At 64.6% G+C, this 226,494-nt stretch carries 196 protein-coding genes, 1 other RNA gene and 1 pseudogene (1 of these 198 only partly in view); 103 read left to right on the top strand and 95 right to left on the bottom strand.

Annotation, left to right across the window (positions count from 1 at the left end; all coding sequences use genetic code 11):
- Positions 1-818 precede the first annotated feature (818 nt).
- The 11 genes from FDY95_RS10060 to FDY95_RS10110 form a co-directional block, all read right to left on the bottom strand.
- A complete protein-coding gene (locus FDY95_RS10060) occupies positions 819-1,580 on the bottom strand; it encodes an IS5 family transposase (RefSeq protein ID WP_138077372.1) in 762 nt (253 codons plus the stop codon).
- Positions 1,581-1,730: 150 nt separating this feature from the next.
- Positions 1,731-2,243 (bottom strand): NADH-quinone oxidoreductase subunit J family protein, encoded by a 513-nt coding sequence (locus FDY95_RS10065; RefSeq protein ID WP_138077374.1) that lies wholly within the window; start codon positions 2,241-2,243, stop codon positions 1,731-1,733.
- A 181-nt stretch (positions 2,244-2,424) separates the two neighbouring features.
- The gene (locus FDY95_RS10070; protein WP_138077376.1) at positions 2,425-3,000 is read right to left on the bottom strand and encodes a NuoI/complex I 23 kDa subunit family protein; all 576 of its coding nucleotides are present in this window, start codon (positions 2,998-3,000) and stop codon (positions 2,425-2,427) included.
- A gap of 13 nt (positions 3,001-3,013) precedes the next feature.
- A complete protein-coding gene (gene nuoH / locus FDY95_RS10075) occupies positions 3,014-4,156 on the bottom strand; it encodes an NADH-quinone oxidoreductase subunit NuoH (protein WP_138077378.1) in 1,143 nt (380 codons plus the stop codon).
- Positions 4,157-4,286: 130 nt separating this feature from the next.
- A complete protein-coding gene (locus FDY95_RS10080; protein WP_138077380.1) occupies positions 4,287-5,294 on the bottom strand; it encodes a 2Fe-2S iron-sulfur cluster-binding protein in 1,008 nt (335 codons plus the stop codon).
- A gap of 207 nt (positions 5,295-5,501) precedes the next feature.
- Positions 5,502-6,842, bottom strand: a complete 1,341-nt coding sequence (gene nuoF / locus FDY95_RS10085) for an NADH-quinone oxidoreductase subunit NuoF (protein ID WP_138077382.1) — start codon at positions 6,840-6,842, stop codon at positions 5,502-5,504.
- 18 nt (positions 6,843-6,860) lie between these two features.
- The gene (locus tag FDY95_RS10090) at positions 6,861-7,427 is read right to left on the bottom strand and encodes an NADH-quinone oxidoreductase subunit NuoE family protein (protein WP_138077384.1); all 567 of its coding nucleotides are present in this window, start codon (positions 7,425-7,427) and stop codon (positions 6,861-6,863) included.
- Positions 7,428-7,437: 10 nt separating this feature from the next.
- Positions 7,438-8,628 (bottom strand): NADH dehydrogenase (quinone) subunit D, encoded by a 1,191-nt coding sequence (gene nuoD, locus FDY95_RS10095; RefSeq protein WP_138078036.1) that lies wholly within the window; start codon positions 8,626-8,628, stop codon positions 7,438-7,440.
- A gap of 173 nt (positions 8,629-8,801) precedes the next feature.
- The gene (locus tag FDY95_RS10100) at positions 8,802-9,371 is read right to left on the bottom strand and encodes an NADH-quinone oxidoreductase subunit C (protein ID WP_138077386.1); all 570 of its coding nucleotides are present in this window, start codon (positions 9,369-9,371) and stop codon (positions 8,802-8,804) included.
- A gap of 79 nt (positions 9,372-9,450) precedes the next feature.
- Positions 9,451-10,008, bottom strand: a complete 558-nt coding sequence (locus FDY95_RS10105; protein WP_138077388.1) for an NADH-quinone oxidoreductase subunit B — start codon at positions 10,006-10,008, stop codon at positions 9,451-9,453.
- 89 nt (positions 10,009-10,097) lie between these two features.
- Positions 10,098-10,484: an NADH-quinone oxidoreductase subunit A gene (locus FDY95_RS10110; RefSeq protein WP_138077390.1), complete on the bottom strand. Its 387-nt coding sequence runs from the start codon at positions 10,482-10,484 to the stop codon at positions 10,098-10,100.
- Between the two features lie 198 nt (positions 10,485-10,682).
- On the opposite strand from FDY95_RS10110, the gene FDY95_RS10115 reads away from it, so the two are divergent.
- Positions 10,683-11,282, top strand: a complete 600-nt coding sequence (locus FDY95_RS10115) for a Uma2 family endonuclease (protein ID WP_171025626.1) — start codon at positions 10,683-10,685, stop codon at positions 11,280-11,282.
- Positions 11,283-11,330: 48 nt separating this feature from the next.
- On the opposite strand, the gene FDY95_RS10120 is transcribed toward FDY95_RS10115, so the two are convergent.
- Both FDY95_RS10120 and pruA read right to left on the bottom strand, forming a co-directional pair.
- Positions 11,331-11,900 carry a hypothetical protein gene (locus FDY95_RS10120; RefSeq protein ID WP_138077394.1) on the bottom strand — a complete coding sequence of 190 codons (570 nt, stop codon included), beginning with the start codon at positions 11,898-11,900 and terminating at the stop codon, positions 11,331-11,333.
- Between the two features lie 106 nt (positions 11,901-12,006).
- Positions 12,007-13,671, bottom strand: a complete 1,665-nt coding sequence (gene pruA, locus FDY95_RS10125; protein ID WP_138077396.1) for an L-glutamate gamma-semialdehyde dehydrogenase — start codon at positions 13,669-13,671, stop codon at positions 12,007-12,009.
- A 165-nt stretch (positions 13,672-13,836) separates the two neighbouring features.
- On the opposite strand from pruA, the gene FDY95_RS10130 reads away from it, so the two are divergent.
- Positions 13,837-14,556: an SIMPL domain-containing protein gene (locus FDY95_RS10130; protein ID WP_138077398.1), complete on the top strand. Its 720-nt coding sequence runs from the start codon at positions 13,837-13,839 to the stop codon at positions 14,554-14,556.
- 9 nt (positions 14,557-14,565) lie between these two features.
- On the opposite strand, the gene FDY95_RS10135 is transcribed toward FDY95_RS10130, so the two are convergent.
- Genes FDY95_RS10135 through FDY95_RS10150 form a run of 4 tightly spaced genes read right to left on the bottom strand, consistent with a single transcriptional unit; the run spans position 14,566 to position 16,815 of the window.
- Complete coding sequence (locus FDY95_RS10135; RefSeq protein WP_138077400.1) at positions 14,566-15,258, bottom strand: YjjG family noncanonical pyrimidine nucleotidase; 693 nt, start codon at positions 15,256-15,258, stop codon at positions 14,566-14,568.
- 20 nt (positions 15,259-15,278) lie between these two features.
- The gene (locus FDY95_RS10140; protein ID WP_138077402.1) at positions 15,279-15,962 is read right to left on the bottom strand and encodes a hypothetical protein; all 684 of its coding nucleotides are present in this window, start codon (positions 15,960-15,962) and stop codon (positions 15,279-15,281) included.
- A gap of 1 nt (position 15,963) precedes the next feature.
- Positions 15,964-16,284 (bottom strand): (2Fe-2S) ferredoxin domain-containing protein, encoded by a 321-nt coding sequence (locus FDY95_RS10145; protein ID WP_138077404.1) that lies wholly within the window; start codon positions 16,282-16,284, stop codon positions 15,964-15,966.
- 18 nt (positions 16,285-16,302) lie between these two features.
- Positions 16,303-16,815, bottom strand: a complete 513-nt coding sequence (locus FDY95_RS10150) for an ArsR/SmtB family transcription factor (protein ID WP_317129485.1) — start codon at positions 16,813-16,815, stop codon at positions 16,303-16,305.
- Between FDY95_RS10150 and FDY95_RS10155 the strand changes: the two genes are divergently transcribed.
- Both FDY95_RS10155 and FDY95_RS10160 read left to right on the top strand, forming a co-directional pair.
- Entirely contained in the window at positions 16,814-17,491 is a 678-nt protein-coding gene (locus tag FDY95_RS10155; protein ID WP_138077408.1) for a carboxypeptidase-like regulatory domain-containing protein, read from the top strand. The two genes, FDY95_RS10150 and FDY95_RS10155, sit on opposite strands and share 2 nt — an antisense overlap.
- 325 nt (positions 17,492-17,816) lie before the next feature.
- Complete coding sequence (locus FDY95_RS10160; RefSeq protein ID WP_138077410.1) at positions 17,817-19,193, top strand: NAD(P)/FAD-dependent oxidoreductase; 1,377 nt, start codon at positions 17,817-17,819, stop codon at positions 19,191-19,193.
- Positions 19,194-19,329: 136 nt separating this feature from the next.
- Here the strand turns inward: FDY95_RS10160 and FDY95_RS10165 are convergent, their stop codons facing one another.
- Together FDY95_RS10165 and FDY95_RS10170 are read right to left on the bottom strand one after the other, a co-directional pair.
- Entirely contained in the window at positions 19,330-19,761 is a 432-nt protein-coding gene (locus FDY95_RS10165) for a hypothetical protein (RefSeq protein WP_138077412.1), read from the bottom strand.
- Between the two features lie 101 nt (positions 19,762-19,862).
- The gene (locus tag FDY95_RS10170) at positions 19,863-20,237 is read right to left on the bottom strand and encodes a PH domain-containing protein (protein ID WP_138077414.1); all 375 of its coding nucleotides are present in this window, start codon (positions 20,235-20,237) and stop codon (positions 19,863-19,865) included.
- A gap of 313 nt (positions 20,238-20,550) precedes the next feature.
- On the opposite strand from FDY95_RS10170, the gene FDY95_RS10175 reads away from it, so the two are divergent.
- The gene (locus FDY95_RS10175; protein WP_138077416.1) at positions 20,551-21,576 is read left to right on the top strand and encodes an NHL domain-containing protein; all 1,026 of its coding nucleotides are present in this window, start codon (positions 20,551-20,553) and stop codon (positions 21,574-21,576) included.
- A gap of 55 nt (positions 21,577-21,631) precedes the next feature.
- Here the strand turns inward: FDY95_RS10175 and FDY95_RS10180 are convergent, their stop codons facing one another.
- The 5 genes from FDY95_RS10180 to FDY95_RS10200 form a co-directional block, all read right to left on the bottom strand.
- Entirely contained in the window at positions 21,632-22,015 is a 384-nt protein-coding gene (locus FDY95_RS10180) for a VOC family protein (protein WP_138077418.1), read from the bottom strand.
- An 80-nt stretch (positions 22,016-22,095) separates the two neighbouring features.
- A complete protein-coding gene (locus tag FDY95_RS10185) occupies positions 22,096-22,473 on the bottom strand; it encodes a helix-turn-helix domain-containing protein (RefSeq protein ID WP_138077420.1) in 378 nt (125 codons plus the stop codon).
- Positions 22,473-22,988 (bottom strand): HEAT repeat domain-containing protein, encoded by a 516-nt coding sequence (locus tag FDY95_RS10190; protein ID WP_138077422.1) that lies wholly within the window; start codon positions 22,986-22,988, stop codon positions 22,473-22,475. The genes FDY95_RS10185 and FDY95_RS10190 overlap by 1 nt, the downstream gene beginning before the upstream one ends.
- Positions 22,989-23,085: 97 nt before the next feature.
- The gene (locus tag FDY95_RS10195) at positions 23,086-25,455 is read right to left on the bottom strand and encodes a M1 family metallopeptidase (protein WP_138077424.1); all 2,370 of its coding nucleotides are present in this window, start codon (positions 25,453-25,455) and stop codon (positions 23,086-23,088) included.
- 189 nt (positions 25,456-25,644) lie between these two features.
- Positions 25,645-26,259 carry a HupE/UreJ family protein gene (locus FDY95_RS10200; RefSeq protein ID WP_138077426.1) on the bottom strand — a complete coding sequence of 205 codons (615 nt, stop codon included), beginning with the start codon at positions 26,257-26,259 and terminating at the stop codon, positions 25,645-25,647.
- A gap of 105 nt (positions 26,260-26,364) precedes the next feature.
- Here FDY95_RS10200 and FDY95_RS10205 point away from each other — a divergent pair, with 105 nt between their 5' ends.
- A complete protein-coding gene (locus FDY95_RS10205) occupies positions 26,365-26,787 on the top strand; it encodes a hypothetical protein (protein ID WP_138077428.1) in 423 nt (140 codons plus the stop codon).
- Positions 26,788-26,858: 71 nt separating this feature from the next.
- Here FDY95_RS10205 and FDY95_RS10210 read toward each other — a convergent pair whose 3' ends face one another.
- On the bottom strand, positions 26,859-30,953 hold the full coding sequence (locus FDY95_RS10210; RefSeq protein ID WP_138077430.1) for a pectinesterase family protein: 4,095 nt from the start codon (positions 30,951-30,953) through the stop codon (positions 26,859-26,861).
- A 355-nt stretch (positions 30,954-31,308) separates the two neighbouring features.
- On the opposite strand from FDY95_RS10210, the gene FDY95_RS10215 reads away from it, so the two are divergent.
- Positions 31,309-31,776 carry a hypothetical protein gene (locus FDY95_RS10215; RefSeq protein ID WP_171025627.1) on the top strand — a complete coding sequence of 156 codons (468 nt, stop codon included), beginning with the start codon at positions 31,309-31,311 and terminating at the stop codon, positions 31,774-31,776.
- 170 nt (positions 31,777-31,946) lie between these two features.
- Here FDY95_RS10215 and FDY95_RS10220 read toward each other — a convergent pair whose 3' ends face one another.
- The 3 genes from FDY95_RS10220 to clpB all read right to left on the bottom strand — a co-directional run bounded on the left by FDY95_RS10220 (position 31,947) and on the right by clpB (position 37,035).
- Positions 31,947-32,939: an SMP-30/gluconolactonase/LRE family protein gene (locus FDY95_RS10220; RefSeq protein ID WP_138077434.1), complete on the bottom strand. Its 993-nt coding sequence runs from the start codon at positions 32,937-32,939 to the stop codon at positions 31,947-31,949.
- A gap of 152 nt (positions 32,940-33,091) precedes the next feature.
- Positions 33,092-34,300: a hypothetical protein gene (locus FDY95_RS10225; RefSeq protein ID WP_138077436.1), complete on the bottom strand. Its 1,209-nt coding sequence runs from the start codon at positions 34,298-34,300 to the stop codon at positions 33,092-33,094.
- Between the two features lie 122 nt (positions 34,301-34,422).
- Complete coding sequence (clpB, locus tag FDY95_RS10230) at positions 34,423-37,035, bottom strand: ATP-dependent chaperone ClpB (protein ID WP_138077438.1); 2,613 nt, start codon at positions 37,033-37,035, stop codon at positions 34,423-34,425.
- Between the two features lie 235 nt (positions 37,036-37,270).
- On the opposite strand from clpB, the gene FDY95_RS10235 reads away from it, so the two are divergent.
- Together FDY95_RS10235 and FDY95_RS10240 are read left to right on the top strand one after the other, a co-directional pair.
- The gene (locus FDY95_RS10235) at positions 37,271-37,717 is read left to right on the top strand and encodes a DUF6188 family protein (protein ID WP_138077440.1); all 447 of its coding nucleotides are present in this window, start codon (positions 37,271-37,273) and stop codon (positions 37,715-37,717) included.
- Between the two features lie 96 nt (positions 37,718-37,813).
- Complete coding sequence (locus tag FDY95_RS10240; RefSeq protein ID WP_171025628.1) at positions 37,814-38,392, top strand: Fic/DOC family protein; 579 nt, start codon at positions 37,814-37,816, stop codon at positions 38,390-38,392.
- On the opposite strand, the gene FDY95_RS10245 is transcribed toward FDY95_RS10240, so the two are convergent.
- The 3 genes from FDY95_RS10245 to FDY95_RS26290 all read right to left on the bottom strand — a co-directional run bounded on the left by FDY95_RS10245 (position 38,364) and on the right by FDY95_RS26290 (position 39,817).
- The gene (locus FDY95_RS10245; protein WP_138077444.1) at positions 38,364-38,549 is read right to left on the bottom strand and encodes a hypothetical protein; all 186 of its coding nucleotides are present in this window, start codon (positions 38,547-38,549) and stop codon (positions 38,364-38,366) included. The two genes, FDY95_RS10240 and FDY95_RS10245, sit on opposite strands and share 29 nt — an antisense overlap.
- A 202-nt stretch (positions 38,550-38,751) precedes the next feature.
- A complete protein-coding gene (locus tag FDY95_RS10250) occupies positions 38,752-39,000 on the bottom strand; it encodes a hypothetical protein (protein ID WP_138077446.1) in 249 nt (82 codons plus the stop codon).
- A gap of 121 nt (positions 39,001-39,121) precedes the next feature.
- On the bottom strand, positions 39,122-39,817 hold the full coding sequence (locus FDY95_RS26290) for a hypothetical protein (protein ID WP_171025629.1): 696 nt from the start codon (positions 39,815-39,817) through the stop codon (positions 39,122-39,124).
- A 479-nt stretch (positions 39,818-40,296) separates the two neighbouring features.
- Between FDY95_RS26290 and FDY95_RS10260 the strand changes: the two genes are divergently transcribed.
- The 4 genes from FDY95_RS10260 to FDY95_RS26295 all read left to right on the top strand — a co-directional run bounded on the left by FDY95_RS10260 (position 40,297) and on the right by FDY95_RS26295 (position 42,984).
- Complete coding sequence (locus tag FDY95_RS10260; RefSeq protein ID WP_138077448.1) at positions 40,297-41,013, top strand: hypothetical protein; 717 nt, start codon at positions 40,297-40,299, stop codon at positions 41,011-41,013.
- A 107-nt stretch (positions 41,014-41,120) separates the two neighbouring features.
- Positions 41,121-41,765, top strand: a complete 645-nt coding sequence (locus FDY95_RS10265) for a T9SS type A sorting domain-containing protein (protein WP_138077450.1) — start codon at positions 41,121-41,123, stop codon at positions 41,763-41,765.
- Positions 41,766-42,077: 312 nt separating this feature from the next.
- Entirely contained in the window at positions 42,078-42,677 is a 600-nt protein-coding gene (locus FDY95_RS10270; protein ID WP_138077452.1) for an HPP family protein, read from the top strand.
- A gap of 166 nt (positions 42,678-42,843) precedes the next feature.
- Positions 42,844-42,984 (top strand): hypothetical protein, encoded by a 141-nt coding sequence (locus FDY95_RS26295; protein WP_171025630.1) that lies wholly within the window; start codon positions 42,844-42,846, stop codon positions 42,982-42,984.
- Positions 42,985-43,233: 249 nt separating this feature from the next.
- Here the strand turns inward: FDY95_RS26295 and FDY95_RS10275 are convergent, their stop codons facing one another.
- Positions 43,234-44,187 carry a 1-phosphofructokinase family hexose kinase gene (locus FDY95_RS10275; protein ID WP_138077454.1) on the bottom strand — a complete coding sequence of 318 codons (954 nt, stop codon included), beginning with the start codon at positions 44,185-44,187 and terminating at the stop codon, positions 43,234-43,236.
- 391 nt (positions 44,188-44,578) lie between these two features.
- Between FDY95_RS10275 and FDY95_RS10280 the strand changes: the two genes are divergently transcribed.
- From FDY95_RS10280 to FDY95_RS10295, 4 genes are all read left to right on the top strand, one after another.
- A complete protein-coding gene (locus tag FDY95_RS10280; RefSeq protein ID WP_138077456.1) occupies positions 44,579-45,937 on the top strand; it encodes a TolC family protein in 1,359 nt (452 codons plus the stop codon).
- Between the two features lie 177 nt (positions 45,938-46,114).
- Positions 46,115-47,263: an efflux RND transporter periplasmic adaptor subunit gene (locus tag FDY95_RS10285; RefSeq protein ID WP_138077458.1), complete on the top strand. Its 1,149-nt coding sequence runs from the start codon at positions 46,115-46,117 to the stop codon at positions 47,261-47,263.
- A gap of 197 nt (positions 47,264-47,460) precedes the next feature.
- Positions 47,461-50,688, top strand: a complete 3,228-nt coding sequence (locus FDY95_RS10290) for an efflux RND transporter permease subunit (RefSeq protein WP_138077459.1) — start codon at positions 47,461-47,463, stop codon at positions 50,686-50,688.
- A 306-nt stretch (positions 50,689-50,994) separates the two neighbouring features.
- Positions 50,995-51,474 carry a hypothetical protein gene (locus FDY95_RS10295; RefSeq protein ID WP_138077461.1) on the top strand — a complete coding sequence of 160 codons (480 nt, stop codon included), beginning with the start codon at positions 50,995-50,997 and terminating at the stop codon, positions 51,472-51,474.
- Between the two features lie 366 nt (positions 51,475-51,840).
- Here the strand turns inward: FDY95_RS10295 and FDY95_RS10300 are convergent, their stop codons facing one another.
- Entirely contained in the window at positions 51,841-53,160 is a 1,320-nt protein-coding gene (locus FDY95_RS10300) for a hypothetical protein (RefSeq protein WP_138077463.1), read from the bottom strand.
- A gap of 340 nt (positions 53,161-53,500) precedes the next feature.
- Here FDY95_RS10300 and FDY95_RS10305 point away from each other — a divergent pair, with 340 nt between their 5' ends.
- Positions 53,501-55,525, top strand: a complete 2,025-nt coding sequence (locus FDY95_RS10305; RefSeq protein WP_138077465.1) for a cation:proton antiporter domain-containing protein — start codon at positions 53,501-53,503, stop codon at positions 55,523-55,525.
- A 47-nt stretch (positions 55,526-55,572) separates the two neighbouring features.
- Positions 55,573-56,169 (top strand): nitroreductase family protein, encoded by a 597-nt coding sequence (locus tag FDY95_RS10310; protein ID WP_138077467.1) that lies wholly within the window; start codon positions 55,573-55,575, stop codon positions 56,167-56,169.
- 353 nt (positions 56,170-56,522) lie between these two features.
- Here the strand turns inward: FDY95_RS10310 and FDY95_RS10315 are convergent, their stop codons facing one another.
- From FDY95_RS10315 to FDY95_RS10330, 4 genes are all read right to left on the bottom strand, one after another.
- Positions 56,523-58,109: an OmpA family protein gene (locus tag FDY95_RS10315; protein ID WP_138077469.1), complete on the bottom strand. Its 1,587-nt coding sequence runs from the start codon at positions 58,107-58,109 to the stop codon at positions 56,523-56,525.
- Between the two features lie 170 nt (positions 58,110-58,279).
- The gene (locus FDY95_RS10320) at positions 58,280-60,037 is read right to left on the bottom strand and encodes an OmpA family protein (RefSeq protein ID WP_138077471.1); all 1,758 of its coding nucleotides are present in this window, start codon (positions 60,035-60,037) and stop codon (positions 58,280-58,282) included.
- A 278-nt stretch (positions 60,038-60,315) separates the two neighbouring features.
- A complete protein-coding gene (locus FDY95_RS10325) occupies positions 60,316-60,714 on the bottom strand; it encodes an OsmC family protein (RefSeq protein WP_138077473.1) in 399 nt (132 codons plus the stop codon).
- Positions 60,715-60,768: 54 nt separating this feature from the next.
- Positions 60,769-61,485, bottom strand: coding sequence for a pirin family protein (locus FDY95_RS10330; RefSeq protein ID WP_138077475.1), 717 nt, complete (start codon positions 61,483-61,485; stop codon positions 60,769-60,771).
- Between the two features lie 170 nt (positions 61,486-61,655).
- Here FDY95_RS10330 and FDY95_RS10335 point away from each other — a divergent pair, with 170 nt between their 5' ends.
- The gene (locus FDY95_RS10335; protein ID WP_138077477.1) at positions 61,656-62,033 is read left to right on the top strand and encodes a winged helix-turn-helix transcriptional regulator; all 378 of its coding nucleotides are present in this window, start codon (positions 61,656-61,658) and stop codon (positions 62,031-62,033) included.
- A gap of 138 nt (positions 62,034-62,171) precedes the next feature.
- Here the strand turns inward: FDY95_RS10335 and FDY95_RS10340 are convergent, their stop codons facing one another.
- The 5 genes from FDY95_RS10340 to FDY95_RS10360 form a co-directional block, all read right to left on the bottom strand.
- Positions 62,172-64,604 (bottom strand): S9 family peptidase, encoded by a 2,433-nt coding sequence (locus FDY95_RS10340; protein ID WP_138077479.1) that lies wholly within the window; start codon positions 64,602-64,604, stop codon positions 62,172-62,174.
- 228 nt (positions 64,605-64,832) lie between these two features.
- The gene (locus FDY95_RS10345) at positions 64,833-65,519 is read right to left on the bottom strand and encodes a hypothetical protein (protein ID WP_138077481.1); all 687 of its coding nucleotides are present in this window, start codon (positions 65,517-65,519) and stop codon (positions 64,833-64,835) included.
- The gene (locus tag FDY95_RS10350) at positions 65,519-66,286 is read right to left on the bottom strand and encodes an LVIVD repeat-containing protein (RefSeq protein WP_138077483.1); all 768 of its coding nucleotides are present in this window, start codon (positions 66,284-66,286) and stop codon (positions 65,519-65,521) included. The genes FDY95_RS10345 and FDY95_RS10350 overlap by 1 nt, the downstream gene beginning before the upstream one ends.
- A 7-nt stretch (positions 66,287-66,293) precedes the next feature.
- Complete coding sequence (locus FDY95_RS10355) at positions 66,294-66,812, bottom strand: LVIVD repeat-containing protein (RefSeq protein WP_138077485.1); 519 nt, start codon at positions 66,810-66,812, stop codon at positions 66,294-66,296.
- Positions 66,813-67,206: 394 nt separating this feature from the next.
- Positions 67,207-68,529, bottom strand: a complete 1,323-nt coding sequence (locus FDY95_RS10360; protein ID WP_138077487.1) for a serine hydrolase — start codon at positions 68,527-68,529, stop codon at positions 67,207-67,209.
- Positions 68,530-68,715: 186 nt separating this feature from the next.
- Between FDY95_RS10360 and FDY95_RS10365 the strand changes: the two genes are divergently transcribed.
- The 4 genes from FDY95_RS10365 (at position 68,716) to FDY95_RS10380 (ending at position 74,770) form a co-directional block, all read left to right on the top strand.
- On the top strand, positions 68,716-69,165 hold the full coding sequence (locus FDY95_RS10365; protein WP_138077489.1) for a MarR family winged helix-turn-helix transcriptional regulator: 450 nt from the start codon (positions 68,716-68,718) through the stop codon (positions 69,163-69,165).
- Positions 69,166-69,192: 27 nt separating this feature from the next.
- Entirely contained in the window at positions 69,193-69,624 is a 432-nt protein-coding gene (locus FDY95_RS10370) for an organic hydroperoxide resistance protein (RefSeq protein WP_138077491.1), read from the top strand.
- Positions 69,625-69,715: 91 nt separating this feature from the next.
- Positions 69,716-70,126: a hypothetical protein gene (locus tag FDY95_RS10375; RefSeq protein WP_138077493.1), complete on the top strand. Its 411-nt coding sequence runs from the start codon at positions 69,716-69,718 to the stop codon at positions 70,124-70,126.
- Between the two features lie 132 nt (positions 70,127-70,258).
- On the top strand, positions 70,259-74,770 hold the full coding sequence (locus tag FDY95_RS10380; RefSeq protein ID WP_138077495.1) for a CusA/CzcA family heavy metal efflux RND transporter: 4,512 nt from the start codon (positions 70,259-70,261) through the stop codon (positions 74,768-74,770).
- Here FDY95_RS10380 and FDY95_RS10385 read toward each other — a convergent pair.
- On the bottom strand, positions 74,750-75,019 hold the full coding sequence (locus tag FDY95_RS10385) for a hypothetical protein (protein ID WP_138077497.1): 270 nt from the start codon (positions 75,017-75,019) through the stop codon (positions 74,750-74,752). The two genes, FDY95_RS10380 and FDY95_RS10385, sit on opposite strands and share 21 nt — an antisense overlap.
- A gap of 175 nt (positions 75,020-75,194) precedes the next feature.
- Between FDY95_RS10385 and FDY95_RS10390 the strand changes: the two genes are divergently transcribed.
- Positions 75,195-76,361 (top strand): efflux RND transporter periplasmic adaptor subunit, encoded by a 1,167-nt coding sequence (locus FDY95_RS10390; protein ID WP_171025631.1) that lies wholly within the window; start codon positions 75,195-75,197, stop codon positions 76,359-76,361.
- A gap of 267 nt (positions 76,362-76,628) precedes the next feature.
- A complete protein-coding gene (locus FDY95_RS10395; protein WP_138077501.1) occupies positions 76,629-77,576 on the top strand; it encodes a glutamate--tRNA ligase family protein in 948 nt (315 codons plus the stop codon).
- Positions 77,577-77,715: 139 nt separating this feature from the next.
- Here the strand turns inward: FDY95_RS10395 and FDY95_RS10400 are convergent, their stop codons facing one another.
- The 4 genes from FDY95_RS10400 to FDY95_RS10415 all read right to left on the bottom strand — a co-directional run bounded on the left by FDY95_RS10400 (position 77,716) and on the right by FDY95_RS10415 (position 81,200).
- Positions 77,716-78,354 (bottom strand): hypothetical protein, encoded by a 639-nt coding sequence (locus FDY95_RS10400; protein ID WP_171025632.1) that lies wholly within the window; start codon positions 78,352-78,354, stop codon positions 77,716-77,718.
- Between the two features lie 23 nt (positions 78,355-78,377).
- Positions 78,378-79,067, bottom strand: a complete 690-nt coding sequence (gene nfi, locus FDY95_RS10405; protein WP_138077505.1) for a deoxyribonuclease V — start codon at positions 79,065-79,067, stop codon at positions 78,378-78,380.
- Positions 79,068-79,155: 88 nt separating this feature from the next.
- The gene (locus tag FDY95_RS10410; protein ID WP_138077507.1) at positions 79,156-79,527 is read right to left on the bottom strand and encodes a hypothetical protein; all 372 of its coding nucleotides are present in this window, start codon (positions 79,525-79,527) and stop codon (positions 79,156-79,158) included.
- A 101-nt stretch (positions 79,528-79,628) separates the two neighbouring features.
- Complete coding sequence (locus tag FDY95_RS10415) at positions 79,629-81,200, bottom strand: serine hydrolase (RefSeq protein ID WP_246073987.1); 1,572 nt, start codon at positions 81,198-81,200, stop codon at positions 79,629-79,631.
- A gap of 193 nt (positions 81,201-81,393) precedes the next feature.
- On the opposite strand from FDY95_RS10415, the gene FDY95_RS10420 reads away from it, so the two are divergent.
- From FDY95_RS10420 to FDY95_RS10430, 3 genes are all read left to right on the top strand, one after another.
- Positions 81,394-82,038, top strand: a complete 645-nt coding sequence (locus FDY95_RS10420) for a dienelactone hydrolase family protein (protein ID WP_138077509.1) — start codon at positions 81,394-81,396, stop codon at positions 82,036-82,038.
- A gap of 124 nt (positions 82,039-82,162) precedes the next feature.
- Complete coding sequence (locus FDY95_RS10425) at positions 82,163-82,738, top strand: DUF1990 family protein (RefSeq protein ID WP_138077511.1); 576 nt, start codon at positions 82,163-82,165, stop codon at positions 82,736-82,738.
- Complete coding sequence (locus tag FDY95_RS10430) at positions 82,725-83,399, top strand: DUF1990 domain-containing protein (protein ID WP_138077513.1); 675 nt, start codon at positions 82,725-82,727, stop codon at positions 83,397-83,399. Before FDY95_RS10425 ends, FDY95_RS10430 begins: the two co-directional genes overlap by 14 nt.
- Before the next feature lie 75 nt (positions 83,400-83,474).
- Here the strand turns inward: FDY95_RS10430 and FDY95_RS10435 are convergent, their stop codons facing one another.
- Complete coding sequence (locus FDY95_RS10435; RefSeq protein ID WP_138077515.1) at positions 83,475-83,774, bottom strand: DUF3817 domain-containing protein; 300 nt, start codon at positions 83,772-83,774, stop codon at positions 83,475-83,477.
- 101 nt (positions 83,775-83,875) lie between these two features.
- Between FDY95_RS10435 and FDY95_RS10440 the strand changes: the two genes are divergently transcribed.
- The gene (locus FDY95_RS10440; protein ID WP_138077517.1) at positions 83,876-84,919 is read left to right on the top strand and encodes an NAD(P)-dependent alcohol dehydrogenase; all 1,044 of its coding nucleotides are present in this window, start codon (positions 83,876-83,878) and stop codon (positions 84,917-84,919) included.
- 264 nt (positions 84,920-85,183) lie between these two features.
- Here FDY95_RS10440 and FDY95_RS10445 read toward each other — a convergent pair whose 3' ends face one another.
- The 5 genes from FDY95_RS10445 to FDY95_RS10465 form a co-directional block, all read right to left on the bottom strand.
- Complete coding sequence (locus tag FDY95_RS10445) at positions 85,184-85,696, bottom strand: hypothetical protein (protein WP_138077519.1); 513 nt, start codon at positions 85,694-85,696, stop codon at positions 85,184-85,186.
- Between the two features lie 164 nt (positions 85,697-85,860).
- Positions 85,861-86,538, bottom strand: coding sequence for a cytochrome b/b6 domain-containing protein (locus tag FDY95_RS10450; RefSeq protein ID WP_138077521.1), 678 nt, complete (start codon positions 86,536-86,538; stop codon positions 85,861-85,863).
- A 233-nt stretch (positions 86,539-86,771) separates the two neighbouring features.
- The gene (locus FDY95_RS10455) at positions 86,772-88,007 is read right to left on the bottom strand and encodes a pyridoxal phosphate-dependent aminotransferase (RefSeq protein ID WP_138077524.1); all 1,236 of its coding nucleotides are present in this window, start codon (positions 88,005-88,007) and stop codon (positions 86,772-86,774) included.
- A gap of 46 nt (positions 88,008-88,053) precedes the next feature.
- Complete coding sequence (locus tag FDY95_RS10460; protein ID WP_138077526.1) at positions 88,054-88,647, bottom strand: tetratricopeptide repeat protein; 594 nt, start codon at positions 88,645-88,647, stop codon at positions 88,054-88,056.
- Between the two features lie 70 nt (positions 88,648-88,717).
- A complete protein-coding gene (locus tag FDY95_RS10465; RefSeq protein WP_138077528.1) occupies positions 88,718-90,262 on the bottom strand; it encodes an aldehyde dehydrogenase family protein in 1,545 nt (514 codons plus the stop codon).
- A 523-nt stretch (positions 90,263-90,785) separates the two neighbouring features.
- On the opposite strand from FDY95_RS10465, the gene FDY95_RS10470 reads away from it, so the two are divergent.
- From FDY95_RS10470 to FDY95_RS10490, 5 genes are all read left to right on the top strand, one after another.
- Complete coding sequence (locus FDY95_RS10470; protein ID WP_138077530.1) at positions 90,786-93,833, top strand: SusC/RagA family TonB-linked outer membrane protein; 3,048 nt, start codon at positions 90,786-90,788, stop codon at positions 93,831-93,833.
- A 23-nt stretch (positions 93,834-93,856) separates the two neighbouring features.
- On the top strand, positions 93,857-95,518 hold the full coding sequence (locus FDY95_RS10475) for a RagB/SusD family nutrient uptake outer membrane protein (RefSeq protein ID WP_138077532.1): 1,662 nt from the start codon (positions 93,857-93,859) through the stop codon (positions 95,516-95,518).
- Between the two features lie 61 nt (positions 95,519-95,579).
- Complete coding sequence (locus FDY95_RS10480; protein ID WP_138077534.1) at positions 95,580-97,244, top strand: glycoside hydrolase family 28 protein; 1,665 nt, start codon at positions 95,580-95,582, stop codon at positions 97,242-97,244.
- Between the two features lie 229 nt (positions 97,245-97,473).
- On the top strand, positions 97,474-99,417 hold the full coding sequence (locus tag FDY95_RS10485; RefSeq protein ID WP_171025633.1) for a glycoside hydrolase family 88 protein: 1,944 nt from the start codon (positions 97,474-97,476) through the stop codon (positions 99,415-99,417).
- Between the two features lie 249 nt (positions 99,418-99,666).
- Positions 99,667-100,722, top strand: coding sequence for a T9SS type A sorting domain-containing protein (locus tag FDY95_RS10490; protein ID WP_138077536.1), 1,056 nt, complete (start codon positions 99,667-99,669; stop codon positions 100,720-100,722).
- 73 nt (positions 100,723-100,795) lie between these two features.
- On the opposite strand, the gene FDY95_RS10495 is transcribed toward FDY95_RS10490, so the two are convergent.
- Positions 100,796-101,818 carry a LacI family DNA-binding transcriptional regulator gene (locus tag FDY95_RS10495; RefSeq protein ID WP_138077538.1) on the bottom strand — a complete coding sequence of 341 codons (1,023 nt, stop codon included), beginning with the start codon at positions 101,816-101,818 and terminating at the stop codon, positions 100,796-100,798.
- A 274-nt stretch (positions 101,819-102,092) separates the two neighbouring features.
- On the opposite strand from FDY95_RS10495, the gene FDY95_RS10500 reads away from it, so the two are divergent.
- From FDY95_RS10500 to FDY95_RS10570, 15 genes are all read left to right on the top strand, one after another.
- Positions 102,093-102,866 (top strand): SDR family oxidoreductase, encoded by a 774-nt coding sequence (locus FDY95_RS10500; protein WP_138077540.1) that lies wholly within the window; start codon positions 102,093-102,095, stop codon positions 102,864-102,866.
- 70 nt (positions 102,867-102,936) lie between these two features.
- Entirely contained in the window at positions 102,937-103,755 is an 819-nt protein-coding gene (kduI, locus tag FDY95_RS10505) for a 5-dehydro-4-deoxy-D-glucuronate isomerase (RefSeq protein ID WP_138077541.1), read from the top strand.
- A gap of 38 nt (positions 103,756-103,793) precedes the next feature.
- Positions 103,794-107,033 carry a SusC/RagA family TonB-linked outer membrane protein gene (locus FDY95_RS10510; RefSeq protein WP_138077543.1) on the top strand — a complete coding sequence of 1,080 codons (3,240 nt, stop codon included), beginning with the start codon at positions 103,794-103,796 and terminating at the stop codon, positions 107,031-107,033.
- Positions 107,034-107,055: 22 nt separating this feature from the next.
- Positions 107,056-108,846, top strand: a complete 1,791-nt coding sequence (locus FDY95_RS10515) for a RagB/SusD family nutrient uptake outer membrane protein (protein WP_138077545.1) — start codon at positions 107,056-107,058, stop codon at positions 108,844-108,846.
- Positions 108,846-109,196 carry a cupin domain-containing protein gene (locus tag FDY95_RS10520; RefSeq protein WP_138077547.1) on the top strand — a complete coding sequence of 117 codons (351 nt, stop codon included), beginning with the start codon at positions 108,846-108,848 and terminating at the stop codon, positions 109,194-109,196. Before FDY95_RS10515 ends, FDY95_RS10520 begins: the two co-directional genes overlap by 1 nt.
- A gap of 39 nt (positions 109,197-109,235) precedes the next feature.
- Entirely contained in the window at positions 109,236-111,284 is a 2,049-nt protein-coding gene (pelA, locus tag FDY95_RS10525; protein WP_171025634.1) for a pectate lyase, read from the top strand.
- 13 nt (positions 111,285-111,297) lie between these two features.
- The gene (locus FDY95_RS10530) at positions 111,298-112,821 is read left to right on the top strand and encodes a tagaturonate reductase (protein ID WP_138077551.1); all 1,524 of its coding nucleotides are present in this window, start codon (positions 111,298-111,300) and stop codon (positions 112,819-112,821) included.
- Positions 112,822-113,016: 195 nt separating this feature from the next.
- Complete coding sequence (locus FDY95_RS10535) at positions 113,017-114,669, top strand: UxaA family hydrolase (protein WP_138077553.1); 1,653 nt, start codon at positions 113,017-113,019, stop codon at positions 114,667-114,669.
- A 147-nt stretch (positions 114,670-114,816) separates the two neighbouring features.
- Positions 114,817-116,256, top strand: coding sequence for a glucuronate isomerase (uxaC, locus tag FDY95_RS10540; protein WP_138077555.1), 1,440 nt, complete (start codon positions 114,817-114,819; stop codon positions 116,254-116,256).
- 152 nt (positions 116,257-116,408) lie between these two features.
- Positions 116,409-117,425, top strand: coding sequence for a sugar kinase (locus tag FDY95_RS10545; protein WP_138077557.1), 1,017 nt, complete (start codon positions 116,409-116,411; stop codon positions 117,423-117,425).
- 23 nt (positions 117,426-117,448) lie between these two features.
- The gene (locus FDY95_RS10550; RefSeq protein WP_138077559.1) at positions 117,449-118,126 is read left to right on the top strand and encodes a beta/alpha barrel domain-containing protein; all 678 of its coding nucleotides are present in this window, start codon (positions 117,449-117,451) and stop codon (positions 118,124-118,126) included.
- A 3-nt stretch (positions 118,127-118,129) separates the two neighbouring features.
- Entirely contained in the window at positions 118,130-119,497 is a 1,368-nt protein-coding gene (locus tag FDY95_RS10555) for an MFS transporter (protein ID WP_138077560.1), read from the top strand.
- A 184-nt stretch (positions 119,498-119,681) separates the two neighbouring features.
- Positions 119,682-120,179 carry a nuclear transport factor 2 family protein gene (locus FDY95_RS10560; protein ID WP_246073988.1) on the top strand — a complete coding sequence of 166 codons (498 nt, stop codon included), beginning with the start codon at positions 119,682-119,684 and terminating at the stop codon, positions 120,177-120,179.
- A 260-nt stretch (positions 120,180-120,439) separates the two neighbouring features.
- The gene (gene fbp, locus FDY95_RS10565) at positions 120,440-121,486 is read left to right on the top strand and encodes a class 1 fructose-bisphosphatase (RefSeq protein WP_138077562.1); all 1,047 of its coding nucleotides are present in this window, start codon (positions 120,440-120,442) and stop codon (positions 121,484-121,486) included.
- A gap of 94 nt (positions 121,487-121,580) precedes the next feature.
- A complete protein-coding gene (locus FDY95_RS10570) occupies positions 121,581-122,105 on the top strand; it encodes a DinB family protein (protein WP_138077564.1) in 525 nt (174 codons plus the stop codon).
- A gap of 7 nt (positions 122,106-122,112) precedes the next feature.
- On the opposite strand, the gene FDY95_RS26300 is transcribed toward FDY95_RS10570, so the two are convergent.
- The 3 genes from FDY95_RS26300 to FDY95_RS10580 form a co-directional block, all read right to left on the bottom strand.
- Positions 122,113-122,283, bottom strand: coding sequence for a hypothetical protein (locus FDY95_RS26300; protein WP_171025635.1), 171 nt, complete (start codon positions 122,281-122,283; stop codon positions 122,113-122,115).
- Between the two features lie 70 nt (positions 122,284-122,353).
- Complete coding sequence (locus FDY95_RS10575) at positions 122,354-123,226, bottom strand: pirin family protein (protein ID WP_138077566.1); 873 nt, start codon at positions 123,224-123,226, stop codon at positions 122,354-122,356.
- A gap of 299 nt (positions 123,227-123,525) precedes the next feature.
- A complete protein-coding gene (locus FDY95_RS10580; protein ID WP_138077568.1) occupies positions 123,526-125,661 on the bottom strand; it encodes a T9SS type A sorting domain-containing protein in 2,136 nt (711 codons plus the stop codon).
- 290 nt (positions 125,662-125,951) lie between these two features.
- Between FDY95_RS10580 and FDY95_RS10585 the strand changes: the two genes are divergently transcribed.
- Entirely contained in the window at positions 125,952-127,232 is a 1,281-nt protein-coding gene (locus FDY95_RS10585) for a Kelch repeat-containing protein (protein ID WP_171025636.1), read from the top strand.
- Between the two features lie 37 nt (positions 127,233-127,269).
- On the opposite strand, the gene FDY95_RS10590 is transcribed toward FDY95_RS10585, so the two are convergent.
- Entirely contained in the window at positions 127,270-127,557 is a 288-nt protein-coding gene (locus FDY95_RS10590; RefSeq protein WP_138077572.1) for a hypothetical protein, read from the bottom strand.
- Between the two features lie 104 nt (positions 127,558-127,661).
- On the opposite strand from FDY95_RS10590, the gene FDY95_RS10595 reads away from it, so the two are divergent.
- Positions 127,662-128,354, top strand: a complete 693-nt coding sequence (locus FDY95_RS10595; protein ID WP_138077574.1) for a hypothetical protein — start codon at positions 127,662-127,664, stop codon at positions 128,352-128,354.
- A gap of 311 nt (positions 128,355-128,665) precedes the next feature.
- Complete coding sequence (locus tag FDY95_RS10600) at positions 128,666-129,646, top strand: hypothetical protein (RefSeq protein WP_138077576.1); 981 nt, start codon at positions 128,666-128,668, stop codon at positions 129,644-129,646.
- A 61-nt stretch (positions 129,647-129,707) separates the two neighbouring features.
- Here the strand turns inward: FDY95_RS10600 and icd are convergent, their stop codons facing one another.
- Together icd and FDY95_RS10610 are read right to left on the bottom strand one after the other, a co-directional pair.
- Complete coding sequence (gene icd, locus FDY95_RS10605) at positions 129,708-130,973, bottom strand: NADP-dependent isocitrate dehydrogenase (protein ID WP_138077578.1); 1,266 nt, start codon at positions 130,971-130,973, stop codon at positions 129,708-129,710.
- Positions 130,974-131,356: 383 nt separating this feature from the next.
- On the bottom strand, positions 131,357-134,425 hold the full coding sequence (locus FDY95_RS10610; RefSeq protein WP_246073989.1) for a M16 family metallopeptidase: 3,069 nt from the start codon (positions 134,423-134,425) through the stop codon (positions 131,357-131,359).
- A 349-nt stretch (positions 134,426-134,774) separates the two neighbouring features.
- On the opposite strand from FDY95_RS10610, the gene FDY95_RS10615 reads away from it, so the two are divergent.
- Positions 134,775-135,164: an endonuclease domain-containing protein gene (locus FDY95_RS10615; protein WP_138077580.1), complete on the top strand. Its 390-nt coding sequence runs from the start codon at positions 134,775-134,777 to the stop codon at positions 135,162-135,164.
- A gap of 78 nt (positions 135,165-135,242) precedes the next feature.
- Here FDY95_RS10615 and FDY95_RS10620 read toward each other — a convergent pair whose 3' ends face one another.
- The gene (locus FDY95_RS10620) at positions 135,243-137,339 is read right to left on the bottom strand and encodes a DNA polymerase III subunit gamma/tau (protein WP_138077582.1); all 2,097 of its coding nucleotides are present in this window, start codon (positions 137,337-137,339) and stop codon (positions 135,243-135,245) included.
- A 462-nt stretch (positions 137,340-137,801) separates the two neighbouring features.
- Here FDY95_RS10620 and FDY95_RS10625 point away from each other — a divergent pair, with 462 nt between their 5' ends.
- From FDY95_RS10625 to FDY95_RS10635, 3 genes are all read left to right on the top strand, one after another.
- Positions 137,802-138,320 carry a hypothetical protein gene (locus FDY95_RS10625; protein WP_138077584.1) on the top strand — a complete coding sequence of 173 codons (519 nt, stop codon included), beginning with the start codon at positions 137,802-137,804 and terminating at the stop codon, positions 138,318-138,320.
- 152 nt (positions 138,321-138,472) lie between these two features.
- Positions 138,473-138,843, top strand: a transfer-messenger RNA (tmRNA) gene (gene ssrA, locus FDY95_RS10630).
- Between the two features lie 252 nt (positions 138,844-139,095).
- The gene (locus FDY95_RS10635; protein ID WP_138077586.1) at positions 139,096-140,409 is read left to right on the top strand and encodes a cystathionine gamma-synthase family protein; all 1,314 of its coding nucleotides are present in this window, start codon (positions 139,096-139,098) and stop codon (positions 140,407-140,409) included.
- 278 nt (positions 140,410-140,687) lie between these two features.
- Here the strand turns inward: FDY95_RS10635 and FDY95_RS10640 are convergent, their stop codons facing one another.
- The 5 genes from FDY95_RS10640 to FDY95_RS10660 all read right to left on the bottom strand — a co-directional run bounded on the left by FDY95_RS10640 (position 140,688) and on the right by FDY95_RS10660 (position 144,997).
- Positions 140,688-141,050 carry a hypothetical protein gene (locus tag FDY95_RS10640; RefSeq protein WP_138077588.1) on the bottom strand — a complete coding sequence of 121 codons (363 nt, stop codon included), beginning with the start codon at positions 141,048-141,050 and terminating at the stop codon, positions 140,688-140,690.
- Between the two features lie 16 nt (positions 141,051-141,066).
- On the bottom strand, positions 141,067-141,981 hold the full coding sequence (gene uvsE, locus FDY95_RS10645) for a UV DNA damage repair endonuclease UvsE (RefSeq protein WP_138077590.1): 915 nt from the start codon (positions 141,979-141,981) through the stop codon (positions 141,067-141,069).
- Between the two features lie 70 nt (positions 141,982-142,051).
- Positions 142,052-142,825 carry a carboxypeptidase-like regulatory domain-containing protein gene (locus tag FDY95_RS10650; protein ID WP_171025637.1) on the bottom strand — a complete coding sequence of 258 codons (774 nt, stop codon included), beginning with the start codon at positions 142,823-142,825 and terminating at the stop codon, positions 142,052-142,054.
- A gap of 140 nt (positions 142,826-142,965) precedes the next feature.
- Positions 142,966-143,634, bottom strand: coding sequence for a hypothetical protein (locus FDY95_RS10655; protein ID WP_138077595.1), 669 nt, complete (start codon positions 143,632-143,634; stop codon positions 142,966-142,968).
- A gap of 115 nt (positions 143,635-143,749) precedes the next feature.
- Positions 143,750-144,997 (bottom strand): metallophosphoesterase, encoded by a 1,248-nt coding sequence (locus FDY95_RS10660; RefSeq protein ID WP_138077597.1) that lies wholly within the window; start codon positions 144,995-144,997, stop codon positions 143,750-143,752.
- 114 nt (positions 144,998-145,111) lie between these two features.
- Here FDY95_RS10660 and radC point away from each other — a divergent pair, with 114 nt between their 5' ends.
- From radC to rny, 7 genes are all read left to right on the top strand, one after another.
- On the top strand, positions 145,112-145,855 hold the full coding sequence (gene radC, locus FDY95_RS10665) for a RadC family protein (protein WP_138077599.1): 744 nt from the start codon (positions 145,112-145,114) through the stop codon (positions 145,853-145,855).
- A gap of 154 nt (positions 145,856-146,009) precedes the next feature.
- Positions 146,010-146,291 carry a GIY-YIG nuclease family protein gene (locus tag FDY95_RS10670; protein ID WP_138077601.1) on the top strand — a complete coding sequence of 94 codons (282 nt, stop codon included), beginning with the start codon at positions 146,010-146,012 and terminating at the stop codon, positions 146,289-146,291.
- Between the two features lie 140 nt (positions 146,292-146,431).
- Positions 146,432-147,055, top strand: a complete 624-nt coding sequence (locus FDY95_RS10675; protein WP_138077603.1) for a DUF1684 domain-containing protein — start codon at positions 146,432-146,434, stop codon at positions 147,053-147,055.
- 219 nt (positions 147,056-147,274) lie between these two features.
- Positions 147,275-149,713, top strand: coding sequence for a phenylalanine--tRNA ligase subunit beta (gene pheT / locus FDY95_RS10680; protein ID WP_138077605.1), 2,439 nt, complete (start codon positions 147,275-147,277; stop codon positions 149,711-149,713).
- A 127-nt stretch (positions 149,714-149,840) separates the two neighbouring features.
- Positions 149,841-150,137 carry a hypothetical protein gene (locus FDY95_RS10685; protein WP_138077607.1) on the top strand — a complete coding sequence of 99 codons (297 nt, stop codon included), beginning with the start codon at positions 149,841-149,843 and terminating at the stop codon, positions 150,135-150,137.
- Positions 150,138-150,183: 46 nt separating this feature from the next.
- Positions 150,184-150,474, top strand: a complete 291-nt coding sequence (locus FDY95_RS10690) for a cell division protein ZapA (protein ID WP_111480020.1) — start codon at positions 150,184-150,186, stop codon at positions 150,472-150,474.
- A 219-nt stretch (positions 150,475-150,693) separates the two neighbouring features.
- A complete protein-coding gene (gene rny, locus FDY95_RS10695) occupies positions 150,694-152,358 on the top strand; it encodes a ribonuclease Y (RefSeq protein ID WP_138077609.1) in 1,665 nt (554 codons plus the stop codon).
- 130 nt (positions 152,359-152,488) lie between these two features.
- Here the strand turns inward: rny and FDY95_RS10700 are convergent, their stop codons facing one another.
- Complete coding sequence (locus FDY95_RS10700) at positions 152,489-153,031, bottom strand: hypothetical protein (RefSeq protein ID WP_171025638.1); 543 nt, start codon at positions 153,029-153,031, stop codon at positions 152,489-152,491.
- Positions 153,032-153,131: 100 nt separating this feature from the next.
- The gene (locus FDY95_RS10705; protein WP_138077613.1) at positions 153,132-154,121 is read right to left on the bottom strand and encodes a hypothetical protein; all 990 of its coding nucleotides are present in this window, start codon (positions 154,119-154,121) and stop codon (positions 153,132-153,134) included.
- Positions 154,122-154,919: 798 nt separating this feature from the next.
- Here FDY95_RS10705 and FDY95_RS10710 point away from each other — a divergent pair.
- The gene (locus tag FDY95_RS10710) at positions 154,920-155,705 is read left to right on the top strand and encodes a hypothetical protein (RefSeq protein ID WP_138077615.1); all 786 of its coding nucleotides are present in this window, start codon (positions 154,920-154,922) and stop codon (positions 155,703-155,705) included.
- Between the two features lie 149 nt (positions 155,706-155,854).
- Here FDY95_RS10710 and FDY95_RS10715 read toward each other — a convergent pair whose 3' ends face one another.
- From FDY95_RS10715 to FDY95_RS10725, 3 genes are all read right to left on the bottom strand, one after another.
- Positions 155,855-156,355 carry a hypothetical protein gene (locus FDY95_RS10715; protein WP_138077617.1) on the bottom strand — a complete coding sequence of 167 codons (501 nt, stop codon included), beginning with the start codon at positions 156,353-156,355 and terminating at the stop codon, positions 155,855-155,857.
- A gap of 90 nt (positions 156,356-156,445) precedes the next feature.
- Complete coding sequence (gene glpK, locus FDY95_RS10720) at positions 156,446-157,966, bottom strand: glycerol kinase GlpK (RefSeq protein ID WP_138077619.1); 1,521 nt, start codon at positions 157,964-157,966, stop codon at positions 156,446-156,448.
- 270 nt (positions 157,967-158,236) lie between these two features.
- On the bottom strand, positions 158,237-159,847 hold the full coding sequence (locus FDY95_RS10725) for a glycerol-3-phosphate dehydrogenase/oxidase (protein WP_138077621.1): 1,611 nt from the start codon (positions 159,845-159,847) through the stop codon (positions 158,237-158,239).
- A gap of 232 nt (positions 159,848-160,079) precedes the next feature.
- Between FDY95_RS10725 and FDY95_RS10730 the strand changes: the two genes are divergently transcribed.
- Entirely contained in the window at positions 160,080-160,823 is a 744-nt protein-coding gene (locus FDY95_RS10730) for a hypothetical protein (protein ID WP_138077623.1), read from the top strand.
- A gap of 95 nt (positions 160,824-160,918) precedes the next feature.
- A complete protein-coding gene (locus FDY95_RS10735) occupies positions 160,919-161,713 on the top strand; it encodes a hypothetical protein (RefSeq protein WP_138077626.1) in 795 nt (264 codons plus the stop codon).
- Positions 161,714-161,722: 9 nt separating this feature from the next.
- Here FDY95_RS10735 and FDY95_RS10740 read toward each other — a convergent pair whose 3' ends face one another.
- The 5 genes from FDY95_RS10740 to FDY95_RS10760 all read right to left on the bottom strand — a co-directional run bounded on the left by FDY95_RS10740 (position 161,723) and on the right by FDY95_RS10760 (position 166,619).
- Positions 161,723-162,496 carry a hypothetical protein gene (locus FDY95_RS10740; protein WP_138077628.1) on the bottom strand — a complete coding sequence of 258 codons (774 nt, stop codon included), beginning with the start codon at positions 162,494-162,496 and terminating at the stop codon, positions 161,723-161,725.
- 15 nt (positions 162,497-162,511) lie between these two features.
- The gene (locus FDY95_RS10745) at positions 162,512-163,453 is read right to left on the bottom strand and encodes a hypothetical protein (protein ID WP_138077630.1); all 942 of its coding nucleotides are present in this window, start codon (positions 163,451-163,453) and stop codon (positions 162,512-162,514) included.
- Positions 163,450-164,277: a hypothetical protein gene (locus FDY95_RS10750; RefSeq protein ID WP_138077632.1), complete on the bottom strand. Its 828-nt coding sequence runs from the start codon at positions 164,275-164,277 to the stop codon at positions 163,450-163,452. The genes FDY95_RS10745 and FDY95_RS10750 overlap by 4 nt, the downstream gene beginning before the upstream one ends.
- Positions 164,274-164,822: an RNA polymerase sigma factor gene (locus tag FDY95_RS10755; RefSeq protein WP_246073990.1), complete on the bottom strand. Its 549-nt coding sequence runs from the start codon at positions 164,820-164,822 to the stop codon at positions 164,274-164,276. The genes FDY95_RS10750 and FDY95_RS10755 overlap by 4 nt, the downstream gene beginning before the upstream one ends.
- Positions 164,823-165,212: 390 nt before the next feature.
- Positions 165,213-166,619 carry a mercuric reductase gene (locus tag FDY95_RS10760; protein ID WP_212744887.1) on the bottom strand — a complete coding sequence of 469 codons (1,407 nt, stop codon included), beginning with the start codon at positions 166,617-166,619 and terminating at the stop codon, positions 165,213-165,215.
- A 111-nt stretch (positions 166,620-166,730) separates the two neighbouring features.
- Between FDY95_RS10760 and FDY95_RS10765 the strand changes: the two genes are divergently transcribed.
- A complete protein-coding gene (locus tag FDY95_RS10765) occupies positions 166,731-167,465 on the top strand; it encodes a hypothetical protein (RefSeq protein ID WP_138077636.1) in 735 nt (244 codons plus the stop codon).
- Positions 167,466-167,469: 4 nt separating this feature from the next.
- Here the strand turns inward: FDY95_RS10765 and FDY95_RS10770 are convergent, their stop codons facing one another.
- Entirely contained in the window at positions 167,470-168,555 is a 1,086-nt protein-coding gene (locus FDY95_RS10770) for a carboxypeptidase-like regulatory domain-containing protein (protein ID WP_138077638.1), read from the bottom strand.
- Positions 168,556-168,702: 147 nt separating this feature from the next.
- Entirely contained in the window at positions 168,703-169,596 is an 894-nt protein-coding gene (gene sucD, locus FDY95_RS10775; protein ID WP_138077640.1) for a succinate--CoA ligase subunit alpha, read from the bottom strand.
- A 302-nt stretch (positions 169,597-169,898) separates the two neighbouring features.
- Here sucD and FDY95_RS10780 point away from each other — a divergent pair.
- Positions 169,899-170,876, top strand: a pseudogene (locus FDY95_RS10780) (PLP-dependent cysteine synthase family protein); the annotation flags it as partial.
- A 73-nt stretch (positions 170,877-170,949) separates the two neighbouring features.
- Positions 170,950-171,366: a response regulator gene (locus tag FDY95_RS10785; RefSeq protein WP_138077644.1), complete on the top strand. Its 417-nt coding sequence runs from the start codon at positions 170,950-170,952 to the stop codon at positions 171,364-171,366.
- 215 nt (positions 171,367-171,581) lie between these two features.
- Here the strand turns inward: FDY95_RS10785 and ade are convergent, their stop codons facing one another.
- Positions 171,582-173,246, bottom strand: coding sequence for an adenine deaminase (ade, locus tag FDY95_RS10790; RefSeq protein ID WP_138077646.1), 1,665 nt, complete (start codon positions 173,244-173,246; stop codon positions 171,582-171,584).
- Positions 173,247-173,335: 89 nt separating this feature from the next.
- On the opposite strand from ade, the gene FDY95_RS26305 reads away from it, so the two are divergent.
- From FDY95_RS26305 to FDY95_RS10835, 10 genes are all read left to right on the top strand, one after another.
- A complete protein-coding gene (locus FDY95_RS26305; RefSeq protein ID WP_165822229.1) occupies positions 173,336-173,497 on the top strand; it encodes a hypothetical protein in 162 nt (53 codons plus the stop codon).
- A gap of 195 nt (positions 173,498-173,692) precedes the next feature.
- Complete coding sequence (locus FDY95_RS10795; protein ID WP_138077648.1) at positions 173,693-174,352, top strand: hypothetical protein; 660 nt, start codon at positions 173,693-173,695, stop codon at positions 174,350-174,352.
- Positions 174,353-174,366: 14 nt separating this feature from the next.
- Positions 174,367-174,975: a hypothetical protein gene (locus FDY95_RS10800; RefSeq protein ID WP_138077650.1), complete on the top strand. Its 609-nt coding sequence runs from the start codon at positions 174,367-174,369 to the stop codon at positions 174,973-174,975.
- Between the two features lie 60 nt (positions 174,976-175,035).
- The gene (locus FDY95_RS10805; protein ID WP_138077652.1) at positions 175,036-175,428 is read left to right on the top strand and encodes a hypothetical protein; all 393 of its coding nucleotides are present in this window, start codon (positions 175,036-175,038) and stop codon (positions 175,426-175,428) included.
- A 187-nt stretch (positions 175,429-175,615) separates the two neighbouring features.
- Complete coding sequence (locus FDY95_RS10810) at positions 175,616-176,041, top strand: hypothetical protein (RefSeq protein ID WP_138077654.1); 426 nt, start codon at positions 175,616-175,618, stop codon at positions 176,039-176,041.
- Positions 176,038-176,742 (top strand): (d)CMP kinase, encoded by a 705-nt coding sequence (gene cmk / locus FDY95_RS10815; RefSeq protein WP_138077656.1) that lies wholly within the window; start codon positions 176,038-176,040, stop codon positions 176,740-176,742. The genes FDY95_RS10810 and cmk overlap by 4 nt, the downstream gene beginning before the upstream one ends.
- Before the next feature lie 9 nt (positions 176,743-176,751).
- Entirely contained in the window at positions 176,752-177,522 is a 771-nt protein-coding gene (locus FDY95_RS10820; RefSeq protein ID WP_138077658.1) for a DUF1963 domain-containing protein, read from the top strand.
- 46 nt (positions 177,523-177,568) lie between these two features.
- The gene (locus tag FDY95_RS10825; protein WP_138077660.1) at positions 177,569-178,456 is read left to right on the top strand and encodes a 4-hydroxy-3-methylbut-2-enyl diphosphate reductase; all 888 of its coding nucleotides are present in this window, start codon (positions 177,569-177,571) and stop codon (positions 178,454-178,456) included.
- Positions 178,457-178,519: 63 nt separating this feature from the next.
- Positions 178,520-179,062: a DUF502 domain-containing protein gene (locus tag FDY95_RS10830; RefSeq protein ID WP_246073991.1), complete on the top strand. Its 543-nt coding sequence runs from the start codon at positions 178,520-178,522 to the stop codon at positions 179,060-179,062.
- 236 nt (positions 179,063-179,298) lie between these two features.
- The gene (locus FDY95_RS10835) at positions 179,299-180,114 is read left to right on the top strand and encodes an alpha/beta fold hydrolase (RefSeq protein WP_138077662.1); all 816 of its coding nucleotides are present in this window, start codon (positions 179,299-179,301) and stop codon (positions 180,112-180,114) included.
- Between the two features lie 221 nt (positions 180,115-180,335).
- Here the strand turns inward: FDY95_RS10835 and FDY95_RS10840 are convergent, their stop codons facing one another.
- A complete protein-coding gene (locus tag FDY95_RS10840; RefSeq protein ID WP_138077664.1) occupies positions 180,336-180,896 on the bottom strand; it encodes an O-acetyl-ADP-ribose deacetylase in 561 nt (186 codons plus the stop codon).
- Positions 180,897-181,051: 155 nt separating this feature from the next.
- Here FDY95_RS10840 and FDY95_RS10845 point away from each other — a divergent pair, with 155 nt between their 5' ends.
- From FDY95_RS10845 to FDY95_RS10880, 8 genes are all read left to right on the top strand, one after another.
- Entirely contained in the window at positions 181,052-181,345 is a 294-nt protein-coding gene (locus tag FDY95_RS10845) for a 2TM domain-containing protein (protein ID WP_138077666.1), read from the top strand.
- 77 nt (positions 181,346-181,422) lie between these two features.
- Positions 181,423-181,725 (top strand): 2TM domain-containing protein, encoded by a 303-nt coding sequence (locus FDY95_RS10850; protein ID WP_138077668.1) that lies wholly within the window; start codon positions 181,423-181,425, stop codon positions 181,723-181,725.
- A 286-nt stretch (positions 181,726-182,011) separates the two neighbouring features.
- Entirely contained in the window at positions 182,012-183,115 is a 1,104-nt protein-coding gene (locus FDY95_RS10855) for a PQQ-dependent sugar dehydrogenase (protein WP_317129486.1), read from the top strand.
- A 317-nt stretch (positions 183,116-183,432) separates the two neighbouring features.
- Complete coding sequence (locus FDY95_RS10860) at positions 183,433-183,912, top strand: ATP-dependent zinc protease family protein (protein WP_138077672.1); 480 nt, start codon at positions 183,433-183,435, stop codon at positions 183,910-183,912.
- A gap of 58 nt (positions 183,913-183,970) precedes the next feature.
- Positions 183,971-184,927: a 30S ribosomal protein S6--L-glutamate ligase gene (gene rimK, locus FDY95_RS10865; RefSeq protein WP_138077674.1), complete on the top strand. Its 957-nt coding sequence runs from the start codon at positions 183,971-183,973 to the stop codon at positions 184,925-184,927.
- A gap of 82 nt (positions 184,928-185,009) precedes the next feature.
- On the top strand, positions 185,010-185,870 hold the full coding sequence (locus FDY95_RS10870; RefSeq protein ID WP_138077676.1) for a T9SS type A sorting domain-containing protein: 861 nt from the start codon (positions 185,010-185,012) through the stop codon (positions 185,868-185,870).
- A 103-nt stretch (positions 185,871-185,973) separates the two neighbouring features.
- Positions 185,974-187,008, top strand: coding sequence for a succinylglutamate desuccinylase/aspartoacylase family protein (locus FDY95_RS10875; protein ID WP_246073992.1), 1,035 nt, complete (start codon positions 185,974-185,976; stop codon positions 187,006-187,008).
- 246 nt (positions 187,009-187,254) lie between these two features.
- On the top strand, positions 187,255-188,025 hold the full coding sequence (locus FDY95_RS10880; RefSeq protein ID WP_138077678.1) for a T9SS type A sorting domain-containing protein: 771 nt from the start codon (positions 187,255-187,257) through the stop codon (positions 188,023-188,025).
- Positions 188,026-188,137: 112 nt separating this feature from the next.
- On the opposite strand, the gene FDY95_RS10885 is transcribed toward FDY95_RS10880, so the two are convergent.
- Both FDY95_RS10885 and FDY95_RS10890 read right to left on the bottom strand, forming a co-directional pair.
- Positions 188,138-188,548 (bottom strand): response regulator, encoded by a 411-nt coding sequence (locus tag FDY95_RS10885; RefSeq protein WP_138077679.1) that lies wholly within the window; start codon positions 188,546-188,548, stop codon positions 188,138-188,140.
- Between the two features lie 5 nt (positions 188,549-188,553).
- Positions 188,554-191,985 (bottom strand): PAS domain-containing protein, encoded by a 3,432-nt coding sequence (locus FDY95_RS10890; RefSeq protein WP_138077681.1) that lies wholly within the window; start codon positions 191,983-191,985, stop codon positions 188,554-188,556.
- Positions 191,986-192,396: 411 nt separating this feature from the next.
- Here FDY95_RS10890 and FDY95_RS10895 point away from each other — a divergent pair, with 411 nt between their 5' ends.
- Positions 192,397-193,206 (top strand): DUF5602 domain-containing protein, encoded by an 810-nt coding sequence (locus FDY95_RS10895; RefSeq protein WP_138077683.1) that lies wholly within the window; start codon positions 192,397-192,399, stop codon positions 193,204-193,206.
- An 89-nt stretch (positions 193,207-193,295) separates the two neighbouring features.
- On the opposite strand, the gene FDY95_RS10900 is transcribed toward FDY95_RS10895, so the two are convergent.
- Positions 193,296-195,200 (bottom strand): alpha/beta hydrolase family protein, encoded by a 1,905-nt coding sequence (locus tag FDY95_RS10900; protein WP_138077685.1) that lies wholly within the window; start codon positions 195,198-195,200, stop codon positions 193,296-193,298.
- Positions 195,201-195,464: 264 nt separating this feature from the next.
- Here FDY95_RS10900 and FDY95_RS10905 point away from each other — a divergent pair, with 264 nt between their 5' ends.
- The 4 genes from FDY95_RS10905 (at position 195,465) to FDY95_RS10920 (ending at position 200,140) form a co-directional block, all read left to right on the top strand.
- Positions 195,465-196,163: an OmpH family outer membrane protein gene (locus FDY95_RS10905; protein ID WP_171025640.1), complete on the top strand. Its 699-nt coding sequence runs from the start codon at positions 195,465-195,467 to the stop codon at positions 196,161-196,163.
- A gap of 213 nt (positions 196,164-196,376) precedes the next feature.
- Positions 196,377-198,797 carry a TonB-dependent receptor gene (locus FDY95_RS10910; protein ID WP_138077689.1) on the top strand — a complete coding sequence of 807 codons (2,421 nt, stop codon included), beginning with the start codon at positions 196,377-196,379 and terminating at the stop codon, positions 198,795-198,797.
- Between the two features lie 12 nt (positions 198,798-198,809).
- The gene (locus FDY95_RS10915) at positions 198,810-199,796 is read left to right on the top strand and encodes a DUF4249 domain-containing protein (protein ID WP_138077691.1); all 987 of its coding nucleotides are present in this window, start codon (positions 198,810-198,812) and stop codon (positions 199,794-199,796) included.
- 104 nt (positions 199,797-199,900) lie between these two features.
- Positions 199,901-200,140, top strand: a complete 240-nt coding sequence (locus FDY95_RS10920) for a hypothetical protein (RefSeq protein ID WP_212744888.1) — start codon at positions 199,901-199,903, stop codon at positions 200,138-200,140.
- Between the two features lie 161 nt (positions 200,141-200,301).
- On the opposite strand, the gene FDY95_RS10925 is transcribed toward FDY95_RS10920, so the two are convergent.
- From FDY95_RS10925 to FDY95_RS10940, 4 genes are all read right to left on the bottom strand, one after another.
- Entirely contained in the window at positions 200,302-200,916 is a 615-nt protein-coding gene (locus FDY95_RS10925) for a hypothetical protein (RefSeq protein WP_138077693.1), read from the bottom strand.
- Between the two features lie 76 nt (positions 200,917-200,992).
- The gene (locus tag FDY95_RS10930) at positions 200,993-201,682 is read right to left on the bottom strand and encodes a Rossmann-fold NAD(P)-binding domain-containing protein (protein ID WP_138077695.1); all 690 of its coding nucleotides are present in this window, start codon (positions 201,680-201,682) and stop codon (positions 200,993-200,995) included.
- Between the two features lie 112 nt (positions 201,683-201,794).
- Positions 201,795-202,628, bottom strand: coding sequence for a CvfB family protein (locus tag FDY95_RS10935; RefSeq protein ID WP_138077697.1), 834 nt, complete (start codon positions 202,626-202,628; stop codon positions 201,795-201,797).
- Between the two features lie 382 nt (positions 202,629-203,010).
- Positions 203,011-204,912 carry a BamA/TamA family outer membrane protein gene (locus tag FDY95_RS10940; RefSeq protein ID WP_138077699.1) on the bottom strand — a complete coding sequence of 634 codons (1,902 nt, stop codon included), beginning with the start codon at positions 204,910-204,912 and terminating at the stop codon, positions 203,011-203,013.
- Positions 204,913-205,095: 183 nt separating this feature from the next.
- On the opposite strand from FDY95_RS10940, the gene FDY95_RS10945 reads away from it, so the two are divergent.
- The 4 genes from FDY95_RS10945 to rfbD all read left to right on the top strand — a co-directional run bounded on the left by FDY95_RS10945 (position 205,096) and on the right by rfbD (position 208,750).
- Complete coding sequence (locus tag FDY95_RS10945; RefSeq protein ID WP_138077701.1) at positions 205,096-206,421, top strand: putative DNA modification/repair radical SAM protein; 1,326 nt, start codon at positions 205,096-205,098, stop codon at positions 206,419-206,421.
- Between the two features lie 43 nt (positions 206,422-206,464).
- Complete coding sequence (locus tag FDY95_RS10950; RefSeq protein ID WP_138077703.1) at positions 206,465-206,647, top strand: hypothetical protein; 183 nt, start codon at positions 206,465-206,467, stop codon at positions 206,645-206,647.
- A gap of 178 nt (positions 206,648-206,825) precedes the next feature.
- Positions 206,826-207,764 (top strand): TIGR03915 family putative DNA repair protein, encoded by a 939-nt coding sequence (locus tag FDY95_RS10955; protein ID WP_246073993.1) that lies wholly within the window; start codon positions 206,826-206,828, stop codon positions 207,762-207,764.
- Positions 207,765-207,886: 122 nt separating this feature from the next.
- Positions 207,887-208,750, top strand: a complete 864-nt coding sequence (gene rfbD, locus FDY95_RS10960; RefSeq protein ID WP_138077705.1) for a dTDP-4-dehydrorhamnose reductase — start codon at positions 207,887-207,889, stop codon at positions 208,748-208,750.
- A 193-nt stretch (positions 208,751-208,943) separates the two neighbouring features.
- On the opposite strand, the gene FDY95_RS10965 is transcribed toward rfbD, so the two are convergent.
- Entirely contained in the window at positions 208,944-210,104 is a 1,161-nt protein-coding gene (locus FDY95_RS10965; protein ID WP_246073995.1) for an MFS transporter, read from the bottom strand.
- Between the two features lie 244 nt (positions 210,105-210,348).
- Here FDY95_RS10965 and FDY95_RS10970 point away from each other — a divergent pair, with 244 nt between their 5' ends.
- The 3 genes from FDY95_RS10970 (at position 210,349) to FDY95_RS10980 (ending at position 215,145) form a co-directional block, all read left to right on the top strand.
- Entirely contained in the window at positions 210,349-213,333 is a 2,985-nt protein-coding gene (locus FDY95_RS10970) for a glycosyltransferase family 117 protein (RefSeq protein WP_138077709.1), read from the top strand.
- Between the two features lie 262 nt (positions 213,334-213,595).
- Positions 213,596-214,132, top strand: a complete 537-nt coding sequence (locus tag FDY95_RS10975) for a GreA/GreB family elongation factor (RefSeq protein WP_138077711.1) — start codon at positions 213,596-213,598, stop codon at positions 214,130-214,132.
- Between the two features lie 86 nt (positions 214,133-214,218).
- Positions 214,219-215,145: a bestrophin family protein gene (locus tag FDY95_RS10980; protein WP_138077713.1), complete on the top strand. Its 927-nt coding sequence runs from the start codon at positions 214,219-214,221 to the stop codon at positions 215,143-215,145.
- 243 nt (positions 215,146-215,388) lie between these two features.
- Here the strand turns inward: FDY95_RS10980 and FDY95_RS10985 are convergent, their stop codons facing one another.
- Both FDY95_RS10985 and FDY95_RS10990 read right to left on the bottom strand, forming a co-directional pair.
- Positions 215,389-215,982 carry a DUF416 family protein gene (locus FDY95_RS10985; RefSeq protein ID WP_138077715.1) on the bottom strand — a complete coding sequence of 198 codons (594 nt, stop codon included), beginning with the start codon at positions 215,980-215,982 and terminating at the stop codon, positions 215,389-215,391.
- 20 nt (positions 215,983-216,002) lie between these two features.
- Positions 216,003-216,935 (bottom strand): AraC family transcriptional regulator, encoded by a 933-nt coding sequence (locus FDY95_RS10990; protein WP_138077717.1) that lies wholly within the window; start codon positions 216,933-216,935, stop codon positions 216,003-216,005.
- A gap of 405 nt (positions 216,936-217,340) precedes the next feature.
- Between FDY95_RS10990 and FDY95_RS10995 the strand changes: the two genes are divergently transcribed.
- Positions 217,341-218,867, top strand: coding sequence for an aldehyde dehydrogenase family protein (locus FDY95_RS10995; protein ID WP_138077719.1), 1,527 nt, complete (start codon positions 217,341-217,343; stop codon positions 218,865-218,867).
- Between the two features lie 383 nt (positions 218,868-219,250).
- Positions 219,251-219,655, top strand: a complete 405-nt coding sequence (locus tag FDY95_RS11000; RefSeq protein ID WP_138077721.1) for a DUF779 domain-containing protein — start codon at positions 219,251-219,253, stop codon at positions 219,653-219,655.
- A gap of 210 nt (positions 219,656-219,865) precedes the next feature.
- Here FDY95_RS11000 and FDY95_RS11005 read toward each other — a convergent pair whose 3' ends face one another.
- The 5 genes from FDY95_RS11005 to FDY95_RS11025 form a co-directional block, all read right to left on the bottom strand.
- Positions 219,866-220,324 carry a DUF4440 domain-containing protein gene (locus FDY95_RS11005; RefSeq protein WP_138077723.1) on the bottom strand — a complete coding sequence of 153 codons (459 nt, stop codon included), beginning with the start codon at positions 220,322-220,324 and terminating at the stop codon, positions 219,866-219,868.
- An 86-nt stretch (positions 220,325-220,410) separates the two neighbouring features.
- Complete coding sequence (locus tag FDY95_RS26950) at positions 220,411-220,992, bottom strand: YMGG-like glycine zipper-containing protein (RefSeq protein ID WP_138077725.1); 582 nt, start codon at positions 220,990-220,992, stop codon at positions 220,411-220,413.
- Between the two features lie 213 nt (positions 220,993-221,205).
- Positions 221,206-222,126 carry an alpha/beta hydrolase gene (locus tag FDY95_RS11015; RefSeq protein ID WP_138077727.1) on the bottom strand — a complete coding sequence of 307 codons (921 nt, stop codon included), beginning with the start codon at positions 222,124-222,126 and terminating at the stop codon, positions 221,206-221,208.
- A 316-nt stretch (positions 222,127-222,442) separates the two neighbouring features.
- Positions 222,443-224,950 carry a penicillin-binding protein 1C gene (gene pbpC, locus FDY95_RS11020; RefSeq protein WP_138077729.1) on the bottom strand — a complete coding sequence of 836 codons (2,508 nt, stop codon included), beginning with the start codon at positions 224,948-224,950 and terminating at the stop codon, positions 222,443-222,445.
- A 119-nt stretch (positions 224,951-225,069) separates the two neighbouring features.
- Positions 225,070-225,513: a hypothetical protein gene (locus tag FDY95_RS11025; RefSeq protein ID WP_138077731.1), complete on the bottom strand. Its 444-nt coding sequence runs from the start codon at positions 225,511-225,513 to the stop codon at positions 225,070-225,072.
- A gap of 131 nt (positions 225,514-225,644) precedes the next feature.
- On the opposite strand from FDY95_RS11025, the gene FDY95_RS11030 reads away from it, so the two are divergent.
- Positions 225,645-226,494 carry the beginning of an alpha-2-macroglobulin gene (locus tag FDY95_RS11030; RefSeq protein WP_138077733.1) on the top strand. 4,697 nt of this gene lie beyond the right edge of the window, so only the first 850 of its 5,547 coding nucleotides appear in the window; its start codon is at positions 225,645-225,647; its stop codon lies beyond the right edge, outside the window.

A 226,494-nucleotide genomic window follows, 5' to 3' on the forward strand; every position in this document is an offset into this window, starting at 1 on the left:
TGGCCATGCACCACGTCCGCATTCAACTCGTCATTGACGAGCATAATCGACGATGCACCATGTATTAGACCACCGCTTAATGATGAAGGGGTATTCTTTGACTTTACCAGCGTTGCGCACTTTTTGCACTGGTAATTATTAGTGCCGACTTCCCCTAGGTTATGCCAAGAATGACTGCTCCCGGCAGGACAGTTAAGACTACTTGGTGTATTGTTCCCTTGAATTAGGGTCTTACACTTCTTGCATTGATAATTGTTCATTTTAACTGAATTGAAATGGGCTTACTCTAATCGGTTTTCAGCATTCCCGGTTACCTTACTAATGCCTATTGATAAACATATGGATAGTAAACTAACGCTGCAATGTATACTTATGCATAAGTAGATTGCAAGGGGTTTAGAGCGTGTTGGGATTTCTGAAAAGCCCATTTGCACGTTCTATTTCCACAGGCTCAGCATGACCAAAACCTAAATTTTTAAATACGCTCTTGCGATACGATGATTCTACCCTTGATTGGACTTGCTTTCGGAGTGGTGGTCAGCTCTCTTCTCGGAGCAGCGGTTATTGCCGTGCACCCCAGATGGAAGCTTGCCCCGACTAACATCACCTTGTTTGTCGTCGGCTCTTTTACGGCTGCAATATGCTCGTCTCTCATCTATACCTGGATTGTTGCGGATGAAAACCGGCGCTTGCATTCCTCAACAGCAGTTACTGGTTATCTAGTAACACTTTTGGTAGCCACCCTACTGGGTGGCACGTTGTCAACTTTCATTGGCAGGAAATTATTCAGGCCTTCTGAATAGGGCCTTGCTGTGGAATCAGAGTAGCCGGTTGAGGCAAAGCGTGACATTGGCCCAGAGGATCCACGCCGCATGGCTTTCGGGCGTGTACTCGTAATCCATGGCGAGGCGGCGGAAGAAATTCAGCCAAGCAAACGTGCGCTCTACCACCCAACGGCAGCCCACCGGGACGAAGCCGCGGACAGAAGGCGGTCGGCTGCTCACCTCGTGCCGCAGCCCACGGGCGAGCAGCCCTTCAGCAAAGTGGCCCCGGTACGCCCGGTCCGTCACCACGGTTGTCAGGCGCGGCCCCCATTGCCGCCTTTCCAACAAGAGCGGGGCGGCACCGCGGCTGTCGTGCTGGTTGGCCGCGTGCGTGCGGCAAGCCCAGACGCGGCCCTGCCGGTCCACCAGCACCTGGCGCTTGCGCCCGTTGACGCATTTGCCTCCGTCCGTGCCGCGGTGCTCGGCAATGCGCGGAGCAAGCTTGACACTTTGGCTATCCAGACACAGCACCGCCGGCGAGGCCGCCTGCCCGTGCGCTTGCCGGTCGGCTTCATTGAGCGCCCGGTTCAGGCGCTGTAGCGTGCCGTCCTGCTGCCAGCGGCGGAAATAGTAGTACACGGCCGTCCACTTGGGAAACGCGGCCGGCAAGCTGCGCCACTGGCAACCTGTGCGGCACACGTACAAGACCGCGTCTACCACGCGCCGCAAGCACAAGCGCCGTTTGCGTTGCACGGGCAAAAGCCGCAACATACCTTGCCACTGCGAGTCAGTGAGGGGTTGATAGCCGTCAACCATAATGCGAACGGAAGCCTAGGAACTCCCGCCGCAACTTACTGGCTCGTTTTCTTTTACCGCAACACCAATTCCCCAACAGGCTCTAGAAAAAAACGCCGGCGGCGCCCGATTTCTCAGGCGCCGCCGGCGTTTTCTAGTATGAGAAGAAGCTCAGAAGTGCCGCTCCCCAGTTTCGCGCTTGCCCAGCATCACCGAGCCCACCATGGCCACCAGGAACAGCACCGAGGCCAGCTCAAACGGCAGCAGGTACTGCCGGTAGAGCACCAGGCCCAGGCGGCTCACCATCCCGATCTGCGAATCGAAGCTGGCCGCGTCGGCCCCCACGGGGTTCACGTTGCGCAGGGCGGCAATGAGCACCAGCAGCAACATGCCGCCGGCAATGGCCCCGGCCACCTTCGCCAGGCCCGATTTATTGGGTTCCGTGTCGGCGTTCAGGTTCAGGAACATCACCACGAACAGGAACAGCACCATGATGGCGCCGGCGTACACGATGATGTTCACCGCCGCCAGAAACTGCGCGTTCAGCATTAGGTAGTGCCCCGAAATAGCGAAGAACGTCAGGATCAGGAACAGCACCGAGTGCATCGGGTTTTTGGCAAACACCACGCCCAGGGCGCTCAGCAGCGCCACGAAAGCCAGAAAGTAGAAAAGGGAGTTACCCATAATAGGGGAGGGGAAGTGCGAAACTTCAAAAGAAAATTAGCCCGTCATGTCGAGTTTGTCGAGACATCTCGCGTGCTGATGCTGGGTAGTAAACTCAACGAGAAGATTACTATCCGGCGAGATTGGCTACGCCGACCTTCGGGTCCTCGGCTGCGCTCGGAATGACGGTCTGTTGCGTCAATTAAGCATCCATGCCGGCCATGCGGCGGGCCAGGGCTTCGGCCTGCTCGGCGGTGAGCTGAATGCCGCGCTTGGAGCGGGCGTTCGGGTCGACGGGCTCCACCAGGCGGTCCTTGCCGTAGATGAATTCGTCGCGCTCGAAGCGGGGCGGGGCCATCTTGTCGGCCTGCAGGTAGATGGCTGCTTTAGGGCAGGCTTCCTCGCAGAGGCCGCAGAAGATGCAGCGCAGCATGTTGATTTCGTAGCTGACAGCGTACTTCTCCTCGCGGTACAGGTTCTGCTCGCCCTTTTTCCGCTCGCCGGCCACCATCGTAATGGCTTCGGCCGGGCAGGCCACGGCGCAGAGGCCGCAGGCGGTGCAGCGCTCCTTGCCCTGCTCGTCGCGCTTGAGCACGTGCAGCCCCCGGAACGTGGGCGACATCGGCCGCAGCTCCTCGGGGTAGCGGATGGTGGCTTTCTTGGAGAAGAAGTGCTTGAGCGTGATGCCCATGCCCGTGAGGATGGCCGGCAGGTAAGCCCGCTCGGCCAGCGTCATGGGCTTCTTCGCCATGTGCTTCGATCTATTGGTCAGTTTCATAGGGAAGTCGTTGTTAGCGGCGGGCGACCGTGCGCACCTCCGTGGGCACGGCTTCTTTCGAAATTTCCCGCTTGGGCTCCTTCGAGCCGAAGAACAGGATGAAAGCGCCGGTCAGCAGGATGTTCAGGATGGCAATGGGGAAGAGCATCGTCCAGCCCAGGCGCATCAGCTGGTCGTAGCGGAAGCGCGGCAGCGTCCAGCGCACCCACATGAAGAAGAAGATGAAGAAGAAAATCTTCGCGAACAGCGTCACCGTGCCCAGGATGGTCACCACGTTGTGGGCAAACAGCTCACTCTGCGAGGACGTGAGGTAGTTGTAGAGCAGATGCTCGCCGGGGAAGCTGAAGCCGCCGAAGTACAGCGTGCTCATCACGGCCGAGGCCACGAACACGTTGATGTACTCGGCGAACAGGTACAGGCCCATTTTCATCGACGAGTACTCGGTGTGGTAGCCACCTACCAGCTCGGTTTCGCACTCGGGCAGGTCAAAGGGCGTGCGGTTCGTTTCGGCGAAGGCGCAGACGATGAAGATGATAAAGCCCAGCGGCTGGTACACGATGTTCCAGAGGCCATCGTACTGCTGCAGGGCAATTTCGCGCAGGCTCAGCGTGCCGGTTACCATCAGCAGGGCAATCAGCGCCATACCCATGGCCAGCTCGTAGCTCACGGCCTGGGCGGCCGCGCGGATAGCGCCGAGCAACGAGAACTTGTTGTTGGAGGCCCAGCCGCCAATCATCAGCCCATACACGCCCAAGGACACCACGCCGAACACGTACAGCATCCCGATGTTGACCTCGATGGCCTGCAGGCGAATTACGTCGCCGTTGCCCAGCAGCAGGGTATTGCCGAAGGGAATGACGGCCGAAGCCATCAGCGCCGTGGTCATGGCCAGGCAGGGGCCGAACACGAACAAGGCGCGGTTGGCACCGGCGGGGAAGAATTCCTCCTTGGTGAACAGCTTCACGGCATCGGCCAGGGGCTGCAGCAGGCCGTAGGGGCCGGCGCGGTCGGGGCCGACGCGGTCCTGCAGAAAGGCCGCCACCACGCGCTCGGCGTAGGTGGAGTAGGTGGCAATCAGCAGGGAAATGCCGAATACAGCCAGAATGACGAGGCTCTGCCAGGAAATGACGAAGGACGTCAGGGCGGAAAAATCCATTGCGTGAAGTTAATCTGCCTGTCATCCTGAGCAAAGCGAAGGACCTTATCACGCTTGCGCGTCAGGCGTCAGGTAAATTGCTATCTGACGTGGTAAGGTCCTTCGCTTTGCTCAGGATGACAGATGATTGTTATCTGCCGAGTTTCAGCGGCGGGTTGTTTTCCAGGTCGCGGACCGAGCTTTCGGGCAGGTCGGCAATGACTTGCGGGTTCACCACCGGCAGCTCGTAGTGGTTGGCCGAAATGACGGAGCTGCTGTCGATGTGGGCCGGGCCTTCCAGGGTCCAGTCGGCCGTTTCCTTTTTCTCGAAGCGGCACTCGTTGCAGATCCACTCCTTTACCTCGCCGTACTCGTCCTTGCGGGCCGTTACGCGCAGCACGTCCTTGCCCTTGTACCAGAGCACCACATTGCCCGAGCACTTCGGGTTGCCGCAGTCACGGTGGGCATTGACGGGCTTCGTGAACCACACGCGCGACTTGAAGCGCCAGGTTTTGTCGGTCAGGGCGCCCACCGGGCACACGTCGATGACGTTGCCGGAGAAGTCCTGGTCGATGATGTTGTCGATGTAGGTGCCGATTTCGGCGGCGTCGCCGCGGCCCAGCACGCCGTGCACGCGGCGCTCCGTGAGCTGGTCGGCCGTGTACACGCAGCGGTAGCACAGGATGCAGCGCGTCATGTGCAGCTGGATGTAGGGGCCGATGTCGATTTTCTCGAAAGTGCGGCGCTCCTCTTCGTAGCGGGTGGTGGCCACACCATGCTCGAAGGCGAAGTTCTGCAAATCACACTCGCCGGCCTGGTCGCAGACCGGGCAATCCAGCGGGTGGTTGATGAGCAGCATCTCCACGATGCCCTTGCGCACGTCGAGCACCGACTGGTTGGTGGTATTTTCCACCACCATGCCGTCCTGCACCGTGGTGATGCACGAGGGCACCAGCTTGGGCATGGGGCGCGGATCCTTGGCCGAGCCGGCTGCCACCTTCACCAGGCAGGCGCGGCACTTGCCGCCCGTCCCTTTGATGGGGGTGTAGTAGCACATGGCCGGCGGCACGATGTTTCCCCCGATTTTACGGGCGGCGTTCAGGATAGTGGTACCGTCCGGTACTTCTATCTCGATGCCGTCGAAGGTTATTTTAGCCATTTGGGTCTGAGTCGTATGAGGGGCGTCGGCCGCTTGGGTTTCATCTCACCAGAACGTCATTCCGAGCTTGTCGAGGAATCTCGCGTGCTGATGGAGGATACTAAATTTCTCGTCAGACGAGAAGGTTACTATCCAGCGAGATGTCTCGGCTTCGCTCGACATGACGTTCTTGTTGGTCGAGTAGCGGCAGACGTTCAAAGTTAAGCCTTATACCAAAGCTGCTTTCGCGGAGAAGTACGCGCCGGGGCGGGTGGCTTCCTTGGGGTTGGTCACGTGCCACTCGAACTCGTGGCGGAAGTGGCGCACGGCGGCGGCCACCGGCCAGGCAGCGGCTTCACCGAGCGGGCAGATGGTGTTGCCCTCGATTTGCTTGGCCACGCTTACCAGCAGGTCGATGTCGTGCATGTGGCCGTGGCCGTGCTCGAGGCGGTGCAGCACCTTTTCCAGCCAGCCCGTACCCTCGCGGCAGGGCGAGCATTGCCCGCACGACTCGTGGTGGTAGAAGCGGGAGAAGCTCCAGGTGTTGCGCACGATACAGGTCGTCTCGTCCATGGCAATGAAGCCGCCCGAGCCGAGCATGGTACCCGTCACGAAGCCGCCGTCGGAGAGGGACTCGTAGGTCATCAGGCGGTTTTCACCGGCGGCCGTCTTCAGAATCAGCTCCTTGGGCAGAATCGGCACCGAGGAGCCGCCTGCTACTACCGCTTTCAGGTCGCGGCCTTTCCAGATGCCGCCGCAGTACTCGTCGGAGTAGATGAACTCCTCCACGGGCACGCCCAGCTCGATTTCGTAGATGCCCGGCTTGTTGAGGTGGCCGCAGGCCGAAATCAGCTTGGTGCCGGTGCTCTTGCCGATGCCGATTTTGGCGTATTCGTCGCCACCGTCATTGACGATGGGCACTACCGCGGCAATGGATTCCACGTTGTTGACCACCGTGGGGCGGGCGTAGAGGCCCTGCACGGCCGGGAATGGGGGCTTGTTGCGCGGGTTACCGCGCTTGCCTTCCAAGGACTCCAGCAGGGCGGTTTCCTCACCGCAGATGTAGGCGCCGCCGCCGGGATGCACGTGCAAGTCCAGGTCGTAGCCCGAGCCCAGGATGTTCTTGCCCAGGTAGCCCTTGGCGTAAGCCTCGGCAATGGCGCGTTCCAGGATGCGCAGCACGTAGAGCAGCTCCCCGCGGATGTAGATATACGAGGTGTTGGCGCCCAGCGCGTACGAGCTCGTAATCATGCCCTCGATGAGCAGGTGCGGCAGCTTGGTCATCAGCTCCCGGTCCTTGAAGGTGCCCGGCTCCGACTCATCGGCGTTGCACACCAGATGGCGCGGTACGCCCTCCGGCTTGGCCAGGAAGCTCCACTTCATGCCCGTGGGGAAACCGGCGCCGCCGCGGCCGCGCAGGCCCGACTTTTTCACCTCTTCCACCACCTCGTCGGGGGTCATCGTCTTCAGGGCCTTCTCCACCGAGCGGTAGCCGCCGTGTTTGCGGTATACCTCGAAGGTGTCGATGCCGGGGACGTTAATATGTTCGGTCAGTAGCTTGCGGCCCATGACGGTCAGTGCTTGAGGTTATTGTTGCGAATGCGCCAGGCCGGTCTGCTCCCAGGGCAGCAGCGGGCGGTGCACCAGGTTGCGCAGCTCCGCGAGCATGGCGTCCACCGCTTCCGGCGTGTCCAGCTGCTCGTAGTACTTCTCGCGCACCTGCACGATGGGCGCCGTGCCGCAGGCGGCCAGGCATTCCACTTCTTTCAGAGTAAACAGGCCGTCGGACGAGGTTTCGCCCACTTTCGCGCCGGTCAGGCGCTCCAGCTGGGCGGTCAGCTCGTCGGAGCCGCGCAGCATGCAGGGACCGGTGCGGCAGATTTCCAGCACGTGCTGGCCCACCGGCTTGAGGTTGAACATGGTGTAGAACGAGGACACCTCGTACACCTCGATGGGCAGGATGCCGATGGTTTCAGCCACCAGGTCCTGCACTTCCGGGCTCACCCAGCCGCCAAACTCCGCCTGCGCGATGTGCAGGATGGGCAGCAGGGCCGACTTGCGGCGCTCGGCGGGGTAGTGCTCAAACAGACGGGCAATTTCGGCCTTGGCGGCTTCGGAGAATTGCGGCTTTACGGTCGCGGTTGTCGATTCCATTAGCAGCAGGTTAAGCGTCCAGCTCGCCAGCAATGACGTTCATGGAACTCAGGGTAATGATGGCGTCGGAGAGGGTCGAGCCTACCACCATTTCGGGGTAAGCCTGGTAGTAGATGTAGCAGGGCCGGCGGAAATGCAGGCGGTAGGGCGTGCGCCCGCCGTCCGAAATCAGGTAGAAGCCCAACTCGCCGTTGCCGCCTTCCACGGAGTGGTACACCTCGCCCACCGGGGCGTCGATTTCGCCCATGATGATTTTGAAGTGGTAAATCAGCGCCTCCATGTTGCGGTACACCTCCTGCTTGGGCGGGAGGTAGTAGTGCGGGGCGTCGGCGTGGTAGGGGCCTTCGGGCAGGTTCTCGAGGGCCTGGTTGATGATGCGCAGGCTCTGCCAGATTTCCTCGTTGCGCACCAGGTACCGGTCGTAGGTGTCGCCGTTGGTGCCCACCGGAATTTCGAAGTCGAAGTCCTGGTACGAGGAGTAGGGGTTCATCACCCGCACGTCGTAGTCGACGCCGGCAGCGCGCAGGTTCGGGCCGGTGAAGCCATAGTTCAGGGCGCGCTCGGCCGAAATCGGACCCACGTTGATGGTGCGGTCCATGAAGATGCGGTTGCGGTCGAACAGGTTCTGGAACTCGCGCATCACCGCTGGGAAGCGTTTCAGCCAGGTGCGCAGCTTCTCCAGCGCCACCGGCGACATATCCCGCTCCATGCCGCCCACGCGGCCCATGTTGGTGGTCAGGCGTGAGCCGCACACCTCCTCGTAGATTTCGTAGATGTTTTCGCGCTCCTCAAACAGGTAGAGGAAGCCCGAAAACGCGCCGGTGTCCACGCCCAGGATGCCGTTGCAGACCAGGTGGTCGGCAATGCGGGCCAGCTCCATCATGATGACGCGGATGTACTGGGCGCGCTTGGGCACTTCCACGCCCAGCAGCTTTTCCACCGTCATGTGCCAGCCCATGTTGTTGATGGGGCTGGAGCAGTAGTTCATGCGGTCCGTCAGCGGCGTAATCTGGTAGAACGGGCGCCGCTCGGCAATCTTCTCGAAAGCCCGGTGGATGTAGCCGATGGTGGGCACGCCGGAAATGATTTTCTCGCCATCCATTTGCAGGATGTTCTGGAAAATGCCGTGCGTGGCCGGGTGCGTGGGGCCCAGGTTCAGCGTGGTGAGGTCGGTACCGAAGTCCTCGGTCTTGGTGACCATCACGCCGCGCTGCTGTTGCTGCGCCACCTCGTGGTGAATATGCTCCGTCGCGGTCAGTGCGTCGTTCGTTGCCATATCAGTTAGTACTGAGTAGAGAGTATTGAGTAGTGAGTATCGATGGGCGAGAAAATGAATTCTCAGTACTCAATACTCGGTACTCCATACTAATCAGGTTATCGGCCGAAGAAGAGGTCGGTTTTGTCTTCGCGGGTGCCGTCTTCCAGCGGGTACTCCTTGCGCATGGGGTGGTAGTCCATGTCCTCCACGTTCAGGATGCGGATGAGGTTGGGGTGCCCGGTGAAGATGATGCCGTAGAAGTCGTAGGCTTCGCGCTCCATCCAGTTGGCGGTGGCGTAGATGTCGGTCATCGTGGGCACCACCGGGTCGGCGATGGGGAAGAAGATTTTCAGGCGCAGCCGGATGTTGTGGATCATGCTGTGCAGCTGGTACACCACGCTCAGCTCCTCATCCTTGCGCTCGGGCCAGTGCACGCCGCACATGGTGGTGAGGAAGTTGAGCAGCAGCTCCTTCTCGCCGTGCAGCACGTCCAGGATTTCGTGGATGCGGTGGCGGCTGACGGTGGCGGTGAGCAGGCCGTAGGGCTCCTCCACGTCCGAAAACGTATCGGCGCCGAACAACGCGTGCAGGCGCGCCAGCAACTGCTCGTTGCTGATGGCCGCGTGGGCTTTCACGTAATCCGCCGCCTTGGCCTGGGCCGCCGGCGAAGTGTTGAGGTCGGTCATTGCTTGGTATTAGGTAGTGAGTAGTCGGTAGTCAGACGGCTGCTAAGCTTTTGTCCGACTACCGACTACCTGATACCGACTACTTGATGTTGTAAGACGCCAGCAGGGCCTGGTACTCGGGCGAGTTGCGGCGGCGGATCGACTCGTTTTTGGCCAGCTCCTGCACGCGCATCAGGCCTTCGAGCACCTGCTCGGGGCGGGGCGGGCAGCCGGGCACGTACACGTCGACGGGGATGATGCGGTCGATGCCCTGGAGCACGGAGTAGCTGTCGAAGATGCCGCCCGAGGAGGCGCAGGCGCCCATGGCCAGCACCCAGCGGGGCTCGGCCATCTGCTCGTACACCTGCTTCACGATGGGGGCCATCTTCTTGGCGATGGTGCCCATCACCATCAGCAAATCGGCCTGCCGGGGCGAGAAGGACGGGCGCTCCGAGCCGAAGCGCGAAATGTCGTAGTGGGCGCCCATGGTGGCCATGAACTCGATGCCGCAGCAGGAGGTGGCGAAGGGCAGGGGCCACAGGGAGTTGGCGCGGGCAATGCCCACCACCTTGTCCAGCGAGGTAGCGAAGAAACCGGCGCCCTCAACCCCATCCGGGGCGGCTACGGTTTTGATTTCAGGAACGCGGGTATCACTCATGACGAAATGGTCTCAGTTGGAAGTAAGCGGGGCGGCAACTCCAGTTTTCCGAACACCAGCCCGGAAATAAAGGTTTGACGGTCTTTCGCTTAGTTCTGCCACCGCAGGATGCCTTTCTTGACGATGTAGTAGAAGCCGGCCAGCAGCAGGCCCATGAACATGAGCATTTCCACGAAGCCGAACATGCCCAGCTCGCGGAAATTCACGGCCCAGGGGTACATGAAGATGACCTCCACGTCGAAGAGCACGAAGAGGATGGCCGTCAGGAAGTACTTCACCGAAATCGGGGTGCGGGCGTTGCCCACCGACTCGATGCCGCACTCGAACGAGGCGTCCTTCACCTTGGAGTTGCGCTTCGGGCCCACGAGGTGGGACACCACCATCGAGAAGGCCACGAAGGCCAGGGCGAGGCCAAACTGGATGAGAATCGGCAGGTAATCGGCCGGTTGGTAGGCAACGGGAGTGGCTAACAGCATGGCAGCAGGAACGGTTGTGCTGTTGAAAAAAGGCATTGGCGGCAAAGGTAGGACGAAAACCGGGGGGGTGCAACGAAACCAAGGAGTAGGGCGGCGTATCTTTGGAGAAACTGCGCGGCGGGGCGAATGATGTCGGCACTCATTAACAAACGACGCCAGTTTGCGAACTTCCAGCACAAACTTGCTTGCTCTCTGACTATGGCTCACCTTCAGCTCGATAAGAAGCGTATCTATACAGTAGAAGAGTATCTGGCGCTGGAAGAGGTGTCAGAAGTACGCCATGAATTCTATCAAGGCGAAATCTTCGCCATGACAGGCGCTTCGTTACCGCACAACCGGGTGCTGGGCAACAGCTACATGGCGCTAATGAATCGTTTGAATCTGGATTCCTGCGAAGCTTTTGTCGACGGTGCTCTGGTTGAAATCAGCGCTGACTGCTTCCTGTACCCGGATGTAGTAGTGTCCTGCCACGACGAAGACTTGGCCTCTGACCGCATTCTGCGCTATCCGTCAGTTATCATCGAAGTCCTTTCGCCCAAAACCGCCGACTACGACCGTACCAGCAAGTTGCGGCTGTACCAGCAACTGCCTTCGCTGCAGCATTACGTGCTGATCCGCCAGGATTACTGTTGGGTGGATTGCCTGACGCGAAATGCCGATGAATGGAGCTTGCGCGTGTATGATTCGCTGGCGGATGAGTTGGAGCTGTCGGCGTTGGGTATCCGAATTCCGCTGGCGGAATTATACAAGCGGGTTAAGCTGGGTAACCCACCACAGCTTCGTCCTGATATGCAATAGTGATAGAAGCAAAAGCCTCTTAGTCAAAGGCGGCTTTTCTATTACTAGTCAAAACTTAAAAGAGCTATGGGTATATGCCATCTGTACTACCCAACCATTATTACGCTTTTGACAAAGAACATATTTGCTACTACCTCCGCCTTCATCAGACCAAGTGAGTTGAAAGAATGCTTTGGAAAAATCTTTGTTGAAAACCACTCTAGAAAGCCTGTAAGCAGTGGGTACATCATCTTTAGATGATGCAATTTTTGGCGTAAATGCTGCGTGTGCCGCTATTTGCTGGATAGGTAATGTAATAGTCGAATGACGCGTCTGAGACCAGTTAGTGGTGTCATTCAGTAGGCGTATAAAATCAGGTGACACCTCGTGTTCCTGAGTAAGCTTAGATACTATTTTCTTAGAAGGATGCGGAAAGCTCAACGAGTCATAAATGCCGATTGTGTCTTGCTTGGTAATTGAATTGTGTGAAGTGGGTTTCGTTATTTGGCCAAAAACTGACGCCAGTAAGCTGGCTTCTTGCTGTTTATAATATCTCGAATCAGGAAGGTGATGCGGCAAAGGATGGGAGCAGCCTAAACAGTAAAAGCCCAGCGCTAAGAGTAACGCGAATAATTTCATCAGATGATCAAAGGCTCGTTGCAGAATAGCCCAATCTAACCAGCAAAAACAAAAAAGCCGCCCCGGTCACCCGGGGCGGCTTTCGTTTCTAACCGTCAGCGGCCGATTACAGGCCTTTGTCACGGTTCAGGTCTTCGGCCGGGGCGCTGCCCAGGAAGGGGTAGCGGTAGTCCACGGGCGGCACGAAGGTTTCCTTGATGGTGCGCGGCGACACCCAGCGCAGCAGGTTCAGGATGGAGCCGGCCTTGTCGTTGGTGCCGGAGGCGCGGGCCCCGCCGAAGGGCTGCTGGCCCACCACGGCGCCGGTGGGCTTGTCGTTGATGTAGAAGTTGCCGGCCGCGTGCACCAGCTTCTTGGTGGCCAGGTCCACGGCGTAGCGGTCCTTGGCGAAGATGGCGCCGGTCAGGGCGTAGGGCGAGGTGCCGTCCACCAGCTCCAGGGTCTTCTCAAACTGCTGCGAGTCGTACACGTGCAGGGTCAGCACCGGGCCGAAGAGCTCCTCGCACATGGTCACGTACTGCGGGTCCTTGGCCACCAGCACGGTCGGCTCGATGAAGTAGCCCTTGGACTTGTCGTAGCCGCCGCCGGCCAGGATTTCCACGCCCTCGTCGTTCTTGGCGTTGTCGAGGTACTTGGCCAGCTTGTCGAACGACTTCTCATCGATGACGGCGTTGATGAAGTTCGAGAAGTCCTCCACGTCGCCCATCTTGAACGACTTCAGGTCTTCCACCAGGTAGCGGCGCACGTCGTCCCAGAGGTTCGAGGGAATGTAGGCGCGGGAGGCAGCCGAGCACTTCTGACCCTGGAACTCGAAGGCGCCGCGGCTAATGGCGGTGGCTACCTCCTTGGCGTTGGCCGAGTGGTGGGCCAGGATGAAGTCCTTGCCGCCGGTTTCGCCCACCACGCGGGGGTAGGAGCGGTACTTCGACACGTTCTCGCCGATGGTTTTCCAGATGCCGTTGAACACCCCGGTGGAACCGGTGAAGTGGATGCCGGCAAAGTCGCGGTGCTTGAAGATGACTTCCCCGGCGGTGGGGCCGTCCACGAACACCAGGTTGATGACGCCGTCGGGCGCGCCGGCCTCCTGGAACAGCTCCATCAGCACCTGGGCCGAGTAGATCTGGGTGTTGGCGGGCTTCCAAACCACCACGTTGCCCATCATAGCCGGGGCGGCGGGCAGGTTGGCGGCAATGGAAGTGAAGTTGAACGGCGTCAGCGCGAACAGGAAGCCTTCCAGCGGGCGGTGCTCCAGGCGGTTCCACATGCCGGGCGCCGACTCGGGCTGCTGCTGGTAGATCTGCTGCATGAAGTGCACGTTGAACCGGAAGAAGTCAATCAGCTCGCAGGCCGCGTCGATTTCGGCCTGGAACGCGTTCTTGCTCTGGCCCAGCATGGTGGCCGCGTTCAGCCGGGCGCGGTAGGGGCCGGCCAGCAGGTCGGCGGCTTTCAGGAAGACGGCGGCGCGCTCCTCCCAAGCCAGCTCCGCCCAGCGCGGACGGGCGGCCAGCGCGGCATCAATGGCCTGCTGCACGTGCTCGGCCGCGCCCAGGTGGAACTGCCCGAGGGTGTGGCTGTGGTCGTGGGGCGGGCTGATGCGCTGCACGTTGCCGGTGCGCACCTCCTGGCCGCCGATGTACATCGGAATGTCGCGCTCCTGGCTTTTGAGCGTTTTGAGCATGGCTTGCAGCTCGGCGCGCTCCGGGGAGCCGGGGGCGTAGCCCTTCACGGGCTCGTTCTTGGGGGCGGGGACGTTGAAAAAGCCGTTGGCCATAGCGGGGAATGTCAGGGGCTTGGTGAAGGCAGGGATTGAGCGGGCAAAGATAGACCCGGCAGGGGAACGAAAGGCTGGCAGGTCCTGAGCACGGACCGGTCCACCGCGCCCATCGGCCGCAATATTCGCCGCTGACAATCCGTTCAGCCCGGAAATTGTTTGTGTATGCGCCTTCCTCTCTGCCTCAGCGGCCTGCTGGCCCTGGCCTCCTGTACTCCCCAAACCACCACTACCGCCCCGGTGCGCCAGATAAAGGTGTCCGGCTACGGCACCGTCACGGCCTACCCCGACCTGGCCGAAATTACCGTGGAGGTGTCCTTCACCAAGCCTCGGCTCAAGGACGCCACCGTGGAAACGCAGGCCGTGGTGGAGCAGGTCATGGCCGCCTCGCGCCCCTTCATCAAGACCAAGGAGGATCTGCGCATCAGCCACGTTTCCACCAACAAAGAGTACGACTACGTGCGCGGCAAAGAGGTCTTTCTGGGCTTCGAGGCCACGCAGTCCCTCACCGTGCAGCTGGCCGACCTCAACCGCCTGGAAGAGTACATGGAAGCCCTATTGCAAACCCGCATCAGCCGCATCAAGAGCCTGACCTATGCGCACTCCAAAGCCGACAGCCTGCACCGGGAAGCCCACATGATTGCCCTGCGCAACGCCCTCAAATCGGCCGATAAGCTCTGCGGCGTGCTGGGCACCAAGCGCGGCGCGGTGCTGGAAGTCACCGAAGACGGGTACGGCAGCAGCTCGTCGGACGACGGCTGGGGCCGCCCCCGCCCCGTGGATATGGAGCTGTACGGCAAGGGCATGGGCGGCCGCAGCTTCAAGCTCACGCCGGACCTGATGCACTTCGGCGGGACGGTGCAGGCCGCGGTGGCGCTGGAGTAGCGGCTGCGGCTACAAAAAACCCTTCAATTCGCTCAGACAGCTGATTTCGTACGTCACCTCGGCCGTATGGCGGCGCTTGTCGGGGTTGAAATACACCTGGTCGATGCCCGCGTTGTAGGCGCCCAGCACGTCGCACTCCAGGTTGTCGCCAATCATCAGGCTCTCGGCGGCCGTGGTGCCGGCGCGTTCCAGGGCGTGCTCGAAGATGCGGCGGTCGGGTTTCAGGCAGCCGCTGGACTCGGAGGTTACGACTTCCCGGAAGTAATCCGTCAGCTGAGAGGAAGCCAGCTTGATGTGCTGCACGTCCTGAAAGCCGTTGGTAATCAGGTGCAGCGTGTACTTACCCCGCAGGTAATCAAGCACCTCGTGGGTGTAGGGAAACACCGCCGACTTCAGCGGCAGAATATCGGTGAACTGGGCCGAAATCTGCGCCGGGACTTCATTTTCAGGCACGCCCAGCTTGGCCAGGCTGCGCACGAACCGAATGTCGCGCAGCTCTTGCTGGCTGATCTTATTGGCCTGGTACATGCGCCACAAGGCGTGATTCACTTCGCTGTAGCGGGCAATAAATTCTTCGACCGGGAAGCCGTAGCGGGCGAAATCGTGCAGCGCGTAGAGGTGGCGCAGGGTTTCGTCGGCATTTTTCTCGAAGTCCCAGAGCGTGTGGTCGAGGTCGAAGAAGAGGTGGCGGTAGGTTTTCATGCAACAGATAAACAGTAGAGCTACGCAAATAGCTTCACTCTGAAGGGGAGCCAAACGGCAGGTTCTCCGGCTACTTGGTCGGTGTAAGCGGCTACCCGCTGACAGTCGGCTTGGTTGAGGAAGAGGCCGTATTCGTTCAGGGCAATGCCGAACTGGTCTTGGTATTCTTGCTCCAGGACGTTGTACGAAGAAGGTTCGTAGCCGCCGTGGTCCAGAAGGCCAAGCAGATCATAGCCGATAACGGTTCCGGCATCAGGTTCCGGCAGGCGTCGTTGCAGCAACCGATGCAAGTCGAGCGTCACCGAAGGATACGCTTGTGTTTGCTCTAGGGCAGCAGGGTAAAAGCTCTCGTCAAGAAACAGGCCCAGCAGCTGTATCTGGGGCAACGACGACAGGAAAAGCTTTTTGAATTCCAGGGCCTTGGCCTGGCTCGTAAAGAAGCCCGGGTAGCCGTAGTTTCCCTGCTCGTATTCTTGCTCCGTCCAGGTGTGCAAGGCCTCCAGCGTTGGCTCGTCAGGTCGGAAGTTCTTGATTTTGGCAAACTGCCGCTTGCTGTACCACCAACGCAGGCCCCACTCGGCATCCGGATAAACGTAGCTGATATAGCGGCTAACCGACCACGTGCGGCTGGTATACGTGTGCCCGTTGACGGTGCCGCGTTCGTGCTTGGGAATAATCAGGTAGTAGCCGGCGCAGAAATACATACTACGGCTCAATCTGCAACCGCTTCACCGGCTGGTTGTTGCCCAGGTGCTGGCCCACGAGGTCGGCGGCGTCCTTAGGCTGCACGTCGCCGTACCAGATGTCCTCGGGGTACACCACCAGGGCGGCGCCGTTGCCCTTCTTGCAGTGCTTGCACACGTCGAGGCAGCCGGTGGTCTGCACCCGATTTTTGCGCTTTTTGCCGCCGAGCAGCAGGCTTTTCAGGTCCTGCTTTTTCAGCTCCTTCTTGAGGGCCTTGGCTACGTCCTTGCCGACCTCGCTTTTCTGGTTGGTGCAGACGAACAAATGATGCTGGTATTTCATGGCGTGCTGAGCGCCGCCCTACGGCCGCGGCGTGCCGGTCCAGTGGCGGTTTTGCAGCTTATACGCGGCCAGCTCGCGGTTCGACCAGAGCGTCTGGTAGGTCTTCTGGTCTTTCTGCAGCTGCTGGTCGCGCTCCATGTAGCTGAGGTGCTGCTGCAGCAACTCGGCGTATTCGTCCTTGATGAAGTAGAACATCCAGTTGTCGAGCCGGCGGAAATTCACCAAACCTGCATTCTTCAGGGCCGATAATTGCCGGGAGACTTTCGTCTGGGTGAAATCCAGCACCTGCTCCAGGTCGGAAATGCACATTTCCTGGTTGCGCCAGAGCAAATGCAGGATTCGCACCCGCGACTCATCGCCTAACGCTTTATATAAGCCGAGCCCGAATGCAACGGAAAAGTGTTTGAGACGCATCTTTTGACCAGCCGCCGGGTTATGTAGCCGGCGGCCCCTGGCCACGAAGGTACGCCAGGGCCACCCGAAGCCCCGCGAAAGCGCCCTATCTTTGCTTATCCCGCAACCCGCTGACATGCCCCTGATTGCCCGTTTTCACCTCCTGACGTTGTCGTTGCTGCTCGTGCTGGCCGCCGCGCTGCTGCCCGCCCGCAGTGCCCGGGCGCAGGGCCAGCGGCAGGTCGTCCAGTTTTCCGGCATCATCGCCACCGGCGACTCCTTGCTGGGCGTGCCCGGCGCCGCCGTATTCGTGCCCAAAGCCGGCCGCGGCACCAGCACCAACGCCTACGGCTACTTCTCGCTGCCCGTGCTGGCCGGCGACTCCATCGTCATCCGTAGCCTGGGCTACCGCAACCAGTACGTGGTCATTCCGCCCGACTACCCGCGGCAGAGCTATTCCGTCATCGTGCAGCTTAAGGAAGACGCCACGGTGCTGCCGGAGGTGCGCATCTTCCCCTACGTGACCGAAAAGGACTTCAAGCGCGCCTTCCTGGCCCTGAAGCTGCCGCAGGAGCGGGGCACGGCCACCGCCGAAAACCTCAACGAGCAGATCATGCGGCGCATCTTCCTGAACGCGCCCGTCACCAGCATGGCCAACTACCGCCAGACCATGCAGATGCAGCAGCTCGACCAGCAGCGTAAGTACGGCACCGCCCCCAACCCCTACAGCAATAACCCGCTGCTGAACCCCTTCAGCTGGCTGCAGCTGATCAACCAGATCAAAAACGGCGACTTCAAGAAGAAGGACGAGTAAGCGCAGACGGTTCATTCCGCCGTCATTGCGAGCGAAGCGAAGCAATCTTTCCTCCAGTAGCAGAAACGATACAAGTAGCGCTGCCCGAATCTGTCGTTTACAGGTTCGGGCAGCGCTATTTTCGGTTAGTGCGTACTGTGCCGTTGTGCTACTGGAGGAAAGATTGCTTCGCTCTGCTCGCAATGACCTCCTAAACCCTGCCGCCTGCTGCCTTGTTGTGAGGAGTGGCGCGCAACCAGCGGCGCGGTTTCGCGGTAAAGTCTGACCAGGCCGCAATGTGCCACCGCGGGTTTACCTTGGCCCGCCTCAATATCAGGTTTGCCTTATGGACACGAACCTTCCCAAATCGGCGCATCCGCGCTTGGTTATCATCGGTTGCGGCTTTGCCGGCCTGCGCCTGGCGCAGGCGCTCAAGCACGACCCGGTGCAAATTGTAGTCATCGACCGCCACAACTACCACAACTTTCAGCCCCTGCTCTACCAGGTGGCCACCGGCGCGCTGGAAGCCGACAGCATTGCCTACCCCATCCGCAAAATCTTCGCCGGGCAGAAAAACTTCTTTTTCCGCCTCGCCGACGTGGAGCGGGTGAACACCGAGGCCAAAACGGTGCACACCAACATCGGCGACATCAGCTACGACTACCTCGTCATTGCCACCGGCTCGCTCACCAACTTCTTCGGCATCGAGAGCATCGAGCGGAATGCCATGCAGATCAAGAGCATTCCGAATGCCCTGAACCTGCGCAGCTACATCTTCCAGAACTTCGAGAAGGCCCTGCTCACCTCCGACCCCCAGCAGCGTGAGGCGCTGCTGAACATCGTGGTGGTAGGCGGCGGCCCCACGGGCGTGGAAATCAGCGGCTCGCTGGCCGAAATGCGCCGCACGGTGCTGCCCAAGGACTACCCCGAGCTGGACCTCTCGCAGATGAAAATCATCCTGGTGGAGGCCGGTCCGGCCTTGCTCGGGCCCATGTCGAAACAGTCGCAGGACGACGCGCTGGGCTACCTGCAGAAGCTGGGCGTGGAAGTGCGCCTGAACACCGGCATCAAGCGCTTCGAGGACTGCCGCGCCTACTATTCCGACGCGGAGTTCATTCCGACCGAAAACCTGATCTGGGCCGCGGGCGTGAACGGGGCCGCCCTGGCGGGCCTGCCCGAAGCCACCGTCACGCGCAACAAGCGCGTCAACGTGAACCGCTGGAACGAGGTGGAGGGCCTGCCGGGCGTCTTCGCCATCGGCGACGTGGCCAACATGGTGACCGAAGAAATGCCCAAGGGTCTGCCCATGCTGGCCCCCGTGGCCCAGCAGCAGGCCGACCATCTGGCCCACAACCTGCGCCGCCTCGCCAAGGGCCAAACGCCCGAGCCGTTCAACTACTTCAACAAGGGCGTCATGGCCATCGTGGCCCGCAACAAGGCCGTGGTGGATTTGCCCAAAAACGTGCATTTCCGCGGCTTCTTCGGCTGGCTGACCTGGCTGTTCGTCCACCTGATGACGCTCGTCGGCTTCCGCAACAAGGTGGTGGCCCTCATCGACTGGGCCTTCAGCTACTGGAACTCCGACAAAGCCCTGCGCCTCATCATCCGCCCCTTCAACCGCCGCGACGTGAAAGACGACAAGGGCAAGCGCGCCGCCGAGCACCAGACCGCCACTGCCGAATACAACCCCACGCCGCCCGCCATTCAGTCGCCGGCCGCCTGATGAGCAGTTCGGCGCGTGGGCGAGATGAAGTGAGGCGAGCGGTATAAGCCGGTGTTCTTCGTGCTCTAGCTATACCAACAAAGCATAAAGACCCGCCAACGAACGTTGGCGGGCCTTTGTGCGCAAAAGTCAGGGCTTAATTGGACGAAGCAGGCGCCTTTTCAGCGCAGGTCGTGGCCGAAACGTTGCTCAGGGTGTACTTGGTCATGCCCGAAGGGGCGTCGTTGGCCAGGCACTGCAGCTCGGGGGCGGTGCCGCCGCGCGAAAGGGTAAAGTAGAGCCTGGTCCCCGGCTGGGCGAGGGTGCCCAGCTCGGTGTAAGTGGACACGACGTGCTGGTAGGTCTTGACCCCGTTGCCGTCGAAGTCGAACTGAATGGTTTGGCCCTCCTGCGAGTTGTCGAGCTGCACGAGCGTACCGGCCATGCACGTCTGGCGCAGCACCTTCCCGCTTACGCAGATTGGAGGGCACGTTGGTACTTCCGGCTCTACGCAGGTGGTAATCAGATTGCAGCCGGAGGCAAGCAGGGTGAGGGCGGCCAGCGGGGCCAGGAGTGAAGCTGTTTTCATTGGAATAAGCGGGTTGGTGAGGATGTGTCGCAGGGAGCCGCTTCCAACGGGTTTTCGTTGCACCTATCACATAAAAATGTGAAGGGCGGAAAGCCTGCTTACTACAGCGCGTACTCGGCCAGGGCCCGGCTGATGTCGAGGATGTTCTGGTCGTTGCGGAAGGTTTTGCTGATGGGCTCGGCCTGGCCGCGAATCCAGATTTTCAGCTCCGCGTCGAGGTCGAAGTGGCCGGTGGTTTCGGTGCTGAACCGCTCGATGCTGCGGTAGGGTACGCTCAGGTACTCCTTCTTCTTGCCCGTCACGCCCTGCTTGTCGAGCATGATCAGGCGCTTATTGGTGAAGATAATCTGGTCGCGGATGATGGCGTAGGCTTTTTCCACCCGCTCGTCGGAGGCCAGCAGGCGCTGCAGGTCCTGCTGAATTTCCTGCGCGTCGTGTTCGGAAGCGTTGCCGAGTAGGCCGTCGAATATGCTCATGGGGTTGGGGGTAAAGTGCGCCGGTAAGATACGCGGCCCGGCGTAGTGGCGCCTGATCGAGCGTGCCGAGGCCGAATGCCTTTCGCTGGCGGCTTGCCAGCTGCGCCCGGCCAACGCCGGCCCGGCCACCGCTGGCTAGGGCACCCGTACCCGCCAACTTGGCTGACCTCGCTTATGCAGATTGCCGGGAGTAGCGCAGAAGCGGCGGTAAATGCATATGTTGCTATTAATTGTTGCGGCGCGGCGGGTTCGGAAATCCGAACGTGGGCTTGGTTGTGGATGTGGCAGGCGCCCCAACTAATTCTTTCATCTCATGACTACTCGCTTTCTGACTTTTCTGCCCGGAACCGTTGCCGGACTGCTGCTCGTGGCCTGCCACGGCCCCAAGCCGGATGATGTGCCGGTCCCGGCGCCCGATCCGCCCCAGCTCATGGTCAGCACCCTGGCCGGTGGCACGCAGGCCGGCAACGTAGACGCGACGGGCAGTTCCGCCCGCTTCGGCTACCTGTGGGGCGCTACCCTCGATGCCCAGGGCAACGTGTACGCGGTCGACCACATCAACGGCACCATCCGGCGCATCACCCCCGCCGGGGAGGTCAGTACAGTGGCCGACCTCGGCCGGCCGGCGAATATTGCCTCGGGGCCGGATGGCGTGGCGCTGGGGGCCAACGGTGTGCTGTACGTGAGCATGGAGGGCCAGACGACCCTGAGCCAGGTAAGCCCAGCCGGCGTGGTTAGCAGCCTGCCGGGCGCCGCTGCCACTCACGTGTTCAACTACGCCCGCAGCCTGGCCGCCGACGCGCAGGGCAACATCTACGTGGTGGAGCTGCTGGGCCAGCGGATCGACAAGGTGACGCCCGCTGGCGCCGTCACGGTGCTGGCGGGCACCGGCACGGCCGGCTACACCGATGGCCCCGGCAGCCAGGCGCAGTTCAGCGGGCCGACCGCGCTGGTGGTAGATGCGCAGGGCAACGTGTACGTGAGCGACGCGGGCAACTATCGGATTCGCAAGATTACCCCCGCCGGGCAGGTATCCACCCTGGCCGGCAGCGGTACCACCGGTACGCTCGACGGGCCCGGGACCACGGCGCAGTTCGGCACGGCCATGCACGGCCTCTCTATCGACGCGGCCGGCACGCTGTACTTGGGCGACGGGCCGCGCATCCGCCGCATCACGCCGGCCGGTGAAGTCAGTACCCTGGTCGGGAGCAGCGCTGGCTACGTCGACGGGCCCGTGGCTGAGGCGCGGTTCGTGGGCGTGCTCGGGCTGGTGGGCAACCCCACCACGGGCCTGTACGCCATTGAAGTGCCGCGGATACGCAAGATTATGATTCAATAGCCCCACTAAAGGGGGCGTGTTAAATGTTAAAGCGGAGAGGAACGGCTGCGTCGGGCTACCCCTGCACCAGCTGAATGTTGTTGCCGCAGGTATCGTCGAACACGGCCAGCGTGACGGCGCCCATTTCGGTGGGCTCCATGCTGAACCGCACGCCCAGCGCCCGCAGCCGCTCGTACTCGCGCTGCACGTCCTCGACGTGGAAGGCCGTGAGCGGGATGCCGGCCGCGTACAGGGCCTGCTGGTAGGTGCGGGCCGGCGCGAAGCCCAGCGGCTCCAGCACCAGCTCCACACCGTCGGGCTCGGTGGGGTCCACCACCGTCAGCCAGCGGTGCTCGCCCAGCGGCACGTCGGATTTCTTCACGAAGCCGAGCGTTTCGGTGTAGAACTGCAGGGCGCGGGCCTGGTCGTCGACCAGCAGGCTGAGGAGGCGGATGTGCATGGCGGAAATGGCTTAGCAAATGGTTTGGCAGCCGCAAGAAGCCACCGAAACCGCAAGCCGGCTTCTCCAAAATTGCTTTTCTACCGCCGCCGGGCCGCCAGGGCGCGGGGCGGGCAGCCGTAGGTGCGCCGAAACAGCCCCGTAAACGAGGTGACGCTGTCGAAGCCCACGGCCTGGCAGGCTTCGGCCACCGGGGCCCCGCCGAGCAGCCGCCGCCGGGCCTGCCGCAGCCGCAGCGCCGTCAGGTACTGGTGCGGGGTGCGGCCGTAGTACTGCCGAAACAGACGCAGAAAGTGAAACTTCGAGCAGCAGGCCGCCTCCGCCATTTCCAGTAGTCCGATGGCCTCCGCGTAGTGCTGCTCGATGAACTGCCGGGCCACCAGCACCTGCCGCCGCTGGTGGGCGTGCGGATACAAGGCGGATTGGAGGCGGTGGACTTCCTGCTGGTAGTAGGTCATTAGATTCCTTCGAAAAGCTCATCCAGCACTTCGTCCAGGTAGTCAATGCCCAACGAAACCGCGGCTTCGGAAGGATTGACTTTGACCAACTGCCAGTGACGTTGAATGCTGGTTTTTTGCGCCAGCGTCACGTTGAACACCTGGTCTTGCAAAGCAACATTGGCCGTAAATGATGCCTCGGCGCCATGATAGAAGATAATCAGCATGATTTCCTCCAGCAAGTCGGCGCAGTCGAACTGCACCAGCGCGTACACGATGGAGCCGTTGTTGTCCACGTGTTCTGGTTTGAAGATGGCTTGGAGTAGCGCGGGCACCACCTCTGGGTTACCAATATCGGCTAGGCCATAAGCGGCCTGATTACGCAGCAACGCATTGGGGTGCTCCAAAAGGCTCAGGTAGAAGGCTACTACTTCAGGACTGCCCAGGGCCGTGAGTTGCTGGAAGGCCGAACGGGCAATGGGCCAATCCTCCACAAAAACCAAGGCTTGTAATGGCGCGACAGAGCTAGACGTCATCAGGATAGTATTACTCAATCAGCTTCACGACAAAGAAAACAGCCGAACCCGCTGCGGGCCCGGCTGTTTCAAAACTAACCGAAAAGGCGAAGCCGAACTACCGCCCGCCGCCGGTGCTGCCGCCGCCCTGCTGTGGCTGCTGCGACGAGACGTTGCGCTGCTGCATGGGGTTGGGCGTGGCCTGTTGCTGCTGCTGAAACAGCTCGAAGCGCGAGGGCGCCAGCTTGCGCGGGAAGGCGTTGTTGGAGAGGTCCGTGTCGGCCGTCTGCAGGTAGGGGTCGAGGGTGAACGAAGCCACCGGCTTTTCGGTCACGAACACCTTGGTTACCTCGGCGTTGTTGCGGCGCCAGATTTCGGCCGGAATGTTCACCACCTCCTGCGAGCCGTCGTTGTAGGTCATCTGCACCACCACGGGCATTACCAGGCCGCCCAGGTTTTTCAGGCTCACCTGGTAGAAGTTCAGGCCCTTTTTCAGGGTTTCCTGCTGCTCGGGCGAGAGCGTGGCCACGTACTTCTGGTAACGCGCCTTATCGGTGTCCGACACGGCCAGCTGGTCGTAGCTGTTGTAGAAGTCCTTCAGCTCGGGCCGCTCGTCCACCAGGGTTTTGGGAATGTCCTGCAGGTTGCGCTGCTGCGAGAGGGTCTGCGGGGCGGCGTTCAGCTCCTCGCGGCGGCGGGCGTTTTCCACCTCCGGGTTTTTCGAGTCCACCTTGTACCAGCTCACGCCTTCAATGCTCATATCCGTGTGCTCGGTGCCGTAGAACCAGCCGCGCCAGAACCAGTCGAGGTCGACGCCCGAGGCGTCTTCCATGGTGCGGAAGAAGTCGGCGGGGGTGGGGTGCTTGTAGGCCCAGCGCTGGGCGTAGGTTTTGAACGCGTAGTCAAACAGCTGCCGGCCCATCACCGTCTCGCGCAGGATGTTCAGCGCCGTGGCGGGCTTGGCGTAGGCGTTGTTGCCCAGCTGCAGCACCGACTCCGAATTGGTCATAATCGGGTTCTGCAGCTTGGGGTCCATGCTCATGTAGGGCACAATCTGGCTGGGCTCGCCGCGGCGCGAGGGGTAACCCCGTTCCCATTCCTGCTCGGCCAGGTACTGGCAGAAGGTGTTCAGGCCCTCGTCCATCCACGTCCACTGCCGCTCGTCGGAGTTGACAATCATCGGGAAGAAGTTGTGACCCACTTCGTGAATCACCACCGAAATCAGCCCGTACTTGGTGGCCGCCGAGTAGGTGCCGTCCTTCTCCGGGCGGTAGCCGTTGAAGCACAGCATCGGGTACTCCATGCCGCCGATGGAGCCGTGCACCGAAATGGCCACCGGGTACTGGTAGGGCACCGTGCGCTTGGAGTAGGAGCGGATGGTGTGCGCCACCGACTGCGTGCTGTACTGCCCCCACAGCGGGTTGGCCTCCTTGGGGTAGTACGACATGGCCAGCACCGGCTTGCCCTCCACGCTCAGGCCCATGGCGTCCCAGATAAACTTGCGCGAGGAGCACCAGGCAAAGTCGCGCACGTTCTTGGCCGCGTAGGTCCAGGTTTTGGTGCCTTTGGCGCGGCCCTGCTCGGCCTTGGTCGCCTCGTCCTGCGTCACGATGACGACGGGCTTGGCGGCGTTTTTGGCCTGGGCCAGGCGCTGGCGCTGCGCGGCCGTCAGCACCTGCTCGGCGTTCTGCAAAGTGCCGGTGGCGCCCACCACGTGGTCGGCGGGGGCGGTGATGCTCACGCGGTAGTCGCCGAAGGGCAGGGTAAACTCGCCGGTGCCCAGAAATTGCTTGTGCTGCCAGCCGTTCACGTCGTCGTAGACGGCCATGCGCGGGTAGAACTGGGCAATTTCGTAGAGGTAGTTCTTGTCCTCGGGGAAGAACTCGTAGCCCGAGCGGCCGCCCAGCTTTTTCTGGTCGTTCACCGTGTAGTGCCACTTCACCGTGAAGGTCACGGCCTGCTTGGGGGCCAGCGGCCGGGGCAGGTCCACCCGCATCATGGTGTAGTTGACGGTGTAGGGCAGCTGGCCCGAGGCGCCCTTCAGGCGGATGTCGTCAATCTTGAACGAGCCGTCGAAGCCGGTGCGCTGAATGTACTCCAGGGCCCCGAACGACATCCGGTCGCGCAGCTCGGCGGTCTGCGTCAGCGCGGTCATCGAGTTCGGGGCGTAGATGTTCGCGTCGAGCTGCAGCCAGAGGTAGCTGAGCTTGTCGGGCGAGAGGTTGGTGTAGGTGATGTCCTCCGAGCCGGTGATGCTTTGGTTGTCGTCGTTGAGCGTGACGCGGATGTTGTAGTCGGCGCGCTGCTGCCAGTAGTCCCGGCCCGGGGCCCCGGAGGCGGTGCGGAAGGTGTTGGGCGTGGGCAGCTCCGTGCCGAGCTGGGCAAATTTGTCGGTGCCGGAGTGCATCGGCATCGAGGGCTGCTGCGCCAGCGCCGGCAGGGCTAGCGCGGCGCCCAGGCCGGCGGCGAGAAGGTTGCGAAAACGCATACGGTGGAAAAAGGGCGAAAAGGAATCAGCAAGATAATACCACGCCCGGCAACGTTCGATGAAGAACCAGGCGGCCGGGCGTCTTGGCGGAAGCCAAGGACGTCGGCAAGGTGCCGGGGCTGCGCAATGGAATCAACTAAAGTGATTTAGCCGGGGAAAAGTGTCGGATATTGCTTGTAAATCAACTGCTTAGCCACCCGTGAACTGATTCAGCAGCAGCATGGCCGCAATGCCGCCGGCCGCCCCACTGACCACCAGCAGCCAGTCGCGGCGCGGGGTGCCCAACACGCGCAGCACCAGGAAGCCCACGAGCAGAATCAGCCCCACGATGAGCAGCTGCCCGATTTCGACGCCCACGTTGAAGCTCAGCAGCTCCAGCACCGGGCGGCTTTGCTGGCCCAGCAGCTCGCGCAGGTAGTTGGAGAAGCCCAGGCCGTGAATCAGCCCGAAGCCGGCCGCCAGCGCGTTGGCCGGCACCCACAGCACCGACTCGGGCCGGCGCCGGGACGGGCGGCTGAGGCCCGCGCGGCCGGCCTGGCGCAGGTTGGCCGCGCAGGTCAGCAAAATGGTCACCGGAATCAGCGCCTCGATGACGGCCGGCGCGAAACTGACGACGCCCAGCGTGGCCAGGGCCAGCGTGAGCGAGTGGCCCACCGTGAAGCTGGTGACCAGGGCCACCACGCGGCGCCAGTCGCTGAGCACGTAGGGGGCGCACAGGGCCAGCAGGAACACGAGGTGGTCGTAGGCCCGCAGGTTGAAGATGTGGAAGAAGCCGAGTTGGAGGTAGGTCTGAAACACCGACATGCCGCAAAGCTAGCCCAGCGGCCGGTAAGGTGCCGCGCCGCTTCGGCTCCGCATCGGCAAGTGGGGCCGCCCCGTATCTTGCACCAATAACCCGCCCGCCCACCTATGCGCAAGCAACTCTTCGTGACCGGAGCCCTGCTGCTGGCCGCCCTCGGCGCCCGCGCCCAGGATACGCCCGTGCTGCCCGCCGTGCCCCAGCCCCCGCCCGACCCTACCCTCGTCAAGCCCGCCACCGACTCGGTCCAGGCCGTGCGCAACCTTTTCCGCAAGCGCCGCAACGGCGGCACGGCCTACACCAGCGTGGGCGGACTAGTGCTGGCTACCGGCGTGCTGGCCGGGCCCTTTTCCCTGGGCGCCACCGAATCAGTAGCCATATCGGTGCCGTTTCTGGCGGTGGGCGTAGGCAAGCTGGTGCGCTTCGGCCACAAAAAGGAAGAGGCCATCATCAAGCAGTACCAGGCTGGTAAGCCCCTGCCGGCAGCGGTGCGCAAGCGGCTGCGGCAGGAACACTTCGAGCCGGCGCGCTAGCCCCACCTCCTACATACAAAAAGCCCCGCCGGCAGCGCCAGCGGGGCTTTTCTGATTTAAAGCAGCGGCGCTTACTCGCGCACCACGCGGCGCAGGTCGGAGCCGCCGTCGGTGCTCACGCGCAGCAGGTACACGCCGGCGGGCTGGGCGGTCAGGTCCACCGTGACTTTGCTCTGGCCGGCGGCCACGGCTTGCTCGCGCACCACCTGGCCCAGGGCGTTAACCACCGTCAGGCGGGCCGCTTTGGCGTAGCCCGTCAACTCCAGCGTCAGGCGGCCGTCGTGGGTCGGGTTCGGGTACACGCTCAGCGAGGAGCCGGCCAGCGGCTTGCTGGTGGCCGTGATGGTGAGGGCGGCCGAAGCCAGCGAGGCGCAGCCGCCGGTGCCGGTTACTACCACCGTGTAGGCACCGGGGTTGGCCGTGCCGTTGACGGTGTAGGTCTGGCCGGTAGCGCCCGGAATGGCCGTCGGGCCCAGGTACCACTGGTTGCCGGTCGTGGCCGAGCTGGTCAGAATGGCCGTGCCGGGCGTGGTGTACTGCACCGTCACCGTCGGCTGGGCCGGGCGCGGCGTGATGACCACCGTAGCCGTGCTCGTTACGGCGGTGCAACCCCCGGCCGCGGCTACCGTGTTGGTCACCGTGTAGGTGCCGGCCGTCGAGGTAGCCAGGTTGATAGCACCCGTCGTGGCATTCAGCGTCAGGCCTGTGGTCGAGGTGAACGTACCGGCCGTGGCACCGGCGCCGAGCGTGGCGTTGACGGTGCCCGTGGAGCCGGCGCAGAGGAAGCCGGCCACTACGTAGCCAAACGAGGCGGTAGCGGGGGCGGTAATCGTTACCTGCGTGGTGCTGGTGGCAGCGGCGCAGCCCCCGGCGGCAGCTACCGTGTTGGTTACCGTGTAGGTGCCCGGCGTCGAGGTCGACGGCGTGATGGCGCCCGTCGTGGCGTTAATCGTCAGACCGGTCGTCGAGCTGAACGTGCCAGCCGTGGCGCCAGTAGCCAGCGTCGGCGCGGCCGCGGCCGTAGCCGAGGTGCAGTACGGAGCAGCCGCGTAGCTGAAACCGGCCGTGGCCGGCGCCGTGATGGTTACGGCGAAGGTCGACGTAACGGCGGCGCAGCCCCCGGCGGCAGCCACGGTGTTGGTTACCGTGTACGTGCCCGGGGTCGAGGTCGAGGGCGTAATGGCACCCGTCGTGGCATTCAGCGTCAGGCCCGTGGTCGACGAGAACGTGCCGGCGGTAGCGCCGGTGCTCAGCGTGGGCGTCACCGCCGTCGTGGCGGAGGCGCAGTACGACGAGGCCGCGTAGCTAAAGCCCGCCGTAGCCGGGGCCGTGATGGTGATGCTGGCCGTGCTCGTCACGGCGGCGCAGCCCCCGGCCGCGGCTACCGTGTTGGTTACCGTGTAGGTGCCGGGCGTAGAAGTCGACGGCGTGATGGCGCCGGTCGTCGCGTTAATGCTCAGGCCGGTGGTCGACGTGAACGTACCAGCGGTGGCGCCCGTCGTCAGCGTCGGAGCAGCGGCGGCCGTGGCCGAGGTGCAGTACGACGTAGCTGCGTAGCTGAAGCCGGCCGTGGCCGGGGCCGTTATGGTAACCGAGGTCGTGCTGTTGCAGGTGCCCGAAGCGGCGTAGGTCACCGCGTAGGTGCCGGGCGTCGAGGCGCTCAGGTTGATAAACCCGGTGCTAGCGTTGATGCTCAGGCCGGTGGTCGAGGTGAACGTGCCGCCCGTGGTGCCGGTGACGGTGGGCGCGGGGTTGGTAGCCGATTGGCAGAAGGTGCTGGCCGCGTAGCTAAAGGCCGCGTTGCAGGCCGCCGGGGTGAGGTCCTGGCCGGTCACGTACACGTTCTTGAGCATGGCGTAGCGGCCGGTGCTGGAGCTGCCGCAGCTGAAGTACAGGCGGAAGGTCAGCGTCTGGCCGGCCGTCAGCGTCACGCCGGCGGCACCGGCGAAGGAGAGGCGGTAGGTGTTGCTGGGGCCGGCCGTCTGGTTGGCCAGCAGAATGGGCGTGGCGAAGGCGCCGTTGGCCGTGCTCTGCAGGCCGCCTGCCGGGCCGCGCCCACCGATAACATCGGCCGAGTCGGTGGCAAAGCCGCTGCGCGACCAGACCACCGCCAGCTTGGTGTTGCTGCTGGTGTTGTAGAAAGCCGAAGTGAGAACCAAGGAGTCGAGGCGGATGGTTTTGCCGGCCGCCGCCGTCACCGTGAACTGCTCCGAGAAGCGGCGGTTCAGGTTGCCGCCCGGGCCGCCCACGGCCGTGCCCCACGACCCGTCGCCGTTGGCCGTCGTGCCGAAGGCCTGGCCGAACACGTTGGAATAGGCCCGGATAGCCGGCACGGTCGTGCCGTTCGACACGTACAGGTTGCGCAGCGTGGGAGTGCTGGCCGTCACGCCGGCCACGCGCACGGCGGTGCTGTCCTGGTTGTTCACTTTCATCGGCCACCACTGCAGCGGCGCCGAAACCGGGGCCGTGCCCGTCACCGTGTTGCCCGTCACGGCCACCGTCTGGGCGGTGGCGCCGGTGCTGGTGTGGTTGATGGTGCCGGCGTAGGCACCGGCCGTGGCCGCGTTCAGCCGCACGCTGATGGTGGTGCTGGCCAGGGTGTTGGCCGTGGGCGTCAGCACCAGCGGCGAGGCGGCGGTGTACCAGTTGGTGCCGCCGTTGGCCGATACCTCGTAGCCCGTCGGCGGGGTCACCGTCACGTTGCCGGTCAGGTTCACCCCGCTCAGGGTGTAGCTCTGCACGGCCGAGGGGCCGCCGGCGTACTGCGTAAATGCGCCCAGGGTGCCCGTCACGCTGATGGTCTGCACGCTCGACACCTGAATGGTTTCGGTGGTGTGCGTGGCCGCGCCGGTTTTGGAGGCGCGCAGGTAGTAGTAGTACGCCGTACCGGAGGCCGGCAGCGCGTCGGTGGTCGAGAAGTTGATGGTCGAGTCGTTCTGCGCCGTCACCTCGTAGATTTTGCTGAAGGTGGCGTTGTCCGAGGAGCGGAACAGCTCGTACTTGATCTGGCTCATGGCCCAGCTGATGTTCCAGCTCAGGGTGGCCTGCGAGGCGCCCTTCACGGCGCGGAAGTTCGACACGGCAATGTCCGGTGCCGCGCCGGTGCAGAAGCCGGTGGCTACGGCGCACGGGTCCCAGGTGCCGAACAGGCTGGCGCGGCTGTAGGCGGCCGTATCGGCCGGGGTCAGCTGCTGCGACCAGCTTACGCGCTGCGTCGTGGGCATGAGCGTGCCCGAGTAGTACTTGCTGCGGAACTCGGCGTAGGTAATCAGGCTGGTGTTGGTGCCGGCGTCCCAGGTGCTCCAGCCGGTCGGCTGCAGCTGGTTGGCGCCCACCGTGCTGCTGATGAACACGGTCTTGTTATTCGACAGCGGCGACGAGCCGGTGGAGTTCTGCCAGGGGCGGCCCAGGTAATACAGCGTGCCGCCGGTGTTGGCCGGCAGCTTGGTTTTCTTGAACACGTAGCCGTAGGCCTGGCCCGGGGGCGTGTTGGCGGCGGTGATGTACGAGCTGCTGGTGCTCGGGCGCGCCTTGGCGTACACCACGCAGTTCTCGAACAGCGCCACCGACGAGCCGAAGATGAAGTCCACGTTGCCGTCGATGTAGCAGTCCTTGAAGTAGTGGCGCGGCGTGCCGTTGCCCTTGGTGTAGAGCGTGTCCTGGTTGCCCAGGAAGCGGCAGTTCTTAAACGCGGCGCGGTCGGCATTCACCAGCACGGCCACGGCCTGCGAGCCGTCGCCGAAGGAGTTTTCGAAGGTGATGTTCAGGGCTGAGAAGTCGTCGGCGCCGATGCTGAAGCTGGCCGAGTTCTGGGTGCCCAGCGTGCCGCCGCCGGGTGCGGCCGTGCTGGCCCCGTCGTCGTAGGTCAGGATGGTATTGGCCACGCTCTCGCCCACCAGCTGCAGGAAGGGCTTGGTGCTCGGCACCGCTATTTTCTCCTTGTAGCGGCCGTTTTTGATGAAGATGGTATAGGCCGTGGTGCGGCCCGTCGGCGCGGCGTTGATAGCGGCCTGCACCGTGGTGTAGTTGCCGCTGCCGTCCTTGGCCACCACCACGTCGTAGGCCAGCAGCCGGGAGCTGAGGCCGGAGAGGAGTAGCAGACACAAAGTCAGCCAGGACCAGCGCAGGGCGGTAGTGCGCCTGGGCAGGGTAGAGGTTTGGAGCATGCAGAATGCGGTTAAGGTGAGAATCACCTGAATATTAGCTCCCTGAAACTGGCCTTCCGCACTGCCCGGCGGGCCTTTATTTGTGCAAACGTTGTCGGGAACGTTGCCGGGACGGGCATTCCCGCGTCGGGAATAGGTGAGTGCTTACTATATCCACCCCAAACGTTTTCGGTCAGACGCCAGCGTTGTTCCATTTTCCTTGCCGCCACTGCCTATGCCAGTGCCCTGATGGGGCTGCCGCAATGCTTGCCCATGCCAGATCAGCGCCTTTGTTTAGTGGGCGACGCCAGTAAAATTTTGTCTCGCCTCAACCATCGGAGCTATAAGTGGCTCCTGCGAGTAAATCCGCTTGTCTATGTCCGTTAGCCGTTTCCGCTCATTCGCTTTCCCGGCGTTCCTGCTTGTCCTGTGGCTGGCCAGCCTTGGGCGCCCCACCCCGGCGGCGGCACAGCTGCCCGGTGGGCGTAGCCATACCCTCGAAGACACCGTGTTTGCCGTGCGACGCCTTTTCGCCGCCTACGACGGCAAGGGCACGGCTATGCTGGCCCGTAGCGCCGGCGTGCTGAGCGCCTTCGGCGTGGCCACCTTGCTGCCCGCTCCTTTTGGCGCGCCCGGGCTCAAGCAAACCATAGCCGGCGTCGGCCTGCTGTCCGGCAGCGTTGGGGCCGTGCTTGGGTTGAGCCGCATGGTGCGCTTCAGCGCCCGGCACCGCGACGAGGTATTGGCCGCTTATCAGCAGGGCGAGCCGCTGCCGCGCTACGTGCGCCGCCGCCTGCGCCCCGAGCACTTTCAGCCCGGCGGGCAGCGCGCCTCGGCCCTGTAGCGCCGGCCGCTCCGACGACAATCCGGAACTGGGGCCACAAAATCGTGGCGCTGATCTGCCGTTCAGACGTACGCCCCAACTCCCCGGCGGGCCGGCAGGAGTTGGGGCGTATGCGTTGGGAACCGGTTGTCGGGAGCTGCTGGCGCTATGCCAAGGCCCGCCAACAACGGCTAAAAACGGGTCTTGACGATGGCAAAGCGCGGCGCGGCGGCCTGGAAAGGATATAGCACGTAAGCGTCGTTGCCGCGGCGCGTGATGGTGGTGGGGCTGACCGCGCCCGTAGCAAAGCTGCCCGAAGCGGTGGCCGTGGCCCAAGCGTCGGTGCTGCCCATGCGGTACACGGTGCCCTGGCTGCCGGCCACCACCAGTAGGGTCTGGTTGTCGGTCAGCAGCAGGCCGTCGGCACCCGCCAGGTTTTGGGTGGTGGTGACTTTGGCGAAGCCGGCCGGGTTGCTCAGCGGCACTTTGAAGAGGCTGCCGTCACTGGTTTTGGCCACCAGCAGGTAGCCGTCGGGGTGGTACACGATGCCGTTCAGGCCGAAGGTGGTGCTGCTCAGCTGGGCGTTGTCGAGCAGGACGGTGGCGTTGCCCTGCAAATCCAGCTTGTAGATGACCGGGGCGAAGCTGTCGGTGATGTAGGCGTTGCCCTGCGCGTCCACGGCAATGTCGTTGGCGAAGTGCCGCGGGTAGGCGGCGGCCTTGCTGCCCAGGTCGGTGAAGGAGAGCAGGCTGCCGGTGGTAGCGTTGAAGATGGCCACGGCCGCCAGCTTGCCCTGCGTGGTGGGCGAGGTGCGGGTGGAGTTGAAGTTGTTGTCTGACACGGCCGCCAGCACGCGGTTGCGGCCCCCGTCCAGGTTCAGCCCGATGGTCGAAATTAGGCGCGGGTCGTCGGCCAGTGGGGTGTAGCTGCTGTCGTCCTTCACCGTGCCGATGCGGCCCTGGGCCCGCGAGCTGACGAGGAAACGCTGGTTGGTTTCGTCCCACTGAATGCCCTCGGGGTTCAGCGCCGCCTGGGGCACCGTTATTTTGTCGGGCGCGGCGGGTGTCTGCACCGGGTTATCGTCGTCGTTGGAGCAGCCGGGCAGCAGCGCCAGCAGGGGCAGCAGCAAGACGAGCAGGCGCAGCAAGCGCGGAACAGACGGGGTGAAGTAGAACTGGGGCATGGCGGCGGTAGAATCAACGGGTTGGTTTGCGGTCTATACGCCGTTTGCCGCATCGTGGTCAACCGTGCCAGCCCATTGGCTCACGCCTGAAGCAAAAGCCTGCCGGGTTGGGCAGATGCTCTTACTATCAGCCGAAGCCCGGGCTGAGGCGGCTAAAAATCGAAGTTTTCCGGCTCGCCCAGCAGCCTGCGGCCCTTCAGCAGCCCCGCGCGTAGCGCATTGGCGAGGCCATGGTCGTTGTCGTCCTCAGCCGGATAACTGATGCCCCATTCCTGGCGCTGGCAGTACGCCTGGTAGACAATCGGCAGCATGGTTTGCAGCTTGCGCAGGCGGAAGCTGTAGTACGCTTGCAGGATGGCCCGCCGCCAGTCGGGGTGCGCCTCGATAGGCACCGGCTCGTTCAGGGTATTGAGCGCCTCCAGCACGCGCTCCAACTCTTCGTCCTCGTACTCGGCAATCGGGTTGGCTTCCACGTAGGCATCGCGCTGGCGGCGGAGCTGGATCGGTTCAAACTGGCGCACGAATTCTTTCTCCCAGGCCCGCTCTTCCTCGCCGTACAGGTGGGTGGGGCGTGGGTCGTGCTCAGGCGCCGGCGGGGCGGGGTCCTGGGCGGCTTCGGCGGCTTCGCGGGCGGCTTGTCTATCGGCCCGCCAAGCGGCCAGGTAGCGCTCCTCTTTTTCACCGCGCACGTTCGGCAACCGCAGCAACGCGTCGTGGCCCGTGTGCTGGTTGTGAAAGTGGTACCACTCGGGCACATCCCCATCAAACCAGTCTGGGTCCGCGTCGTCATCGGTGGCGTCCTGCCGGATGAGGTCGTAGTCCTGCCAGGCAAAATGACGGCGGTGCAAATCCGTTTCGTAATCGGCCTGGGCCAGGAAGTTCAGGTACAGCGCCAACTCGTCTTCGCTAATCGGGGAAACCACCGTGCAGTTCTGGATGTCGCGGGCCAGCGCGTTGAAATCCCAGCTGACGACGACTCCCGGCACGGACACCTGCTCGGCCCGCCAGCGGCACTGCAGGTCGAACAGCTTTTTCTGCTGAATGTCCCACAGGCGCTCGGTGGCTTCGGCCTCAAACTCCGTCAGGCGGCCTTCCAGCATCCGTTCGTACATGTCGCCGTAGTCGGTCCACAGCTGGCGGCTCTGGGCATAGCTGCGGGCGAAAGTGACGCGTAGCTTGGGGTGGTGCTGGGCGAAAAAGGCATCGTAGCGCGGATTGGTAAGCAGGTCTTGCTCTACTTCGGCCGTGTTGCGGGCCTTTTGCGCGTTGCTGGTGGCGGTGTCGCGGTAGTAGCGGCCAGCAGCATTGGGGTTGTCTGCGGGTTCTTCAGGGGCGGGCGTGGCAGAATCGTCGGCGCTCATGTGCGTGAAACAGGATGGTAGATAGCTACAGCCAAAAAAGGAAGAAAATGATAGACTAAGAATGCAAAAAGGCCGCGTCAGTCCAATACTGACGCGGCCTTTTATCCGCTGACCGGCGTGGCTTACTCCACGGCCGGCATTTCCACGTTGACGAAGTGGATCTGCCCGTCAATCAGCTCGGCTTCCACCACGGCGTCTTTCGACACCTTGCCGCTCAGAATTTCCTTGGACAGCTCGTTCAGAATCAGCCGTTGCAGCACGCGCTTCAAGGGGCGGGCGCCGAAGGTCGGGTCGAAGCCCTGCTCGCCGAGGAAGTCCAGCACCTCGTCGGTGGCTTCCAGGCGGATGCCGGCTTCTTCCAGGCGGTGCTGAATCTGCTTGAACTGGATGTCGACGATTTTGCGGATTTCCTTGCGCTTGAGCGGCTGGAACATCACGATTTCGTCGATGCGGTTCAGGAACTCGGGGCGCATGTGCTGCTTCAGGCGCTCGATGACTTCCTCGCGGGTGCGGTCCACCACCTCGTCGTGGTTGTACTCGTTCAGCTCCTTGAAGTTCTTCTGAATGATGTCGGCCCCGGTGTTGGAGGTCATGATGATGATGGTATTCTTGAAGTTCGCCACCCGACCCTTGTTGTCGGTGAGGCGGCCATCATCCAGCACTTGCAGCAGGATGTTGAACACGTCCGGGTGGGCCTTCTCGATTTCGTCGAGCAGAATCACCGAGTAGGGCTTGCGGCGCACGGCCTCGGTCAGCTGCCCGCCTTCGTCGTAGCCCACGTAGCCGGGAGGCGCCCCGATCAGGCGCGACACGGCGTGGCGCTCCTGGTACTCCGACATGTCGATGCGCACCATCGCGTTTTCGTCGTTGAATAGGTACTCGGCCAGGGCCTTGGCCAGCTCGGTTTTCCCGACGCCCGTCGTGCCCAGGAAGATAAACGAGCCGATGGGCCGCTTGGGGTCCTGCAAACCGGCCCGGGAGCGGCGCACGGCGTCCGAAATGGCCGCAATGGCCTCCGACTGCCCGGCTACGCGCTTGCCCAGCTCGGCTTCCAGGTTCAGCAGCTTTTCGCGGTCCGACTGCAGCATCTTGCTCACCGGGATGCCGGTCCACTTGGCTACCACCTCGGCAATGTCCTCGTGGGTTACCACTTCCTGCAGCATCGAGCCGCCGTCTTTGTTGGCGTTGGCCTGGTCCTGCAGCTCCTTCAGCTTGGCTTCGGCTTCCTGAATCTTGCCGTAGCGCAGCTCGGCCACGCGGCCGTAGTCGCCCTGACGCTCGGCCTGCTCGGCTTCCATCTTAAACCGCTCGATGGCCTCTTTCTGCTCCTGGATTTCGTTGAGCACGTTTTTCTCCGACTCCCAGCGGGCTTTCAGCGAGTCGCGCTTGTCGCCCAGCTCGGCCAGCTCCTTGTTGAGCACGGCTTCGCGGTCCTTGTTGTCCTCGCGGCGGATGGCCTCGCGCTCAATCTCCAGCTGCATGATGCGGCGCTGCACCTCGTCCAGCTCCACGGGCATGGAGTTCAGCTCGATGCGCAGTTTGGCGGCCGCCTCGTCCATCAGGTCGATGGCTTTGTCGGGCAGGAAACGGTCGGTGATGTAGCGGCTCGACAGCTCCACGGCGGCAATGACGGCGTCGTCGGTAATCCGCACGCCGTGGTGCAGCTCGTACTTCTCCTTGATGCCGCGCATGATACTGATGGCGTCCTCGATGCTCGGCTCGTCCACCATCACGGCCTGGAAGCGGCGCTCCAGGGCCTTGTCCTTCTCGATGTACTTCTGGTACTCCTTGAGGGTGGTGGCGCCGATGGCGTGCAGCTCCCCGCGGGCCAGAGCGGGCTTGAGCAGGTTGGCCGCGTCCATGGCGCCCTCGCCGCCCGCGCCGGCCCCGATCAGGGTGTGCATCTCGTCGATGAACAAAATGATCTGGCCCTCGGCGTCGGTGACTTCCTTGATGACGGACTTGAGGCGCTCCTCGAACTCGCCCTTGTACTTGGCGCCGGCGATGAGCAGGCCCATGTCCAAGGACATGATGGTTTTGTCCTTCAGGTTCTCGGGCACGTCGCCGGCCACGATGCGCTGGGCCAGGCCCTCCACGATGGCGGTTTTGCCCACGCCCGGCTCCCCGAGCAGCACGGGGTTGTTCTTGGTGCGGCGCGAGAGAATCTGGAGCACGCGGCGGATTTCCTCGTCGCGGCCGATAACCGGGTCCATCTTGCCGGTGCGCACTTGCTCGTTGAGGTTGCGGGCGTAGCGGTTCAGGCTCTGGTACTGGTCCTCGGCCGACTGCGAGGTGACCTTGCGTCCCCCGCGCAGCTCCTGGATGGCGGCTTTGAGGTCCTTGAGGTTGAAGCCCGTGTCCTTGAGCAGCGAGGCCACGCTGTCCTTGCCGTCGACCAGGGCCAGCAGCAGGTGCTCCACGGAGATGAATTCGTCGCCGAACTCCTTGAGGAAGCCGTTGGCGCGCTGCACGGCGGCGGCGGCTTCGTTGGCGAGGTAGGGCGAACCGCCGCTCACCTTGGGATACGCCTGCACGATGGCGTCGAGGCGCGGGGTGAGGATGTTCAGGTTGACGCCGAGCTTCTTGGCCAGAAACCCGGTCACGTTTTCGTCCACCTGAAAGATGCCTTTCAGGAGGTGGCCCGTCTCGATTGCCTGCTGCTGGAGGCCGCCGGCAATTTCGGTGGCCTTCTGCACAGCCTCCTGGGCCTTGATGGTGAAGTTGTTGAAGTTCATAGCTACTAGGTCTGGTTCAGGTGCTTTGGTCTAAAGCTGATACGGACTTAGCAAAGGATGGGCTAAAGCAGATATTCGGACTTTTTGACTGAATTCAGGGATTGTGTGGTAATATTTTGAGTCAAAGTGTCTTATTGTTGCTTATTTGCTCTTTGCAATACGGTCAAAAAGCCATGCAGGAGAACTTGATACGCAAGCGAGCAGCTATCTATGCGCTCATTATTAAGCTGGGAAGATGAACACAGATACAGTTGCTGCTAACGCCCTTATTAGGGCTGCTATTGGCAATGCTGCCGTAGAGAGCTACGGTCTCTCGCATCAAATCCTCATTCTGGAGTTCCGGGATGATAAGCCAGCAGACCACCTATTGTCACTTGGTGAAATAAAAGTTAGCTCCAATGTCGTCGTTGACGAAGGTCTAATTCTTAACGAAGAGGAAAGAGTTTTACTGCTCTTTAGCAAGGTGAACTTGCGTTCCGTCACGGAGGTGCACTGTGATGACGAGGCCAATTTGACTATCTCATTTGACAACGGTGTGCAATTGCATTTTAGTGGACGCTCACACGATGGCTATGAACCATGGCAACTGGGTAGGGCACTAGATGAAGGGGGATACCTAGTAATTGCCCAAGATGGAGGCGGCTATGCTATTTGGGACTGCACCCAAGAGGAAACGCATTAGCTTCGTATCATACGGCACTGACGAAGAGTGAGCTTTCTGCTTGTCGGTAGCTGATCCTCCCATTTCTTCCTCCAGATTTCTAACTCATTATGCGTTGTGGGACACTACACCGACGCACCCGAAGACAACCTGCTCGGTATAACCGACAAGCAGCAGCTGAACGAGGAAGAAGCGAGGGGCGTGGTGCGGGCCGAGGCGTTTCTGCTGGACCTGGAGCTGCCGGTGGAGCTAACGACGGGCTTGCCGCTGGAGATTCACCGCGTCACATTCGGGCACTTGTACGACTGGGCGGGGCAGTGGCGGCGCTCCAATCCGAACGTGGGCAGCTTCGTGCCGCCGGTGTTTCAGCAGGTGCCCACTCTGATGTACCAGTTTGTGGAGGAGGTACGCTTTCGGCAGGAGCGGGTGGGCAGTGAGGCTGAGGTGGTGCAGCTGCTGGCGTATGCGCATCACCGGCTGGTAGCCATTCATCCGTTTACCAACGGCAACGGGCGCATGGCGCGCTTGCTGACCAACTTGCTGGCCTTTTTGCACGGCTACCAGGACGTAGCGCTGTATGCGCGGGAGGCTGGGGAGAGCCGAAAAAAATATCTCCAAGCCATGCGGCTCGGAGATACTCACGATTTCAGCGAATTAGAGGCGTTGATCAGGGCGCAGCTGGTGCCGCTGGTTTAGCGGCCTGCTCGCGCTGCACTTCCTCATACAGCTCTTCTACGCGGTGAAGGGGCACGGTTTGCGCTTCGAGCTGCATGGACGCGTGCACGGAGCGCGTGACCATGCGCTTGACGAAAGCGGGGTCCTGGAGCTGCCGGTAACGGTCTTTGAGTTTCATGGCTTATCGAAGTGATGCTTCTGATGTACCTCGAAGGTAGGCAGAAAGTTCAGGGAGCTTGAGGTTAGTATCCGGCGTCAGCACGCGAGATTCCTCGGCTTCGCTCGGAATGACGTTTTGGTGGCACTGTTCAGATACCCGTTACGCCAGCTTCGCCGGCGTTGCCGAGCTGCTTTTCTGCTTGCCGGGGCGATGGAAGAAATCATTGCTGTGGCTTCTTGCGCTGCAAGGCTGCCCTGATCAGCGAATAGGTGCATCCAAGCACGAAAAAGGTCAGTGTGAAGAGCAGCGTCACCCATAAGAAAATGGGAAGATAAGCGGTGTAGGGAGCGTGACCGTGTTGCACGATTTGCAGCAGCATGTATACAGCCACCGTTAAAGCGGAGTAGCCGGCTACCTTGGGTAATGCCTTTACTTCTCGCTTTATAATCCCTTGGTCGAAGAAGGACACGCTGCAGCGCTGGGTTAGACTTTGTGATGCTTCTTGAAGCTACCATACTAAGCTTGCCTAAGCGGTAGAGATGCTTCGACAAGCTCAGCATGACGTGCTTTTAGCCTCTTGCTGGTAGTAGTTACCCCAGCTTCGCCGGAGTCTCTGCGCTGCTTTTCTGCTTGCCCGGCCGGTCGATGATGAGGCGGGCGGCCTGGATGCGCTGGTAGAACTCGGGGTGGGAGCGGGCGTACTTGCGCAGGCTGCGGTCGAGGCGGTCTTCGAGGAGGGCGGCCAGCTGGCTGAACTTGTCTTTGATGGCGAGGCGGGTGGCTTTGCCTTCGCTGATTTGCTGGCGCGGGTCGTTTTTGCTGCCGCCGAAGGCGGTGAGTGCGTCTTGCAACTCCTGGAGGCGCTCCTGGGTCAGGCCGTATTCTTCGAGGGGCCGGGCGTGCTCGGTGGCGAGGTCGAGTAGGTGTTGGGCGGTATCGGTGAGGGCGGTGGCGCGCAACTCGTAGAGGCCGCTGTAATTCTGATTCGCGGCGGCTTGCAGGGCGCGGTCCTGCTGGTCGATGGCGTAGGCGTACAGGTCGCCGGCCACTTCGGCGGCGGCGGTGCACAGCAGGTCGCGGCGGGCAGTCTTGGCGGCGGTGGCGGGTTTGGAGGCTTTGCGCAGGGCTTGTTGGCGCAGCGGGGCCAGGTCGTCGGTGAGCTGCTTCAGGTCGGCGAGGGCGCGTTGCAGCGCTTTGTCGTGCTGGTAGGGGGCGTGGTCGTGCTCGAGGGCAAGCACGACGTTTTGGGCGGCGGTGAGCCGGTTGTCTTGTTTGGCGGTAAGCATTGGGAATGCGACTATTGGGTGAAAGTGGAAATCAGACGACGCCAATAGGTGTGTGTATGCGGTAAGAATAGGAGCGAAGCTCAAGAATAGGAATATTTGGGAAGAATATGGCATAACGCCGGTCGAAAAAGTGTAACCGGAGCCGGAACGCCTGTCACCAAGGCCGGAATACCTGGAACCGAGGCCGGAACATCTGGTACCGGAGCCGGAATGCCTGTTGCCAAGGCCGGAACCCGTGCGGCGGCTCCCGGAACGCTGGTCGCCGGACCCGGGAGCCGCGGGGCGGGGGCGGGACGACGGCGCCTGGGCCCGGAACAACCGTGACCGGGGCCGGAATGACCGGAACCGCCTCCGGAACGGCCGAGACCAGGGCCGGATGCCTGAGGAACGTACCCGGAAGGAGCAGGACGGCCGCCGGAACAGCTGAAGCCACGCGCGGGGCTGCTGGAAAGCCGGGCGGGGCTCTATCTTTCGGGGCTATGCCGATACTTGCTGCGCTGCTGCTCGAAGGGGTTTACCTGGCCAGGGAGCTGGATTTCGTCCTGAAAGCCGGGGCGGTGCTGGGCGTAGGTCTGGCCGCGTGGCTGGCTTACAAGGGCTGGGGGAGGCTGCGGCGGGCGGAGCGCCGGGCCGATGGGACCCTGCACCGGGGGGCGACGCTGGGGCGCTGGGCGGGGGGCGTGGCGCTGGTGCTGCCGGCCGTGCTGCTCGTGATAGTACCGGTCTACGAGTTCTTCAGCGCCCACCGCGGGCAGCAGGCGTACCAGGCTGCGCTATTGAACCGGCACCGCCTGTTCGCGGCCGATTACGAGCTGGACACGCTGGCCAGTCCGCCCGCCATGCGCCGGTATGCCTTCGATTTGTCGCTCCGCCCGGATAGCACGTTTGTGCTGCGTTCCAGCGTGCCCCACGACCCGCCCTACCTGACCGGCCGTTGGCGGGTAGAAAACATGAGTCTCGCCGACGCCGCCTACGACCTGCGGCTGGAGCCTGCGTCGGGAAACGTCATGCGGCTGTACACCCTCGATGTGAACGGGGCCTCCTGGCTGGAGCGCACGGCCTGGCCCATCAGCGAAGCCATTTGTCTGCGGAAGCGGCTGCCCGCTTCCAAAGGGAAACCTGCCCCGCCCGCCTGCGCGAACCCGGCTACCGAGCTAAATAAACGACGCAACACTGGGTGGCGGCAGGAACCGTAACAGGAAGAAATTTTTTGTGGCATTTTTTTGCGAAATAGATAAGACTAATTACCGCTGAGAATTATCTTTGAGTCACATCTCTCACATCATTCCCCCCACTCAATCCTATGCAGAACTTTACGCATAAGGTAACGCTCCTGCTCGGCATGCTGCTGACGGGCACCCTGGGCATGGCCCAAACCACTTACCCGACGGTTGGCATCATCGGCTCGGCCACCGCGTCGGGCTGGGACGCCTCCACGCCCATGAGCCTGGTGTCGGCCACCGACCCGCACAACTGGACCATCACCCTGCAGCTGACGCAAAACGAGGTGAAGTTCCGCGCCAACAACGACTGGGCGGTGAACTGGGGCGCGGCGACGTTCCCGAGCGGCACGGGCGTGGCCAACGGGCCCAACATTCCGATTCAGGCGGCGGGCCGCTACATGGTGCGCTTCAACGACGTGACCGGCGCCTACCAGTTTACCGTGGCCACGGCCGCCAAAACCGCCAGCAACGTGCTGCGGCCGGCCCTGCTGCCGAACCCCGCCAACGGGGCCGTGCGCGTGGCCTACGACCTGCCGACGGCCGGGGCCGTAACGGTATCGGTGCAAAACATGCTGGGCCAAGTGGTGCGGCAGGAAGCGGCAGTGCGCCAGGGCGCGGGTCAGCAGGAGCAAGTGCTGGCGCTGGCCGGACTGGCCCCGGGTCTGTACCTGGTGCAGGTGCAGAGCGGCAGCCGCGTTGAAACCACTCGCCTGCAAGTAAACTAAGCCTGAGCGCCGGCCCGGCAACGGGTGCGGCACCTGGCCCCAAGGACGGCTGAACCAGCCGCCCGCCACTCAGCGCCACTCCGCGGCGCGGTCTTCGGCAGCCAGGCCGGGGCCGCCGCTGCGGGGTGGCGCTGCGTTTGGCGGGGCTGCCGACGACCAGCAGCGGGAGCAGGATGCGGGAACAAGTGCTTCCAGGGCAAGGACGGTGGCCGGTGCCTGGCATGGCACCGCAGCGGCTCGGGTGGCCGCTCGTACCTTTGCCCCACAGAAAGCCGGGCAGTAGTTGCCCGAACTCGGGGAAGAAACAGGCATATGCGGCAACGACTGCGGCGGCAAGCGCGCCGGGTACGGGCAATCGTTTACCAAGAAACGCTGTTCGACTGGCGGGAGCATCTGTGGACGTTCGTGGGCGCCTTTGCGGGCATGGGCCTCATCGGCCTGCTGAACCGCTACCTGCTGGGGCCGGCCGATACCCTGCTGCTGGTCGGCTCGTTCGGGGCCTCGTCGGTGCTGATTTACGGCGTCATCAACAGTCCGCTGGCCCAGCCGCGCAACCTGCTCGGCGGGCACGTGCTCGGAGCCCTCGTGGGCGTGACGATGCAACAATGGTTCGGCACCGAGCAGTGGCTGGCCGCCGCGCTGGCCGTGGCTGCCTCCATTGTGCTGATGCAGATAACCAAAACCCTGCATCCGCCCGGCGGAGCCACCGCGCTGATTGCCGTAGTGGGCTCGGCGCGCATCCTGGGGCTGGGCTACTGGTACGTGCTCATGCCAGTGCTGCTGGGCGCGCTGCTGCTGCTGGCCGTAGCGCTGCTGGTCAACAACCTGCCCGGCACGCGTCGCTACCCGAGCAACCCGCACTGGTACCGGGTGTGGCAGCGCTACCGCCGCCCCAAGCCCCCGACGAGTTAGGGGGCTACGCGGTCAGCATTTGCAACTGGTCGCAGGGAACTAGCAGTGCTTCCGGCTGCGGAGCCAACACGTACCGGCCCCGTGAGAAGAGGTCTGGTTGAATGCTTGGAATATAATAGTATAAATTATATATTTAATAAGGCCATTTCACTGGAAGACAACTGTTATGGAAACGCAACCCAAAAAGTACCGGGGCTTTGGTGTGCTGCGCGGCGGTGTGCCGTGGTGGTTCTACGTGGTATTGCTGGTCGGCTTCTACCTGTTTGGGTGGGTGCTGCGCATACTCGGCGTGATTCCCGCGCACTAGCGCCCGGAACGGGAGCCGCCCCGCGGGTAGCTCGCGCGCAACGCCCCCGGCCCCGGCACGAGCTGCCGGGGCCGGGGGCGTTGCGCGCGAAATGGGCTTATTGCACCAGCAGCGAGCGGGTGACCGAGCCGGTGGCCGTCAGCAGCGTGATGCTCACCGGCTGTGGCTGGTTCAGGGGCAATTCGAAGGTGGTGCGGCCGTGGCAGCGTTGAGGGCGGCCCGTACGCTCTATTCCCGCGGCCTGGCCCGCTACGCCGCCGCGCGGTCCTGGGGCATGGTGTCGAGGAGCCACTGGTAGAGCTTGTCCACGTCGGCTTTGTGGAACAGCTCGGTGCCGGGGTTCATGGTGGCGGCCGTGCCGCAGGCCACGCCCAGTCGGGCCGCTTCGCGCACCGACTGGCCCTGGGCCAGCGCGTGGACCAGGCCCGCCACCATACTGTCGCCGGCGCCCACGGTGCTGCGTTTTTTCACGGCCGGGGCCGGAATGTGGTCCACCAGGTCGCGGGTGATGACGCAGGCGCCCTGCGGCCCCAATGACGCCACCACGATTTCGCAGCGGCCCTCGCCGATGAGGCCCCGGGCGGCTTCGGCCAGGGCCGCGCTGTTCAGTTCCGCCACGCCGGCCAGCTTGCTCAGCTCGCCCAGGTTGGGCTTGATCAGGTACACGCCCGCCTCGATGACGCGCTGCAGGGCCGGGCCCGAAGTATCGGCCACCACCTTGGCGCCGATGGAGTGCGCCCAGCGCACGATTTCGACCAGGAACTCGGGCTCGACGCCGGGCGGCAGGCTGCCGCTCACCACCAGGTAATCGGGCGCGGGCTGGTTTTGCAAAGCGGCCAGCACCTGCCGCTGCTCTTCGGCCGTGAGCGGGGTGCCGGGCATGCCGAAGCGGTACTGCTGCCCGGCCGAGCTGTCGACCACGATGAAGTTTTCGCGCGTCCAGCCGGCGGCGGGCACGGCGTGGGGCTCCAGGCCCTCGGCGCGCAGTAGTTCCTGCAGCCGGTCGCCGGTGGGGCCGCCGGCCGGAAACACCGCCGCGGAGGCCGAGCCCAGCCGCTGCAGCGCCCGCGACACGTTGATGCCCCCGCCGCCGGGCTCGTACTTGGGCGCCGCGCAGTGCAGCTTCTGGTCGGGCACGATCTTGTCGACGGCGGTGCTCTTGTCCACGGTCGGGTTCAGGGTCAGGGTGATGATGCGTTTCATAGGAGGCCGGCGAAAAGGGGCGGTTCGTTGCTTACCCGCGGAAGCGGGAAAGGGTTGTGGAGCGGCTGCGGGTGCCGGGAAAACCGCGGGGCCGATGCAGCCCTGCCGGCCCGGCGCGCGTTGTTGTGCTCCGACCAGCCCGCGCATCCGCCCGCCCCGGCCGGTAGTTGACCTGCCGGACAACCTTTTGCGGCGTTGTTGGTTAACCAGTGCCCGCTCCTCTACCCACCCACCCGCGGCTTCTTGTCTGAGTGCCCGCCTCGTCCGGTTTTCGCCCGGAGGGCCGGGCTTTGCGTTATAAGGCCGACCGGGCCTTATTACTCAGCGGGTTAGCCCGGTTTTGCCGCCCCCAACTCAACTGAATTTCGCGCTTCCGGCGCGACAGAGCTACATGCGCTATTTTTCCCGGGCGGCCCGCGCCGCCGGTATCCTGAGCGGCCTGCTGCTGGCGTTTGGCCCGCCCGCCGCCCGCGCCCAGAACCAGCCCGCCGCCCCCGGCGGCACCCTCACCCTGGAGCAATGCCTGCAGTTTGCCCTGCAGAACCAGCCCGCCGTGCGCCAGGCCCGCCTCGATGAGGAGACCAACGAGGCCAGCATCCGCATCGGGCTGGCCGGCTGGCTGCCGCAGGTGGCGCTGAACGGCAGCGCCCAGCACTACTTCCAGCTGCCTTACTCGGTTATTCCCATCGATGGGGTGAACACGCCGCGGCAGTTTGGCCTGCGCAACCAGTCCACCATCGGGCTGGGCGCCACCCAGACGCTTTACAGCAACGACCTGGGCCTGGCCCGGCGCAGCGCCGGGCCCTCGCGGCAGTTCTACCAGCAGAATTCGGTGGGCGTGCGCATCGACGTGGTGTCGGACGTGAGCAAGGCCTTCTACGACGTGCTGCTCTCCCAGCGTCAGCTCGACGTGCTGAGCGAGGACATCGTGCGGCTGCAGCGCAGCCTGCAGGACGCCAAAGCCCGCTACGACGCCGGCATCGTCGACAAAATCGACTACAAGCAGGCCGAAATTCTGCTCAACAACTCCCGGGTGGCCCGCAAGCAGGCCCAGGAAAGCATCAAGGCCAAGTCGGCCTACCTCAAGGAGCTGATGGGCCTGAGCGCCCCGCAGCCGCTGACGCTGCAGTACGACACGCTGCGGCTGATGCGCGACGCGGCCGTGGACACGACCGTGGCGCTGGAGCCGGGCAACCGCATCGAGTTTCAGCAGCTGCAAACCCAGAAAGCTCTGCAGAGCGCCCAGATCCGCTACTACCAGTACGGCTGGCTGCCTTCGGTGGGGGCGTTTGGCAACTACAACACGGCCTTTCTGAGCAACGAGCTGAGCACCCTCTACAGCCAGCGCCTGCCCAACTCCTACGCCGGCGTGCAGTTCTCGCTGCCCATCTTCACCGGCACGCGCCGCCTGCAGAACCTGCGCCGCGAACGGCTCACCGATCAGCGCATCGACCAGGACATCGTGGCTACCCGCAACCGCATCAACACCGAGTTTGAGCAGGCGTTGGCGGCCTACAAGGGCAACTACGCCGATTACCTGGTGGGCCAGCAGAACCTGGCCCTCTCGAAGGAGGTGTACAACGTGGTGCAGCTGCAGTACCGTGAGGGTATCAAAACCTACCTCGACGTCATCGTGGCCCAAACCACGCTGCGCACGGCCCAGCTGAACTACTACCAGGCGCTGTTTCAGGTGCTGAGCAGCAAGGTGGACCTGCTGCGCGCGCAAGGCACGCTGCCGACTCAGTACTGATAGTAATCCTTCAGACAACCCAAATAAGAACGTCATGTCGAGCGCAGCCGAGACATCTCGCGTGCTGACTCCGGATAGCAACTTCTGTTCAACGAGAGAATCACTATCGAGCGAGATTCCTCGACTTCGCTCGGAATGACGTGCTAGAGGATCGAATCCGACGCTTCTACCCCCAACATGAATAAAACCCTTCTCGCCCTGACCTACGCCGCCGGCCTGCTGGCCTGGACGGGCTGCGGCAACAAAGAGGCCGACAAGCCTGCCGGTCCGCCGCCGGCCACGCCCGTTACGCTGGTAGCCGCCCGCACCACCGACGCCGTGTACTACGACGAGTACCCCGCCCGCGTGGTAGCCCTCAACAACGTGGAGCTGCGCAGCCAGGTGGCGGGCTTCATCACCGGCATCTACTTCAAGGAGGGCGAGGTGGTGCCCAAAGGCAAGACGCTCTACGAAATCGACCGGCGCAAGTACCAGGCGGCCTACCAGCAGGCCCTGGCCGGGCTGCGCAGTACCCAGGCTACCGCCCAAAACGCCAAGGTGAACCTGAACCGCTACGAGCGGCTGGCCCAGCAGGACGCCATTGCCCTGCAGATTGTGGACAACGCCCGCACGGCCTACGCCACCGCCCAGAGCCAAGTGGCCGTAGCCGAAGCCGGCGTGGCCGCCGCCCGCACCGATCTGAGCTACTCGCTTATCACGGCCCCGTTTACCGGCCGCATCGGCATTTCGCAGGTGCGGCTGGGCTCCCAGGTCAGTCCCGGTAGCACCTTGCTGAACACCATCAGCGGCGAGGACCCCATGGGCGTGGACTTCGTGGTGCCCGAGGCCGACCTGAGCCGCTTCGCCGAAATGCAGGGCAAGACGGGCGGCCGCGCCGACTCCACTTTCCGGCTGGAGCTGCCCGACGGCACGCGCTACGCCCAGCCGGGCAAGATCCTGGCCATCGACCGCGGCATCGACCAGCAGACCGGCACCGCCCAGGTGCGCGTGCAGTTCTCGAACCCCGACCGGAAGCTCAAGGACGGCATGAGCTCGGTGCTGCGCGTGCTCAACCGCACCTCCGGCCACCGCGTCGTGATTCCCTTCAAGGCCGTGACCGAGCAGATGGGCGAAAACTTCGTCTTCGTGGCCGGTGACAGCAGCAAGGCCGTGCAGCGCAAGGTGCAGCTCGGGCCCCGCCTGCGCGACCAGATTGTGATTCTCGACGGCATCAAGGAGGGCGACCAGGTCGTCACCGAGGGCCTGAACCGCCTGCGCGACGGCGGCCTGATTCAGGCCGGCGCCGCTCCCGCTGCCGGTGCCCCCACGGCCGCTGCGGGCAAGTAACCTCACCCCCCCAGCCCCCTCTCCTTAGGGAGAGGGGGTGTGTTCTGGAGTGAGCAACATCCGCCAACTGGTGCTTCGCAGTTGGGTTGTCGGTGAAAACCAGAAGCAAGCATTTCGCTGACGCACACATAGCCTCCCCAGCCAATCGTCAGGCTCCCCCTCTCCCTAAGGAGAGGGGGCCGGGGGGTGAGGTCCATATGATTGCAGAAACCTTTATTCGGCGCCCCGTCACGGCCATCGTCATTTCGTTGGTCATCGTGCTGGTGGGGGTGCTGGCCATCCTGAACCTGCCCGTGGGGCAGTACCCGGAAATTACGCCGCCCACGGTGTCGGTATCGGGCAACTACATCGGGGCCGACGCGCAGACGGTGGAGCAGACCGTGGCCACGCCCGTGGAAGTGCAGGTGAACGGCACGCCCGGCATGACCTACCTGCAGAGCAACAGCACCAGCAACGGGCAGATGAGCATGACGGTGAACTTCGAGGTGGGCACCAACATCAACATCGCCGCCCTCGACGTGCAAAACCGCGTGGGCATTGCCCTGCCCACGCTGCCGCAGGAAGTGCAGCGCCTGGGCCTGACGGTGCGCAAGCGTAACCCCAGCATCCTGATGCTGGTGGCCCTGTACGCGCCCAAAGGCTCGCACAACACCACCTTCCTCGACAACTACGCCAACGTCTTCATCAAAGACGCGCTGCTGCGCACCAAGGGCGTGGGCGACATCGTGAGCCGGGCCGACGACTTTTCGATGCGCGTGTGGCTGAACCCCGATAAACTCTCGCAGCTCGGGGTGACGGCCCAGGACGTGACGGCCGCCATTCAGGAGCAGAACGCGCAGATTGCGGCCGGCTCCATCGGCGCGCCGCCGGCCCAGACGGGGCAGACGTTTGAGTACATCGTGTTCGTAAAGGGCCGCCTGACTTCGACCGCCGAATTCGGCGACATCGTGGTGAAAACCCGGCCCGAGGACGGTTCGGTGGTGTATCTGCGCGACGTGGCCCGGCTGGAGCTGGGCAAATTCAACTACGCCTCCAACTCCTTCGTCGACGGCAAGCGGGCCTCCTACCTGCTGGTGTACCAGGCCCCCGGCGCCAACGCGCTGGAAACCTTCGAGAACGTGAACAAGACGATGGAAGACCTCAAGAAGAGCTTCCCCGCCGACCTGGACTACGTGGTGCCCTTCGAGGCCGCTTCGGTGGTGAAGGTGTCCATCAACGAGGTGCTGCACACGCTCATCGAGGCGCTGGTGCTGGTGGTCATCGTGGTGTACCTGTTCCTGCAGAGCTGGCGCAGCACGCTGATTCCGGTGCTGGCCATTCCGGTGTCCATCGTGGGCACCTTCCTGTTCTTCATTCCGCTGGGCTTCACCATCAACACGCTCACCATGTTCGGCTTCGTGTTGGCCATCGGTATCGTGGTCGACGACGCCATCGTGGTGGTGGAGGCCGTGGAGCACAACATGAACGAGCGGGGCCTTTCGCCGCTGGAGGCCACGCTGGCGGCCATGCGCGAAATTTCGGCCCCGGTTATTGCCATTGCCCTGATTCTGGCGGCCGTGTTCGTGCCGGTGGGCTTCATTCCCGGCATCACCGGGCGCCTCTACCAGCAGTTTGCCATTACCATTGCCATTTCGGTGCTGATTTCGGCCTTCGTGGCCCTCTCGCTCACCCCGGCCCTGTGCGTGCTGCTGCTCAAGCCCCACAAGCGCGACGAAAGCTCCAAGGGCCTCGACAAGTTCTTCTTCAAGTTCAACTCGTGGTTTGACCGCGTGACGGGCAAGTACGGCAACGGCGTGCAGCGCGGCATCAAACATTCGCGCCTAGTGGTCATCATCCTGCTGTGCATCGTGGCGGGCACCGGACTGCTGTTCCGCAGCAAGCCCTCGGGCTTTATCCCGACCGAGGACGAAGGCCGCCTGATCGTGACCTTCAACCTGCCCGAAGCGGCTTCGACGGAGCGCACCGTGAGCACGCTGCACGAGATTATGAAGGAGATGAGCCAGATCAAGGGCATCCGGCACTACGCCGGCCTGGGCGGCCTGAACGCGGTGAACTTCTCCTCCAAGTCGAACAGCGGCACGGTGTTCTGCCAGCTGCAGCCCTGGGAGGAGCGCAAGGACAAGGAGCTGCAGCTGCAGGGCCTCATTGCCACCGTGCAGCAGCGCCTGAGCCGCCTCAAGGAAGCCAACATCGTGGTCATCTCGCCCCCGGCCATTCCGGGCCTGGGCAACACCGGCGGCTTCAGCTTCGTGCTGCAGGAGCGCGAGGCCGGCGGCGACATCAAGAACTTCGACGCCACGCTGCAGAAGTTTATGGGCGCGCTGCGCCAGCGCAAGGAGCTGGCCGGGCCGTTCTCGTTCTTCACCGCCAACACCCCCGGCTACCAGCTCACCATCGACCGCGAAAAAGCCAAGAAGCTGGGCGTGTCCATCTCGGATATCGGCACGGCGCTGCGCACCTACCTAGGCTCGGCCTACGTGAACGACTTCACCATGTACGGCCGCAACTTCCGCGTCGTCACCCAGGCCGACTCGGCCTACCGCGGCGACATCTCGAACCTGGGCCAGTACTTCGTGCGCAGCAACCAGGGCGCGATGGTGCCGCTGAGCACGCTCACCAGCTACCGGCGCAGCGAGTCGGCCCCGCTGATTTCGCACTACAACCTGTTCCGCTCGGCCGAAATCAACGGCAACGCCGCCCCGGGCTACTCCTCGGGCGACGCCATCAAGGCCCTGCAGGAAACGGCCGCCGAAAACCTGCCCCAGGGCTACGGCTACGAGTTTTCGGGCCTCTCGCGGGAGGAGCTGCTGGCCGGCGGGCAGACGGTCTACATCTTCGCCCTCTCGCTGATTTTCGTGTTCCTGTTCCTGGCCGCGCTCTACGAAAGCTGGTCGGTGCCCTTCTCGGTGCTGCTGGCCGTGCCGCTGGGCGCCTTCGGGGCCATCCTGGCGCTGTTCTTCCTGCCCAAGCTCACCAACAACGTCTACGCCCAGATCGGTCTGATTACGCTCATCGGTTTGTCGGCCAAAAACGCCATCCTCATCATCGAATTCGCCAAGGAGCGGGTGGATAAGGGCATGCCGCTGGTCGACGCCACGCTGGAAGCCGTGCGCCTGCGCCTGCGCCCCATCGTGATGACCTCGCTGGCGTTTATCCTGGGGGTGCTGCCGCTGGTATTTGCTTCGGGCGCCGGTGCCCAGAGCCGGCAGACCATCGGCTGGACGGTGCTCGGCGGCATGCTTTCGGCCACCCTGCTGGCCATCTTCATCGTGCCGGTGCTCTACGTCATCATCACCCGCCTGGCCTACGGCAAAGCCAAGCTGGCCGAGCTGGAAGCCAACTATAAGCCCGACGAGGAGCACGGCGGCCCCAAAGAGGAAGGCACCGGGGAAGGCGAGGAGCACCCCGCCCCACAGCCGGCATAACCGGTTCATCCCCCGGCCCCCTTGCCTAAGCAGCGAGGGGGCGGACGCTCACCTCGACAGCGGGGCCGCCAACTACCTGGCGGCCCCGCTGTCGTTTTGCCATTGCTGATTTCAGCCTTATTGCCGTGGCTCCTCCTCGCCCGTTGGCGAAGGCGCCGGAGACCTTGCGCCCGTTGCTTTTTTACTGCATATTTCGCCTTTCCACGTTCCCTATCCGCCTGGCCCGGGCCCCGTTACACACCGCGCTTACCCCCGCCCCGGCCGCCTGTCTTTTCTCCCACCATTCTTACCCAGTACCCGCCAACCATGGCCAACCAATTCAACCAGGACGTAGCTGCCGCCAAGCTGCAGAAAGTCCAGGCCGCCCTCGACGTCATCAAGACCGAGCTCGGCCCCTTGCTCATCTCCCTGACCCCGGACGAGCGGAAATCCATGCTGCGCATGGGCGACAAAACCGTGGCCTTCGTGCAGAAGACCACCGACTACGCCACCACCAACCCCGGCTTCGTGCCCGCCTTCGTCAGCCTCGACGAGCTGAAGCAGGACGCCGCCGGCCTGGCCGCGCTGGCCCCCATCCTGCGGCAGCTGGAGCAGCTCAGCCTCGACACCGACTCTACCCTGATGGTAGCCGGCTCGGAGGCCTACACCAACGCCCTGACCATTTACAACTACATCAAGTTTCAGGCGAACAATCACCAGCAGGGCGCCCAGGCGGCTTTCGATGACCTGAAGTCGCGCTTCGCGGCCCAGGGACAGCGCAAAGCCAAGCCCAGCGCGGCGAAGTAGCCGGTTCGGCTACCGCAGTAGCCGCAACCACGACCCGAGTTGCCCGTTCGGCGGCTCGGGTCGTTTTTATGGGTATAGCAGTGGCAAAAGCAGCTACCGGAGTAGCCGCCGCGGGTACCCGCGTGGCCCCGGTGGCTACTCCGGTACCGGACGAAGCCAGTGCGGTAGCCCCGGCGGCTACTCCGGTAGCTGTCGAGGGTACCGGAGTGGGGTCTGACCCCACTCGAGCAACAACCGGGAGTGGCCGGGCAGGCCTGGTGGTAGTGGCCGCTCTACGGGATTAACGCATCAGCCAAGCACTAAAAAGCCCGGCCGCGCCCCCCCGAAGCGGGAGCGGCGGCCGGGCCGGCGCGGACGCCAAGGCGCTTACTCCACCTCCGTCACGGTGTAGGTCACGCGCACCGTGAGCAGGGCCAGCACGCCGCTGCGGTTGGCCTGGTACTCCACGAAGTAGGCGTGGTTGGCGTCGGTGGTCAACAACACCGGGCCGCTGCCGCGCACCACCACGTTGTTGCCGTGGGGCACCGTTACCCAGATCGTGGTAGGCGCGTCGGCGTTGGCCGCGCCCACGTTGCCGGCCAGGCCCACCACCCGGGCCTGGGTGGTGACGGCGGTGCTGCCGTCGCCGTCGAACACGGTTATTTCCAGGTTGGTCACCACGGCGCCCACGGGCAGCTTCAGCGGGGCCAGCAGGGTGCCCTGGCCGCTGCCCGTGAGCGTGGTGCCCACCGGCACGGGGCCGCTGCCATACAGGATGACGGCCTGCGACACGGTGGGGTCGTTGGAGCTAAAGGCACCCACCCCCAGGCTCTGCACGCGCGTCTGGGCGGTGGTGTAGCCGTAGCTGCCGGCCAGCTGCAGGTCGCCGTCCGGGGCCAGGGTCATCAGCGTGTTGGCCACCGCGGAGTTGGTGCCGTAGCGCACCCACTGAAACCGCTTGTTGGCAATATCAGGCACCCCGAAGGTCAGCGCGTTGGGCTCCATAAACACGCCCCAGCGCCCCAGGCCCTGGTAGGTGCCGGAGGTGAAGGCGTCCCAGCCGCGGGTGACGAGGGGCCGGTCGCCGGCGGCCAGCATAATGCCCAGGGGCCCGTCGGCGGCGATGTTGCCGGCCACGTGCAGCTGCTGCTGCGGGTCGGGGCGCCCGATGCCCACGCGGCCGGCATTGTTCCACGTCAGCACCGACTGGCGCGTGCCATTGGTGCTGGTACCCAGCACGCCGCTGCCGTTGCCGTAGAGTACCGGTCCGTCGACGTTCTGGCTCAGCCAGCTCTTGGAGCTGCTGCCGTTGCCGTACCAGCCCAGGCCGTGGTTGGTATCGGTGGCGGCACGCAGGCGCAGGTCGTAGTCGTTAAGGCCCAGGTTCTGGGTGGCGGCGTGGTTGCCCAGGTTGTCGCCCGACTTGGTTTTGTCGGGGATGTAGACCCACTGGCCGCCCACGGCGTACCAGAAGCCCTTGCGCCCGTCGGTCTGGAACACCATCAGCCCGTCGGGCGGGGCGGCAATACCGGCGCGGCTGGCCGAGTCGAGGCGCGGAATGAGCAGGCCTTTGTTGCTGCTGCTGATATCCAGGGCCGCTTTGGGGTCGGGAGTGGTAGTGCCGATGCCCACCCCGGTGCCGGGTGTCTGGGCGTGAGCGGCCAAGCCCAGAAGCAGGGCGGGCAGCGCAAAGTAGAGCTGTTTCATCGCGGAGCAGGGTGTTGGAGCACCAAAGGTAAGGATGACGCAACAGGAGGCCAGGGCCGGCCAATGCCCAGGCGGGGGGGGGCTACCGCGCGGCGCCGCGCTGTGCCCGCCAGAGTTGCACTGAGAATATGACGGATATCAGGTAAAGCACGATAGATATCAATCCGGGCAAGCGTCTTTGGCCTTCGAAAAAACGTATGTAGGGAGGAAACGAGGGAGCGTAGCGCCGAGTGGGCGCTGGGGAGAAAGAGAACCATCAGCTGTTGCCGCGCATTGAAGGCGCCGCTTGGTCTCAAGCGGCTTGGGAAGCAAGCGGCCGGGCATTCCGGCCTTTATCGTTATGTCGTCTTCTTCCGTCCTCTACGACTTGCTGGTCATCCTGCTGCTGTCGGTGGGGGTGACGCTGCTCTTTAACCGCATCAAGCTGCCCTCCATCATCGGTTTCCTGGTGACGGGCATGCTGGCCGGGCCCTACGCGCTGGCGCTGGTGAAGGCCCCGCACAAGGTCGACCACATTGCCGAGCTGGGCGTGATGCTGCTCATGTTCACCATCGGGCTGGAGTTTTCGGTGCGCAGCCTGATGCGCATCAAGCGGGCCGTGTTTCTGGGCGGTGCGCTGCAGGTGGGCCTCACCGTGGGCGTGGTGGCGGTGCTGGCCATGGCGGCAGGCAGTGCCCCGGGCCCGGCCGTGTTCTGGGGCTTTCTGCTGGCCCTCAGCAGCACGGCCATCGTGCTCAAGCTCATGCAGGAGCACATGGAAGTGGAGTCCATGCACGGGCAGATCGTGCTGGCCATCCTCATCTTCCAGGACCTGGTGGTGGTGCCCATGATGCTGCTGGTGCCCCTGCTCAGCGGGCAGGGCGGCGACTCCTCCTGGATGGCCCTGGGCATCATGCTCACCAAGATGCTGGTGGTGCTCACGCTGGTGGTGCTCGGCAGCCGCTACCTCATGCCCCGGCTGCTGCTGCTGGTGGTGCGCACGCGCAGCCGCGAGCTGTTTCTGCTCACCATCATCGGCACCTGCCTGGGCGTGGCCTGGCTCACCGAGCTGGCCGGCCTCTCCATGGCGCTGGGCGCCTTCCTGGCCGGGCTCATCATCTCCGAGTCGGAGTACAGCTACGAGGCGGTGAGCAACGTGCTCCCGTTCCGGGAGATATTCGCCAGCTTCTTCTTCGTGTCCATCGGCATGCTGTTCGACGTGCACGTGCTGCTGGAGCACCCTGTGCAGATTCTGCTCATTACCCTGGGCGTGATGGCGCTGAAAGCGCTGCTGACGCCGGCCGCCACCGCGTTCCTGTACATGCCGGTGCGCGAGGTGCTGCTCTCGGCCCTGGCCCTGTGCCAGGTGGGCGAGTTTTCCTTCGTGCTGTCGCGGGTAGGGGTGCAGGCCGGCCTGATTTCGGCCGATGAGTACCAGATCTTCCTGGCCATTTCGGTGCTCACCATGTGCTTCACCCCGCTGGTGTCGATGGTGGCCGAGCCGGCGGTGGCCTGGTTTATGGGCCGGCCCCTGCTGCAGCGCCTCGAGCAGCGCCTGCACCCCACCAAGGCGCCCGCCCCGCTGCTGCCCCTGGCCACGCCCGAAACCCCGCTTTCCGACCACCTCATCGTGGTGGGCTACGGGCTGAACGGCCGCAACCTGGTGCGGGCGGCGCGCGCCGCCCAGCTACCCTACATCATCCTCGAAGCCGATGCCGACAAGGTGCACCGCGGCCTGAAGCGCGGGGAGCGAATCGTGTACGGCGACGTGACGCACGAGCACGTGCTGGAGCACCTGGGCGTGGCCCGGGCCCGGGTGGTGATGCTGGCCATTTCGGACCCGGCCGCCAGCCTGCGGGCCGTGGTCACCATCCGCCGCCTGAATCCCAGCGTGTGCATCGTGGTGCGCACCCTGTACCTGCACGAGCGGAAGCAGCTCTACCAGGTGGGCGCCACGGAGGTTATTTCGGAAGAGCAGGAAACCTCGATGGAGGTGCTGGCCCACGTGCTGGCCCGCTTCCTGGTGCCGGTGTGCGAAATCGACCGGCTGATCGACGAGCTGCGCCACGGCAGCCACGCCATGCGCCGGCACCGCTCGCTCGACCAGGCGGCGTGGTCGCGGCTGCACCTGCGCTTCGTCGAGTCGGAGCTGGCCACCGTGCCCGTCGATGCCGACCCAGGGGCACACTTCATCGGCAAGAGCTGCCTGCATTCCGACGTGCAGGAGCGGTTCGGGCTGAGTGTGCTGGCCATCCGCCGCGACGGGCACATGTTGGAGCCGCTCAGCCCGGACACCCTTATCTGCCTGCACGACACGCTGTACGTGTTCGGCAAGCCCGAGCAGGTGACGCGCCTGGCCCACGAGGTGCAGCCGGCCGAGGTGTAAAGCTGGACCGCACGTTATCTTGCGGGCTCATTTAGCAGTCCGTTGCCATGTCCACCGATGCTTCCCTGCCCACGCCCGAGCAGTTCGATGCCCTCATCCGCGCCCGGCGCAGCATTCAGCCCATTCAGTTCGAGCCCGGCCGCGTCATTCCCGACGACATCATCGAGCGGATGCTGGAAAATGCCAACTGGGCGCCCACCCACAAGCGCACCGAGCCCTGGCGCTTCGTGGTGTTCACGGGCGCGGGGCGGCAGCGGCTGGCCGAATTTCAGTCGGCGCTGTACCGGCAGCAGGCCGGCGAGTTCGTCGACGAGAAGAAGGCGCACAAGCTGGCGACCAATCCGCTGCTGGCCTCCCACGTCATTGCCATCGGCATGAAGCGCCACCACGTGCTGCCCGAAATCGAGGAAATCGAGGCGGTGGCCTGCGCCGTGCAAAACCTGCACCTAACGGCCGTGGCCAACGGCGTGGGCGGCTACTGGGGCTCGGGCGGCGTGACTTATGTGGAGGAAGCCAAGCCTTTCTTCGGCCTCGGCCCCGAGGACAAGCTACTGGGCTTCTTCTACCTCGGCTACGTGCAGCAGCAGCCCGGCCGCAACCTGCGCAAGCCTATTGAGGAGAAGGTGACCTGGGTGACGGAGTAGAGTTGTCCGTTGCGAGTTGTCGGTTGTCAGGCGCAACCAGGTCAGGCAAAATAGAACGTCATCCTGAGCAGAGCGAACCGAAGGTCGACGTAGTCAAGGACCTTCCTCGCACCTTGCACCAACCAACAAGCGCAGCCACCAACGCCCAATGGTTTGGGCCCGGTGGCTGCGCTTCGATGTTAATACGCTCCTTCGAAAAGCGTCTGCACGTTGGCATCAGCGGCGGTGCAGGGTGCGAGGAAGGTCCTTGACTACGTCGACCTTCGGTTCGCTCTGCTCAGGATGACGTTCTTAAATAGAAAAAAGGCCAGCTGCACCGTGCAGCTGGCCTTTTTTGATAAGCGGGCTAGAACCTAGCGGCGCGGGGTGGCCTTACGGACGGGCGCTTTTTTGGTCGTCGTCGGCTTCTTGGCCGGGGTAGCCTTTTTGGCGGGCGTCGTCGGAATGACGATGTCCGGCATGGTGGGCTCGGGGCCGTACTTCACTTCGGCCGAGTTCGGGTCACCGGTCAGGTACAGGTCGAAGTCCACGCGGCGGTTCAGGGCGCGGCCGGCGTCGGTGGCGTTGTCGGCAATGGGCTTGGTTTCGCCGTAGCCGCGCGACTCAATGCGGGCGTCCGGAATGCCCTTGCTCAGCATGTAGGTGCGGGCCGAAGCGGCGCGGTCGTGCGAAAGGCGCAGGTTGTACGGGTCGGAGCCCTTGCTGTCGGTGTGGCCGGCAATGCTCAGGGTGTAGTCCGGGTACTCGTTCAGGATCTGCACGATGGCGTCGAGGGTCGGGTACGAGGAGGGCAGCAGTACGGCCTTGTTGAACTCGAAGTTGATGTACTTCGTGGCTTCCTGCAGGCGCTTCTTGGCCTCGGCCTTAATCTCGGGGCAGCCGCGGTTCGAGGCCGGACCCGGGCGGTTCGGGCAGCGGTCCTGGTAGTCGGGCACGCCGTCGCCGTCGGTATCCAGCGGGCAGCCGGAGGCGTCTACTTTCACGCCGGCGGGCGTGTTCGGGCACTTGTCGTTCTGGTCGATGACGCCGTCGTTATCGGCATCCGGGCAGCCTTTCAGCTCGGGCTTACCGGGCGTATCGGGGCAGGCGTCGTCCTTGTCGGCCACGCCGTCGTTGTCGCGGTCGGGGCAGCCCTGCAGCTCCGGCTTGCCGGCTTCGGTGGGGCACTGGTCCTGGTAGTCGGCCACGCCGTCCTTATCCGTGTCGATGGGGCAGCCGTTTTCGTCCACTTTCACGCCGGTGGGCGTGCCGGGGCACTTGTCCTTGCGGTCGGGCACGCCGTCCATATCCTCATCCTTGGCCTTGCCCAGGTTGAAGTTCAGGCCCACGGTGTGCTGCAGAAACTTATCGTCCCAGCCGTTGTCGTCGCGGGTCTGGTCGCCGTCGAAGTTGGCGTAGGAAGGCGCGTGCTGCGCCGTCTGCACGAACAGGTTCACCGTTTCGCCGAGGCGGAAGTTGATGCCAGCGCCGGCGGCAATGTCGAAGTAGCTTTTGTCCTGATCGATGCGGCCGCCCCGGTAAAAGCCTTCGCGCGAGGTGTAGGTCCAGCCCGGCATGGCCATCAGGTAGGGCTGAATGAAGGCGTCTTCCTTCAGGGCCCAGCCGTTGTTCAGCTTGAGCTTGATGCCCAGGTTCACGTTCACCAGGTTGGTGGCGAAGTAGGTGCTGGCGCTCTGGCTGCCCTTCAGCTCCCCGTAGAAGCCCTGCAGGCTCAGGTCGAGGCCCTTGGTGATGTACTGGTTGATGGCCAAGCCCGGGGCGTAGCGGTTGCTGCTGAAGTTCCAGTAGTCGGAGCCGTAGTTGCCCTTGTACTGCAGCGCGCTGACGTTGAGCCCGATGCTGGTTTTGCGGTCAGCCGACTGGGCCTGACTCAGAAGCGGTACGACAGCCAGGGCCAGGGGCAGCACCAGCAGTCGAGGATTGGGAATAAGGTGTTTCATGAAGTGGCGGCATTCCGCGGGCAACATTACCCGCGGCGGAATGGCCTCATATACCCCCGCTTTCGACCGAAGGTTATACTGGCCGTACCGACTTCATCCACTCTTCACGCCCAGCAAAACGGCCGACCCTTGCGAGGTCGGCCGTTTTGCTGTCAGGACGAAAACCGTTTTCAGCGCTTGGGCGAAGCCTTTTGCGGCGTTACCGTTGCTTTGGGCTTTGCTACCGGAGCCTTGGCCGTCGAGGCTTTGGCCGGTGCCGGCTTGCGGGCAGCTGGACGCTTGGTGGGTGCTTTGACGGCCGTTTTGCTACGCACGGCGGTCCGGGCCGGGGCCTTGCGGGCGGGCCTGGCCGGCTGGGCTTTGGCCGGGGCGCCGGTGGGCTCCTTGCCGTACTTCACTTCGGCCGCGTTACGGTCGCCGGTGAGGAAGAGGTCAAATTCCACGCGGCGGTTTTTGGCGCGGCCGGCCTCGGTGGTATTCGGTGCGATGGGGCGGGCGGGGCCGTAGCCGCGCAACTGCAGGCGCTCCTCGGCAATGCCCTGGCCCGCGAGGTAGCTGCGGGCAGCGGCGGCCCGCTCGCGCGAGAGACGCTGGTTGAATGCGGCCGGACCTTTGCTGTCGGTGTGACCGGCAATGCTGAGCGAGTAGTCGGGGTAGTCGCGCAGGATCTGGGCAATGCCGTCGAGGGTGGCGTGCGAGCTGGGCAGCAGCGCGGCCCGGTTTGGCTCGAAGCTGATGAAGCGGGTGGCTTCGCGCAGGCTCTTGCGGGTTTCGGGCCGCACGATGGGGCAGCCCTTGTTGCTGGCCGGGCCGGCGCTGGTCGGGCAGCGGTCGACCGCGTCGGGCACGCCGTCGCCGTCGGTATCGGCCGTGGCCGAGGGCTTGGCGGGCGCCGGGGTGGGCTCCGGAGCCGGTTGGGCGGGGGCGGGCTCGGCTACGGGGCAGCCGCTCGGGTCTACCTGGGTGCCGGCGGGCGTGTCGGCGCACTTGTCTTCCTGGTCGGGCACGCCGTCGTTGTCGGCGTCGGGGCAGCCCTGCAGCTCGGGCTTGCCGGCCACGTCGGGGCAGGCGTCGTCGCCATCCGATACGCCGTCGCCGTCCTTGTCGGCGCAGCCCTTCAGTTCGGCGGTGCCGGCCTGGTCGGGGCACTGATCCTGGTAGTCCGGCACGCCGTCCCGGTCGCTGTCGAGCGGGCAGCCGTGGTCATCCACCAAAATACCCGTTGGCGTGCCGGGGCAGCGGTCCTTGCTGTCGGCCACGTCGTCGCCGTCCTCGTCGCGGGCCTGGCCCAGGTTGAAGGTCAGGCCCACGGTGTGCTGCAGAAACCGGTCGTCCCACCGGTCCTTGTCGTTGGGGCGGTTCACCCCGTCGATGTTGGCGTCGAGCGGCAGGTGCTGGCCGGTCTGGACGAAGAGGCCCACGCCCGGCCCCAGCCGGAAATTGATGCCCGCCGCCCCGAACACGTCGAAGTAGCCCTGGTCGCGGTCGGAGCGGATGTTGTCGACCCAGCCGATGCGGCTGGTGTAGGTCCAGCCCCCCGCGGCCAGCAGGTAGGGTTGGATAAAGGCCGTTTCCTTGAGCGCCCAGCCGTTGTTGAGCTTGAATTTCAGCCCGGCGTTGGCGTTGATGAGGGTGGTGTTGAAACGCGTTCTGGCCAGCGCGTTGCTGCCGCTCAGCTCGCCGTAAAACAGCTGGGTGCTCAGATCCAGCCCGCGGCCGAGGTACTGGTTGATGGCAATGCCGCCGGCGTACTTGCTGCGGTCGAATTTCCAGTAGTCGGAGCCGTAGTCGCCCTGGTACTGCAGGGCGCTGAGGTTGATGCCGAAGCTGGTGTGGCGCTCGGGCGTCTGGGCCTGCACCGGGCGCGGCGCGGCCAGCAGGGCCAGCGGCAGCAGCAGCCAACGGTCAGAGAGTAAGGTGTGCTTCATCGGGGGCGCGGATTGAGCGGGCGAATTGACCTTTAGCGGGGAATCCCCAAGTACCCGTCGGCCCGCAAAAAGTTGTCGTCGGGACGGGCGGCCGCCGGCATTGATCAACTAAACATACGCGCAAAAGCCTCGCTTGACCAAGCCCGCCGGCAACTTTGGCCCGCTAGCTGGCGCGGGCTGCCGCCGCCGCGCTGCGGGATTGAAGTGGCAGGATACCAATAAAAAACGCTGCCCCGCCCGGGCATATCCGGGCGGGGCAGCGCAAAAAAACGGCGCAATTATTCGGCCAGGGCCGTTTCGATGGGTACGCCCGCCGTCAGCGCCTTGTGCACCGGGCAGGCGTTGGCCACCTGCAGCAGGCGCTGCCGCTGCTCGGCCGTCAGCTCGCCGTCCAGCCGAATCTGCCGGCTGAGGTGGCGCACCACGTGGTCGGCCGTGCGCTCGAAGCTCACCAGCGTTTCGATGCGCTGCAGCGGCCAGCCCTTGCGGTCGGCGTACATGCGCACGGTGATGCAGGTGCAGGCCGTGAGGGCGGAGGCCAGCAGCTCGCCGGGGCTGGGGCCCATGTTTTCGCCGCCGTTGGCCAGGGGCTCATCGGCCAGCAGGGCGTGGCCGCTGTCGGTGGAAAGGTCCGTTACGTAACGGTCGAGGCCGAGGTGGCCGGTGATGGTGGGCATGGCTGGCGCTGGTAGTAGGGTTCGGGCAGGATAACCGCCGAAGCGGCCCGCGGGTTAGCTCAGCATGGGCACTTCCATCAGCAGCAGCCGGGCGGAGCTGTCGGCTCGGATATCAAGCTGGTCGGTTTCCCAGACGCCGAGTCCGTCGCGGCGGTGCAGGGCCTGCCCGTTGATGGTCACGTCGCCTTCGAGCACGAAGACGTACACGCCGTTGCCGGCTTTCTTCAGGTGGTACGCGGTGCCGAAGCCCGCGTCGAGCTGGCCGAGGTGAAACCAGGCATCCTGGTGCAGCCATACGCCCTCGTCGTCCGCGTTGGGCGACAACACTTGCTGCAGGCGGTTGTGCTGGTCTTCGGCGCGGAAGGTCTGCTGGTCGTAGCGGGGCGCCACGTTGCGCCTATTCGGAATCACCCAGATCTGTAGAAACTTCACTTCCTCGCTCTCGGAGTGGTTTTTCTCGCTGTGGGCCACGCCGGTGCCGGCACTCATCACCTGCACGTCGCCGGGCCGGATGACGGCCTTGTTGCCCATGTTGTCCTGGTGCTCCAGTGCCCCCGACAGGGCAATGGACACGATTTCCATGTTGTCGTGCGGGTGACGGCCGAAGCCCATGCCGCCAGCCACCGAGTCGTCGTTGAGCACGCGCAGGGCCCCGAAGTGCATGCGCTGCGGCTCGTAGTAACCGGCAAAGCTGAAGGTGTGGTAGGAGTTGAGCCAACCGTGGTTGGCGTGGCCGCGGGTATTGGCCGGATGCAAAACAGTCTTTGCCATAATTGAAACCAGAGTAGTGACGATTGGAAATGGGCCAAAAGCCCAGATAATCAGCCGCGTTGGCGCCGATTGACCTTGCAAAGGTGCACTCACGTACTATACTTTTGCAAGTAGTTACATCGATGTATATCACTATACGTTTTGTAACTTTCGCTTGGAATCAGCCCGTTATGAAAGCAGAAAATCCAAAAAAACTTGCCGGCGGCTGCGCCTTCCGCCAAACGCTCGACGTGCTGGAAGGCAAATGGAAGTTTGCCATCATCCACAGCCTGCTACAGCACAGTACCCTGCGCTTCAAAGCCCTGGAGCGCGACGTATCGGGCATCACCCCGCGCATGCTCATCAAGGAGCTGAAGCTGCTCGAAAGCCACGGCATCCTCACGCGGCAGGCCTACGCCACCGTGCCGCCCACCGTCGAGTACACCCTCACCGACTGCGGCCGCTCCCTCGGCCCCATCATCACGGCCATCGAGGACTGGGGGCTGCAGAATCAGGCCGTTATCAGCGGCGGATCGGTGCTGCAGAGTGATAATCTGCCGTCATCCTGAGCGCAGCAAACGAAAGGTCCTTGACTCCGTCGACCTTCGGTTCGCTGCGCTCAGGATGACATCCTTTATTCGGCTTGCCGAAAACAAAAAGCCCCGCATCGACCAGATGCGGGGCTTTTTCTTATTCAGAAGGGCCGTTTAGTTGGCTGCGGCCGTAGCCGGCGACTTCACGTACTTGTCGAGCCAGGCATTCATCTCCCAGAGCATGTGCAGCACGTTCTCGCGGGCCGCGTAGCCGTGCGACTCGTAGGGCAGCACCACGTAGCGGGCGGTGGCGCCGTTGCCCTTCAGCGCGTTGTAGAACCGCTCGCTCTGAATGGGGAAAGTGCCCGAGTTGTTGTCCAGCTCGCCGTGGATGAGCAGAATCGGCGTCTTGATTTTGTCGGCGTAGTTGAAGGGCGACATGGCGTTGTAGACCTCCGGGGCCTGCCAGTAGGTGCGCTCCTCGCCCTGGAAGCCGAAGGGCGTCAGCGAGCGGTTGTAGGCGCCGCTGCGGGCAATGCCGGCCTTGAACAGCGAGGAGTGCGCCAGCAGGTTGGCCGTCATGAAGGCGCCGTAGGAGTGGCCCATCACCGCCACGCGGTTGGCATCCACCACGCCCAGGCGCTTGCCCTCATCGATGGCGGCTTTGGCGCTGCTCACCAGCTGCTCCACGTAGGTGTCGTTGGGCTGCTTGTCGCCCTCGCCCACTATCGGAATGCTGGCTCCCTGCAGCACGGCGTAGCCCTGCGTCACCCAGAAAATGGGCGAGCCGTAGCCCACGCGCGTGAAAGCGTAGGGCGAGCCCGACACCTGCCCGGCGTTTTTCTTGTCCTTGAACTCCACCGGGTAGGCTTCCATCAACGTCGGCAGCGCGCCGTCGGTGGCTTTGTAGTTCGGCGGCAGGTAGAGGTTGGCCGTCAGCTCCACGCCGTCGGCGCGCTTGTAGCGCAGCACCTGCTTCTTGAAGGCACCGCCAAAGGCCGCGTAGGGGTTGGCAAACTTGGTGAGGGGCGTGAGCTTGCCGCTCTTGTCGCGCAGGTAGTAGTTCGGGTTCTGGTCGATGGCCTCGCGGCGCGTCAGCAGGCGGTGCTTATCGGCGTCGAGAATGGCCAGCGGCACTTCGTAGAACGGCGCCTCCGAGCGCCACCAGCGGGTAGCTTTCTTGGTGGCCAGGTCAAACTCGTCGACGAAGGGACGGTCGCCCTCGGGCGAAGCGCCCTGGCCCAGGAAGTAGATGGTTTTGTTGGCTCCATCCGTCAGCAGCACCGATTTGCCCTGGGCGTTGCGGTGGGTGTAGGCTGTGCCCGGGTCGGTGTACTTGTCCTGCGACGAGCGTTCGAAGAGCACCTGCAGCGAGGGCAGCGCGCCCGGCGTCACGCGCCAGATTATCTGCTTGCGGTCGGCCCAGCGCGAACCGTAGATCAGCGCCACCGAGTTGTTGCCCCAGCTCACGCCGTCGTAGCGCAGGGGCAGGGAGGCAAATTCCTCGGGCGTGCCCATGAAGGGGGCCGTGAGGGTAAATACTTTGTCGCGGACGGGGGCTTCGGCCTTCGGGTCGCCGCCGTCCTGGGCCTCGGCCCAGAAGAGGGAGGCGGGCACGTCGGCGCGCCAGCCATGCTCCCGCTGCCCGGTGGGCACCGCGTCGAAGGCCGTGGGCACTTCGTCGGCCAGGGGCAGGTCGGCCAGGGTTTTCACCGGGTCGCCGGTGGCCACGTCGTACACTTCCACTTTCAGCGGAAAGCTGCTCAGGGGCAGAGAGTAGGAGAAGGGCCGGTGGCGGGTTTTCACCAGCAGGTACTTGCCGTTGGGCGAGGGCACCGCCGACTGAATCAGGCCGGGCTGGCTGATGGGCTGCAGCTTGCCGTCGAGCGACACGCGCACCATCTGCGAGGTGGCGTAGAAGTCGAGCAGCCGCTCGTCGGTGGGGTTGCGCAGCAGGTCCTGGTAGGTGCGGGCGCCGGTTTTGCGGCCCACGTTTTCCTGCACGGCCGGGCCGGTAGGCGCCGCCGTGGTGCTGGGCGCCGCGCCGCGGCCCGCCACCAGCGCCCGCACGATGAGCGTCTGGTTGTCGGGCAGCCACTCGAAGGGCGTGCCGAACACCGCGTTCAGCGACACGCCGGCCAGGCGCCGGGCCATGAAGTTGTTCAAATCCACCACCCACAGCTCGGTGCGGCCTTCCGGGCCCGAGCTGTTGGCCAAGCTCAGGGCCAGCTTGCTGTTGTCGGGCGACCAGACGGCGTCGCTGATCAGGGCGGGCTGGGGCAGGTTGAGTACGGCCATGTCCTTGCCGTCTTCCAGGCGGCGCAGCATCAGGCCGGTGGCGTAGCTCAAGCGGCTGGGTGCGTTCAGGCGCGGGTTGATGCGCAGGCCGGCCAGGCGCAGCTCGGGCTGGGCCAGCTCGGCCACCGTGGGCATGGCCTGCACCGCCAGCAGGGCCATCCACTTGCCATCCGACGAGAGGCTGATGCGCGGCGTAAGCGGCGCGTCTACGAGGTCGGTAATGGCTCTGGGGGGCGTGCGGTAGCCCACGTCCTGGGCTTGGGCCAGCGTGGTGAGGCTAAGCAGCCCCGCGAGTAGCAGTTTTTTCATGCACTGGGAGTAGTCGGGAAATGGACAGCGGCACCACAAAGATACTAATCTTGTGTCCAGCAACGTTGGTGCTTTTATTGTGAAATAACGATAATTGTTTGGCTATTTACTGCCTTTAGGGAGTGGGTATTGTGGGTAAATAGCTTGACTTTCAGTGAAAGAAGCGGGGATGTGTATTGTTATTCTGACTGGGTTTGAATAGGATTTAGCAGGCCTGGTAATTCGGCTCTACAAACGGATGCCTAGCTTAAATCCAACCGGAAAGTAGACGCCCTGCGCGCCGTAGTCGAGAATGGAAGTGCGGTAGCGGCTGCCGGGCAAGGCTGAGTGGAAGCGCGACTGGCGCCAGCCAATACCGGCGTAGAAGTCAAGCATCAGCGGACCCAGCTCCAGCGGCCCCTGATAGCCGGCCAGCACGCTGGCCCCGTAGCGGGTAATCGTTTCGACGTAGGGCAGCGGCGAATACACCAGGATGGGCAGCTCGTCGGGGCGGGCCTGCTCCACCCAGCCGTATTCCTGAAAATGCAGCCGGAAGTGCTGCACGTGCGGCCCGGCCGCCAGGTAAAAGCCCGATTGCAGCTGTGCGTCGGGGCCGGGGAAGTACAGGCGGGGCAGCAGCTCGGCTCCGACGCCGCGGACCCGCTCGCCGGGCTGCACCTCGCGCCGGACCGTGAGCCCCGTGACGGCGCCCCGGTACCACTGCGCCGTGAGGCCGAGGCTGGTGCGCGGGTGCGCCCGCCAGAGCTTTTCAGCTTCCAGGTGGTAGCCGCGCGCCAGGGGCTGAAATACGTTGGCTTTCAAAACCCAGCCGGGCATTTTCGGCAGCTGGGGCGTCTGGGCAACGACGGGGCTGCCGAGCAGCAGCGCGGCCCACGCACCCAGCGTGCAGTACCCGGTGGCAGCCGCCGCGCGCATCAGGGACGGGGAACGACGGGAATGACGCTCAACAGGCGCAGGCTGTGGCTGCGGGCCTCGTAGCGGCACTGGTACAGGCCGGTTTTGCCGGTCACCAGCAGGCCGTTCGGGGTGGGCGTCACTTCGCGGGCATCCATGGCAAAGGCATCGAGCGGCGCCAGGGTGGGCGCCGTGCGCAGGTCGAACACCCTCAGGCCCTCGTCGCACACGAACAGGCGGGCCGAATCAACCGTCAGGCCGTAGGGGTGCGTTAGCGGGTAGGTGCGCACCAGCGTCGGGCGCGTGGGGTCGTCCAGGTCGACGACCTGCAGCTGATTGGGGCTGTTGCCGCAGGAGCGGTCCTGGCGCAGCGTCAGATAGGCCCAGCGGCCGTCCACCACCAGCGGGTCGCAGCTGGCGGCCTGGGCGTAGTAGCCGGCAGACCGCGGCTGCAGCGGAAGCGAAACGTCGAAGAGAAACATACCGGCCGGAGTACCTACGAAGAGGTAACTGCCAGCAGGATAAATGGTTTCGATGTTGACGCCCAGGGCCAAAGTCTGCGCCACGGCGGGCGTGCTGGTGCCGGTCGGGCCCAGGTCCAGGATCTGCAGCTGCTGCCCGTCGATGACGTACAGCGCGTTGCCCAGCGCGACAAATCGGGCCCGGGCCCCGGTCAGGCCGATGTCGTTGACGGCGGGGCTGAGGTCGGCGCTGGCGCAGCCGGTGAGGAAGACCAGGGCCAGCAGAGCAGCCCGGCAGGATCGGCCGAAGGCGGATAAGTGCTTCATGGCCAGGTTACTGAACTTTTTGCCAGCCCACCACCACCGCGTCGGGCGGGCGGTTTTCGGCCCGATAGCCCGGCTCGATGCTGGCCGTTTCGGGCAGGGGCAGCTCCGGGAATACGTTGCGCACCCGGCCCAGCACGCGGGCGTTGGCCGGGTCGGTCAGGTCGATGGTGACCAGATCGACGGCGTTGTCGGCGTAGAGTACCGGGCCGCGCATGGCCACGTCGAGGCTACCCGGAATGCGCAGGAAACCCACTTTGCGAGGCCGAGCCGGATCCTGGTTGTCGATGATGTGAATGCCCTCGTACTGCTCGTTCACCAGCAGGTAAGAGCCCCGGCAATAGGTTTTGCCGGGGGCCTGCACGTCGCGGGGCGGCAGCAGGGCCACGGCCTGTTCCAAGTGGGCGCGGGTCATCAGCAGCGGGCGGTACACGGGCAACGACGTCGACTTGGGGTCGTCCTGCTTCACGTAACAACCCGGCAGCAGGAGCAGGGCGCAGAAGGACAGCAAAACGGAAAGCTTAGACATAGGGGGAAGCACGCCCGCGGCCACGTACCATATTTCGACTGCGGGCGAAGGCAGGAGCCACAGCAGCCGGCAAACGTTGCAAGCTGGGGGCAGCCACCGACAAAAATACGCAACGCGGCTGGCCGGGCCGCATGGCCGTTACTGCTGGGGCCCAAAAGTAAAAAGCCCCTCCGTACCGGCGGAGGGGCTTGCTCTTGCAGCTAAATAAGTCACGAATTGACTAGAAGTTCGGGGTGGCTTGCGGCGGCAAGGCCGGCAGCAGGCGGATCAGCGAGTAGCAGCAGAACTGGTAGCGGCTTGATGTTGACAAAGTAACAGCACCCGCGCGTCGTGGTCAATCCGTGGAGGCACGGGTTTTTCACATGGGGCTAGCACGGATAAGTATAGTATTTTGCTAATGAATTACCTTGTTGGTGCCAATGATTCGGCCTTGACTGTCAAGTGCTTGTAGATAATAGGTGCCCGCCGGCAAGCCCCGCAGCGGAATCAATTGGTACGGGGCCTGTCCCGCAGACTGACGTACGCAGCGGCCCAGGGCATCGAACAGACGCAGGTTTACGCGGCCCCAGGCGGCCTCGAGCGGTACGGTCAGCTCGTCGGTGGCGGGCACGGGGTAGGGGGCTAGGGAAAGTCGGCGGGCCGGGGTGGCCGCGGCGGTGGGGCGGCACTGCACGGTGGCCATCAGCCGGCGCCACAGCTCGGTATCGAAGGAAGAGAGGGCCAGCTTGGGCTGCCCGGCCGACTGGCCCAGGCGCACGGCCACCAGACCCAGGCTCGGGACCACGTAGATTTTCTGGTCGTTTTTGCCCAGGGCCATGATCATATCGGCGGGGGCGGTGGGCACCAGCGGGCCGGGCAGCACCAGCTGCGACTGGGGCAGCATGTAGCTCGGCTGCCCGTTGAGCCACCAGAGGTAGCCGTAGCCGCGGTTGAGCGTCTGCGAGGGCGTGGTCATCTGGCGGAAGTAGGCCGTGTCGCGCAGCACGGCGGTGCCGTTCCAGCTGCCGCGGGCCAGGATGAGCAGGCCGAAACGGGCCGCGTCGCGCAGGCGGCTGTAGTACACGTCGTTGACCCAGGCCCCGCTCATGCCGATGATATTGGCCAGCTTCTGGTTGGTGTACTGATTAATAGTCAGGCCACTGGCGCGGGCCAGCAGGGGCTGCAGGTTGCGGTAGGCGCCGGTGTGGTAGGCCCAACGGGTGCCGGCGTCGGCCTGGTAGAGTAGGCAGGCGGCCTGGGTGCTTTCGTTGTCGCAGGGCGCGGGCGGGGTGTCGTCGAGGCCCGAGGTCATGGTGAGCTGGTGGCGCACCGTGATGAGCCGCTCCTTGGCGGCCGGCGCCGACGTCCAGCCCCGGCCGAGGAAGCGCGAGGCCGAATCGGTGAGGCTGAGCAGGCCGTCCTGCCGGGCAATGCCGACCAGCGTGGCCGTGAGCGACTTGCCGGCCGAGGCCCAGTACCAGAGCGAGTCGCGGGTGAAGGTGCCGTAGTACTGCTCCACCACCAGGCGGCCGTCTTTCAGCACGATGAAGCCCTTGGTGTGCTGGCGGCCGAGGTAGTTGAGCAGGGTATCGAGCTGGGGCTGGCACCAGCCCAGGCTTTGGGGAGTGGTGCCGGCCCAGGTGGTGCCGGTGGTGGGCGGGAAGTACAGCGACGTCTGGGCCCGGCCCGGCAAGGCCAGCAGCAGCCCGATAATCCAGCAGAGTAAGCGTTTGTTCATGCGTGGTGTGGTGTGTGCGTTCGGGGATTAGAGGTGGCAAGTAGGGTTGGGTTTAGCCTATATCAGCAAAAATCTATGTGTGGCGGAAAAATCTGGCTTGGTAACCAGAGCAATGAAAGTAGATGCAAATTAAATTGTGAGCAATTAAATTTATTGCAATACATTTGCAGCGTCATTCAGCCCGCCATGAGCCAATCCGCCGCTTCCGCCCCCAATCCGCTGCTGCAGTTGGAAAACCAGCTGTGCTTCCCGCTCTACGCCGTGTCGCGGCTGGTGACCAAGGCCTACCAGCCGCTGCTGGAGGAGCTGGAGCTGACCTACCCGCAGTACCTAGTGCTGCTGCTCCTGTGGGAGCACGGCGAGCTGTCGGTGAAGGGGCTGGGGGAGAAGCTGCTGCTCGACTCGGGCACCCTCACGCCCTTGCTCAAGCGCCTGGAGCAGCGCGGCCTCGTCAGCCGCCGCCGCGACGCGCGCGACGAACGGTCGGTGCTCATCGGCCTGCAGCCGGCGGGCGAGGTGCTGCGCCACAAGGCCACCTGTATTCCGGAGGCCCTGATGGCCAAGTTTCAGCTCAGCCCGGCAGAGTTCGAGGCCTTGCGCGGGCAGCTCAATCATTTGCTAAACCAGCTTTCCTGATTCCGGGAAGGCTTCATTTTTTCTCCCATGAAAATCGAGAAAGTGTACACGGCGCAAGCCCACGTAACCGGCGGCCGCAACGGCCAGGTGACTACCAATGACAAGGCGCTGGAACTAGAGCTGAGCACGCCCAAGGCTATGGGCGGCATGGGCAAGGAAGGCGCCACAAACCCCGAGCAGCTGTTCGCGGCCGGCTACGCCGCCTGCTTCGAGGGCGCGCTGGGCGTGGCCGCCCGCCAGGCCAAGGTGAGCCTGCAGGGCGTGACCATCGAGAGCTTCGTGCACTTCGGCAAGGCCGAGGACGGCGGCTTCGGCATCGCTGCCGACCTGCACGTGAACCTGCCCGGCATCGAGCAGGCCCAGGCCGAAGACCTGGTGGCCGCCGCGCACCAGATCTGCCCTTACTCGCGCGCTACCCGCGGCAACATCGAGGTGAACCTGCACACCACCACCAACTAAGCCCCGGGGCTGCCCGCGCAGCTTCGGCCCGAGGCCCCGGCGCAGCTTTTCGCTGGCCGGGGCTTTTTCGTGCCTTATCTTTGCCGGTAGAATGATGAAGCGAGTGGTCATAGCTGTGCTGAGCCTGCACCTGTTTGTGGCGGGCCTGATGCCCGCCGGCAACGTGCTGGAGCTGGTAAAGCTGCCCGTGCTCATCAGCCACTATCAGGAGCAGCACGCCACCAACTCGGTGTGGCGCTTCCTCTACGACCACTACGCCGGCCGCCACAACCAGGAGCACACGCGCGACCATGCGCAACTGCCCCTGCACTGCTGCCTGCACCAGGCCCCGGCCATGGCCCTGCCGCCCGCCCTGCGCCTGCAGGTGCCGCCGCGGCTGCCCGCGTTTGCCGAAGCCCGGCAGTACCGCGGCGAGTACGTGGCCTCGGCCCCGCGCGGCATTTCGCGCCCCTGTTTTCAGCCCCCGCGCTCCGCGGCTGCCTTCGCGGCAAGCCGGGCGTAGGCTAGCGGCCCGGCTTGGGCGGCGTCGGCGCGTTTCTGCAGGCAGAAGCGCAGCGCGGCCCGTTGCAATTCGGTTGGCCCTTTTCTGATGGCCGTGCTGCGCCCCGTCGGGGCGTAGGCGGCGCGCGGATTCATGTTCAACAAGCTGATTATGCTCAGCCTCCGGCACAAGCTGGGGGTGGGCATCGGGGTAGCGGCCCTGCTCGCGTGGGGTATCTACGCCCTGCGGCACCTGCCCATCGACGCGGTGCCCGACATTACCAACAACCAGGTCATCGTCTTCACCGTGTCGCCCTCCCTGAGCGCGGCCGACGTGGAGCGGCTCGTTACCTTCCCGGTGGAGCAGAGCATGGCCACCATCCCGGGCCGCGAGGAAGTGCGCTCCTTTTCGCGGGCTGGCTTGTCCGTCGTTACCATCGTGTTCGGCGACGAGGTCGACAACTACTGGGCCCGGCAGCAGGTGGCCGAGCGGATGCGCGCCGCCGAGGCGCAGATTCCGCCCGGCCTAGGCCAGCCCGAAATGGGCCCGGCCACCACTGGGCTGGGTGAGATTTACCAGTACGCCATCCGCGTGAAGCCCGGCTTCGAGAAGAAGTACTCGCTGGCCGAGCTGCGCACCTTGCAGGACTGGGTGATTCGGCGGCAGCTGCTGGGCACCACGGGCGTGGCCGACGTGTCCTCGTTCGGCGGCTACCTGCGCCAGTACGAGGTGGCCATAGCCCCGGACCGCCTGCGCAGCTTCGGGCTGACCATAGCGGACATGCAAACCGCCCTGAGCCGCAACAACGGCAACGCCGGCGGCGGCTACCTGGTGCGCGGTCCGCAGGCCTGGTTTATCCGCACCGAAGGCCTGGCGCAGTCGGAAAGCGACATTGGGCGGGCGGTGGTGCGGCCGGCGGCGCCGGGGCGCGGGCCGGTACTGGTGCGCGACGTGGCCGAGGTGCGCCCCGGCGCCGCGCCGCGCTTCGGGGCCATGATTCGCAACCATACCGGCGAGACGGTGGGCGGGTTGGTGCTGATGCTGCGCGGGGCCAACTCCTCGGAGGTCGTCAAGGCCGTGAAAGAGAAGATGGCCGCCATCGAGAAGACGCTGCCGCCGGGGCTGGAAATCCGGCCCTTCATCGACCGCACCAAGCTGGTGGACCAGGCCATTCACACCGTGGAGAAAAACCTGGCGGAGGGCGCGCTCATCGTGATTTTCGTGCTGGTGCTCTTCCTGGGCAACCTGCGCGCCGGCCTGCTGGTGGCCTCGGTCATTCCGCTGGCCATGCTCTTCGCCATTGCCATGATGCAGGTGTTCGGCGTGTCGGGCAACCTGATGTCGCTGGGCGCCATCGACTTCGGCCTCATCGTCGACGGGGCGGTTATCATTGTGGAGGCCACCATGCACCGCCTGGCCTCGCGCTTCGGCCACGCCCACGGCGACGGGGAAATTCCGCTGACCAACGAGGACCTCACGCCCGCGGAAATGGACGAGGAAGTGTACGACGCGGCCTCGCGCATCCAGCAGTCGGCCTCGTTCGGGCAATTCATCATCCTGATGGTGTATCTGCCAATTCTGGCCCTGGTGGGCATCGAGGGCAAGATGTTCCGGCCCATGGCCCAGACGGTAGCCTTTGCCATCCTGGGCGCCTTCATCCTCTCCCTGACCTACGTGCCGGTAATGTCGGCACTCGTCTTGCGCAAGGGCGTGCGCGGCGGCGGCTGGTCCGACCGCGTGCTGGCCCGGCTGGCCACGCGCTACCGCCGCCTCGTCACGCGGGTGCTCGGCGTGCCCCGGCTGATTGTGGGCACGGCGGTGCTGCTGCTGGTGGGCGCGGCCCTGCTGCTGGGCACGCTCGGCGGCGAGTTTATTCCCACGCTGGAAGAGGGCGACTTCGCGGTGGAAACCCGGGTGCTGCCCGGCTCCTCGCTCGACCACACGGCCCGACAGGCCCAACTGGCGGCCGATATTCTCAAAGAGCAGTTCCCCGAGGTCAAGGAAGTGGTGGCCAAGGTCGGTTCCTCGGAAATTCCCGTCGACCCCATGCCGCTGGAGGCCTGTGACCTGATTATCGTGCTCAAGGACCGCAAGGAGTGGACCACGGCCCACAACCGCGAGGACCTGGCCGCCAAGATGGAACGTGCCCTGAGCGTGCTGCCGGGCGTGACCTACAGCTTCCAGCAGCCCATTCAGATGCGCTTCAACGAGCTGATTTCGGGGGCGCGGCAGGACGTGGTCATCAAGATCTACGGCGAAGACCTCGACCAGCTGGCCGGCTACGCCCGCCGGGTGGGCGCGGTGGTGCGCCAGGTGCCCGGCGCCGCCGACCTCTACGTGGAGCAGGCCACCGGCCTGGCCCAAATCGTGGTGCAGCCCGACCGGGAGCGGCTGGCCCAGTTCGGCCTGAGCGTGCAGGACCTCAACCAGAGCATCGAAGCCGCCTTTGCCGGGGCGGGCGCGGGGCAGGTGTTTGAGGGTGACCGGCGCTTCGACCTGGTGGTGCGCCTCGCCGACGAGTACCGCCACGACATCAGCCAGGTGCGCGCCCTGAACGTGCCCTTGCCCGGGGGCGGGCAGGTGCCGCTGGAGCAGGTGGCGCGGGTCGATTACCAGGTCGGGCCCGGCCAGATTCAGCGCGACAACGCCCAGCGCCGTATCACCGTGGGCTTCAACGTGCGCGGCCGCGACGTGGAAAGCGTGGTGCAGGACGTGCAGGCGGCCGTGCAGCGGCAGGTGCATTTCGCGCCCGGCTACGTGACTACCTACGGCGGGCAGTTTGAGAACCTGCGTCAGGCCAACGCCCGCCTCGCGGTGGCCGTGCCGGCCGCGCTGCTGATGATTTTCGGGCTGCTCTACCTCACCTTTGGCTCCTTGCGGCAGGCCCTGCTCATCTTCACCGCCATTCCGCTGGCCGCGGTGGGCGGGGTGCTGGCCTTGTGGCTGCGCGGATTGCCGTTCAGCATTTCGGCCGGCGTGGGCTTCATTGCCCTGTTCGGGGTGGCCGTGCTCAACGGCATCGTGCTACTGAGCGCCTTCAACCACCTGCGCGACGAGGGCCTGCGCGACGTGCGCGAGCGGGTGCTGCGCGGCACCGAGGAGCGCCTGCGCCCGGTGCTGATGACGGCCACCGTGGCTTCGCTGGGCTTTTTGCCGATGGCCCTGGCCGGTACCGCCGGCGCCGAGGTGCAGCGCCCCCTGGCCACGGTGGTTATCGGCGGCCTGGTGTCGGCCACCTTGCTCACGCTGCTGGTGCTGCCGGTGCTGTATTATTTGAGTGAGTCGGAGGGCGGCTTCTGGCGCAACCTGCTCGGCCGCCGGCCCCAGGCTGCCCCAGCAGTGGCGGCGGGGCTGCTGCTGCTGGCTCTGACCTCTCCGGCCGCCGCCCAGACGCCCGACCCGGCCACCGCGCCCCGCGCCGCCGCCGCTTCGTCGGTCGCGGTGCCCGAGGGGCCGCTCACCGCGGCCGGCGCGGTGCAGACGGCCCTGGGCCGCAGCGGCGACATCAGGGCGGCCACCTACCAGCTCTCGGCCCGCTCGGCGGTGCGCGGGGCGGTGTGGGAGCTGCCGCGCACCACGGTGCAGGCGGGAGTCGGGCAATTCAACTCGCCCTACCTCGACAACCAGTTCTCCCTGGCGCAGCCGTTGCCGGCGCTAGGCCGCATCCGGGCCCTCACCGGCCTGGCCGAAGCGCAGGTGTCGCTGGCCGAATCGGAGCTGGACTTGCGCCGGGCCGAGCTGCGGCGGCAGGTGCGCCTGACTTACCAGCAGGCCGTCTACGCCCGGCACCGGCTGGTGCTGCTGCGGGCCCAGGACAGCCTGAGCCGCGAGTTTCGCCGGGCGGCCGAGCTGCGCTTCCGCACCGGCGAGGCCGCCCGCATCGAGCCGGCCACGGCCCTGGTGCAGCAGGGAGAAACCCGCGTGGCCCGGCAGCGCACCCGCGCCGATTACGTGGCCGCCCGCCGCCAATTGCAGGCCCTGCTGCAGCTGCCCACCGCGCCCGCGCCCGCCGACAGCCTGCTGCTGCCCCTGCCGGTGCCCGCCGAGCTGGCCGCCATCCTCCCGGATACCCTGCTGACCACCCCCGCCGATACCAGCCGCAGCGCGGCCGACCCCACCGCCCGCGTGCTGGCCCGGCAGGCCGCCGAACGGCAGGCCGCAGCCCTGGTGGAGCTGCGCAGCCGCCGCCCCGAGCTGGGCCTGACCTACCTCAACCAGTCCTTGCGCGGCAACATCCAGTACAAGGGCACGGAGCGGTTTTACGGCCCCGCCGACCGGTTTCAGGCCGCCCAGCTCAGCCTGAGCGTGCCCCTGCTGACGCGTCCCTACAAGGCCCGCGAACAGGCCGCCCGCCTGCAGACCCTGGCCGCCGAAGCCGCCTACCGACGCCGCGTGGCCGAGGTAGCCGCCTCGCAGGCCGCGTTGCTCAACCGCCTGCGCGAGCAGCAAGAGCGCATGCAGTTCTACCAGCAAACCGGCTTGCCCCAGGCCGCGCTCATCCTGCGCCTGGCCAGCAAGGGCTGGCGCGCCGGCGAAATGCCCTTCGCCGAGTACCTGCTGCACGCCGAGCGGGCCCAGCGCCTGCGCACCGACTACCTCGACGCCGTGCTGGCCTACAACCAGACCGTGCTGGAAGTGGAATACCTACTCGGCCGCACCGACTAAGGTGCGGCCCATTGCTCTTTTCAATGCGTTGGAAGGAGCTTCCAACGCATTGGAAGGCGTCTTCAAGACATTGGACGCGCCTTCCAACGCTTCGGAAGGAGCTTCCAACGCTTCGAAGGGCGCTTCCAACGCATTGGAAAGCGTCTCCAACGTCTTGGAAGCTCTTTCCAACGCATCGGGTACGCCGTTGGACACGTCCAAGACGCCAACCGACGCGTCGGTTACGCCGTCAGACGCGTCCAAAAGCATGGCCGACGCTTCGGGGCGTGCTGCCGGGGGCGCGGCTGAGGCTTCCCGGGCGGCGGGCGGCGCGGCTGAAGGCCCCGGCTCTGGCCGGAAGCACGGGCTGGCGGCGTCCGACCCGGCTTTTTATTGTTCATACGGGCACTTCGCCCGGTTCCTGTTGTTGCTGACTTCTGCTTCGATGATTTCCTCCTTCAAATACGTATTGCCGCTGGCCTTGCCCTTGCTGCTCGGCGCATGCCACTCGCAGCCGGCCGAGGCCCCGGCCGCCGCCGAACCCACCGCCGCCGCCCCCGATGAAGTACGCCTAAGCCCCGACGAGCTGCGCGTGGCGGGCGTGCGCACCGGGCGCGTGAGCTACCAGGCCACCGCCGGCGCCCTGCGCGTCAACGGCTCCCTGGAGGCGCCGCCGCAGAGCCTGGTGGTGCTCAGCGCCCCGCTGGGCGGCTACATCGAGCGGCTGCCGCTGCTGCCGGGGGCGCACGTAAGTCGCGGCGAGGCCGTGGCCGTGGTGCGCAACCCCGAGTTCATCCAGGTGCAGCAGGACTACCGGCAGGTGCTCAGCCAGCTCGACTACGCCCGCGCCGAGCTGGACCGCCAGCGCGAGCTGGTGCGCGAGGAAGTGGCCCCGGCCAAAAACCTGCAGCGCGCCCAGGCCGAGTACCGCAGCCTGCAGGCCCAGCGCGACGCCCTGGCGGCCCGCCTGCGCCTGGCCGGCCTGCCCGTGCAGGCCAGCGGCCCGATGCGCAGCACCGCCGAGCTGCGGGCGCCCATCAGCGGCTTCGTGCGGCACGTGCGCGCCACCACCGGCCAGACGGTCACCTCTACCGACCCGGTGGCCGAGCTGGTCGACCCCACCCACCTGCACGTGGAGCTGACGGTGTTCGAGAAAGACGCGCCGCGCCTGCAGGTGGGCCAGCGCATCCGCTTCACCCTGGCCTCCGATTCGGCCGGCAAGGAGCACCTGGGCCGCATCACGCTGGTCAGCCGCTCCGTCGACCCCGAGGCGCGCACCGTGAGCGTGCACGCCCACCCCGACGAGGAAGACAACCCGGCGCTGCTGCCGGGTATGTTCGTGCGGGCCACGGTGGAAACGGCGGCTTCGGCCGCTCAGGCCGCCGCCCCCACGCTGCCCGAGGCGGCCGTGGTCGACTACGAAGGCAAGAGCTACATCTTCGAGCAATTGGCCGCTGGCCGCTACCGCCTGGTGGAAGTGCGCCGGGCCGGCGCCGTGGAAAACGGCGCGGTGCCGCTGGTACTGCCCGCCCGCATCAAGGCCGAAACCCTGGTGGCAACGACCGGGGCGTACAGCCTGCTTGGCAAGCTGAAAAACACGCTGGACGAGTAAGCAGAACCACAAGCAACGGCGCGAGTGGCAGTCATTGCGAGGCGTAGCCGAAGCAATCTTTCCTCCAGTAGCACCGCCGAGATAATTCCTGCAATTCAAAAGACAGCTCCGCCCGAAACTACGCAACAATAGGTTCGGGCGGAGCTATTTTGTGTTTCTGCCAGTTGTGCCGCTTCTGCCGCGAGAGGAAGGATTGCTTCGTCCTTCGTCCTCGCAATGACGGCCGGGTGAACCGCGCAAACCCGGCTCCGGTGCTAAGTTCGGCCCATGAACCCGCTTTCGTCCTCCGCCGAGCCTGCCGAAGCGCCCGCGCCGCTGGTGGGGCGGCTGGCGCCCACGCCCAGCGGCTACCTGCACCTAGGCAACGCCGTCAACTTCGTGCTGACCTGGCTGCTGGTGCGCCGCAGCGGCGGCCAGCTGCACTTGCGCATCGACGACCTGGACCGCACCCGTCTGCGCCGCCCGTACCTGGAGAGCATCTTCCGCACCATCGAGTGGCTGGGCCTCGACTACGACCACGGCCCCGCGGGCCCCGACGACTTTCTGCGCCACCACTCCCAGCTGCTGCACCTGCCCGACTACAACTGCCTGCTGCGCCGCCTGCGGCTGCGCCCCGGCCTGCTGCACGCCAGCACCCGCAGCCGCACCCAGGAGGCGGAAGTGCCCGTTGCCCTCGAGCAGCCCGGCGCGGCCTGGCGGGCGGTGGTGCCGGCCGGTACCATCGTGCGCTTCGACGACGCCTGGCAGGGCCCGGTAGAAATAGCGCTGGACCGCGCCATGCCCGATTTCGTGCTGCGCAAGAAGGACGCGGTGGTGGCCTACCAGCTGGCCAACATTGCCGACGACCTGCGCCTGGGCACCACGCTCATCGTGCGCGGCCTGGACCTGCTGCCGAGCACGGCCGCCCAGCTTTGGCTGGCCGGCCTGCTGCCAGAAACGGCCGCTTTCAATGCCCGGCGCATCCGTTTTCTGCATCACCCGCTGATGCCCGGCCCCGACGGCCGCAAACTCAGCAAGTCGCAGCAACAGCCGCTGGACCGGGGCGTGCTGGCCGCCGCCGCCGGGCCGCAGGCAGTGTACGCCGCCGTGGCCGCGCTGCTGCAGCTGCCCGCCGCGGCTGGGGCTTCGTTGACGGATTTGCAGGCGGCGCTGCCCGATTCGCCGGTGCTGCGGCGGGGCCAGGCAATAGGGGCAGCAGCTGAAAACCTGGGCTAACGCTTTACAGAACGTCCTGCTGAGCCCCGCGAAGCATTTTTGCCGAACAACGAAGCGGTAGAGATGCTTCGACAAGCGGACGCCAGATGAGCATGACGTGCTGATGGGATGCTTCCTCTACGCTTTGGCCCCGTTCCGCTCAGGCGCTGCACGGCACGCGCAGATCCAGCAGCACGAGCCGCCACCTGCCGGCCAGGCGGGCCCAGTAGAAGCGGTAGCCGGTATCGGTCTGGAGCACGGCGTAGCGGCTGGCGGCCACGGCGGCCCGGCCCTGCGCGGCCGTGCCGCCGCGCAGGGTGGCGTGGTCCCAGATGCTGCTCAGGGCTGCGGCGCGGGCGGGGCCGAGCAGGCAGCCGGTGCGCGCGAAGCCGGCTTCGTTGCCGGGCGGCCCGTCGCAGGTAGCCGTGGGCAGCGCGTCGACGGCGGTGGGGCGCAGGCAGGGCATCAGCTCGGCGGCCAGGGTGAAGAACGAGGGCTGGGGCTGGCTGCGGCGCAGCCGGCGCACGTCCGATACGCGGGTGAGCAGGGGCAGGGCGCCGGGCTGCTCTAGCACCCAAAGGCCGTGGGCGGGGCTGATGAAGCCGTTGACGGCAGCCGTGTCGGCGCGGCGCACGGCGTCGGCCCAGCGCAGAAAGGCCCCGGTCACGCTGGTATCGGCCTGCATGGCCCGGGCGGCGGGCAGCGGCTTTTCCTTGATGACTTCGCGCGGCGCATCCAGGTCAGCCGGCGACCGGTTGGCCTGGTCGCGGGCGTGGCAGGCGCCGAGTAGCGGCAGCAAGAGCCAGAAAGCAGCGCGGCGCTTCATCGGATTTCTTTCTTGAACTGCTCGGCCCAGTGGTCGGCCAGGCGGGTGGGCTCGGGCAGCTTGTAGCCGCGGGTGCAGCGCCAGGCCAGCTCGGTGGCCGTGGCCTGATCCAGCCGGTGGCCGGGGCTGACGAACACCGGCTTCACGCGGTCCTTGGTGCGCAGCACTTCCCCGATCAGCTCGCCGGTTTTCTTGTCGGTGAGCGGGGTGCGGCTGCCGGCCGGGGCGGCGGGCTCGGGGTGCTGGCCGGTGAGCACCTGCTTGGCCACGCCCAGGCTGGGCATGTCGAGCAGTATGCCGATGTGGGCCGCAATGCCCATGCGGCGCGGGTGGGCGTAGCCGTGGCCGTCCACCATCAGCACGTCGGGCCGGTGCTGCAGCTTCTCGTAAGCTAGCAGCAGGTTGGGCGCCTCGCGGAAGGAGAGGAAGCCCGGCACGTAGGGCATATCGACGGGGCCGTAGTTGTACACCTTTTCCACCAGCTGCAGCTCCGGAAACGTGAGCACCACGATGACGGACAGAATCGTGTCTTCGGTGGGAAACGAGGAATCGAGGCCGGCAATGAGCCTGGGCGGCGCGGCCAGCGGCTCCAGGCGCTGCTGCTGGCGCATAGCGTTCTGCTGATCGGTGAGGGTGCGGACGAGGGCCGGGTCGGCAGGCGGGTGGTAGGGGCGGTAGTAGGCCATCGGGCGGGGCAGGTGGGAGGGATGCCCCGCTATACGCAGCGAGCAAATGGCGCGGTTATTCTCGGCCGGATGATACCAGCTCCGTAGCCTAAGCTGGGTAATCGGTGTTTGCCAGTGGACGGAGCTGCTGCAAATCGGAGAGCCAGCGGCGGACCACGTGAATTAGGGCCGCTTCGTCCTTGAGGTTGTAATAGATTTCGCGCCGAACGTAGAACAGGTCATAATCAAAGCCGTGCTGGTCTTCGTCATAATCGGCCCGCAGCTCCAGGTACTCTACTTCGTAACCCCACACGGTTTCGTGCGGCGGATTCACTCGGGCATCAACGGCCTTGCGTGCTATTACCTTCAGCCACGCCTGATTGTCCGGATTGTCGCCCGTCGGTAATACCCGGCAGCCGACTGCGCCATTAGCAGTGCGGCCGTAGTGCAGTTGGGCCAGAATCGAAGCAGGAATTGCCATTGCTGGAATAAGCTGGGGTAAGCAACCGGCACAACATAGCACGGGCCGGCTACTTATGCAGCAGCCGGCCCGGGTCTTTATCCCAAATTCAACCGGAATAATCAGCCCCGCACGAACACGTATGGGTCCTGCTCGATGCCATCAGACACGCGCAGCTCCACCGATTTTACCTGCCCGCTTTCCACCGTGAAGGTGGCCGGGAAGATGCCGTAGGCGGTGGTGGAATAGGCCGTGCGGAACTGCTGCCCGTCCATATAGCTGAGCGTGGCCGTCATATTGGGGTGGTGGCTGAAATGCACCACGAGCTGCTTGCCCTGCGCCTCGATGGTAATGGGGCCGTAGAGCGGGTGGGTGTACTGGCCGGCGTAGGCCTTGAGCGGCAGCTCGGGCTTGTTCTTTTTGGCCACGCGGGCGTCCAGCTTTTTGATGTCGGCCAGGGCTTCGGCGTTGCCGGGGGCCGCGCGGTTCCACAGCTGCCGGCTGCGGTCCTGGTAGGGCATGCCCAGGTAGGCGTCGAGCAGCTGGTAGCGCAGGGCCTCGAAGAAGCTCTGGTTGTCCTGATTGGTGAGCACGGCAATGCCCAGGCCCTCCTCGGGCACGAAGCAAGTGTTGCTGACGAAGCCATCGGCGCCGCCGGTGTGCCAGAACACCTGCCGGCCGTTGTAGTCATCGGCAAACACGCCCAGGCCGTAGGTGCGGAAGTGCTCCGGAATCAGGGCCGACTTGCGCGCGGACAGGGCCGTGTTCACGTCGCGGGTGCGGCGCAGGGTGGCCCAGGGTAGCACCCGCTGGCCCTGCACCTTGCCGCTGTCGAGCTGAAACTGCAGCCACTTGCCCAGGTCATTCACGGAGGATACCATGCTGGCGGCGGGCCCGAAGTTGTCGAGCTGGTCGTAGGGCAGCAGGGTGAGCGGGCCGGTGGCGGTGGTGTAGGGCCGGGCCAGGTTGGGGCGCTGGGCCACGCCGGTCGTGAGCATGCTGGTGTTCGTCATGCCCAGGGGCTTGAGCAGGGTCTGCTCCACGTAGGCTTCCCAGGAGGTGCCGCCCGTCACGGCCGGAATGACCTGCCCGGCCGCGAGGAAGCCGGCGTTGCAGTAGCCGTAATCCTGGCGGAAGGGGTACACCGGCTTGAGCAGGCGCACCCGCTGCAGGATTTCCTCCCGCGTGAGCGTCGACGACCAGAAGGTGAAGTCGCCCTGGAAGGTCTTGGTGCCCAGGTGGTGGCCCAGCAGGTCGCGCACGGTCACCAGCTGGGTGCTGACGGGGTCGTAGAGCCGGAAATCGGGCAGATATTTGGTGGCCGGGTCGTTGAGGGATAATTTCTTTTCCTGCTCCAGCTGGGCCAGGGCCGTGCCCGTGAACAGCTTGGTGTTCGAGGCAATGTAGAACAGCGTGTTGGCGTCGACGCGCTCCTGCGGGCGGCTCACGTCGCGCACCCCGTAGCCCTTGCTCACGACCACCTGCCCGTCTTTCACCACCACCACCGCCAGGCCCGGAATCTGCCACAGCTTCATGCCGCGCTGCACGTACTGGTCGAGGCTGTCGGCAACGAAGCGGGTGGCGGCGGGGCGGGCGGGAGCGGTTTGGGCCGCGGCGGGGGCGGCCAGCAGCGTGCTGCCGAGGGCGGCGCTGCACAACATGCCGAGCAGGCGGCAGGGAAGGAAACGATACATCAACGAATCAAGCCAAAAAATGGAAAGACGCAAAGGACGCAAGTTCGCGCCAAGCGTTGCGGCGGGCGCCGCTGCTCCTGCCGGCCGCCTTCATGCAACGCTTACCCGCGCCGGCCTACTTTGTCCGCAGCCAACGCCAATGCCCGCATTTACGTAGGTTCACAGCCGCGCCTCTGTTCCTCCGCATCCCGTTATGCTCCCCTCCCTTGCTCCCCGGCCCGTTCGGCTGGAGCTTCCCCACGCCACCCTGCTCGGCGACTTGGTCGTGCCGCCCCGCGCCGCTGGCATCGTGGTGTTTTCGCACGGCAGCGGTAGCTCGCGCATCAGCCCGCGCAATGCCCATGTGGCCAAGGTGTTGCAGCAGGCCGGTTTCGGTACCCTGCTGTTCGATCTGCTGACGGAGGAGGAAGACCGCGCCTTCGAGGCCCGCTTCGACATCGACCTGCTCACGCGCCGGCTGCTGGGGGCGGCCAGCTGGCTGCGCCGCGAGCAGCGCCTGCACGATTTGCGCCTGGGCTTTTTCGGGGCCAGCACCGGCGCCGCCGCCGCCTTCAACGCCGCCGCCGAGCTGGGCCACCGCGTCGGGGCCGTGATTTCGCGCGGGGGCCGCCCCGACCTCGCCCTGCCCGCCCTGGGCCGGGTGCAGGCGTCCACTTTGCTCATCGTGGGCGGGCAGGACTGGCCGGTGCTCGGGGCCAACGAGCGGGCCCTGGCCGATTTGCCCGGCCCCAAGCAGCTGCACGTGGTGCCCGGCGCCAGCCACCTTTTCGAAGAGCCCGGCACCCTCGACGAAGTCGCCCATCTGACCGTGGACTGGTGCCGGCAGCACCTGAGCTGACGATTCAGCGCGGACCGGTCCGAGAGGCGCCGGGGAGCCGCTGCGTCGGTAAACCAACCCCAGGCGCCGCCGGGCCGTTTGCTGCGGTAGCACCGGCTGCCTCAACCCGTCGGCGCGCTACCCTATGTCTAAACCAGTGCAAGACGCCGATACCGGGGCCGGGCCCTTCACCGTGCGGCGCTACTACATCGATATTGCGCATCCGAAGCTCTCGGCCACCGAGCTGATGAGCCGGATTCAGGCGCACCCCGAAGAATTTTCGCCCGACCTGCTGGCCGACTTCGAGAAAAAGCGCGGCGAAGCGCATAAGCTGCAGGTCGACGACGAGTACCACATCAAAATCCTGGGGCCCTGGAACGGCTCGGTGCGCGTGACCAAGGTAGGGCGGCAGGAGTTCGAGCTGTGCACCCTGGAAGGCCACCCCGAAGCGGGCACCATCCGGTTTTCGGTGCGCCAGCTGCCCGGGCAGGCCGCGGCGCTGCGCTTTGAAATCCGCTCCCGGGCCCGCTCCCGCGACGGGCTGGTGGCCTTCGCTTACACCACCCTGGGCGTGGGCAAGCGCGTGCAGGAGCAAACCTGGGTGACCTTCTGCCAGCGCGTGGCCGAGGCCAGCGGCGGCCAGCCGCTGGACGCCGTGCAGGTGGATACCACCGAGGAAGACGAATCGGGCAAAGAACACGAACACCATGAGCGCAGCTAATACCGCTACCGCCCCCGCCGCCACCGCGCCGCCGCTTTGGGAGCAGTACAAGGCCCAGCTGGAGTCGTACCGCGAGGCCAAGGTCAACTACGACCTGGACCGCGTGCACGAGTACACCGCCGAAACCGGCTGGCGCCTCGACGACTACCACACCGAGCTGCCCGCCGAAGCGCCCGGCCCGCCTGTGCCCGGCGGCTCGTTTGAGGCGGCCAAGCAGGTGCTGCTGAACTACTCCTTTCCGCCGCCCGACCTCATCACCGGCATTTTCGTGCCCGATCAGCCCCTGGCCGAGCGCGTGATGCTGTTACGGGCGCAGTTCCTGTTCTTCAAGTTCTGGTTCGGCGTGCGCGTCGGGGGCGTCACCGACGAGCAGCAGGACGCGCCCGACGGCCCCGAGCAGGTGTGGGGCTACAACTACCGCACCCTCGAAGGGCACTTCGAGAAGGGCCAGATTACCTTCACCATCCACAAAAACCTGAAGACCGGCCAGGTGCGCTTTCAGGTGAAAGCCTATTCCCAGCCCGACCGTATCCGCAACATATTCTATCGCATCGGCTTCAAGCTGTTCGGCCGGAGCCTGCAGCGCAAGTTCGCCCGCGAGTCGATGAAGCGGATGCGGCTGTTGGTGGACGAAGCGCTGCGCAAGGGAGCGGATAAGTAGGCCGTCATACTGCTACCCAGGCTCGTCAGGCCGGGCGGAGCCGTAGCATCCTGCGGGCTGGCTTTATACCCTCGTTTACTCCCGAAACAGCCGCTTATCGGCCCAGAACGTGCCCAGCGGTACCACCGAAGCCGCAAAGGCCAGCAGCGCCTTGCGCATGGACCAGCCGTATTCCAGGGCCGCACCGATAACCAGCAGCACGTAAAGCACGAACAGCGCCCCGTGCGCCATGCCTACGTGGCGCACGGCCGCGGGCTGTCCGAAGATGTATTTCAGCGGCATGGCCACGCCCAGCAGCACCAGAAACGAGAGGCCTTCGAGAAACCCGACCACCCGCAGGCGGCCCAGAGAAGTAGAAAACAGGGAAAACAGCATCGGCATACCAACAAAACCTTCCCGGCAAAGGTACCACCATCCACCGGCGCGCTAGCCACCCGCGCCGTTGATAGTTGTCATTCCTGACGTAACCTCCCAATATGACCGAGACCAAAGCCTACGCCGCCCAATCACCGACTACCCCGCTGGCCCCGTTCCGCCTGGAGCGCCGCGCCGTGGGCCCGCACGACGTGCAAATCGAAATCCTGTACTGCGGCGTGTGCCACAGCGACGTGCACCAGGCCCGCGACGAATGGGGCGGCTCGACCTTTCCCATGGTGCCCGGCCACGAAATCGTGGGCCGCGTGACCGAAGTGGGCGCCGAGGTGCGCAAGTTCCAGACCGGCGACCTGGTGGGCGTGGGCTGCATGGTGGACACCTGCCGCACCTGCCACAACTGCCAGGACGGCCTGGAGCAGTACTGCGAAACGCACATCAGCTTCACCTACAACAGCACCCTGCAGGACCGCACCACGCGCACCCACGGCGGCTACTCTCAGCAAATCGTGGTGGACGAAAACTACGTGCTGCGCGTGTCCGACCGGCTGCCGCTGGCGGGCGTGGCCCCGCTGCTCTGCGCCGGCATCACCACCTATTCGCCGCTGAAGCACTGGGGCGCCGGTCCCGGCAAGCGCGTGGGCGTGGTGGGCCTGGGCGGCCTGGGCCACATGGCCGTGAAGCTGGGGGCCGCCATGGGTGCCGAAGTCACCGTGCTCAGCACCTCGCCCGCCAAGGAAGCCGATGCCCGCGCCCTGGGCGCCCACCGCTTCGTGGTAACCCGCGACGCCGCCGCGCTCAAGCAGGAGCGCAACTACTTCGACCTGATCATCAACACCGTCGGCTCCAACATCGACCTGAACCCCTACCTCACGCTGCTGCGCCTCGACGGCACGATGGTGATGGTGGGCCTGCCGCCCACGCCCCCGCAGGTCGGCATCTTCCCGCTGGTGGGGCAGCGCCGCAGCCTGGCCGGCTCGCACATCGGCGGCATTGCCGAAACCCAGGAAATGCTCGATTTCTGCGCCGAGCACGGCATCGTGTCCGACGTGGAAGTCATTCCGATGAGCTCCATCAACGAGGCCTACGAGCGGATGCTGCGCAGCGACGTGAAGTACCGTTTCGTCATCGACCTGGCCACGCTGTAGGTGTTGGATGAGCAAATGTGCGGATGAAACAAGGTCGTCATCCTGGGCCTTAGCGAAGGACCTTCCTCGAACCGCGCACTGCCGCTGCCAACAACGAGCAGACGGCTTTTCAGCAACCATAATAATGCCGAAGCGCAGCCCCGACTTGGGGGCTGCGCTTCTTTTTTGCTGTAGCAGCAGAGGGTTGGCGCTTGGACTATAGCGGCGGTGCGAGGTTCGAGGAAGGTCCTTCGCTAAGGCTCAGGATGACGGGTTGGGGTGAGCTTACCGCACCTCGTACGCACAGCGGAACGAGCCCTCAAAGACTAGTTTCTTGGCCGTTTTCGGCGCGCTGGTGGAGCAGGCCACGGCTCGGAACGTGCCCGTCAGAATCTGCCGCTTGGTATCCACGGCCGTCACGCGCACCTCGCCCTGGTTCACCCCGCAGGCCTGCGACTCGGCCACGTCGTTGCCCACCCGGTAAGTAGCTTCCGTCACGTGGGCGCTCAGGATTTCCTTGAAGCGGTACACCGCCGGCATGGGCTTGAACTCGTCGACCAGGATGGTCAGGCCCGGGTCGTCGGGGGCGTCGCGGCGGATCAGGTTTAGGGTAAGCACCTTGCCCGCGCCGGGCGACACCTCGATGCGCGAATACGCCGTGTCGACGGGTACGGCCGTGCCGTTCAGGCGCAGGGTGAGGCGGTGGGGCAGGGGCGCCTGCCGGGGCGGGTGGCTGGCGGCCGTCAGGGCCAGCAGGCCCAAAAAAGAAAGCGGGCGAAGCCGACGTAGTGCAAGCATGTGGATAACCGTGGGGAAAAGGGCGGGCCGATGCCGAAAATACGACGCCGGCCGCGAAGCCCTCAACGCAAAACCGTGCCACGGCCACATAAAAGCAACCGGCCCGGCGGCGGCGAAACGTCGGGTTTCGCGGCCACCGGGCCGGTAAGCGGGCTTGGGCAGTTCTACTTGCGGATTTCGCCGCCGTGAATCATGTCGGAGGTGATGTTTTTGTCCTTGTTCAGCTCGGCCCACACCACCCCGCCTAAGTGCGCCACGATGAAGGCGATGATGAGGTACATGTTCACGTTGTGGATTTCCTTCACCGTATGCTCGATTTTGTGCAGGGCTTCCACGTCGTCGGCATACACCAGGATGAGGCCGGTCACCACCATCACCGTCAGCATCAGGTAGAACAGCAGGTACGAGTACTTCACCAGCACCGAGTGCCGCAGCCGGAACGACTCGGCCGGCGCGTCCTGCTGGTGCTCCTTGGAGCGGCGCAGGCGGTGCGCGAAGCGCTGCAGCGTGGGCGCGGCCAGCTCGGCCACCAGACGCCAGCCCAGCAGCACGGCCAGCGTCACGCCCAGGTAGATGTGCCAGTCCCAGATGCGGTGGCTGACCAGGCCGCCAATGCCGCGCAGCTGCTCTTTGCTGGCCTCCACGCCCTGCTCGTGCAGGCGCTCCTGCACCTTGGGCAGCAGCCCGCGCATGTTGATGATGACCTTCAGGAACAGAATGGTGCTCAGCAGGCCCGCAATGACGGCGGCGTTGCCCCAGTGCCAGATGCGCAGGGCGCCGGAGTATTTCTTGGTGGCCGGGGCGTCGGCGGCGGCGGTTGGCGTAGCTTCAGGATGAGCCATGAATCAGGAGCGTAGTAAAGACGGAAGCGTGCAAGATAGGCGAGAGGGCTGTTTCCGCAACCAAGTTCAGCTCCAGCGCAGCTTAGCCGGTCATGTCGAGCGCAGCCGAGACATCTCGCTCGGGTACTAATCTTTTCGTTGAACAACTGATTTACTACTTGGCGTCAGCACGCGAGATGTCTCGACAAGCTCGACATGACGGCCATTTTCGGTAGCCAAGGATTCCTGCCAGTTTACGCCGACTGCGAAGTCTCCACTTCAGCTTCGGTGGGCTGGGGCACGCGGCCGGGGTAGGCGCGCAGTCCGGCGGCTAGGCAGTCCATGGCCGCGTTGATGGCCGGCTGGTTGATGACGTAGGCCAGGCGCACCTCGTTGTGGCCGGCGCCGGGTGTGGCGTAAAAGCCCGCCGCGGGCGAAATCATGGTGGTGCGGCCCTGGTAGCTGAATTCCTCCAGCAGCCACTGCGCAAACCGCTCGGCGCTGTCGACGGGCAGGCGGGCCATGATGTAGAAGGCGCCGCTGGGGGTAGGGCACTCCACGCCGGGCATGGCGCGCAGGCGCTGCAGCACCAGGTCGCGGCGGGCGCGGTACTCGGCCCGGGTGTGGTCGAAGTAGCTGGGTGGCAGCTCGGCGGCGGCTTCGGCAAACAGCTGCCCCAGGCCGGGCGGGCTCACCCGCAGCTGGGCGAACTTGAAGGCGGCCTGGTACAGCGCCTTGTTCTTGGTCACGAAAGCCCCGATGCGGGCTCCGCAGGCGCTGTAGCGCTTCGAGATGGTGTCGAGCACCACCACGTGCTCGGCCGCGCCGGGCAGCTGCAGCGGACTGACAAACTCGGCGTCGTAGCAAAACTCCCGGTAGGCCTCGTCGGAGAGCAGGTACAGGTCGTGCTGCTGGCAGAGCTGCAGCAGCTGCGCCAGCTCGTCGCGGCGGTACACGTAGCCGGTGGGGTTGTTGGGGTTGCAGATCAGAATGGCCCGGGTGCGCTCGGTTACGCGGGCTGCCAGCTCCTCGATGGGCGGCAGCCGGAAGCCTTCGTCGAGGTAGGAGGGCACGGGCACCACGCGCACGCCGGTAGCCTCGGCAAAGCCTAGGTAGGGGCCGTAGAACGGCTCGGGAATGATGACTTCGTCGCCGGGATTGAAGCAGCACATGAAGGCAAACAGCAGGGCCTCGGAGCCGCCGGTCGTCACCAGGATGTCATCGGCCACCACCGGCATGCCGATGCGCTGGTAGTAGCCGGCCAGCTTGTGGCGGTAGCTGGGGTAGCCGGCCGTGGGGCTGTACTCCAGCACCCGAATCTGGGCCTGCTGCACGGCCGCCAGCATGGTCGGCGGCGTCTCGATGTCGGGCTGGCCGATGTTGAGGTGCAGCACGTGCACGCCGCGGGCTTTGGCCGCGTCGGCGTAGGGCGTGAGCTTTCGATAAGGCGAGAAGGGCAGCGCCAGGCCGCGGTCAGAGAGTTGGGGCATGGTCCTAAATATAAGTGCCCCGTGGTTGTTGAGCCGCTATCAGTGTTCAGTTAGACGCTAGGTCCTGCCAGGTCGGGCGCCGCCGAGTACCCGCTACCACCGCCTGAATGAGCCGTTGCGCATTTAAGTTGATGGGGTCATTCGGGGCCAAGCGGATGGCTTCGCTGATAGCCGCTACAGCCGCGTCGTCGTTCTCGTTCAGCAGCAGGTTGATGCTGTGGTTACAGTATAGGCCGGCGTCGTCGGGCCTTGCCCGCAGAGCCATAGCGGAGTATTTCACGGCTTCGGCAGGCGCCCCGGCATCGACTGCTGCAATGGATGCTTCGCGCAGCACATCCGCTTGCCCGGGATAAATGCGTGCCGCCTGGGCAAAGTGCTTCAAGGCTTCTTGCTGTTCCCGCAGGGCTTGGTACACCTTGCCGATGCTCCACAGCGTGGGCCAATGGTCGGGTAGCAGGGCCAGGCACTGTTGAAGGTGCTGCAACGCCTTACGCGCCTTGCGACGAGCCCAAAAGCCCGGCTTAGGCTGCGGCCGGCCGGAGCCATCTTCCAAAATAATAACTGATTGGGCTAGTGCGGTGCCCGCTTCAAAATGCTGCTGAAACGCCGGAATCAGATGTTCGGGTAGCTCGTAGTGCATGGATTAAAACAAATCGGTCCGGCCAAGATACCTTGGCCGGACCGAAATTCGGAGCAACGAGAGCTTACTTCTAAATCTTCTCTGGCAGCAGCGTCGCCTCCTCGTAGTTGCCGAGCACCGGCTCCGAGGCGGGGCCCTGGGTCACGGCTTCCACCAGCAGCTTGCCGCCCACGAAGGCGCCCTTCCACGACTCGCCCAGGCCGCCGAACACTTCCTCCCGGTCGCCGCGCGAGCGGAGCTTGTTGATGCCCATTTTGAAGGCGCGCACTTCCTTGGCCGTGCGCTGGGCCCACTTCTCGTCGTCGGAGGCCAAGGCGCCTACCAGCGCGCCGTTCGAGATGTTCATTTCGCCCACCAGCTCCTCCACGCGGTCGACCAGCACGATGCTGTCGATGGGGCCGAAGGGCTCCTTGAAGTACAGCTCGCTCTGGCGCGGCAGGTTCACCAGGGCCCGCGGAGCACGGTAGGCCGACATATCCTGGCCGGGCAAAAACAGCGACTCGTCCAGCTTGCCCTCGTAGATGGGCGTGGCGCCGGTCTTCAGCGCGTCGGCGTAGAGGCGGTCGAGGTCCTCGGCCTGGCGGCGGTTGATGACGGGGCCGAAGGCGAGGTCGGCCAGCTTGTCGTCGGGGTTGTCGACCAGGGTTGGGTTGCCCACTTTCAGACTGCGGATGGCGTTCCAGTAGGTTTCGAGGAACTGCGGGAAGGCTGAACGCTGCACCACGAAGCGCACGTAGGCCGTGCAGCGCTGCTTGCCGTAGTCGTAGCCCTTCTTCAGCTGGTCGCCGAGCGCGTTCCAGTCGGAGAAATTCCAGATGCCGTAGGTGTTCACGCCCTCCATTTCCAGCATGTAGCGCTTGTGCACCGAGGCCAGCGCGTCGGCGATGTTGCGGCCGTTGTAGCGCCCGCCCACGAACGAGAGGCAGTCGATGGCCTGGTCTTTCACCAGCACGTCGCTCAGCTCGCCGCCCGAGCCGCTCACCAGCGTCACGGGCAGGCCGGCGCGGCGGGCTAGGGCGAAGGTCACGCTCAGCGAGATGAAGCCGCCGTCGGTGGGCGTTTTGGCCACGGCCGCGTTGCCGCAGAGCACCTGCACCAGCACCGCGTGCATCAGCACCGACATGGGGTAGTTCCAGGAGGCGATGTTGCTGACCACGCCCAGCGGCTCACGCTTGCCGAGCATGCTCTCGATGTTGTCCACGTACCACTGCACGCCGTCGATGCAGCGGTCGATGTCGGTGAAACCCAGCTTGTAGGTTTTGCCGATTTCCCACATCAGCAGCTTGCCCACCAGCTCCACGTGGGCGCGCAGCTGGTCGAGGCAGTCCTGCACGCGGCGCTTCCGCTCGTCCAGGTCCACGCGGGCCCAGTCGGCGGCTTCCTTGTGAGCGGCCTGCACGGCGCGCAGGGCGGTGGTGCGGTCGAGCATGGGCAGCGCGCCCAGGGTGCTGCCGTCGATGGGCGAAACGAAGTCCTGGGGCTTGCCGGGCTCCTGCCAGCGGCCTTCCATCAGGTTCAGGTACTTGCCGTCCTGGTCGAAGATTTCGGGGGTAACCTGCTTGACCTGGCGGATCAGCTCGACAAATTCAACCTGGGGGGAAACGATTTTAGCCATGGAATGAAGGATGGGGGGCGAAACGTAGCCGCCCGCAAAATGGGGAAATGCCGGCAACCAACGGCGCACGGCCGTACGCCGGGCCCGGCCCGGGCGTTGCCGGCTGTATAACCGCCAAACGGCAGCGGTGGCCCGAAGAACGCAGAAAAAAATGGCGTAGCGGCGGGCTTACCCGCAGGATTCTTCTGACAACGTTCCCGACAACGATTGCAGAAAAAGTAATATTCATCCGGGCCAGCCGCAGCCGGCTGGACAAGGCCGCCGCGCGGTTTTGGCGCAATGCCTCCGGTAGAAGTCCTATTACGCGGCCAGCTTCCAATAGTGAGGACTCACCCGGGGCGCCGCCGGTCCGGAAAAGTGGGCCGCTGGGAACGTTCCCGATAACGATTGCATAAAAAAAACGCGTTTGGCGCGGTCCGATGGCCCCTTTCCGGGCTGACCTTAAACGCACTGAAGCCGACTCCCACCCAGGTCGACCTCGTCCGCGAAGAGCCTCTTTCCCACCTCTTAATACATCCAGTACATGCGACAAGGTTTACTCCTGAGTGCCGCGCTGGCCGTCACCTCGGCCACGCTCGCCCAAGCCCAACAAACCCGGCCGATCAGCGGGCGGGTGCTCGATGCCACCTCCGGCGAAGGACTGCCCGGCGTGACGGTTATCGTCAAAGGCACCAGCATCGGCGCCAGCACCAACGGGCAGGGCGAATTCCAGCTCACCGCTCCCGCCGGCGACGTGCAGCTGGTGCTCAGCTACGTGGGCTACCTCACCGAAACGGTATCGGCCACGGGCACGGACAACGTGACCGTGCGCCTGCGCACCGACCAGAAAGCCCTGGACGAAGTCGTGGTTATCGGTTACGGGGCCGTGAAGCGCAGCGACGTGACCGGGGCCATCGTGTCGGTGAAGGAGGAGGATTTGAAGAAGGTGCCGACGGCCAACGTGATGGAGTCCCTGCAGGGCCGCCTGCCCGGCGTCGACATCACCCGCAGCAGCGGCTCGGCCTCCTCGGGTGTGAACGTGACGGTGCGCGGCAACCGCTCGCTGACGGCCAACAACGGCCCGCTGTTCATCGTCGACGGCATTCAGTACAACTCCATTCAGGACATTAACCCCAACGACATTCAGTCGATGGAGGTGCTCAAGGACGCGGCCTCGACGGCCGTGTACGGCTCCCGCGGGGCCAACGGCGTGATTATCGTGACCACGAAGAAGGGCGCGGCGGGCAAAACCACCGTCTCGTTCAACACCTACGTGGGCCAGACGGAGGTGCAGTACTACCCCTACGTGAACGACGGGCCGGCCTACGTGGCCCAGAAGCGCGAGGCCAACCGCCGCGACGCGCTGCGCCCCAACGGCCTCTGGAGCAGCGAAGCCGATGACTCCAAGATCTTCACGCCCCAGCAGCTGACGGCCATCCAGAACGGCACCTGGACGCGCTGGCCCGACGAGTTTCTGCGCAAGGGCAACCAGCAGGAGCACCAGATCGGGCTGGCCGGCGGCGGCGACAAAACCAAGTTTTACCTCTCGGCCAGCTACTACAAGGAGCAGGGCATCTTTCGGATGGACAACCTGAAGCGCTACGCCACGCGCTTCAACCTGGAGCAGGCCATTACCGACAAAATCAAGGTGGGCATGCAAAACCAGCTCACCTACTACAACCAAAACAACCGCCGCGACCCGCTCAACATTGCCAACAAGATTGACCCGCTCGGCGCCGCCCGCGACGAAACCGGCGAGGTCATCGTGTTTCCCAACAACGGCAAGGACATCAACCCCCTGGCCGACGAGCTGGCCAACAACTACCTGAACAACACCCGCACCATCCGCACCTTCCTGACGGGTTACGCCAGCTACCAGATTCTGCCCGCGCTGAGTTTGCGCTCCAACGTGGGCCTGACCCTGGGCAGCCTGCGGACGGGCACCTACTTTGGCTCCAACACCGTGGACCGCAACGGCAGCGTGCCGCTGGCCTCCTACGGCACCCAGATGGACACCAACTGGAGCTGGGAAAACATCCTGAACTTCACCAAGACCTTCGGGGACCACAGCCTCACGGCCACGGGCGTCACCTCGCTGCTGACATTCAAAACCGAGCAGGCCAAGGCCCAGGGCGCGAATCAGCTGCTGAGCTACCAGGGCTTCTCGGCTCTGGGCAACGCCAACCAGCAGGTGGTCATCAACAGCGGCTACGTGGCCAGCAACCTCGTGTCGTTCACCGGGCGCGTGCAGTACGGCTACAAGGGCCGCTACCTGCTCACCCTGACCGGCCGCGAAGACGGCTCCTCCAAGCTGCCCGGCAACCCCTGGGCCTTCTTCCCTTCGGCCGCCGTGGCCTGGCGCCTCATCGACGAAAACTTCGTGAAGGGCCTCCCGGTGCTCAGCGACCTGAAGCTGCGCGCCTCCTACGGCCTGGCCGGCAACTACGACATTGCCGCTTACTCCTCGCAGACGCCCTTGAGCAAGGTGCCCTTCAGCTACGGCGAAACCTCGGCCCCGGGCTACTACCTGGGCGCCCGCCTGGGCAACACCAACCTGCAGTGGGAAACCTCGCGCACGGCCAACGTGGGCCTGGATTTCGGGCTGATCCGCAACCGCCTCACCGGCAGCATCGACGTGTACAACACCCACGCCGAGAAGCTGCTCATCGACGCCTTCCTGCCGATGACCTCGGGCCAGAGCTTCAGCACCCGCAACGTGGGCGAGACGCGCAACCGCGGCATCGAAGTGGGCGTGAACGGGAGCATCATCGACAACGGCAAGCTGCGCTGGAACGTGGGCGTAAGCTGGTTTAAGAACCAGGAGGAAATTCTGGCCCTGAGCACCGGCGCCAACGACATCAACAACGGCTGGTTTATCGGCTCGCCCACGCGGGTGTTCTACGACTACGAGAAAATCGGCATCTGGCAGACCTCGGAGGCCGACGAGGCGCTGAAGTACGGGCAGAAGCCGGGGCAGATCAAGGTGAAGGACCAGAACGGCGACGGGAAGATTTCGGCCACCGATGACCGCGTCATCATCGGCTCGGCCTTGCCCAAGTGGAACGGCAGCCTGAGCAGCGACCTGAGCTACGCGGGCTTCGACCTCTCGTTCCAGTGGTTTGCCCGCATCGGCCAGACTATCAACTACGAGTACGACCAGATTTTCGACCCGCAGGGCATCGAAAACAGCTCGCGGCAGGACTACTGGACGCCCGAAAACCCCACCAACGCCTACCCGCGCCCCGACGCCTCGGTGTCGAAGAGCAGCATGCAGTACTTCAGCACCCTGGCCTACCGCAACGGCTCCTACGTGAAGCTGCGCGCTGCCACGCTGGGCTACAACCTGCCCACCACCTGGCTGGGCAAAATCGGCATCGGCACGGCCCGCCTCTACGTGCAGGGCAAAAACCTCTGGGTTATCAGCAAAATCAAGGACTACGACCCGGAGCGCGCCGCCGCCGCCGCGGCCTCCAATCCTGATTCGGGCGCCACCACCTCGACCACGGCACCCGCTGGGGCCCGCGTGGGCCTCGCGCCGCTGTCGAATCCGATTCCGCGCGTCGTCACGGTAGGCCTCAACCTCAGCTTCTAACCTTTCCCCAAGCCACTTAAGTCATGAAACGCACGACTACCAAACTGCTGCTGGGGACGGGCACGCTGCTGGCCCTGCTCGGCACCGCCACCAGCTGCGACAACCAGCTGGAAGAATTCAACCCCTCGGGCCTCACCGCCGAGGGCGTGTACACCACGCCCGCCGGCTTCGAAACCCTCGTCAACGCCGCCTACTCGTACAACCGCTGGTGGTACGGCAAGGAAGACGGCTTCAGCGCCTCGGAACTGGGCACCGACCTCTGGCTGCGCGGCGCCGGCGACGTGAACCCCGAGCTGACCGAGTACACCACCAGCCTGCAGTCCTCGTCGCGGGCACTGGAGGTGCTCTGGGGCAAGCTCTACGCCGCCGTGAACGTGTGCAACACCGGCCTGGAATACCTCGATAAGTCGGGCCTGTCGGACGCGCAGAAGAAGGTGCGCGGCGCCGAGCTGCGCATGCTGCGAGCCTTCTACTACTGGCACATCGTGGAAACCTGGGGCGGGGTGCACTTCACCACCGAAGCCACCAAAACGGTGCAGACCACGGCCAACCGCACGCCCGAGGCCGCTTTCTACCAGCAGATCATTGCCGACCTCGACTACGCGGTGGCCAACCTGCCCAATACCACCACCGACTACGGCCGCGCAACCAAGCCCGCCGCCGAGGCCTTTCTGGCCAAGATTCACCTGACCCGCGGCAACTACCAGCAGGCGGCCACGCTCTGCCAGCGCGTCATCAGCAGCTACGGCTTTCAGCTGCAGCCGCGCTTCGCGGATCTGTGGTCGATGAGCAACCTGGAAAACAAGGAAATCATCTGGGCCGTCAATTATTCCAAGGACCTGAGCCTGAACGACCGCGTCGACGCCACGCTGTACCCCGACGGGCACCCGCGCGGCGGCAACAACGGCCACCTGCTCTGGATGATGAAGTACGACGACCAGCCCGGCATGACCCGCGACATTGCCAACGGCCGCCCCTTCAACCGCTACATGCCCTCGCTGTTCCTGCTCAACCTCTTCGACGAGAGCAAGGACGCGCGCTACCTCGCCACGTTCAAGACCGCGTGGTTTGCCAACACCGCCGTGGCCGGCCGCCTGGCCGTGGGCGACACGGCCGTGTTTGCCACCAAGCGCGAAATTCCCGACGCGGTGGAAGCCACCAAGAAGTACCGCACCTGGGACCTGGGCAAGGTGTACCGCGCCAACGGCACCGTCAGCGGCGACCGGCTGCACTACGTCTGCCTGCGTAAGTTTGACGACCCGACCCGCCCCACCGTGGCCGAAGAGCAGAGTGCCCGCGACGCGTATTTGATTCGCCTCGCCGATGTGTACCTGCTGAACGCCGAGGCCCAACTGCGGCTGGGCAACGCCAGCGCGGCCGTGCCGCTCATCAACGCGGTGCGGCGCCGGGCGGCCATTCCGGGCAAGGAAACCCAGATGGAAATAACCGCCGCCGACGTGACCCTGGACTTCATCCTCGACGAGCGGGCCCGGGAGCTGGCCGGCGAGCAGCACCGCTGGTTCGACCTCAAGCGCGTGGGCAAGCTCCTCGACCGGGTGCGCACCTACAACCCCGAGGCCGGGCCCAATATCCAAGATTACCACGTGGTGCGGCCCATTCCGCAGCGCCAGCTGGACGCCATTCTCAACAAAGACGAGTTCAAGCAGAACCAAGGCTACCGCTAAATTCCTTTGTCCTCTGTCCGGCCGCTGGTCGGGCAGAGGTTTTTTCCTTTTTCCACCTTTGATGAAAGCACTTCTTTCCCTGCTTCCCCTGGCCCTGAGCGGCGCGCTGCTCACCGCCCCGGAAGCGGCCGCGCAGACCCCCAACCTGCCCGCGGTCAAAACCACTTCGTTCCGCGCCGACACGCTCTCCATTCTCAAGTATGGCGCCGTGGCCGATGGCCAGACGCTCAACACCGAAGCCTTCCGCAAAGCCATCGACGCCTGCTCGCAGGCCGGCGGCGGCGTGGTGCTGGTGCCCCGCGGCCTGTGGCTCACCGGTCCCATCGTGCTGAAAAACAACGTGAACCTGCACCTCGCGAAAGGTGCCCTGGTGCAGTTTTCGGCCAACCGCAACGACTATCCGCTGATCAAAACCAACTGGGAAGGCCTCGACGCGGTGCGCAACCTCTCGCCGCTCTACGGCACCGACCTGGAAAACATCGGCATTACCGGCCAGGGTACTTTCGACGGGGCCGGCGACGCCTGGCGCCCCGTCAAGAAAAGCAAGCTCAACGAGACGCAGTGGGACAAGCTGGTTTCTTCGGGCGGCGCGCTCAATGCCAAAAAGGACACCTGGTACCCTTCGGAACAGTCGTTGAAAGCCTCCACGGCCGACAAGCCCGGCGTGCTGACGGCCACCAAAACCGACATCAAGGACTTCGCCGACGTGAAGGACTTTCTGCGGCCCAACATGCTCAGCCTCACGCGCTGCAAGCGGGTGCTGCTCGAAGGCTTCACCATCCAGAACTCCCCGGCCTGGACCATTCACCCGCTGCTCTGCGACGATATCATCATCCGCGGGGTGACGGCTAAAAACCCCTGGTACGGCCAGAATACCGACGCGCTGGACCTCGAATCGTGCCGCAACGGCATCGTGGAGGACTGCGTGTTCGACGTGGGCGACGACGGCATCTGCATCAAATCGGGCCGCGACGAGCAGGGCCGCAAGCGCGGCGTGCCGACGGAAAACTTCCTGTTTCGCAACGATAAAGTGTACCATGCCCACGGCGGCTTCGTCATCGGCTCCGAAATGTCGGGCGGGGCGCGCAACCTATACGTGCAGAACTGCACCTTCATGGGCACCGACGTGGGCCTGCGCTTCAAGACGGCCCGCGGCCGCGGCGGGGTGGTCGAAAACATCTTCGTCGACGGCGTGGACATGACCGACATTGCCGGCCAGGCCATCCTGTTCGATATGTATTACGCCGCCAAGGACCCAGTGCCGCTGAAAGGCGAATCGACGGCGCCGCCTGAAATGAAGGCCGAGCCACTGGGCGAAGGCACCCCGCAGTTCCGCTCGTTTTTCATCAAGAACGTGACCTGCAAGGGCGCCGAAACCGCCATTCTCGTGCGCGGCCTGCCCGAAATGGCCATCAAGGACATCAGCATCGAAAACGCGGTGCTGGAGTCGGATAAGGGCATGGTGTGCCAGGAAGCGGAGAACATCCGCCTCAAAAACGTGACCATCCTCAGCAAGGAAACCAAGCCGGTGCTCGAAATCCAGAACGCCCGCGACATCACGCTCGACAACATCCGCTACGCCAACGGGGCCGAGGTGCTCATGCGCGTGAGCGGCGACCGGACCAAGAACGTGAAGGTGTCGAACACCAACACCAAAAACGCCAAGAAAGACGTGGAAATGGGCGCCAACGCCCCCAAGAAAGCCGTGTCGATTTCGAAAAGCTAGCACGAAACTCCCCTCCTTGTTGAAGGAGGGGACGCTTTGGCGCCAGCCAAAGCTGGGGTGGTTCGGTCGTTGCTGATGTTGAACGGCATCGTTGGCATGTCATACTGAGCGACTGGATTACTATCCAACATCAGCAACGACCCAACCACCCCAGTGTCAGCTAAAGCTGCCACGTCCCCTCCTTCAACAAGGAGGGGAGTTTCGTTATTTTCCAGCTTCCTCCACCTACATGAAGAACCGTTTTCGTTTTCTCCCGCTGCTGAGCTTGCTGGCCCTGAGCCCGGCCGCCGAAGCCCAGCAGACGCCCGCCGCCAAGCCGGCCATGTCGCAGCGCATGGCCGACGCGTTTATGGGCTGGTACCCCGACTCCATCGTCATCGGCAACCGCAAAACCGCCCGCTGGGACTACGAGCAGGGCCTGATGCTCAAGGCCCTGGAGCGGGTGTGGCAGCGCACCGGCGACCCGAAATACTACACGTACATCCAGAAGGACCTCGACCAGTTCGTCAAGGACGACGGCTCCATCCGGACTTACAAGCTGGAGGACTACAACCTCGACAACCTCACCACCGGCCACGCTGTGCTGCTGATGAGCCAGATTTCGTTGGGCAGCTCGGCCGCCCAGCAGAAATACGTGAAAGCCGCCCAGCTTTTGCGCAAGCAGCTCGACGGGCAGCCGCGCACCCAGGCCGGCGGCTTCTGGCACAAAAAGGTGTACCCGAACCAGATGTGGCTCGACGGCCTCTACATGGCCGAGCCCTTCTACGCCGAGTACAGCAAGGTCTTCAACCAGCCCCAGGGCTTCGACGACGTGGCCAAGCAGTTCGCGCTGATTGAGAAGAACCTCGTCGACCCCAAAACCGGGCTGCTCTACCACGGCTACGACGAGAGCAAGGAGCAAAAGTGGGCCAACAAAACCACCGGCCAGTCGCCCAACTTCTGGGACCGGGGCATGGGCTGGTACGCCATGGCCCTGGTCGACGTGCTCGACTACTTCCCCCAGAACCACCCGCAGCGCCAGCAGCTCATCAAGGACGTGCAGCGCCTCGCGCCGGTGCTGGTGAAGTACCAGGATGCCAAGACCGGTACCTGGTCGTTGGTCGTGGATCAGGCCAGCCGCAAGGGCAACTACGCCGAGGCCTCGGGCAGCAGCATGTTCGTGTACTTCCTGCAGAAGGGCGTGCGCATGGGCTACCTCGACAAGAAGTACGCCGACGCGGCTAAAAAAGGCTACGACGGCCTGCTGAAGACCTTCGTGGCCGAAGAAAGCGGGGCGTTGGCCCTGAACGGCACCGTGAGCGTGGGCGGCCTGGGCGGCAACCCGTACCGGGACGGCAGCTTTGAGTACTACCTCTCCGAGCCGCTGCGCAAAAACGATTTGAAGGGCGTCGGCCCGTTCATCCTGGCCAGCCTGGAGATGGAAACGGCGGCTGACCAGGCCGTGGGCAAGGGCAAAACCGTGGCCGTCGACAACTACTTCAACCACGAGCTGCGCAAGAACCCCATCACCGGCCAAGAAGAAACCTGGCACTACACCTGGGACGACCGTACCCACGGCGGCTTCTACTTCTGGGGCACGCAGTGGCGCGACCTAGGCGCTACCACCAGCTACGTCACCACCGCGCCCACGGCCGCCTCGCTCAAGAACGTGGGCGTGTACATCATCGTCGACCCCGATACCCGCAAGGAAACGCCTAAGCCCAACTACGTGCAGCCCGCCGACGTGAAGGCCGTGACGGACTGGGTGAAGGCCGGCGGCGTGCTGGTATTGATGGCCAACGACACCTCCAACTGCGAAATTCCGCGCTTCAACAAGCTGGCCGAAGCCTTCGGCATGCACTTCGACGCGGTGAACCTGAACATGGTGAAAGGCAGCCAGTTTGAGCAGGGGCTGGTGGAGCTACCGGCCGGCAACGCCGTCTTCAAAACCGCCCGCGCCGCCTACATCAAGGAGCTGGCCCCGCTCACCCTGAGCGGCCCGGCCAAGCCCCTCATCAGCAAGAGCCAGTACGTCATCATGGCCACCGCCAAGGTGGGCAAGGGCACCGTCTTCGCCGTGGGTGACCCGTGGCTGTACACCGAGTACGTCGACGGCCGCAAGATTCCGGCGCAGTTCCAGAATTTCGCCGCCGCCAAAGACTTGGCCATCTGGCTGCTGCAGCAAGCGAAATAGCCCGCAAACCCGGGCCTGCGAAGCCGCTGGGGCCGGAGCCTAACTGATTGGAAACCGGTGGGCTCCGACCCCAGTTGGTAAGTACTTACTGCCTCGGCAGAAAGCCGAACAGTACAATTGGTAACGTTCCCGATAACGTTTGCGGCGAATTATTTGCCAGATTTCAATGCTAATTTCCGCGTTGCTGTGCAATTTGGGGCCTGTTACCAGCATGGCTAACCCCCACTCCAAACCATTCCCCGTTTCCTTATGAAAACACTCGTACTCTCGCAACTTGCGCGCAAAGCCGGCCTCGCCTGCGCCGCCGTATTGGCCGCTGGCCTGAGCACCGAAGCCCTGGCCCAGACGACCACCCCGGTATACAAGTTCTGGCCCCTGCGCGTCAGCGGTTCCGACAGCGCCAACGTGCGCTCGGCCAACGTGACGGCCAGCACCCCCACCTTCAAGCGGTTGGTGCTGTCAAACAACCAGCCGGTTGTGGATGGCTCCAACACCCGGCCCGCCGTGCCGCAATATTCCAGCCGCTACGGCATGGCCATAGCGCCAACGGCCGAGGGCGGGGGATGGGGCACTAGTGCCGGCGGCCCCGGGGGCACCGTCAACCGCAAATACTACACGCAGTTCACGGTAACGGCTGCGGCTGGCGCCACCGCCCGTATCGACTCGGTTATTGCCACGAGCCAGTTTATCCTTACGGCTAGCCAGACGTACCTAGCGGTGGCATACTCCAAATCGGGCTTCGTGAGCGACTCGGCCGTGGTGACCGGTGGCATTGGCCCCGGCGGCTCGGCGGTGGGCGGTGGCTTCCCCGCCACGCAGACGCTACCGGCCGACGGTCCGGCCCCGATTTCGCTGTCGCAGGTCAATGCCGGCTCGAATAACATCAACCAGAACCGCTACCGCTTGGCCCTGAACGGCACCAACGGGGTAATTCTGACCGGCGGCCAGACCCTGACCCTGCGCTTCTACTTCAGCTGCAGTTCCACGGGCTTGGCTCGCTACGCCGTGCTGAAAGATGTGCTGGTGAAGAGTCTGCAGACGGTAACCAGCAACAAGGCGGCGAAAGTGACCGAACTGGCTATGTTCCCGAACCCGGCGCAAAACCAGCTCCAGATCAACCACGCTCCCGCTCGCGAAGGCCGCATCAACGTGTACTCCACGACGGGTCAGAAAGTAGCGTCGTTCACGGCTCAGCCCAACGCGCCGCAGACGACGGTGCCCGTAGCGGACCTGGCCAGCGGCATCTACATGGTAGAATACACCGCCGGCAACACCCGCGCCGTGTCGCGCCTGGTGAAGCAGTAAGGACGCTTAAGCCTCAAACGCAAAACGCGCCGGCAGAGTAGATCTGCCGGCGCGTTTTGCGTTTGAGGCCGGGCTATTCTTCCGTCCGGCGCGTCGATTCGCGCACGGAGAGGTGGGAAGGCACCACGATGGTGGATGGCGGGGCGGCTTTTTGCTTCCGCTCGATCAGTTCGATGAGGCGCTCAGCGGCAATCTGGCCGATTTCCTGGGCGGGCTGCACCACCGTGCTCAGCGAGGGGGAGAGCAGGTCGGCCACGTTCAGGTTGGTGAAGCCGATGAGCGACACATCCTGCGGAATGGCAATCTTGCGGCGCTGCAAAGCGGCCAGCGCGCCTAGCGCCAGGCGGTCGGAGGCGGTAAAGAAGGCATCGGGCGGGGGCGACTGGGCCAGCAGCTCGTCGACCATCGTGGTGGCTTCGTCGGGGCCGAAGGTGCCGTAGCGCACCAGGCTTTCGTCGTATTCGAGGCCGTACTGCTCCAGGGCGGCGCGGTAGCCGGCCAGGCGCTCCTGGGTGATGCTGATCCACGGCGGAATGGTCAGGTGGGCAATGCGCTTGCGGCCAGCCTTGATCAGGTGCTCGGTGGCGGCGAAAGACCCAGCGAAGTTGTCGGCCACCACCTTGGTCGTGTTCAGCTCCGTCGACACGCGGTCGAACTGCACGATGGGCATGTTCCGGTCGAGCAGCTCGCGCAGGTGCTCCACGTCCGAGGTTTCGCTGCTGAGCGAGATGAGCAGCCCGTCGACCTTGCGCGAGAGGGCCTGCTGCACGTTGGCCACTTCCCGCTCGTACGACTCGTGCGTCTGGAAAATGATGACGTGGTAGCCGCGGTTGTAGGCAATAGCCTCAATGCCGTTGATGGCCTGCGAGAAGAAGTAGTTGGCAATCTGGGGCACGATGACGGCAATGGCCCGGGAGCTGCTGCCCTTCAGGCTCAGCGCAATGGGGTTGGGCCGGTAGTTGAGGCGCTCGGCGTACTCCAGCACCAGCCGTTTCGTCTCGGGATTGATTTCATAGCTGCCGCGCAGGGCCCGCGACACCGTGGAGGTCGACAGGTTCAGGGCGCGGGCAATGTCTTTGATGGTGACGGTATCCAAGGGCGGGTGGGCTAGTGAAAGTGCAATTAATCGCGCCGCGTAGTTAAGGCTTTTTTTCGGCTCCGAAACAGGAGAGTGCAGCAGAGCCGGAAGGCCGAACTTCCGCGAAGGGAACAACTGCGCGAATTGGCAACGTTCCCGATAACGATTGCGCAAATAAAGTCAGAAGCCGGTTTCGTTTTGTCTCAGAAGCTATGAAAATTAACAAACCAGCTCCGGCGAAACCGCTTCGCCACCCGCTGTTTCATCCTCGAAAAGTTATTAACGACTCCGCATGGCCCACGCTCCCGAATGGTTTGATCTGACCGGCAAAACGGCCCTGGTAACGGGCTGCAACAAGGGCATCGGGCAGGGCATGGCCCTGGGCCTGGCCGCCGCCGGGGCGGACATCATCGGCGTGTCGGCCACCATGCCGCTCAGCGGCGGGCAGACGCAGCAGCAGGTAGAGGCCCTGGGCCGCAAGTTCACCGCCTACCAGTGCGACTTCGGCCAGCGCGCCGCCGTCGACGCCTTCGCGGCCCAGGTCATGGCCGATTTTCCGCGCATCGACATCCTGGTCAACAACGCCGGCACCATCAAGCGCGCCCCGGCCGCCGAGCACTCCGACGAGCTGTGGGACGAAGTGCTGCGCATCAACCTCGACGCCCCGTTCCGCCTGGCCCGCGCCATCGGCGGGCGGATGCTCGGGCAGGGCAGCGGCAAAATCATCTTCACCGCCTCGCTCTTGACTTTCCAGGGCGGCATCAACGTGCCCGGCTACGCGGCCAGCAAGGGTGCCATCGGCAGCATCGTGAAGGCGCTGGCCAACGAGTGGGCCGGCCGCGGTGTGAACGTCAACGCCATTGCCCCGGGTTACATCGCCACCGACAACACCGAGGCCCTGCGCAACGACCCGGACCGTTCCAGCAGCATCCTGGGCCGCATTCCGGCCGGCCGCTGGGGCACCCCCGACGACTTCAAGGGCCCGACGGTGTTCCTCGCCTCCGCGGCCAGCGACTACGTGCACGGCACCATCCTCACCGTCGACGGCGGCTGGATGGGCCGTTAGTGCTCGGTTCCGGCGCTGCCACCCCCATCTTTGCGCCGGTTTTTATCCCTCACCACCCACTGCCATTTTGATGGAACAACGCTTCGCCGTCAGCCCCCGCGAAACTGCTCAAATGAACACCGCCGAGCGGCGGGACCATTTCCTGATCGAAACCCTGTTCGTGCCCGGCGACATCACGCTGGTCTACACCCACTACGACCGGATGATCGTGGGCGGGGTGCAGCCCCAGGGCCAGCCCATCAGCCTGCCCAACCCCGGCGAGCTGAAGGCCAACTTCTTCCTGGAGCGCCGCGAGTTGGGCATTCTGAACATCGGCGGCGCGGGCCAGGTGACGGTGGACGGCACCACCTACGAGCTGGGCAACCAGGATTGCCTCTACGTGGGCCGTGGCTCGAAAGACGTGCAGTTCGGCGGCGAGGGCGCCAAGTACTACGTGCTGTCGGCTCCCGCGCACAAGGAGTACCCGACCACCCGCCGCACGCAGGCCGAGGCCACGCCGGTGGAGATGGGCGCGCTCGAAACGGCCAATCAGCGCACCATCTACAAGTACATCTACAACGAGGGCATTGCCAGCTGCCAGCTGGTAATGGGCCTGACGCAGCTCAAGGCCGGCTCGGTGTGGAACACCATGCCCAGCCACACCCACACGCGCCGCATGGAGGCCTACCTCTACTTCAACCTGCCCGAGAACCAGCGCGTGCTGCACCTGATGGGCGAGCCGAGCGAAACGCGCCCGCTGTGGGTGTCCAACGAGCAGGCCATCCTCTCGCCGCCCTGGTCCATCCACACCGGCTGCGGCACCAGCGCCTACGCCTTTATCTGGGGCATGGCCGGCGAAAACCTCGAATACACGGATATGGACGCGGTCGGCATCTACGACCTGCGCTAGTTCTCTCACCAGCTTTCGATTCCCACATCGTTCTTTCCATGAAAAAACATCTATTCCTGGCCGGCTCGCTGCTCTCTATGGCAGTGGTGGCCAATGCCCAGCAGGGCCGCCGCGTGAGCGGCGTCGTGCGCTCGGCGAAGGGCGAGGAGCTGCCCGGCGTGACCGTGGTGGTGAAAGGCACCACCAACGGCGCCACCACCGACCCGGAGGGCAAGTTCAGCCTGAACGTAACGGGCGATAACCCGGTGCTGCGCATCAGCTACATCGGTTTCGAGCCGCAGGATGTGACCGTGGGCAGCAGCTCGGACCTGACGGTGACCCTGAAGGAAGACGCCAAACTGCTCAACGACGTGGTGGTTATCGGCTACCAGGAAGTGCAGCGCCGCGACGTGACCGGCTCGGTATCGTCGGTGAATGCGCAGCAGATCAAAGATATTCCGGTTAACTCCGCCGCCGAAGCCCTGACCGGGCGTCTGGCCGGCGTGCAGCTGACTTCTACCGAAGGCCAGCCCGGCTCGGACGTAACCATCCGGGTGCGCGGCGGGGGCTCCATCACCCAGAGCAACAACCCGCTGTTCATCGTCGACGGCGTGCAGGTGGAAAATGCCCTGGCGACCATTTCGCCCCAGGACATCCAGTCGGTGGACGTGCTGAAGGACGCCGCCGCCACGGCCATTTACGGCGCGCGCGGCGCCAACGGCGTGGTGATTATCACCACCAAGATCGGGCGCGAGGGCAAGACGACGGTGACCTACAACGGCTTTGCCGGGGTGCGCAAGCTGGCGCGTAAGCTGGAGTTGCTCAATCCCTACGATTTTGTGGCCTACCAGTACGAGCGCGCCCAAAACCTGGGCGGGCAGGCCCTGACCGACTTCCGCGACGACTACGGCACCCTGCGCTTCGACAGCCTCGACGCCTTCCGCAGCGTGCCGAACGTTGATTGGCAGGACCGCGTGTTTGGGCAAGAGGCGTTTCAGCAGACGCACAACGTGTCCATCACCGGCGGCAGCAAGGGCGCCAACTACGCCCTGAGCCTGACGCGTAACATCGAGGACGGCATTCAGCGCGGCAGCGGCTTCGACCGTTACCTGGTGAACTTCCGCTTCGAAAACAAGGTGAGCGACAAGTTCCGCTTCGGCTTCAACGCCCGCTACAACGCGCAGACCACCAAGGGCGCCGGCACCAACAGCACCGGCACGGCCCAGACCTCGCGCCTGCGCAACACCATTCAGTACCGCCCGTTCGAGGCTAACATTGGTAATTCCAGCCAGGAAGACTTCGCCGAAGACTTGGCTTCCAACGGCCCGCGCCTGGTAAACCCGCTCACGCTCATCGACGCGGAATACCGCCGCAACATGCGCCGCGTGCTCAACCTCAACGGCACGGCGGCCTACACGCTGCTCAAGAACCTCACGTTCCGCACCACGGTGGGCGTGGAAACTACCGGTACCGAAAACAATGCCTTCAACGGCACGCCTACCAGCGTAGCCCGCCAAAACGGCAACCAGCCCACGGCTTCCATCTTTACCTCGCAGCTGGTCACGCTCAACAACTCCAACGTGCTGAGCTACGCCCTGAACAAAGGCAAGCACTCCTTCGACGCGCTGGTGGGCCACGAGGTGTATACGTACCGCACCCGCAACCTGGGCGTGAGTGCGCTCTACCTGCCTACCACCATTACCGCCGAGCGGGCTCTGGCGTCGCTGAACCTAGCTTCGCCGCCCTCGGGCACCGTGCAGGCGGCCCCCGACACGCGCCAGACCCAAAGCCGCATTCTGTCGGGCTTCGGGCGCCTGAATTACTCTTTCGCTGACAAGTACCTGCTCACGGCCACGTTCCGCGGCGACGGTTCTTCGAAGTTTGCCGAAGGTCGCCGCTGGGGTTATTTCCCGGCTGCCTCGGTGGCGTGGCGTATCTCGCAGGAAGAATTCATGAAGTCTTTCGAGCAGGTGTCGGATCTGAAGCTGCGCCTGAGCTACGGCCTGGCCGGCAACAACCGTGTGGACGATTTCCTCTATGTAACTACCTTCGCCACCGCCATTCCGAACGCCTCGGGCACGGGCACCACGCCGGTGCAGTACGGCCTGAACGGCGCGCTGGTACCGGGGGTGGCCTCGCCCACGCTGGCCAACGAGTTCCTGAAGTGGGAAACCACCGTTTCGCGCAACCTGGGGGTGGACCTGGGCCTGTTCAGCAACCGCGTGCAGCTGTCGGCCGATGTATACTACAACAGCACCCGCGACCTGCTGTTGAACCAGAACATTCCCTCGACCTCGGGTTACTCGGTGCAGCAGCGCAACGTGGGGCGCACCGCTAACCGCGGCGTGGAACTGCAGGTAAGCGGCACGGTGCTGCAAACGCCGGACTTCTCGTGGACGGCCACGGCCAACGTGTCGTTCAACCGCAACCGCGTCGAGGACCTGGGCGACAGCGACTTCTTCCTCTTCAACTCCAACTGGGCCGGCTCCGACGGCGCCGACGCCGACTACATCGTGCGCAAGGGCCAGCCGGTAGGCCAGATCTACGGCTACCAGTACGACGGCTTCTACACCGCCAACGACTTCCTGGATTATGCGGCGGCCGGCAACCGCTGGACGTTGCGCCCGGGCATTGCCAGCACCGCGACGGTGAGCGGCGCCAACGCCGTGCGCCCCGGGGCCCCCCGCTACCGCGACCTGAACGGCGACGGCAACATCACCGCCGACGGTGACCGGACGGTTATTGGCAACACCAATCCCAAGGCCATTGGCGGCTTCAACCAGCAGTTCACTTACAAGAACTTCGACGCGAGCATCTTCCTGAACTGGGTGCTGGGCAACGACATCTACAATGCCAACCGCCTGGAGTATACCAGCGGTTTCTACGCCAACACCAACCTGCTGGCCAGCATCAACGATAACCGTTACCGCAACATCAACGCCCAGGGCCAGCTGGTGACCAGCGCCGAGGAGCTGAACGCCCTTAACGCCAACGCCACGCGCCCGGCGCCCTCGTTCGGCCGCTTCCTGCCTTCGTCCGACATCATCGAGAGCGGCTCCTTCCTGCGCCTGAACAACGTGACCATCGGCTACACCCTGCCCAAGACGCTCACGGCCAAGGCCAAAATGAGCACGGCCCGCCTCTACGTGACCGGCAACAACCTCTACGTGCTGACCAAATACTCCGGCTTCGACCCCGAGGTCAGCGCCCGCCCGAACCTGCCGCTGGCTCCCGGGCTGGACTACGCCGCTTACCCGCGCAGCCGGGCTTACCTGTTCGGCGTGAACGTCTCCTTCTAACCTTCCCACCCGATCTGTCCTCATGAACCGCAATAATCTTCGGTCGGCCGCCGTGGCCCTGGCAATGGTCAGCCTGACCGGTACTTTTGCCTGCAAAGACTTCCTCGACGTGGAGCCGATTTCCTCCACCGATACCAGCTTCGTATTCAGCAGCGTAAGCGGGGCGACCAGCGCCGTCATCGGCGCCTACGACCCCCTGTCGGGCGACTCGGGCTACGGTCAGCGCCTGAGCTCGTACTACCAAGTGGATACCGACGACATGCGCTGCAGCGGTGAAGTCGACAACGGGCGGCGCGGCATCGCCCGCTACGCCCTCACGCCGGGCAATACCGAACTGCTGGGACCGTGGAATACCCTCTACACGGGGGTGGAACGCGCCAACGTGTGCATCCGCAACATCCGCGACTCGGAGCTGTTCAAAAACGGCAGCGCCGCCGACAAAGCAGCCATGGGCCGCCTGCTGGGCGAGTCATTGACGCTGCGCGCCCAGTACATGTACGAACTGATCCGCAACTGGGGCGACGTGCCGGCGCCGCGCCTGCCCGCCGCTGCCACGGCCGATCTGAAAGTGTCCAACGAAGACCGGGACATGACTTACGACCTGCTGCTGGAGGACCTGCGCGAAGCCGCCGACCTCGTGCCGTGGCGCTCGGCCCTCGGCAGTGGCGACGAGCGGATGACCAAAGGCGCCGTGAAGGCCCTGCGCGCCCGCATCGCCCTGGCTCGCGGCGGCTTTGCGCTGCGCAGCGACGGGCAGGTTCGCCGCGGCTCGAACTACCAGCAGTACTACACCATTGCCCGGCAGGAGTGCAGCGAAATCATGCAGAGCGGGCAGCACGCGCTGAACCCCAACTTCGAGGCGCTGTTCCGCGGCCTGAACGAGCTGCGTATCGACAACTCGGAAGTTTTGTTTGAAGTAGCCATGGCCGGCGGCAGCGCCGCTTCCGACAGCAAGCTGGGGTACTACACCGGCCCGCGCCTCGACAACGGGTCGCGCTACGGGGGCTCCAACCCCGGCCTGAACGTATTGCCGAACTACCTCTACGCCTTCGACTCGCTGGATACTCGCCGCGACGTGTCGGTGACGTACTACTCCGTCAACGCCGCCAGCCGCCAGCAGCCGGTGGTGCTGAACGTGCTGACCGACGGCAAATTTCGCCGCGACTGGCGCGCGCCCCTGCTCACGGGCTCCTCGCAGTATCTGGGCATCAACTGGCCCATCATCCGCTACGCCGACGTGCTGCTGATGTTTGCCGAAGCCCAAAACGAGCTGGCTGACCCCTCGACTCCGTTCAACGGTAAAACGGCCGTGCAAGCCCTGGAAGACGTACGTCGTCGCGCCTTCCGTGGCAACACCGGCCGCATTGGCACCACGCCCACGACCAAAACGGCCTTCTTCGACGCGTTGGTTAACGAGCGTTACCTGGAATTTGGCGGCGAAGGCGTCCGCAAGTTCGACCTGATTCGCTGGAACATGCTGGGCGAAAAGCTGAGCCAGGCCCGGGCGGAAATTACGTCCCTGCGCGACCGGACCGGCCGCTACGCCAACTACCCCACGGTGCTCTACTGGCGTCAGAACGGCGACCTGTTCCAACTGTACTCGCCGTCGGCCAATTCGTCGGCCCTGTACCGCCCGGCGCCGGCTTCGGCTCCCGCGGGCTACACCTCGTCGGTCAACTGGACCAGCGGTATCGGGGCTACGTACTCGACGGCGGTGGGTGAATCGTTCATCACCGGCAAGAGCGAACTGTTGCCCATCCCGCAGGTGGCCATCGATACGAATCCCAACCTGCGGCAAAATCCGAAATACTAATGCCAACGTCTGAACACGCTCCCGTGCTGTTCTGTGCCGGCGACGGGCTCCCGTGGGAGTCCGTCGCCGATGGCGTGCGGCGCCAGGTGCTGGCCTACGGGCCCGAGCTGATGCTGGTGAAAGTGGCCTTCGAGGCCGGCGCGGTCGGGGCGGAGCACCAACACCCGCACGCGCAGACCAGCTACGTGGAAAGCGGCGCGTTCGAATACACCATTGCCGGCGCCACCCGCGTGCTGCGGACCGGTGACAGCTGCTTTGTGCCGGGCAACACCCTGCACGGCACCACTTGTCTGGAAAGCGGCGTGCTGTTGGATTCCTTTAGCCCCCTGCGGGAAGATTTTTTGCAATAACCCGCCGCGGTGCGGGCGAATAAGAAGATGCGCGAGATGATGCGACGTTGGCTAGACAAACTGGTACTCGGAGCGGGCTTTGCCCTGGTGAGTGGCGCGGCTGCGGCCCAGCAACTCACCGTGGCCGCCGATGGCTCGGGCCAGTTTAAAACGGTGCAGGAGGCCATCAACAGCCTGCCCGCCCACGCCGACAAACCGCGCGTCATCAACATCGGCAAGGGCATCTACCGCGAGCAGATTTACATCGACGGCAAAGACCACCTGACTTTGCGCGGCGCCGGCGAGGCGCTGACCTGGATTCAGGTGTCGTTGGCCCGCGAGGCGGCCCGCTGCGCCGGCAAAACCGACGACTGGGGCGTGGCCACCATCAACGTGCGCAACTCGCCCGACCTGACGCTGGAAAACCTGTCGGTGGTCAACAGCCACGGCCTCGACTCGCCCGGGGAGCAGGTCATTCCCTGCCCTTCGGACCCCGCCGGCTCGAAGAAAGTCAGCGGCACCACTCACCAGATGGCCCTGCGCACCTTCGCCGGCTCGTCGCGCATGAAGTTCGTGCACTGCACCTTCCGCGCCTACGGTGGCGACACGGTGAGCCCCTGGGACGGCGAGGGCGGGCAGTTCTACTTCAAGGACTGCACGATGGAAGGCGGCGTCGACTTCTACTGCCCGCGCGGCTGGGCCTACGCCGAAGACTGCCGCTTTATTTGCCACAGCACCACGGCCGCCATCTGGCACGACGGCACCGGCAGCAAGGACTCGAAAACGGTACTCAAGAACTGCATCTTCGAGGGCGACAAGGGCTTCAAGCTCGGCCGCTACCACCGCGAGTCGCAGTTTTACCTCGTTGGCTGCAAGTTCAGCGAGAACATGGCCGATGCCGACATCTACCACGCCCCCTCCGGGCCCGGCACCCCGCTGTGGGGCCGCCGCGTGTACTACGCCGACTGCCACCGCAAGGGCGGCGACTTCGCCTGGCATTCCGACAACCTCGTAACGGCTGAAGGTGCGCCGACCGAAAAGCAAATCAACGCGGCCTGGACGTTTGGTGGCGCCTGGGACCCGGTGTCGGGCAAAATCGGCACGCCGGTAGCCACGACCGAAGCCGGCAAGGACTCGGTGGCCGAGCGGATGCTGGTGTACCAGCGCCTCATCGGCGGCTGGCCCAAGGCGGTAGGGGAGAAGAAGGTGGACTACGAGCACCCGCTGACCCTGGCTGAGCGCGTGCAGACCCGCAAGGACGGCCTCGTGCGCAAGGACGCCACCATCGACAACAACGCCACCACCCGCGAAATCAGCTACCTGCTGGGCGCCTACAAGCGCACCAACAACCTGGCCTACCGGCAGGCGGCCGAGCGCGGCATCCGCTACCTGCTCACCATGCAGCAGAAAAGCGGCGGCTTCCCGCAGTACTACCCCGACAGCTCCTCCTACCGCGCCCAGATTACCTACAACGACAACGCCATGATCAAGGCGCTGTGGGTGCTCAAGAACGTGGCCGACAAGAAGGGCGACTACGCGCTGGTCGATTTCAGCCTGGTGCCAGCGGCCGAGCAGGCCGTGCAGCGCGGCATCAGCTGCATTCTGCGCACGCAGTACGTGCAGAAGGGCAAGCTCACCGCCTGGTGCGCCCAGCACGACCGCCGCACCCTGCTGCCCTGCAAGGCCCGCGCCTTCGAGCTGGCCTCGCTGAGCGGGATGGAGACGGTGGGCATCGTGGAATTCTTGCTGGCGCAGGACAATCCTTCGCCCGAAATCAAGCAGAGCATCGAAGCCGCCGTGGCCTGGCTGAACCAGGTCAAAATCGAGGGCTATACCGTGAAAGATGTGGACGACCCGGCCCAGCCGACAGGTAAGGACAGGAGAGTATTGCCCGAGGCGGGCTCTACTTTGTGGGCACGTTTTTACGACCTGAACACCAACCAACCCATATATGTCGGCCGCGACGGAGTGAAACGCGCTGCCCTGGCCGACATCGAACACGAACGCCGCGTGGGCTACGCCTACCTCGGCACCTGGCCAGCCAAGTTGCTGACCAAAGAATACCCTCAGTGGCAACACCAGCGGGCGAACGGAAAGAGCGGATTATAAGAAGAGAATTCCCATGAGCTACTTGTCTCGCAACATCGCGCTGGCCCACGGCGCCCACTCGGCCGTTTCGTTGCCGGAAGCCGCCCAACTGGCGCTGCCCGAGAAGGTCCTGCAATTCGGTACCGGCGTGCTGCTGCGCGGCCTGCCCGATTACCTGATCGACAAAGCCAACCGCCAGGGCATCTTCAACGGCCGCATCGTGGTGGTGAAGTCGACCGACGGTGGCGACATCAACGCCTTCGCCCGCCAGAACGGCCTCTACACGCTCTGCATCCGCGGCATCGAGGACGGCCAGCAGGTGGAGGAAAACGTGGTCAGCTCCGCCATCAGCCGCGTGCTGTCGGCCAAGAGCCAGTGGGCCGAGGTGCTGCGCTTCGCCCAGTCGCCCGACCTGCAGGTGGTCATTTCGAACACCACGGAAGTCGGCATTCAACTGGTGGCCGACGACGTGCGCCAGTCGCCGCCCGTGAGCTTCCCCGGCAAGCTGCTGGCCGTGCTCTACGTGCGCTGGAAAGCCTTCAAGGGTGACCGGGCGAAGGGCCTGGTCATCGTGCCCACCGAGCTGGTGCCCGACAACGGCCGCAAGCTGGAAGCCATTCTGCTGGAGCTGGCCCACCGCAACGAGCTGGAAGCCGAGTTCATCGACTGGCTGGAAGCGGCCAACACCTGCTGCAACTCCCTGGTGGACCGCATCGTGCCGGGCCGCCCCGACGTGGGCGCCTACAACGCGCTGACCGAAGAGCTGGGCTACGACGACGACCTGCTCACGATGTCAGAAGTGTACCGCCTCTGGGCCATTGAAGGCGACGAGAAAGTGCGGGCGGTGCTCTCGTTCGAGCAGGCCGACAAGGGCGTCATCATCCAGCCCGACATCAACCAGTTCCGCGAGCTGAAGCTGCGCATGCTCAACGGCACGCACACCCTGAGCTGCGGCCTGGCTTTCCTGAGCGGCTTCGAGACGGTGCGCGGTGCCATGGACGACGAGGTGATGGGCCAGTTCATCAGCCGCCTGATGGTGGACGACCTGCGCCCCGGCATTCCCTACAAAATCGATGAGGCCGTGGCCCGCGACTTCGCCCGGCAGGTGCTTGACCGATTCCGTAACCCCTTCATCGAGCACCGCTGGCTGGCCATCACGCTGAACTACACGGCCAAGATGCAGATGCGCAACGTGGCCACGCTGGTGCACTACGCCGAGCAGAAAAAGCAGGCCCCGCAACACGCCGCCCTGGGCTTCGCGGCCTACCTGCTCTTCATGCGCGGCACCCACCAGCAGGACCACACCTGGTACGGCGAGCTGAACGGGGAGCAGTACCCCATTCAGGACGAAAAAGCCGGCTACTTCGCCGACCTCTGGCAGCGCCTGCCGCCCGCCGAGCTGGTGAGCGTGGTGCTGCACAACCAGGCCCTCTGGAACCACGACCTGACCGCCCTGCCCGGCTTCGCCGCAGCCGTGACCGGCTACCTGCAGCAGATGCTGGAGGAAGGAGTGTACGCCACCGTAGCCAAGCAATTGCGGAGCGAAGTGCCGGCCTAGTTTGTTGTAAGAGGTAAAGTCATATCGAGCGCAGCCAAGACATCTCGCGCGCTTCGTTGAACAGCTAATCCAGAACGTAATGCTGAGCCTGAGCGAAGCATCTCTACCGCTTCGTTCGATAGTCATTTTACTATCGAACATCAGCACGCGAGATTCCTCGACTTCGCTCGGAATGACGGCCTAGAGAAACCCAAGATGAAACACCTAGTAGCCAAAATCCACCCCCACGACAACGTACTCGTCGCCCTGCAGGATTTGCCGGCCGGCACCACCATTCCGTGGGAGGATGGCGCCATCAAAACCGTCGCCGCTATTCCGGCCAAGCACAAGCTGGCGTTGCAGGACTTTCAGGTCGGCGACTCCGTGACCATGTACGGCGTGCTGGTGGGCAAAATCCGCGAAGCCATTCCGCTGGGCGGCCTGCTGACCACTTCGAACATCAAGCACGCCACCAACAGCTACGGGGAGCACGGCATGCACCGCGCCGCCTGGCCCGTGCCGAACGTGGAAAAGTGGCAGGAGCGCACCTTCATGGGCTTTCACCGCCCCGACGGCAAAGTGGGCACGGCCAACTACTGGCTGGTGATTCCGCTGGTGTTCTGCGAAAACCGCAACATTCAGGTGCTGGAAGAAGCCCTGGTGACGGACCTGGGCTACGGCCGCCGCAAAAGCTACCAGCCCCAGACCCAGGAGCTGATTCAGCTGATGCAGGCCGGCAAGACGGTGGAGGAAATCCTGCAGACCGACCTGCAGACCTCGCTCGACGGCAGCCAGAAGCCCAAGCTGTTCCCGAACGTGGACGGCGTGCGGTTTCTCACCCACGAGGGCGGCTGCGGCGGCATCCGGCAGGACGCGCAGACGCTCTGCGGCCTGCTCGCCGGTTACATCACCCACCCCAACGTGGCTGGCGCCACCGTGCTCAGCCTCGGCTGCCAGAACGCGCAGGTGTCGATGCTGCAGGACGAAATCAACAAGCGCAGCCCGCAGTTTCTCAAGCCGCTATACATCCTGGAGCAGCAGAAAATTGGCACCGAGGAGGCGCTCATCAGCACTGCCCTGCGCCAGACCTTCGCCGGGCTGATGCAGGCCAACGCCCAGCACCGCCAGCCGGCCCCGCTCAGCAAGCTGTGCATCGGGCTGGAATGCGGCGGCTCGGATGGCTTCTCGGGCATCTCGGCCAACCCCGCCGTGGGCCACGTGTCCGACATGCTGGTGGCCCTGGGCGGCTCGGTGATTCTGGCCGAATTCCCGGAGCTGAACGGCGTGGAGCAGGAGCTGGTTGACCGCTCCATCGACAAGGAAACCGCCGAGCGGTTCAGCTCGCTGATGAAGGCCTACAGCGACTCCGCCGTGGCCGTCGGCTCGGGCTTCGACATGAACCCCTCGCCCGGCAACATCCGCGACGGGCTGCTGACCGACGCCATGAAATCGGCCGGCGCGGCCCGTAAGGGCGGTTCTTCGCCCGTAGTGGCCGTGCTCGACTACCCCGAAATGGTGACCAAGCCGGGCCTGAACCTGCTCTGCACCCCCGGCAACGACGTGGAATCGACCACGGCCGAGGTGGGCTCGGGCGCCAACGTGGTGCTCTTCACCACCGGCCTGGGCACGCCCACCGGCAACCCCATTGCCCCGGTCGTGAAGATTGCCACCAACACCCCGTTGGCCAAGCGCATGCCCGACATCATCGACATCAACACCGGCACCGTCATCGACGGCGAGGAAACCATCGAGCAGGCCGGGGAGCGGATTCTGGACTACGTCATCCGCGTGGCCAGCGGCGAGGAAGTAGCCGCCGTGCGCCACGGACAGACGGACTTCATTCCCTGGAAGCGCGGCGTTTCGCTGTAAGAGGCCAGGCCGCTCCGGAACCGTTTGCGTGAATAAACCCGGCGCCGGAGCGGCCGGCTTCATCGGATGCTTACCCGGGTTAAATACTTTTGACCGACCCACCCAGCCGGTGCTTTTCGGAGCGGGCGGCTTTGCTCAGATTACCCTATGAAACCCTTCCTGAACGACGATTTTCTGCTGCAGACCGCTACGGCGCGTACGCTCTACCACGAGCATGCCCGGCAGATGCCCATCATCGACTACCACAACCACCTGCTGCCCGACCAGATTGCCGAAGACAAGCAATTCGACAACCTGACGCAGATCTGGCTCTACGGCGACCATTACAAGTGGCGCGCCATGCGCACCAACGGCATCGATGAGCGCTACATCACCGGCGACGCGTCGGACTGGGAGAAGTTTGAGAAGTGGGCCGAAACCGTGCCCAACACGCTGCGCAACCCGCTCTACCACTGGACGCACCTGGAGCTGCAGCGCTACTTCGGCGTGACCGAGCTGCTCAACAAGGAGTCGGCCCGCCGCATCTACGACCACTGCTCGGCCTTGCTGCGCACCCCCGAGTATTCGGTGCGCAACCTGCTCAAGAAAATGAACGTGCAGACCCTCTGCACCACCGACGACCCCTCGGATTCGCTGGAGCACCACCGCGCCATTGCCGCCGACCCGTTCGGCGTGCAGGTGCTGCCCACCTTCCGCCCCGACAAAGCCATGTCGCCGGAAGATGCTGCCGCCTACAATGCCTACCTGGACAAGCTGGGCGCCTCGGCCGCGGTGGAAATCCTGAACTACCAGGACCTGCAAACGGCCCTGCGCGTGCGCCACGACTACTTCGCCGCCCTGGGCTGCCGTCTCTCCGACCACGGCCTGGAGCAGATCTACGCCGCCGATTACACCGACGCCGACATCACCCGCATCTTCGCCAAAGTGCGCGGCGGCGCGACTCTGGAGCGCGCGGAAGTGCTGCAATTCAAGTCGGCCATGCTGGTGTTCCTGGCGGAGCTGGACTGGGAGAAAGGCTGGACCCAGCAGTTCCACCTCGGCGCCCTGCGCAACAACAACGCCCGCATGCTGCGCCAGCTCGGCCCCGACACCGGCTGGGACTCCATCGGCGACTTCCAGCAGGCCCCGGCCCTGGCCAAGTTTCTCGACCGCCTCGACACCCAGGACAAGCTGGCCAAGACGATTCTCTACAACCTGAACCCCTCCGACAACGAGCTGTTCGCCACCATGATCGGCAACTTTCAGGACGGTTCGGTGGCCGGCAAGATGCAGTTTGGCTCGGGCTGGTGGTTCCTCGATCAGAAAGACGGCATGGAGCGGCAGATCAATGCGCTGTCGAACATGGGCCTGCTGAGCCGCTTCGTGGGCATGCTCACCGACTCGCGCAGCTTCCTCTCGTACCCGCGCCACGAGTACTTCCGCCGCATCCTCTGCAACATGCTCGGCAACGACGTGGAAAACGGCGAGCTGCCGGCCGACATGGAACTGCTCGGTCAGATGGTGCAGAACATCTGCTACGGCAACGCCAACGAGTACTTCGGCTTCTCCAAGGTCGCCGAAACCACCTCGGTAGCGGCCGAGGCTTAGTGAAATCCAGCTCCGGCAACGTTTGCGACAACGTTGCCGGAGTTTTTATGGGGCGCAATCGATTGTTCCGCCTCGTTTCCTGCCGACCTTGTCGGTAGTCCCTCTTACCCCTCAACACCCCGCGCTGCTTCGGTGGCGTCCTCACCCTCGGCATGAAGCAAATCGTTACGTTCGGCGAAATCATGATGCGGCTCTCGCCGCCGTTGAACTACCGCCTCGAACAAGCCTCGGCGCTGGAAGTAACCTACGGCGGCGGCGACGCCAACGTGGCCGCTTCCCTGGCCTGCCTCGGCCTGCCCGCCGCCCACGTCACCTGCTTCCCCGACCACCAGCTCGGCCGCGCCGCCACCCAGCAGTTCCGCGCCCTGGGCGTGGACATGCGCCATGTGGTCTACACCCCCAACACCCGCCTAGGCCTGTACTTCCTCGAAGTCGGCTCGGCCTTGCGGGCCAGCACCATCGTCTACGACCGGTTTGAGTCGGCCTTCGCCAAGCTCGACCCGGCCGCCTTCGACTGGGAAGAAATCCTGAAAGACGCCCAGTGGTTTCACTGGACGGGCATCACCGCCGCCGTGTCGGCCGCGGCCGCCCAGGCCTGCCGCGACGCCATCCAGGTGGCCCGCCGCCTCGGCATCACCGTGTCGGCCGACGTGAACTACCGCCGCAACCTGTGGCAGTACGGGCAGCGCGCCCAGGACGTGATGCCCGGCCTCACCGAAGGCTGCGACGTGGTGGTGTGCTCGGAAGGCGACGCGGAGGATTTGTTCGGCATTCAGGCCGACGCCGACTGCGACAACAGCTTCGAGTGCATGGCCCAGAAGCTGATGCAGCGCTTCCCGCAGATCAAGCAGGTCATGGCCACCCGCCGGCAGACGCAAAGCGCCTCGCACGAGCGGATCCAGGGCATGCTGGTCGACGCCGGGCAGGGCTATCTAGAAACGCAGTTTTACGACATCACGCCCGTCGTGGACCGCATCGGCGGCGGCGACGCGTTCATTGCCGGCTTCGTGTACGGCAAGCTCAAGCTCGACTCGGCGCAGCAGGCGCTGAATTTCGCCACGGCCGCTTCGGCGCTCAAGCACACCATCCACGGCGACGTGAACTTGGCGACCGTGGCCGAAGTGGAGCACATCATGGCCGGCAACGTGACCGGCCGCCTGCTCCGATAATTCACCCTAACCCACCCATCCGTATGCCCTTCGACACCGATAACGTTCCGCAGATAGCCTCCAAAGAAGTGCTCAGCCGCGTGCTGCAGGCCCCGGTCATTCCGGTGTTCTACCACGCCGAGGTGGAGCACGCGCAGAACATCATTTCGGCCTGCTACGCCGGTGGTATCCGCGTGTTCGAATTCACCAACCGCGGCGACAACGCCTTTGAGGTGTTTTCGAAGCTGCGCGGCTACGTGCGCGACAACTGCCCCGACATGCTGCTGGGCATCGGCACCATCTACAACGCCAAGGACGCGGAAGCCTTCATCCTGGCCGGCGCCGACTTCGTGGTGCAGCCCATCACCACCGCCGACGTGGCCGCCATCTGCCGCCACTACGACGTGGCCTGGGTGCCCGGCGTGATGACGCTGAACGAAATCTTCCACGCCACCCGCCTGGGCGCGGCGATGGTGAAAATCTTCCCCGCCGGCGTGCTCGGCCCCGACTACATCAAGGCGGTGCACGGCCCCATGCCCAAGGTGAAAATCATGGTAACGGGCGGCGTGGAGCCGACCACCGAAAGCCTGGGCGCCTGGTTTGGCGCCGGCGTCAGCGCCGTGGGCATGGGCTCACAGCTCTTCAAGGACAGCAGCGACCTGGAGGCCCTCGGGCAGCGCATCGCCGCGCTGATGGCATTCGTGGACACCGTAAAGAAGTAGCGCATGGCAACAGCTTCGCCAGCGGCCAGCGCCGCTAAACCACCCGTTCAGGACGCGGGTCCCATCGGGAAATACCGCTGGACCATCTGCGGGCTGGTGTTCTTCGCCACCACCGTCAACTACCTCGACCGCGCCGTTATTTCGCTGCTGAAGCCCTACCTGGAGAAGGTCTTCAACTGGAACGCCGGCGACTACGCCGATATCGAAATTGCCTTCAAGCTGGCCTACTCGCTGGGCATGCTGGGCGTGGGCCGCGTCATCGACAAGCTCGGTACCAAAATCGGCTACGCGCTGTCGACCTTCCTCTGGAGCCTGGCTGCCATCGGCCACGCTTTTGTCAGCAGCACCTTTGGCTTCAGCGTGGCGCGCGCCTTTCTGGGCGTGACGGAGGCTGGCAACTTCCCGGCGGCCATCAAGACCACCGCCGAGTGGTTTCCGCAGAAGGAGCGGGCCCTGGCTACGGGCATCTTCAACTCCGGCTCGAACGTGGGCGCCATCATTGCCCCGCTCACCGTGCCGCTAATTGCCGAAACCATCGGCTGGCAGTGGGCTTTCATCATCACCGGCGCCCTGGGTTTCGTGTGGCTGGTGCTCTGGTTTATGTTCTACGAGGTGCCGGCTCGCCACGCCAAGCTCTCGAAAGCCGAGTTTGAGTACATCCACAGCGACGTGGACGACCTCGCGGCGGCGTCCATTACCACCGAACCCAAGGTGTCGTGGTTTAAGCTGCTGACCTTCCGCCAGACCTGGGCCTTCGTGCTCGGCAAGTTCTTGACGGACCCGATCTGGTGGTTTTACTTGTTCTGGCTGCCCGACTTCCTGAACAAGCAATACGGCCTGAAAGGCACCGACGTAGCGTTGCCCGTGGCCGCGGTGTACGTGCTGTCGAGCATCGGCAGCGTGGGCGGCGGCTGGATTCCGCTGAACTTTATCCGGAACGGCTGGGCACCTTTCAAGGCCCGCAAGACCTCGATGCTGCTCATCGCCCTGTGCGTGTTTCCCATCGTGTTTGCCCAGCAGCTTGGGCAGCTGAATATGTGGCTGGCGGTGCTCGTTATCGGCATTGCGGCGGCGGCTCACCAGGCCTGGAGCGCCAATATTTTCACCACCGTGTCGGACATGTTCCCGAAGCGGGCAGTGGCCTCGGTAACGGGCATCGGCGGCATGGCCGGCGGCCTGGGCGGCATTCTGCTGTCGGCGCTGGTGCAGAAGCGCATGTTCGTGTACTACGAAAGCATCGGCCAGCTCGACAAGGCCTACTTCATCATGTTCTGGATCTGCGGCGGCGCTTACCTGCTGGCCTGGATTCTGATGCACTTCCTGGTGCCGCGCATGAAGCCCATTCAGCTCGACGGGCCGGCTGCGGCTTAATCTTAACTGCACGACGGCAATTGAACGTCATGCTGAGCTTGCCGAAGCATCTCTACCGCTTCGTCAGATACAATTCAACGAAGCGGTAGAGATGCTTCGGCAAGCTCAGCATGACAATACTCCCGGACGTCAGCAAGCGAGATGTCTCGACTTTGCTCGGCCTGACGCCCATATTGTCCTTTCCATGAAACGAATCCTCTCTTTTTCCATAGCCACCTTGCTCATCTTGGGACTAGCAGCCTTCACCACCATTCACGGCAAAGACGGCAAGCCCAACGCCAAGGACGCGGCGGCGGCCAAGGAAGTGGAAGCCTTGGAGCGGCAGCGCTTCGAGGCGCAGGTGAAAAAAGACTATGCCTTCCTGGAGAAGGTCTTCGCCGACGACCTGGTGTACACCCACTCCAACGGCAAGCAGAACGGCAAAACGGACTACATCCAGTCGATTCGCGACGGCAAGAGCGTGTACGACAAGATTGACGTGGAAGCCCTGAACGTGCGCGGCTACAACGACGGCAAAGCGGCCGTGGTCAACGGCACCATCACCATCTACCAGCCCAACAAGCCCGACGGCACGCCCAACATTGCCCACCTGAAGTACGTGGTGGTGCAGATCAAGGACAGCAAAAAAGGCTGGCAGGTAGTGCTGTGGCAGAGCCAGAAGCAGGCCGAACCGAAAAGCTAATTATTCCCTCTTTCGCGGCTCGTCAGTGGGCCGCGTACCGCAACACTGGGGTGGCTGGGCCGGCGCTATTTTGGCTGTGCAAGCTACCGGTCCGGACCATTCCCGGTCGTTGCGGGAGAGTGCAGAACAGTCGTGCTGAGCATGTTGGGGAACTTGCTGGTAGTTAGGTTGCTAACAGCCTGATTCGGCAAGCCGCCTTCAGCGCGCTCAGCATGCTGCGTTTCTGCCCCCAGTCACACCCCCCTAATTCCCACCCGCACATGAGCAATACCTCTACCAACCAGAATCCACTGCCCGAAACCAGCATTGCCTCGCCCGTGGGCACCACCCTGGAGCGCTACATCATGCAAAAGCAAAGCGAGTTTGCTTTTGCCACGGGCGAGTTGTCGCAGCTGCTGCGCGACATTGCCTTGGCCGGCAAAATCATCAACCGCGAAGTGAACCGGGCGGGCCTGGCGGGCATCACCGGCGCTTACGGCCAGCAGAACGTGCAGGGCGAGGAGCAGCAGCAGCTCGACGTGGTGGCCAACATCCGCTTTATCCGCGCCCTGCGCAACGGCGGGCAGGCCTGCGCGGTGCTCTCGGAGGAAGAGGACGACATCATCCACACCGGCAACGACCACGGCCGCTACGTGGTGGCCATCGACCCGCTCGACGGCTCCTCCAACATCAACGTCAACGTCTCGATCGGGACCATCTTCGCCATTTACCGCCGCGTGACGCCGGTGGGCTCCAAGGCCACCCGCGCCGACTTCCTGCAGGGCGGGCGCCAGCAGGTGGCGGCCGGCTACATCCTCTACGGCTCGAGCACCATGCTGGTATACACCACCGGGCACGGCGTGGCGGGCTTCACCTACGAGCCGTCGTTGGGCGAATTTTTCCTCTCGCACCCGAGCATCACCATTCCCACCGAGGGCAAAACCTTCTCCTGCAACGAGGGCAACTGGTTCGACTACCCCGAGTGCGTGCGCACCTACCTCACCGACTGCAAGCGGCAGCGCTTTGCCGGCCGCTACGTGGGCTCGTTGGTGGCCGATTACCACCGCAACCTCTTTACCGGCGGCATCTACCTCTACCCGCCCACGGCCAAGAACACCAACGGCAAGCTGCGCCTGCTCTACGAGTGCTACCCGCTGGCCTTCCTCATCGAGCAGGCCGGGGGCCAGGCCTACGGGGAGCACGGCCCGGTACTCGACGTGACGCCCATCGACTTTCACCAGCGCAGCCCGCTTTACATCGGCTCCCCGGCCATGGTGACGGCCTACCAGGACTGTGTCAGCGCGGCCGAGCCGGCGGCTACGGCCTAAGCCTCAGCAGCCGCCAAATGCAAAAAGCCTCCCGGGCAGGGAGGCTTTTTGCATTTGGGGCCAACATCCGGCGCGGGGCCCGGTTGATGCCGGTATGACGACTCCGCCCGACACCCGCGAAGTATGGCTGCGCGGTCCGCTGCCCGATATGCCCACCCTGGTGCAGCCCGTGGCCCACGCCCTGCTACAGGCCCGCGAAGAGCTGCACGCTGCCCTGGCCGACTTTCCCGCTGAGCTGCTGTGGCAAAAGCCAGCCGGCGTGGCCTCGGTAGGATTTCACCTGCAGCACCTCACCGGCGTGCTCGACCGGCTGCTGACCTACGCCCACGGTCAGTCGCTCAGCGAAGCCCAACAAGCCTATCTAGCTGCCGAAGGACAAGAACAGGCTGAAGCTACGCCCGCCACCTTGCTGCAGGCTTTCGACGCACAGGTCGACCGGGCCCTGGCTCAGCTGCGCGCCACCGACCCGGCCACGCTCACGACGGTGCGCGGCGTGGGGCGGGCGCAGCTGCCGTCTACGGTCATCGGGCTGCTTACGCACGCGGCCGAGCACACCATGCGCCACCTCGGGCAGCTGCTGGTGACGGCGCGCATTCTGCGGGCCGGCGCCGGGCGCTAAGGCGTGGCTAGGCTTCGGGCGGAGCCTTGCTGCGGCGGCTCTGCACGAAGCCCACGGCCAGGAACGCCGCCCCGATGCCGGCAAAGGCCCGGTTGCGGCGCTTGGTCATGCCGATGGTGATGAATACCAGGCCGATGATAAACCAGATAAAGGCGCGGTTGACTTGCGGAGTGGCCACGGCGAGAAAGGCGTTGCAGTTGAAACTGCCGCCAAGGTAACACGGATTTCCGGCCGCCGTGGAGCCGTGCCTAGTCGTCGAAGGAGCCCAGGCGGCCGCCTTCATAGTCGGCAATGGCCTGCATCAGCTCCTCGTTGGTGTTCATCACGAAGGGGCCGTAGGTGGCCAGCGGCTCCACGATGGGCGCGCCGGCCAAGACCAGCACGATGCTGTCTTCGGCGGCGCTGATGCGGATATCCGGCGCATCCCAGCCGAACACAACGAGCTGCTTGGTATGGGCGGGACGGTGCTCGTTGAGGAGCACGTCGCCCTTCACCACGTAGAGGCCCACGTTGTAGTCGGCGGGCAGGTGCAGGGTGGTGCTGCTGCCTTCGGGCAGGTGGGCGTCGAGCAGGGTGAGCGGGGAGAAGGTATGGGCCGGACCCTGCACGCCCTGGTACTCGCCCGCAATGACGCGGATGCGGCCCGGGCCGCTTGCCACGGCCACGCTGGGAATAACCGCCGCGGGCAGCTCCTGGTAGTTGGGCGGGGCCAGCTTATCCTTGGCGGGCACGTTCACCCACAGCTGAATCAGCTCCAGGGTGCCGCCGCGGCGGGCAAATTCCCGCTCGTGCATTTCCTCGTGCAGCAGGCCTGCGCCGGCCGTCATCCACTGCACGTCGCCGGGGCCGAGGTGGCCATGGTGGCCGGCGGTGTCGCGGTGGGCGAGGTAGCCCTGGTACACCACCGTCACCGTCTCGAAGCCGCGGTGGGGGTGCGGGTGCGCGCCCAGGGGCGTGTCGGTGGGCTGCACGGGCGTGGGGCCGGTGTGGTCGAGGAGCAGGAAGGGGCTGAGCTGCCGGATGCGCGAGCCCGGCATGGGGCTGCACACGTCGAACCCGTCGCCGACGAGCTTTTTAGCGCCGTCGATGACCTGGAAAATGCGCCGGAAAGGTTTGGTCATGGTTGTGGAGGGGATGGGGCAGGAAGCGGCGCGCTAGAGGGGTCGGTGGCTCTGACGAAGGGGCGAGGTTTGGCAAGAAAGCCGCAGGGCCGGCAAATTGTTCGATGCCGCCGACCGGGCCGGGCACACCAACGCCTGTTTAATCTTATTTCAGCTATATGCAGGTGATTTTATTTAGCGAAAAACAACGTTTCGGCTGCGCAAAGCGCTTCGGCCGCGGCCGGGCCCGGGCTGTGGACCGGGGCCGACCGCGGCCGAAGCGCTGCGGGGTCGTTGGAGAATCGGACGGCCTGCCGGCCTTACTGCTTCAGGAAGCGGGCCGAGGCCGTCCCGACGCGCACCACGTACACGCCGGCGGGCAGCCGCGCTACCGATACCCGCGCCTGGCCACCCGTCAGGGCCAGGTGCAGCAGCGGGCGGCCGTGCATGTCCTGAATGACGCCGGCCGGCCCCGCGTCGGGGGCGGCGCTGATGCTCAGCCAGTCGGTGGCGGGGCTGGGAGTGAGCAGCAGGCCGAGGGCGACGGGGCGCACGGCGGCAATGGGCGAGTAGGTGGCGCTGCCGTCGACGTCCAGCTGGCGCAGGCGGTAGTAGAGGGTGGCGGCGCGGGGCGCGGCTTCGTCGCGGAACTGGTAGTGGCGGGCGCTGCTGCTGCTGCCGGCCCCGGCTACCCGGCCGATGGGGGCGAACTGGCGGCCATCGGCGGAGCGCTGCACCTCGAAGCCGGCGTTATTCAGCTCCTGGGCGGTGGCCCAGCGCAGGTCGACGGTGGCGGGGCCGGCGGCCTGGGCCGTGAAGCCGAGCAGCGTGACGGGCAGCGGGGCCGCGGAGCTGCCGAGGGTGAGCACGCCCAGGTCGGTGAGGCCGGCGCGGCTGACGGTGCGGGCGCCGGGGTCGACGGTGGCATCGGGCAGGGGCTGCCAGGGGCTGCTGCCGTTGGCGGAGCGGTACAGGACGAGGTTGCTGGTCGGAATGCCGTTCAGCTCGGCGTCGCGGTAGGGGAAGACGATGTCGTAGTTGAGGCCGGTGCTGGTGGGGGCGGTGAGCTGGTACTGGCGCAGGATGCTGGCGTTGCCCTCGGCGCCGGTAACGGCGGTGCCGGTGGTGCGCAGGGCGGTGACGACGCCGGGCAGGGGCGCGGCCTGGGGCGTGAGCTGCAGGCCGTCGGGGAAGGTGTAGGCGGTGCCGGCCTGGGCCAGGTCGCGGCTCATCTGCAGGCGGCCGAGCAGGTAGCTGGTGGCGGTTTCGGTGAGCGTGGCGTTGCCGAGCAAGGTGAAGGTGTTGCTGCCCGTGTTCAGAATGCCGCTCATGAAAATCAGGTTCTGGCTCGACGAGGCCGAAAGCAGCAGGGTTTTGGTGCCGGTGCCGGCAATAGTCAGGTAGTCGAAGGCCAGGCTGCTGCCGCCGATGGTCTGGGAGCCGTTGCCGGTGAAGCGGACGGCGCGGCCGTTGGGCTGAAAGCTGTTGAAGTTGAAGAAATTTCCGTTCACGTTCAGGTCGCCGCCGATGACGGAGGAGAGGCGCAGGGTGCCGCTGGGGCTCACCGTCACGTTTTGGGCCGTGACGGGCGTGCTGCTGCTGCCAAAATCGAGGGTGCCGGCCGACACGACCAGGGTGCCGCCGATGGTCCAGCCCGCGCCCCCGCCGCTGCTGCGCGTGATGCCGCCGCCGGGCGTGGTCAGGTTGAAGTCGAACACGGAGATGCCGCCGAAGCCCGTCACGGTGCCGCCGGGGAAGGTGTAGCTGCTGCGGCTAAAGGGGTTGGTGGTGCCGGTGCTGGCCGTGCTGCTGACGGTGTAGTAGTAGGTGAAGGCGGGGTTGTTGCCGTTGACGCCCGAGGGGTTGGTGCCGGGCATCTGGTCGTAGATGAAGTAGGGCTGGGATTCGCTGGCTTCGTAGCCAAACCAGTTGAAGGCGGCGGGGCGGGCGCTCAGGCCGGGCAGGGCCGCCCAGCGCAGGCGCAGCTCGCGGGTGGTGCCGCCCGAGGTGCCGGCGCTGATGTCGGCGGCGGTGGTGCTGTTGGCCGACCAGCCGCCGCTGCCGTTGGTGCTGCTGAAGGCCAAGTAGTTGCTGCCCGGCTGCCAGTACACGCGCACGTCGGCGCGGAAGGGCAGGGTGGGGGTGGTGCTGTACTCGGAAGTGCCGGTGATGCTGCCGAAGCTGGCGTTGATGACGTTGGCCGGCAGGTTGGGGTTCACGTCGAGGTAGAGGAACACCGGCTCGTTGGGGGCGCCGCCGGTTTTGGCGACGTAGAGGTAGGTATCGTCCCAGGCCATGGCCCAGGCGCCGCCCTGGGCCGGGTATTCGCCGCTGTTGATGACGCCGTCCTGCACGGGCGCGGTGCTGACAAACTGGGCGCGGGCCGCGAGGGCAGCCCATAGGAAACACGCCAGGGCCAGGGCGCCACGGCGAAAGAGTGAGTAAGAGTGGGGCATGAACGGGTGGTAATATGAGCCTCTAAAATTGCATAGTTTTTATGGTTTTCGGATGAGGTGATAAGCTTTTAAGGGTGCTGCTGGTGCTGCCCGGCGGTGGTGCCGCTGCCGGGGGTGGTGTTGCGCGAGGCGGCACCGGTGATGTTGGGGCCGTCGGTGGGGCTGGGGAAAGGCTTGGGGCGCGGCAACGAGGGGCCAGGGCCGCCGGGCAGGCGGCAGGGGCTATATTTGGAGGAAGCTATGTCACATCGGGCTGCCACTGGCCCGACGCGTGGCTTCGATTCATGCTGATGAAGACCACTGTCTACGCCGCGGTGCTGCTGGCCGGCCTGCTGAGCAGCGGCCACCTGGGGGCGCAAACCCTCGACCCCACGCTAAGCCCGCCCAGCGCAACGGCCGGCGCCGCCCCAGCCGCAACGGCCCCGCCCGCCGCCCGCACCACGGCGGCCTGGACGACCCTGGCCTCTATGAGCACGGCCCGGGCCCAGCCGGGGGTGGTGGCGCATCCCAATGGCAACATCTACGTGTTCGGGGGCTACAACGGCAGCACCACCTTCAGCTCGACGGAGGCCTATAACGTGGCCACCGATACCTGGACGAGCCGGGCGGCTATGCCACAGGCCCGGCAGGGCATGGCCTGCGCGGTGGGCCGCGACGGTAATATCTACACCTTCGCGAGCCGCGCCCAGGGTATCGGCTACCGCTCGGAGTGCTACCGCTATAATCCGGCGGCCGATACCTGGACGGCCATTGCCTCGATGCCGGTGGCGCGCTGGCAGGCCCGGGCAGTAACGGCCCCCAGCGGCCTGATTTACGTGTTTGGGGGCTGGAATGCCGACCAGTCGACCTTGGCCGGCGCTGAGGTGCAGATCTACGACCCGGCCGCCAACAGTTGGACCCTGGGCACGCCCATGCCCGCGCGGGTGATGGGCATGGGGGCGGCCTTGGACGTGACGGGACGGGTACACCTCTACGGGGGCATGAGTGATACTAATCCGTACCCGCCGTTGACGAGCCACTACATCTACAACCTGGCCACCAACAGCTGGACCACCGGCCCGGACCTGCCCGCGCCGGCCCGGGGCTACACCACCGGGGCCGCCGGCGCCGACGGCAACCTCTACATCCTCGGCGGCGACTCGGACATCGCGCAGAACATGGGGACGATGTACAGCAACGTGGACACCTTCAGCCCGCTGACCAATGCCTGGAGCGCCGGCACCGCCCTGCCGGTAGCCCTGACCGAGCTGGGGGCGGTGGCCATGGGCGACTACGTGTACGTGCTGGGCGGGCTGACGGGGAGCAACGCCCCCAGCGCCGCCGTGTACCGCACGAGTACGCCGCTCGTCACTACTACCTGGACGGGTGGTGTGTCGACCGATTGGTACACGGCGGGGAACTGGTCTAACGGCGTACCCGACGTGACGAAGTACGCGGTGGTGCCCGGCGGCCGGTCGCGCTACCCCGTCATCGGCAGCGGCACGGCCACCGCCCGCAAGATGACGCTGAACGCCGGTGCCCGGCTGAACCTCAACGGGGGGCGGCTGGACCTGGTGGATGCCGCTAACTAGCGCTGGGAGGAGTAACCCGAGAAGTCGTTCTGATACTTCACGGGCCGGCCAGGCTTGTTGAAGCATGCGGGCCGGTTTGCCCGTTGCGCACACCCCTGTGGGCGGGCGCGGCAGGAGCGGTATCGGCCAGGCCGGCAGGCCGGTCGAAAGCGGTAAAACGCGTGTCGGAAGGAGGATAAGTCGTTTCGACAGCAGTCAATACCGCGTCGAAAGCGGTGACGAGCGTGTCGGAAGCAGTTAGGAGCGTGTCGAAAGCAGTAAGAGGGGTGTCGAAAGCGGTAAAAACGGTTTCGAAAGCAGTGGAGAGCGTGTCGAAAGCAGTCAACACCGTGTCGAAAATTATTGGCGGGGCGGCGGACGCGGGGCGTTGGAAATGCGCGGGGCAATGGGTAGCATTAAGCCTGTTATTCACCCTCATTCCCTTCTATCATGCCAGATCGAGTAGTGCCGTTGTTTAATTGCCGCGCCGAGGAAGTGGCGCCGCTGGCCCGCCTGCTGCGGGCGCATTACCAGGAAGACGCCGCCGATTTCGTGGAGCTGCTGCCCGAGGAGTATGGCAAGCACTTTCTAACCGATTACGACGCCCGCCTGCAGGCCGCCGAGGCCGCGGACAGTCAGCGCAGCGCGGCGGGCCGCAGCCAGCAGCTGGGCCAACAGGTGCTGGCCACCATGGAGCAGCTGCCGCTGCGGCTGAACCGCCTGGAGGCGCGCCTGCGCCGGGCCGAGGGCCTGACGGTGCCGCTGAAGGCCTTTGGCCTGAAGCCGGTGCGCGACGCCCGCGAGGCCAACGACCCGGAGCGGCTGGAGCTGGCGCTGAAAACCCTGCTGCAGAACCTGGATGCCAACGCCGCCGCGCTGCAGGCCAAGGGCCACAAAGCCGAGGAAACCGAGCAGCTGCGCGCCCTGCGCCAGGAGCTGGCCGCCGGCAGCACCGCCCAGGACGTGGCCCAGACCCGGCAGCAGGGCGTGACGCAGGAGGCCACGCAGGTGCTCAACGAGCTGTTTCGGCTGATGCAGGAGCTGATGGCCGACGGCAAGAGCCTGTACCGCGGCGTGGACAAGGCCAAGGTGAAGAACTACACGCTGACGCAGCTGCTGAAGCGGGTGCGGCGGGAGGCGTAGACCTCACCCCCCGGCCCCCTCTCCTTAGGGAGAGGGGGTGCGTTCAACGAGTTTTAGCAGGGCATTCCGGTTGGGGTGCCCTGCTTTTTTGTGGGTTCTGGATTGCTGCTGGGGCGGCAGGAATGGCACAGCTTCCGGGTCATGGCTTGGCGCGAGTTAAGCGCAGCCTCGTGCCTTTTGGGTTGGTAGGAATGTTCAGTGCTAGCACTGATGTGTGTGGTATAAAGTGCAATTAATTTGGTTGAAAAATCAACCGGGTAAACTCAGTCTGATACTATGATTGAGTAGGAATTCTTTAATTTTTGAAGCACATGAAAAACACACTGCTGCTTATCGGCCTTGCTTTGGTAGCTCATATGAGCTACGGGCAAATTCAGGGACAAACCGCGAGCAAATCAACGATAGAGGAGGCGTCTGTTCACGCGACTAGAACGGCCAACGATGATACTCGCATTATCCAATGGAATATCAAGCTAACTCCTGATGGGGATGTGAAGAAAGTATTGGATGGGGAGAAAATAACTCCGGTTAATGGCTCCTTGGGATTCTCAGCGGAACGCTATATCACATATGTAGCTCCAGAAAAAGATGAGGAGGTTAGAGTATATGCTGGCAGTATTAACTTTTTGGTAAATCTGGCTTCCACTGTAGATACTTTGCGGGCGTTATTCGATGCTAATGGCAACATCACCAATAGAAAGTTGTTCGGCACCACACTTCTGCTGCCTACACCTGGAGGTCGTTTTGGCAAAGCAATACTACTCAATTTTGATTATTTGCCTTTCCATGATTCTCATGCAAAGGCGAACGAAGGCTTAAGGAGTGCCTTTTTTAGAGAACTTGCTATCAGTGGTTATTTCAATGCCTCTAGCACACAGTGGCAACTGAGTGATAAGAATGTAAAAGATACAAGGATTATGGCTGGTGCTCTATATGCACAATGGGATATTATTACAACGTATATGAGTATATTTAATACGAATCAAACACCCAAGAATACTTTTAGATTTTCTCCATTCATAGGATATACGTTCAGGCATATTGGTGGTGATATACAGCTTGATAAGCCATTAAGGACCGCAGTACTTGGAACAGATAAAAATTTCTTTTCAGGAATAGATGCTGGGTGTTCTATATTTGTTAATAACCTAAGGGTTTCGGTTTCATTTCCTTATTTTAGAAAACAAAATATAGAAGGATTTGGCAAATCACAATTTGTTACTTCTTTCGGAATAAGTGCTAATTTGAATCTAGACACAATTGAAAAGATGAAGACAACTAAATTAAACTGAAGCCAAAAAGAAGAGCCCCGCAGTTTTGCGAGGCTCTTCTTGTGTGGCCTAAGCCAAGGTATTACATATCCTTGATAATCTCGTCGCCGAACTCCGAGGTTTTCAGGAGGGTGGCGCCTTCCATCAGGCGTTCGAAGTCGTAGGTGACGCGCTTGGCGGCAATGGCGGCTTCGAGGCCTTTGTAGATGAGGTCGGCGGCTTCCTGCCAGCCCATGTACTCCAGCATGAGGGCGCCGGAGAGGACGACGGAGCCGGGGTTCACCTTGTCCTGGCCGGCGTACTTGGGCGCGGTGCCGTGGGTGGCCTCGAAGATGGCGTGGCCGGTGAGGTAGTTGATGTTGGCGCCTGGCGCGATGCCGATGCCGCCCACGATGGCGGCCAGGGCGTCGGAGATGTAGTCGCCGTTGAGGTTGAGGGTGGCTACCACGTCGTAGTCGGCGGGGCGGAGCAGGATCTGCTGCAGGAAGGCGTCGGCGATGCTGTCCTTGATAAGGATTTTGCCCGAGGCCAGCTCGTTCTTCATGTGGGCGTTGGCCGCGTCCTGGCCGTGCTTGGCGGCCAGCTTATCGAACTGGGCCCAGGTGAAGACCTTGTCGCCGAATTCCTTTTCGGCCAGCTCGTAGCCCCAGGTTTTGAAGGCGCCCTCGGTGAACTTCATGATGTTGCCCTTATGCACCAGCGTCACCGACTCGCGCTTGTTTTCCAGCGCGTAGTTGATGGCGGCGCGCACGAGGCGGTCGGTGCCTTCTTTCGAGACGGGCTTGATGCCGAAGGAGGAGGTTTCGGGGAAGCGGATTTTCTTCACGCCCATCTCGTCCTGCAGGAATTCCAGCATTTTCTGGGCCTGCGGGGTGCCGTTCATGTACTCGATGCCGGCGTAGATATCCTCGGTGTTTTCGCGGAAGATGACCATGTCGGTCAGCTCGGGGTGCTTCACCGGGGAGGGCACGCCCTCAAACCAGCGCACGGGGCGCACGCAGGCGTAGAGGTCGAGTTCCTGGCGCAGGGCCACGTTGAGGGAGCGGATGCCGCCGCCCACGGGGGTGGTCAGCGGGCCTTTGATGCCGACGAGGTATTCGCGGAAGGCATCGAGGGTATCGTTGGGGAGCCAGTTGTTGAGCTGCTTGTACGACTTTTCGCCGGCCAGGACTTCTTTCCACTCAATCTTACGGGCGCCACCGTAAGCTTTTTCGACAGCAGCGTTGAATACGCGGACCGAGGCGGCCCAGATGTCGGGACCGGTACCGTCGCCTTCAATGAACGGAATAGTGGGACGGTCAGGAACGTTGAGTTTACCGTTCTTGATGGTAATCTTCTGGTCAGCCATATGATGCGTTGTCAGGAAATGACGCGGGGGTTAGTGGGTTGTGGTTGGGTCGAAACAGCCATTTCGGGCGGGCGGTGGGACGTACCCGGGGCGAAATAGGATGCAAAGCACCGACTAAAAACGGGGGGAAACAAGTGTTTGGAAAAAATGTCGTATATGCGGGCCTCACCCCCCGGCCCCCTCTCCCGTGGAGAGGGGGAGCCTGGCGTCAGCAACGGGGCGGAGCTGCTCCGCTCGCGCTGCGCAGCCCCGCCGGGGACAATTCCTCTTCTTGTAGGGCGTAAAAAAGCGGGACCAATGAGCCTGAGCTCATTGGTCCCGCTTTCGTTGCTGATGTCAGGCTCCCCCTCTCCCCTAGGAGAGGGGGCCGGGGGGTGAGGCTCCTAATACCCGAAGATTTCCTTCAGGGTCAGCTGCTTGACTTCGCCGTATTTGGCCAGCTCTTTGAAGTTGAGGCGGTCTTTGGAGCCGATGACGAGGACGGTTTGGGGGCGGCCTTTCACGCGGGCTTCCTGGAACTTCTTGAGGTCCGCGAGGCTCATGTTGGCGGTCTGCTCGTACACGTCGCGGCGCAGGTCGTAGTCGAGGCCGAGGCGCTTGGCCCGCTCGTAGGCGAAGAGCACGTCGGACTTGGTGATGCGCTCGGTGGCAATGCTGTTGCGGATGCTCTGGCGGGCGATGTTGAGGTTGGCCTCGGCCATGGGCATGTCATTGAGCAGGGTCTCCATGCCGGCCATGGCCTCGGGCAGCTTATCGGCCTGGGTGCCGATGTAGCTGAGCTGGTAGTTGGAGCGGCCCACTTTGTCGGCGTTGGCGTAGCGGGAGGTGGCGGAGTAGGCCAGGGCCTTGGACTCGCGCAGCTCCTGGAACACGATGCTGCCCATGTTGCCGCCGAAGTATTCGTTGTAGAGGCTCACCGTGGGCACCAGGGCCTTGTCGTAGGCGTCGCCGCGCGAGAGGAACAGGATTTCGGCCTGCACCATGTTGAAGTCGGTCCAGTACACCTTGCGGTCCTTCAGCGGCAGCTCGGCGAAGTCCTTGGCGGGCGGGGTGGGCGTGAGCTGGGCGGGCGTGTGGTGCAGCTTGAGCAGAACTCCTTCCGCTTCCTGAACTGTGCCTACTTGGAAAGTCCTTTGTGCCTTGGGCTTCTTGGTCAGAGGATCAATTTCACGAGCAGGTATCGGGCTTGCTACTGCAGCAAATTCCCGCGGCCCGTAGTACAGTACGCGGTGCTGGTAGGTTTCCAGCTGCTTGATGCGGCTGATCAGCTCCTGGGGCTTGAGCGACTTCAGCTCCTGGGCGCTGACGATGTTGGTGAAGGGGTTCTTGGGGCCGAACTTGACGTAGTTCAACATGGCCTGGCTGAGGATGACGCCCTTGTTGAGCTTGGCGTCCTGGCGGTTTTTGAGGATGCCGGCCACCATGTCCTTGAGCGCCTGCGGATCGGGCGTGGGGTTGTTGAGCAGCTGCTCAAACAGCTGCAGGGCCGGCTCCATATTCTTGTCGAGGCCGCTGAGGCTGACGAACACCCGGTCGGGGCTGCTGCTCACGTCGAAGGAGCAGCCGAGCTTGTAGAACTCCTGCTGAAGCTGGGCGGCCGAGTACTTGCCGGTGCCCAGGTACTTGAGGTAATCGGCGGCCAGGCCCAGCTTAGGGTCGTTGTTGGTGCCCATATCGAGCACGTAGAACAGGGAGAATAGGTTGTTCTCCGAGTTGCGGGTGTAGAACAGCGGCAGGCCGGGCTTAAGCTCGGTTTGCTGGATGTCCTTCTTGTAGTCGAGGAAGACGGGCTGCAGTTCGGGCGCCTGCAGGGCCACCACCTGCTTGTAGTACTCGGAGCTGGCGTCGCGGTTCACCGGCACCGGCGTAATGGCCGGCTTGATGACCTTGGGCGTGCTGGTGTCCTTGCCGGTGCGCTTGTAGATGAGCGCGTAACCGGGGCCGTAGTACTCATTGGCCACGCGCATCACGTCGGCCTTGGTGATTTTGCCGAACTGCTCGAATTGCTGCAGGTAGTCTTTCCAGTCTTCGCGGGCCACGAAGGCCGACACGAAGGCGCCCGCGCGGGCCTCGTTGCTTTCGTAGCTCTTGGTACGCTGCAGCTGCTCGTTGTTGATGATGGCCGGAATCAGCCACTCGGGGAAGTCGCCCTTTTTTACCTTGTCGAGCTGGGCCAGCATCAGGGCTTTTACCTGGTCGAGCGACTGGCCCTGGCGCGGGGTGCCGTAGAGCACGTGGGTGCTGTAGTCGTTGTTGAAGTCGGCGAAGCTCTGGGCTTCGAGCACGGCCTGCTTCTGGTTCAGGTTCAGGTCGATGAGGCCGGCCTGCCCGTTGGTCAGGATCTTGTCGATCATGCGCAGCACCAAGGCGTCGGGCGTGGCCGTGCCGGGGAAGCGGAAGCCAATCATCACGTTCTCGGCCTGCGGGCCTTTCACTTCCGTCACGATGGGAGCGGTGATGGGCGCTTCCTGGGCGGGCGTGAAGGCCGGTACCGGCTTGTTCTTCAGTTTGCCGAAGTACTGGTCGATGGTGCGAATGGTCTGGTCGAAGTCCAGGTCACCGCTCATGGCAATGGCCATGTTGTTGGGCACGTAGTACCGGTCAAAATACGCCTTGATGGCCGTAATCGAGGGGTTCTGCAGGTGCTCGATGGTGCCGATAGTGGTCTGGGTGCCGTACTCGTGCTTCTGGAACAACGAGCGGTTCAGCGCCTCAAACTCCTTGCTGAAGTCGTTGTCGAGCCCGCGGTTTTTCTCCTCGTACACGGCTTCCAGCTCGGTGTGAAACAGGCGCGGCACCAGCTCCCCGAACCGCTCGGCCTGCACCGAAGCCCACTGCTCCACGCGGTTGGAGGGAATGTCTTCCTGGTACACCGTCTGCTCCACCGAAGTGTAGGCGTTGGAGCCCTTGGCCCCGATGGCGCCCATCAGCTTGTCGTACTCGTTGGCTACCGCGTACTTGGCCGCCACGCCCGATACGGAGTCAATCTGGTGGTAGTATTTCTTGCGCAGCGCCGCGTCGCGAGTGCCGCGGTACTGCTCGTATAGCGCCTCAATCTTTGCCAGCTCGGCCTTCTCGGCGGCGAAATCCTGGGCGCCCAGCCGCGAAGTGCCCTTGAACACCATGTGCTCCAGGTAGTGCGCGAGGCCGGTGGCGTCGTGCGGGTCGTTCTTGGAGCCGGCGCGCACCGCCACGTAGGTCTGAATGCGCGGCGCGTCGTCGTAGTCGGAGAGGTACACCGTCAGGCCGTTATCCAGCGTGTAGATGCGCGTCTTGAGCGGGTCCCCCTCGACGGTGGTGTACTTGTATTCCTTGGGCTTGGGCGCCTCCGGGGCGGCGGGCGTCTGGGTAGTCGGCGCGGTGGCCGTAGCCGCCGGCTTGCTCGACTGGCATTGGGTCAGGAGCCCCAGCGCGGCCACGGCGGGCAGCAGGAGCAGGGAAGGGTTTTTCACGGATAGCAGCGGGATGGAGTAGGAGGGAGGCCAAAGGTAGGTAGGGCCGCAGAACAAGAGAACTGGCGGAAAGCTCCCCTCCTTTTTGAAGGAGGGGACGCCGCCGCTTTAGCGGCGGCTGGGGTGGTTGCGTCGTTGCTGACGTTGTTTGGCTGGGTCCAAGGTGGTTGCGTCGTTGCTGACGTTGGGGGAGAAGTGGCGGGGCTTGTGGGTAATCGTAGAAAAATGAATGTTACTACCTGCCATCAGCAACGACGCAACCACCCCAGTCAACGCTAAAGCGTTGACATCCCCTCCTTCAACTAAAGGAGGGGAGTTGTGGCGGCGCCACACTCTTATTTATGCACTTATGCCCAATACCTTCCGCCACAATCGACAAGAGCTGAAACCTAACCGCCGGGAGTTACGCCGTAACCTCACACCTGCCGAGGCCACGCTGTGGAAGGCCTTGCAGGGTGGGCAACTGGCCGGCCGCAAATTCCGGCGCCAGCACAGTGTGGGGCCGTATATTCTGGATTTCTACTGCCCGAGTGAGAGGCTAGTGGTGGAGCTAGACGGGGCCGGGCACTACAACGTCATCGGCGCAGCGCATGATGCCGTCCGTACGGCTTACCTGAATGGCGTCGGTATCCAGGTGCTGCGGTTCGAAAATAAGCTGGTTTTCGGGCAGCTAGAATGGGTTCTGGCCGCTATTCTAGTTGCTTTCCGGGATGAGGATGGCGGGCAATCATCGTCCTAATGGCGCGGACGACGCAACCACCCCAGCCGTTGCTGACGCAACGGCGTCCCCTCCTTCAAAAAGGAGGGGAGTACGTCCTTAAAAATCCGTGTCCAGGCCCAGCTTCTGCTTCATTTCCAGCAGCACCGGGAATTTCTGGGCCAGGTACTCGAAGCGGTCCGAGGAGGTGTACAGACGCATGGCGTTATTCTCCTGGTGCGTCACCTCGGTCTGGATGCTGAGGCTGCGGTAGCCGGTGCGCTGGCGCAAAGCCATGATGAACTCCGGCTTGAAGGCGTTGAACTGGTCGAGCTGCACCGTGTTTTCCAGCTGTAGCCGCACGACGTGCTGCTCATCGGCCTGCACGGGGCGGTTGAGGATGGTAAACTCGCTCATGCTGATCTGCTTGCGCCTTTCGGCCAGCTCCCGCCACACCTGCTGCAGCCGCTGCTGGTCGATGCTGCCGGTGACGGGCGCGGCGGCTTCTTCTTCGAGCACGGCGGCCTGGGTATCCTGGCGCTGCTGGGTGGCCTGATTTTTCAGCGCCTGCAGGTTCATCTTCGGAATGGCCAGCGGCTTGGCCGCCGGCCGGGCGCTGCCGGGCGCCGTCGATACCGGATCGGGGTTGGCTACCAGCGGGCGGCTGCCGGGCTCGTGTCCGGCCACGCTGGGGCGGCCGGCATCTACGTGCGGCAGCGTATCCACCAGCTGACGGTGCGTGGCGGGCCGCTCCTCCTGCTCGTTCTCGATGCTGGGCGTCGGGTGCATTTCCTCCACCCCGCTCTGCACCGGCACGATGGGCTCGGGCGCGGCCGGCGCGTGGGCCAGGTGGTGGTTGGTTGCTGGTTGGCTGGCGCCTGCCTGCGGGAGCTGGTTGTTGGCCAGCCGCTGGGCCATACGAGGACCTGGGGCAGCCGGCGCCGCATGGCCGTTCGGGGCCGCTCCGTTGGTGGCACTTTGGCCGTTGGCCGCGTAGCCGTTGCCGTTCGTTGCGGCCGGAGCGGCAACGGGCGTTGGCGCGGCGGCCGGGGCTATACCGTCAGTTTTTTTTTTAGCCTCGCCGTTGCTGGCCGAGGCTATCATTTCCTGGGTGAGCTGCACGGCCTGGCGCAGGTAGGCCAGCTTCATGAGCATCAGCTCCACGTGCAGGCGCTGGTTTTTGGCGGCTTTGAAGTCCCGGTCGCACTGGCTGAGCAGGTTCAGGCCGGTCACCAGGAAGCTGAGCGGGGCCTGCCTTGCTTGATCTGCGTACCGCTGGCGCAGGCCCTCCGACACTTCCAGCAGCTGCACCGTCTGCGGGTCCTTGCACACCAGCAGCCCGCGCAGGTGCTCGGCCGCGCCGATGACAAACTGGTGCAGGTCGAAGCCGTTCTGCACCACCTCGTCGAGCAGCAGCAGCGTCTGGCTCAAATCCTGGCGCAGGCAGTAGTCGGTGAGGCGGAAGTAGTACTCGTAGTCGAGGATGTGCAGGTTCTGCACCACCGCCCGGTAGCTCAGCTGATGGCCCGAGAAGGTCACCATCTGGTCGAAGATGCTCAGCGCGTCGCGCAGACCGCCGTCGGCTTTCTGGGCAATGAGGTGCAGCGCGTCCTCTTCGGCCGTCACCTGCTCCTGGCCCGAAATGTAATTCAGGTGCCCGACGATGTCGTCGAGCTTGATGCGGTTGAAGTCGAAGATCTGGCAGCGCGACAGAATCGTCGGAATGATCTTGTGCCGCTCGGTGGTGGCCAGGATGAAGATGGCGTAGCCCGGCGGCTCCTCCAGCGTCTTCAGAAAGGCGTTGAAGGCCGCATTCGAGAGCATGTGCACCTCGTCGATGATGTACACCTTGTAGCGGCCCTGCTGCGGGGCGTAGCGCACCTGCTCCACCAGGCTGCGGATGTCCTCGACGCTGTTATTCGAGGCCGCGTCCAGCTCGTGCACGTTGAACGAGGCGCTCTGGTTGAAGGCGCGGCAGGAGTCGCAGGTGTCGCAGGCCTCGGCTTCCTGGGTGAGGTTGGTGCAGTTGATGGTTTTGGCCAGGATACGGGCGCAGGTGGTCTTGCCCACCCCACGCGGGCCGCAGAACAGAAACGCCTGGGCCAAATGACCCGTCACGATGGCGTTCTGCAGCGTGGTGGTTACGTGCTGCTGCCCAACCACGCTGCGGAACGTGGCGGGACGGTATTTGCGGGCCGAAACGACAAAATTCTCCATAACTCCTAGCCACAAAGATACCCCTAAAAGGCGGGCCGGGAAAGGAAAGTTCGGCCGGCGGCGGTGCCCGCCGGTGCTGCTAGCACCAGGGCGCAGGCCCAGGTTGGTGTTCCGCTTTTATGGCCCAGGCGTGCGGGCTATTCTGGCTGGCAGCACGGCGTTGGGTGTCCGGCGCCCAGCTTATGATGCTGAAGTTGCGCCGCTGGGTCTCAGGTGGAGTTGTGCATTACCTGCGTCTGAATGCTAAATGCTGACCACCAGGCACCCCTAGCGCGTTTCGTGGCGGACTTTCATAGCGTTGAGAGCTTTTGATAGCTGGAAACTCAACGCCGAATGTCAAATGTTATAATTTTATCAATTATTACTTGTATTATAATATTGATTAAGCTATATTATACCTGGATAGTCAGCCCGTCTGCCGTGGCGGCAGGCAGCTGATGCCGGAACCCTAACCATTTCACGATGAACCCAACCTATACCCTTTCCCGCGGGCTGTTGCTGGCCTACGTCCTGCTCACGTTTTACTGCCTGGGGTCCGCCATTTTCACTGAGTGGGCCGAGCTGCGCAGTGCCGCCGACGTTAGCTCCTACCTAAGCGCGGCCGATATGGCGGCCTGGCAAATGGCCGGCACCGACAACACCGCCCTAATCCTCACCATTCTATCAGGCGTGCAGACGGCGGCGCTGCTGGCCCTCGTCTGGCTGCTGCCGGCCTCGGTGCCGCGGGGCGTGCTGTGGGCCGCGCTGGCCTGTCACGTGGTGGTGTGGGGCCTCGGGCTACTGGCCCGCCTGCCCGTCGGCAGCTTCGGCAGCGCCGACCCCGGCCTCGTCGACCTGCTGGTGCGCAGCGGCTGGGGCCGCAAGATGGTGCTGCTGATCGAGGCTCCGCTGGCCGCTTACATGGCCTTCCGGGCCTTCTGGCCGGCCCAGGCAGGCAGCCGCCCAGCCGTCGTGTCCGGCAAGGCGCCGGTGCTAGGCTAAGGTCGGCAAGGTACAATGTTTCCCGGAGCGGGTGGCAGGCTAGTCCTACGGCCCGCTCCGGGAAACTTTTTACCCCGTTTTCACCGTTATTAACCAGGTTGCGCTACCTTCGCAGCCCGCTCCGCTGGTCGGGGCATCGTTCTTACACATTTGGGGCTGACCGGAATTGACAGCTCGTGCAAGTCACGAGTAAGCGTGTCGGGAGTTGGACGAATCTCCCGCTAAAAAATCATCCGAAAAATACCTGGCGACTACTCGTACGCCATGGCTGCCTAGTCTAGGTACTAAGCATTAGCCATCATCCCGCATCCGTCTTCCTTTTCACGGGTGAGTTCGGGGTGTCGAAAGCATTAGGATAGTTTGGGTGGCGCTGCGACGCCCAGGCGAAACTCTAGTAGATAAGGGTAACCTATAGGCCTGATGTGCGCCTCGGTTGCTTCGAAAATTCAAGCATAGATACACACGTAGAAAGCTCGTCGTCTTCCTTGTCTGGACCAGGGTTCGACTCCCTGCAGCTCCACTGAAAACCCGCTTTGCATTGCGCAGGGCGGGTTTTTTTGTTTCTCAAGGCATTACCGTTTGGCTGGTTGTATATCAGCACACCTTTGTTAATGGTACAGCTGCCTTTTTTGCCCTACCGGGCAAAAGGCTGCCGTGTTGGTCTGGCATCAGCAGCATTGTGTAAGTAAGGAGGCTGATGACCCAAACGAACGTTCGGGTCCGGGTTGGGGCAATTTTCTACCTTCGTAGACTGCCACTTCCCCATCCCACCCCCATGAAAGTAAAAAATCTGCGCAAGCAAGCGGAGCTCAACGGGCGCACCCTGAAGCCCGAGAGCCTGATGATGAGCTACGGCTTCAACCCCGAGTGGAGCGAAAACGCCATCAAGTGCCCCATCTTCCAGACGTCGACGTTTGTTTTCAGCAAGGCCGAGGAAGGCAAGGCCTTTTTCGAGCTGGCCTACGGCCTGCGGCAGGCCGAGCCCGGCGAGGAAATGGGCCTGATCTACTCGCGCCTGAACAACCCCTCGCTGGAAATCCTGGAGGACCGCCTTACACTCTGGGACGGCGCCGAGGACGCCGCCGCTTTTGCCTCGGGCATGGCCGCCATCAGCACCTCGCTGCTGGCCCTGCTCAAACCCGGCGACGTGGTGCTGCACGCTGAGCCGGTGTACGGCGGCACCGACTTCTTCCTGAAAAACGTGCTGCCGCGTTTCGGTATCACCGCCGAAAGCTTCTCGCCCACGCTGCCGGCCGACGAGCTGCTGGCCCGCGCCGAAGCCCTGGGCGAGCGGCTGGCCGTGCTCTACGTGGAAACGCCCGCCAACCCCACCAACCACCTCGTCGACCTCGACGCCTGCGTGGCCGCCGCCCGTCGGGCCGGCTCGGCCGAGCGCCCCTGCCGCGTGGTGGTCGACAACACCTTCCTGGGCCCGGTGTTTCAGCACCCGCTCAAGCACGGCGCCGACCTGGTTATCTACTCCGCCACGAAGTTTTTGGGCGGCCACTCCGACCTGATTGCCGGCGCGGCCCTGGGTTCGAAGGCGCTGATGAAGGAAGTGCGGGCCATGCGCACCTTCATGGGTACCATGTGCGACCCGAACACCGGCTGGATGCTCATGCGCAGCCTCGAAACGCTGAAGCTGCGCATGGAGCGCGCCGCCCAATCGGCCCAGATTATTGCCGACTGGCTGCGCGAGCATCCGCAGGTCACGCGCACCTACTACCTCGGCCACCTGGAGCACGACGCGGCCCAGCAGGACATCTACCGCCGCCAGTGCCTCTCGCCCGGCTCCATGATTTCCTTCGACATTCGCGGCGGCGAGGCCGAAGCCTTTGCCTTCCTTAATAGCCTGCAGCTCATCAAGCTGGCCGTGAGCCTGGGCGGCACCGAAAGCCTGGCCGAGCACCCGGCCACCATGACCCACTCCGACATCGAGCCGGCCACCCAGCGCGAAATGGGCATCACCAGCAGCATGGTGCGCCTGAGCATCGGCGTGGAAGATCCGGCAGACCTCATGGCCGACCTCGCCCAGGCCTTTGCCAGCGTGGAAGTTCCCGCCGAAGCGCAGTACGACGCGGTGATTTAACCGCGCTGACGGCTAGACAGCTTGGTAAGTGAAGGAAGCAGCGGCTCACTGGCCGTCATTGCGAGCGAAGCGAAGCAACCGTAGGAAGACGTAGCCAATCCTTCCTCTAGTAGCACCGCCGATAGAATTCCTACTGTCCGAAAACGGCACCGCCCGAAACTGGTATCTGCAGTTTCGGGCGGTGCTGTTTTGGTTGTGCCAGTTGGGCCGTTGGTACCGCGAGAGGAAAGATTACTCTCTTTGCTCGCAATGACTACTAGCGGCACCGTTTGCGCGGCTTAGCGGCCGTTGTTGTCGGTTTCCAGCTCGCCGCCGATGCGCAGCAGCAGGGTGCTGAGCTGGGAAAGGCCGAGCTTCCGGTCTTCGGGGGCGTGGGGCAGGATGTCGCTGATCTGGGCGCCGAGCATGCCCAGGGAACGGCCGAGGGCGGGGCCATCGAGGGGCTGGCTGGTGAGCAGGGACTGGAAGTTGCCGATTTCGCGGGCTATGTCCTGCAGCTCGGGAATGCCGCTTTGCAGGAATTGCTGCTGCCAGGCCTCGGTAGTGTCCATGGCTTGGCTGATGGGCAGGGACGTGAGGCCGCTTTGCAGGGCGTGGATGGTGTCGGCGAGCAGGTCGGCGGTAACGGAAGAAGAGGCCATAGGGGTTGGGAGTAGCTCAGAAGGCGGGAGTAGAAACGGGGGCCAAACGGCCCAAATCGGTGAGGATGGCGCAGGCGCGGTGGGCGCTGGCCTCTTTGTCTTTGATTTCGAGCATGATGTCGGCGTCGATGCCGCGCAAGTCTTCGAGGAAGCCGCGGAACAGGTCTTCCTGCATGGTGTTGGTGTGCTTGCCCTTCCGCTCACCTACGGCCTGCGAGCTGTAGTCAATCATCAGCGGGCCGTCCTGGGTGGGGTGCCAGGTGGCGGCGGCCAGCTGCACGGCCATGCTCATCGGCTCGCCGCTGTTCAGGCATTCGTGGTGGAAGTTATCGAAGAGCACGGGCACGCCTACCGCATCGAACAAGCGCAGGCAGTCCTGCAGCGAATACAGCCGGTCGTCGTTTTCGACGACAAGGCGGCGCTTCACCGCGTCGGGCAGGGTTTTGTAGGTGGCAATCCAGCGGGCGAGGGCGGCTTCCCGGTCGCCGTAGAGGCCCCCGGCGTGAATCTGCAGCTTGGCCGTGCCGTCGAGGCCCATCAAATCCAGCATCGAGCCCTGGTACACCAGCTCCTGAATGCTGCGCTGCACGATGCCGGCGTCGGGCGAGTTGAGCACAACAAACTGGTCGGGGTGAAACGACACGCGCATGTCGTGGACCTTGATGTAGTCGCCAATGGCCCGGAACTCGGCCGCGAAGCGCGTCTGCCAGGGAAAAGTGTTGATGGGGTGGGAGCCGAAGGGCACGAGGTTCGAGCCGATGCGGAAAAAGCGCAGGTTGTGCTGCACGTTGTACACCAGAATGCGCTGCAGGCAGGCCAGGTTGTTGGCCGTAGTCTGTTCCACCCGCTCGTCGGAATACGACGCCAGGCGGAACGTGCTGGCCGTGGTGCAGTCGAGCGACTCGTTGACGCAGGGATACCCAATTCTCATAACAGGCCTTACGCCGCCGGGCCGTGGCGGGTTAGGAATATCCGGACGTAGTGGATTTCGCCGGCCCGGCTTACGGCTTCGGCGCCAGGGCGCCGGCGGGCGGCTGCACGGGCTGCACCGGCACCGAGGGCTGCGACGAGGGCAGCTGCCACGGCGCCGTAACGGGCCGGCGGGTAGAGTCCTGCTTTACCTCGTAGCCCTTGTTGATGCGGAAATAGCGGTTGTAGGCGCGGCGGCGGGCAATTTCGGCTTCGATGCGCTTCTCCTCCTGGATTTCCTCCAGCTTGCGCCGCTGGGCGCCTTCGCGCGAAAACTGGTCGTAGAGCAGGCTGATAGGGTTCTGCAGCGTGGCCACCGGGACCTTGGGCGCGGTCGAGTCGACGGGGAACAGCGGCTGGGGGCGCGGGGCGCGCTTCACGGCGTTGGGCGGCGGGGCCTGCCGGCGCACGTTGCGCAGGGCCCGGCTGATGGTCTGGTCGTCGGGACGGCCCTCACGGATGGTCACGCCGGTGAGCTGCACGCTGGCGCGCTCCAGCTTCACCTGCACGATGAGCTGCGAGAGGCCGGTGTTGCCCATGGGCATGCGGTAGGCCTGAAAGCCCACGGCCCGGAACTCCAGCGTGTCGGTGCTATTGACCCGGATGTCGAAGTCGCCCTGCTCGTCGGCCACCACGCCGCGGCGGGTGCTCAGGTTGATGATGGTGGCGCCGGGCACGGGCTTGCGCGTCTGCCGCTCGCTCACCGAGCCGGTGACGCGCACCAGGCGTTTCTGGGCGGCGGCGGGCAGGGCCAGCCCCAGGCTCAGCAGCAACAGCGCCGCGACGCGGCCCCAAGTAGGTTTCAAGCAGATCAAACGGGCAATCATTCAGCGCAACAACACCAAAACCGGTCACAAAGTAGGCAAGGTCTGGTGCAAGGAGCCAAAAAAACGCCGCTCCGTTGCGAACGAAGCGGCGTTTGCGGAAAGAAAATCGACCAACGGGCCTACATCTTCGATTTGTCGCCGTCAGCGGTTTTGGTTTTCACCTTGCCGTTGTCTTTTACCTTCAGCTTGTTGCCCTCAGCGTCCTTGGCCTTCATCTTATCGATGGCCATGCCGCTACCCGAGCCCATGTCCGAGGTCGTGGTTTCCTCGGTGGTCGTCGTGGTGGTGGTGCTCATTTCCGAGCCGTCCGACATCGTAGTGCCGTCCGACATGGTGTTGGGCGTGGTGCTCATGTAGCGGTCCTCCAGGTACTCATCACGGCTGGTTTCGTAGGCCGAGTACTGGGCCGGGTCGGTAAACACGGACTTCATTTCCGTGTCGGTGTCCGAGTACACGTCGCGCATGGCGGCGGCCATGCCGGTGGTATCGGTGGCGTATTTATCGTGCAGCTCCCCGAGGCGCTTCGAGCGGTTGTAGTAAGCCGTACGCACCTTGGCGCGGGTGGCCTCGTCGAGCTTCATTTTGGTAGCCATGTCGCCCGAAATCCGGTCGGCGCGGCTGTTGTAGTCGGCATCGGAGTAGCCGCCCATGGCCGCGCTGCCCGTGGCATCGGTCGTGGTCGTGGTGGTGGTGTCGGTGGTCGTGGCCGTATCGGCCGATTTATCCTGCGAGCAAGATGCCATCGTGAGCATACCGGCGCACGAGAGCAGCATGAGGTACTTTTTCATGGGAATTGAAAGGTGTCTTGGGAGAAGTCAGAAACAGAACAGGACAAAACCCGGAGGAATTGTCCTGTCGCCTTGTACGCCGCGGTACCGGAATCGTTACATTCTCCCGTGATTATCAAGCGCGTCGCAGCTCAAACACGGTAATTTCGGGCAGGAAGCCCACCCGGCCGGGGTAGCCGATGAAGCCCAGGCCGGTGTTGACGTAGAGGTACTGCTGCCCACGCTGGTAGAGGCCCGCCCACTGCCGGTACACGTACTGCACCGGGCTCCACTTCATCCACGGCAGGTTCACGCCGAATTGCATACCGTGGGTGTGCCCGCTCAGCGTCAGGTCGATGTCGGGGTACTCGTGCACCTGCCCGTCCCAGTGCGAGGGGTCGTGCGAGAGCAGAATCTTGAAGGGCGCGGTGGGGTCGGCCGCAGCGTGGGTTTTGGCCAGGTCGCCGTACTGGGCAAAGCCCCGGGCGCCCCAGTTCTGCACCCCCAGGATGCTGATTTTCTCGCCGCCCCGCTCGATGACGCGGGCTTCGTCGAGCAGCAGCTGCCAGCCGATTTTGGCGTGGTTCTGCTTGATGCGCGCCAGGTTGGCCGCTTTGGCCTCGCGGCCGCCCAGCTCGTCCCAGTTCACATAGTCGGCGTAGTCGTGGTTGCCGAGGATGGAGTAGATGGGCAGCTGGGACTTGATGCCGGCCAGCGTGTCGATGTGCTCCTCCACCTCGTGGGCGAAGTTGTTGACCAGGTCGCCGGTCATGAACACCAAATCGGCGCCCTGCTTGTTGATCAGGTCCACGGCGCGCTGCAACGGCTCTTTCGACTGAAACGAGCCGGTGTGCAGGTCCGAAATCTGCAGCAGCTTGAAGCCGTCGAAGGCCACGGGCAGGTTGGGGAAACGCAGCACCACGCGCTTGACGGTGTAATCGGTGCCCCCCTTCACCATGCCCCAGAGCAAGGACACGAAGGGCACCGCGCCGGCCACTAGGGCGGCTTTGCTCAGAAACTCCGAGCGCGAAATGGCCCGGCCGCCGGTGCTTTGGTTGGCCGGCGACATCAGCTGAAAGGCCCAGCGGCCCAGGCGCGTCACGTCTTCGAGCAGCAGCGGAATGACCACGACCAGCTTGGCGGCCACCATGGCCAGCAGCAGGCCGCCGAAGTAGGCTTTGTAGGAGGCGTGCTCGCGCCGCGAATTCATGGCCCAGATGCCCAGGCCCCAGATAACGACCGTCAGTACCCAGTACAGGGCGGTGACGAGGCGGCGCGTGGCGGGTTCGGCGTGCTGCACCAGGGTGCGGACGGCCTGAAAGCCGTACCATTCGCCGAATACGACAAACGCCAGAAAGAGGAACGGAAACAGACTTCTTGACATAGACAGGGGGCAAACCGGCCGACCGGCATTAAGGTTCGGCCGGCGAACTGCGCGGGTAGACGTACGAGCCGGATTTTTACTTTACTTGAAAGGCCATAACAATTCCAGTGCCCTATGAATTCGGTTGACATCCTGGCGGAAGAAGAAACCCCGCGCAGCGCCTACCCGACGCCCCAAAGCTTCAGCATCAAGAGCTGGGCCGAGGAGGACCGCCCCCGCGAAAAGCTGCTGCTGAAAGGCCGCGCCGCCCTGTCCGACGCCGAGCTGATGGCCATTCTGCTTGGTTCGGGCACCACCAAACTCTCGGCCGTCGACGTGGCCAAGCTCATCCTGGCCAGCACCGGCAACGACCTCAACGAGCTGGCCAAGCTCTCGGTAAAAGAGCTGATGCGCCACAAGGGCATCGGCGAGGCCAAGGCCATAACGATAGTGGCCGCGCTGGAGCTGGGCCGGCGCCGCAAGGAAACGGCCGCCTCGGAGCGCGTCACCATCACCTGCTCCACCGACATCTACAACCTGATCCGGCCCAACCTGCAGGACCTCCCGCACGAGGAGTTCTGGGTGATTATGCTCAACCGCGCCAACGTGGTGATGCGCCAGGAGAAAATCAGCAGCGGCGGCGTGGCCGGCACCGTGGCCGACCCGAAGATGATTTTCAAGCAGGCCCTGGAAAAGCTGGCCAGCAGCATTATCCTCGTCCACAACCACCCCAGCGGCAACCGCCAGCCCTCCGCCGCCGACATTATGCTCACCAAGAAGCTCAAGGAAGCCGGCAACTTCCTCGACCTGCCCGTGCTCGACCACTTGATCTATACCGACCGCGGCTACTACAGCTTCGCGGATGAGGGCATTTTGTAAGCGGCGGTAGCACTGGCAGTCATTGCGAGCAACGCGAAGCAATCTTTCCTCTCGTGGCACAACGTTACAAAACGCACCAACCGAAAATCGGCGGCAATGATGGTGGCGCCGGTGACCGTGGGCACAACGTCCCAACTGGCATAAACCGAAAACCATGCACCATTACTACGTTTACATCCTCACAAACCAGAACAGCACCGTGCTCTACGTCGGCGTGACCAACGACCTGATACGCCGCGTGGCCGAGCATCGGGAAGGCCAGCACAAAGGCTTTACCAAGCGCTACAACCTCAATAAGCTGGTCTACTTCGAGGAGTATCCCGATGCAAAAGCCGCTATTGCGCGGGAAAAGCAACTCAAGCCTGGCAATAGGCAGAAGAAGCTGGACGCAGTAAATGCGGTGAATCCTAATTGGGCGGAGCTATTGCCGGAATAGGGGAGGTGCCGTTTTCGGTTGCTGCTAGGTGGGACGCTTGTGCCACGAGAGGAACGATTGCCGCGCTTCGCTCGCAATGACTGCGGGTGCTACCGTCGGCAGCGGCCCGCTGCCACCCGCGCCGCCGCTACCTTTGCCGCATGGCTTCACTTTCCGCCCCCAAAGTTCTGCTCGGCTTAGGTCTGGTATTCGTCATCGGCTACGTGGCCGCCGACCTCGTGTTCAGCGACGACCAGTACCTGCTCAAGCTCAAGCAGGAGCGGAAGCAGAAAAACGAGCAGTTCCGGGGCCACCGCACCTCCCCGCTGCCCGAGGAGCTGCACGAAAACTTCGACAGCCTGCGCTATTACGCCCCCCAGGCCATCTGGCGCATCAGTGCCGAGTTGCAGCGCCTGCCCCCGGGCGACACCATCAGCCTGCCGCTCACTCAGGGCGGAGCCGATAAGTACACCCGCTACGCCCGCGTCACTTTCGACTGGCAGAGCCACAAGCAGACTCTCACGCTGCTCCGGCGCGTGAGCAAAACCGACCCCACGCTGTTCGTCCCCTTCACCGACCACACCAACGGCCACGGCAGCTACGGCGGCGGCCGCTACCTCGACGTGGAAATGCCCAGCGAGAATGACCGCCAAATCATCCTCGACTTCAACCGCACCTACAATCCCTACTGCGCATACGGCGGCAATTTCTCCTGCCCCATGCCGCCCAAGGAAAACTGGCTGACCATCGACGTGCCGGCCGGCGAAAAGAGCTATAAGGAATAGCGCGCGGTGGTAGTACGACTCAAAGTCGTACTACCATATCATAGAACGAAGCCGGCAGAACGGCCTCTGCGCCCTCCGCGGAAACATCTGCGCCGTCAGCGGGCTAAAAACGATGTTGTCACCCAGGAAAAGCATCATAGCCCCGCCGTGGTCTATCTTTGCCTTTCCGCTGTCGTTGCCGGCCCTGGTCTGACAACTGACAACCGACCACTGACAACTATGAAGATTTCCCTCGACTGGCTCCGCACGCTTTTCCCCACCGATAAAACGCCCGCCGAAATTTCGGCCCTGCTCACCAGCTCCGGCCTCGAAGTAGAAGGTCTGGAGGAGCTGGAAAGCGTGCCCGGCGGCCTGCAGGGCGTGGTGCTGGGCACGGTGCTCACCCGCGAGAAGCACCCCGACGCCGACAAGCTCAGCGTCACCACCGTGGACGTGGGCGACGACACCATCCGCAACATCGTGTGCGGCGCCCCCAACGTGGCCGCCGGCCAGCGCGTGGTGGTGGCCCTGGAAGGTGCCACGCTGCACCCCAGCAGCGGGGAGCCGTTCAAGATCAAGAAGTCGAAAATACGCGGCGCCGCCTCCGAGGGCATGCTCTGCGCCGAGGACGAAATCGGCCTTGGGGCCTCGCACGCCGGCATCCTGGTGCTCGACACCGACCTGCCCAACGGCACCCCCGCCGCTGAGTATTTCGGCCTCAGCTCCGACCACATCATCGAAATCGGCCTGACGCCCAACCGCGCCGACGCTGCCTCGCACTTCGGCGTGGCCCGCGACCTGCGCGCCCTGCTACGCCAGCCCGTGCAGCTGCCCGACGTGAGCCAGTTCCACGCGCCGACCGAGGTGCCCGCGGGTAATATCACCGTCGAAATCGAGGACACGGAGGGCTGCCCGCGCTACGCCGGCCTGCTGCTGGAAGGCGTGCAGGTGGGCCCCTCGCCGGAGTGGCTGCAGCGCCGCCTGCGCAGCATCGGCCTCGCGCCCATCAACAACGTGGTGGACGTGACCAACTTCGTGCTGCACGAGCTGGGCCAGCCCCTGCACGCCTTCGACGCCGACCAAATTGGCGGCAACGGCATCCGCGTGCGTCGCGCCGGGGCGGGGGAGAAGCTCACCACCCTCGACGGCACCGACCGCACGCTCAAAGCCGAAGACCTCGTCATTGCCGACGCTTCCGGCACCGCGCTGGCCCTGGCCGGCGTGTTCGGCGGCAAGTCGTCGGGCGTGACGGAGGCCAGTACCCGCGTGTTCCTGGAAAGCGCCTACTTCGAGCCCGCCGTGGCCCGCAAAACCGCCCAGAACCACCAGCTCAAAACCGACGCCTCCTTCCGCTTCGAGCGCGGCACCGACCCGCACATGGTGCCGCTGGCCCTGAAGCGCGCCGCTCTGCTGCTGCAGGAGGTGGCCGGCGCCCGCGTGGCCGCCCCGGTGGTCGACGTGTACCCGCGCCACATCGAGCACACCGCGGTGCGCCTGCTGCTGCCCCGGGTGGAGAAGCTCATCGGCCACTACATCGCGCCGGAGCGCATCCGCCAGATTCTCACCGACCTCGACATCCTCATCACCGAGGAAGGTACCACCGAAACCGGCGCCGCCGAGTGGCTGGTATCCGTGCCGCCCTACCGCGTCGACGTGACCCGCGAAGCCGACGTGGTGGAGGAAATCCTGCGCATCTACGGCTACGACCACGTGCCGCTGCGCCCCTTCAACGCCGCCGCGTTCCTGGCCAAGTTCCCCTCGCCCGACCCCGAAGTGCTGCGCCGCGACGTGAGCCAGCTGCTCAGCGGCCAGGGCTACTCGGAAATCCTCACGAACTCGCTGGTCAACTCCCGCTACTTCGAGACGCCCGAGCAGCCCGCCGCCGACCTGGTGCGCGTGCTCAATTACAACTCGGCCGACCTCGACGTGATGCGCCCCTCGCTGCTGCACTCGGGCCTGGAAATCATCCGCTACAACGTCAACCGCCGGCAGCGCGACCTGAAGCTCTACGAGTTCGGCCGCAGCTACCACCGCCAGGACGACGGCAGCTACAAGGAAAAGCCCACGCTGGCCATCTACCTCACCGGCAACGTACAGGCCGAAAGCTGGCAGCAGAAAGACGAGAAAACCGCCTACCACCACCTGGCCGGCGCGGTGCTGCAGGTGCTGCGCAGCCTGGGCTTCACGCCCTCGGGCCAGCAGCCGGTGCAGCACGCTTATTTGAACGGCGGCCTGACGCTGCTCCTAAACAATCAGCCCGTCGTGCAACTCGGCTCGGTGTCGCCCAAAGTGCTCAAGCAGCTCGACGTGACTCAGCCCGTGTGGTACGCCGAGCTGGACTGGCAATGGCTGCTGCGCAAATACCGCGGCGCCCTCACGGCCCAGGAGCTGCCCAAGTTCCCGGAAGTTCGCCGCGACCTGTCCTTGGTGGTCGACCAGACCGTGACCTTCGACCAGCTCCGCCAGATTGCCGGCAAAGCCGAGCGGAAGCTGCTGCGCGAGGTGAACGTGTTCGACGTGTACCAGGGCGAAAACCTGGGCGCGGGCAAGAAGTCCTACTCGCTGAGCTTCCTGCTCCAGGACCCCACCCAGACGCTCACCGACCAGGCCATCGACCAGGTGATGCAGAAGCTCATGGCCCAGTTCGAGCAGCAGGCCGGCGCGGTGATTCGCAAATAGTGCGTTGGTTTTTCGTTATTGGTTTTTCGTTTTTCGGCCCGGCCGCCTTCCCGCACGAATAACCTGAACCGAGCCCCCGAATCGTCCGCCGCGAAAAACGAAAAACAAACAACGAAAAACCACCCCAATGGCCTCATCCCAGCAGCTTGCTCAACTGGACCGCATGGAGCGGCAGGTTACCACGTTAGTGGCTGCCTATCAGCAGGTGCGCGAGGAGCTGGCCGATGCCCACACCACCATTCAGCAGCTGCAGGCCGAAGTGCGCGACCGGGACCGGCAGCTGCGGGAGCACCAGAACCAGGAAAATATTGTTAAACTTGCTAATACCATAGCCGCCGAACCGGCTACCGCAACCGAGCTGAAACAACGTCTCAACGAATACATCCGCGAACTAGATAAGTGCCTTGCCTATTTGAGGGAATAACCTGCACCACCCCGCCGACCCCACCCGAAACGCCTCTCGCCCGACCGTGACCGAACTCTCCATCAAAATCCGCATTGCCGACCGCGACTACCCCCTGCGGGTGTCGCCGCAGGAAGAGGAACGCCTCCGCCTGGCGGGCCGCCTCCTGAACGAGCGGATCAAGGAATTTCGCGAGCAATACGGCATCCAGGACAAACAGGACCTGCTGGCCATGATTGCGTTGACCACCTTGGCCGACCGCATGAAAGCCTCAAAGGAAAAGGACGGTACCGACGCCGCGCTGACCGAACGCCTCGAACGCCTCGATCAGCTGCTCTCGTCGGTGGTACTTGCCTGATAATAGCATAGGTACTTGGCCGTCAGTGCCGAGCAGTCACGATTTGGGCCCGCGCCCCAGGCCAATAACCCTTCTGGCCGTCTGACTGCCTCGCCGCTCTCGGCTGACTAACCCGAAAGGACCCTTGGGCAGACGGCCCGGTCCGGAAACCTGCCGTTGCGGCAGCCCATTCGACGCAGGCTATGGTGCTTGTTCCATCCTCCCCAACATCACCATACCATGCCCGAAATAATATACATCGTGCTGGCCGCGGTAGTCGCCCTCGTCGTGGGCTTCTTCCTGGGCCGGCAGATGGCCGGAAAAGCCCGGCAGGACGTAGAAGCGCAGGCTCAGGGCCGCGCCGCTGAGCTCTTGCAAGAGGCCGAGGCCAAGGCCAACCGCCTCCGCGAGGAGCGCATTCAGCAGGCCAAAGACAAGGCCCGCCAGGTGCGGAACGAGTCCGAGCAGGAAATCCGCCGCCTCCGCCAGGAGGCCGACCAGGACCTGGCCCAGCGCCGCGAAGTCGTGGTGCAGCAGGAAGCCAGCGTGAAGCAGCTCACCCAGGCCTCGCAGCGCCAGCTGGAGCAGGTGCAGCGCAAGGAAAAAGAGCTGGACGTGCTGCGCGAGAAGGTGTCCAACGAGGCCCAGCGCCAGCAGGAGAAATTCGAAGCGCAGGAAGAAAAGCGCCGCTTGCACCACGAGCAGCTGGCCGCCCAGCTGCAGGAAGACCAGGAAGCCGCCGACGCCCTGCGCCACCAGCTGCAGCAGCAGCTCGAAACCATTGCCGGCCTCACCGCCGCCGAAGCCCGCGAGCAGCTGGTGGAGTCGCTGAAGAACGAAGCCCAGATTCAGGCCTCGTCGTTCATCAAGGACACCGTGGCCCAGGCCCGCCTCACGGCCACCAAGGACGCCAAGAAAGTGGTGCTCGAAACCATTCAGCGCACCGCCGCCGAACACGCCATCGAAAACTGCGTGTCGGTGTTCAATATTGAATCGGACGACGTGAAGGGCAAGATTATTGGCCGCGAGGGGCGCAACATCCGCGCCCTGGAAGCCGCTACCGGCGTTGAAATCATTGTCGACGACACGCCCGAGGCCATCATCATCTCGGGCTTCGACCCGGTGCGCCGCGAAATTGCCCGCCTCTCCCTGCACCTGCTGGTGAAGGACGGCCGCATTCACCCGGCCCGCATCGAGGAAATCGTGGCCAAGACGCGCAAGAACATCGAGGAGGAAATCGTCGAAATCGGCGAGCGGACCATTGTCGACCTGGGCATCCACGGCCTGCACCCCGAGCTGATCAAGATGGTGGGCCGCATGCGCTTCCGCTCCTCCTACGGGCAGAATCTGCTGCAGCACAGCCGTGAAGTAGCCAACCTCTGCGCCACCATGGCCGCCGAGCTGGGCCTGAACGTGAAGCACGCCAAGCGCGCCGGCCTGCTGCACGACATCGGCAAGGTTAGCGCCGAGGAGCCCGAGCTGCCCCACGCCATTCTGGGCATGGAGCTGGCCAAGAAGTACAAGGAGCACCCCGACGTGGTCAACGCCATCGGCGCCCACCACGACGAGATGGAGATGACAGCCCTGATTTCGCCCATCATCCAGGCCTGCGACGCCATCAGCGGCTCGCGCCCCGGCGCCCGCCGCGAGATGATGGAAAGCTACATCAAGCGCCTCAAGCAGCTGGAAGAAACCGCCAACGCCTTCAAGGGCGTCAACCAGTGCTACGCCATCCAGGCCGGCCGCGAGCTGCGCGTCATCGTGGATGCCGAAAACGTGACCGACGACCGCGCCCAGGAGCTGTCCAGCGAGATTTCGCAGAAAATCGAGAAGGAAATGCAGTACCCCGGCCAGATCAAAGTCACGGTTATCCGCGAAATGCGCGCCGTGGCCTACGCCAAGTAGAACGAGTGGTCCTACGAATTCCGCGAAGCGGTTCGTAGGACCACTATCGTTGAACAACCTGCCCGAACGATGCCGGCCCGCCGCAACAGCTGTTGCGGCGGGCCGGCATCGTTCGGGCGGTGCTGTGCAATCAAGGCCCGAGTACAGCATCCTCCAACCCTTTGTAGCTTACCACGCCATTCATGTCAACGGAGTATTTCAGCAGCCAGCCGTGGTCTGAAAACGGGTAACCCACGAAAGTAGAAAAGACCAGTAGGCGCTTCTGCTCGTCTATGCGCTCCAGGCTGGTACTACCGAACCCAATCTTCGGCCACTCTTGCTGACCGGCAAAACGACGGTTGAACATGGCCTTCCTGACGATGATTTCCTGGGTTTTAGCGCCGGAAATCAACTGGATTTTTACGCGCTGCTCCTGCGAATGATACACAACCGGCAACTGCGCCGACCCCAGGGAATCGGTTGCGGCTTGAACAGTATCTGCCTCAGAAAACGGGCCAGCACAAAAAACGCCGTACCGGACGGTGTAAGGCTGACCTGCCAGTTGAAACCGGCGGCTCGTAAGCTTCCCGTCAAAGCTGCATGGCACTTTCTCGTGGTGGTAAGCGGGCTTTGATTGGGCATTGATGGTGAAGCTGAGCATCAATGCGGGCAGCAGCATGCTATAGCGTGGCATATAAAGGAGTAAGGATTGAACCGGGCAACAGACCAAGCGCAAGCAACAAAAAAAGCAGGCGAAGTCCCAGCCCCGCCTGCCTCTTCCATTTCTAGAAAAGCTACGCCCCCCGCCGCACCACCACCTTCACCTCCCCGCCGGCCCCGGATTCAAACCGCCCCGTCAGGTAGCGCGCCGTGTCCGGCCCCAGCGCCGCCCGCGGCACCGTCGTCACCTTCCCGGCCGGGAAGGTCTGCGGCGTCGTCACCGCGCCGTCGGCCTGGGCCATCCAGAGCAGGAAAGCCGAACCAGACTGGTTTTCCACCGTCACCGTCGCGTCGAGGGGGTAGTTGGTGCGGGCCAGGCGCACCGGCTGCGCATCCTGCCGGTGCAGGTGCAGGGTGCGCAGCAGCGCCGGGGTGGCGGCGCGGCTACCCGCAAGTCCCTTCGCCCCGGCAGCGGCCCGCGTCTTGTTGGCATCGGTAAAGGCCCGGTACAGCTCCTCCCAGCGCGGGTCCGGCTCGGTGCGCATCCCCGCAATCAGCCGCTGCATCAGCTCCAGCTGCGCCCGCAGCCGCTTCAGCAGCTCCGGCAGGGCCAGCGTGGCCAGGCGCGTGCCGGTCTTGGCCGTCGTCTGCGTTTCGTGGGCCTGCTCGTAGGCGTCGGCGGCGCTGGCCGGGGCCTGAATCAGCGCCGGCGTCAGGCGGAAGCGCGTGCGCACCGCCTCCGGCAGCTCCCGCACCCGCGTCACCAGGGCGCGCACGTGCAGCAGGTCCTCCGCCGCGTCGCCGTAGCGCACCTCGTTGTAGCTCAGCGTCAGCGCCCGTTTCAGGCCCAGGTCGCCGATGCTCAGCGCGTAGGCCACCGCCCGGTTCGAGAGCGTGTCGGTGTGCCGCGCCAGCAGCTCCCGCGCCTGCTCCTTGCTCAGCACCGCGTCCGAGGTGTCCTGTCCCTGCTGGTCGGCCCGGGCTCCAATGGCCGCCACCAGCTCCGCCCGTGCCGTGTCGGCCTCCTGCAGCGGCGCGAAGCCCTCAATTTCGGTGATAAACGAGGCCGTGGTCAGTCCCACGCGCCGGCCGCGCTCCAGCACGGCTAATTCTGCGGTTCTCATAATAGAATTGAAGAAATGATGGAAATTATGCCGGGTAATATATGGGAAAATGCTATTAAGATACCCCCGCGCTGTTGAGTAGTCCGATACCGTTAGCCGGCCGGCACTGCCCCCGCCCAATCCGTCCCGCTGTCACAGCTGATGGGGTCAACCGCGTCACTGCCGCCCACACCCGGCCCGCAAGCCCGTTTCCGCCCCCGATTACCAGTGCTCCGCGGCATTTAAGAGGGCTTCCGCACCAATTTCGAGGTACTCCGCATCGACTTAGATGCCTTCCGCGACATCTAAGCGGTGCTCCGCGGCATTTAAGAGGTATTCCGCGGCTCCTAAGAGCTGTTCCGCAAGGCCTAACGGGTCTTCCACCGGCGCTAAGCACACGTCCGGAGGTGCTAAGCCGGCTTCCGGGGCAGCTAAGAGCTGTTCCGCAATTGTTGGCGGCTCTACCGCGCCACCGAGGCGCGGAGCCGCAGTACTGCCAGATGTTACAGTGTGCCGGTTGCCAGCATCTAACCCGCCTGCTGGAGCCAACGGCTCTTCCAAGCACCGGACCCCAGCCGCTCCCGCAGCGGCTGCCCCGTCTATTTGCTCATCCTGGTCGAAATAATAACCGCCCAATTCCCTTCATTTCAAAATAGACAGTGTCAGGTATGAGTGGTTAAAAAATGCGAATGGAAAGCCAAGGGGTAATTTTCCCAGATATATCTACCTGTGCATAAAGTCTGATAACCCTAACGCATCGGTTGAACCAACCCGCCAGCCTCCCGATGTTTGTCCCGTCCTCTAACCCCACCACCACCGATGAAGCGTTTTCTATTCCCGTTTAGCTGCGCCCTGGGCCTGCTGGCCGCCCTGCTCACCAGCTGCTCCGTCTACGCCCCCATGCAGCCCACCACGTCCACCATCCGGCACCGGGGCGAAACCGAGCTGAGCGCCAGCATCCAGCCCAACGGCCGGCTGGAGGCCGGGGTAGTGCACTCGCCGATGGCCAACGTGCTCGTTTCCGGCGCCGCCACGTTTCGGCCCAAGACCAACGATTCCAGCTCGCTGAACACCCGGCAGTGGGAGCTGGGCCTGGGCACCTACCGCGCCCTCGGCACCCACTGGCTGCTCACCGGCCTGGCCGGCGGCGGCTACGCCACCACCCACAAGTCCATCATGACCAAGGAGCTGGATATTTTCCCGCTGGGCGTCCACAACGAGCTGTACCAGTACGACGCGCGCTACGCCAAGCTATTCGGCCAGTTCAACGCCTCTTACGCCTTCCGCGGCGGCGAAGTAGGCGCCGCCTACCGCCTCACCTACCTGCATTTCCGCGACCTAAACTGGCAGTACAACGGCTACTCGGCACCGATTCCAGTCAAAAGCATGCTCCGCCACGAGCCCCAGCTGTTCTGCCGCATCAACCTGGACCGCCAGCAACCGGCCCGCTGGCAGGCCCAGGCGGCCATCGGCATGTCGCTGGCGCAAAACCGCAAAGCCGAAGTGGAAACCTGGACCTCCACCGAAGCCCACCGCACCCGCCTGCCCATGCCCACCGCCAGCCTGGGCGTGGTGTTCCGGCCGGGCCGAAGAATCGGCAAGTAAGGCACTGCAATACCAGAACCGCCTTTATCCACCAGACCTACTATCGATTACAGAAGAGTCTTTACCGAGAGTGACCGAGTGAATGAGTAGCCCGAAGGGCCCGCCGTTACTGCAAGTAGCGGCGGGCCCTTCGGGCTGCGTAGCGGCGGCTACCACCGCCACCCCAGCAGCACCCGCCCCGAGGCGTACCACCGCGTCGAAAAATCCCAGGGGTCGTAGGACGGCGGGTCGATGAAGAGCACCGGCGTCAGGCCCGCGCCCGCGTACCACCGCCCCTGCGGCGGCTGGTAGCGGTAGCCCGCCAGCGGCGTCAGGTACAGCACCTTGTCGGTATCGGCGCGGCGGTAGTGGCGCACGGCCGGCGTCAGCCCCAGGCCGAATTCAGTGTGGTGCGCCCCGGACCCCGTCAGCAGCCCCAGGCCCAGCGGCCCCGACAGCTCATCCCCCGTCAGCCCCAGCCCGGCGCTGAGCAGATACGTGGCGCGGGGCCGCCGCCACACGGCCCACTCGTAGCCCACGGCGTAGTACGGACTCCGGCCGCCCCCCTCCAGGTACAGGGCGTTGCGGCGCCCGGCCGCAGGGGCGCCGTCCTGGGCCCAACAGGGCCGCCCGGCCAGCACCAGCAGAAACGGCAGCAGCAAGCGTCGCATGGCCCAATATGCCCAAAAGCAGCCGGTGTAGCCTCACGGCATCGGCGGCTTTTCGATGATGCCAACCCCAGGGTACTTAGCGGCGGCTTCTTACGCCGGTGCCGCAGTCGGCGGTACGTCCTGCGCCCAGTGCTGCGCGGCCCGCACGGCGCGGTGCCACTGCGCCACGCCCGCGTCGATGACGGCGCGGTCGGCCTGCGGCGCGAAGGTGGTATCGGCCGGGTTCAGCGCCCGTAATTCGTCCAGCCCGCCCCAGTAGCCCACGGCCAGGCCGGCCAGGTAGGCCGCGCCCAGGGCGGTGGTTTCGAGCAGGCGCGGGCGCAGCACCCGGGCGCCCAGCACGTCGGCCTGAAACTGCATCAGCAGCTCGTTGGCCGCCGCCCCGCCATCCACGCGCAGCTCCCGGATGGGCAGGTCCGCATCGGCCTGCATGGCCCGCAGCACGTCCAAGGTCTGGAAGGCAATGGCCTCCACCGCCGCCCGCGCAATGTGGGCCGCCGTGCTGGCCCGCGTCAGGCCGAAGAGGGTGCCGCGGGCGTGCGGGTTCCAGTGCGGGGCGCCCAGGCCCGCAAACGCCGGCACGAAGCACACGCCGCCGCTGTCGGGCACCTGCCGGGCCAGCGCCTCCACCTCGGCCGCCGTGCGGATGATGCCCAGCTGGTCGCGCAGCCACTGCACCACGGCCCCGGCCATGAAAATGCTGCCCTCCAGCGCGTACTGCGTCTGGTTGCCAATCTGCCAGGCCACCGTCGTCAGCAGGTTGTGCCGCGAGGCCCGCGGCTTTTCGCCGATGTTCATCAGCATAAAACAGCCCGTGCCGTAGGTGTTCTTGACCATGCCCGGCCCGGTGCATTGCTGCCCAAACAGGGCCGCCTGCTGGTCGCCGGCAATGCCCGCCAGCGGGATTTTGGAGGCAAACACGGTGGTTTTCGTCTCGCCGTACACCTCGCTGGAGGCGCGCACCACCGGCAGCATCGAGCGCGGAATGTCGAACAAGGCCAGCAGCTCCTCGTCCCACTGCAGCGAGTGAATGTTCAGCAGCATAGTGCGCGAGGCGTTGGTCACGTCGGTCACGTGCAGCCCGCCCTGGGTGAAGTTCCAGATCAGCCAGCTGTCGACGGTGCCGAAGGCCAGCTCCCCGGCCTCCGCCTGCCGCCGGGCTCCGGGGACGTTATCGAGAATCCAGCGCACCTTGCTGGCCGAAAAGTAAGCGTCGAGCACCAGCCCGGTCTTCTGCCGGATCAGCTCCTCGTGCCCGTCGACGCGTAGCTGCTCGCAGAACGCGGCCGTGCGGCGGTCCTGCCACACGATGGCGTTGTAGACGGGCCGGCCGGTCTGGCGGTGCCACACAATGGTGGTTTCGCGCTGGTTGGTGATACCGATGGCGGCAATGCTGCGGCCGTTCTGCCCGGCCTTCACCGTAGCCTCGGCCGCCACGCCCGCCTGCGTCGCCCAGATTTCCAGCGGGTCGTGCTCCACCCAGCCCGGCCGCGGAAAAATCTGGGTGAATTCCTTCTGCGCCTGCGCCACGATGTGGCCCTGCCGGTCAAACAGAATAGCGCGGGAGCTGGTCGTGCCCTGGTCGAGGGCCAGGATGTATTGCTGGGGCATGGCGGGAGGGGATGAAAAGCGGCTAGAGTCGGTAAAGAAAGCCGTCTATCGTCAAACCGGAACGTCATCCTGAGCGCAGCGAAGGACCTTCCTCGCACCCTGCACCAACCGATAAGAGCAGCCATTGACGCCTTCACCCGAATCGGTGAAGCAATGCGACATTTTTCCAGACGATTGGGCGTTGGTGGCTGCTCTTATCGGTTGGTGCAGGGTGCGAGGAAGGTCCTTGACTACGTCGACCTTTGGTTCGCTAAGGCTCAGGATGACGTTCTATGTTGTCGTCTGGCTGTCTAGCCGATAATGCCGCGCCAACTCCGCAAACGCGGCCACCTGCTGCCGCTGCCAGGCTTCGTCGTGGCCCAGCTCGGCGGCCAGCAGCGCCGCCACGGCGGGCGCGGCGCGCACCGCCGCCGCCGCGTCGAGGAACAGCAGGCGCACGCGGCGGGCCAGCACGTCCTCCACGGTGCGGGCCAGCTCGTAGCGCGCCGCCCACACTACTTCGGCCCGCACAAACTCGGCCTCCGGTACCAGTCGCTGGCGCAGCTCCGGCCGCTCCCGCATCAGCTGCTGCAGGGCCGGCAGGTCGCGGCCGTACACGTATAGGTGGCTGCCGCGGTCGGCCTCGGTGGTGGGCCGGGCGCCGTGAATGGGCAGGCTGGCCGTCTGGCTGGGCTGCGGCGGCAGCTTGCCCAGGCGGATGGCTTGGTCCACGGTGTCCTCGCCCATGCGGCGGTAGGTGGTCCACTTGCCGCCGGTGATGGTGATGAGCCCCGCCGCCGACACCAGGATTTTGTGGCTGCGCGAAATTTCCTTGGTCTGGGACTGGCCGTTTTGCGGGGCCGCCAGGGGCCGCAGCCCGGCGAAGATGCTCAGCGCATCACTGCGCCGGGGCGTGTGGGCCAGGTAGCGGCCCGCCGTGCGCAGAATGAATTCGATTTCCGCGTCCAGGGCCTGTGGCTCCGCGCTGGCCGTATCCAGCGGCGTATCGGTAGTGCCGAGTACCACGCGCCCGTGCCAGGGCACGGCAAACAGCACACGGCCGTCGTCGGTGCTGGGAATCATCAGCGCGTCGTCGCCGGGCAGAAAGCGGCGGTCGACCACGATGTGCACGCCCTGGCTGGGCCGCACCAGCTTCGGGGCAGCGGGCTGGTCCATGCGCAGCACCTCGTCGACGAAGATGCCGGTGGCGTTGACCACGACTTTGGCTGCTAGCTCGTAGCTGCGGCCGGTTTCCGCGTCGGTGGCCCGCACGCCGCTGACTTGGCCCTGGGCATCCTTCAGCAGCCCCTGCACCGCGAAGTGGTTCAGCGCCGTGCCGCCGTGGTCGAGAATGGTCTGGGCTAGGTTCACGGCCAGGCGGGCGTCGTCGAACTGCCCGTCGTGGTAGAGCACGCCGCCGCGCAGGCCTGCCGGGCGCAGGTTGCCCAGGCGGCGCAGCGCTTCTTCGCGGCCGATGTGCACCGAAGCTCCTAAGCTGAGGCGGCCGGCCAGCAGGTCGTACAGCTTCAGCCCGAGGGTGTAGAACGGGCCGCCCCACCAGTTGTAATTCGGGATGATGAAAGCCTGGTTGCGGACCAGGTGTGGGGCATTTCGCAGGAGCAGGCCACGCTCGTGCAGGGCCTCGCGCACCAGGCCCACGTCGCCCTGGGCCAGGTAGCGCACCCCGCCGTGCACCAGCTTGGTGCTGCGGCTGCTGGTGCCCTTGGCGAAGTCGTCGCGCTCCAGCAGCAGCGTGCGGAAGCCCCGGCTCAGGCCATCGAGGGCCACGCCCAGCCCCGTAGCCCCGCCGCCGATGACGATAAGGTCCCAGCCGGGCTGGGCGGTGAGCTGCCCTAGCAGCGTGTCCCGCTGAAAGGCGGCAGGGGTGAGGGAAGGCGTCATAGGGGCGGCGAAATCGAACGTCAGGCCCTACAACGGTAAAATCGGTGCCGTGGCTGCCGCAAAAGAACCCGTACTAGGCAACAGGGCCACTGAACCAGGCATAGGCGGGGGCGCAGCGGCATGGTGAAAATTCAGATTGCGGGAATGATTATGGCATAGGCGGGGGCGCAAGGTTGTATGTTCGTCGTATCTAGGTGCCCACTGCCGCCCATGCGGTCCAATTCCATCGTTTATGAAGTCAATTCGTTACGGCTGGGCCGCGAGCCTGGCGGCCCTCACGTCGGGCTGCGCCGTGTACGCCCCGCTGATTCCGGCCACGCCGCTGCTGGAGCACGCCGGCGAAGTGGAACTGCAGGCCGGCGTGCACACGCCCTCGGCCGTGACGGGCAGCGTGAGCTACTCGCCGCTGCCGCACCTGCTGCTCACGGCCACCGGCGCCACCAACCTGAACCGCGGCGACACCACCTACTTCCGCTACCGGCACGCCGAAGTGGGCGCGGGCTACTACACCGTGCTGGGCAGCCGCACCTACCTGGGGCTGCTGGGCGGCTACGGGCGCACCCACAGCAGCCGCGGCTACCTGGAGCTGGGCTCGGGCTTTCTGTTTTTTCCGGCAAGAAACCCGCTGCACTACGAAGCCCGCTACCACCGCTATTTCGCCCAGGCCTACCTGGCCTCAATGGGCAACGAGGTGGTGAGCTGGGGCGGCACCCTGCGCGCTACTGCCGTCGACTTCAGCCGCCTGACCCGTAACGATGAGCCCGTAACCCAGGCGGCCCGCGTGTACCTCGAGCCCAGCGCGTTTGTACGCATTGGCCGGTCGACTTCGCCCTGGCAGGGCTTCACGGCCATGGGCTGGTCGGTGCCGCTGCGCACCCAGCGCCTCGGCAGCGACCCTACCCTCTCGCTGCACGCCCTGCTGCTGAGCGGCGGCGTGGTGCTGCGCCCGAAGTGGCTGGGCCAGGGCAATGAATAATAGTTGCTTGTATTGTTACTATTCGACCTGGTTATACAACCAACGCATTAGTCAACGACTCCGGTAAGTAGCGCTGATTTATCCAAACCCCGCCGATGCAGCTACTACTACGCTTATCCGGTCTCACGCTGCTGACGCTGCCCGTGGGCTGCACCATTTATACCCCGTTGCAGCCACCCGCGCCGGTTATTCAGCGGCAGCACGAAGCCGAAATCAGCGGCGGCATGCGGCTATCGGGCCACGTTGAAGCGGCGGTGGCTTACTCGCCGCTGCCGCACGTATTGCTGCGGGCCGCTGCCGGTGGCAATCCTCTCGTGCACATGAGCCCCGACACCGTACGGTTTCGGGTACGTCAGCGCGAGGTGGCCGCCGGTACATATTGGCTGGTGAATCCGCAGTGGCTGGTGGGTGGACTAGGCGGCGTGGGCTGGGGTGAAGGAACGCATTGGTACACCCGCCACAGCGCGCCGGGCTTGCTCAATTTTCGGCCCGATTCGCTGTGGTCTTACCGCTACGAGGCCCGGTACCGTCGAACCTTTGGGGAGGTGTACGTACACCGGCTGGGAGGGGAGTTGTTCAGCTTTGGCGGCGCTTACCGGCTGAATGCCGTGCGGTTTACCCGGTTCACGAACGACGGCGTAGCCACCGGTTTTCAGCGGACGTGGCGCCACGAGCCGCAAATATTCGTGCGCTACGGCGGCCAGCGCCGCGAGCGGGGCGGGTGGCTGGCATTTCAGCTCTCCTCGGGGCTGTCGTGGGATGCCCGCTACCGAAAACCAGCCGGCCGCGCCGGCAACCGCGACGCCGTGGAGCCCCGGCAGGGCGGGCTTTACACCACCTTCAGCGTGATTCTGCGGCCGCATTACTTCTGGCTGCGCCAGCGCGACTAAGCCGCGCCCTCAGCGCCCCAGCGCCAGCCCGATGCGCAGGTTCAGGCGCAGCCGAAACGCCAGCTGTTCGAGGCTGGCCGTGGGGTCGGGGGTGAGCAGGAAGGGAATGCCGAGGTTGAAATCGACGAAGCCGTAGGGGCCCAGGCGGCGCTGCAGGCCGTACTGCAGCATGGCCGTGGCCCGCGCCACCTGCCCCGACTCGTAGTAGTTGTAGAACGGCGAAAGGTTGGAGAAGCGGCCCAAACCCGCGCCCAGGCCCACGGCCACGTAGTTGGCCGAGAAATTACTGGCACTTTTACCCTTGCGGATGCGCTGGTTCAGGTTGTAGTAATAACGGCCGGCCACCTGCACCCGGGCCGTCAGCACGGTGCGCATCCGCTGGTCGAGCGAGTCGCGGTAGTAGCGGAACACGTCGGGGCTCACCTCGCCCAGCACCGACCACTCCGTGCCGATTTTCCGCTCGTAGGCCAGGTGCGCGCCGTAGCGCACCCGGAAATAGGAGCCCTGGTTGTCGAATCCGAACCCGAAATTGTTCAGCCCTAGCTTCCACAGCTGCCGTTCTTCCACCTGCAGGCGCGTGAGGCGGGTGTAGGCGTTTTGGGGTGACTTGCCCACGGGCGGACCCAGTGGGGCCGGCATGGTTTCCTCGTCGTAGCTGATGCGCGAGGAGTCGGCGGCGGGCTTGGTCTGGGCCCGGGCCGCCGCGCTGCCCAGCAGCAGAAGCAACAGCAGCCAGGTAGCGCCGTACCAGGGGCGAAAGGCAGAGCGTAAGCAAGTCAGCATAGCGCAGAAGCGGAGTCATCGTTTGATGATGAGCGGAGGGGCCTGGAGCGTAACCGGGGCCAGGGACGTCACGGCCCGGATTAGTGGTAAGCGGCCATTCGAGCTGGTGCGCAGCGTCTGCTGGTTGCCCTGCCGGCGCACCTGCCCGCTCAGGGCGGGCGGCACCGTGAGGGTGCTGCGGCTGGTGCTCAGCACGTAGTCGAACTGGTCGGGGTGGGCCACGGTCAGCTTCACCTCGGTACGTTCCGCGTCGATGGTGGCCGAGCGCAGCTCCGCGGTGGGCTCCAAGGTCACGCTGCCGAAGCGGTTACGGATGGCGTAGCTGCCGCCGGCGGCCTGCAGGTTCACGGCCGAGCGGTCGGCGTTGCAGCTCAGGGCCAGGTTGGTGTTCGTGCCGTTGATATCGGCCAAACGGACGTTGACGAGCAGGCTGCCGCGCAGGTCCTGCAGGGTTACCTGCCCGAAATCCTGCTCCAGCTGCTGCCGGCCCGTCAGGCCCGTCAGCGTGGTGTGGCCGTAGGCATTGACCACTTCCAGGGCGTTGTCGGCGGGCATGAGCACGGTGTACTCGGCGCGCAGGTCGCTCTGCACGGCCGGCGCGCCGGGCGTCACGGCGAAGTAGTTCACCAGCTCGATGAGCGTGCCCGTCTTCTCAATCTGGTAGCGGGCCACCGGCAGGTCTTTTTCGGCCACGTCGCGCTCGGGGTGGCGCGACACGAGGCGCAGCACCACCCGCAGCGTGGGCTTGTCCCAGGCCTGCACCCGCAGCGTGGCTTTTTCGGCCCGGATGCGCACCAGCGTACTCACCGGGCAGGCCAGCGTCTGCTCCACGGTGCGCGCCACCACCTGCACTTTCACCTGGGCGCGGGCACCGCCGGCCAGCCCGGCCAGCAGGTACAGCGTCAGCAGCCAGGCCCCGAGCCCGGCGCCGCGCCCTGCCCGTAGCAAGTTCCTCATGAGATAAGCAGCTGAATCAGCTCGCGGGTGACGGTGGCCTTCTGCGTGGTCACGCGGGCCTGGTTCTGCTCCAGCTCGGGTGAAGTGCCGAAGCGCTTCGCATCCTTTTGCAGGCGCTGCTCCTCGGCTTCCAGCTCGGCCAGCTCGGTGCGCAGCTCCTGAAACTCCGTCGTCTGGCACACGGTGGGCAGCGAGGTGCAGTGCGCGTCAATGAAGGCCACGCCCTGAGCCTGCAGCGGGTCGAAGGCCGTGCCGACGAAGGTGGCCGTGGCAGCCTGATCGGTGGGCAGCACTTCCTCGCCGTAGCTGATGGTTTCGGTAGCGGCGGCGGGTTCGGGCGCGGCGGTGCTCACGCGGGCCACGGCGGCCGGGGCGGCCACGGGCAGCGGGCGCTGCCACCACACCACGGCCAGCACCAGCACCGCCGCGGCGGCCGTGGTGGCCCAGTGCCAGGGCTGCGTCAGCCAGCGGTGCGTCACGCCGGGCTGCTGCAGCGGTGCCGCCGGTTCGGCTGGCATTTCGGCGGCCGGCGCTGCGTGCAGCGGCACGATGTCGGCTTCGGCTTCCGCGGCCGGATGGAGGCTAAACGGGGCCGGGGCGGCGGCTTCGTGGTCGAGGCGGCCTACGATGACGGCCCACAGGTCGTCGTCGGGCTCGTGGGCGGGCAGTTCGGGCAGGGCGCGGCTCACCGCCGCGTCGGTATCGATGTGGGCGCTGATGCGCGTCCAGAGCGCGTCGTCGGGCTCGTGCTGGGGCATGCTGTGCAGAGCCCGCCGCAGGTGCTCCTGGCCGGGTTCGGCGGGCAGGTCGGGGAAGTGGCTCATGCGTACAAATGGTGGAGTTTGACTTGCAGCATCTTCTTGGCGTGGAAGAGCTGCGACTTGCTGGTGCCCTCCGAAATGCCGAGCAGCTCGGCCACTTCGCGGTGCATGTAGCCCTCGACTTCGATCAGGCAGAACACCGCCCGGTAGCCAGCCGGCAGCTCGCCAATGGCTTTTTCGAGGGCTTCGCCCGTAAGGTTGTCGTGCCAAGCCACCAGCGGCTCGGGGTGGCGCTCCTGGTCGTATACTTCCATGCGCTGCTCGCGCCGGAGCACGCGCAGGGCGCTGCGCACCACGATGGTCTTGATCCAGGCGCCCAAGGCCGATTCGCCCCGAAAGCTCTCAATCTGCCGAAACACGTCGACAAAGGCCTCCTGCAGCGCGTCCTGGGCCAGGTCCCGGTCGCGCAGGATGCGCAGGGCCGAGGAAAACATGGCCGATTTGTAGCGCTGGTAGAGGCGGTACTGCGAGGCGCGGTCCTGCGCCCGGCAGCCGGCCAGCAGCAGTTGTTCTTCGGTAGGGGCGTCGGAGGCGGGCAAGGGAATCACGGCAGACGGGCTTTGGCTGAATGTGACGTCCGGCCGGGCAAAGGTTGGCTGCCGGTGGAAAAATTACTATCACATCATCGGGGGAGCAGTGCATCAGACGGTCATCCTGAGCGCAGCGAAGGACCTTCCTCCCACCCCGCACCGCCGCTGCTGACGAAGTGCAAACACTTTTTTTAGGGTGTATGGATGGCAAGTAAAGAGGGCGTCAGTACATCATTTTTCGGTTACCGTCCACAGATGCTGGTAAAGCAAAAGCGCCGTCACCAACGTCAGGGCGTCGGTGACGGCGCTTCGTCGTTCTGCTGATTAGCGTCCGGACATTGGCATCAGCGGCGGTGCAGGGCTTGAGGAAGGTCCTTCGCTGCGCTCAGGATGACCGTTCTTTAGCGTCTACGTCTTCGGCTTCTGCAGCTTGGCAAAAACATTATTCAGCGCCTCGGCCCAGGTGGGGTGGGCCAGCACCATGTTCTGCAGCTGCTGGTACTTCAGCCGCCCGGCCATGGCAATCTGCAGCATACTCATGATTTCGCCGCCTTGCTCGCTGAGCACGGCCGCGCCCAGCAGCCGGTCATCTTCGCCGACGAGCACCTTCAGAAAGCCGGCCGGGGCCTCCGTTTCGCGGGCCCGCCCGATGTGGTACACCGGCAGCTTGCCCACGCGGTAGGTCACGCCCTGCGCCGCGGCGTCCTTTTCGGAGAGGCCCACGCGCCCCAGCTGCGGCTCCGTAAATACCACGTAGGGCAGCGGCCGCGCGGTCGTGCGCCGCCGCCGGCCGTGCAGCAGCCGGTCGCGCACGATGCGGTAGTCGTCGTAGCTGATGTGGGTGAACTGCGGGCCGCCCTTCACGTCGCCCAGCGCGTACACGCCGCGCACGCCGGTGCGCAGCTCGTCGTCGGCCCGGATGTAGCCGTGCTCGTCGGTGTCGATGCCGGCCAGGTCCAGGCCCAGCGACTCGGTATTGGGCTGCCGGCCCACGGCCACCAGCAGGTGGGAGCCGCGCAGGCGCCGCTCGCCCTGCCGCGTATCGGCCGTGAGCGTAAGCGTGCCATCGGCCCCGCGCGACACCCGCCGGGCCCGGGCGCCGAGCACGAACTCGATGCCCTCGGCTTCCAGCAGCCGCTGCAATTCCAGCTGCACGTCCTCGTCCTCGCGGCTCATGATGCGGGTTTCGGTGTCGACAATGGTCACGCGCGCGCCGAAGCGGCGGTACATCTGCCCGAACTCCACCCCGATGTAGCTGCCGCCGAGAATGATCAGATGCTCGGGCAGCTCGGGTAGGTCCAGCAGCGTTTCGTTGGTCAGCGCGCCCACCTCGCGGATACCCTCAATATCGGGCCAGGCCGCCACCGTGCCGGTGTTGATGAAGATGAGCGGGGCCGTGAGCCGTCGGGCCTCGATTTCGCGGTTGGGCGCCAGCAGCAGCGTGCGCGGCCCCACAAACGCGGCGTGGCCGTGCAGCACCGTAATGCCCGGGTGCTCCAGCGTCAGGTTTTTGCGAATACCCTCGCGGTGCAGCTCCACCAGGCGGTTTTTGCGGCCGATGACGGCGGGCATGTCCACCTCCGGCGCGGGCACGCGCAGGCCCAGCGCCCCGGCCGTGCGGATGGCGTGGGCGCGGTGCGCGGCCGCCAGCAGGGCCTTGGTGGGCGAGCAGCCGTAGTTGATGCAGGAGCCGCCGAGGTAGCGGCTTTCGATGAGGGCCACGCGGCGGCCGGCGTCGGCCAGGGCGTAAGCCAGCGGGTTGCCGGCCTGGCCCGAGCCGATGATGATAGCGTCGAAACGCTCGGATTCCGTCATATTGGGGTGTGGTTGGGCCGAGGTTACCCCGCGGGGCGCTTGCGGCCCCCGGCCCTGCATACAACGAAACGCCGCTTCGGGCGTTGCTTACCCTTCACATCCGCAGTTTTCATGGCCCTCCGACGCTACCTGCCCCTGGGGGCGCTGCCGCTGCTCAGCAGCTGCGCGTCCATCTATTTCCCGCCGCCCGCCGCCGCGCCCATGCTCACCCAGAAGGGCGAATTCAGCGGCGGCCTGCACACCAACTGGAAGGCCAACGTGTCGGCCCAGGGTGCCTACGCCGTCGGGGAGCATATCGGGCTGATCGGCACGGCCTCGTTTCTGCACAACAACGGCAAGCGCAAGCTTTACGAGCAGGATTTCGGGGAGCTGGGCGTGGGCTACCACACGCGTTTTGGGGTAGATCAGAGCCGCATACTGGAAGTGTACGCCGGCGCGGGTTTCGGCCACGGCAAGCGCGTGGAGCGCAACCGCACCGCCGACGTGACGCAAACCGTGGAGGCGCGCATGGAGAAGTACTTCGCGCAGGTGAACTACACCAAGAAGAAACGCGAGCAGTTCGACTTCCTGGGCCGCACCTGGCAGTTCCGCTACGGCGCGGCCCTGCGCCTGAGCTACCTCAACACGCCCGAGCTTATTCTGAACGGGCAGCGCATTCCCGGCGAAGACAACATCTTTTTCGAGCCCGTCAGCTACACTCGCATCGGCCTGATCGGCCCGCTGAAGTTTCAGGCCATGAGCGGCTGGAACTTCGGCCTGAAAAACCGCAAGTACCTCACCGCCGGCAACTCCGTGTTCAGCATGGGCCTGATCATCAACGTGGGCGGCGACGGGAAGGGGGAGTAGCCGCTTACAGCTCTTCCACTTCCAGCACCAACTCGTAGTTGGACGTCGAGTAGATTGCGTCGGGAAGGCGCTTGCGCAGTTCCGCGTGGCTGGCCTGCTGACTTTGCCAGCGCTTGGCCTGATAAAGCCAGCTGTGGCCGCTGGCTTCGTCGGGGGCCGTGCGCTGCGCCACGGCGGGGTAATCGTCCAGGTTCACCAGGTGCGACTGGGCCGCGCCTTCGGGCTTTACCTCCACGTACAGGTTGACGCGGGTCGACGTTTGGCTTTTGTGGTCATAATCCGGGGCCGTTTCCGGGTTGCGGCGCTGGTACTGCAGGGTCCGCAGGCGCGGCGCCGTTTCGGTGTCGGTATCGGTGAGGCCGGTGGCTACCACAAACACGCCGGCGGCCGGCAATAGCAGCGGCGCGTCGGTGGGCACGGCCAGCTGCAGCCAGCCATCCTGATGCGCTGCCGATTGGGCCGGGGTGATAACCCAGGCGGGGGCCAGCGACTGGCTGACCGGGGCACCTTCGGGGCCGGGCAGGCTCAGGCACACGCGCAGCCGGCCGGCCACGAAGTGGCGGCGCTGGCCGAACGCCTCGCCGAAGCTGTTGGGCGCGCGGTGGCCCAGGCGCACCCGTACGGCCCGGATGCGGTACTGACGGGTGCTGTCGGCCGGGCGGTAAAACACGGCCACCTGCTCACCCGGCATCAGGCTGCGGGCAAAGGCATCGTGCGGCCAGCGCGACTTGCCCGCGTAGCGCCACACCACTGCCCCCGGCTGGGCCCGCACGCGCACGTTCGGCAGGGCCACGGCCTGCGGGGTGAGCCAGAGCGTGTCGGCGGCCGGGGCGGGCTGCCACTGCCGCGGCTGGTAGCCCACGTGGCTGAGCTGCAGCTGCGCCGGCCGGGCTGGTAGTTCGAATCGACCGGATTCGTCGGTGCGCAGGGTGCGGCCGTCGGCCTGCACGGTGGCGGCGGGCAGGGCGGCGCGGGTGCGGGCATCGGCCACCACGCAGCGGTAGGTGGGCGTTTGGGCCGTGGCGGGCCGGGCAGCGGCCAGCAGAAGCAGCACCCCGCAGGCCGTCGGGAAATGGTGGGAGCAATCCATAAAAAAGCAATGGTAATGATCGGGCACGGCGGCTAAGCCAGAATGCGCAGCTAAATAACTAAATCTGAATATTGAAGCCGCATAAGGCACAAAAAAGCCCCGACCTTTTGCAAGTCGGGGCTTCTGGTAGCTGAGCCAGCAGGATGCTTATGCCTCTACTTTCTCGCCTTTCAGCACGCGCAGCATCGTGTCGCCGATTTCGGCCGGCGAATCCACTACGTGGATGCCGCACTCGCGCATGATGGCCATTTTGGCAGCGGCCGTGTCGTCGGCACCGCCGACGATGGCACCGGCGTGGCCCATGCGGCGGCCGGGAGGCGCCGTCTGGCCGGCGATGAAGCCGACGACGGGTTTCTTGTTGCCGGTTTCCTTGATCCAGCGGGCGGCTTCGGCTTCCATGCCGCCGCCGATTTCGCCGATCATCACGATGCCCTCGGTTTCGGGGTCGTTCATGAGCAGCTCCACGGCTTCCTTGGTGGTGGTGCCGATGATGGGGTCACCGCCGATGCCGATGGCCGTGGTCTGGCCCAGGCCGGCCTTGGTCAGCTGGTCCACCGCCTCGTAGGTCAGCGTGCCCGACTTCGACACGATGCCGATTTTGCCTTTCGAGAAGATAAAGCCGGGCATGATGCCCACTTTGCACTCCCCGGCCGTCATTACGCCGGGGCAGTTCGGGCCGATCATGCGCAGGCCGTCGCGGCCTTTCAGGTATTCCTTCACCGCAATCATGTCCTTGGTCGGAATGCCTTCGGTGATGGTGACGATAACCTTGATGCCGGCGTCGGCGGCCTCCATGATGGCGTCGGCGGCAAAAGCCGGGGGCACGAAGATGATGGAGGTATCGGCCGCGGTGTCGCGCACGGCGTCGGCCACGGTGTTGAATACGGGCCGGCCCAAGTGGGTCTGGCCGCCTTTGCCCGGCGTCACGCCGCCAACGACGTTGGTGCCGTAGTCAATCATCTGCTGGGCGTGGAACGAGCCTTCGGAGCCCGTAAAACCCTGCACAATCACTTTCGAGTCCTTATTGACCAGTACGCTCATGTGGGAAGTGAGTGAAGATATTTCGGTGGGATGACCCGCCTACGGCGAGCCGGCGGCAAAGGTAGGCTTTTCGGCGGGCGGGGAAATGGTGCGCTGGTGAAATTGTGAAATTGTGAGTGTCGTCCGGGAGACTTGTGTAGTCTAGGCCAGGAGCTGTCCGGCGCTGGCGCGAATCAGGGTGACCGTATTGGGCGGGTTGCTTATAAAGAGTCCGTAAGCGGCAAGGTGAACGGTAAACTCACCATTTCACCACCTCACCATTTCACCTTTCCGTACCTTTGCGGCTTCCCAATCTCCCTCCCATGTACCTCAACAACATCGTTGAAGCCATCGGCAACACGCCGCTGGTGAAGCTCAACAGCGTAACCAAAGGCATTCCCGGCACCATCCTGGCCAAAGTGGAGTACTTCAACCCCGGCAACTCGGTGAAGGACCGCATGGCCATCCGTATGGTGGAGGACGCCGAAAAGGCGGGCCTGCTCAAGCCCGGCGGCACCATCATCGAGGGCACCAGCGGCAACACCGGCATGGGCCTGGCGCTGGCCGCCATTGCCAAGGGCTACAAGACCATCTTCGTGATGTCGGACAAGCAGAGCAAGGAAAAGCAGGACATCCTGCGGGCCGTGGGCGCCCAGGTGGTCGTTTGCCCCGTCGACGTGGCCCCGGACGACCCCCGCTCGTACTACTCGGTGGCGCGCCGCCTCAACCAGGAAACGCCCAACTCCTTTTACCCCAACCAGTACGACAACCTCTCGAACGCCGCCGCGCACTACGAAACCACCGGGCCGGAGGTGTGGCAGCAAACCGAGGGCCGCATCACGCACTTCGCGGCCGGCGTGGGTACGGGCGGTACCATCTGCGGGGTGAGCAAGTACCTGAAGGAGCAAAACCCCGACGTGTACACCCTGGGCCTGGATACCTACGGCTCGGTCTTCAAGAAATATAAGGAAACCGGTATTTTCGACGTCAACGAAATCTATCCTTATAAGACCGAAGGCATCGGCGAAGACATTCTGCCGAAGAACGTGAACTTCGACCTCATCGACCAGTTTATCAAAGTGGGCGACAAGGAAGCGGCTCTGATGACGCGCCGCCTGGCCAAGGAAGAAGGCCTGTTCGTGGGCTGGTCGTGCGGCTCGGCCGTGCACGGCGCCCTGGAATACGCCAAGGAAAATCTGAAAGCCGACGACACGATGGTCATCCTGCTGCCCGACCACGGCACGCGCTACTTGGGCAAAGTCTACAACGACGAGTGGATGCGCGCGCAGGGCTGGTTGGACTAAATTTAGTAACTTAGTAGTCCCGACTGCACAGCGTGGCCGGAATTCCTGTTCACTTAACCAGGCCAATTTCATGTCTCGCAAGCTGAACCAAGTCGTCCTGATTGACGACAACGAAACAACGAGTTTCCTGAACAACCGGCTATTGCAGCGGCTGGACCTGGCCGAGCACATTCTCTCGTTCACCAACGCCGAGCAGGCCTTTTACCAGCTCTGGAGCCCCCAGGCCATTGCCGAGGAGCAGGTGCCCGAGCTGGTGTTCGTCGACCTGAAGATGCCCGGCATGGACGGCTTCGAGTTTCTGAACCAGTACAGCCGTCTCTCGCCGGAAGTGCGCGAAAAGACCGTTATGGCCGTGCTCACCACCTCCATGCACTCGGCCGACACCTCGCGCGTGGCCCAGTACGAAGGGGTGGAGTACCTGGCCAAGCCGCTCACCGAAGAGAAAATGCAGCGCCTGTTCGACAAGCGCTTCTCGATGGCCAACTAAGCCACGACTACTGCCAACGAAAAGGGCCGCCCGACATACCGGGCGGCCCTTTTCGTTGACTTCAACCAGAACGTCATGTCGAGCGCAGCCGAGACATCTCGCTGGATAGTAATTTCTTCGTTGAACAAGCAGATTACTTGTGGCAGTTAGCACGCGAGATGTCTCGGCTGCGCTCGACATGACGTTCTGGGTTGGCTCGGCGCCCGGGCCGGGTCTTACGCCAGCACCGATACAAACTCGAACTTCTCGCCGTCGAACAAGCCTTTGTCGCTGAGCTTGAGGGCCGGAATGACCAGCAGGGCCATAAACGACAAGGTCATGAACGGGGCGCCGAGCGGGCTGCCGAGCTGCTTGGCCAGCTTATCCACGGCGGTGTAGGCCTCGGCCACGGCGTAGCCTTCCCCGGCCGACATCAGGCCCGCCACCGGCAGCGGCAGCAGCAGCTCTTCGCCGTCGTCGCCCACGGCCGCCAGCCCGCCTTTGGCTTCGATGACCAGGTTGACGGCGCGGGCCAGGGCTTCGTCGGAGCAGCCCACGGCGGTGATGTTGTGTGAGTCGTGGCCCACGCTGCTGGCCAGGGCGCCGCGCTTGACGCCAAAGCCGCGGATGAAGCCCACGGCGGGCGCGGCGCCGGCTTCGTAGCGGTTCACCACGGTCAGCTTCAGCACGTCGTTGGCCACGTCGGGCACCAGCTGACCGTGCTGCACGGGCACGGCGGCCGGGTCGGCGGCGGTGATGAGCTGGCCGTCGTAGCAGCGGATGGCGCGCACGGTGGCGGCCGTAGCGGCGTCGTCGGGGGCGGGCAGGGCGAAGTCCCGGGGCTGCACCGGGCGGGCGTGGAAGTTGTTGGGCGCCTGGTGCGCGGCGGTGGGCAGCAGGGTGCGGCCGTTTTCGGCCACCAGCGCGCCGCGCAGGTAAGTTTGCTGCACCCGGAAGTCCCGCAGGTTATCAACCACGATGAAGTCGGCCGCGTCGCCCGGGCGCAGCTGGCCCACGCCGAGGCGGTAGTGGGATACGGGGTTCAGGCAGGCGGCGCGCAGCACTTTCCACACGTCGATGCCGCGGGCCACGGCCCGGCGCACCAGGGCGTCGATGTGGCCGAGCAGCAGGGAGTCGGGGTGCTTGTCGTCGGAGCAGAACATGATCTGCGCCGAATGCTCCGGCAGCAGATCCACCAGCGCCTCGAAGTTGCGGGCGGCTGAGCCTTCGCGAATGAGGATGTGCATGCCAGCGGCCAGCTTGTCGAGGGCCTCGTCGGCGGTGAAGCACTCGTGGTCGGTGCTCAGGCCGGCGGCGGCATAGCGGCGGGCGTCGTCGCCGCGCAGGCCGGGGGCGTGGCCATCGGCGGGGCGGTTGTACTGCCGGGCCAGCGCGATTTTGCGCAGCACGTCCGCGTCGCCGTGCAGCACGCCGGGCCAGTTCATCATTTCGGCCAGGTAGCCGATTTCGGGCCGCTGAAACAGCTGCTCGATGTCGTCGGCGGTGATGGTGGCGCCGGCGGTTTCGAAAATGGTGGCCGGCACGCACGACGGGGCGCCGAAGCAGAAGTGAAACGGCGACTGGCGGGCGTTGTCGAGCATGAACTCCACGCCGGCCACGCCCAGCACGTTGCCGATTTCGTGCGGGTCCGACACGGTAGCCACCGTGCCGTGCACCACCGCCAGGCGGGCAAACTCGGCCGGTACCAGCAGGGAGCTTTCCACGTGCACGTGGGCATCGACGAAGCCCGGCAGGGAGTAGGGCAGGGCCGAGTCGGCCTCGGTGGCACCCTCGTAGTCGATGGCGGCTACGCGGCCGGCGGCCACGCGAATGGTGGCGGGGCGCGCCGTTTGGGCGGGAATGTCGACGACGTTGGCGCGCAGGGAAAAATCAGCGGACATAAAGCGGGAATGGGGAGCTAAAAGCAGGGGCGGCGGCGTTAGAGCAGCCGGGCAAAGAAGGTTATCTTTGGCTGAAAATCCAGTTATCGGTGAAAAAGACGCTGACCCTGCTGCTCACGGTGCTCACGCTGGCCGCCTCGGTGCCCAGCCTTACCAGCTGCGCCCGGCGCACGCCCCAGCAGAAAAAAACCGCTTCCTTCAAGCGCAAAGCCCGCGGCGGCCACGTGCCCTGTCCCTGCGACAGTCACTAGCCCAGCTGTTCAGTCGGGCCAGGCCAAGCGTCCCGGCAGCGCATCGGCAATGAGTAGGCGCGGATTATGAAAACCTGCCGCACCTGTTATAAATTGCGGGGAGCTAGCGGTCAGAGTAAGCTGCCTGACGCGCGTTTATCGAGTGTTAAAGCCTTTAGGACTCTTTCTAGCTGATTTTCCCCATTCCTTTTTCACATGCGTCAATTACTACGCCCCGCTTTTTCGGTTCTGCTGGTGCTGGGCCTGAGCACCGCCAGCCACGCCCAGGTGGGCCTTATTATGGCTGCTGCCCGCCTCGGCGTGGCCGCCGCCACCCTGGCCAACGCCGATATGCAGTACACCTGCAAAGGCCCCGGCAGCTACCAGCTGAACAGCGCCGACTGGCAGCCGGCCCCCATCGTGCTGACCAACGGCAACCTGACCGCCGGCAAAGGCAAGGAGGCCAAGCAGTTCGGGCTGGAAGAAGTTCGGCAGGTAGTCGTGCGCACCGATACGTTCGTGGTGGTGCGCAACGTGAAGTTTCCCGGCGCCAACGCCATTTCGGCCGCGCCCACGCTGGGCCGGCGCACCTGGCGCCACGCGCAGGTCGAGCTGTTCAACTACTACGCCGCCGCCGGTGCGCTGCCCATGCTCCGCTTCCCCGACGGCAAGGTGCTGGTGCTGCCCATCAAGCCCAAGGAATACCGCGCCGCCATGCTCAAGCTCGTCGGCGACCAGCCCAAGCTGGCCGAGCAGCTGCGCGGCAACGAGCTGGAGCCCGTGCACACCCGCCTGATTCTCGATACCTACCTGCGCTGGAAGCCCACCGGTTTCGACACCACGGCCAGCTTCGCCAACGAGCAGCCCGGCAATTAATTTCTCCCATGCCCATGCTGATACGTAGCCTGACAATGGCCGCTGCCGCCGGGCTGCTGAGCCTCCCGGCCCTGGCGCAGGGCCCGGGGATGATGACCTCCACCATGCCCCGGCTCCACCTGGTCCGCAACCACCGGCCCGGCAGCTTTCAGCTCGCCGACGGCCGCTGGCAGATCGGCGAGCTGTACTACGAGGGCGGCGAGTGGATGAGCGTGCGACAGCCGGGCGTCGACGGGCGACGCGAGTACCTGCCCCAGGACCTTCGGCGCTTCGTCATCAAGGCCGATACCTTCGGCATCATCGACGGCTACGGCCCGGCCGACCGGCAGGGCAGTACCGGCGTCTTCGGCCAGGAGCTGTACCGCACGCCCTACCACACCCTGTTCAGTTACCGCGAGGCGGAGGGAGACAACATCAGCATGACCCTGCTGCAGCCGGTGGGTAGCGCGGCGGTGAGCATTCCGCAGGGTCGTAAGGCCTTCACCACGGCCATGCTGCGCGTTTTCGGCGACTGTCCGGCCTTGGCCGACGGCATTCAACGCGGCAAGCTGGGGCCCCAGCACGTCAAGCGCATGATGGCCACGTACGCGCAGTGGCGACGCAGCGGCGGGACGGCCGGGTAGGCCCATTTGCGCCTCCTGTGCTACCTTGGGCATTGCGGCCACCCAACTTCCGCTTTTTCTATGTCCGACGAAAACCCCTTAGCCCACCTGCGCCAAGCCGCCGAAGCCGTGCGGCAGCAGCTGCCCGCTGATGACTTCAACGAAGCCGGCGTGCAGCGCCTGACGGCCTTTATTGAAGAGCAGCGCCCCCTGCTCACCCGCGACAACGTGCAGGGCGTGGTGCTGGCCCTCGGCGCCTTTCTGGGGGAGTGCCTGGTGCGGAGCTACCAGGGCGAGTGGGCCTCCGGGCCCGACGGCACCACCGGCGTCGGCTTTCAGGGCACGCGCTTCTACAACCCCTTCTACCGCGTGATGCTGCAGTTCGACAACGGCCTCAAGGAATCCGTCGCCGATTTCTACGCTTCCATCCCGCAACGGCTGGCCGAGCCGCTGCCCAAGCGCGGCTGGATCTGAAGGAACCGCGCAAGATTGAAATTGGACTTTCTTAAAAATATCTTATTGGATTCTCATAAAAAACCTCGAAAGAGGTTTTTTTATTGCCTGTTCTGAAGCATTTGGTCGAAAATTTTGTAACTACGTTATCAGCCCACCGCGGGTTGATGATTCTTTCGTTCCTTCAATTTCTCCACCACCTACTGCCATGGAAGAGCTGCGAGCCGCTGCCGAAGCCGTGCGGCAACAACTGAACGTACCCGCCTTTGACGAAGCCGCCGTGCGGGTCCTGATGGATTTTATTGAAACCCAGCGTGAAGCTCTGGGTACTGTCGATAGGCCCAACGTAGTCAACGCGTTAGGCTGCTTTTTGGGGGAGTGCATCATTCGCTCCTTCGGCGGCAGCTGGGAAGCCAATACGGCCGGGGTGATGGGTATCCAGCTCGGAGGTCATACCTTTGTGCGGCCGTTTGAGCATGTGGACCGCCAATTGACGCACGGACTCACCGAATCGGTGGTCGGGTTTTACCAGTCGGTACCCGAGCGCCTGGCTTCGGCCCCGCCCGCGCGTCGGTTGACGTGGATTCCGCTGCCGCTTCCCGCGACGACGGCCCGCCGACCGCTCCCTAGATGAAAAATATCGTCATAGCCATCGACGGCTACTCTTCCTGCGGCAAAAGCACCACGGCGAAGGCCGTTGCCGCCGAACTTGGCTATGCGTACATCGACACCGGGGCCATGTACCGCGGCGTCACCCTGTATCTGCTCGAACACGGCATCGGGTTTGAGGACCTGCCCCGCGTGGAAGAAGCCCTGCACCAGATGCAGATCAGCTTCAAGCGCAACCGCCGCACCGGCCGCAACGAATTGTGCCTCGACGGGGCCATCCGCGAGGATGAAATCCGGCAGATGCGCATTTCCAACGCCGTGAGCGAGGTGTCGGGCATCGTGGCCGTGCGCCACGCCATGGTGCGGCAGCAGCAGCGCATGGCCCGCAAGCGCGGCGTGGTGATGGACGGGCGCGACATCGGCACCACCGTGTTTCCGGACGCGGAGGTGAAAATCTTCATGACCGCCGACGTGCACACCCGCGCCATGCGCCGGCAGGTGGAGCTGGCCGACAAGGGCGAGCAGGTGCCGCTGGACGACATCGTGCAGAACCTGCAGAAGCGCGACTACCTCGACTCGACCCGCACCGAAAGCCCGTTGCGCCGCGCCCCCGACGCGGTGCTGCTCGATACCTCGCACATCACCCTCGATGAGCAGGTGGATTTCGTGCTGGAGCGGGTGTCGTCGGTGCTGGTGGACGGGCTGCGCGCGGCCGAAAACGGCTAATACGGGCGTATGTGGGCCTGGCTGACCCGGTGGCTGCGGCCCGCGGTGCCGTCAAGGCCGCCGGTTCAGCCCGTGACTTTTGTTGATCCTGCGGTTTACGATAAATGGCGCGAGGCCAACCGTCGGCCGCTGTGGCTGCCCGTTACGCAGGCAGGGCAGCTTCCGGGCTCCGCCAGCCGTTTCGGGGGCGTGCCGGATTTGGCGGCGGATGAGCTGTGGCCCCGGTGCCCGCACTGCCGGGCCACCATGCCCCTGTTTCTGCAGTTGGATGTAGCCTCCCTGCCCGCTGGGGCGCCGATGCAGGTGGAAGTAGGAGGGGGGCTGGTGCAACTGTTCGGCTGTACCAACTGCGGGGCGCTGTCCGAGGACGGCTCGGCCGTGGCGCGCCTGCTGCCGCCCGCGGCCCGGCAACCCGCAGTAATGGACCACGATACCAACCTGCTGACCCCGCGCAGCATCGTGGGCTGGCAGCGCTACGAGCAGCTGCCCACCGGGAGCGAATGGGACGGCGACGACCTGCCCGACGACGAGCCCGAGGAGGCGCAAGCGCCCTGGGAAGACCACCACGGCTACGGCCGCGACAAGCTCGGCGGCTGGCCCAGCTGGGTGCAGTACGCCGAGTATCCGGCGTGCCCGACCTGCCAGCGGCCGCAGCGGCTGCTATTTCAAATTGCCTCGGAGGAAGGCCTGGATTTTATGTTCGGCGACGTGGGAACTGCGTATCTGCTGTATTGTTCTCATCACGCTGATCAGCTGGCCTTCAGCTGGCAGTGTACTTGAGCTGCCACGGCGGTTGCTAACGGTCTTTTCCCGAACTTTGCAGGACATGAACGTCACCATCGATAAGAACTCCGGGTACTGTTTTGGCGTCGAGTACGCTATCCAGATGGCCGAGGACGAGTTGCAGGACTCCCGGGAACTGTACTGCCTGGGCGACATCGTGCACAACCGCATGGAAGTGGAGCGCCTGCACCAGCGGGGCCTGCGCATCATCGACCGGGAACAGCTGGCGCAGCTGCACGACTGCAAGGTGCTCATCCGGGCCCACGGCGAGCCGCCGGAAACCTACCAGCTGGCCCTGCAAAACAACATCGAGCTGATCGACGCCTCCTGCCCGGTGGTGCTCAAGCTGCAGAACCGCGTCAAGCACGCTTTCGACGCCACCACGCGCCAGGACGGGCAAATCGTTATCTACGGGCAGCCCGGCCATGCCGAGGTGGCGGGCCTCGCGGGCCAGACCGGCAACCGCGCCCTCATCGTGATGACCGAGCAGGACCTGGACCAGATTGACTTCCGGCGGCCGGTGACCCTGTTCAGCCAGACCACCAAGAGCACCGCGGGCTTTTACCGCATGAAGCAGCTCATCGAGGAGCGCATCGTGGCGGCGGGCGGCGAGCTGGAAAGCTTCGACGCCAACGACTCCATCTGCCGGCAGGTATCGAACCGGGAGCCGCAGCTGCGCAAGTTTGCCGTGGAGCACGACGTTATCGTGTTCGTGAGCGGGCGCAAGAGCTCCAACGGCAAGGCCCTGTTTCAGGTGGTGAACCAGACCAATCCGCGCAGCTACTTCGTGGAAAACGAGCAGGAGCTGCTGGACGAATGGTTTGAGGGCGCGGCCGCCGTGGGCATCTGCGGGGCCACCAGCACGCCCATGTGGCTGATGCAGCGCGTGGCCGACCGCATTGCCGAAATCGGGGAGGCCGTGGCGCTCTAACACCGCTTTCTGATTCCGACTACCTTGCGCCTGGCTTCGGCCGGGCGTTTTTGCTTGCTGCTTATGATCAAAAAAATACTCGGCTACTTTCTGCGCGGGCTGCTGATTCTGGCCCCCATCGCGCTGACGGTTTACATCCTCTTCGCCTTTTTTCACTGGCTCGACGCCATTTTCGACATCAACGGCATTCCAGGCCTGGGTTTGGCCGTGATGGTGGTGATGCTGACGGTGCTCGGCTTTATCGGCTCGCAGGTGCGGCCGTTTATCGTGCTGGGCGAAAGGATTCTGAACCGCCTGCCCGTCATCAACATCCTTTACAGCAGCATCAAGGACATCTTCGACGCCTTGCTGGGCGAGGAGCAGAAGTTCAACTGCCCGGTGCTGGTGAAGGTGTTTGCCCAGACGGAGTGCTACAAGCTGGGCTTCGTGACCCAGGACACCATGCAGGCCATGAACCGCCCCGACCTGACGGCCGTGTACTTCCCCGACTCCTACAACTTCAGCGGCGAGCTGCTGCTGGTGCCCCGCGAAAACGTGACCTTCATCGACCTGCCCAGCTCCCAGGTGATGAAGTTCGTGGTGTCGGGCGGCGTGGCCAAGCTGTAGAAGGAGCTAGGCGAAAGGCCAACTTGGAACGTCATTCCGAGCGAAGTCGAGGAATCTCGCGTGCTGACTTCAGATAGTATAATCTTCGTTCAACGAGGAATTTACTATCCAGGTAAACACGCGAGATTCCTCGACTTCGCTCGGAATGACGTGCTATTTATCCTTGTTTCACCCGACGCCGTAGGCACCTCACCACCTCACCACCTCACCACCTCACCACCTCACCACCCAAACCCATGTTCGTCGAATCGGGCCGGACGCGGCTGCACTACCAGGTTTATGGCCGCGGGCCGCTGCCGGTGCTGGCGTTTCACGGCTACGGGCAGAACGAAAGCCACTGGCGCCACGTGGCCGCGCTGCTGGGCGAGCGGGTGACGGTGTACGCCTTCGACCTGTTTTACCACGGCCGCAGCCGCTTGGCCAAAGCCGACGCGCCCATCACCAAAAAGCGGCTGACGGAGCTGCTGACGCAGTTTCTGGCCGAGCAGGGCATTGAGTCGTTCGGGCTGCTGGCCTTCAGCATGGGCGCCAAGTTTGCCCTGACGCTGCTGGAAGCCCTGCCCGAGCGGGTGGCCCACCTCTGGCTGGTGGCGCCGGATGGCATCCGCACGCAGTTCTGGTACTCTCTGGCCACCTACCCGCCCTGGATGCGTGGGGTGCTGGGCCGAGCCGTGCTGCGCCCCCAGCGCCTGCTGAACCTGATTGACGCCCTCGGGCAGCGCCGGCTGGTCGATTCGGGGCTGGTGCGCTTTGCCCAGTGGCAGCTCGACAGCCGCGAAAAGCGCCTGCGCGTGTACCGCAGCTGGACGGGCTTCCGCCACCTCACCTTCGATACCAAGCGGCTGGCCCGGCTGCTGAACCAGCGTCCGACGCCCGTCACCTTCTTCCTGGGCCGCTACGACCGGGTGATTCCGCACGCCGGGCTGCGCGAGTTCATCGGCGCCCTTACCGCCGCCCACACCGTGCTGCTCGACGCCGGCCACGGCGGCCTGCTCCACGACGTGGCCGGCTACCTGCGCCGCCACCCCGAAGAGCTGCGCGGCGCCGCCTGACGAAGGTTCGCCCCGCCGTCATTGCGAGCGAAGCGAAGCAATCTTTCCTCTCGTGGCATGACGCTACAACAAGCACGAACCGAAAACATCACCGCCCGATACCAGCAGCTGCAGCTTCGGTCAGCATTGTTTTCGGTGAGCATGGATTGAATCGGCGGTGCTCCTGGAGGAAGGATTGCTTCGGCTGCGCCTCGCAATGACGGCCAACCGAACCGCTTGCCCTATGCTTCCTCGCTTAGCTCCTGCTCATACAGCCGGTAGGTTTCTTCGTCGAAGGCGACCAAGACCACGGTTTCGGGCTGGGCGTGGGTGGCCAGAAATGTGCGCACCGTTTGCACGGCAATGCGGGCCGCCTCGGCCTTGGGGTAGCCGTAGATGCCAGTGCTGATGCCGGGGAAGGCCACGCTGCCCAGCTGGTGCTCGGCGGCCAGCTGTAGGGAGTTGCGGTAGCAGTCGGCCAGCAGTTCCGGCTCGCGCTTGTGGCCGCCGTTCCACACCGGGCCCACGGTGTGGATGACGTAGCGCGCCGGCAGCCGCCCGCCGGTGGTGATGACGGCCTGGCCGGTGGGCAGGCCCTTGCCGTAGTGCCCGGCCCGCAGCCTGCGGCAGGCTTCCAGGATGTCGGGGCCGCCGGCGCGGTGAATGGCCCCGTCGACGCCCCCGCCGCCGAGCAGCGAGGAGTTGGCGGCGTTGACGATGGCGTCGGTATCGAGCTTGGTGATGTCGGCCTGGGCGAGCAGGATGCGGCCGAAGGCCTGGCGGGCGGCGTAGGGCAGGGGCATGGGCGTAGAATCAGGGGGTAAAGCGGGGCGAAGTCGTTGCGGTTCGTCGGCCTTTTTAGACGCTTCGGCCCCGCAAGGTTACCGTTTGGGCAAGGTTTTATTGGTGCGGGCGGCGGCCGTGGCTACGTTTGACCCAACCTAACCGCCTGACCACCATGGAAACGCCCGAAAACCTCGATTCCCAGCTGTGGCGCCTTGCCCGGAGCCGCGCCCACTTCAAAGCCCAGCTGCTGCGCTACGTGCTGGTGTGCGCGCTGCTGTGGACCATCTGGTACGTCACCGGCCACCACAACTACGGCGGTGGCCTGCCCTGGCCCGCCTGGGTGACGCTGTTCTGGGGCCTGGGTTTGGCCATCAAAGGTGCCACCTGCTACGGCCTGTGGGGCACCGCGTCGTGGACGGAGCGCGAGTACCAGGAGCTGCTGCGCGAGCAGCAGGCCCGGCAGTAGCGGCGGGGCGCGCCCGCTGCGGCTTGACCAAGCATCAGCCCTTGCCTATATTTAACGACACCTCAACGCCTTTCGCCATGCAACCCCTCGACCGTGACCCCCACCTCTGGCGCATTGCCCGAGCCCGGGCCAAATTCAAGTCCCACCTGGTGACCTACCTGCTGGTCAACGCGCTGCTGTGGGCCATCTGGTACTTCACCGACGGCCTCTCCCACCACCGCCACGGCTTCGGGGTGCCCTGGCCGGTGTGGCCGACGCTGTTCTGGGGCCTGGGCTTGGCCATTCAGGGCCTGAGCACCTACGGTTTCGTGAGCGAGCAAAGCTGGTCGGAGCGCGAGTACCAGCAGCTGCTGCGCGACCGGGAAGCCGGCCGCCTATAAGGCTTGCCGCGCCGGTAGCCGCTACCAGTACGTCATTCAGAGCGCAGCGAAGAATCTCGCGTGCTGACGTTGAGCAACCACCATTGAACGTCATGCGGAGCGCAGCCGCAGCATCTCTACTGAACAACGAAGCGGTAGAGATGCTGTGGCTGCGCTCCGCATGACGTCACTATTTTGCGAGAGGCCCCGGCGGCGCTCGGCAGAATGGGCTGATTTTACTGCCTGATTGCCCCGCCGGCCCCGCCCCGCGCAACCTTCGCCGGGCTGCGGCAGTTGCAGCGGTATGATGCGCCAACTTCTCCCTCTGCTGCTCCTGCTGCCGCTGGCCGGCTCGCGCCCGGCCGCGCCCGCCGACAACCTCGCCTCCATCAAGCTGCCGGCGGGCTTCCGCATCAGCTACTACGCCCAGCGCGTGGGCGGGGCCCGCTCCCTGGCCCTGGGCCCCGACGGCACTGTGTACGTGGGCACCCGCGGCGACAAGGTGTACGCCCTGCCCGACCGCAACAAGGACCACAAAGCCGACGAAATCATCACCGTGGCCGCGGGCCTGAACGAGCCCAACGGCGTGGCCGTGCGCAACGGCGCGCTGTACGTGGGCGAAATCAGCCGCATCCTGCGCTTCGACAACATTGCCACCACGCTGCGCCAGAAGCCCAAGCCGGCCGTGGTCTACGACCAGCTGCCCGACAAGGAGCACCACGGCTGGAAGTACATCAGCTTCGGGCCCGACGGCAAGCTGTACGTGCCCGTGGGCGCGCCCTGCAACGTGTGCCTGCCCGAAGAGCCCATCTTCGCCACCATCAACCGCATGAACCCCGACGGCACCGGCCTCGAAACCGTGGCCTACGGCGTGCGCAACTCGGTGGGCTTCGACTGGAGCCCGCTGGACAAGGCCCTCTGGTTTACCGACAACGGCCGCGACATGCTCGGCGACGACCGGCCCGCCGACGAGCTGAACCGCGCCCCCACCGCCGGCCTGCACTTCGGCTTCCCGTACGTGTTCCAGGGCGACATCCTCGACCCGCAGTTCGGCAAGGGCAAGCAGACGAGCACCTACACCGCGCCCGCCCAGAAGCTGGGCCCCCACGTGGCCGCGCTGGGCATGAAGTTCTACACCGGCAAGATGTTCCCGGCCCAGTACCGCAACCAGATTTTCATCCCCGAGCACGGCTCCTGGAACCGCAGCAGCAAAATCGGCTACCGCATCACGCTGGTGACGGTGGATGCCTCCGGCAAGAAAGCCACCGGCTACCAGACCTTCGCCTCGGGCTGGCTGCAGGGCCAGCAGTCCTGGGGCCGGCCGGTGGCCCTGCTCGTCATGCCCGATGGCGCCCTGCTCGTGTCCGACGACCAGAACGACTGCGTGTACCGCATCAGCTACGGCGGGTAGGGGGAAACGGCTTACCCCATCGTCATTGTGGGGATGCACAGCGGCCCAGCTGGCGGTCATTGCGAGCAACGCGAAGCAATCCTTCCTCTAGCAGCAGAAACGCCACAACCAGCACTACCCCAAAACAGCACCGCCCGACTCTGCAGACGCCGGTTTCGGGCGGTGCTGTTTTAGTGGTTAGCACGTTGTACAGGACCGATTGCTTCGGCTGCGCCTCGCAATGACAGCGGGGATCCTGCCAGTGCCCGGCGTCCTTCGCCGAAAAAAAACCGCACGCGCTGCCGGGCCTCTGCCCGCCGTGCCCGTATTTTGCTCCCGTGAAAAAGGCCTCCTCCCGCCGTCCTCCCAAACGCATCGTCGGCCGCCGCGAGCTGGTCGACTTTCCGCAGTTTCAGCTGCGCGGCGTGGAGGCCAAAGTAGACACGGGCGCCTTCACCGGGGCCATTCACTGCTCCGACATTCACGTGACTACGCTGCCGGACGGGCGGCCCCTGCTGCGCGTGCTGCTGCTCGACGACGCCCACCCCGCCTTCGACGGCACCCCGCTGCAATTCACGGAGTTTTCCCTGCGCGACATTCGCTCGTCCAACGGCGAGGTGCAGGAGCGCTACGTCATTCGCACGGTCATCCGGCTGTTCGGGGAGGATTTCGACGCTGAATTCTCCCTTTCCGACCGCTCCGACATGAAGTACCCCGTACTCATCGGGCGCGCCCTGCTGCGCCGCGCCCGGCTGGTGGTGGATGTGGCCCGCCGCAACGTGTCCTACAAAAGTCAGCACCGCCCGATTCCGGACTGAGCGCCTCCGCGCGCCGGTCGCCCTATCTCCCTTCTCCCCGCATCTTCTCCCTGCCCATATGAAGCTGGCGATTCTCTCGCGTGAGCCCAAATTATATTCCACCCGACGCCTGGTGGAAGCCGCCGAGCTGCGCGGCCACCAGGTCGAGGTCATCGACCACCTGCTCTGCAACTTGGTGCTCGAAAAAAGCACGCCCGGCATCATTTACGAAGGCCGCCGCCTCGAAGACTTCGACGCGGTGATTCCGCGCATCGGGGCCTCCGTTACGTTCTACGGCACGGCCGTGGTGCGGCAGTTCGAGATGATGAAGGTGCGCACGGCCATCGAAAGCCAGGCCATAGTGCGCTCCAGGGACAAGCTGCGCTCCATGCAGATTCTGGCCCGGGCCGGCGTGGGCATGCCCAAAACGGCCTTCACCAACTACTCCGACGAGGTGCCCGAGATGATCCGGCAGGTGGGCGGGGCCCCGGTCATCATCAAGCTGCTGGAGGGCACCCAGGGCCTGGGCGTGGTGCTGGCCGAGACGGAAAAAGCCGCCCAGTCGGTTATCGAAGCCTTTCACAACCTCAAGGCCCGCATCATCGTGCAGGAGTTCATTGCCGAGAGCAAGGGGGCCGACCTGCGCGCCTTCGTGGTGAATGGCGAAGTGGTGGGCGCCATGAAGCGGCAGGGCAAGGAGGGCGAGTTTCGCTCCAACCTGCACCGCGGCGGCACCGGCATGCTGGTGAAGCTGAGCCGGGCCGAAAAAGCCGCCGCCCTGCTGGCCACCAAGGCCCTGGGCCTCGGCATTGCCGGCGTCGACATGCTGCAGAGCAAGCGCGGGCCGCTGGTGCTGGAGGTGAATTCCTCGCCCGGCCTGGAGGGCATCGAAAAAGCCACCGGCCTCGACATTGCCGGCAAAATCATCGAGTACACCGCCGAGCTGGCCTCCCGGAAGAAAACCAAGAAAAAGCCCAGCCTGAAATCGGCCGCCAAGGCCCTGCCCGACACGCAGTCGGACGAGCCGCGGGTGTAGCCGGGGGCTACCCACCCGCCGGCGGGTTACCGACGCCGGGCGGGCCGCATGAAGAGGCGTATCCCTTACCCACCCGCCGCCCATGAACCCTCGACTCCTTTCCGCCGTGCTGCTGGCCGCGCTGTGCAGCGGCTGCGGCCCCCTGGCCACGTTTGAGCCCTACACGCCCAAACACCCGCTGAACCTGGCCAAGGTGCTGGGGCCGCAGGTGGTGCTGCTAGGCCCCGATACGCTGCCCCTGACCATCTATTTCGACCCGGCCACCCGCCTCAACCACGTGGTGGTGCGGGGCCGCACCGATACCATCGTGCGGGCCTGGGTGACGCGCCAACGCGGCCTGTATTACCTCACCTGCCCCAAAGCCCCCGACAGCTACTGGGTGCAGGCGGTGCGTATCCGGCGCGGGCGGGTGCAGGGCCTGATGCCCTTCGAGGCCGCCCGCCAGGCCGAAATCCTGGCCGGCGAAGTCACCCTGCCGTTGGTAGGCCGCTACCAGGAGCTGGTGGTGGCCCGCGACGACCAGCACGACCTGCTGCGCCTGCGCTTCGATGCCCGCGTATTGCGGCCCTTTTACCAGTCGGTGCTCGACACGCTGCCCAAGTACCGCATCGTGCCGGCGGCGGAGTTCGATGCCGCGGTGGCGGCCAAGGCCCCGGCGGCCCCGGCCGCTAAAACCCCGGCGGGGCCGCCCACGGCCGCCGCGCTCATCCAAAGCGTGTACCCCAACCCCGCCCGCGAGCAGGTGACCGTGGCCGGGGCCGATACCACGCCGCGCACCGTGCAGCTGCTGAGCCTGAGCGGGCAGGTGCTGCGCAGCCGGCGCAGTACTGCTAGCCGCACTACTCTGGACCTGACCGGCCTGCCCGCCGGCGGCTACGTGCTGCGCGTGCGCGACGAAACGGACGGCCGCACGGCCAGCCAGCGGCTGCTGGTGCAGCCCTGAGCCGGGCCAAAAACCGCCGAAGTCGGATTTTTTTGAAATCTTGGGAGCTGCCCGCGCATCTGCGCGGCTGACTTCCAGGATTTTTCCGTTTTCCCGCGCCGCATTGTCCGACGAAACCACCCCGCCCGAAGCCGCCGCCCCCGACCCTGCCGCGCCGCCGGTGCCCGACGCGGCCACGCCTGGTGCCTTCCTCCTGAACGGTCTCACCATCCGGCCCGGCGAAACGGTGCTCACCCGCCTGATCATCTCCAAGCTGCCCTCCGGCACCGTTATCGACGTGCCGGTGCACGTGTTCCGGAGCGCCGAGCCCGGCCCCACGGTGCTGCTGATGGCCGGCATGCACGGCGACGAGGTGAACGGCATCGAAACCATCCGGCGCATGATCCGGCGCGGGCAGCTGCAAAAGCCGCTGAAGGGCAGCATCATTGCTATTCCCATCCTGAACATCTACGGCTTCCTGAACTTCTCGCGCGAGGTGCCCGACGGCAAGGACGTGAACCGCTCCTTTCCCGGCTCCCCGCGCGGCTCGGTGGCCAGCCGGGTGGCCCACCGCTTCATGCGCGAAATCATGCCCCTGGTCGACTACGGCATCGATTTCCATACCGGCGGGGCGGCCCGCTCCAACCACCCGCAGGTGCGCTGCCTGCTCGGCGTCGATGCCGAAACCGACGCGCTGGCAGCCGCCTTTGCCGCCCCCTTTACCCTGCACGCCGAGCTGCGGCCCGGCTCGCTGCGCGAGGCGGCCATGCGCCAGGGCCGCCGCATCATCGTGTACGAAACCGGGGAGTCCTTGCGGCTCGACGAGCACGGCATCGAGCTGGGCTCGGCCGGCACCTTCCGCTTTCTGCAGCACCTGGGCATGCTGGCCGAGGCGCCCGCACCTACCCAGGCCACCGTGGTGTGCCGCCGCCACACCTGGCTGCGGGCCAAGTACTCGGGCCTATTCCGCACCAGCCTCAAAACCGGGCAATACCTGGAGAAAGGCCAGGAATACGGCATCGTGGCCGACCCTTACGGCGAAATGGCCGTGCGCCTGGAGTCGCCCATCAGCGGCTACATCATCGGGCTGAACCACATGCCGGTGGTCAATCAGGGCGACGCGCTGCTGCACGTGGCGGTGGAGGTGACGCCGGGGTAGGGGCGCGGGCCGGTAGCCCAGGCGGTTGGGAAGAGAAATAGGGCGGCCCCGGTGGTGTAGCTGCCTGGGCGGCGCTATTATTAGGGGACTAAAGGGCCGGCGCACCAAACGGCTTCGCTCATGTACCGCCGTTGGGCCCTCTTTTCAAATCAGAAATAGGTTAACCAACCCGTTATGGTCAACGCTTACCGTTACGTTATTTCCCGCTCGCGTGCTGCCGGCTACTGCGGCTGAGTCCTGCTGAGCTTGTTGCTGTGGCTATTCGTGGCGGCCGCCCGGGCCCAGGCCCCGGCTATGCAGGTGGCGGCGGGCGGCGGTTATTCCCTAAGCCTGCACACCGACGGCACCCTGTGGACCTGGGGCAACAATACCCTCGGGCAATCGGGCAACGGGCAAGCGGGCGACTACCAGTTCAGCCCGGTGCAAACGGGCGTCGGGGCGGTCTGGCAGTCCGTCGGCGCGGGCCAGACGCATACGGTGGCTATTCGCCAGGACGGTACGCTCTGGGCCTGGAGCGCCAACAACATCGGCCAGCTCGGCGACGGCACCACCACCAACCGCTTGGCCCCGGTGCAGATCGGCACGGCTACCACGTGGCAAAGCCTCAGTGCGGGCACCGGCTACACCGTGGCGGTGCGCACGGATGGTACGCTTTGGGCCTGGGGTAACAATGGCAGTGCCGGGAAACTGGGGTATCCCGATATATTCGAGCAGCCCCAGCAGGTGCTGCCGAACAGTACCCTGGCCACGGCGGCTGCGCGTTTGGCCGGCGCGCGTTTCATGGTGTACCCCACGGTGCTGGCGGCCGGGCAGGTCTTGCACTACCAGCTACATTCCCGCACCGCCGCCGGGGCCGAGCTGGCCGTGTATTCGCTGGCCGGCCGGCTTCTGGCCACCCAGCGCCTCGCGGCCGGGGCCGGCACAGTGCCCGTAGGCGCCCTACCGGCCGGTTGGTACCTGGCCCGCGTGCGCACCGCCGACGGCAGCACGACTACCAGCCGCTTCCTGGTGCGCTAAAGCCGCGCCGGACGGGCTACAAAACGATGCGGCGGCGCGTTTCCAACCGGAAACGCGCCGCCGCTGGTATTGGGGCCACCATTCTGCCGGGTGCGCGCGGGCGAGGAGGGGCCTATTCCTCGGGCAGCCGGCGCTGAAAGTGCAGCTGCAGCAGGGTATCAATCTTTTCCCGGTCCAGGGGCTTGCTGATGAGGCCGGCAATGGGCAACTCGTTGATGCGGGCCAGGGCGCTGCCGTCCATGTAGGTGGTCAGCATCACGATAACAGTAGCGTCCTGCTGTTCCTGGGGCAGGCGCAGGTAGGCTTCCAGAAACTGGATGCCGTCCATGCCGGGCATGTTCACGTCGAGCAGCAGCAGCGTGGGGGCGTAGGGCGGGGGCTGAGTGAGCAGGGCCATGGCCTCGTGGCCGTTGTGGGCCACGCGTACCTGGTGGGTCACGTCGAGTTTTTTGAGCAGGTGCTCGTTGAGGAAATTGGTGGTGTCGTCGTCGTCGACGAGCAGAATGTGGGGCAGCTTTTCCATATAGTCTAGTCTGGGAAGGTATGGGGAAGTGTGACGGTGAACGTGGAACCCTGGCCCGGCTGGCTTTGCACCGCGATGGTGCCGCCGGCGTTTTCCACGATGCGCTTGATCATGTAAAGGCCCACGCCCGAGCCCTCGACGTGGGAGTGCAGGCGCCGGAACAGGGTAAACAGCTTGCTCTGCTGCGGCTCGGTAAGGCCCAGGCCGTTGTCCTGCACGGTCAGCACCAGCTGGTCCTGCTGGCAGTGGGCGCGCAGCTGCACCAGGGGCGTGCGGTCGGGGTGGCGGTACTTGAGCGCGTTGCTGAGCAGGTTGTAGAGGATGCTGCGCAGGTTTTTGACGGCGAAGTACACGGTGGGGCAGTCGTCGAGGTCGAGCAGCAGGTGGGTGCGGGTGGTTTCGATCAGCGAAGCCAGGTCCAGGCGCACGTCGTCGACGAGGGCGGCCAGCGGCACCAGCTCGGCCGGCTGCGCGTGCTGCAGGCGCGACACGTCGGTGAGGTGGCCCACCGTCTGCTGGAAGCGGGCCACGGCCCCCTGCATCAGGTGCAGCAGGTGTGGCACCATGGGCTCGGGGTTGTTGGCGGGCAGGTAGTCGCGCAGCGCGTCGAGCAAGCCTTCGATGTTGGCAATGGGCGCTTTCAAATCGTGCGAGGCCGTGTACACGAAGGTATCCAGGTCGGCGTTGATGCGCGTGAGCTGGGCGTTGGTCGCGTTCAGCTCCGCGTTGGCGGCCCGCAGCTCCTCGTTGAGGGCCTGCACCTGCTGGCGGGCCTGCGCCTTATCGGTCACGTCGAGGATGAACGCCAGAATGCCCGTGACCCGCTGCCGCTCGTCGAACAGCGGCTGGTAGAGAAAATCCACGTAGCGCTGCTCGGGGCGGCGGGTGCGCGGGTCGTAGAGGGCGGCCGAAACGTCGGTGCCCACAAACGGCTCCCCAGTGGCGTACACCCGGTCGAGCAAATCGATAAACCCCTGCTCAACCACTTCCGGAAACACTTCGGCCACGGTACGGCCCAGCGCGGTGCGGTCGGCCGAGAGCGTCTGGTACAGTTCGTTGAAGAAGCTGTAGCGGTGCTCGGGGCCGTTGAGGGTGGCAATGGAGGCCGGCACCAGGCGCAGAATCTGGCTGAGCAGGCCCTGCTGCACCCGCAGCTGCTCGCGTTGCGCTTCGGCGTCGGCCAGGGCAGCGGCCAGCTGCCGGGTGCGCTCCTGCACGCGGGTTTCCAGCTCCTGGTTGAGCTGCTCCAGCTGCCGCCGGGCCTGCACTTGCTCGGTCACCTCGTTGGCCACCACCATGGCCCCGTCGATGCGGCCGTCTTCCTGGTACATGGGCACGTACACGAAGTCCCAGTACACGGTGTCGCGGCGACCTTCGCGCTCATGTACCGCCTCCATGGCGTGGGCCACGTGGGGCACGCCGGTGGCCATTACCTCGTCGAGCAGCTCCTCGTAGCCCATGCCAGCCACTTCGGGCAGAGCCTCAAACAGGCCTAACCCCACAATTTGGTCCTGGGTGCGGCCCCACAACCGGCACACGGTGGGGTTGGCCAGCTCGATGACGTAGCGCGGCCCGCGGTACACGGCAATGGCAATGGGGGCCTGCTCGAACACGCGCTGCAGCTCGCCGCGCTGGCGCTCGGCGGCGGCGCGGGCCAGTTGGGCTTCCTGCGTGCGTTCCTGCACGCGGGCTTCCAGCGCCTGGTTGAGGTGCTCCACCTGCTGGCGGGCCTGCACCTGCCCGGTCACGTCTACTGCAAACACCAGGATGCCGGTCTGGCCCTGCGCATCGAGCATGGGCTGGTACACGAAATCGAAGTAGCGCTGCTGCAGCGTGCCGGTGGCGTCGCGCAGTTGCACGGGCAGTTCCTGGCCAATAAACGGCTCCCCGGTGGTGTATACCCGGTCGAGCAAGTCGATGATGCCCTGGCTTACCAGCTCGGGCATGACTTCGGCCACCGACTTACCTAGTTGGACGCGGTGGTCAATCAAGCCCTGGTAGAGGTCATTGGCGAAGGTGAAGCGGTGCTCGGGGCCGCTGAGCGTGGCAATGGCGGCCGGCACCTGCCGCAGAATGCGGCTGAGCAGCTGTTGTTGCTCGGTCAGCTGCCGGGTGCGCTCCTGCACGCGGGTTTCCAGCTCCTGGTTGAGCTGCTCCAGCTGCCGGCGGGCCTGCACCTGTTCGGTCACTTCCACGGCCACGTCGATGACGCCCAGCACCGCGCCCGCCGCGTCGTAGAGCGGCTGGTACACGAAGTTGTAGTAAGTGGTCTGCAGCCAGCCGTCGCGCAGCATGGTGGCCGGGGCTTCGGTGCCCGTCACCGGCTCGTGAGTGCTGAGCACCTGCCGCATCAAGTCGTCGAAGCCCTGGCCCCGCAGCTCGGGTACGGCCTCGGTCAAGGGGCGGCCCAGCACCTGCGCGGGCGTGCGCCCCCAGAGCGCGGCCATCTGGGCGTTGGCCGCCGTGATGCGCAGCTCCTCGCCCTGAAACAGCCCGATGGCTACCGGCGCCTGGGCCAGCAGGGCCTGCAGCAGGTTTCGTTCGCGTTCGGCCTCGGCCCGGGCAGTGGTCAGCTCGTCGTTGAGCCGCTGCACCTGCTGGCGCGCTTCCACCTGCTCGGTCACGTCGACGGCGAAGTTGAGTACTTCCGTCACCCGGCCTTCGGCGTCGCGGATGGGCAGAAACGAGGTGTGGTAATAGCGGCGCTGGAGCTGGCCGGTGCCCTCAAAATCGGCCCAGGCCTCGGCTTCGGGCGCGTAGTACGGCTCGCCGGTCTGGTACACCCGGTCGAACAGCTCGTAGAAGCCCTGGCCCTCCAGTTCGGGAATAACCTCCCGGATGCTGCGCCCCAGCGTGGTGCGGGCCGGAAACAGCTGCTCGTACGCGGGGTTGACCAAGTCGTACACGTGCTCCGGCCCGTGCAGCAGCGCAATGTGGGCCGGCATCTTCATCAGCACCTGGTGCAGGCGCTGGCGGCGGGCTTCGGCCTCGGCGCGGGCGGCCTGCTCGCGGGCCTGGCTTTCGCGCAGGGCCTGCTCCACCACCGAGCGCACCGGCTCGCTGGCCGCGGCGAAGCTGACCAGCAGCCCCTCGCCCACGCGCCGGGCGGCCAGCAGGTAGTGGTCATCGAAGCCATCGGCCTGGTAGTGGCGCTGCAGCCGGTGCGGGCCGTCGGTGAGCAGGGCCTCGCGGTGAAATGCCCAGAGGCCGGTGGCCTCGGCCTCGGGAAACTGCTGGCGGTACGTAGCGGCCGGGCGCGCGGGCAGGCGCAGCAGCTGCTGGGCAGCGGGGTTGAGGTAGCCAAAAGTCAGGTCCACAACTTGCCCCGCCGCGTCGTGCACGGGCTGGTAATACACGATGCCGGAAACCGATAGGTCGAGTACGGCAGCAAAGAATTCGTCTGGCGGTGTCAGCAGGGGCAGGTCAGCAGGAAGCATTGGGAGCGGCGGCCCGGAAACAATGGACAGATAAAGGTAGCTGTACGAAACGCATCCGCTTCATGTCTATGCCGCGGACCCACGACGGGAATTTGGTAAGGTAGCTGCTTTGGCCAATATGGACCAGCGCGAAAGGCCGGATTCCGGCGCTCCACACGCACCCGAAAGCCGCAGGGCCTCGGGCCCGTCCCTGCTATGGGTGCAGGGCGGTATGAATGGCCGGGTGGCCGCCAGGGGCCGTCGTTCCCGTGCTGGTATGGGTGATGTCATACAATAGGAGGTTGGTGATAATTAATTTGCTGTATTTCACATGTTTATGTGATGATTTGGCTTTGGATGCCGCTGGGAAATGCCCCACCTTGCTTCGGCATCGGCCTATCCTTTTCCAGGCCATTTCCCCATTCGCTGCGCATGAAAAAGATAATCACTCCCGTTTCCCCGGCCAGCCTGCGGCTGGCCACCCTGGCCCTTGTCGGCCTAGGCCTGCTTACGGGCTGCGACGACGACGACAACAACACGACCAGCCAGCCGGCCACCACGTACGGAGCGGCGGTAACCGTGGGCGGCGGCTCGGCCCGCGCCTACGTGACCACCGACGCCAGCGGCCAGGCGGCCGAAGTCGGTATTCGGCTGACCGAGGCCGGGCTGACCGGGCTGCCGGCCACGCCCGTCACGGGCACCATGTACGACCTGCCCCTGCCCGCCGCCGCCACCCAGACGCCCTTCGACCACGTCAGCTTCGACTGGAACCCGCAGGGCCACGAACCGGCCGGGGTCTACACCACGCCGCACTTCGACGCGCACTTCTATATGCAGTCGATGAGCGCCCAGCACAGCATCACCCTCGACGACCCGCGGGGCGACATTTTCCCGGCCACCACCATGCTGCCGGCCGGCTACATCACGCCGCCCAACAACGCCCCCGGTCGCACCGTGCCCATGATGGGCCGCCATTGGGTGGACCCAACCAGCCCCGAATACCAGCCCGGCGGCAGCTTCAGCAGCACCTTCATTTACGGCACCTACGACGGCCACGTCACCTTCCTGGAGCCCATGTTCACCAAGGCGCTGCTCACCACCAGCGTCAATTTCGCGGCCCCGGTCAAGCAGCCGCAGACCTACGAGGCCGCCGGCAAGTACTACCCCACGCAGTACCGCATCCGTTACGACGCCGCCACCCGCGAATACGTCATTGCCCTGACCGATCTGGTAAAGCGTTAGGGCGCCTTAAGGGTGACATGGACCGTAGCCCGATCGGCCGGTTTCACGAGGCAGAGGCCGGATGAAGCCAGCGGGTCGGGCCACGGCCTTTAGTTGGCGGGCTGCAGGTACTTGTTGAGGAAATTCAGCGTCGACTCGTAGGCCCGCTGCTCGTTGGCGCGCTTGGCGAAGCCGTGGCCCTCGTCCTCGAACACCACGTACTCCACGGCCCCGCCCTTTTTCTTCACCGCCGCCACGATGTCGTCCGACTCGGGCTTGATGACGCGCGGGTCGTTGGCGCCCTGAATGACCAGCAGGGGCCGCTCGATCTTGTCGGCGTGGAACAGGGGCGAGGTGGCCTTCAGGCGGTCCAGCTCGGTGGTCGGGTCGCCGATTTCCTGGTACAAGGCCTGCCGGAACGACTCCCAGTAGGGCGGAATATTCTGCAGCGTGCGCACCCAGTTCGACACGCCGAAGATGTCGACGCCGGCGGCGAAGCGCTGCGGGGCGAAAGTGAGAGCAGACAGCGTCATGTAGCCGCCGTAGGAGCCGCCCAGGATGGCTACCCGCGTGGTATCGACGTAGCCGAGCGAGGCGAGGTACTTCTTGGCGGCCAGGCAGTCCCAGAGCGGCTCGCGGCCGTGCTTCCGGTCGTCGGCGGCGAAGAAGGTCTTGCCGTAGCCCGAGGAGCCGCGGTTGTTCACGCGCAGCACCACGTAGCCGTTGTTGGCCAGGTACTGGGCCAGCGGGAAGTAGTTGGGCGTCGACTGCCCACCGGGCCCGCCGTGCACTTCCACCACCGCCGGTAGCTTGGTTTTGCCGGGCCGGGCGCCCTGCGGGGTGTAGAGCAGGGCCGGAATTTCCAGCCCGTCGAACGACTTGTAGCGGATGGTTTTGGTATCGACCAAATCATCGGCGCTGATGGCGGGGTTGAGCGTCTGCGTGAGGCGGGTGGTGCGCCGGGTGGCGAAGTTGTAGACGTACAGGTCCGACGGGGTCCGGTCGCCGTTGACGTAGTAGGCCAGCAGCATGTCGGACGGGGAGAAGCTCACCCCGCTGATGGTGCCGCTGGGCGGGGCCGGCAGCTCCACGGGCTTGCCGCTGATGGCGTCGTAGAGGCGGATGCTGGTGCGGCCGTCCTCGTTGAACATGGTCAGGCGGTACTGCCCGGTGCGCGAAAAGGCGGTGTATACCGCGTCCCATTTGGCCTGCTCCACCGTCTGGCGCGGGCCGCCGCTGAGCGGGTAGCGCACCACGTAGCTGAACTCGGCCCCGTCGTCGGTGGTGGCGTAGAGGTAGCGGTTGCTGGGGTCGAAGGCCATCGGCACGTTGCTCACGCTGCCCTGGTGCTGGCTCACCGCTTTCAGTTCCTTCGAGGCCACGTTGTAGAGAAACACGTCCGAATCCAGCGTGGTGGCGGTTTTCTGCAGGGCCACCCACCGCTCGTCGTCCGAAACGGCCGCCGGGTCGAAGCCCTGCTCATTTCTGAACAACAGGGTGCGCTGTAGCCCGGGCACGGCGTAGCGGTACACGTCCATGAACTTCGGGTCGCGCTCATTCGAGAGGACGTAAAACGCCTTGTTGTCGCGGCGCCAGGCCAGGAATTCGGCCCGCAGCTTGGTCCCCGGCGTCAGGTCGCGCTCCGTACCATCAGCTTCGCGCAGGTAGAGGTGGAAATTTTCGTCGCCGCCCTGGTCGTGGCGGTAGAGGATGCGCCCGTCGGGCAAATACGTGACGGCGTAGAGGCTTTCCTTGGTAGAGGCGCTCAGCGGCGTGGCCGCGCCGCCCGTGACGGGCACGGTGTAGAGGTTGAAGATGCCCGTCTGGTTCGAGGAGTAGAGCACCTGCTCTTCGTCGGGCGAGAAGGCCCGGCCGCTGAGGCGGGTGGTGGTCATGAACTGCTCGATGCTGTAGCGCTTGGGCGGGGCGGCGGCCGGGCGTTTTTTCTGCTGGGCTGGGGCCATCAGGGGCAGCAGTAGTCCGCCGGCCAGTAACAGGGGGGAGAGGTGTTTCATGGGCTTGGTTGCGGAAAAGGGGCTGGAGCGCACAGCCAGCAAGTGTGGGAATCGGCTCGGTGTGGCTTGGATTAATATAGGATAATTTGTTTATAGTTCAATCAGTGGCGCTGCAGCCGGGCTTGGCCGGCTTTGAATTGCCGGGGCGTAAGCGAAACCGTGATTTTTATGCTGACTGGCGGCCGTCAGCGTAGCTTTTGCCAATTCAGCGCATCTTTGCCGAATCGGGCCATGCCAGGCCCGCTTTTGTCGCGTTCCGCCCGCATGAAAAACTCCCCGCTCCAACTCGCCCTCAACGTCGTCCTGCTGCTTGCCGTCGGGGTGCTGTTCTACCTGCACTTTGCCAGCAAGCCCGCGGCTCCTGCGCCGGCCGTGGCCAACACCGCCACCGCCCCGCCGCCCATGACGGCTCCCGACTCGGCCGCTGACGCCGACGAAGCGCCGGCTGCTGAAGAAGCCGCCCAGCCCGCCGCGTCCGCCCCGGCCGCCACGGAAGACAACGTGCGCAAGGTAGCCTACGTGGAATCGACCAAGCTGCTCGACAGCTACAAGGGCCTGCAGGATGCCCGCCGCGCCTTCGAGAAAAAGGCCGCCGTGTGGGAGCAGAAGCACCGCGCCGCCGTGCAAAGCCTGCAGAATGCCGTGCAGAGCTACCAGAAAATGGCCCCCAGCATGACCGACGAGCAGCGCGCCACCGCCGAGCAGCGCCTGCAGCAGCAGGAGCAGCAAGTGGCCCAGCAGCAGCAGCAACTGCAGCAGCAGGCCCAGGAAGAAGAAGCCAAGATGACCAGCAGCGTGCTCACCAAGGTCAATAAGCTGCTGGAAGTCTACGGCAAGGAAAATGGCTACGACCTTATCCTGGTGTCCGGCAACGGCAGCATCGCCTACGCCCGCCCCGGCCTCGACATCACCAACATCGTGCTCAAGCGCCTGAACGCGGATTACGCCGCCGGCCGAAAATAATCCGCCCGTTCCGTGCGTTTTGAACCCCGCCGCCCGCATCCGGGCGGCGGGGTTTTATTTTTTCCGCTGATTATCCAACCAATCCGCCGCCAGCTGGCTCTTGCCGACAGGTACGCCTGCTCCCGAAGCCCGGCATTTGCTGCACTATGCTGCGGCCGAATGTGGTAGCTTGCCGGGATTTTGCCTGCTCCCTCTCCCTCAATTTATAGTTCTATGCATTTCTCTTTACGCGCCGGCGCATTGGCCGCCGTGCTCGGCGGCCTGCCCGCGGCTGCGGCCGTGGCCCAGCAGCCCGCTCCGGCCCGCGTCACCTTCAGCGGTTACGTGCGCGACGCTCGCACCGGCGAAAACCTCATCGGCGTGGCCGTGGTGCACCCGGGCTCGGGCCAGGGCACCGCTACCAATACCTACGGGTTCTTCTCGCTCACGCTGCCCGCCACCGGCGACACCACCCGCCTGCTGACCTCTTACCTGGGCTACCAGCGCCAGCTGCGCCCGGTGCGCCTCGACAAAAGCCAGCAGCTCGACATCCGGCTGCAGCCGGCCAGCAGCGAGCTGCAATCGGTGGAAATCGTGGGTACGCGCGAGGAGCAGATTGCGCGCACCACCCGCATGGGCACCATGAACATTCCGATCAGCCAGATGAAGGCCATACCGGCCCTGTTCGGCGAGCGGGACGTGCTGAAGGTGCTGCAGCTGCTGCCCGGCGTGCAGAGCGGCGGCGAGGGCCAGAACGGCCTCTACGTGCGCGGCGGCTCGCCCGACCAGAACCTGATTCTGCTCGACGGCACGCCCGTCTACAACGCCTCCCACCTGTTCGGCTTCTTCTCGGTGTTCAACGCCGACGCGCTCAACAACGTGGAGCTGGTGAAGGGCGGCTTCCCGGCCCGCTACGGCGGCCGCCTCTCCTCGGTGCTCGACATGAGCATGAAGGAGGGCAACATGCAGGAGTTTCACGGCGAGGGCGGCATCGGGCTGATTGCCTCCCGCGTGACGCTGGAAGGGCCCATCAAAAAGGACACGGCCTCCTTTATCATCTCGGCCCGGCGCACCTACATCGATGTGCTGGCCCGCCCGCTCATCAGCCTGGCCATGGCCGCCGAGGGCATTCCATCGGACGAGCGGCCCACCGTCGGCTACTTCTTCCACGACCTGAACGCGAAGGTGAACTGGAAGCTGGGCCCGCGCGACCGGCTGTATTTGAGCGCCTACACCGGCCGCGACAAGTTCTACGCCCGCATGATGGACAAGCGCGGCAGCTCGGACGAGTACTCGAAGATGAAGGACGGCCTGGGCTGGGGCAACCTGACTTCGGCCCTGCGCTGGAACCACCTCGTCAACGACCGGCTGTTCGTCAACACCCACCTCACGTTCAGCCGCTACCAGTTCGACGTGGGTATCGAGCAGGAGGAGCGGCGCCGCGACAACGGCACGCTGCGCACCGACAAGTACTCGCTGAAGTACCTCTCCAACATCCGCGACTGGTCGCTGAAGTCGGACTTCGACTACGTGCCGCTGCCCGACCACTACATCCGCTTCGGCGGGCAGTACATCTGGCACCAGTTCCGGCCCGGCGCGGCCCAGGCCAAGTCGAACGACCCGAACAGCAACATCAACTTCAAAATCGGCTCGCGCACCCAGGCCCAGGAAATGAGCCTCTACGCCGAGGACGACTACAAAGTGACGGAGCGGCTGAAGGTCAACGGCGGCCTGCGCCTCAACAGCTTTTTGGTGCGCGGCAAGCTCTACCCCTCGGTGGAGCCCCGCCTAGCCGCCCGCTACCTGCTCACGGAGGACTGGTCGCTGAAAGCCTCGTACGCCCGCACTACCCAGTACATTCACCTGCTGGCCAACTCGGGCATCGGTCTGCCTACCGACCTGTGGGTGCCGGCCACGCCCAAGGTGAAGCCCCAGAAAGCCCAGCAGGTGGCCCTGGGCGCGGCCCGCAACGTGCGCTTCAAGGACGAGGACTACGAAGTGAGCCTGGAAACCTACTACAAGCCCATGCAGCGCCTGATCGAGTACCGCGAGGGCGCGAGCTTCCTGGGCACCACCGACAGCAACTGGGAAGACAAAGTGACCAGCGGGCAGGGCTGGGCCTACGGGGCGGAGGTGTTTGTGCAGAAGAAATCGGGGCGCACCACCGGCTGGGTGGGCTACACCCTGGCCTGGAGCCGCCGCCGCTTCGCCGAGCTGAACCAGGGCCAGATCTACCCCTACAAGTACGACCGGCGCCACGACGCGACGCTGGTGGTCATTCACCAACTGTCGCCCACGCTGCGGCTGTCGGGCACCTTCGTCTACGGCACCGGCAACGCCGTCACGCTCTCGCGCGGCAGCTACACGCTCGGACCCGATTTCTACCAGTTCGACGACTACGGCTCGCGCAACTCCTACCGCATGCGCGCCTACCAGCGCCTCGACCTGGACCTGAGCCAGACCAAGAAGAAGAAGTGGGGCGAAATCGTGAACAGCTTCTCCGTGTACAACGCCTACAACCGCCGCAACCCCTACTTCCTCTACTTCGACCCAGGCTACCAGAACACCTACACCGGGCAAACCAAAAAGCCGAGCTACCGCCAGATCAGCCTGTTCCCCATTCTGCCGTCCTTCAGCAAGAGCTTCCGCTTCTAATCCGATTCTGCCATGACGTTCATTCAGTCTGATTTTCTGCGGGAAACCCGGCCCGCCGCCCTGCTGCTGCCGGCCCTGCTCGCGGCCTGCGACACGGCCATCGACGTGCCCGAGCCGGAGCACACGCCCCGCGTGGCCATGGTGCTGACGCTCGACAACCTGGCCGCCACCGACTCGGTGATGCGCCAGAACTACCTGGGCCGCCTGCCCTTCGTGAGCGTGAGCCAGCGCCTCTACGACCTGACGCCCCTGCAGGGCCGCACCGATGCCACCGTGGAGGTGCGCGACGCGGCCGGCGCGGTAGTGGAGCGCTACCGGCCCATTGCGGCGGCGCCTTCGCCGTATCCGGGCGGTGGCTATTACAATCAGGGCCAGTACCGCCCCACGCTGCGCTACCAGTTCCGGCCCGGGCAGACCTACCGGGTGCGCACCACGGTGCCGGGCATCGAGCCGGCCGAAAGCCAGCTGACCCTGCCCGCGCCCGTGGCCGTGGACGTGACCAAAACCCCGCTGAGCAGCAACAGCGGCCAGACCCGCGCCCGCGTCACCGTGGCCTTCGACGAGCCCGGCGGTAGCAACGACTACTACCTAGTGACGGCCCAGGTCGTGGATGCCAGCGGGCAGCGCACGGGCTACCTCAACCTCAGCGACGAGGACGACACCGGCGTGGCCGTGCCCACTTACCGCCTCTCCGACCCGCGCTCCTCCTACGAGCTGTATCCCTTCAGCGACGCTAACGTGAACGGGCAGCGCCTCAGCTTCTCAGCCAACGTGACGTTCTACAGCGGCAGCGGGCAGCCCAACCCGCCGGCGCAGTATCTGCAGGTCACGCTCACTCACCTCACCCGCGACCTGTACCTCTTCTACAACAGCTACGTGCAGTACAGCAACAACGACGGCAACCCCTTCGCCGAGCCCACGCCGCTGTACTCCAACGTGGCGCCCGGCTTCGGCATCTTCGGCGGCGCCACCGATACCTGGGTGCGCCTGCCGCTGTAGGCTGGAGTTGAAAAATCAGCCCGCGGCCGAGCCGGCATTAAACTTGCGTGGGTGGGTTACGTCTAATAATGCAGAACTAACCCGCGCTCCGGCGCTTCTGATACATGCCTAATCTGCTGAAAACCTTTGTGCTGGCTGGAGCCGTGGCCGTTGGCGGCCTGCTGACCAGCTGCGTTTCGTCCGGTTACGTGGTGGGGCCGCCCCCGCCGCCCGTCATCGTGCGGCCGGCCCCGGTCATCGTCACGCCGCGCCCGTACTACCGGGCCCGGCCGTACTACCGCCCCGCCCCGCGACCCTACTACGGCCCGCGCTACTACGGCCACGGGCACGGCCGCCGCTGGTAGCTTCGTTCTGCCGCCGCCCCTGTAAGCCACGAGGCCCCGCCGGATCATCCGGCGGGGCCTCGTGCGTTTTGGGGAAGTCAACGGGCGCGGCTGATTTCGTTCGACGGCAAGACGCACGTATGCGTCCCTGCTAGCAAGCCAACAATCAACCGGAAAACGCCTTAGAAGCTGAAGCGTACGCTCACGGCCGCATCCTGGTACACGGCGCTGTTGCCGCGGTATACGTCGAAGTAGGGCTTGTAGTCGGCGCTGATGACCAGCGGCAGGTCGGGAATCTTGTATTCCAGGCCCAGCACGAAGTCGGCGCCGAAGACGGGGTACACCTGGTCGTCGGTGTAGTAGGCGTAGTAGTACCGGTCGTGCTTTTTGCGGCGGTACTCCACCACGTAGTAGTAGCGGCCACGGTAGGCGCCGGCGTGCAGGCCCGCGCCGAGGTACCACTGCAGGTTTTTCACGTCGGGCAGGATGGTCCAGTGCTTTTCCAGCAGCAGGGTGAACCGGGCCCCGCGGCCCAGGTACTCGGTGGTCACGAGGCCTTCGACGGCCGCGCCCTTGCCGGGATTGAAGAAGTGCTTGACGGTGAGGCCCGAGGCAAAACCGCCCCCGCGCAGACCGATGCCGGTGGTGTAGCCCGCGCCGCCGCCGCCTTTGCTGCTCCCACCGCCCTTACCCGACGACTTGCCGGACTTAGTGCTGGTTTTCTTGGTCTGCGCCGAAACTTGTCCGATTCCGAGAGCCAGCGTCAGGAGTAAGAGAAAGAGAAAAGGCTTTTTCATGAATGAGTGCAAAATTGTAGTCGCTAAGTTTGTTTTCGGAGTTGTCAGAGGCCAAACTTACGGATTCGAGTGCAATTCAGGCCGAGGGCGAGACGCCCGCCTGAATTTCATCGGACAGGTGCACGCGCACGCCGCCGCCGTCCTGGTAGGCGGTGTTGAGCATGGCCTGGGCCACCGTTTGGGCCGGCACGGCCCGGTAGCGCCGCAGCGGCCCCAGCAGCAGCGGGCTCACCAGCTTCAGCAGCACCGCCCCGATTTGTTCGCCCAGGCGCTTTTCGGGGCGTGCACCCAGCAGCAGCGAGGGCCGGAAGATATGGACGGCCCGGAACGGGGCCTGCCGCACGCTGGCTTCCATGTCGCCTTTCACGCGGTTGTAGTAGAAGCTCGAATGGGCATCGGCGCCCATGGCCGACACAACCATGAACTGCGCGGCGAAATTGGCGGCCGTGAGGGCGGCCAGCTTCACCACGTAGAGGTAGTCGACTTTGTAAAAAGCCTCTTTCGAGCCGGCCTGCCGCATGGTGGTGCCCAGGCAGCAGAACACGTCGTCGGCAATCAGCGAAAGTCGGTGGTCTTCGAGGTGGTCGAAATCGACGGTGCGCTGCACCAGCAGCGGGTGCATCAAGGGCAGCGGCCGGCGCCCCACGCTGATGACTTTGGTGTAACGGCCGCAGCTCAGCAGCAGGGGCAGCAGCTGGCTGCCCACGAGGCCGCTGGCGCCGGCAATGAGGGCGACTTTCTGGGGCGCCGACGAAGTGGGGTCCATGTCTGGCAAACGGTCAGGAAGGAGTTGACGGTTTCCCCAACGGGAGAAGCGCCCGAAGGTTCGGCTGAGCTGGCGGGCAACGCTTGCGCTCCGCTAAACCGGCGCCGGCGCGTTACTCGGCGTCGTCGATGAGGCGCGTAGAGTCGGGGTGCAGCTCCACCTGCCCGCGGCGGTAGAGGGTGCCGAGGGCTTTTTTGAACACCTTTTTGCTCATGCCCACGCGGCGGTAGATTTCCTCCGGGTCGGTTTTGTCGGTGATGGGCAGCTTGCCGCCGGCTTTGCGCAGGTAGCGCACCAGCTCGTCGGCGGCGGCCAGGGCTTCGTCGTAGCCCTGGCGCTGCAGGCTCACGTCCACCTTGCCGTCCTCGCGCACCTGGCGCACGTAGCCGGTCAGCTGGTCACCGATGCTGAGCGGGCGAAACACCTCGTTGCGGAACAGCATCCCCTGGTAGCGCCCGTCGACGAGCACAGCGTAGCCCAGCTCGCTCTGCCCGGCCACCAGCAGCGGCACGGCGGTACCGGGCTCCAGCAGCGGGTTGCGGTCGGTGAACCGCTCCCACTTGGCGGTAGCAACGAGGCGGTCGGAAGTTTCGTCGAGGTAGATGTAGACCAGCACCAGGTCGCCCACGTGCACGCGCTTGGGCTGGTTGCGCAAGGGCAGCAGCAGGTCCTTGAGCAGGCCCCAGTCGAGGAAGGCGCCCAGCGAGGTGGCTGAGGTAACCTTGAGTACGGCAAACTCATTGACCTTGGCCAGCGGCGTTTCGGTGGTGGCGATGAGGCGGTCCTCGGAGTCGCGGTACACGAAGGCGCGCACCATGTCGCCCACGCGCACGCCGGCCGGCACGTAGCGGTCGGGCATGAGAATGTCGCCGTCGTCGGAAGTCAGGTAAATACCGAATTCGACGAAGCGGGCTACTTCCAGGTCGTTATAGTCGCCAAGGTTCATGGGCAGGGGAGGGGCAGTGAGCAATTATCAATGAGCAACGAACAATGCGCTCATTGGGCTGACGCGGCTGCAAAGGTGGGAGCTTTTGAGTTTAGGAGTTACGGAGGCGAGAAGTGAAGGGCAGATGCGCCAAGCGCCGCCGGGGTACCTCGCCTGTTACTATACGGCCTGCTGAGCCCCGCGAAGCACCTCTGCCGCTGATGTTGGGTATTAATTTCTATCTGGCGAAGCGGTAGAGATGCTTCGACAAGCGGACGCTAGATGAGCATGACGGCCTTTTCAGTCGTTCAACGAAGCCCGCGAGATGTCTCGACTTCGCTCGACATGACGGTTCTTCAACTTACAACTTCACCATTTCACCACTTCGCAACTTCACCACTTGCTACAGCCCCGAGTCGTAGCGCACGATGCTGGGCTGGCCGAAGCTGAAGTCGTTGAAGCGGTAGATGGTGCGCGAGGTCTGGTAGAGGCGGGTGCCCTTGCCGTCGTCGATGCCCTGGGGGTAGAAGCCGAACAGCAGCTGAATGGTGTTGACGGCCAGGTATTCGTTGCGCAGGCGCACGCCCAGGCCGAAGCCGGTGTAGGGCTTGCCCTGGAAGGGCGAGGGGCTGCCGTTGGTGCTCAGCCAGGCCGCATCGGCCCAGGCAATGCCGGCCACCCGGAAGCCCAGAAACGACACCGGCGTAAACACGTTGGCCTCGTAGTTGAGCACGAAGCGCGAGGTGCCGCGCAGAATGCCGTCGTCGCTCATGCCGCGCAGGCCCCGGTCGCCGGCAATGCTCAGGGCCAGATCGGAGCGCTGCCGGCCGATGCCGATGATGCTGCGGTTCCAGAAGAAGTGGCGCCACTGCCAGTTGCCGGTGTGATAGAGGCGGGTGAAGGCCAGGATTTCGCTGGAAAAAGCGCCCTCCTGCCAGCGCCCGTAGCGGTAAAAGCGCCCGTACTCGCCGTTGACGTAGAGGTAGCCGTGCAGCGGGTTGAAGCCGGCCAGCGCCACCCGCCCGGCGAAATAGGAGCGCCCGCCCGTGGGATTCACGTCGTAGCCGCTGGTGAAGGTGAGCAGGGAGCCCGTGGGCACGTCCTCGGTGCGGCCGAAGCCGAACAGGTAGCGGTCCTTGTAGTAGCGGCGCACGCTGTAGCCCAGGCTGAACAGGGCCGTGTTGCTGCTCTGAAACGTCGGGTCGGGGCGGCGGTAGTAGTCGGTGCGGATGGCGCGGGTGGCCACGATGACGCGGGCCGGGTTTTCGTAGCCCAAATCGTAGGAGCGGGGCTGAAAGGCGCGGCCCACCCAGGCATCGGCCACGGTGTAGCCCATCGGGTCGAACTCCGGAATCGTGCCGTCCTCCGGGAAGGTACGCTGAATGCCCTGGTTGAAGCGCGTCACGTTCAGGGCGTAGGCGTAGCGCGTGTTCACCGACACGAAGCCGCGGTACAGCGAAGCCCCGGCTTCCTCGTACTGCCACTGATTGCGGTAGCGGGCCTGCACGCCCAGGTAGTTGCGCAGCGGCACGGTGTAGCTGCCCTCGTACTGCCAGCCCTGCGGGTTCGAGAGGCCGTAGTCGAGGCGGTTGCGGAAGTCGTGGCCGCGGGCCAGGAAGTTCTTGTCGCGCAGGGTGAGCAGGCCCGCGCCCACGTCGCGGATCTGCAGGCCCGCGCTGATGCTGAACACGTCCTTGGTAATGACCTTGATGTCGACGCTGTCCTTGGTGGAGGTCTTTTCATTCACCACCACCCGCGCGTCGAGGATAAAGTTGGTCTGGCGCAGCAGACGCTCGGTTTCGGCCAAGGATTGGGGCTTCAGCTCCTGGCCGGGCCGGAACAAGAGCAGCTTGCGGATTTTGCGCCGGGCCGTCTTGATGTGCAGCGCGTTGCCGCCCTTTTCCAGGATGTTGCGCGGCACCCGGGTCGAGTCGTTGATGTTGAAGCCGAACGCGTCGAGCGTCTTCACGTCGACGCGGCGCACCACCTTGTAGTTGTGCCGGTCGTACTGCCGGTCGAGCAACGTGGCGTCGAGGCCGCCCTGCTCCTCGCGGCGCTCGGTGAAGTTGAAAATGGCCGAAGCTGCCTTGCCCAGGATGGTTTTGCGCTTGGTGTAAGCCTTCAGCCCGCCGAGGAAGCGCTGCTGGTCGAAGCCGCGGCGCAGCGAGTCGACGGGTGCGCTGGCGGGGCGGCGTACCGTGTCGCGCACGGCGGGCTGCTGCTGGGCTACGGCCGGGCCCGCCGACGCCAGGGCCAGCACCGGAACGAGTAAGGATAGAAAGTAGCGCGGCAGACGGGTAAGCACAGCAATCAAACACCGCCCGGGCCCCGGGCGTTGCCAACGAAGATACGAAAGCCCCGGTCGGCGCGGTTGTGCGGCGTATTACGCTGAGGTTGTGTCTAAAAAAATTAGTCCCAAAAAAACTGGAACTGAGTTGCGCAATGAGGCGTTTTTCTGGTTCTTTACACTTCGAAGCGCAGCCCCTCGATGAACGAGCGAATCATAGAAAAGCTAAGCATTTTGGCCGACGCCGCCAAGTACGATGCCTCCTGCTCGAGCAGCGGCGGCAAGCGTAAAAACGTGGACAAGGGCCTGGGCAACGCCGAGGGCATGGGCATCTGCCACTCCTACACCGAGGACGGCCGCTGCGTGTCGCTGCTGAAAATTCTGCTCACCAACCACTGCATTTTCGACTGCGCCTACTGCGTGTCGCGCAAGTCCAACGACGTGAAGCGCGCCGCCTTCACGGTGGAGGAAGTGGTGGATTTGACCATGAACTTCTACCGCCGCAACTACATTGAGGGCCTGTTTCTGAGCAGCGGCATCTTCTCCTCGCCCGATTACACCATGGAGCGGCTGGTGCGCATCTGCAAAAAGCTGCGCACCGAGGAGCGTTTCAACGGCTATATCCACCTCAAGACTATTCCCGGCGCCTCTGAGGAGCTGATTCAGGAAGCCGGCCTCTACGCCGACCGCCTGAGCGTCAATATCGAACTGCCCTCGGAGCTGAGCTTGCAGGCCCTGGCGCCGGAGAAGAACTACGCCGAGATTCTGACGCCGATGGGCCAGATTCAGAGCAAGGTGGCCGCCAGCCGCGAGGAGCGGGAGCTGTTCAAGAAAGCCCCGCAGTTTGCCCCGGCCGGCCAGACCACGCAGCTCGTCGTGGGTGCCTCGCCCGAAACCGACCACCAGATCATTCAGCTCACCGACAGCCTCTACAAGGGCTACGGCTTGAAGCGCGTGTACTACTCCGGCTACGTGCCCGTGTCGGGCGACCAGCGCCTGCCGCAGGTGGTGCAGCCCCCGCTGATGCGGGAGCACCGCCTTTACCAGTCGGACTGGCTGATGCGCTTCTACGGCTTCGACGCGGACGAAATCCTCGACCCGGCGCACCCGCACCTCGACCTGGAAATCGACCCGAAGCTGGCCTGGGCCCTGCGCCACCGCCACGTGTTCCCGGTCGACGTGAACACGGCCGACTACGAGCTGATTCTGCGCGTGCCGGGCGTGGGCATGAAATCCGCCAAGCGCATCGTGGCCGCCCGCCGCTTCGCCCCGCTCACCCTCGACCACCTGCACAAGTTCGGGGTGGTGCTGCGCCGGGCGCGCTACTTCATCACCTGCCGCGGCATGGCCCTGGAAAAGCGCGAGTACGACGAGCAGACCGTGCGCCGCAAAATCCTCTACGGCGACGGCAGCACCCGCTCGGCCCTGGTGAAGCGCCAGCTCGACCTCTTCGCCCCCGAGCCCACCATCGTCACCGCCCCCGACCTCGTGTCGCCCCAGCTCGATTTGTTTCGCCAGGCCGGCTGACTACCCGACCAACCCTAGCAACCTCTCCTCTCTCGACACCGCCATGACTATTCTGCACCACACCCAGCCCGCGCTGCCCCTCGGCCCCACGCTCGACGAAGCCGACAAAGTGGCCCGTATGGCCTGCTGCTGCAAGCTGTCGGAGCTGCTGCCTATCGTGCGCCAGCAGCTGCAGGCCCGCCGCGAGCAGCTGGCCGCCCAGCAGCGCCCCGCCGAAGCCGCGTAGCATCCATTTTCGCGTCGTACGCGTCACAGCGCGAACTTTCAGCTCGCGGATCCTGGACGATTGTCGTTGACAGCTAACCGGCGGGGGCGCTCTGAATACGCGGACTACAAGTTCGCGCCACGACGCGAACGATGCGCTATGCATTGTTTCGCCCGCCCTATCAGTTCGATTTATCACCGTGAAAAAGCCGCGCCCTACTTCCCTGGCCCGCCGCGCCCCCGGGCTGCCGGCTCAGCCGTCCGTCACCTCGCTGCGGGCGGGCGGGGCGCTGCCGCTGGGCTTCGATGCGGCGGCCCGCTTTACCTACGACGGCTCGTTCGACGGGCTGCTGTCGGTGCTGCTCACCTGCTGGCAGCTGCGCCGCTGGCCCGAGGCCATTGCGCCGGAAGGCGCGGCTCAGGGCGGGTTGTTCAGCGAAACCCACTCAGTGCCCACCGACGAGGCGCAGGCCCGGCGCGTGTGGGAGGGCCTGCTGCGGCACATGCCGGGCGAGGCGCGCACCAACCTCTACAAAACGTTTTTATCGGAACGGCCCGACCGGGAGCTGCTCATCTTCCGCTACGTACAGTTGGCTATTCAGGCCGCGGGGCAGGATATCAGCGAAAACTTCGCCGACGACACGGTGCGCACGGTGGCCGAAATCAACAAGCAGCTGTTTCGCGAAAAGCACCGCATGGAGGCCTTCGTGCGCTTCGAACGGACCCAGGACGGGCTGTTTCACGCCAGTATCGAGCCCGATTTCGACGTGCTGCCGCTCATTGCCGAGCACTTCACCAAGCGCTACGCCGACCAGCGCTGGCTGATCTTCGACCGGCGCCGCCGCTACGGCCTCTACTACGACCTGCAGCGCACCGACGTGGTGAGCTTCGACCGGGCCGTGGAGGCGGTGGCAGCCGGGGGCAGCGCCGTATCGGCCGCCGTGCTCGACGAGCGGGAGCCGCTGTTTCAGGTGCTTTGGCAGGCGTATTTCGACCACGTCAACATCCCCGAGCGCAAAAACGTTAAGCTGCACCGGCGCCACATGCCCAAGCGCTACTGGCGCTACCTCACCGAAAAGCAGCCCCGGGAGCGGCAGTTTCGGCCCATTGCCAACAAGAATAACACGGCCGCAGGCTAAGCGGCGCGGCTCCGCGGGTGGCCTGCGGATGATGGCTGGCGGGCCTGGTTTGGCCGGAGGGCGGTCCGGTAACCGGCGAAACGCGCTATTTTCGCGGCTGATAAACGCGTAGGCGCTTCGATATGAGCAGCAGTATTTTGGTTTTTGGCGCCTCCGGGCAATTGGGGCAATGCTTGGCGCACGTGGCAGCCGAGCGAAACATGACCGGCCGCCTAGTCATGCTGGCCGAGGAGCAGGCCAACATTTTGAACCCGGAAGGTCTGCGGGCCGCGTTTGCGCAATACCAACCACAATACTGCATCAACTGCGCCGCCTACACGGCCGTCGACAAGGCCGAGGACGAAGTGGACATTGCCCGCCGCGTCAACCGGGACGGTGTGGAAAACCTGGCCCGGCTGTGCGCCGAGTTTGGCACCACGCTGCTGCACGTGTCCACCGATTTCGTGTTTGCCGGCGCGGGCAACCAGCCCCTGCTCGAAACCGACGAAACCGTGCCCATCAGCGCCTATGGCCTCACCAAGCTGGAGGGCGAGCAGGTTATTGCGGCCCACACGGATAAGTATTTCATCCTGCGCACCAGCTGGCTGTACTCCGAATTTGCCGGCAACTTCGTGAAGACCATGCTGCGCTTCGGCCGCGAGCGGGCCGAAATGCGCGTTATCTGGGACCAGGCGGGCACGCCCACCTACGCCATCGACCTGGCCGCGGTGCTGCTGCACATCATCGAGACGGAAAGCCCGAACTACGGCCTCTACCACTACAGCAACGAGGGCGTCACCTCGTGGTACGACTTCGCAGTGGCCATTTTCGAGCTGGCCGGGCTGCTCACGCGCGTGGTGCCCATCCGCACCGCCGAATACCCGACCCGGGCCACCCGCCCGGCCTACTCGGTGCTAGACAAGACCAAGGCCAAAAACCAGCTGGGCATCAGCATACCGCACTGGCGCCTGAGCCTGCAGGAGTGCATGCGCCGGCTGGCGGGGTAGTATTGAGACTTAAAACAGAACGTCATCCTGAGCGCAGCGAAGGACCTTCCTCGCACCCTGCACCGCCGCAACCTACGAAGTGTTGACGCTTTTTAGATAATGCCGAAGCGCAGCCACTGCGGCCCAAATAGTAGGGCGTTGGTGGCTGCGCTTTGCAGTTGGTGCAGGGTGCGAGGAAGTTCCTTCGCTGCGCTCAGGATGACGTTCTTTCTCCGGTGCCCTCTGCCTCCTTCGCCCGGCCGTAAAACCGACTCACCAAGAAAGCCAGCGCCACGAAGCCCAGGCCGGCGGCGCATACGCCGGGCCAGCGGGCGTGCGTCCAGGCCCAGCCGCCCACTAATGAGCCCAGGGCCCCGCCAATGAAGTAGGCGGTCATGTAGACGGTGTTGAGGCGGCTGCGGGCTTCGGGAATCAGGGCGAAAATGCGGGTCTGGTTGGCAATATGCGTGGCTTGCACGCCCACATCAAGCAGGATGACGCCCACCACCAGCGCGGCCAGGGCGGTGTTGCCTAAAAACAGGATGCCGTAGGCCAGCACCGCCAGCCCCACGCCGATGCGAATGGCAAAATCGGAGCCGCGGGTGTCGGCGGTGCGGCCGGCCAGGGGCGCGGCCAGAGCCCCCACGGCCCCAATCAGGCCGAAAAAGCCCGCGACGTCGGCGCCGTAGTGAAAGGGCGGGCCTTCGAGCAGAAAGACGAGGGTGGTCCAGAACACGCTGAAGCCGGCGAACATAAATCCACCGATCAGCGCCGAGCGGCGCAGCAGCGGCAAGGTGCGGGCCAGGGTGAGCAGCGAAGTCATCAGCGAAGCGTAGGTACCGCGGAAGGCGGGCTGGTCGCGGGGCAGGCGCCAGGCCAGCACGGCGCCCAGCAGCACCATCACGGCCGCGCCGCCGCCGAACACCGTGCGCCAGCCCAGGTGCGCCCCCACGTAGCCGCTGACGGTGCGCGAGAGCAGAATGCCGATGAGCAGCCCGCTCATGATCTGGCCCACGATGCGGCCCCGGTCGGCGGGCGGGGCCAGGTGCGCGGCCATGGGCAGCAGCAGCTGCGGCACCGCCGAGCACACCCCGATGAGCAGGCTGGCCCCGAGCAAGACCCCAAACGAAGGCGCCCAGGCCGCCGCGGCCATGCACAAGGCCGCGCCGAGCTGCATGACCAGGATGAGGCCCTTGCGTTCGAGCTTATCGCCGAGGGGCACCACCAGCAGCATGCACAGCGTGTAGCCCAGCTGCGTGACGGTGGCCACCAAGCTGGCCTGGCTTTCGGTTTTGCCGAAAGTGCGCCCGATTTCACCCAGCAGCGGCTGGTTGTAGTAGATGTTGGCCACCACCAGCGCGCAGGTCACGGACATCAGCCAGACCAGGGCGGGGGGTAGGGGAGAAGAATGAGAAGCAGGAGTTGATTCGGGTGATTCCGCGGCGTGCGGCGCTTTTTCCATGAGTAAGAGAGCAAGTAGGGAAGAAGGCGGCCTGCGGTAAACCGCATTTCGTGGCGGATGGTTGGCCGGAAATTTCAGTGAGGTGGCAGCCCGCCAGGCAACCCTTGTCCGCACCCCGGCATCTGACGCCCCCGGACGTCCATCCTTGCTTCAGCCCATGCGCTACTCCTATTCCCGACTTCACACCCTGACCGGCGCCCTGATTTTTGCCACGGCCATGGCCACCTACTGCCTCACCCTGGAGCCCACCGTGAGCTTCTGGGACTGCGGCGAGTTCATTGCCAGCGCCGACAAGCTGCAGGTGCCGCACCCGCCCGGCGCGCCCACCTTCCTGCTGCTGGGCCGGCTGGCCTCGCTGCTGAGCTTCGGCGCAGCCAGCCAGGTGCCGGTGCTCGTCAACCTGCTTTCGGCCCTGAGCAGCGCCTTAACCGTGCTGCTGCTGTTCGGGAGCATCACGCTGCTGGCCCGCCGGCTGGTGCTGGGTGCCGCCAACCGCGTCCAGGAACCCGCGGGCAGCCAGGCGGCGCTCATCCTGAGCGCCGGGGCCGTAGGCGCGCTGGCCTTTGCCTTTTCCGATTCGTTCTGGTTCAACGCCGTGGAGGCCGAGGTGTACGCCCTGTCGAGCCTGGGCACGGCGCTGGTGCTGTGGCTGATGCTGCAATGGGAGCAGCGCGCCGACGAGTACGATTCGGATAAGTGGCTGGTGCTGATTGCCTACGTCATTGGGCTGAGCATCGGGGTACACTTGCTGAATTTGCTGGCCTTGCCCGCGCTGGGGCTGATTTACTATTACCGCCGCACGGCCGCGCCCACCGGCCGGGGCCTGCTGCTGACGCTGGCCGGCAGCGGCGCCGCCGTGCTCACGATTCTGCTGGGCGTCATTCCCGGGCTGCCTTCAGTGGCGGGCACGCTGGAAATCTTCTGCGTCAACGCGCTGGGGCTGCCGTTCAACTCCGGCGTGGTACTGTTCGGGCTGCTGCTGGCTGGCGGACTGGCTTACGGGCTGCGCACGGCGACGCGGCGGCAGCAGCGCCTGCTGCACACCAGCCTGCTCAGCCTCACTTTCGTGCTGATCGGCTACACCACCTACCTCATCGTGCCCATCCGCTCGGGCTTCAACCCGCTCATCGACGAAAACAACCCTGAGGACGTGCTGTCGTTCGTGAGCTACCTGAAGCGCGAGCAGTACGGCGACCGGCCGCTGTTCTACGGCCCGCAGTTCAACGCCCAGCCGGTGGCCCAGACCGACGGCGCCCCGCGCTACGAGCGCCGCAATGGCCGTTACGAAGTGGTGGAGCAGAAGCTGGTGAGCGAGTACGCCGCCGAAGACAAGATGCTGCTGCCCCGCCTCTATAGCACCCAGCCCGGCCACCTGCGTGAGTACCAGAAGTGGACCGACGTGCAGCCCGGGCAGCGCCCCACCATGGCCGATAACCTCGGCTTCCTCGTGCGCTACCAGCTCGGCCACATGTACGGGCGCTACTTCCTCTGGAACTTCGTGGGCCGCGACTCCGACGTGCAGCAGGCGGGCGTGCTCTGGCCCACCGAGACAAAAAACGGCCTGCCCGCGCAACTGGCCGACAACCGCGCCCGCAACAACTACTTCGCCCTGCCGCTGCTGCTGGGCCTCGTGGGCCTCGTCTTCCAGCTGCGCCGCGACGGGCGCAATGCCGCCGTGGTGGCCCTGCTCTTCGGCCTGACCGGCGCGGCCATCGTGCTGTACCTGAACCAGCCGCCGCTGGAGCCGCGCGAGCGGGATTACACCTTCGTCGGATCGTTTTACGCCTTTGCCATCTGGATGGGCCTCGGCGTGCTGGGCCTGCACGCGGCCCTGCGCGCCGTGCTGCGGCAGGAGCGCCTGCGCGTGGCCGCCGTCGCGGCCCTGGGCCTGGCGGTGCCCGTGCTGATGGCCACCGAGGGCTGGGACGACCACAACCGCTCGGAGCGCACCCTGGCCCTGGATTGGGCCCATAACCTGCTCAACAGCGTGGCCCCGAACGCGCTGCTCGTCACCGCCGGCGACAACGACACCTTTCCGCTCTGGTACGCCCAGCAGGTCGAAGGCTTCCGCCCAGACGTGCGCATTGCCGTGTCGCCGTACCTGAACACGGACTGGTACATCGACCAGATGCAGCAGCGCATGGGCGCCTCGGCCGCGCTGCCGATGACGTTGCGCCACCCCGACTATACCCAGGGCACCAACGACTACCTGCCGCTGGTGCCCAACGCGGCCGTGGCGGCCGTCGACGCCCGGCAATTCGTGCAGCTGGTGCGGCAAAACTCGCCGCTGCTGCAGGTGCAGACGCAGGGCGGGCGCACGCTGCTGTCGTATCCTACGCGCCAGTTTTACCTGGATGTAGACACGGCCGCCGTGCGCCGCACCGGCCTCGTGCCCGCCGAGCGTCGCGGGCAGCTCACGGCCCGCATGCAGTGGCAGGCCGGCGCCGGAGGCTACCTGGAGAAAAAAGAATTGGCCCTGCTCGACATCCTGGCCCAGAACAACTGGCAGCGGCCAGTGTACTTCTCGGCCTACATGTCGCCGAGCGAATACGCCGGGCTGGAGCCCTACATGCAGCTCGAAGGCCTAGCCTACCGCGTGCTGCCGTTGCAAAACCCCGCCCCCCAGGCCGAGCAGCGCGGCGAAATCGGCTACGTGGCCCGCGAGCTGCTCTTCGACTCCTTGATGCGCAAATTCAGCTACCGCAACCTGGCCAACCCGCGCGTGCACTACGACGAGTCGCAGCGGCGCGTGGTGGGGGCCTACCGCGAGGAGTTTGCCCGCTTGGCCCAGGCCTATTACCACGACGGCAACCTCGCCAAAGCCAAGCAGGTGGTGGACCGCTGCCTGCGCGTGATGCCCGACGACACGGTGCCCTTCGACTACAGCACCGCCGACCTCGTAGCCCCGCTGGCGGCTGCCGGCGAAGCTCCGCGCGCCCAGCGCCTGATGGACTTGCTCACCAACCGCGCCCAGCAGAACCTGGCCTACTACGGTTCGCACGAGCCAGCCCGGTTCGAGCGCGAAATCCAGGCGAATGCCGTCATGCTCAGCCGCCTCTACCAGGCCGCCGCCGACACCAACGACACGGCCCGGGCCCAGCGCATCGTGGGCTTGCTGGAGCAGTACGTGCCGAGGTCGTAGCGCATAGCATTGGCCGTAGCCTGTGGCGGATTTTTGAAATCGTATGGTGTTCCACAAACTGGAACACTATAGCTCGAATGATGCGGGAGTGTTCCGCAAACTGGAACACTATTCCTAAAAAAGAACGGGAGTGTTCCAGCTTGTGGAACACTCCCGTTCTTTTTTAGGAATAGTGTTTCACTCCGAGCGACAGGGCGACATAACCAACAGGTTGTCCCACTCGCAGCGTAAACCGGCGCCGTCCGGCTGCGTTTGTGTAGCCATGAGCCGAGGATTTGTAAAAGAAGACGATTCGCAGGCGCCGCCCATCATTCCGCCCCGCGCCGCCCTGCCGCCCAATACGCCCAACTACGTGACGCCCCGTGGCCTGGAGCAGCTGCGCGAGGAGCTGGCGGCCCTGGAAGCCACCCGCGGCCAGGCCGAGGCCGACCGCGCCAACGACACCGACCGCACCCGGCAGCTGAGTTTGCTCAACGGCCAGCTCAGCCAGCTCACTGCCCGCATTGCCAGCGCCCGCGTGGTCGACCCGCGCCAGCAGCCCGCCGACGAAGTGCGCTTCGGCGCCACCGTCACGCTGCGGCCCGTCGGCAGTGAGAAGCCTGGCGGCAAAGCAGCGGCCGAGCGGCACTTCACCATCGTGGGCGTCGATGAGGCTTCGGTGGCCGAGGGCAGGGTGGCCTTCGTGGCGCCCATTGCGCGGGCCGTGCTCGGGGCCCGGCTGGGCCAGCAGGTGGCGCTGCGTCTCGGTCCGCAGGAGGAAGTGGTGGAAGTGGCCGGCATCAGCTACGAGGCGGGCTAAAGCCGCAGCGGCAGGCTGGGAGGTAGGGTTGCGCGCAGTAGCTTTGCCGCGTGGTCGTCCAACCCGGCCACTCCGATTCGGCTGCCATGATTGTTTACAAATCCGCCGACTGGTGGGAGGCCTTCCGCCACCTGCGCCAGTCGCCCATCATCCAGAAGCTGCTCCAGCGGGTGATGCTGCTGGGGCTTTACAGCAGCGCCGTGGCCGTCATCGGCTACCCGCTGAGCCACCTGAAAGTTACCATCGATCCGCAGTATTTCTCGCTGCTGGGCATTCTGCTGAGCCTGCTGCTGGCCTTCCGCACCAACTCCGCCTACGACCGGTTCTGGGAAGGCCGCCGGGTGTGGGGGCAGCTCACCAACAACTGCCGCAACCTGGCCGTGCTGCTGCACGCCCGCCTGCCCGCGGCCGACCAGAGTCACCGCTACCACCTGGCCAAGCTCTTGTCGAACTTCCCCATCGCGCTGGAAGGCCACCTGCGCGAGGGCGTGCGCTTCGAGCAGCTCGAAGACCTGCCCGGCAACCTGATGGACAAGCTGCGCCAGTCGGGCCACGTGCCTTCCCTGCTGGCCGCGCTGCTGCAGGAGTTCTACGAGCTGCTGCTGCGCGAGGAGCTGATTCTGCCCACTCACCTCATCACCATTCAGCGCCACCACGAGGCCCTGCTCGACGTGTGCGGCGCCTGCGAGCGGATTCAGCGCACCCCCATTCCCTTCTCCTACAGCTACTTCATCAAGGGCTTCATCTCGGTATTTCTGCTGGTCATGCCCTGGGTGCTCATCACCACCTACGGCTTCTTCATGATTCCCATCACCATGTTCGGGGCCTACGCGCTGCTGGGCGTGGAAATGATTGGCGACGAAATCGAAGACCCCTTCGGCCGCGACAGCAACGACCTGCCCCTGGCCCAGATGGCCCACCGCATGCGCGTCAACATCCACGAAATCCTCGGCGTGGAGCTGCACGAAGCCAAAAAAGCCCTGGCCGACGCCCCCTACAGCGTGGTGCAGTAAGGCAGGCAGCAAGCGAAAAAAGAACGTCATCCTGAGCAGAGCGAACCGAAGGTCGACGTAGTCAAGGACCTTCCTCGCACCTTGCACGAACTGAAAAGCGCAGCCACCAACGCCCCATCGTCGGGTGCGGTGGCTGCGTTTTTATATTACACGGAGAAGCGCCGGCACTTCGTAGGCCGCGGCGGTGCAGGGTTCGAGCAAGATCCTTCGGCTGCGACGTACGCCAGATGAAGGATGACGACCTTATTCCGGTAATCGCGTCAAATCCACGATGCTGCCGCTGCCGTTGAGCCGCCGCAGCTGGTGGATGCTAGCCGCGTCAAACTCGTGGATGCTGAGCAGAGCGTCGAGCAGGCGGTGCTGCCGGGCGGTTTCGGCCTGCATGAAGGGGTCGGCAGCCACGGCAGCCTCGAAGCCGCGCTGGTCGGGGTTGAGCTGCCGGTATTCCTGCACGAACATTTCCACGCTGTCGAGCGTGGCGGTGGCGCAGTGACTGATGTGGCTTTCCTGCTTGTCGGCCAGAAACTGCAGCGCCTCGTGCAGGCTGATGCAGGCATCCAGCGCGTAGGCGGTCAGCGGGCCGCGAAACTCCTGCAGGCCCGGCGTGACGAAATCCAGCTTTTCCAGCAGCGCGGTGGCTTCCGCGGCGTGAAACTCGCCCAAGCCGGAGTTGTAGAGCAGCTCCACGCCGCGCTCATATACGGCCGGGCTGCCCCAGTTCTCGACCTGACAGAACGCCTCGTACTGGGGCAGCAGCCGCTCACAAATCAGGCCGGCAAACACGGCTTTCTGCCGGTCGGATAAGCTGTAAATCTGGGTTTCGAGGTCGTCGGCCATGCCGCAAAGCTAGCCCCGATTTAGCCCAGAGCCGTTTGCTGCTTTTTGTAGAGGCCCGGCGTGAGGCCCTCGTGCTTGCGAAACAGCTTCTGGAAGTAGGCCGGGTTGTTGAAGCCCGTGCGGTAGCACACTTCGGCCACGGTGCTCAGCGGCTGGCGCAGCAGGCGCTTGGCCTCCTTCAGCCGCTCCTGAATGATGTATTCCACAGGAGTGAGGCCGAATTCGCGCTTGAACAGGCGGAAAAACGTGGCCTTGCTCATGCAGGCCATTTCGCTGAGCTTGTCCACCGGCAGCGGCTCGGCCAGGTTGCGCCGGATGAACTGCACCACGTGGGCGAAGCGGTGCGCGGTCAAATGCTGGGCATAGTTATCGAAGATGAGCTTGCGGGCCTGGGTCTGCATCAGGCGCACCAGCAGCTCCTGCAAAGTGAAGCCGGCCAGCACGTCCTTGGCCGCCGTGTCTTCCTGCGAGACGCGAATGATGCGCTCCAACGTGCCCGTCAGCTCCGGCGTGTTGTGCAGGTGGGCGTAGGTTTCGTCGTCGAGCTGCCAGGGCGTGTGGGCTTCCACCCGCGGGTACCGCTCGTTCAGCATGTCGATGGTGCCGCGGATGGTATCGGCCGGAATAGCCACCGCGAGGCACTGGGTGGGGTTTTCGGCGTCGGCCTCCGGGAAGTCGATGACCATGGTCTGCTGCTCGCCCACGATAACCGATTCGCCCGGCAGGTAATCGAAAGCCTCGCGGCCGGGCAAGTGCATCACCTTTTTGCCGCGCAGCATGGTGGTCAGCACCAGTGCGCCCATGCTCAAGGGCACCCGGGCGGCCTGCTGGTGCGTCTCGAAGATGTTCAGCTCAAAGGCGTTGAGCGAGTACACCGTGCGGTTTTCGACCAGCGTGGTGAGGTCGGCCTCGCGGCGCAGGGCAATGGGCGTGGGCAGCAGATGGTGGCTCATGGGGCGGGGGGCAAAGCCAGAAACGAGGAGCGGGGTACTACCTAAAGATAAACAACTCAGCGGCAGGCTGCCTGGTTTTGGGCAAGGTTACAAGGCTACGTCTGAGCCGTCGTTAGAAACGCGTTGAACGTCATGCTGAGCTTGTCGAAGCATCTCTACCGCTTCGTTGAATCGTTGCGGACGAAGCGGTAGAGATGCTTCGACAAGCTCAGCATGACACGTTTCTTTCGTTCAAGCTCCGCAATATAGGCGCTCAACCGCTTCTGGTTTCATTCAAAGCCAAGCGGTGAGCGAGTCCTCACCAACTTGCGACAATCGGTAAGGTTGTTGCGACAATAGTGCAGCAGTTCGGCGCAGAATAGGGGGAGATTGGGCTACCCAAAAACCACAACTATTCCCATCCGCATGGAAACGCTCGAAAGAACCACCACGCTCGTCGCCCGCCCCCAGTTCAAGGACCACTACGACAATTTTATCGGCGGCAAGTGGGTGGCGCCGGTGAAAGGGCAGTACTTCGACAACCCTTCGCCCATCGACGGCAAGGCCTTTACCAAGGTGGCCCGCTCGACCAAGGAAGACATTGAGCTGGCCCTCGACGCCGCGCACGAGGCCTTCCAGACCTGGAAAAACACTTCCGCGACCGAGCGCAGCAACATTCTGAACAAAATTGCCAACCGCATCGAGGAAAACCTGGAAGCCCTGGCCGCCGTGGAAACGGTGGAAAACGGCAAGGCCATCCGCGAGACGCTCAATGCCGACCTGCCGCTGGTCATCGACCACTTCCGCTACTTCGCCAGCGTCATCCGGGCCGAGGAAGGCTCCGCTACCGAGCTGAACGCCAGTACCGTGTCGTTGAACATTCAGGAGCCGCTGGGCGTGGTCGGGCAGATTATCCCCTGGAACTTCCCGCTGCTGATGGCCACCTGGAAGCTGGCCCCGGCCCTGGCCGCCGGCTGCACCGTGGTGATGAAGCCCGCCGAGCAGACGCCCGCCTCGATTATGATTCTGATGGAGCTTATCGGCGACCTGCTGCCGGCCGGGGTGGTAAACGTGGTCAACGGCTTCGGGCTGGAAGCGGGCAAGCCGCTGGCTTCCTCGCCGCGGGTGCAGAAGGTGTCGTTTACGGGCGAAACCACGACGGGCCGCCTCATCATGCAGTACGCCGCTGAAAACCTGATTCCGGTGACCATGGAGCTGGGCGGCAAGTCGCCGAACATCTTCTTCAAATCGGTGCTCGATGCCGACGACGACTTCCTCGACAAGGCCATCGAAGGCGCGGTGATGTTTGCCCTGAATCAGGGCGAAATCTGCACCTGCCCCTCGCGTATGCTGGTGCACGAGGACATCTACGACGAGTTCATGGAGCGCGTGATTGAGCGCGTGAAGGCCATCAAGCTCGGCAACCCGCTCGACAAGGAAACCATGATGGGCGCCCAGGCCTCGAACGACCAGTTCGAGAAAATCCTGAGCTACCTGGAAATCGGCAAGGCCGAAGGGGCCGAAGTGCTGACCGGCGGCGACGCCTACCAACAGGAAGACGGCGCGCTGGGCGAGGGCTACTACATCCAGCCCACCGTGTTCCGTGGCCACAACAAGATGCGCATCTTCCAGGAGGAAATCTTCGGCCCGGTGGTATCCGTCACCACGTTCAAAACCACCGAGGAAGCCATCGAGCTGGCCAACGACACGCTCTACGGCCTCGGGGCCGGCGTGTGGAGCCGCGACGCCCACGAGCTGTACCAGGTGCCCCGCGCCATCCAGGCCGGCCGCGTGTGGGTCAACTGCTACCACGACTACCCCGCCGGTGCGCCCTTCGGTGGCTACAAGTCCTCCGGTTTCGGCCGCGAGAATCACAAGATGATGCTCAGCCACTACCGCCAGACCAAGAACATGCTCATCAGCTACAGCCAACAGAAGCTGGGCTTCTTTTAGGCGGTGAACTGGTGAGCTGGTGAAATAGTGAGTTTGATGTTCGGGAGGCCAGAACCGCGCATTTCGCGCAATCAGAACAACACTCACCAGTTCACCATCTCACAACTCACACAGCGCGTGGGGGCGCGCTGCTACCGGTTCGGGCTGGGTGCGCATGAAACTCCGTGGGGACGCGCCCGGCCTGGCCGGTAATTATCCGCTTGCCGCCGTTTGCGCCGCGCCGCCGGCCGCGCCCGCCGTCTTAGTGGCGCGGGCGCGGCCGGTTTGGCTTGCGCCGCGTAGGGAAATTACCTGCCTCGCGGTGGCCCGAAAACCGCTGTAACCGCTACTCAACGGCAACGCCCGCGCTGCGGCGTAATCTGCCGCTACAACCCACCCAACGTATGTCAACCACCAAACCCACCCCGCGCGTGCTCGTTACCCAGGCCGCCGAGGCTACCATCGACCTGCTGCGCGACGAGCACGGCCCGCTGATGTTTCACCAGAGCGGCGGCTGCTGCGACGGGTCTTCGCCGATGTGCTTTGCCAAAGGCGAATTCCGCGTGGGCTCGAACGACGTGTGGCTGGGCCGCATCCACGGCTGCGACTTTTTCATGAGCGCCGCGCAGTTTGCGTACTGGCAGCACACCCAGCTCACCGTCGACGTGGTAAAGGGCCGGGGCGCCAGCTTTTCGCTGGAAATTCCGCTGGGCGTGCGGTTTCTGATTCGCTCCCGGCTGTTTACCGAAGCGGAGGAGCAGCACATGACGCCGGTGTACGACGGGGATGAGTACCCGCGGGAAGCATAGAGGTGAATCAGCCCGTCATTCAGAGCGCAGCGAAGAATCTCGCGTGCTGACGTCGGATGGCAACCGCTTTCAACGAGGAAATGATTATCAGACCAAACACGCGAGATTCTTCGCTGCGCTCTGAATGACGTTCTACTATAGTCCATCAACGCAAAACGCCCCGACAGTCACTGACTGCCGGGGCGTTTTCAATTTCGGTTAAACGGGCTGCTAACGCGCCCGCACCGGCAGGCCTTCGAGCTGGGCGTAGCCGAGCTTCCAGAGGCCCTTGGCGTTTTTCTTCCAGATCAGCACGAAGTTGCCTTCGCCGACGCCCGCGGGCTGGCCGGGGCCGGCGGGCAGCACATCCACCGAGTAGGTGCCGCCCTCGTAGGCGCTTTTGTCGTCGTTCATGGAGCTGGCCACGTTCAGGCGCAGGTTTTCGATAGTACCCATCGTGGCGCGGATCCACTTATCCGAGACTTCCGATTTGCCCTGGTAGTGGGCCTCGCCCTGCAGGAAGTGCACGTCGTCGGCCAGCAGGGTGTCGAGCTGAATGGCGTTGCGCGAGTTCCAGGCGGTGATGAACTGTTGGTCGAGGGTCTGCACGTTGACGGCGGGCGTTTCGGCGGTTTTGGTACACGCCGCGGCCAGGGCGGAAGCCAGCAGAATAGCTGCAAATGCTTTCATGGGACAGTTTTGGTTGGAGAGGTGAGGAAAGCGAAAACCCAGGCCCGAAGGCCTGGGTTTTCGGGGGAGCTTCGCGGCGAAGCGAATTACCAGCTTTTACGACGTACTTCCGACGAAGCGTAGGGGGTCGAACGGTCGCCGTAGGAGTTGTTGGGCAGGTAAGCGCCGGCCATCGAGTTGTTGTTGTACATCATGCCCGGGGCCGAGGCGGCGGCGAAGCCGGTAGCCATGGCAGTGGGCTGCAGGGCTTGCTGCTGCAGCACCTGGGGCTGCGGTTGGGTCTGGGCCAGGGCAGCTTTACGCTCGGCGGCTTCGGCGCGGGCAGCCAGGGCGTTGCGCTCGGCGCGGGCGGCAGCGGCGCTGCGCTCGGCGCGGGCAGCGCGGTTGGCGGCGGCTACGCGGGCGGCCTCGGCGGCTTCGGCCTTTTTACGGTTCTGGATGTTGCGGCCGATCATGTAACCGGTACCGGCACCAGCGGCGGCACCCACGGCCCCGCCCACTACGCGGTTTTTCTTGTTGATGATGGCACCGGCGGCGGCACCACCCAGGCCACCGATGATGGCACCTTTAGCTTGCGGGCTTACTTTGCTCTGCGCTTGAGCCGCGGCCGATTGCATTAGAATAACAACGGCGAGCAGCAGGCTGAAGATATACGGGAGCTTTTTCATGGCGGGGTTTCAGGTTAGGATTCCGAAGAATCAGACTCAACTTTGTTTCCTGGTTCTGACTGGGGTTTTGCAAGCACCGTGCCAAGAACGGATACAGAGCCCTTAACTGACCTCGCCAATGGAAGGTTACATCTGTACTGGAATGGCTGGGTTTGGAAATGAAAAAGCGCCTCAAAACTACTTTTAAGGCGCTTTTTACATGGCTGAAAAAAATTATCGACGCAGCCAGCCGCCCGCGTCCAGCCAGTTTTGCAGGCGCTCAAACCATTGGTCCTTGGTGGTCTTGTTGTTGAGCCCAAAGCCGTGGCCGCCCTGCGGATACAGGTGCATTTCCACCGGCACATGGTGGTGCAGGCAGGCCTCGTAGAAGCGCAGGCTGTTTTGCACTTTCACCGTTTTGTCGTCCTGGGCGTGCACCAGGAAGGTGGGCGGCGTCTGGGCCGTCACCTGCAGCTCGTTGGAGTACAGCCGTACTTGTTCGGCCGCCGGGTTGGCGCCCAGCAGGTTGGTGCGCGAGCCAACGTGCATCAGGCTGTCGGAGAAGCTGATGACGGGGTAAAGCAGCACCAGGAAGTCGGGGCGCACGGAAGTGCCTGACTTATCGTCGCCGGGGGGCTGGGCGAAGTGCGTGCCGGCGGTGCTGGCCAGGTGCCCGCCGGCCGAGAAGCCCAGGATGCCCACGCGGGCCGGGTCGATGCCGTATTCTTTGGCGCGCTGGCGCACCAGGCGCAGGGCTTGCTGGGCGTCGAGTAGCGGGGCGGTGGTTTTGTCGGGCTGGCTCTGGTCGTTGGGCAGGCGGTACTTCAGCACGAAGGCCGTAATGCCCAGCTCGTTCAGTCGCCTGGCCACGTCGTAGCCCTCGTGGTCGATGGAGAGGCGGGCGTAGCCTCCCCCCGGGCACACGATGACGGCCGTGCCGTTGGCCTTGTCCTTGGGGGCGCGAAACACCGATAGGGTGGGCTGCACCACGTTGGAAACGCGTACACCGCCGTTGGCCAGCGTTACGCTGGTTTCCTTCACCTCGCTGGGCTTGGAGTTGGGGATAGTGCCCGAGTAGAGCGGCTCGACGGTCTGGGCCGAAAGGGAGGAAGTGGAAATCAAGAGCACGAACAGGGAAACGACAAGCTGGCGCATGGTCGGAGAATGGTTAGTCGCCGAAGATACACGGCGGCGCGTGCGGCGGCACAACCACCGGCAGCCACGGTGGTTTGGCCGAGGCTGTGCGGCGAGTGTCGGCAAGTTCGCGTTAGGGCGTGTTCGGGATTTTAGGTTTTAGTCATGCTTGATCTGGCGTCCGCTTGCCGAAGCATCTCTACCGAACAACGAAGCGGTAAAGATGCTTCGCGGGGCGCAGCATGACGTTCTAAGGTAAATTTCAGCTGAATCCAAACGCGTTCTAGCAGGCGAATTTTTGGCATCAGCGCCAATTGAGACGCGAAGGGTCGCGTCGCTACAGCCGCTCCACCAGCACCTGCACGTCGGTGTTGCGGCCGTGGTCGTCGGCGCAGGAAATCTTCAGCGGGCCGGCCGCCGGGCGGATGAACACGGCTTCGGTGGGCGCGGCGGCTTGTACAAACTGGTCGTTGGCGTACCAGTACACCCGGCGCACGTCATTGGCGGCAGCGCAGCGCAACTGCAGCTGCTGGGAGCTGCCGCGTTCCAGGGCGTATTCGGCGTTGGGGGTGGGGGAGAGGATGCGCGGGGCCTGGGTGCCGGTGTCGTCGGTGCGGACCAAGGTGCAGGCAGGGTTGTGCGGGGGGCGCAGGGCGTGGGGCAGGCCCTGGGCGGCTTTGAAGGCCAGTACCTCGGGCGCGAAGTTGGGGTAGAGCACCCGGCGGTAGCCGGCGGCGGGCAGGCAGGCGCGGCAGTAGCTCACCGCGCCATCGGCCGATACGAACACCTCCTGCTGATGCTCGCAGCGGCGCACGTCGGAAATGCCGGGCAGGAAGTAATCCATGACCTGATCGGGGCAATGCTCGCCGGGCACCTGGCCGGTAACGGGGCATACCAGCCGAAAATCGAGGCCGGCGGGCGGGGCGTACCACTCGGCGCCGTCGTTGTAGGTGAGGGCGTTGAAGAGGTCGAAGAGCAGGGGGGTGGCCACGTCGGTGCCGGTGAGGGCGGGGGCGCCCTGGCCGGTGAAGTTGCCCACCCACACGCCGATGGTGTAGTGGCGGTTGTAGCCGATGCTCCAGGCGTCGCGGCGGCCGTAGCTGGTGCCGGTTTTCCAGGCAATGTGGGGCAGGCGCAGGGCGTTTTCGTGGCCTACGGGCAAATCGGGGCGCACCAGCTGGGAGAGGATGTCGGTGACGAGGTAGGCGGCGGACTCGGAGACGAGGCGGGCCTCACCCCCCGACCCCCTTCCCTCGCTTGATGCGCGACATCGTGGAGAGGGGGCGCCGGACGTCAGCAACGACGCGGGGCTGCTCCGCTCGCGCTGCGCAGCCCCGCCGGCAGGCGGCTCGTTGTTCGGTTTTGTCTTGGCGGCTGCGGCTTGTGGTGCGTTGGGGCTTTGTGTTGGCGTTTGAGTCCAGCGCAGGGGAGCGTAGAGGCCGCCGTTGGCCAGGGTGGAATAGAGGCCGACTAATTCTTCCAGCGTGGCGCCGCAGCCGCCCAGGATGGTGCTCAGGCCGAGCTGCGGGGCCTGGCGGGCCACGGTGCGGAAGCCGGCGCGGCGCAGCTGGCCGGTGAAGTCGCCCACGCCGACCTGCTGGAGTACATGCACGGCGGGAATGTTCAGCGAGTAGGCCAGGGCTCGTTCCAGCGTCACTTCGCCCTGGCAGTGCTTGTCGAAGTTTTCGGGCCGGAAGCCGCCGAAGTTGGTGGGCACGTCGGGCAGCACGCGCTTGGGCGTGATGAGGCCGCGGTCCAGGGCCACGGCGTAGAGGAAGGGCTTGAGCGTACTGCCCGGCGAGCGGACGGCCCGGATGCCGTCGACCTGGCCCTGGTGCAGGCCGTCGCGGAAATCAGCCGAGCCCACGTAAGCCTGCACGGCGTGGGTGCGGTTGTCGACGACGAGCACGGCGGCCTGGGTGATGCCCAGCGGCGCGAGGCGGCGCACGTACTGGCGCGTCAGGTCTTCGGCCTTGGCCTGGGCCGGGCGCACCAGCGTTGACCGCACGCCCCCGGCGTCCTGCTCTAGAAGCGAGGGAGGATTCTGGCGCTGTCGGGAGGCGTAGTAGTCCTGCACCAGGCGGCGGGCAAAGTGCGGGGCCAGGCGTGGGGCGGGGCGGCGGCGGGCCAGCAGCGGCTCCTGCAGGGCGTTGGCAATATCTTTCTGCGGAAAGACGCCTTCAGCCCCCAGGCGGCGCAGCCAGCGGTTGCGGGCCGAGAGCAGGGCCGCGTTGTGGCGGCCGGGCGCCAGGCCGGTGGGGTTGTTCGGCACGATGGTGAGCGTGACCGTCTGGGCCAGCGAGAGGTAGTGCGGGGGCTGCCCGTAGTAGAGCAGCGCGGCCGATTTGACGCCCTCCACGTTGGAGCCGTAGGGCACCAGATTCAGGTAGAGCTGCAGGATTTCGGCCTTGGAGTAGTGCGCTTCGAGCTGCAGGGCGCGCAGCATTTCCTGCAGCTTGCCGCCCACGGTGCGCTCCTTGGGCTCCAGCAGCCGCGCCACCTGCATGGTGATGGTGCTGGCCCCGGTGCGCCGCCCGCGGCCCAGCGCGTTGCGCCCGGCGGCCTGCAGCAGGGCTACGGGGTTGATGCCGGGGTGCCAATAAAACCACCGGTCTTCCTTGGCCACCAGGGCCCGGCGCAGGGTGGGCGAAATGTCGGGCAGGCCGGTGGGCAGGCGCCACTTCTGGTCGGGCGAGAGGTAGGCGTGCAGCACCGAGCCGTCGGCGGCCAGCACTACGGGCGAGGCGGGTGGGGGCGGAGGCAGCGGAAACAGCCAGTCGAGCCCCGCCAGCAGGAGCAGCAGTCCACTTCCGAGCAAAAGCGGTAGCCCGCGGCGCCGATTCATACCCGCAAGATAAGTATGCGAGGGTGGGCTGATTGGATTCGGCCTGGGGAGAATGACTATGAGAAGGCAGCAACGCATCCGGTGCGGGTTGCAAGGCGCTTGGCCGTGCCTGCGAGGCGTTAGAATAGCGGTTGGATGATTATTCCTTGCTGCTTTAAAGAATGTCCAAAGCCGCAAAAATTGCGGTACTCGCGTCCGGCGAAGGTCAGAACACGGCCCTCCCACCAGTGCGTAGCATCGTTTCGGCCCCATTCGGGATGTTCGACGGTAACGGACTTAAACACTTCGTCTAATGCCTGAATATGCTGCGCGAAAAGCTGACGCTCGGGCAGGGCAAGCAGCGCCACTTGGTGCAGGGCGTGCTCCAGCGGCTCCCGGGCTACATCCAAGTCGTTGTCGAGTTCGGGGGGAATGTCGCAGTAGCCCGCTAGAATTTCCTGGATCAGCTCCTGCCATCGACCGAGGGCTTCGGTGGGGCTTAAGGCTTCGCCGTGGGCAGCTGGCATCACCTGCCGAAACGCGGCGCTGTAATGAGCGCTGAAGTCAGGTGGCGCGGGGAGCATGGCCAAGAGGGTTTTGCCGTTACGAATACGGGAGGCTTCGGTGGCAAAACTATACCGGTACTGTCACCCATCCACATCCGTTTTTCTCTACCTTTCCCGCCCCTGCCGCCACCTATCTACCCTATTCCTTCATGACCCCCAACCAACTGCTCCGCCTGCCGCTGCTGGTGCTGCTGGCCTTGCTGTGCGCCTGCTCCAAACCCGGCGCCGACGACCAAACGGCCGCGGATGCCGCCGACGGCGAGGAAATCGACCCCTACGAAAACGTGGTATTCCGCTTCGATGAGGCGGTGGCCGCGGAAAGCCAGCTCAACCGCTGGGACACCACGCAAGTGGTGCGCTTCGAGCCGGCGGTGCGGGGCAGGTTTAAGTGGGCTTCGGACCGAGAGCTGGTGTTTTCGCCGGCCGAGCCGTTTCGGCCCAGCACGGCTTTTCGGGCTGAGGTGCGGCCCGAAGCGCTGCCCAGCGGCAAGCAGAAAGCCAAAATCAGCCGGGCCAACTTCCACACGCCCTACCTGCGCATGAGCGAGCCGCAGGTGTTCTGGACGGCCAGCGGGGCCGGCTCGGAGCCGCAAGCCCGGCTGAACGCGGTGTTCAACTACAACGTGCGCCCCGCCGACCTGCGCAGCCGACTGCAACTGACCTCGAACGGCCAGCCCGTAGCCTTCGAGGTGGTATCGGCCGAGCCGGACCGGGTGGTGGGCATCCGGCCCACGCAGCCGCTGGCGCCGGGCAGCACGGTGGAGCTGCACGTGGAGCCCGGCCTCAAGCCGGTGGGTGGGGGCAAGGGCACGGCCGGCAAGCTGGAAGCCTCGGCCCCGGTGCCCGACCCGCGCCAGCTGCAGGTGCGCGAGCTGACCGGCTCCCTGCTCAACGGCGAGCCGGTGGTGACGGTACTCACCGACCAGCCGATATCGGCCGAGCAGGCCCAAGCGGTGGTGCGCGTATCGCCGGAGGTGCCGTTTTCGGTGGAGGCGCTGG

This window comes from Hymenobacter jeollabukensis, from assembly GCF_005771675.1.
GTDB lineage: Bacteria > Bacteroidota > Bacteroidia > Cytophagales > Hymenobacteraceae > Solirubrum > Solirubrum jeollabukense.

Excerpts from the sequence above, each read along its gene's own strand:
- FDY95_RS10060 (WP_138077372.1), bottom strand. The coding sequence starts at position 1,580 with ATGGTTGACGGCTATCAACCCCTCACTGACTCGCAGTGGCAAGGTATG.
- FDY95_RS10065 (WP_138077374.1), bottom strand. The coding sequence starts at position 2,243 with ATGGGTAACTCCCTTTTCTACTTTCTGGCTTTCGTGGCGCTGCTGAGC.
- FDY95_RS10070 (WP_138077376.1), bottom strand. The coding sequence starts at position 3,000 with ATGAAACTGACCAATAGATCGAAGCACATGGCGAAGAAGCCCATGACG.
- nuoH (WP_138077378.1), bottom strand. The coding sequence starts at position 4,156 with ATGGATTTTTCCGCCCTGACGTCCTTCGTCATTTCCTGGCAGAGCCTC.
- FDY95_RS10080 (WP_138077380.1), bottom strand. The coding sequence starts at position 5,294 with ATGGCTAAAATAACCTTCGACGGCATCGAGATAGAAGTACCGGACGGT.
- nuoF (WP_138077382.1), bottom strand. The coding sequence starts at position 6,842 with ATGGGCCGCAAGCTACTGACCGAACATATTAACGTCCCCGGCATCGAC.
- FDY95_RS10090 (WP_138077384.1), bottom strand. The coding sequence starts at position 7,427 with ATGGAATCGACAACCGCGACCGTAAAGCCGCAATTCTCCGAAGCCGCC.
- nuoD (WP_138078036.1), bottom strand. The coding sequence starts at position 8,628 with ATGGTCACCAAGACCGAGGACTTCGGTACCGACCTCACCACGCTGAAC.
- FDY95_RS10100 (WP_138077386.1), bottom strand. The coding sequence starts at position 9,371 with ATGACCGACCTCAACACTTCGCCGGCGGCCCAGGCCAAGGCGGCGGAT.
- FDY95_RS10105 (WP_138077388.1), bottom strand. The coding sequence starts at position 10,008 with ATGAGTGATACCCGCGTTCCTGAAATCAAAACCGTAGCCGCCCCGGAT.
- FDY95_RS10110 (WP_138077390.1), bottom strand. The coding sequence starts at position 10,484 with ATGCTGTTAGCCACTCCCGTTGCCTACCAACCGGCCGATTACCTGCCG.
- FDY95_RS10115 (WP_171025626.1), top strand. The coding sequence starts at position 10,683 with ATGGCTCACCTTCAGCTCGATAAGAAGCGTATCTATACAGTAGAAGAG.
- FDY95_RS10120 (WP_138077394.1), bottom strand. The coding sequence starts at position 11,900 with ATGAAATTATTCGCGTTACTCTTAGCGCTGGGCTTTTACTGTTTAGGC.
- pruA (WP_138077396.1), bottom strand. The coding sequence starts at position 13,671 with ATGGCCAACGGCTTTTTCAACGTCCCCGCCCCCAAGAACGAGCCCGTG.
- FDY95_RS10130 (WP_138077398.1), top strand. The coding sequence starts at position 13,837 with ATGCGCCTTCCTCTCTGCCTCAGCGGCCTGCTGGCCCTGGCCTCCTGT.
- FDY95_RS10135 (WP_138077400.1), bottom strand. The coding sequence starts at position 15,258 with ATGAAAACCTACCGCCACCTCTTCTTCGACCTCGACCACACGCTCTGG.
- FDY95_RS10140 (WP_138077402.1), bottom strand. The coding sequence starts at position 15,962 with ATGTATTTCTGCGCCGGCTACTACCTGATTATTCCCAAGCACGAACGC.
- FDY95_RS10145 (WP_138077404.1), bottom strand. The coding sequence starts at position 16,284 with ATGAAATACCAGCATCATTTGTTCGTCTGCACCAACCAGAAAAGCGAG.
- FDY95_RS10155 (WP_138077408.1), top strand. The coding sequence starts at position 16,814 with ATGCCCCTGATTGCCCGTTTTCACCTCCTGACGTTGTCGTTGCTGCTC.
- FDY95_RS10150 (WP_317129485.1), bottom strand. The coding sequence starts at position 16,815 with ATGTCAGCGGGTTGCGGGATAAGCAAAGATAGGGCGCTTTCGCGGGGC.
- FDY95_RS10160 (WP_138077410.1), top strand. The coding sequence starts at position 17,817 with ATGGACACGAACCTTCCCAAATCGGCGCATCCGCGCTTGGTTATCATC.
- FDY95_RS10165 (WP_138077412.1), bottom strand. The coding sequence starts at position 19,761 with ATGAAAACAGCTTCACTCCTGGCCCCGCTGGCCGCCCTCACCCTGCTT.
- FDY95_RS10170 (WP_138077414.1), bottom strand. The coding sequence starts at position 20,237 with ATGAGCATATTCGACGGCCTACTCGGCAACGCTTCCGAACACGACGCG.
- FDY95_RS10175 (WP_138077416.1), top strand. The coding sequence starts at position 20,551 with ATGACTACTCGCTTTCTGACTTTTCTGCCCGGAACCGTTGCCGGACTG.
- FDY95_RS10180 (WP_138077418.1), bottom strand. The coding sequence starts at position 22,015 with ATGCACATCCGCCTCCTCAGCCTGCTGGTCGACGACCAGGCCCGCGCC.
- FDY95_RS10185 (WP_138077420.1), bottom strand. The coding sequence starts at position 22,473 with ATGACCTACTACCAGCAGGAAGTCCACCGCCTCCAATCCGCCTTGTAT.
- FDY95_RS10190 (WP_138077422.1), bottom strand. The coding sequence starts at position 22,988 with ATGACGTCTAGCTCTGTCGCGCCATTACAAGCCTTGGTTTTTGTGGAG.
- FDY95_RS10195 (WP_138077424.1), bottom strand. The coding sequence starts at position 25,455 with ATGCGTTTTCGCAACCTTCTCGCCGCCGGCCTGGGCGCCGCGCTAGCC.
- FDY95_RS10200 (WP_138077426.1), bottom strand. The coding sequence starts at position 26,259 with ATGTCGGTGTTTCAGACCTACCTCCAACTCGGCTTCTTCCACATCTTC.
- FDY95_RS10205 (WP_138077428.1), top strand. The coding sequence starts at position 26,365 with ATGCGCAAGCAACTCTTCGTGACCGGAGCCCTGCTGCTGGCCGCCCTC.
- FDY95_RS10210 (WP_138077430.1), bottom strand. The coding sequence starts at position 30,953 with ATGCTCCAAACCTCTACCCTGCCCAGGCGCACTACCGCCCTGCGCTGG.
- FDY95_RS10215 (WP_171025627.1), top strand. The coding sequence starts at position 31,309 with ATGTCCGTTAGCCGTTTCCGCTCATTCGCTTTCCCGGCGTTCCTGCTT.
- FDY95_RS10220 (WP_138077434.1), bottom strand. The coding sequence starts at position 32,939 with ATGCCCCAGTTCTACTTCACCCCGTCTGTTCCGCGCTTGCTGCGCCTG.
- FDY95_RS10225 (WP_138077436.1), bottom strand. The coding sequence starts at position 34,300 with ATGAGCGCCGACGATTCTGCCACGCCCGCCCCTGAAGAACCCGCAGAC.
- clpB (WP_138077438.1), bottom strand. The coding sequence starts at position 37,035 with ATGAACTTCAACAACTTCACCATCAAGGCCCAGGAGGCTGTGCAGAAG.
- FDY95_RS10235 (WP_138077440.1), top strand. The coding sequence starts at position 37,271 with ATGAACACAGATACAGTTGCTGCTAACGCCCTTATTAGGGCTGCTATT.
- FDY95_RS10245 (WP_138077444.1), bottom strand. The coding sequence starts at position 38,549 with ATGAAACTCAAAGACCGTTACCGGCAGCTCCAGGACCCCGCTTTCGTC.
- FDY95_RS26290 (WP_171025629.1), bottom strand. The coding sequence starts at position 39,817 with ATGCTTACCGCCAAACAAGACAACCGGCTCACCGCCGCCCAAAACGTC.
- FDY95_RS10260 (WP_138077448.1), top strand. The coding sequence starts at position 40,297 with ATGCCGATACTTGCTGCGCTGCTGCTCGAAGGGGTTTACCTGGCCAGG.
- FDY95_RS10265 (WP_138077450.1), top strand. The coding sequence starts at position 41,121 with ATGCAGAACTTTACGCATAAGGTAACGCTCCTGCTCGGCATGCTGCTG.
- FDY95_RS10270 (WP_138077452.1), top strand. The coding sequence starts at position 42,078 with ATGCGGCAACGACTGCGGCGGCAAGCGCGCCGGGTACGGGCAATCGTT.
- FDY95_RS26295 (WP_171025630.1), top strand. The coding sequence starts at position 42,844 with ATGGAAACGCAACCCAAAAAGTACCGGGGCTTTGGTGTGCTGCGCGGC.
- FDY95_RS10275 (WP_138077454.1), bottom strand. The coding sequence starts at position 44,187 with ATGAAACGCATCATCACCCTGACCCTGAACCCGACCGTGGACAAGAGC.
- FDY95_RS10280 (WP_138077456.1), top strand. The coding sequence starts at position 44,579 with ATGCGCTATTTTTCCCGGGCGGCCCGCGCCGCCGGTATCCTGAGCGGC.
- FDY95_RS10285 (WP_138077458.1), top strand. The coding sequence starts at position 46,115 with ATGAATAAAACCCTTCTCGCCCTGACCTACGCCGCCGGCCTGCTGGCC.
- FDY95_RS10290 (WP_138077459.1), top strand. The coding sequence starts at position 47,461 with ATGATTGCAGAAACCTTTATTCGGCGCCCCGTCACGGCCATCGTCATT.
- FDY95_RS10295 (WP_138077461.1), top strand. The coding sequence starts at position 50,995 with ATGGCCAACCAATTCAACCAGGACGTAGCTGCCGCCAAGCTGCAGAAA.
- FDY95_RS10300 (WP_138077463.1), bottom strand. The coding sequence starts at position 53,160 with ATGAAACAGCTCTACTTTGCGCTGCCCGCCCTGCTTCTGGGCTTGGCC.
- FDY95_RS10305 (WP_138077465.1), top strand. The coding sequence starts at position 53,501 with ATGTCGTCTTCTTCCGTCCTCTACGACTTGCTGGTCATCCTGCTGCTG.
- FDY95_RS10310 (WP_138077467.1), top strand. The coding sequence starts at position 55,573 with ATGTCCACCGATGCTTCCCTGCCCACGCCCGAGCAGTTCGATGCCCTC.
- FDY95_RS10315 (WP_138077469.1), bottom strand. The coding sequence starts at position 58,109 with ATGAAACACCTTATTCCCAATCCTCGACTGCTGGTGCTGCCCCTGGCC.
- FDY95_RS10320 (WP_138077471.1), bottom strand. The coding sequence starts at position 60,037 with ATGAAGCACACCTTACTCTCTGACCGTTGGCTGCTGCTGCCGCTGGCC.
- FDY95_RS10325 (WP_138077473.1), bottom strand. The coding sequence starts at position 60,714 with ATGCCCACCATCACCGGCCACCTCGGCCTCGACCGTTACGTAACGGAC.
- FDY95_RS10330 (WP_138077475.1), bottom strand. The coding sequence starts at position 61,485 with ATGGCAAAGACTGTTTTGCATCCGGCCAATACCCGCGGCCACGCCAAC.
- FDY95_RS10335 (WP_138077477.1), top strand. The coding sequence starts at position 61,656 with ATGAAAGCAGAAAATCCAAAAAAACTTGCCGGCGGCTGCGCCTTCCGC.
- FDY95_RS10340 (WP_138077479.1), bottom strand. The coding sequence starts at position 64,604 with ATGAAAAAACTGCTACTCGCGGGGCTGCTTAGCCTCACCACGCTGGCC.
- FDY95_RS10345 (WP_138077481.1), bottom strand. The coding sequence starts at position 65,519 with ATGCGCGCGGCGGCTGCCACCGGGTACTGCACGCTGGGTGCGTGGGCC.
- FDY95_RS10350 (WP_138077483.1), bottom strand. The coding sequence starts at position 66,286 with ATGAAGCACTTATCCGCCTTCGGCCGATCCTGCCGGGCTGCTCTGCTG.
- FDY95_RS10355 (WP_138077485.1), bottom strand. The coding sequence starts at position 66,812 with ATGTCTAAGCTTTCCGTTTTGCTGTCCTTCTGCGCCCTGCTCCTGCTG.
- FDY95_RS10360 (WP_138077487.1), bottom strand. The coding sequence starts at position 68,529 with ATGAACAAACGCTTACTCTGCTGGATTATCGGGCTGCTGCTGGCCTTG.
- FDY95_RS10365 (WP_138077489.1), top strand. The coding sequence starts at position 68,716 with ATGAGCCAATCCGCCGCTTCCGCCCCCAATCCGCTGCTGCAGTTGGAA.
- FDY95_RS10370 (WP_138077491.1), top strand. The coding sequence starts at position 69,193 with ATGAAAATCGAGAAAGTGTACACGGCGCAAGCCCACGTAACCGGCGGC.
- FDY95_RS10375 (WP_138077493.1), top strand. The coding sequence starts at position 69,716 with ATGATGAAGCGAGTGGTCATAGCTGTGCTGAGCCTGCACCTGTTTGTG.
- FDY95_RS10380 (WP_138077495.1), top strand. The coding sequence starts at position 70,259 with ATGTTCAACAAGCTGATTATGCTCAGCCTCCGGCACAAGCTGGGGGTG.
- FDY95_RS10385 (WP_138077497.1), bottom strand. The coding sequence starts at position 75,019 with ATGCTTTTGGACGCGTCTGACGGCGTAACCGACGCGTCGGTTGGCGTC.
- FDY95_RS10390 (WP_171025631.1), top strand. The coding sequence starts at position 75,195 with ATGATTTCCTCCTTCAAATACGTATTGCCGCTGGCCTTGCCCTTGCTG.
- FDY95_RS10395 (WP_138077501.1), top strand. The coding sequence starts at position 76,629 with ATGAACCCGCTTTCGTCCTCCGCCGAGCCTGCCGAAGCGCCCGCGCCG.
- nfi (WP_138077505.1), bottom strand. The coding sequence starts at position 79,067 with ATGGCCTACTACCGCCCCTACCACCCGCCTGCCGACCCGGCCCTCGTC.
- FDY95_RS10410 (WP_138077507.1), bottom strand. The coding sequence starts at position 79,527 with ATGGCAATTCCTGCTTCGATTCTGGCCCAACTGCACTACGGCCGCACT.
- FDY95_RS10415 (WP_246073987.1), bottom strand. The coding sequence starts at position 81,200 with ATGTATCGTTTCCTTCCCTGCCGCCTGCTCGGCATGTTGTGCAGCGCC.
- FDY95_RS10420 (WP_138077509.1), top strand. The coding sequence starts at position 81,394 with ATGCTCCCCTCCCTTGCTCCCCGGCCCGTTCGGCTGGAGCTTCCCCAC.
- FDY95_RS10425 (WP_138077511.1), top strand. The coding sequence starts at position 82,163 with ATGTCTAAACCAGTGCAAGACGCCGATACCGGGGCCGGGCCCTTCACC.
- FDY95_RS10430 (WP_138077513.1), top strand. The coding sequence starts at position 82,725 with ATGAGCGCAGCTAATACCGCTACCGCCCCCGCCGCCACCGCGCCGCCG.
- FDY95_RS10435 (WP_138077515.1), bottom strand. The coding sequence starts at position 83,774 with ATGCTGTTTTCCCTGTTTTCTACTTCTCTGGGCCGCCTGCGGGTGGTC.
- FDY95_RS10440 (WP_138077517.1), top strand. The coding sequence starts at position 83,876 with ATGACCGAGACCAAAGCCTACGCCGCCCAATCACCGACTACCCCGCTG.
- FDY95_RS10445 (WP_138077519.1), bottom strand. The coding sequence starts at position 85,696 with ATGCTTGCACTACGTCGGCTTCGCCCGCTTTCTTTTTTGGGCCTGCTG.
- FDY95_RS10450 (WP_138077521.1), bottom strand. The coding sequence starts at position 86,538 with ATGGCTCATCCTGAAGCTACGCCAACCGCCGCCGCCGACGCCCCGGCC.
- FDY95_RS10455 (WP_138077524.1), bottom strand. The coding sequence starts at position 88,007 with ATGCCCCAACTCTCTGACCGCGGCCTGGCGCTGCCCTTCTCGCCTTAT.
- FDY95_RS10460 (WP_138077526.1), bottom strand. The coding sequence starts at position 88,647 with ATGCACTACGAGCTACCCGAACATCTGATTCCGGCGTTTCAGCAGCAT.
- FDY95_RS10465 (WP_138077528.1), bottom strand. The coding sequence starts at position 90,262 with ATGGCTAAAATCGTTTCCCCCCAGGTTGAATTTGTCGAGCTGATCCGC.
- FDY95_RS10470 (WP_138077530.1), top strand. The coding sequence starts at position 90,786 with ATGCGACAAGGTTTACTCCTGAGTGCCGCGCTGGCCGTCACCTCGGCC.
- FDY95_RS10475 (WP_138077532.1), top strand. The coding sequence starts at position 93,857 with ATGAAACGCACGACTACCAAACTGCTGCTGGGGACGGGCACGCTGCTG.
- FDY95_RS10480 (WP_138077534.1), top strand. The coding sequence starts at position 95,580 with ATGAAAGCACTTCTTTCCCTGCTTCCCCTGGCCCTGAGCGGCGCGCTG.
- FDY95_RS10485 (WP_171025633.1), top strand. The coding sequence starts at position 97,474 with ATGAAGAACCGTTTTCGTTTTCTCCCGCTGCTGAGCTTGCTGGCCCTG.
- FDY95_RS10490 (WP_138077536.1), top strand. The coding sequence starts at position 99,667 with ATGAAAACACTCGTACTCTCGCAACTTGCGCGCAAAGCCGGCCTCGCC.
- FDY95_RS10500 (WP_138077540.1), top strand. The coding sequence starts at position 102,093 with ATGGCCCACGCTCCCGAATGGTTTGATCTGACCGGCAAAACGGCCCTG.
- kduI (WP_138077541.1), top strand. The coding sequence starts at position 102,937 with ATGGAACAACGCTTCGCCGTCAGCCCCCGCGAAACTGCTCAAATGAAC.
- FDY95_RS10510 (WP_138077543.1), top strand. The coding sequence starts at position 103,794 with ATGAAAAAACATCTATTCCTGGCCGGCTCGCTGCTCTCTATGGCAGTG.
- FDY95_RS10515 (WP_138077545.1), top strand. The coding sequence starts at position 107,056 with ATGAACCGCAATAATCTTCGGTCGGCCGCCGTGGCCCTGGCAATGGTC.
- FDY95_RS10520 (WP_138077547.1), top strand. The coding sequence starts at position 108,846 with ATGCCAACGTCTGAACACGCTCCCGTGCTGTTCTGTGCCGGCGACGGG.
- pelA (WP_171025634.1), top strand. The coding sequence starts at position 109,236 with ATGCGACGTTGGCTAGACAAACTGGTACTCGGAGCGGGCTTTGCCCTG.
- FDY95_RS10530 (WP_138077551.1), top strand. The coding sequence starts at position 111,298 with ATGAGCTACTTGTCTCGCAACATCGCGCTGGCCCACGGCGCCCACTCG.
- FDY95_RS10535 (WP_138077553.1), top strand. The coding sequence starts at position 113,017 with ATGAAACACCTAGTAGCCAAAATCCACCCCCACGACAACGTACTCGTC.
- uxaC (WP_138077555.1), top strand. The coding sequence starts at position 114,817 with ATGAAACCCTTCCTGAACGACGATTTTCTGCTGCAGACCGCTACGGCG.
- FDY95_RS10545 (WP_138077557.1), top strand. The coding sequence starts at position 116,409 with ATGAAGCAAATCGTTACGTTCGGCGAAATCATGATGCGGCTCTCGCCG.
- FDY95_RS10550 (WP_138077559.1), top strand. The coding sequence starts at position 117,449 with ATGCCCTTCGACACCGATAACGTTCCGCAGATAGCCTCCAAAGAAGTG.
- FDY95_RS10555 (WP_138077560.1), top strand. The coding sequence starts at position 118,130 with ATGGCAACAGCTTCGCCAGCGGCCAGCGCCGCTAAACCACCCGTTCAG.
- FDY95_RS10560 (WP_246073988.1), top strand. The coding sequence starts at position 119,682 with ATGAAACGAATCCTCTCTTTTTCCATAGCCACCTTGCTCATCTTGGGA.
- fbp (WP_138077562.1), top strand. The coding sequence starts at position 120,440 with ATGAGCAATACCTCTACCAACCAGAATCCACTGCCCGAAACCAGCATT.
- FDY95_RS10570 (WP_138077564.1), top strand. The coding sequence starts at position 121,581 with ATGACGACTCCGCCCGACACCCGCGAAGTATGGCTGCGCGGTCCGCTG.
- FDY95_RS10575 (WP_138077566.1), bottom strand. The coding sequence starts at position 123,226 with ATGACCAAACCTTTCCGGCGCATTTTCCAGGTCATCGACGGCGCTAAA.
- FDY95_RS10580 (WP_138077568.1), bottom strand. The coding sequence starts at position 125,661 with ATGCCCCACTCTTACTCACTCTTTCGCCGTGGCGCCCTGGCCCTGGCG.
- FDY95_RS10585 (WP_171025636.1), top strand. The coding sequence starts at position 125,952 with ATGAAGACCACTGTCTACGCCGCGGTGCTGCTGGCCGGCCTGCTGAGC.
- FDY95_RS10595 (WP_138077574.1), top strand. The coding sequence starts at position 127,662 with ATGCCAGATCGAGTAGTGCCGTTGTTTAATTGCCGCGCCGAGGAAGTG.
- FDY95_RS10600 (WP_138077576.1), top strand. The coding sequence starts at position 128,666 with ATGAAAAACACACTGCTGCTTATCGGCCTTGCTTTGGTAGCTCATATG.
- icd (WP_138077578.1), bottom strand. The coding sequence starts at position 130,973 with ATGGCTGACCAGAAGATTACCATCAAGAACGGTAAACTCAACGTTCCT.
- FDY95_RS10615 (WP_138077580.1), top strand. The coding sequence starts at position 134,775 with ATGCCCAATACCTTCCGCCACAATCGACAAGAGCTGAAACCTAACCGC.
- FDY95_RS10620 (WP_138077582.1), bottom strand. The coding sequence starts at position 137,339 with ATGGAGAATTTTGTCGTTTCGGCCCGCAAATACCGTCCCGCCACGTTC.
- FDY95_RS10625 (WP_138077584.1), top strand. The coding sequence starts at position 137,802 with ATGAACCCAACCTATACCCTTTCCCGCGGGCTGTTGCTGGCCTACGTC.
- FDY95_RS10635 (WP_138077586.1), top strand. The coding sequence starts at position 139,096 with ATGAAAGTAAAAAATCTGCGCAAGCAAGCGGAGCTCAACGGGCGCACC.
- FDY95_RS10640 (WP_138077588.1), bottom strand. The coding sequence starts at position 141,050 with ATGGCCTCTTCTTCCGTTACCGCCGACCTGCTCGCCGACACCATCCAC.
- uvsE (WP_138077590.1), bottom strand. The coding sequence starts at position 141,981 with ATGAGAATTGGGTATCCCTGCGTCAACGAGTCGCTCGACTGCACCACG.
- FDY95_RS10655 (WP_138077595.1), bottom strand. The coding sequence starts at position 143,634 with ATGAAAAAGTACCTCATGCTGCTCTCGTGCGCCGGTATGCTCACGATG.
- FDY95_RS10660 (WP_138077597.1), bottom strand. The coding sequence starts at position 144,997 with ATGTCAAGAAGTCTGTTTCCGTTCCTCTTTCTGGCGTTTGTCGTATTC.
- radC (WP_138077599.1), top strand. The coding sequence starts at position 145,112 with ATGAATTCGGTTGACATCCTGGCGGAAGAAGAAACCCCGCGCAGCGCC.
- FDY95_RS10670 (WP_138077601.1), top strand. The coding sequence starts at position 146,010 with ATGCACCATTACTACGTTTACATCCTCACAAACCAGAACAGCACCGTG.
- FDY95_RS10675 (WP_138077603.1), top strand. The coding sequence starts at position 146,432 with ATGGCTTCACTTTCCGCCCCCAAAGTTCTGCTCGGCTTAGGTCTGGTA.
- pheT (WP_138077605.1), top strand. The coding sequence starts at position 147,275 with ATGAAGATTTCCCTCGACTGGCTCCGCACGCTTTTCCCCACCGATAAA.
- FDY95_RS10685 (WP_138077607.1), top strand. The coding sequence starts at position 149,841 with ATGGCCTCATCCCAGCAGCTTGCTCAACTGGACCGCATGGAGCGGCAG.
- rny (WP_138077609.1), top strand. The coding sequence starts at position 150,694 with ATGCCCGAAATAATATACATCGTGCTGGCCGCGGTAGTCGCCCTCGTC.
- FDY95_RS10700 (WP_171025638.1), bottom strand. The coding sequence starts at position 153,031 with ATGCCACGCTATAGCATGCTGCTGCCCGCATTGATGCTCAGCTTCACC.
- FDY95_RS10705 (WP_138077613.1), bottom strand. The coding sequence starts at position 154,121 with ATGAGAACCGCAGAATTAGCCGTGCTGGAGCGCGGCCGGCGCGTGGGA.
- FDY95_RS10710 (WP_138077615.1), top strand. The coding sequence starts at position 154,920 with ATGAAGCGTTTTCTATTCCCGTTTAGCTGCGCCCTGGGCCTGCTGGCC.
- FDY95_RS10715 (WP_138077617.1), bottom strand. The coding sequence starts at position 156,355 with ATGCGACGCTTGCTGCTGCCGTTTCTGCTGGTGCTGGCCGGGCGGCCC.
- glpK (WP_138077619.1), bottom strand. The coding sequence starts at position 157,966 with ATGCCCCAGCAATACATCCTGGCCCTCGACCAGGGCACGACCAGCTCC.
- FDY95_RS10725 (WP_138077621.1), bottom strand. The coding sequence starts at position 159,847 with ATGACGCCTTCCCTCACCCCTGCCGCCTTTCAGCGGGACACGCTGCTA.
- FDY95_RS10730 (WP_138077623.1), top strand. The coding sequence starts at position 160,080 with ATGAAGTCAATTCGTTACGGCTGGGCCGCGAGCCTGGCGGCCCTCACG.
- FDY95_RS10735 (WP_138077626.1), top strand. The coding sequence starts at position 160,919 with ATGCAGCTACTACTACGCTTATCCGGTCTCACGCTGCTGACGCTGCCC.
- FDY95_RS10740 (WP_138077628.1), bottom strand. The coding sequence starts at position 162,496 with ATGCTGACTTGCTTACGCTCTGCCTTTCGCCCCTGGTACGGCGCTACC.
- FDY95_RS10745 (WP_138077630.1), bottom strand. The coding sequence starts at position 163,453 with ATGAGGAACTTGCTACGGGCAGGGCGCGGCGCCGGGCTCGGGGCCTGG.
- FDY95_RS10750 (WP_138077632.1), bottom strand. The coding sequence starts at position 164,277 with ATGAGCCACTTCCCCGACCTGCCCGCCGAACCCGGCCAGGAGCACCTG.
- FDY95_RS10760 (WP_212744887.1), bottom strand. The coding sequence starts at position 166,619 with ATGACGGAATCCGAGCGTTTCGACGCTATCATCATCGGCTCGGGCCAG.
- FDY95_RS10765 (WP_138077636.1), top strand. The coding sequence starts at position 166,731 with ATGGCCCTCCGACGCTACCTGCCCCTGGGGGCGCTGCCGCTGCTCAGC.
- FDY95_RS10770 (WP_138077638.1), bottom strand. The coding sequence starts at position 168,555 with ATGGATTGCTCCCACCATTTCCCGACGGCCTGCGGGGTGCTGCTTCTG.
- sucD (WP_138077640.1), bottom strand. The coding sequence starts at position 169,596 with ATGAGCGTACTGGTCAATAAGGACTCGAAAGTGATTGTGCAGGGTTTT.
- FDY95_RS10785 (WP_138077644.1), top strand. The coding sequence starts at position 170,950 with ATGTCTCGCAAGCTGAACCAAGTCGTCCTGATTGACGACAACGAAACA.
- ade (WP_138077646.1), bottom strand. The coding sequence starts at position 173,246 with ATGTCCGCTGATTTTTCCCTGCGCGCCAACGTCGTCGACATTCCCGCC.
- FDY95_RS10795 (WP_138077648.1), top strand. The coding sequence starts at position 173,693 with ATGCGTCAATTACTACGCCCCGCTTTTTCGGTTCTGCTGGTGCTGGGC.
- FDY95_RS10800 (WP_138077650.1), top strand. The coding sequence starts at position 174,367 with ATGCTGATACGTAGCCTGACAATGGCCGCTGCCGCCGGGCTGCTGAGC.
- FDY95_RS10805 (WP_138077652.1), top strand. The coding sequence starts at position 175,036 with ATGTCCGACGAAAACCCCTTAGCCCACCTGCGCCAAGCCGCCGAAGCC.
- FDY95_RS10810 (WP_138077654.1), top strand. The coding sequence starts at position 175,616 with ATGGAAGAGCTGCGAGCCGCTGCCGAAGCCGTGCGGCAACAACTGAAC.
- cmk (WP_138077656.1), top strand. The coding sequence starts at position 176,038 with ATGAAAAATATCGTCATAGCCATCGACGGCTACTCTTCCTGCGGCAAA.
- FDY95_RS10820 (WP_138077658.1), top strand. The coding sequence starts at position 176,752 with ATGTGGGCCTGGCTGACCCGGTGGCTGCGGCCCGCGGTGCCGTCAAGG.
- FDY95_RS10825 (WP_138077660.1), top strand. The coding sequence starts at position 177,569 with ATGAACGTCACCATCGATAAGAACTCCGGGTACTGTTTTGGCGTCGAG.
- FDY95_RS10830 (WP_246073991.1), top strand. The coding sequence starts at position 178,520 with ATGATCAAAAAAATACTCGGCTACTTTCTGCGCGGGCTGCTGATTCTG.
- FDY95_RS10835 (WP_138077662.1), top strand. The coding sequence starts at position 179,299 with ATGTTCGTCGAATCGGGCCGGACGCGGCTGCACTACCAGGTTTATGGC.
- FDY95_RS10840 (WP_138077664.1), bottom strand. The coding sequence starts at position 180,896 with ATGCCCCTGCCCTACGCCGCCCGCCAGGCCTTCGGCCGCATCCTGCTC.
- FDY95_RS10845 (WP_138077666.1), top strand. The coding sequence starts at position 181,052 with ATGGAAACGCCCGAAAACCTCGATTCCCAGCTGTGGCGCCTTGCCCGG.
- FDY95_RS10850 (WP_138077668.1), top strand. The coding sequence starts at position 181,423 with ATGCAACCCCTCGACCGTGACCCCCACCTCTGGCGCATTGCCCGAGCC.
- FDY95_RS10855 (WP_317129486.1), top strand. The coding sequence starts at position 182,012 with ATGCGCCAACTTCTCCCTCTGCTGCTCCTGCTGCCGCTGGCCGGCTCG.
- rimK (WP_138077674.1), top strand. The coding sequence starts at position 183,971 with ATGAAGCTGGCGATTCTCTCGCGTGAGCCCAAATTATATTCCACCCGA.
- FDY95_RS10870 (WP_138077676.1), top strand. The coding sequence starts at position 185,010 with ATGAACCCTCGACTCCTTTCCGCCGTGCTGCTGGCCGCGCTGTGCAGC.
- FDY95_RS10885 (WP_138077679.1), bottom strand. The coding sequence starts at position 188,548 with ATGGAAAAGCTGCCCCACATTCTGCTCGTCGACGACGACGACACCACC.
- FDY95_RS10890 (WP_138077681.1), bottom strand. The coding sequence starts at position 191,985 with ATGCTTCCTGCTGACCTGCCCCTGCTGACACCGCCAGACGAATTCTTT.
- FDY95_RS10895 (WP_138077683.1), top strand. The coding sequence starts at position 192,397 with ATGAAAAAGATAATCACTCCCGTTTCCCCGGCCAGCCTGCGGCTGGCC.
- FDY95_RS10900 (WP_138077685.1), bottom strand. The coding sequence starts at position 195,200 with ATGAAACACCTCTCCCCCCTGTTACTGGCCGGCGGACTACTGCTGCCC.
- FDY95_RS10905 (WP_171025640.1), top strand. The coding sequence starts at position 195,465 with ATGAAAAACTCCCCGCTCCAACTCGCCCTCAACGTCGTCCTGCTGCTT.
- FDY95_RS10910 (WP_138077689.1), top strand. The coding sequence starts at position 196,377 with ATGCATTTCTCTTTACGCGCCGGCGCATTGGCCGCCGTGCTCGGCGGC.
- FDY95_RS10915 (WP_138077691.1), top strand. The coding sequence starts at position 198,810 with ATGACGTTCATTCAGTCTGATTTTCTGCGGGAAACCCGGCCCGCCGCC.
- FDY95_RS10920 (WP_212744888.1), top strand. The coding sequence starts at position 199,901 with ATGCCTAATCTGCTGAAAACCTTTGTGCTGGCTGGAGCCGTGGCCGTT.
- FDY95_RS10925 (WP_138077693.1), bottom strand. The coding sequence starts at position 200,916 with ATGAAAAAGCCTTTTCTCTTTCTCTTACTCCTGACGCTGGCTCTCGGA.
- FDY95_RS10930 (WP_138077695.1), bottom strand. The coding sequence starts at position 201,682 with ATGGACCCCACTTCGTCGGCGCCCCAGAAAGTCGCCCTCATTGCCGGC.
- FDY95_RS10935 (WP_138077697.1), bottom strand. The coding sequence starts at position 202,628 with ATGAACCTTGGCGACTATAACGACCTGGAAGTAGCCCGCTTCGTCGAA.
- FDY95_RS10945 (WP_138077701.1), top strand. The coding sequence starts at position 205,096 with ATGAACGAGCGAATCATAGAAAAGCTAAGCATTTTGGCCGACGCCGCC.
- FDY95_RS10950 (WP_138077703.1), top strand. The coding sequence starts at position 206,465 with ATGACTATTCTGCACCACACCCAGCCCGCGCTGCCCCTCGGCCCCACG.
- rfbD (WP_138077705.1), top strand. The coding sequence starts at position 207,887 with ATGAGCAGCAGTATTTTGGTTTTTGGCGCCTCCGGGCAATTGGGGCAA.
- FDY95_RS10965 (WP_246073995.1), bottom strand. The coding sequence starts at position 210,104 with ATGTCCGTGACCTGCGCGCTGGTGGTGGCCAACATCTACTACAACCAG.
- FDY95_RS10970 (WP_138077709.1), top strand. The coding sequence starts at position 210,349 with ATGCGCTACTCCTATTCCCGACTTCACACCCTGACCGGCGCCCTGATT.
- FDY95_RS10975 (WP_138077711.1), top strand. The coding sequence starts at position 213,596 with ATGAGCCGAGGATTTGTAAAAGAAGACGATTCGCAGGCGCCGCCCATC.
- FDY95_RS10980 (WP_138077713.1), top strand. The coding sequence starts at position 214,219 with ATGATTGTTTACAAATCCGCCGACTGGTGGGAGGCCTTCCGCCACCTG.
- FDY95_RS10985 (WP_138077715.1), bottom strand. The coding sequence starts at position 215,982 with ATGGCCGACGACCTCGAAACCCAGATTTACAGCTTATCCGACCGGCAG.
- FDY95_RS10990 (WP_138077717.1), bottom strand. The coding sequence starts at position 216,935 with ATGAGCCACCATCTGCTGCCCACGCCCATTGCCCTGCGCCGCGAGGCC.
- FDY95_RS10995 (WP_138077719.1), top strand. The coding sequence starts at position 217,341 with ATGGAAACGCTCGAAAGAACCACCACGCTCGTCGCCCGCCCCCAGTTC.
- FDY95_RS11000 (WP_138077721.1), top strand. The coding sequence starts at position 219,251 with ATGTCAACCACCAAACCCACCCCGCGCGTGCTCGTTACCCAGGCCGCC.
- FDY95_RS11005 (WP_138077723.1), bottom strand. The coding sequence starts at position 220,324 with ATGAAAGCATTTGCAGCTATTCTGCTGGCTTCCGCCCTGGCCGCGGCG.
- FDY95_RS26950 (WP_138077725.1), bottom strand. The coding sequence starts at position 220,992 with ATGAAAAAGCTCCCGTATATCTTCAGCCTGCTGCTCGCCGTTGTTATT.
- FDY95_RS11015 (WP_138077727.1), bottom strand. The coding sequence starts at position 222,126 with ATGCGCCAGCTTGTCGTTTCCCTGTTCGTGCTCTTGATTTCCACTTCC.
- pbpC (WP_138077729.1), bottom strand. The coding sequence starts at position 224,950 with ATGAATCGGCGCCGCGGGCTACCGCTTTTGCTCGGAAGTGGACTGCTG.
- FDY95_RS11025 (WP_138077731.1), bottom strand. The coding sequence starts at position 225,513 with ATGCTCCCCGCGCCACCTGACTTCAGCGCTCATTACAGCGCCGCGTTT.